Origin of the sequence: Mycobacterium sp. SMC-16 (assembly GCF_046250085.1) — a bacterium.
Lineage (GTDB): Bacteria > Actinomycetota > Actinomycetes > Mycobacteriales > Mycobacteriaceae > Mycobacterium > Mycobacterium phocaicum.
Genome location: NZ_CP176427.1, coordinates 3,357,210 through 3,580,999 on the forward strand (window position 1 = coordinate 3,357,210; position 223,790 = coordinate 3,580,999).

At 66.7% G+C, this 223,790-nt stretch carries 227 protein-coding genes, 4 tRNA genes and 11 pseudogenes (2 of these 242 cut by a window edge); 114 read left to right on the forward strand and 128 right to left on the reverse strand.

All coding sequences use genetic code 11. The features are described 5' to 3' along the window. On the forward strand, nt 1-318 hold the 3' portion of the coding sequence (locus tag ACJEIK_RS16120) for an oxidoreductase (RefSeq protein WP_409429977.1). Its footprint begins 564 nt before the window's first position; 318 of the gene's 882 nt are visible here — the last part of the coding sequence; its start codon lies off the left edge, out of view; the stop codon is at nt 316-318. Here ACJEIK_RS16120 and ACJEIK_RS16125 read toward each other — a convergent pair. Beyond that, nucleotides 315-2,939, reverse strand: a complete 2,625-nt coding sequence (locus tag ACJEIK_RS16125; RefSeq protein ID WP_409429978.1) for a LuxR C-terminal-related transcriptional regulator — start codon at nt 2,937-2,939, stop codon at nt 315-317. The two genes, ACJEIK_RS16120 and ACJEIK_RS16125, sit on opposite strands and share 4 nt — an antisense overlap. A 231-nt stretch (nt 2,940-3,170) precedes the next feature. On the opposite strand from ACJEIK_RS16125, the gene ACJEIK_RS16130 reads away from it, so the two are divergent. Further along, a complete protein-coding gene (locus ACJEIK_RS16130; RefSeq protein ID WP_409429979.1) occupies nt 3,171-4,298 on the forward strand; it encodes a DUF3060 domain-containing protein in 1,128 nt (375 codons plus the stop codon). Here ACJEIK_RS16130 and ACJEIK_RS16135 read toward each other — a convergent pair. Continuing rightward, a pseudogene (locus tag ACJEIK_RS16135) lies at nt 4,298-4,951 on the reverse strand (phosphoribosyltransferase); the annotation flags it as partial. The gene ACJEIK_RS16130 and the pseudogene ACJEIK_RS16135 overlap by 1 nt on opposite strands. A gap of 75 nt (nt 4,952-5,026) precedes the next feature. On the opposite strand from ACJEIK_RS16135, the gene ACJEIK_RS16140 reads away from it, so the two are divergent. After that, a complete protein-coding gene (locus ACJEIK_RS16140; RefSeq protein WP_061004480.1) occupies nt 5,027-5,491 on the forward strand; it encodes an MPT63 family protein in 465 nt (154 codons plus the stop codon). Nucleotides 5,492-5,524: 33 nt separating this feature from the next. Continuing rightward, the gene (locus ACJEIK_RS16145) at nt 5,525-6,025 is read left to right on the forward strand and encodes an SRPBCC family protein (RefSeq protein WP_064858192.1); all 501 of its coding nucleotides are present in this window, start codon (nt 5,525-5,527) and stop codon (nt 6,023-6,025) included. Here the strand turns inward: ACJEIK_RS16145 and ACJEIK_RS16150 are convergent. Next, the gene (locus ACJEIK_RS16150) at nt 6,013-7,503 is read right to left on the reverse strand and encodes a carboxylesterase/lipase family protein (RefSeq protein WP_409429980.1); all 1,491 of its coding nucleotides are present in this window, start codon (nt 7,501-7,503) and stop codon (nt 6,013-6,015) included. The genes ACJEIK_RS16145 and ACJEIK_RS16150 overlap by 13 nt on opposite strands. Before the next feature lie 62 nt (nt 7,504-7,565). Here ACJEIK_RS16150 and ACJEIK_RS16155 point away from each other — a divergent pair, with 62 nt between their 5' ends. Further along, the gene (locus tag ACJEIK_RS16155) at nt 7,566-8,456 is read left to right on the forward strand and encodes a neutral zinc metallopeptidase (protein WP_409429981.1); all 891 of its coding nucleotides are present in this window, start codon (nt 7,566-7,568) and stop codon (nt 8,454-8,456) included. Here ACJEIK_RS16155 and ACJEIK_RS16160 read toward each other — a convergent pair. Beyond that, a complete protein-coding gene (locus tag ACJEIK_RS16160) occupies nt 8,453-9,724 on the reverse strand; it encodes an HNH endonuclease (RefSeq protein ID WP_267325474.1) in 1,272 nt (423 codons plus the stop codon). The genes ACJEIK_RS16155 and ACJEIK_RS16160 overlap by 4 nt on opposite strands. Nucleotides 9,725-9,820: 96 nt before the next feature. On the opposite strand from ACJEIK_RS16160, the gene ACJEIK_RS16165 reads away from it, so the two are divergent. From ACJEIK_RS16165 to ACJEIK_RS16190, 6 genes are read left to right on the forward strand one after another with little or no spacing between them, the layout of a single operon-like run. Continuing rightward, nucleotides 9,821-10,420: a TetR/AcrR family transcriptional regulator gene (locus ACJEIK_RS16165; protein WP_064859017.1), complete on the forward strand. Its 600-nt coding sequence runs from the start codon at nt 9,821-9,823 to the stop codon at nt 10,418-10,420. Next, complete coding sequence (locus ACJEIK_RS16170) at nt 10,417-11,979, forward strand: NAD(P)/FAD-dependent oxidoreductase (protein ID WP_267325475.1); 1,563 nt, start codon at nt 10,417-10,419, stop codon at nt 11,977-11,979. The genes ACJEIK_RS16165 and ACJEIK_RS16170 overlap by 4 nt, the downstream gene beginning before the upstream one ends. Continuing rightward, complete coding sequence (locus ACJEIK_RS16175) at nt 11,976-12,797, forward strand: mycofactocin-coupled SDR family oxidoreductase (RefSeq protein ID WP_267325476.1); 822 nt, start codon at nt 11,976-11,978, stop codon at nt 12,795-12,797. Before ACJEIK_RS16170 ends, ACJEIK_RS16175 begins: the two co-directional genes overlap by 4 nt. Nucleotides 12,798-12,816: 19 nt before the next feature. Beyond that, entirely contained in the window at nt 12,817-13,434 is a 618-nt protein-coding gene (locus ACJEIK_RS16180) for a TetR/AcrR family transcriptional regulator (protein WP_061000431.1), read from the forward strand. A 48-nt stretch (nt 13,435-13,482) separates the two neighbouring features. Beyond that, nucleotides 13,483-14,463: an Acg family FMN-binding oxidoreductase gene (locus tag ACJEIK_RS16185; RefSeq protein WP_267325477.1), complete on the forward strand. Its 981-nt coding sequence runs from the start codon at nt 13,483-13,485 to the stop codon at nt 14,461-14,463. 20 nt (nt 14,464-14,483) lie between these two features. Further along, nucleotides 14,484-15,488 (forward strand): zinc-binding alcohol dehydrogenase family protein, encoded by a 1,005-nt coding sequence (locus tag ACJEIK_RS16190; RefSeq protein WP_267325478.1) that lies wholly within the window; start codon nt 14,484-14,486, stop codon nt 15,486-15,488. A 1-nt stretch (nt 15,489) separates the two neighbouring features. Here ACJEIK_RS16190 and ACJEIK_RS16195 read toward each other — a convergent pair whose 3' ends face one another. Together ACJEIK_RS16195 and ACJEIK_RS16200 are read right to left on the reverse strand one after the other, a co-directional pair. Continuing rightward, on the reverse strand, nt 15,490-16,515 hold the full coding sequence (locus ACJEIK_RS16195; RefSeq protein WP_409429982.1) for an Rv2578c family radical SAM protein: 1,026 nt from the start codon (nt 16,513-16,515) through the stop codon (nt 15,490-15,492). Nucleotides 16,516-16,545: 30 nt separating this feature from the next. Continuing rightward, the gene (locus ACJEIK_RS16200; protein WP_409429983.1) at nt 16,546-17,208 is read right to left on the reverse strand and encodes a PAS and ANTAR domain-containing protein; all 663 of its coding nucleotides are present in this window, start codon (nt 17,206-17,208) and stop codon (nt 16,546-16,548) included. Between the two features lie 82 nt (nt 17,209-17,290). Between ACJEIK_RS16200 and ACJEIK_RS16205 the strand changes: the two genes are divergently transcribed. Next, a complete protein-coding gene (locus ACJEIK_RS16205) occupies nt 17,291-18,259 on the forward strand; it encodes a TIGR03557 family F420-dependent LLM class oxidoreductase (protein ID WP_064859027.1) in 969 nt (322 codons plus the stop codon). Here ACJEIK_RS16205 and ACJEIK_RS16210 read toward each other — a convergent pair. Further along, nucleotides 18,250-18,786 carry a Dps family protein gene (locus ACJEIK_RS16210; RefSeq protein WP_061000711.1) on the reverse strand — a complete coding sequence of 179 codons (537 nt, stop codon included), beginning with the start codon at nt 18,784-18,786 and terminating at the stop codon, nt 18,250-18,252. The two genes, ACJEIK_RS16205 and ACJEIK_RS16210, sit on opposite strands and share 10 nt — an antisense overlap. Before the next feature lie 73 nt (nt 18,787-18,859). Here ACJEIK_RS16210 and ctaD point away from each other — a divergent pair, with 73 nt between their 5' ends. Beyond that, a complete protein-coding gene (gene ctaD, locus ACJEIK_RS16215; RefSeq protein ID WP_209841096.1) occupies nt 18,860-20,539 on the forward strand; it encodes a cytochrome c oxidase subunit I in 1,680 nt (559 codons plus the stop codon). A gap of 65 nt (nt 20,540-20,604) precedes the next feature. Here ctaD and ACJEIK_RS16220 read toward each other — a convergent pair whose 3' ends face one another. Next, entirely contained in the window at nt 20,605-21,021 is a 417-nt protein-coding gene (locus tag ACJEIK_RS16220) for a low affinity iron permease family protein (RefSeq protein WP_409429984.1), read from the reverse strand. Nucleotides 21,022-21,036: 15 nt separating this feature from the next. Here ACJEIK_RS16220 and ACJEIK_RS16225 point away from each other — a divergent pair, with 15 nt between their 5' ends. Next, nucleotides 21,037-22,359, forward strand: coding sequence for an ISL3 family transposase (locus ACJEIK_RS16225; protein WP_052545499.1), 1,323 nt, complete (start codon nt 21,037-21,039; stop codon nt 22,357-22,359). A 7-nt stretch (nt 22,360-22,366) separates the two neighbouring features. Here ACJEIK_RS16225 and ACJEIK_RS16230 read toward each other — a convergent pair whose 3' ends face one another. From ACJEIK_RS16230 to ACJEIK_RS16250, 5 genes are all read right to left on the reverse strand, one after another. After that, entirely contained in the window at nt 22,367-23,068 is a 702-nt protein-coding gene (locus tag ACJEIK_RS16230) for a plasmid pRiA4b ORF-3 family protein (protein WP_052583420.1), read from the reverse strand. A 64-nt stretch (nt 23,069-23,132) separates the two neighbouring features. After that, nucleotides 23,133-23,282 carry a hypothetical protein gene (locus ACJEIK_RS16235; protein ID WP_409429985.1) on the reverse strand — a complete coding sequence of 50 codons (150 nt, stop codon included), beginning with the start codon at nt 23,280-23,282 and terminating at the stop codon, nt 23,133-23,135. Further along, entirely contained in the window at nt 23,279-24,391 is a 1,113-nt protein-coding gene (locus tag ACJEIK_RS16240; protein ID WP_409429986.1) for a M42 family metallopeptidase, read from the reverse strand. The genes ACJEIK_RS16235 and ACJEIK_RS16240 overlap by 4 nt, the downstream gene beginning before the upstream one ends. A gap of 5 nt (nt 24,392-24,396) precedes the next feature. Next, nucleotides 24,397-24,957, reverse strand: coding sequence for a hemerythrin domain-containing protein (locus ACJEIK_RS16245; protein WP_409429987.1), 561 nt, complete (start codon nt 24,955-24,957; stop codon nt 24,397-24,399). Nucleotides 24,958-25,032: 75 nt separating this feature from the next. Further along, complete coding sequence (locus ACJEIK_RS16250) at nt 25,033-26,052, reverse strand: iron-containing redox enzyme family protein (RefSeq protein WP_409429988.1); 1,020 nt, start codon at nt 26,050-26,052, stop codon at nt 25,033-25,035. Between the two features lie 254 nt (nt 26,053-26,306). Between ACJEIK_RS16250 and ACJEIK_RS16255 the strand changes: the two genes are divergently transcribed. From ACJEIK_RS16255 to ACJEIK_RS16270, 4 genes and pseudogenes are all read left to right on the forward strand, one after another. Beyond that, on the forward strand, nt 26,307-26,606 hold the full coding sequence (locus tag ACJEIK_RS16255; RefSeq protein WP_064859012.1) for a hypothetical protein: 300 nt from the start codon (nt 26,307-26,309) through the stop codon (nt 26,604-26,606). Between the two features lie 53 nt (nt 26,607-26,659). Beyond that, the gene (locus ACJEIK_RS16260) at nt 26,660-26,866 is read left to right on the forward strand and encodes a hypothetical protein (RefSeq protein WP_409429989.1); all 207 of its coding nucleotides are present in this window, start codon (nt 26,660-26,662) and stop codon (nt 26,864-26,866) included. 1 nt (nt 26,867) lies between these two features. Then, nucleotides 26,868-27,705 (forward strand): annotated as a pseudogene (locus tag ACJEIK_RS16265) (SDR family oxidoreductase). A 36-nt stretch (nt 27,706-27,741) separates the two neighbouring features. Continuing rightward, complete coding sequence (locus tag ACJEIK_RS16270) at nt 27,742-28,545, forward strand: DoxX family protein (protein ID WP_409429990.1); 804 nt, start codon at nt 27,742-27,744, stop codon at nt 28,543-28,545. 28 nt (nt 28,546-28,573) lie between these two features. Here ACJEIK_RS16270 and ACJEIK_RS16275 read toward each other — a convergent pair whose 3' ends face one another. From ACJEIK_RS16275 to ACJEIK_RS16285, 3 genes and pseudogenes are all read right to left on the reverse strand, one after another. After that, nucleotides 28,574-28,729, reverse strand: coding sequence for a DUF6131 family protein (locus ACJEIK_RS16275; RefSeq protein WP_167837977.1), 156 nt, complete (start codon nt 28,727-28,729; stop codon nt 28,574-28,576). A gap of 29 nt (nt 28,730-28,758) precedes the next feature. Further along, the gene (locus ACJEIK_RS16280; RefSeq protein WP_110783715.1) at nt 28,759-28,971 is read right to left on the reverse strand and encodes a hypothetical protein; all 213 of its coding nucleotides are present in this window, start codon (nt 28,969-28,971) and stop codon (nt 28,759-28,761) included. Nucleotides 28,972-29,060: 89 nt separating this feature from the next. Then, nucleotides 29,061-29,608 (reverse strand): annotated as a pseudogene (locus ACJEIK_RS16285) (hypothetical protein). A gap of 55 nt (nt 29,609-29,663) precedes the next feature. On the opposite strand from ACJEIK_RS16285, the gene ACJEIK_RS16290 reads away from it, so the two are divergent. The 3 genes from ACJEIK_RS16290 (at nt 29,664) to ACJEIK_RS16300 (ending at nt 31,462) form a co-directional block, all read left to right on the forward strand. Next, nucleotides 29,664-30,428: an endonuclease/exonuclease/phosphatase family protein gene (locus tag ACJEIK_RS16290; RefSeq protein ID WP_409431713.1), complete on the forward strand. Its 765-nt coding sequence runs from the start codon at nt 29,664-29,666 to the stop codon at nt 30,426-30,428. A 123-nt stretch (nt 30,429-30,551) separates the two neighbouring features. Then, the gene (locus ACJEIK_RS16295) at nt 30,552-31,229 is read left to right on the forward strand and encodes a methyltransferase (RefSeq protein WP_409429991.1); all 678 of its coding nucleotides are present in this window, start codon (nt 30,552-30,554) and stop codon (nt 31,227-31,229) included. Then, nucleotides 31,226-31,462: a CDGSH iron-sulfur domain-containing protein gene (locus ACJEIK_RS16300; RefSeq protein ID WP_409429992.1), complete on the forward strand. Its 237-nt coding sequence runs from the start codon at nt 31,226-31,228 to the stop codon at nt 31,460-31,462. Before ACJEIK_RS16295 ends, ACJEIK_RS16300 begins: the two co-directional genes overlap by 4 nt. Here ACJEIK_RS16300 and ACJEIK_RS16305 read toward each other — a convergent pair. Next, nucleotides 31,444-32,175 (reverse strand): SigB/SigF/SigG family RNA polymerase sigma factor, encoded by a 732-nt coding sequence (locus ACJEIK_RS16305; RefSeq protein ID WP_234785531.1) that lies wholly within the window; start codon nt 32,173-32,175, stop codon nt 31,444-31,446. The genes ACJEIK_RS16300 and ACJEIK_RS16305 overlap by 19 nt on opposite strands. Before the next feature lie 383 nt (nt 32,176-32,558). Further along, nucleotides 32,559-34,361, reverse strand: coding sequence for a thiamine pyrophosphate-requiring protein (locus tag ACJEIK_RS16310; protein ID WP_409429993.1), 1,803 nt, complete (start codon nt 34,359-34,361; stop codon nt 32,559-32,561). A gap of 113 nt (nt 34,362-34,474) precedes the next feature. Between ACJEIK_RS16310 and ACJEIK_RS16315 the strand changes: the two genes are divergently transcribed. Genes ACJEIK_RS16315 through ACJEIK_RS16325 form a run of 3 tightly spaced genes read left to right on the forward strand, consistent with a single transcriptional unit; the run spans nt 34,475 to nt 35,575 of the window. Further along, nucleotides 34,475-34,846, forward strand: a complete 372-nt coding sequence (locus tag ACJEIK_RS16315) for a hypothetical protein (RefSeq protein WP_064859008.1) — start codon at nt 34,475-34,477, stop codon at nt 34,844-34,846. A 17-nt stretch (nt 34,847-34,863) separates the two neighbouring features. Further along, nucleotides 34,864-35,064, forward strand: coding sequence for a hypothetical protein (locus tag ACJEIK_RS16320; RefSeq protein WP_409429994.1), 201 nt, complete (start codon nt 34,864-34,866; stop codon nt 35,062-35,064). After that, nucleotides 35,045-35,575: a DUF6328 family protein gene (locus tag ACJEIK_RS16325; RefSeq protein ID WP_409429995.1), complete on the forward strand. Its 531-nt coding sequence runs from the start codon at nt 35,045-35,047 to the stop codon at nt 35,573-35,575. The genes ACJEIK_RS16320 and ACJEIK_RS16325 overlap by 20 nt, the downstream gene beginning before the upstream one ends. A gap of 60 nt (nt 35,576-35,635) precedes the next feature. Here ACJEIK_RS16325 and ACJEIK_RS16330 read toward each other — a convergent pair whose 3' ends face one another. Further along, nucleotides 35,636-35,872 (reverse strand): CsbD family protein, encoded by a 237-nt coding sequence (locus ACJEIK_RS16330; RefSeq protein ID WP_409429996.1) that lies wholly within the window; start codon nt 35,870-35,872, stop codon nt 35,636-35,638. 268 nt (nt 35,873-36,140) lie between these two features. Between ACJEIK_RS16330 and ACJEIK_RS16335 the strand changes: the two genes are divergently transcribed. The 4 genes from ACJEIK_RS16335 to ACJEIK_RS16350 are packed head-to-tail and all read left to right on the forward strand — an operon-like array spanning nt 36,141 to nt 39,935. Continuing rightward, nucleotides 36,141-37,055 (forward strand): alpha/beta hydrolase, encoded by a 915-nt coding sequence (locus tag ACJEIK_RS16335; RefSeq protein ID WP_409429997.1) that lies wholly within the window; start codon nt 36,141-36,143, stop codon nt 37,053-37,055. Nucleotides 37,056-37,103: 48 nt separating this feature from the next. Further along, nucleotides 37,104-39,212, forward strand: a complete 2,109-nt coding sequence (locus tag ACJEIK_RS16340) for a catalase (RefSeq protein ID WP_409429998.1) — start codon at nt 37,104-37,106, stop codon at nt 39,210-39,212. Continuing rightward, nucleotides 39,212-39,481 (forward strand): hypothetical protein, encoded by a 270-nt coding sequence (locus ACJEIK_RS16345; protein ID WP_409429999.1) that lies wholly within the window; start codon nt 39,212-39,214, stop codon nt 39,479-39,481. The genes ACJEIK_RS16340 and ACJEIK_RS16345 overlap by 1 nt, the downstream gene beginning before the upstream one ends. A gap of 40 nt (nt 39,482-39,521) precedes the next feature. Then, the gene (locus tag ACJEIK_RS16350; protein ID WP_061000666.1) at nt 39,522-39,935 is read left to right on the forward strand and encodes a ChaB family protein; all 414 of its coding nucleotides are present in this window, start codon (nt 39,522-39,524) and stop codon (nt 39,933-39,935) included. 4 nt (nt 39,936-39,939) lie between these two features. Here ACJEIK_RS16350 and ACJEIK_RS16355 read toward each other — a convergent pair whose 3' ends face one another. Continuing rightward, nucleotides 39,940-40,371: a hypothetical protein gene (locus ACJEIK_RS16355; protein WP_020101738.1), complete on the reverse strand. Its 432-nt coding sequence runs from the start codon at nt 40,369-40,371 to the stop codon at nt 39,940-39,942. A gap of 43 nt (nt 40,372-40,414) precedes the next feature. Beyond that, the gene (dtd, locus tag ACJEIK_RS16360) at nt 40,415-40,855 is read right to left on the reverse strand and encodes a D-aminoacyl-tRNA deacylase (RefSeq protein ID WP_409431714.1); all 441 of its coding nucleotides are present in this window, start codon (nt 40,853-40,855) and stop codon (nt 40,415-40,417) included. 44 nt (nt 40,856-40,899) lie between these two features. On the opposite strand from dtd, the gene ACJEIK_RS16365 reads away from it, so the two are divergent. Further along, on the forward strand, nt 40,900-41,952 hold the full coding sequence (locus ACJEIK_RS16365) for a catalase family peroxidase (RefSeq protein WP_409430000.1): 1,053 nt from the start codon (nt 40,900-40,902) through the stop codon (nt 41,950-41,952). Then, a complete protein-coding gene (locus ACJEIK_RS16370) occupies nt 41,949-42,464 on the forward strand; it encodes a cytochrome b (protein ID WP_409430001.1) in 516 nt (171 codons plus the stop codon). Before ACJEIK_RS16365 ends, ACJEIK_RS16370 begins: the two co-directional genes overlap by 4 nt. Nucleotides 42,465-42,563: 99 nt before the next feature. Here ACJEIK_RS16370 and hisS read toward each other — a convergent pair whose 3' ends face one another. Further along, nucleotides 42,564-43,823 carry a histidine--tRNA ligase gene (hisS, locus tag ACJEIK_RS16375; protein WP_133426730.1) on the reverse strand — a complete coding sequence of 420 codons (1,260 nt, stop codon included), beginning with the start codon at nt 43,821-43,823 and terminating at the stop codon, nt 42,564-42,566. After that, entirely contained in the window at nt 43,820-44,485 is a 666-nt protein-coding gene (locus ACJEIK_RS16380; protein ID WP_061000657.1) for an MBL fold metallo-hydrolase, read from the reverse strand. The genes hisS and ACJEIK_RS16380 overlap by 4 nt, the downstream gene beginning before the upstream one ends. A gap of 32 nt (nt 44,486-44,517) precedes the next feature. Between ACJEIK_RS16380 and ACJEIK_RS16385 the strand changes: the two genes are divergently transcribed. The 3 genes from ACJEIK_RS16385 to zwf all read left to right on the forward strand — a co-directional run bounded on the left by ACJEIK_RS16385 (nt 44,518) and on the right by zwf (nt 47,837). Further along, nucleotides 44,518-45,294, forward strand: a complete 777-nt coding sequence (locus tag ACJEIK_RS16385; RefSeq protein ID WP_409430002.1) for a DsbA family protein — start codon at nt 44,518-44,520, stop codon at nt 45,292-45,294. A gap of 66 nt (nt 45,295-45,360) precedes the next feature. Then, nucleotides 45,361-46,242, forward strand: coding sequence for a peptidylprolyl isomerase (locus ACJEIK_RS16390; protein WP_409430003.1), 882 nt, complete (start codon nt 45,361-45,363; stop codon nt 46,240-46,242). A 92-nt stretch (nt 46,243-46,334) separates the two neighbouring features. Then, complete coding sequence (gene zwf / locus ACJEIK_RS16395) at nt 46,335-47,837, forward strand: glucose-6-phosphate dehydrogenase (protein WP_061000722.1); 1,503 nt, start codon at nt 46,335-46,337, stop codon at nt 47,835-47,837. 3 nt (nt 47,838-47,840) lie between these two features. Here the strand turns inward: zwf and ACJEIK_RS16400 are convergent, their stop codons facing one another. Continuing rightward, nucleotides 47,841-48,467, reverse strand: a complete 627-nt coding sequence (locus ACJEIK_RS16400; RefSeq protein WP_135356364.1) for a TetR/AcrR family transcriptional regulator — start codon at nt 48,465-48,467, stop codon at nt 47,841-47,843. Nucleotides 48,468-48,560: 93 nt separating this feature from the next. On the opposite strand from ACJEIK_RS16400, the gene ACJEIK_RS16405 reads away from it, so the two are divergent. From ACJEIK_RS16405 to ACJEIK_RS16415, 3 genes are read left to right on the forward strand one after another with little or no spacing between them, the layout of a single operon-like run. After that, nucleotides 48,561-48,992 (forward strand): MmpS family transport accessory protein, encoded by a 432-nt coding sequence (locus tag ACJEIK_RS16405; protein WP_409430004.1) that lies wholly within the window; start codon nt 48,561-48,563, stop codon nt 48,990-48,992. Further along, nucleotides 48,989-51,838, forward strand: coding sequence for an RND family transporter (locus tag ACJEIK_RS16410; RefSeq protein ID WP_409430005.1), 2,850 nt, complete (start codon nt 48,989-48,991; stop codon nt 51,836-51,838). The genes ACJEIK_RS16405 and ACJEIK_RS16410 overlap by 4 nt, the downstream gene beginning before the upstream one ends. Then, a complete protein-coding gene (locus ACJEIK_RS16415) occupies nt 51,835-52,662 on the forward strand; it encodes a thioesterase family protein (protein WP_409430006.1) in 828 nt (275 codons plus the stop codon). Before ACJEIK_RS16410 ends, ACJEIK_RS16415 begins: the two co-directional genes overlap by 4 nt. Nucleotides 52,663-52,665: 3 nt before the next feature. Here the strand turns inward: ACJEIK_RS16415 and ACJEIK_RS16420 are convergent, their stop codons facing one another. Further along, nucleotides 52,666-53,091, reverse strand: a complete 426-nt coding sequence (locus ACJEIK_RS16420; RefSeq protein WP_409430007.1) for a tautomerase family protein — start codon at nt 53,089-53,091, stop codon at nt 52,666-52,668. A gap of 5 nt (nt 53,092-53,096) precedes the next feature. Further along, entirely contained in the window at nt 53,097-53,798 is a 702-nt protein-coding gene (locus ACJEIK_RS16425) for an SDR family oxidoreductase (protein ID WP_409430008.1), read from the reverse strand. A 92-nt stretch (nt 53,799-53,890) separates the two neighbouring features. Here ACJEIK_RS16425 and ACJEIK_RS16430 point away from each other — a divergent pair, with 92 nt between their 5' ends. Then, nucleotides 53,891-54,361 (forward strand): winged helix-turn-helix transcriptional regulator, encoded by a 471-nt coding sequence (locus tag ACJEIK_RS16430; protein WP_409430009.1) that lies wholly within the window; start codon nt 53,891-53,893, stop codon nt 54,359-54,361. Nucleotides 54,362-54,414: 53 nt separating this feature from the next. Beyond that, a complete protein-coding gene (locus tag ACJEIK_RS16435) occupies nt 54,415-55,239 on the forward strand; it encodes a thioesterase family protein (protein ID WP_409430010.1) in 825 nt (274 codons plus the stop codon). On the opposite strand, the gene ACJEIK_RS16440 is transcribed toward ACJEIK_RS16435, so the two are convergent. Continuing rightward, entirely contained in the window at nt 55,236-56,405 is a 1,170-nt protein-coding gene (locus tag ACJEIK_RS16440; RefSeq protein ID WP_409430011.1) for a secretion protein EccK, read from the reverse strand. The two genes, ACJEIK_RS16435 and ACJEIK_RS16440, sit on opposite strands and share 4 nt — an antisense overlap. Nucleotides 56,406-57,333: 928 nt before the next feature. Between ACJEIK_RS16440 and ACJEIK_RS16445 the strand changes: the two genes are divergently transcribed. Continuing rightward, entirely contained in the window at nt 57,334-58,647 is a 1,314-nt protein-coding gene (locus tag ACJEIK_RS16445; protein WP_067990476.1) for an IS256 family transposase, read from the forward strand. Here ACJEIK_RS16445 and ACJEIK_RS16450 read toward each other — a convergent pair. The 9 genes from ACJEIK_RS16450 to yajC form a co-directional block, all read right to left on the reverse strand. Then, complete coding sequence (locus ACJEIK_RS16450) at nt 58,620-59,102, reverse strand: hypothetical protein (protein WP_409430012.1); 483 nt, start codon at nt 59,100-59,102, stop codon at nt 58,620-58,622. The two genes, ACJEIK_RS16445 and ACJEIK_RS16450, sit on opposite strands and share 28 nt — an antisense overlap. Nucleotides 59,103-59,219: 117 nt before the next feature. Then, complete coding sequence (locus ACJEIK_RS16455; protein ID WP_409430013.1) at nt 59,220-60,344, reverse strand: Vmc-like lipoprotein signal peptide domain-containing protein; 1,125 nt, start codon at nt 60,342-60,344, stop codon at nt 59,220-59,222. A 48-nt stretch (nt 60,345-60,392) separates the two neighbouring features. Then, nucleotides 60,393-61,142, reverse strand: coding sequence for a hypothetical protein (locus ACJEIK_RS16460; RefSeq protein WP_409430014.1), 750 nt, complete (start codon nt 61,140-61,142; stop codon nt 60,393-60,395). Nucleotides 61,143-61,272: 130 nt separating this feature from the next. Beyond that, the gene (locus ACJEIK_RS16465; protein ID WP_064858993.1) at nt 61,273-63,594 is read right to left on the reverse strand and encodes a RelA/SpoT family protein; all 2,322 of its coding nucleotides are present in this window, start codon (nt 63,592-63,594) and stop codon (nt 61,273-61,275) included. A 41-nt stretch (nt 63,595-63,635) separates the two neighbouring features. Next, entirely contained in the window at nt 63,636-64,160 is a 525-nt protein-coding gene (locus ACJEIK_RS16470; protein ID WP_061003134.1) for an adenine phosphoribosyltransferase, read from the reverse strand. Continuing rightward, a complete protein-coding gene (locus tag ACJEIK_RS16475) occupies nt 64,157-65,803 on the reverse strand; it encodes an ABC transporter substrate-binding protein (RefSeq protein ID WP_061009343.1) in 1,647 nt (548 codons plus the stop codon). The genes ACJEIK_RS16470 and ACJEIK_RS16475 overlap by 4 nt, the downstream gene beginning before the upstream one ends. A 6-nt stretch (nt 65,804-65,809) precedes the next feature. Beyond that, nucleotides 65,810-67,060, reverse strand: a complete 1,251-nt coding sequence (gene secF / locus ACJEIK_RS16480; RefSeq protein WP_409430015.1) for a protein translocase subunit SecF — start codon at nt 67,058-67,060, stop codon at nt 65,810-65,812. Between the two features lie 7 nt (nt 67,061-67,067). After that, the gene (gene secD, locus ACJEIK_RS16485; protein WP_409430016.1) at nt 67,068-68,930 is read right to left on the reverse strand and encodes a protein translocase subunit SecD; all 1,863 of its coding nucleotides are present in this window, start codon (nt 68,928-68,930) and stop codon (nt 67,068-67,070) included. 65 nt (nt 68,931-68,995) lie between these two features. Further along, nucleotides 68,996-69,346 (reverse strand): preprotein translocase subunit YajC, encoded by a 351-nt coding sequence (yajC, locus tag ACJEIK_RS16490; protein ID WP_060999861.1) that lies wholly within the window; start codon nt 69,344-69,346, stop codon nt 68,996-68,998. Between the two features lie 274 nt (nt 69,347-69,620). On the opposite strand from yajC, the gene ACJEIK_RS16495 reads away from it, so the two are divergent. After that, nucleotides 69,621-70,541 (forward strand): GGDEF domain-containing protein, encoded by a 921-nt coding sequence (locus ACJEIK_RS16495; RefSeq protein WP_060999863.1) that lies wholly within the window; start codon nt 69,621-69,623, stop codon nt 70,539-70,541. Here ACJEIK_RS16495 and ACJEIK_RS16500 read toward each other — a convergent pair. The 12 genes and pseudogenes from ACJEIK_RS16500 to ACJEIK_RS16555 all read right to left on the reverse strand — a co-directional run. After that, nucleotides 70,502-70,870 (reverse strand): annotated as a pseudogene (locus tag ACJEIK_RS16500) (lytic transglycosylase domain-containing protein); the annotation flags it as partial. The gene ACJEIK_RS16495 and the pseudogene ACJEIK_RS16500 overlap by 40 nt on opposite strands. A gap of 33 nt (nt 70,871-70,903) precedes the next feature. Then, nucleotides 70,904-72,217, reverse strand: coding sequence for an IS256 family transposase (locus ACJEIK_RS16505; RefSeq protein WP_052536990.1), 1,314 nt, complete (start codon nt 72,215-72,217; stop codon nt 70,904-70,906). 125 nt (nt 72,218-72,342) lie between these two features. Continuing rightward, nucleotides 72,343-72,765 (reverse strand): hypothetical protein, encoded by a 423-nt coding sequence (locus ACJEIK_RS16510; RefSeq protein ID WP_409430017.1) that lies wholly within the window; start codon nt 72,763-72,765, stop codon nt 72,343-72,345. Beyond that, nucleotides 72,762-73,148 (reverse strand): DUF1304 domain-containing protein, encoded by a 387-nt coding sequence (locus ACJEIK_RS16515; RefSeq protein ID WP_060999864.1) that lies wholly within the window; start codon nt 73,146-73,148, stop codon nt 72,762-72,764. The genes ACJEIK_RS16510 and ACJEIK_RS16515 overlap by 4 nt, the downstream gene beginning before the upstream one ends. A gap of 5 nt (nt 73,149-73,153) precedes the next feature. Beyond that, a complete protein-coding gene (gene ruvB / locus ACJEIK_RS16520) occupies nt 73,154-74,212 on the reverse strand; it encodes a Holliday junction branch migration DNA helicase RuvB (protein ID WP_060999866.1) in 1,059 nt (352 codons plus the stop codon). Next, entirely contained in the window at nt 74,209-74,796 is a 588-nt protein-coding gene (gene ruvA, locus ACJEIK_RS16525) for a Holliday junction branch migration protein RuvA (RefSeq protein ID WP_060999868.1), read from the reverse strand. Before ruvA ends, ruvB begins: the two co-directional genes overlap by 4 nt. Further along, the gene (gene ruvC / locus ACJEIK_RS16530; RefSeq protein WP_029105302.1) at nt 74,793-75,350 is read right to left on the reverse strand and encodes a crossover junction endodeoxyribonuclease RuvC; all 558 of its coding nucleotides are present in this window, start codon (nt 75,348-75,350) and stop codon (nt 74,793-74,795) included. The genes ruvA and ruvC overlap by 4 nt, the downstream gene beginning before the upstream one ends. 76 nt (nt 75,351-75,426) lie before the next feature. Next, the gene (locus tag ACJEIK_RS16535; RefSeq protein WP_060999869.1) at nt 75,427-75,747 is read right to left on the reverse strand and encodes a hypothetical protein; all 321 of its coding nucleotides are present in this window, start codon (nt 75,745-75,747) and stop codon (nt 75,427-75,429) included. A gap of 60 nt (nt 75,748-75,807) precedes the next feature. Next, entirely contained in the window at nt 75,808-76,254 is a 447-nt protein-coding gene (locus ACJEIK_RS16540) for a hypothetical protein (protein WP_060999872.1), read from the reverse strand. 21 nt (nt 76,255-76,275) lie between these two features. Beyond that, complete coding sequence (locus ACJEIK_RS16545) at nt 76,276-76,695, reverse strand: MarR family winged helix-turn-helix transcriptional regulator (RefSeq protein WP_060999874.1); 420 nt, start codon at nt 76,693-76,695, stop codon at nt 76,276-76,278. A gap of 25 nt (nt 76,696-76,720) precedes the next feature. Then, complete coding sequence (locus tag ACJEIK_RS16550) at nt 76,721-77,476, reverse strand: YebC/PmpR family DNA-binding transcriptional regulator (protein ID WP_020101773.1); 756 nt, start codon at nt 77,474-77,476, stop codon at nt 76,721-76,723. Nucleotides 77,477-77,559: 83 nt separating this feature from the next. Continuing rightward, a pseudogene (locus ACJEIK_RS16555) lies at nt 77,560-79,502 on the reverse strand (ArnT family glycosyltransferase). 504 nt (nt 79,503-80,006) lie between these two features. Between ACJEIK_RS16555 and ACJEIK_RS16560 the strand changes: the two are divergent. Continuing rightward, nucleotides 80,007-80,444 (forward strand): annotated as a pseudogene (locus ACJEIK_RS16560) (esterase/lipase family protein); the annotation flags it as partial. A gap of 402 nt (nt 80,445-80,846) precedes the next feature. On the opposite strand, the gene pdxT reads toward ACJEIK_RS16560, so the two are convergent. The 10 genes from pdxT to ACJEIK_RS16610 all read right to left on the reverse strand — a co-directional run bounded on the left by pdxT (nt 80,847) and on the right by ACJEIK_RS16610 (nt 90,342). Continuing rightward, the gene (gene pdxT, locus ACJEIK_RS16565) at nt 80,847-81,428 is read right to left on the reverse strand and encodes a pyridoxal 5'-phosphate synthase glutaminase subunit PdxT (protein WP_110783690.1); all 582 of its coding nucleotides are present in this window, start codon (nt 81,426-81,428) and stop codon (nt 80,847-80,849) included. Next, nucleotides 81,425-82,270, reverse strand: coding sequence for an acyl-CoA thioesterase II (gene tesB / locus ACJEIK_RS16570; protein WP_060999884.1), 846 nt, complete (start codon nt 82,268-82,270; stop codon nt 81,425-81,427). Before tesB ends, pdxT begins: the two co-directional genes overlap by 4 nt. 9 nt (nt 82,271-82,279) lie before the next feature. Beyond that, nucleotides 82,280-83,128 carry a pyridoxal 5'-phosphate synthase lyase subunit PdxS gene (gene pdxS, locus ACJEIK_RS16575; protein WP_231388049.1) on the reverse strand — a complete coding sequence of 283 codons (849 nt, stop codon included), beginning with the start codon at nt 83,126-83,128 and terminating at the stop codon, nt 82,280-82,282. A 126-nt stretch (nt 83,129-83,254) separates the two neighbouring features. After that, on the reverse strand, nt 83,255-84,289 hold the full coding sequence (locus ACJEIK_RS16580) for an NUDIX hydrolase (RefSeq protein ID WP_061010561.1): 1,035 nt from the start codon (nt 84,287-84,289) through the stop codon (nt 83,255-83,257). Further along, the gene (locus ACJEIK_RS16585; protein ID WP_061002446.1) at nt 84,290-85,420 is read right to left on the reverse strand and encodes a glycosyltransferase family 4 protein; all 1,131 of its coding nucleotides are present in this window, start codon (nt 85,418-85,420) and stop codon (nt 84,290-84,292) included. Then, nucleotides 85,420-86,373, reverse strand: a complete 954-nt coding sequence (locus ACJEIK_RS16590) for a phosphatidylinositol mannoside acyltransferase (protein WP_061002448.1) — start codon at nt 86,371-86,373, stop codon at nt 85,420-85,422. Before ACJEIK_RS16590 ends, ACJEIK_RS16585 begins: the two co-directional genes overlap by 1 nt. Continuing rightward, a complete protein-coding gene (pgsA, locus tag ACJEIK_RS16595; protein WP_061002450.1) occupies nt 86,370-87,029 on the reverse strand; it encodes a phosphatidylinositol phosphate synthase in 660 nt (219 codons plus the stop codon). The genes ACJEIK_RS16590 and pgsA (ACJEIK_RS16595) overlap by 4 nt, the downstream gene beginning before the upstream one ends. Next, a complete protein-coding gene (locus tag ACJEIK_RS16600) occupies nt 87,026-87,595 on the reverse strand; it encodes an HIT domain-containing protein (protein ID WP_061002452.1) in 570 nt (189 codons plus the stop codon). Before ACJEIK_RS16600 ends, pgsA (ACJEIK_RS16595) begins: the two co-directional genes overlap by 4 nt. After that, nucleotides 87,592-89,652 (reverse strand): threonine--tRNA ligase, encoded by a 2,061-nt coding sequence (gene thrS, locus ACJEIK_RS16605; protein WP_061002454.1) that lies wholly within the window; start codon nt 89,650-89,652, stop codon nt 87,592-87,594. Before thrS ends, ACJEIK_RS16600 begins: the two co-directional genes overlap by 4 nt. A 78-nt stretch (nt 89,653-89,730) precedes the next feature. Further along, entirely contained in the window at nt 89,731-90,342 is a 612-nt protein-coding gene (locus ACJEIK_RS16610; protein ID WP_061002456.1) for a PaaI family thioesterase, read from the reverse strand. A 33-nt stretch (nt 90,343-90,375) separates the two neighbouring features. Between ACJEIK_RS16610 and ACJEIK_RS16615 the strand changes: the two genes are divergently transcribed. Further along, nucleotides 90,376-90,873 (forward strand): DUF1990 family protein, encoded by a 498-nt coding sequence (locus tag ACJEIK_RS16615; protein ID WP_409430018.1) that lies wholly within the window; start codon nt 90,376-90,378, stop codon nt 90,871-90,873. Nucleotides 90,874-90,959: 86 nt separating this feature from the next. Then, nucleotides 90,960-92,729 (forward strand): bifunctional serine/threonine-protein kinase/transporter substrate-binding domain-containing protein, encoded by a 1,770-nt coding sequence (locus ACJEIK_RS16620; protein WP_409430019.1) that lies wholly within the window; start codon nt 90,960-90,962, stop codon nt 92,727-92,729. Here ACJEIK_RS16620 and ACJEIK_RS16625 read toward each other — a convergent pair. Continuing rightward, a complete protein-coding gene (locus tag ACJEIK_RS16625) occupies nt 92,726-93,484 on the reverse strand; it encodes a transporter substrate-binding domain-containing protein (RefSeq protein WP_409430020.1) in 759 nt (252 codons plus the stop codon). The genes ACJEIK_RS16620 and ACJEIK_RS16625 overlap by 4 nt on opposite strands. A 45-nt stretch (nt 93,485-93,529) precedes the next feature. Between ACJEIK_RS16625 and ACJEIK_RS16630 the strand changes: the two genes are divergently transcribed. Beyond that, nucleotides 93,530-93,973, forward strand: a complete 444-nt coding sequence (locus ACJEIK_RS16630; RefSeq protein WP_267325513.1) for a hypothetical protein — start codon at nt 93,530-93,532, stop codon at nt 93,971-93,973. 6 nt (nt 93,974-93,979) lie between these two features. On the opposite strand, the gene ACJEIK_RS16635 is transcribed toward ACJEIK_RS16630, so the two are convergent. Next, nucleotides 93,980-94,501, reverse strand: coding sequence for a DUF2231 domain-containing protein (locus tag ACJEIK_RS16635; protein WP_409430021.1), 522 nt, complete (start codon nt 94,499-94,501; stop codon nt 93,980-93,982). After that, nucleotides 94,498-95,330: pseudogene (locus ACJEIK_RS16640) on the reverse strand (methyltransferase domain-containing protein). Before ACJEIK_RS16640 ends, ACJEIK_RS16635 begins: the two are co-directional and overlap by 4 nt. Nucleotides 95,331-95,478: 148 nt before the next feature. Between ACJEIK_RS16640 and ACJEIK_RS16645 the strand changes: the two are divergent. Beyond that, nucleotides 95,479-96,876 carry an NAD(P)/FAD-dependent oxidoreductase gene (locus tag ACJEIK_RS16645; protein WP_064860692.1) on the forward strand — a complete coding sequence of 466 codons (1,398 nt, stop codon included), beginning with the start codon at nt 95,479-95,481 and terminating at the stop codon, nt 96,874-96,876. Nucleotides 96,877-96,926: 50 nt separating this feature from the next. After that, nucleotides 96,927-97,454 carry a hypothetical protein gene (locus ACJEIK_RS16650; RefSeq protein ID WP_409430022.1) on the forward strand — a complete coding sequence of 176 codons (528 nt, stop codon included), beginning with the start codon at nt 96,927-96,929 and terminating at the stop codon, nt 97,452-97,454. Between the two features lie 3 nt (nt 97,455-97,457). On the opposite strand, the gene ACJEIK_RS16655 is transcribed toward ACJEIK_RS16650, so the two are convergent. Beyond that, the gene (locus tag ACJEIK_RS16655; RefSeq protein ID WP_409430023.1) at nt 97,458-98,936 is read right to left on the reverse strand and encodes a PPE family protein; all 1,479 of its coding nucleotides are present in this window, start codon (nt 98,934-98,936) and stop codon (nt 97,458-97,460) included. A 213-nt stretch (nt 98,937-99,149) separates the two neighbouring features. Between ACJEIK_RS16655 and ACJEIK_RS16660 the strand changes: the two genes are divergently transcribed. Further along, a complete protein-coding gene (locus ACJEIK_RS16660; protein WP_409430024.1) occupies nt 99,150-99,827 on the forward strand; it encodes a GNAT family N-acetyltransferase in 678 nt (225 codons plus the stop codon). A gap of 13 nt (nt 99,828-99,840) precedes the next feature. On the opposite strand, the gene ACJEIK_RS16665 is transcribed toward ACJEIK_RS16660, so the two are convergent. Beyond that, nucleotides 99,841-99,915 (reverse strand) — tRNA-Val (locus tag ACJEIK_RS16665). Nucleotides 99,916-100,205: 290 nt separating this feature from the next. On the opposite strand from ACJEIK_RS16665, the gene ACJEIK_RS16670 reads away from it, so the two are divergent. The 7 genes from ACJEIK_RS16670 (at nt 100,206) to ACJEIK_RS16700 (ending at nt 102,454) form a co-directional block, all read left to right on the forward strand. Further along, nucleotides 100,206-100,278: transfer RNA gene (locus tag ACJEIK_RS16670), tRNA-Gly, on the forward strand. A gap of 27 nt (nt 100,279-100,305) precedes the next feature. After that, nucleotides 100,306-100,379, forward strand: a tRNA-Cys gene (locus ACJEIK_RS16675). Between the two features lie 15 nt (nt 100,380-100,394). After that, nucleotides 100,395-100,469: transfer RNA gene (locus ACJEIK_RS16680), tRNA-Val, on the forward strand. A gap of 123 nt (nt 100,470-100,592) precedes the next feature. Then, nucleotides 100,593-100,898, forward strand: coding sequence for a hypothetical protein (locus ACJEIK_RS16685; protein WP_409430025.1), 306 nt, complete (start codon nt 100,593-100,595; stop codon nt 100,896-100,898). A gap of 252 nt (nt 100,899-101,150) precedes the next feature. Continuing rightward, complete coding sequence (locus ACJEIK_RS16690; RefSeq protein WP_409430026.1) at nt 101,151-101,441, forward strand: hypothetical protein; 291 nt, start codon at nt 101,151-101,153, stop codon at nt 101,439-101,441. 130 nt (nt 101,442-101,571) lie between these two features. After that, nucleotides 101,572-101,862: a hypothetical protein gene (locus tag ACJEIK_RS16695; protein ID WP_409430027.1), complete on the forward strand. Its 291-nt coding sequence runs from the start codon at nt 101,572-101,574 to the stop codon at nt 101,860-101,862. Nucleotides 101,863-102,091: 229 nt separating this feature from the next. After that, the gene (locus ACJEIK_RS16700; RefSeq protein ID WP_131808784.1) at nt 102,092-102,454 is read left to right on the forward strand and encodes a hypothetical protein; all 363 of its coding nucleotides are present in this window, start codon (nt 102,092-102,094) and stop codon (nt 102,452-102,454) included. A gap of 49 nt (nt 102,455-102,503) precedes the next feature. Here the strand turns inward: ACJEIK_RS16700 and ACJEIK_RS16705 are convergent, their stop codons facing one another. Together ACJEIK_RS16705 and ACJEIK_RS16710 are read right to left on the reverse strand one after the other, a co-directional pair. Beyond that, on the reverse strand, nt 102,504-102,995 hold the full coding sequence (locus ACJEIK_RS16705) for a hypothetical protein (RefSeq protein ID WP_409431791.1): 492 nt from the start codon (nt 102,993-102,995) through the stop codon (nt 102,504-102,506). Nucleotides 102,996-103,022: 27 nt separating this feature from the next. After that, a pseudogene (locus ACJEIK_RS16710) lies at nt 103,023-103,091 on the reverse strand (DUF2510 domain-containing protein); the annotation flags it as partial. A 333-nt stretch (nt 103,092-103,424) separates the two neighbouring features. Between ACJEIK_RS16710 and ACJEIK_RS16715 the strand changes: the two are divergent. Then, nucleotides 103,425-104,639 (forward strand): type I restriction endonuclease, encoded by a 1,215-nt coding sequence (locus ACJEIK_RS16715; RefSeq protein WP_064859580.1) that lies wholly within the window; start codon nt 103,425-103,427, stop codon nt 104,637-104,639. A gap of 863 nt (nt 104,640-105,502) precedes the next feature. On the opposite strand, the gene ACJEIK_RS16720 is transcribed toward ACJEIK_RS16715, so the two are convergent. From ACJEIK_RS16720 to ACJEIK_RS16730, 3 genes are read right to left on the reverse strand one after another with little or no spacing between them, the layout of a single operon-like run. Next, the gene (locus tag ACJEIK_RS16720) at nt 105,503-105,715 is read right to left on the reverse strand and encodes a three-helix bundle dimerization domain-containing protein (RefSeq protein ID WP_061005989.1); all 213 of its coding nucleotides are present in this window, start codon (nt 105,713-105,715) and stop codon (nt 105,503-105,505) included. Between the two features lie 59 nt (nt 105,716-105,774). Continuing rightward, nucleotides 105,775-106,254 carry a DUF6653 family protein gene (locus ACJEIK_RS16725; RefSeq protein ID WP_409430028.1) on the reverse strand — a complete coding sequence of 160 codons (480 nt, stop codon included), beginning with the start codon at nt 106,252-106,254 and terminating at the stop codon, nt 105,775-105,777. Beyond that, nucleotides 106,251-106,847 (reverse strand): TetR/AcrR family transcriptional regulator, encoded by a 597-nt coding sequence (locus ACJEIK_RS16730; protein ID WP_409430029.1) that lies wholly within the window; start codon nt 106,845-106,847, stop codon nt 106,251-106,253. Before ACJEIK_RS16730 ends, ACJEIK_RS16725 begins: the two co-directional genes overlap by 4 nt. A 531-nt stretch (nt 106,848-107,378) precedes the next feature. Between ACJEIK_RS16730 and ACJEIK_RS16735 the strand changes: the two genes are divergently transcribed. From ACJEIK_RS16735 to ACJEIK_RS16760, 6 genes are all read left to right on the forward strand, one after another. After that, nucleotides 107,379-107,711: a hypothetical protein gene (locus ACJEIK_RS16735; protein WP_061001721.1), complete on the forward strand. Its 333-nt coding sequence runs from the start codon at nt 107,379-107,381 to the stop codon at nt 107,709-107,711. A 111-nt stretch (nt 107,712-107,822) separates the two neighbouring features. After that, a complete protein-coding gene (locus ACJEIK_RS16740) occupies nt 107,823-108,347 on the forward strand; it encodes a hypothetical protein (protein WP_409430030.1) in 525 nt (174 codons plus the stop codon). Nucleotides 108,348-108,365: 18 nt separating this feature from the next. Beyond that, a complete protein-coding gene (locus tag ACJEIK_RS16745; RefSeq protein ID WP_133426782.1) occupies nt 108,366-109,019 on the forward strand; it encodes a DedA family protein in 654 nt (217 codons plus the stop codon). 50 nt (nt 109,020-109,069) lie between these two features. Next, a complete protein-coding gene (locus ACJEIK_RS16750) occupies nt 109,070-109,849 on the forward strand; it encodes a Clp protease N-terminal domain-containing protein (RefSeq protein WP_409430031.1) in 780 nt (259 codons plus the stop codon). A 102-nt stretch (nt 109,850-109,951) separates the two neighbouring features. Then, nucleotides 109,952-110,500: a hypothetical protein gene (locus ACJEIK_RS16755; RefSeq protein WP_061001717.1), complete on the forward strand. Its 549-nt coding sequence runs from the start codon at nt 109,952-109,954 to the stop codon at nt 110,498-110,500. A gap of 78 nt (nt 110,501-110,578) precedes the next feature. Then, nucleotides 110,579-111,109, forward strand: coding sequence for a GNAT family N-acetyltransferase (locus tag ACJEIK_RS16760; protein ID WP_061001725.1), 531 nt, complete (start codon nt 110,579-110,581; stop codon nt 111,107-111,109). A gap of 3 nt (nt 111,110-111,112) precedes the next feature. Here the strand turns inward: ACJEIK_RS16760 and zapE are convergent, their stop codons facing one another. Continuing rightward, entirely contained in the window at nt 111,113-112,156 is a 1,044-nt protein-coding gene (zapE, locus tag ACJEIK_RS16765; RefSeq protein WP_061001716.1) for a cell division protein ZapE, read from the reverse strand. A gap of 25 nt (nt 112,157-112,181) precedes the next feature. Here zapE and ACJEIK_RS16770 point away from each other — a divergent pair, with 25 nt between their 5' ends. The 5 genes from ACJEIK_RS16770 to ACJEIK_RS16790 are packed head-to-tail and all read left to right on the forward strand — an operon-like array spanning nt 112,182 to nt 117,408. Then, nucleotides 112,182-112,982: a pyrimidine reductase family protein gene (locus ACJEIK_RS16770; RefSeq protein ID WP_061001715.1), complete on the forward strand. Its 801-nt coding sequence runs from the start codon at nt 112,182-112,184 to the stop codon at nt 112,980-112,982. Between the two features lie 36 nt (nt 112,983-113,018). Continuing rightward, nucleotides 113,019-114,590 (forward strand): alpha/beta fold hydrolase, encoded by a 1,572-nt coding sequence (locus tag ACJEIK_RS16775; RefSeq protein ID WP_409430032.1) that lies wholly within the window; start codon nt 113,019-113,021, stop codon nt 114,588-114,590. A 35-nt stretch (nt 114,591-114,625) separates the two neighbouring features. Next, a complete protein-coding gene (gene aftC / locus ACJEIK_RS16780) occupies nt 114,626-115,909 on the forward strand; it encodes an arabinofuranan 3-O-arabinosyltransferase (RefSeq protein WP_061001713.1) in 1,284 nt (427 codons plus the stop codon). Continuing rightward, nucleotides 115,906-116,325 carry a peptide-methionine (R)-S-oxide reductase MsrB gene (msrB, locus tag ACJEIK_RS16785; protein WP_061001712.1) on the forward strand — a complete coding sequence of 140 codons (420 nt, stop codon included), beginning with the start codon at nt 115,906-115,908 and terminating at the stop codon, nt 116,323-116,325. Before aftC ends, msrB begins: the two co-directional genes overlap by 4 nt. A 3-nt stretch (nt 116,326-116,328) precedes the next feature. Next, nucleotides 116,329-117,408 carry a VIT1/CCC1 transporter family protein gene (locus ACJEIK_RS16790; RefSeq protein ID WP_409430033.1) on the forward strand — a complete coding sequence of 360 codons (1,080 nt, stop codon included), beginning with the start codon at nt 116,329-116,331 and terminating at the stop codon, nt 117,406-117,408. Between the two features lie 3 nt (nt 117,409-117,411). On the opposite strand, the gene hemQ is transcribed toward ACJEIK_RS16790, so the two are convergent. Genes hemQ through hemE form a run of 3 tightly spaced genes read right to left on the reverse strand, consistent with a single transcriptional unit; the run spans nt 117,412 to nt 120,537 of the window. After that, on the reverse strand, nt 117,412-118,113 hold the full coding sequence (gene hemQ / locus ACJEIK_RS16795; protein ID WP_061001710.1) for a hydrogen peroxide-dependent heme synthase: 702 nt from the start codon (nt 118,111-118,113) through the stop codon (nt 117,412-117,414). 4 nt (nt 118,114-118,117) lie between these two features. Further along, on the reverse strand, nt 118,118-119,479 hold the full coding sequence (locus ACJEIK_RS16800) for a protoporphyrinogen oxidase (RefSeq protein ID WP_409430034.1): 1,362 nt from the start codon (nt 119,477-119,479) through the stop codon (nt 118,118-118,120). An 8-nt stretch (nt 119,480-119,487) separates the two neighbouring features. Next, nucleotides 119,488-120,537 (reverse strand): uroporphyrinogen decarboxylase, encoded by a 1,050-nt coding sequence (gene hemE, locus ACJEIK_RS16805; protein WP_409431715.1) that lies wholly within the window; start codon nt 120,535-120,537, stop codon nt 119,488-119,490. A gap of 161 nt (nt 120,538-120,698) precedes the next feature. Between hemE and ACJEIK_RS16810 the strand changes: the two genes are divergently transcribed. Next, nucleotides 120,699-121,235, forward strand: coding sequence for a DUF3000 domain-containing protein (locus ACJEIK_RS16810; RefSeq protein ID WP_234785605.1), 537 nt, complete (start codon nt 120,699-120,701; stop codon nt 121,233-121,235). Nucleotides 121,236-121,239: 4 nt separating this feature from the next. Next, on the forward strand, nt 121,240-122,475 hold the full coding sequence (locus ACJEIK_RS16815; RefSeq protein WP_409430035.1) for an HRDC domain-containing protein: 1,236 nt from the start codon (nt 121,240-121,242) through the stop codon (nt 122,473-122,475). 356 nt (nt 122,476-122,831) lie between these two features. Here ACJEIK_RS16815 and ACJEIK_RS16820 read toward each other — a convergent pair. The 6 genes and pseudogenes from ACJEIK_RS16820 to ACJEIK_RS16845 form a co-directional block, all read right to left on the reverse strand. Then, nucleotides 122,832-123,832 (reverse strand): annotated as a pseudogene (locus ACJEIK_RS16820) (transposase). 192 nt (nt 123,833-124,024) lie between these two features. Continuing rightward, entirely contained in the window at nt 124,025-124,471 is a 447-nt protein-coding gene (locus ACJEIK_RS16825; RefSeq protein ID WP_061001705.1) for a lipoprotein LpqH, read from the reverse strand. Between the two features lie 2 nt (nt 124,472-124,473). Beyond that, a complete protein-coding gene (locus tag ACJEIK_RS16830; protein WP_061001704.1) occupies nt 124,474-125,403 on the reverse strand; it encodes an alpha/beta fold hydrolase in 930 nt (309 codons plus the stop codon). 8 nt (nt 125,404-125,411) lie between these two features. Continuing rightward, a complete protein-coding gene (locus ACJEIK_RS16835) occupies nt 125,412-126,686 on the reverse strand; it encodes a hypothetical protein (protein WP_061001703.1) in 1,275 nt (424 codons plus the stop codon). Between the two features lie 160 nt (nt 126,687-126,846). Continuing rightward, nucleotides 126,847-127,281, reverse strand: coding sequence for a type II toxin-antitoxin system VapC family toxin (locus ACJEIK_RS16840; protein ID WP_061001702.1), 435 nt, complete (start codon nt 127,279-127,281; stop codon nt 126,847-126,849). Beyond that, nucleotides 127,278-127,565, reverse strand: coding sequence for a type II toxin-antitoxin system Phd/YefM family antitoxin (locus tag ACJEIK_RS16845; RefSeq protein WP_110783764.1), 288 nt, complete (start codon nt 127,563-127,565; stop codon nt 127,278-127,280). The genes ACJEIK_RS16840 and ACJEIK_RS16845 overlap by 4 nt, the downstream gene beginning before the upstream one ends. Before the next feature lie 227 nt (nt 127,566-127,792). On the opposite strand from ACJEIK_RS16845, the gene ACJEIK_RS16850 reads away from it, so the two are divergent. Continuing rightward, nucleotides 127,793-128,809, forward strand: a complete 1,017-nt coding sequence (locus ACJEIK_RS16850) for a hypothetical protein (RefSeq protein WP_061001700.1) — start codon at nt 127,793-127,795, stop codon at nt 128,807-128,809. Between the two features lie 4 nt (nt 128,810-128,813). Here ACJEIK_RS16850 and ACJEIK_RS16855 read toward each other — a convergent pair whose 3' ends face one another. Continuing rightward, on the reverse strand, nt 128,814-129,716 hold the full coding sequence (locus ACJEIK_RS16855; RefSeq protein ID WP_162563403.1) for a lecithin retinol acyltransferase family protein: 903 nt from the start codon (nt 129,714-129,716) through the stop codon (nt 128,814-128,816). A 192-nt stretch (nt 129,717-129,908) separates the two neighbouring features. Here ACJEIK_RS16855 and ACJEIK_RS16860 point away from each other — a divergent pair, with 192 nt between their 5' ends. From ACJEIK_RS16860 to ACJEIK_RS16885, 6 genes are all read left to right on the forward strand, one after another. After that, entirely contained in the window at nt 129,909-131,366 is a 1,458-nt protein-coding gene (locus ACJEIK_RS16860; protein ID WP_061001698.1) for a class I SAM-dependent DNA methyltransferase, read from the forward strand. Beyond that, nucleotides 131,363-132,472, forward strand: a complete 1,110-nt coding sequence (locus tag ACJEIK_RS16865; protein ID WP_061010733.1) for a restriction endonuclease subunit S — start codon at nt 131,363-131,365, stop codon at nt 132,470-132,472. Before ACJEIK_RS16860 ends, ACJEIK_RS16865 begins: the two co-directional genes overlap by 4 nt. A 62-nt stretch (nt 132,473-132,534) precedes the next feature. Then, complete coding sequence (locus ACJEIK_RS16870; RefSeq protein WP_162563402.1) at nt 132,535-133,182, forward strand: hypothetical protein; 648 nt, start codon at nt 132,535-132,537, stop codon at nt 133,180-133,182. Between the two features lie 36 nt (nt 133,183-133,218). After that, nucleotides 133,219-135,072, forward strand: a complete 1,854-nt coding sequence (locus tag ACJEIK_RS16875; protein WP_409430036.1) for a hypothetical protein — start codon at nt 133,219-133,221, stop codon at nt 135,070-135,072. A 54-nt stretch (nt 135,073-135,126) separates the two neighbouring features. Beyond that, the gene (locus tag ACJEIK_RS16880) at nt 135,127-135,816 is read left to right on the forward strand and encodes a hypothetical protein (protein WP_162563719.1); all 690 of its coding nucleotides are present in this window, start codon (nt 135,127-135,129) and stop codon (nt 135,814-135,816) included. A gap of 10 nt (nt 135,817-135,826) precedes the next feature. Further along, complete coding sequence (locus ACJEIK_RS16885) at nt 135,827-136,756, forward strand: hypothetical protein (RefSeq protein ID WP_133426800.1); 930 nt, start codon at nt 135,827-135,829, stop codon at nt 136,754-136,756. Nucleotides 136,757-136,874: 118 nt separating this feature from the next. Here ACJEIK_RS16885 and ACJEIK_RS16890 read toward each other — a convergent pair whose 3' ends face one another. The 3 genes from ACJEIK_RS16890 to ACJEIK_RS16900 are packed head-to-tail and all read right to left on the reverse strand — an operon-like array spanning nt 136,875 to nt 138,714. Beyond that, complete coding sequence (locus tag ACJEIK_RS16890) at nt 136,875-137,429, reverse strand: hypothetical protein (protein ID WP_061004937.1); 555 nt, start codon at nt 137,427-137,429, stop codon at nt 136,875-136,877. Between the two features lie 59 nt (nt 137,430-137,488). After that, nucleotides 137,489-138,055: an XRE family transcriptional regulator gene (locus ACJEIK_RS16895; RefSeq protein ID WP_237162843.1), complete on the reverse strand. Its 567-nt coding sequence runs from the start codon at nt 138,053-138,055 to the stop codon at nt 137,489-137,491. 29 nt (nt 138,056-138,084) lie between these two features. Next, complete coding sequence (locus ACJEIK_RS16900) at nt 138,085-138,714, reverse strand: hypothetical protein (RefSeq protein WP_064859598.1); 630 nt, start codon at nt 138,712-138,714, stop codon at nt 138,085-138,087. A gap of 140 nt (nt 138,715-138,854) precedes the next feature. Here ACJEIK_RS16900 and ACJEIK_RS16905 point away from each other — a divergent pair, with 140 nt between their 5' ends. From ACJEIK_RS16905 to ACJEIK_RS16940, 8 genes are all read left to right on the forward strand, one after another. Further along, nucleotides 138,855-140,636, forward strand: a complete 1,782-nt coding sequence (locus ACJEIK_RS16905; RefSeq protein WP_061001342.1) for an ATP-binding protein — start codon at nt 138,855-138,857, stop codon at nt 140,634-140,636. Further along, entirely contained in the window at nt 140,633-141,490 is an 858-nt protein-coding gene (locus ACJEIK_RS16910) for a hypothetical protein (RefSeq protein ID WP_061001341.1), read from the forward strand. The genes ACJEIK_RS16905 and ACJEIK_RS16910 overlap by 4 nt, the downstream gene beginning before the upstream one ends. Next, entirely contained in the window at nt 141,472-141,861 is a 390-nt protein-coding gene (locus ACJEIK_RS16915; protein WP_234785293.1) for a WXG100 family type VII secretion target, read from the forward strand. Before ACJEIK_RS16910 ends, ACJEIK_RS16915 begins: the two co-directional genes overlap by 19 nt. Nucleotides 141,862-141,867: 6 nt before the next feature. Beyond that, entirely contained in the window at nt 141,868-142,158 is a 291-nt protein-coding gene (locus tag ACJEIK_RS16920; RefSeq protein ID WP_133426801.1) for a WXG100 family type VII secretion target, read from the forward strand. Nucleotides 142,159-142,167: 9 nt separating this feature from the next. Beyond that, nucleotides 142,168-143,586, forward strand: coding sequence for a hypothetical protein (locus tag ACJEIK_RS16925; protein WP_061002863.1), 1,419 nt, complete (start codon nt 142,168-142,170; stop codon nt 143,584-143,586). 18 nt (nt 143,587-143,604) lie between these two features. Next, complete coding sequence (locus ACJEIK_RS16930) at nt 143,605-144,150, forward strand: hypothetical protein (protein ID WP_061002862.1); 546 nt, start codon at nt 143,605-143,607, stop codon at nt 144,148-144,150. Nucleotides 144,151-144,173: 23 nt separating this feature from the next. Further along, on the forward strand, nt 144,174-144,704 hold the full coding sequence (locus ACJEIK_RS16935; protein WP_267325541.1) for a hypothetical protein: 531 nt from the start codon (nt 144,174-144,176) through the stop codon (nt 144,702-144,704). A gap of 227 nt (nt 144,705-144,931) precedes the next feature. After that, nucleotides 144,932-148,330, forward strand: a complete 3,399-nt coding sequence (locus ACJEIK_RS16940; RefSeq protein ID WP_409430037.1) for a DEAD/DEAH box helicase family protein — start codon at nt 144,932-144,934, stop codon at nt 148,328-148,330. Between the two features lie 134 nt (nt 148,331-148,464). Here ACJEIK_RS16940 and ACJEIK_RS16945 read toward each other — a convergent pair whose 3' ends face one another. The 7 genes from ACJEIK_RS16945 to ACJEIK_RS16975 all read right to left on the reverse strand — a co-directional run bounded on the left by ACJEIK_RS16945 (nt 148,465) and on the right by ACJEIK_RS16975 (nt 158,349). Then, nucleotides 148,465-149,022, reverse strand: coding sequence for a hypothetical protein (locus tag ACJEIK_RS16945; protein ID WP_409430038.1), 558 nt, complete (start codon nt 149,020-149,022; stop codon nt 148,465-148,467). Nucleotides 149,023-149,604: 582 nt separating this feature from the next. Further along, nucleotides 149,605-151,245 (reverse strand): DUF4185 domain-containing protein, encoded by a 1,641-nt coding sequence (locus ACJEIK_RS16950; protein WP_406804792.1) that lies wholly within the window; start codon nt 151,243-151,245, stop codon nt 149,605-149,607. Nucleotides 151,246-151,254: 9 nt separating this feature from the next. Further along, nucleotides 151,255-151,563 (reverse strand): ESX-1 secretion-associated protein, encoded by a 309-nt coding sequence (locus tag ACJEIK_RS16955; RefSeq protein ID WP_406804793.1) that lies wholly within the window; start codon nt 151,561-151,563, stop codon nt 151,255-151,257. Nucleotides 151,564-151,892: 329 nt separating this feature from the next. Beyond that, the gene (gene dxs, locus ACJEIK_RS16960) at nt 151,893-153,791 is read right to left on the reverse strand and encodes a 1-deoxy-D-xylulose-5-phosphate synthase (protein ID WP_406804794.1); all 1,899 of its coding nucleotides are present in this window, start codon (nt 153,789-153,791) and stop codon (nt 151,893-151,895) included. A gap of 36 nt (nt 153,792-153,827) precedes the next feature. Then, a complete protein-coding gene (gene nhaA / locus ACJEIK_RS16965) occupies nt 153,828-155,105 on the reverse strand; it encodes a Na+/H+ antiporter NhaA (protein ID WP_406804795.1) in 1,278 nt (425 codons plus the stop codon). A gap of 65 nt (nt 155,106-155,170) precedes the next feature. Beyond that, nucleotides 155,171-156,358: a class I SAM-dependent RNA methyltransferase gene (locus ACJEIK_RS16970; RefSeq protein WP_406804796.1), complete on the reverse strand. Its 1,188-nt coding sequence runs from the start codon at nt 156,356-156,358 to the stop codon at nt 155,171-155,173. After that, a complete protein-coding gene (locus ACJEIK_RS16975) occupies nt 156,355-158,349 on the reverse strand; it encodes an APC family permease (protein ID WP_064859607.1) in 1,995 nt (664 codons plus the stop codon). The genes ACJEIK_RS16970 and ACJEIK_RS16975 overlap by 4 nt, the downstream gene beginning before the upstream one ends. 103 nt (nt 158,350-158,452) lie before the next feature. On the opposite strand from ACJEIK_RS16975, the gene ACJEIK_RS16980 reads away from it, so the two are divergent. Further along, a complete protein-coding gene (locus ACJEIK_RS16980) occupies nt 158,453-159,127 on the forward strand; it encodes a potassium channel family protein (protein ID WP_409430039.1) in 675 nt (224 codons plus the stop codon). An 8-nt stretch (nt 159,128-159,135) separates the two neighbouring features. Next, nucleotides 159,136-159,795, forward strand: a complete 660-nt coding sequence (locus ACJEIK_RS16985; RefSeq protein WP_138248995.1) for a TrkA family potassium uptake protein — start codon at nt 159,136-159,138, stop codon at nt 159,793-159,795. Here the strand turns inward: ACJEIK_RS16985 and ACJEIK_RS16990 are convergent. After that, complete coding sequence (locus ACJEIK_RS16990; RefSeq protein ID WP_406804807.1) at nt 159,792-160,385, reverse strand: DUF3159 domain-containing protein; 594 nt, start codon at nt 160,383-160,385, stop codon at nt 159,792-159,794. The genes ACJEIK_RS16985 and ACJEIK_RS16990 overlap by 4 nt on opposite strands. Nucleotides 160,386-160,492: 107 nt before the next feature. Continuing rightward, complete coding sequence (locus ACJEIK_RS16995; RefSeq protein ID WP_020101829.1) at nt 160,493-160,864, reverse strand: OB-fold nucleic acid binding domain-containing protein; 372 nt, start codon at nt 160,862-160,864, stop codon at nt 160,493-160,495. Between the two features lie 185 nt (nt 160,865-161,049). Between ACJEIK_RS16995 and ACJEIK_RS17000 the strand changes: the two genes are divergently transcribed. Further along, nucleotides 161,050-161,760, forward strand: a complete 711-nt coding sequence (locus tag ACJEIK_RS17000; protein WP_406804797.1) for an alpha/beta hydrolase — start codon at nt 161,050-161,052, stop codon at nt 161,758-161,760. On the opposite strand, the gene ACJEIK_RS17005 is transcribed toward ACJEIK_RS17000, so the two are convergent. After that, a complete protein-coding gene (locus ACJEIK_RS17005) occupies nt 161,747-162,493 on the reverse strand; it encodes a DUF3710 domain-containing protein (RefSeq protein WP_406804798.1) in 747 nt (248 codons plus the stop codon). The genes ACJEIK_RS17000 and ACJEIK_RS17005 overlap by 14 nt on opposite strands. Beyond that, on the reverse strand, nt 162,493-162,957 hold the full coding sequence (gene dut, locus ACJEIK_RS17010) for a dUTP diphosphatase (RefSeq protein ID WP_406804799.1): 465 nt from the start codon (nt 162,955-162,957) through the stop codon (nt 162,493-162,495). The genes ACJEIK_RS17005 and dut overlap by 1 nt, the downstream gene beginning before the upstream one ends. Before the next feature lie 25 nt (nt 162,958-162,982). On the opposite strand from dut, the gene ACJEIK_RS17015 reads away from it, so the two are divergent. Continuing rightward, on the forward strand, nt 162,983-163,474 hold the full coding sequence (locus tag ACJEIK_RS17015) for a DUF3093 domain-containing protein (protein ID WP_406804800.1): 492 nt from the start codon (nt 162,983-162,985) through the stop codon (nt 163,472-163,474). Between the two features lie 79 nt (nt 163,475-163,553). Here ACJEIK_RS17015 and ACJEIK_RS17020 read toward each other — a convergent pair whose 3' ends face one another. Beyond that, nucleotides 163,554-163,856 (reverse strand): DUF4193 domain-containing protein, encoded by a 303-nt coding sequence (locus ACJEIK_RS17020; protein ID WP_029105318.1) that lies wholly within the window; start codon nt 163,854-163,856, stop codon nt 163,554-163,556. Nucleotides 163,857-164,018: 162 nt separating this feature from the next. On the opposite strand from ACJEIK_RS17020, the gene cei reads away from it, so the two are divergent. Beyond that, entirely contained in the window at nt 164,019-164,669 is a 651-nt protein-coding gene (gene cei, locus ACJEIK_RS17025) for an envelope integrity protein Cei (protein WP_061006028.1), read from the forward strand. On the opposite strand, the gene ACJEIK_RS17030 is transcribed toward cei, so the two are convergent. Further along, on the reverse strand, nt 164,670-165,521 hold the full coding sequence (locus tag ACJEIK_RS17030) for an inositol monophosphatase family protein (RefSeq protein WP_133426079.1): 852 nt from the start codon (nt 165,519-165,521) through the stop codon (nt 164,670-164,672). It abuts the gene before it with no gap. Nucleotides 165,522-165,592: 71 nt separating this feature from the next. On the opposite strand from ACJEIK_RS17030, the gene ppgK reads away from it, so the two are divergent. The 3 genes from ppgK to ACJEIK_RS17045 all read left to right on the forward strand — a co-directional run bounded on the left by ppgK (nt 165,593) and on the right by ACJEIK_RS17045 (nt 168,670). Next, entirely contained in the window at nt 165,593-166,381 is a 789-nt protein-coding gene (ppgK, locus tag ACJEIK_RS17035) for a polyphosphate--glucose phosphotransferase (RefSeq protein WP_205848818.1), read from the forward strand. Nucleotides 166,382-166,572: 191 nt separating this feature from the next. Continuing rightward, the gene (locus ACJEIK_RS17040; protein ID WP_135358013.1) at nt 166,573-168,003 is read left to right on the forward strand and encodes an RNA polymerase sigma factor; all 1,431 of its coding nucleotides are present in this window, start codon (nt 166,573-166,575) and stop codon (nt 168,001-168,003) included. 163 nt (nt 168,004-168,166) lie between these two features. Then, nucleotides 168,167-168,670 (forward strand): DUF664 domain-containing protein, encoded by a 504-nt coding sequence (locus ACJEIK_RS17045; RefSeq protein WP_409430040.1) that lies wholly within the window; start codon nt 168,167-168,169, stop codon nt 168,668-168,670. Nucleotides 168,671-168,733: 63 nt separating this feature from the next. Here the strand turns inward: ACJEIK_RS17045 and ACJEIK_RS17050 are convergent, their stop codons facing one another. After that, nucleotides 168,734-170,302 carry a histidine phosphatase family protein gene (locus tag ACJEIK_RS17050; RefSeq protein ID WP_082934761.1) on the reverse strand — a complete coding sequence of 523 codons (1,569 nt, stop codon included), beginning with the start codon at nt 170,300-170,302 and terminating at the stop codon, nt 168,734-168,736. Between the two features lie 113 nt (nt 170,303-170,415). Beyond that, on the reverse strand, nt 170,416-170,799 hold the full coding sequence (locus ACJEIK_RS17055; RefSeq protein ID WP_061006025.1) for a DUF952 domain-containing protein: 384 nt from the start codon (nt 170,797-170,799) through the stop codon (nt 170,416-170,418). A 154-nt stretch (nt 170,800-170,953) separates the two neighbouring features. Between ACJEIK_RS17055 and ACJEIK_RS17060 the strand changes: the two genes are divergently transcribed. Continuing rightward, nucleotides 170,954-171,145: a hypothetical protein gene (locus ACJEIK_RS17060; protein ID WP_061006022.1), complete on the forward strand. Its 192-nt coding sequence runs from the start codon at nt 170,954-170,956 to the stop codon at nt 171,143-171,145. A gap of 59 nt (nt 171,146-171,204) precedes the next feature. Then, nucleotides 171,205-172,167, forward strand: a complete 963-nt coding sequence (locus ACJEIK_RS17065) for a YihY/virulence factor BrkB family protein (protein ID WP_061006020.1) — start codon at nt 171,205-171,207, stop codon at nt 172,165-172,167. 10 nt (nt 172,168-172,177) lie between these two features. Here ACJEIK_RS17065 and ACJEIK_RS17070 read toward each other — a convergent pair whose 3' ends face one another. Beyond that, the gene (locus ACJEIK_RS17070) at nt 172,178-172,414 is read right to left on the reverse strand and encodes a DUF3039 domain-containing protein (protein ID WP_061006018.1); all 237 of its coding nucleotides are present in this window, start codon (nt 172,412-172,414) and stop codon (nt 172,178-172,180) included. A gap of 67 nt (nt 172,415-172,481) precedes the next feature. On the opposite strand from ACJEIK_RS17070, the gene ACJEIK_RS17075 reads away from it, so the two are divergent. From ACJEIK_RS17075 to ACJEIK_RS17085, 3 genes are all read left to right on the forward strand, one after another. Then, nucleotides 172,482-172,859 (forward strand): DUF3099 domain-containing protein, encoded by a 378-nt coding sequence (locus ACJEIK_RS17075; protein ID WP_234785453.1) that lies wholly within the window; start codon nt 172,482-172,484, stop codon nt 172,857-172,859. A gap of 166 nt (nt 172,860-173,025) precedes the next feature. Then, the gene (locus ACJEIK_RS17080; protein WP_020101848.1) at nt 173,026-173,985 is read left to right on the forward strand and encodes a sigma-70 family RNA polymerase sigma factor; all 960 of its coding nucleotides are present in this window, start codon (nt 173,026-173,028) and stop codon (nt 173,983-173,985) included. A 185-nt stretch (nt 173,986-174,170) separates the two neighbouring features. After that, entirely contained in the window at nt 174,171-174,860 is a 690-nt protein-coding gene (locus ACJEIK_RS17085) for a metal-dependent transcriptional regulator (RefSeq protein WP_061006016.1), read from the forward strand. A gap of 17 nt (nt 174,861-174,877) precedes the next feature. Here the strand turns inward: ACJEIK_RS17085 and ACJEIK_RS17090 are convergent, their stop codons facing one another. Next, nucleotides 174,878-175,942, reverse strand: coding sequence for a DUF4192 domain-containing protein (locus tag ACJEIK_RS17090; RefSeq protein ID WP_061006014.1), 1,065 nt, complete (start codon nt 175,940-175,942; stop codon nt 174,878-174,880). Between the two features lie 169 nt (nt 175,943-176,111). Between ACJEIK_RS17090 and sthA the strand changes: the two genes are divergently transcribed. Then, nucleotides 176,112-177,527, forward strand: a complete 1,416-nt coding sequence (gene sthA, locus ACJEIK_RS17095; RefSeq protein WP_061006049.1) for a Si-specific NAD(P)(+) transhydrogenase — start codon at nt 176,112-176,114, stop codon at nt 177,525-177,527. Here sthA and ACJEIK_RS17100 read toward each other — a convergent pair. Continuing rightward, nucleotides 177,524-178,324 carry a trypsin-like serine peptidase gene (locus ACJEIK_RS17100; RefSeq protein WP_409347402.1) on the reverse strand — a complete coding sequence of 267 codons (801 nt, stop codon included), beginning with the start codon at nt 178,322-178,324 and terminating at the stop codon, nt 177,524-177,526. The genes sthA and ACJEIK_RS17100 overlap by 4 nt on opposite strands. Before the next feature lie 245 nt (nt 178,325-178,569). Between ACJEIK_RS17100 and ACJEIK_RS17105 the strand changes: the two genes are divergently transcribed. After that, a complete protein-coding gene (locus ACJEIK_RS17105) occupies nt 178,570-179,511 on the forward strand; it encodes a proteasome assembly chaperone family protein (RefSeq protein ID WP_061006048.1) in 942 nt (313 codons plus the stop codon). 44 nt (nt 179,512-179,555) lie between these two features. Beyond that, nucleotides 179,556-180,578 carry an alpha/beta fold hydrolase gene (locus ACJEIK_RS17110; protein WP_061006011.1) on the forward strand — a complete coding sequence of 341 codons (1,023 nt, stop codon included), beginning with the start codon at nt 179,556-179,558 and terminating at the stop codon, nt 180,576-180,578. A 7-nt stretch (nt 180,579-180,585) separates the two neighbouring features. Here ACJEIK_RS17110 and nrdR read toward each other — a convergent pair whose 3' ends face one another. Both nrdR and ACJEIK_RS17120 read right to left on the reverse strand, forming a co-directional pair. Then, complete coding sequence (gene nrdR / locus ACJEIK_RS17115; protein WP_043393836.1) at nt 180,586-181,050, reverse strand: transcriptional regulator NrdR; 465 nt, start codon at nt 181,048-181,050, stop codon at nt 180,586-180,588. A gap of 111 nt (nt 181,051-181,161) precedes the next feature. Then, entirely contained in the window at nt 181,162-181,635 is a 474-nt protein-coding gene (locus tag ACJEIK_RS17120; protein WP_409430041.1) for a LysM peptidoglycan-binding domain-containing protein, read from the reverse strand. 250 nt (nt 181,636-181,885) lie between these two features. Here ACJEIK_RS17120 and lexA point away from each other — a divergent pair, with 250 nt between their 5' ends. Continuing rightward, entirely contained in the window at nt 181,886-182,575 is a 690-nt protein-coding gene (lexA, locus tag ACJEIK_RS17125; RefSeq protein WP_061001161.1) for a transcriptional repressor LexA, read from the forward strand. A gap of 66 nt (nt 182,576-182,641) precedes the next feature. Here lexA and ACJEIK_RS17130 read toward each other — a convergent pair whose 3' ends face one another. The 3 genes from ACJEIK_RS17130 to ACJEIK_RS17140 form a co-directional block, all read right to left on the reverse strand. Next, entirely contained in the window at nt 182,642-184,873 is a 2,232-nt protein-coding gene (locus ACJEIK_RS17130) for a hypothetical protein (RefSeq protein WP_082761717.1), read from the reverse strand. Between the two features lie 174 nt (nt 184,874-185,047). After that, nucleotides 185,048-186,205 (reverse strand): acyl-CoA dehydrogenase family protein, encoded by a 1,158-nt coding sequence (locus ACJEIK_RS17135; RefSeq protein ID WP_061006448.1) that lies wholly within the window; start codon nt 186,203-186,205, stop codon nt 185,048-185,050. 96 nt (nt 186,206-186,301) lie between these two features. Continuing rightward, on the reverse strand, nt 186,302-187,669 hold the full coding sequence (locus ACJEIK_RS17140) for a DEAD/DEAH box helicase (RefSeq protein WP_061006449.1): 1,368 nt from the start codon (nt 187,667-187,669) through the stop codon (nt 186,302-186,304). Nucleotides 187,670-188,079: 410 nt separating this feature from the next. Between ACJEIK_RS17140 and ACJEIK_RS17145 the strand changes: the two genes are divergently transcribed. Continuing rightward, complete coding sequence (locus tag ACJEIK_RS17145) at nt 188,080-189,693, forward strand: PE-PPE domain-containing protein (protein ID WP_061006450.1); 1,614 nt, start codon at nt 188,080-188,082, stop codon at nt 189,691-189,693. Nucleotide 189,694: 1 nt separating this feature from the next. Here ACJEIK_RS17145 and hflX read toward each other — a convergent pair whose 3' ends face one another. Genes hflX through ACJEIK_RS17165 form a run of 4 tightly spaced genes read right to left on the reverse strand, consistent with a single transcriptional unit; the run spans nt 189,695 to nt 193,636 of the window. Beyond that, entirely contained in the window at nt 189,695-191,107 is a 1,413-nt protein-coding gene (gene hflX, locus ACJEIK_RS17150; protein ID WP_061006451.1) for a GTPase HflX, read from the reverse strand. 27 nt (nt 191,108-191,134) lie between these two features. Continuing rightward, the gene (gene dapF / locus ACJEIK_RS17155) at nt 191,135-192,025 is read right to left on the reverse strand and encodes a diaminopimelate epimerase (RefSeq protein ID WP_061006452.1); all 891 of its coding nucleotides are present in this window, start codon (nt 192,023-192,025) and stop codon (nt 191,135-191,137) included. A gap of 4 nt (nt 192,026-192,029) precedes the next feature. Beyond that, a complete protein-coding gene (miaA, locus tag ACJEIK_RS17160; protein WP_061006453.1) occupies nt 192,030-192,944 on the reverse strand; it encodes a tRNA (adenosine(37)-N6)-dimethylallyltransferase MiaA in 915 nt (304 codons plus the stop codon). Then, nucleotides 192,941-193,636, reverse strand: a complete 696-nt coding sequence (locus ACJEIK_RS17165; RefSeq protein WP_082934504.1) for a hypothetical protein — start codon at nt 193,634-193,636, stop codon at nt 192,941-192,943. Before ACJEIK_RS17165 ends, miaA begins: the two co-directional genes overlap by 4 nt. 141 nt (nt 193,637-193,777) lie before the next feature. On the opposite strand from ACJEIK_RS17165, the gene ACJEIK_RS17170 reads away from it, so the two are divergent. After that, nucleotides 193,778-195,106 (forward strand): DUF349 domain-containing protein, encoded by a 1,329-nt coding sequence (locus ACJEIK_RS17170; protein WP_064857496.1) that lies wholly within the window; start codon nt 193,778-193,780, stop codon nt 195,104-195,106. On the opposite strand, the gene ACJEIK_RS17175 is transcribed toward ACJEIK_RS17170, so the two are convergent. Further along, a complete protein-coding gene (locus ACJEIK_RS17175; RefSeq protein ID WP_082762343.1) occupies nt 195,096-195,704 on the reverse strand; it encodes a hypothetical protein in 609 nt (202 codons plus the stop codon). The two genes, ACJEIK_RS17170 and ACJEIK_RS17175, sit on opposite strands and share 11 nt — an antisense overlap. After that, complete coding sequence (gene miaB, locus ACJEIK_RS17180; protein WP_061006860.1) at nt 195,692-197,242, reverse strand: tRNA (N6-isopentenyl adenosine(37)-C2)-methylthiotransferase MiaB; 1,551 nt, start codon at nt 197,240-197,242, stop codon at nt 195,692-195,694. Before miaB ends, ACJEIK_RS17175 begins: the two co-directional genes overlap by 13 nt. Nucleotides 197,243-197,405: 163 nt before the next feature. Here miaB and ACJEIK_RS17185 point away from each other — a divergent pair, with 163 nt between their 5' ends. The 4 genes and pseudogenes from ACJEIK_RS17185 to ACJEIK_RS17200 all read left to right on the forward strand — a co-directional run bounded on the left by ACJEIK_RS17185 (nt 197,406) and on the right by ACJEIK_RS17200 (nt 200,553). Then, nucleotides 197,406-198,134 (forward strand): amino acid ABC transporter ATP-binding protein, encoded by a 729-nt coding sequence (locus tag ACJEIK_RS17185; RefSeq protein WP_165605466.1) that lies wholly within the window; start codon nt 197,406-197,408, stop codon nt 198,132-198,134. A gap of 65 nt (nt 198,135-198,199) precedes the next feature. Beyond that, a pseudogene (locus ACJEIK_RS17190) lies at nt 198,200-198,958 on the forward strand (glutamate ABC transporter substrate-binding protein); the annotation flags it as partial. Between the two features lie 39 nt (nt 198,959-198,997). After that, on the forward strand, nt 198,998-199,672 hold the full coding sequence (locus ACJEIK_RS17195) for an amino acid ABC transporter permease (protein ID WP_234789538.1): 675 nt from the start codon (nt 198,998-199,000) through the stop codon (nt 199,670-199,672). Beyond that, nucleotides 199,672-200,553: an amino acid ABC transporter permease gene (locus tag ACJEIK_RS17200; RefSeq protein WP_064857493.1), complete on the forward strand. Its 882-nt coding sequence runs from the start codon at nt 199,672-199,674 to the stop codon at nt 200,551-200,553. The genes ACJEIK_RS17195 and ACJEIK_RS17200 overlap by 1 nt, the downstream gene beginning before the upstream one ends. Here the strand turns inward: ACJEIK_RS17200 and ACJEIK_RS17205 are convergent. Continuing rightward, nucleotides 200,520-201,140, reverse strand: a complete 621-nt coding sequence (locus ACJEIK_RS17205) for a TetR/AcrR family transcriptional regulator (RefSeq protein WP_064857494.1) — start codon at nt 201,138-201,140, stop codon at nt 200,520-200,522. The two genes, ACJEIK_RS17200 and ACJEIK_RS17205, sit on opposite strands and share 34 nt — an antisense overlap. Before the next feature lie 119 nt (nt 201,141-201,259). On the opposite strand from ACJEIK_RS17205, the gene ACJEIK_RS17210 reads away from it, so the two are divergent. After that, on the forward strand, nt 201,260-202,015 hold the full coding sequence (locus tag ACJEIK_RS17210) for a 3-oxoacyl-ACP reductase family protein (protein WP_061006857.1): 756 nt from the start codon (nt 201,260-201,262) through the stop codon (nt 202,013-202,015). 102 nt (nt 202,016-202,117) lie between these two features. Beyond that, on the forward strand, nt 202,118-203,050 hold the full coding sequence (locus ACJEIK_RS17215; RefSeq protein ID WP_162563677.1) for a hypothetical protein: 933 nt from the start codon (nt 202,118-202,120) through the stop codon (nt 203,048-203,050). On the opposite strand, the gene recX is transcribed toward ACJEIK_RS17215, so the two are convergent. The 5 genes from recX to ACJEIK_RS17240 form a co-directional block, all read right to left on the reverse strand. After that, nucleotides 203,047-203,580: a recombination regulator RecX gene (gene recX, locus ACJEIK_RS17220; protein ID WP_061006863.1), complete on the reverse strand. Its 534-nt coding sequence runs from the start codon at nt 203,578-203,580 to the stop codon at nt 203,047-203,049. The genes ACJEIK_RS17215 and recX overlap by 4 nt on opposite strands. Further along, the gene (gene recA, locus ACJEIK_RS17225; protein ID WP_020101876.1) at nt 203,549-204,601 is read right to left on the reverse strand and encodes a recombinase RecA; all 1,053 of its coding nucleotides are present in this window, start codon (nt 204,599-204,601) and stop codon (nt 203,549-203,551) included. The genes recX and recA overlap by 32 nt, the downstream gene beginning before the upstream one ends. Nucleotides 204,602-204,786: 185 nt before the next feature. After that, nucleotides 204,787-205,581 carry an SDR family oxidoreductase gene (locus tag ACJEIK_RS17230; protein ID WP_061006855.1) on the reverse strand — a complete coding sequence of 265 codons (795 nt, stop codon included), beginning with the start codon at nt 205,579-205,581 and terminating at the stop codon, nt 204,787-204,789. Between the two features lie 126 nt (nt 205,582-205,707). Next, nucleotides 205,708-205,902, reverse strand: coding sequence for a DUF3046 domain-containing protein (locus tag ACJEIK_RS17235; protein ID WP_061006854.1), 195 nt, complete (start codon nt 205,900-205,902; stop codon nt 205,708-205,710). 9 nt (nt 205,903-205,911) lie between these two features. Next, complete coding sequence (locus ACJEIK_RS17240; RefSeq protein ID WP_061006853.1) at nt 205,912-207,087, reverse strand: glycosyltransferase; 1,176 nt, start codon at nt 207,085-207,087, stop codon at nt 205,912-205,914. Nucleotides 207,088-207,147: 60 nt separating this feature from the next. Here ACJEIK_RS17240 and ACJEIK_RS17245 point away from each other — a divergent pair, with 60 nt between their 5' ends. Both ACJEIK_RS17245 and ACJEIK_RS17250 read left to right on the forward strand, forming a co-directional pair. After that, nucleotides 207,148-207,585, forward strand: coding sequence for a limonene-1,2-epoxide hydrolase family protein (locus ACJEIK_RS17245; protein ID WP_061006862.1), 438 nt, complete (start codon nt 207,148-207,150; stop codon nt 207,583-207,585). A 21-nt stretch (nt 207,586-207,606) separates the two neighbouring features. Beyond that, complete coding sequence (locus tag ACJEIK_RS17250) at nt 207,607-208,047, forward strand: DUF5313 domain-containing protein (RefSeq protein WP_061006852.1); 441 nt, start codon at nt 207,607-207,609, stop codon at nt 208,045-208,047. Nucleotides 208,048-208,053: 6 nt separating this feature from the next. On the opposite strand, the gene pspM is transcribed toward ACJEIK_RS17250, so the two are convergent. The 4 genes from pspM to pgsA (ACJEIK_RS17270) form a co-directional block, all read right to left on the reverse strand. Further along, nucleotides 208,054-208,878, reverse strand: coding sequence for a phage shock envelope stress response protein PspM (pspM, locus tag ACJEIK_RS17255; RefSeq protein ID WP_409430042.1), 825 nt, complete (start codon nt 208,876-208,878; stop codon nt 208,054-208,056). A gap of 24 nt (nt 208,879-208,902) precedes the next feature. Next, nucleotides 208,903-209,712 carry a phage shock protein PspA gene (pspA, locus tag ACJEIK_RS17260; RefSeq protein WP_061006850.1) on the reverse strand — a complete coding sequence of 270 codons (810 nt, stop codon included), beginning with the start codon at nt 209,710-209,712 and terminating at the stop codon, nt 208,903-208,905. 181 nt (nt 209,713-209,893) lie between these two features. Further along, a complete protein-coding gene (gene clgR, locus ACJEIK_RS17265; protein WP_061006849.1) occupies nt 209,894-210,217 on the reverse strand; it encodes a transcriptional regulator ClgR in 324 nt (107 codons plus the stop codon). A gap of 130 nt (nt 210,218-210,347) precedes the next feature. Next, nucleotides 210,348-210,932 carry a CDP-diacylglycerol--glycerol-3-phosphate 3-phosphatidyltransferase gene (gene pgsA, locus ACJEIK_RS17270; RefSeq protein ID WP_133426060.1) on the reverse strand — a complete coding sequence of 195 codons (585 nt, stop codon included), beginning with the start codon at nt 210,930-210,932 and terminating at the stop codon, nt 210,348-210,350. A 55-nt stretch (nt 210,933-210,987) separates the two neighbouring features. On the opposite strand from pgsA (ACJEIK_RS17270), the gene ACJEIK_RS17275 reads away from it, so the two are divergent. After that, nucleotides 210,988-211,509, forward strand: a complete 522-nt coding sequence (locus ACJEIK_RS17275) for an amino-acid N-acetyltransferase (RefSeq protein WP_061006848.1) — start codon at nt 210,988-210,990, stop codon at nt 211,507-211,509. Here the strand turns inward: ACJEIK_RS17275 and ACJEIK_RS17280 are convergent, their stop codons facing one another. After that, nucleotides 211,510-212,028 (reverse strand): DUF4282 domain-containing protein, encoded by a 519-nt coding sequence (locus tag ACJEIK_RS17280; protein ID WP_073694888.1) that lies wholly within the window; start codon nt 212,026-212,028, stop codon nt 211,510-211,512. A gap of 109 nt (nt 212,029-212,137) precedes the next feature. Continuing rightward, on the reverse strand, nt 212,138-214,774 hold the full coding sequence (locus ACJEIK_RS17285; RefSeq protein WP_409430043.1) for a DNA translocase FtsK 4TM domain-containing protein: 2,637 nt from the start codon (nt 214,772-214,774) through the stop codon (nt 212,138-212,140). A 180-nt stretch (nt 214,775-214,954) separates the two neighbouring features. Between ACJEIK_RS17285 and ACJEIK_RS17290 the strand changes: the two genes are divergently transcribed. The 3 genes and pseudogenes from ACJEIK_RS17290 to ACJEIK_RS17300 all read left to right on the forward strand — a co-directional run bounded on the left by ACJEIK_RS17290 (nt 214,955) and on the right by ACJEIK_RS17300 (nt 216,696). After that, nucleotides 214,955-215,275, forward strand: coding sequence for a putative quinol monooxygenase (locus ACJEIK_RS17290; RefSeq protein ID WP_133426057.1), 321 nt, complete (start codon nt 214,955-214,957; stop codon nt 215,273-215,275). Between the two features lie 2 nt (nt 215,276-215,277). Further along, the gene (locus tag ACJEIK_RS17295; protein WP_060999744.1) at nt 215,278-216,105 is read left to right on the forward strand and encodes a mycofactocin-coupled SDR family oxidoreductase; all 828 of its coding nucleotides are present in this window, start codon (nt 215,278-215,280) and stop codon (nt 216,103-216,105) included. A 1-nt stretch (nt 216,106) separates the two neighbouring features. Continuing rightward, nucleotides 216,107-216,696: pseudogene (locus ACJEIK_RS17300) on the forward strand (class I SAM-dependent methyltransferase). Here ACJEIK_RS17300 and ACJEIK_RS17305 read toward each other — a convergent pair. From ACJEIK_RS17305 to ACJEIK_RS17325, 5 genes are all read right to left on the reverse strand, one after another. After that, entirely contained in the window at nt 216,693-218,372 is a 1,680-nt protein-coding gene (locus ACJEIK_RS17305; RefSeq protein WP_135356264.1) for a ribonuclease J, read from the reverse strand. The pseudogene ACJEIK_RS17300 and the gene ACJEIK_RS17305 sit on opposite strands and share 4 nt — an antisense overlap. Further along, nucleotides 218,369-219,271 (reverse strand): 4-hydroxy-tetrahydrodipicolinate synthase, encoded by a 903-nt coding sequence (dapA, locus tag ACJEIK_RS17310; protein WP_135356263.1) that lies wholly within the window; start codon nt 219,269-219,271, stop codon nt 218,369-218,371. The genes ACJEIK_RS17305 and dapA overlap by 4 nt, the downstream gene beginning before the upstream one ends. Before the next feature lie 66 nt (nt 219,272-219,337). Continuing rightward, entirely contained in the window at nt 219,338-220,165 is an 828-nt protein-coding gene (locus ACJEIK_RS17315; RefSeq protein WP_061010765.1) for a hypothetical protein, read from the reverse strand. After that, nucleotides 220,158-223,358, reverse strand: a complete 3,201-nt coding sequence (locus ACJEIK_RS17320; protein WP_060999731.1) for a type I restriction endonuclease subunit R — start codon at nt 223,356-223,358, stop codon at nt 220,158-220,160. Before ACJEIK_RS17320 ends, ACJEIK_RS17315 begins: the two co-directional genes overlap by 8 nt. Then, nucleotides 223,355-223,790, reverse strand: partial view of a YhcG family protein gene (locus ACJEIK_RS17325; protein ID WP_060999766.1) — the 3' end only. 659 nt of this gene lie beyond the right edge of the window; 436 of the gene's 1,095 nt are visible here — the last part of the coding sequence; the start codon falls outside the window, past its right edge — the gene reads right to left on this strand; it ends in the stop codon at nt 223,355-223,357. The genes ACJEIK_RS17320 and ACJEIK_RS17325 overlap by 4 nt, the downstream gene beginning before the upstream one ends.

Consider the following 223,790-nt stretch of genomic DNA (forward strand, 5'->3'; position numbering starts at 1 on the left):
GGCCGGCGCTCCGGGATGTTCCGGCGCGACGATGTCGCCGCCCTGGCCCGCAGGTATCTGGCCGAGTGTCTCGCGGTCGCGCGGGCCGAGGGCGCGACGCTGCCCGACGGCGTCGTCGACGAGATCGCCGACATGCTGAAGCAGGCGCCCACGGACATGGCGACGTCGATGCTGATCGACCGCGAAGCGCACCGCCCGCTGGAATGGGACATCCGCAACGGCGTCATCCAGCGCAAGGGCGCCGCGCACGGCGTCCCCACCCCGATCAGTGACGTCCTGGTGCCGCTGCTCGCCGCGGCCGGCGACGGACCGGGTTAGCGCCGGCCGAAGACGAGCTCGACCAATTGGTCGCGGCTGTTGACGCCGACGCGCTGACACGCCCGGAAGATGTGCCCCTCCACAGAGCGACGGGACATCCCGAGTCGCTCTGCGATGGCGGTGTTGCTCAACCCCTTGGCCGCCAACGCGACGATCTCGCGTTGCCGGACGGTGATCGCCAGCGGGGTGGCCGCGGCGCGCAGCGCCGGGGTATCGGCTCCACCGCATTCGGCCGCCAGCCGGGCGGCAGTGCTTGCCGCGCCGAGTCCCGACCCGCGCAGTCCGGCCTGTTGGTACACGGCCGCGGCCTGCGCGGCGGCATCGGCGGCCGCCACCCGGTCGCCGAAGTACTCGTAGTGTTTGGCCGCCGCCACCAGGCCGTCGCCGTCGGCTGCGGCGAGCGCGACGGCGTGCGCCGCGGCGGCCGCCGCGCGCGGCCCCCGCACCGTTAGCGCGAGCTCGGCGAGCCTGGGCGCCGTGGTGCGATCGCCGAACTGAGTGGCCGTCTGCAGCAGCATGACCTCCCAGCCCAGCCGGCCGAGCTGACGCTCCCGCGCCGCGGCCGTCCGGGCTATCGAAATCGCCTCGGACACAGCGCCTTCCGCGGCGCACACCCAGGCGTGAGCGAGGGTGCGGTCTGGGTCGCGGGCACAGGCGTCCGGGTCGGCCTGCCACCACGGCGTGGCGGCGAACTCGCGGCGCGCGTCGTCGGCGCGGCCCGACATCGCGTCGGCACTGACGAGCCACAGTCGAGCCAGCATCTTGCGCATACTGCCGCTGTCCCGGGCGCTGAAGTCGGCGAGCGATTCCAGGCACAGTCGGTGCGCGTCGGCCAGCGCGCCCCGGCTGATGGCCGACAGCCCCGCCACGAACGCGTGCCACGATTCGGCCACCTGCCACAACCCCTCGATCGGGACGTCGACGGTGTCGCGGCGGATACGCGCGATGGTCACGTCGGCCTGGTCGAGAGTGCCGGCCAGCCGATGCATGTGCAGGTGCAGAAAGGCCAGCGGTAGGCGCAGGTGCGATACCTCCGGACTGCTGTCGGCCAGCCGGTAGCCGGCCTCCGCGACGGCTTCGACCTCGTCGATGCGGCCCAGCTCCCCCAGACTGCTCACCAGCGCCCACGTCGAGAGCATCCGTGCGACGGGTTCGGCGGCCGGATCGTCGACAACTCTGCGCGCCTGCTCGATGGCGGCCGCCGACCGGCCGCGCGCGACGTCGATCGACGCGCGCAACGCCAGTGCCGTCGCCGCGACCGTGGCGTCGCCGGCCGGTATCTCGCTGTCGAGTTCGGCTTCGGCACGGGCCGTGTGGCCCAGGATCACCGCGAAGTTCAGGGCGCGCAGCAACGCGACCTGCACCCGCAGCGGGCCCGAGGTGTCGGCGGCGAGCCGGGCGAAGATGACCTCGGCCTCCTCGCCACGCTCCTGCCAGATCAGCGCCAGCGACAGCGCGATGTCGGCTTCCAGGCCGCCACCTGCCGCCACCGCCCGCTCGGCCAGCGACTCCGCCAGCCGCATGTCCGTCAATTGGATCGCCGCCGACGTCGCCGCATTCAGGATCGGCGGGTCGGGGTCGAGATCGGAGTTGAGCGTCAGCACCGCGCGGCGGACCAGATCACGCGGATCGGTGGCGGGACGCGCGATCAGCGCGGCGGCGATCTGCCCGTGCAGCCGACGCATCCGCAGCGAGTCGGTACGCCGCACCTCACCGAGCATCGGATGGGCCAGCCGCACCGACGGCGGCGTCGCGCTGCCGTCGATGCGGATCAGCCCGAGCGCTTCCGTCTCGGTGATGGCTTCGGAATCCGTGACCGCTGCCAGGGTCTCGATGTCGAGTGGTTCGGTGACCGCGAGGGCATCGAGCACATTGCGCGCCGCCGCCGGAATCTGGCCGATCCGAGTGGTGAGCAGTTCAGCGAGCGTGGGTGTCAGTCGTGGCTGGCCCTGCCACATCCACACCCCGGATTGCTGCGTCAACCGGCCGGCGCTCACCTCGGTGTCCAACAGGTGGCGCAGATACAGGACGTTGCCCTGCGTGTACTGCCACAGCTGTTGCACACACCGTGAATGCACCGGCCCGCCCAGGATGCGTTCGACCAGTTTCGCGATGACCGACGAGGAAAGTGGTTGCAGTTCAATGCGTTCCAGTACGTCGTCTTTCCAGATCGCGGTGATGGCGTCGGGCGCCGGTTCACCCGATCGCAGCGTCAGCACGACGGTCGCCAGCTTGCGCGAGACGAGCTGGTACACGGCAAAGGCCGACAGGTCATCCAGGAGGTGCGCATCATCGACCCCGACGACCACCGCGCCCGTCGGCGCGGCGCCGATGACTCCATCGATCACCTCCCGCACCCGCCGCAGTGGATCGGGACCGAAATCACTGGCGATGTCCGCGAACGCACCCAACGGGATGCTGCGGGCCGACGCGGTGCCGGCGATCCACCGCGACCGCCCCGGCGGCCGGCAGGCCGTGATGACCTCACGCGCGAGGCGGGTCTTACCGACGCCGGCGGCGCCCGACAACACGATGCCGCGGGCCCGGTCCGGGCGTCTGATGGCAGTCTCGATCGCGCGCAGTTCATCGGCTCGACCGTGCAGGGGCCACTCGTGGAGCACTGACCGATCACCCCCGGACCACAGCAAACTCACACCATTTGCGTCAAATGCTGCCAGGTTCGCCGACGGCAAACAATAGCTGGGCTAGATGATTGGGGTATGGCCTTACCCCAGTCCCGGGCGGCCGGCCGCCTTACCTTCTGATCACCGGCGCGAGTGCCGGCACTGGGCGGAGGCGGAGGGCGAATCCTGGGACATGCCAACCACATCGGGCGGATCGGGGCGCTTGCGGTGGCACTGGGCGTAGGACTGGTCGCCGCACCCGGCGTGGCCTCGGCCAAGCCGGCTCCGTCTTCGCCGACATCGGATGGGCCGGGCACCACCGCGCCCACCGCTCCAGGCCAGAACCTGGCCGTGGCGACCAACGGCACCACCCGGGTCCAGCGGGGCGACGCCACCGCGACCTCCGATGGCAAAGGCTCGGTGGCCATCGCCCGCGGATCCGACGCGACGGCGATCTCCTCGGGTGGCCAGGGCTCACTGGCCATCGCCCGCGGCGACGGCGCCACCGCCATCATCAACACGCGCGCATGCGAAACCTGCCTGGCCGGCGGAGGAAACAAGGTCACCGCCAGCGGCACCGGAGCCACGGCCACCGCAAGCGGATCGGGGAACCGCGTCCTTGCCTCCGGCGCCGGCAGTACGGCCACCGTCACCGGAGTTGACAACACGGTCACGGCCTCCGGTTCCGGCAGCGCGGCCACCGTCAGCGGGTCCGACAACACGGTCGACGCCACTGGCCTGGACAGCACCGTCTCACTGATCGGATCCGACAACACCGTGGCCGCGACCGGGGCCCGCAATGTCGTCGTCGTGCGGGGTTCGGACAACGACGTCACCAGCAGCGGCAGCACGAACACCGGCACCGTCACCGTGCGAGTCACCGGCGACCACAACGACGTATCGACCGACGGCGTCGACAGTGGCGCCTCGGTCAGCGGCGACAGTAACGATGTGGCGACGGTTGGCCCCCACAGCTCTGCCTACGTGGCCGGCGACAGCAACACGGCAAGCGCCATCGGCGACCACACCACCGCTTGGATCGAGGGAGATCACAGCACTGCCGACGCCCTCGGCGACTTCAGCAGCGCGCAGGTCTACGGCGACGGCAGCTCCGCCAAGGCCGGCTTGACATCGACAGATTCCGGAAACAGCGTGCAGGTGAACGGGAACAACAGCGCGGCAGAGGCCGGAAACGGTTCGTACAACGATGTCGACGTGAACGGGAACGACAGCACCGCCGCGGCGTTCGGCACGTCCAACACGGTGAGTGCCGAAGGTCCGGACAGCCACGCCGTCGCCATCGGCTCGGGCAAAACCGTCGAGTCCGGGCCAGGCGAAACCGTCGTCAATCCCTAGCTCAGCAGCCGGCGTACCTCGGCGTCGCTGACCTGATCGAAATCACGGTACGACTCCCCCACCGCCGCAAAGGGCGTCGGCATATCGGCACACACCACGTCGTCCGCGATTCCCATGAGCTGGCGGCACGCCGCCTCGCTGCCGACGGGCACCGCCACCACCAGCGTCCGCGGCCCGCGGTCGCGCACCACTTCGGCGGCGACGCGCATGCTGGCGCCGGTGGCCATGCCGTCGTCGACGAGGATCACGGTGCGCCCCTTGACGTTCGGCGGCGGCCGCCCCTGCCGGTAATCGGTTTCGCGGCGCTGCAGCTCGCGGCCCTCGGCCGCTGCGACCTCAGACAGCGTCTCCTCGGAAATCTGCAGTGGCCCAACCACATCCGCATTGACGACGACGTGACCGCCGCCGCCGATCGCGCCCATCGCGTACTCCTCGTGGCCGGGGACGCCCAACTTGCGGATGATCAACGCGTCCAGCGGCGCGTCGAGCGCGCCGGCGATCTCCCGGGCGACGGGCACACCGCCACGGGCCAGACCGAGCACGACGACATCGCGCCTGCCGCGGTACGCCGTCAGCAGGCCGGCCAATACGCGTCCCGCTTCTGAACGATCACGAAAGACGCGCCTCGATGCATGGTGTCGCGTAGTCCCGATCCTATTCCCATCAGCGCTTTTGAGTGGTAATCCGTAATTGACAGGTCAGATGAAAACCGTTTCGAGGAGGCAGAAGTGAAGGTCACCGGAGCAGCTGTTGCGGTTCTCTCGGTCATCGGCATCGCCAGCGCGCCGATCGCGTCGGCCGGCTATCCACTCGTCGGCAAGCTGGGTAGCGCCATGACCATGACGGACAGCGTCGGCCAGGTCCAGCTGAGCTGGCAGGTTTCCGACCTCAAGCCGAGCTCCGACGTCATGCCCGGCTACCGGGTCGCCGGCAAGCTCTGGGAGGCCACCGCCACCGTCCGGGCACTGAGCGGCCCGGTCACCCCGGGCATTTCACAGTTCAACGCCGTCGCACCGAACCAGGCTGCGTACCGCGTGCTGTGGATGGTCGCGAGCCCCGTCAACATCAGCGGCGGCACCATTCCGCAAGGCGGGCAATCGACAGGAAAGATCCACTTCGACGTCACCGGACCCGCCCCCACGACGGTGACAATGAACAACGGTATGGAAGACCTGATGGTCTGGACTCCGTGATCCAGTAGACACTCTGTTCTAGGGTGTCTACTCATGAAGACCTACCAGTGCGAGCCCGTCGGCGTCGACTTCATCGACAGCGCACCGTTCCGCTTCGTCAGCAAAGTCGATCTGGCGATCAAGCCGGAGCAGTTGTTCGAAGTCTTCTCGGATGAGACGTCCTGGCCGCGCTGGGCGACGCTGATCACCAACGTGGAGTGGACGAGCCCGAAACCGTACGGCGTCGGCACCACCCGCACGGTGACCATGCGCGGCCACATCGTCGGCGACGAGGAGTTCATCGGCTGGGAACCGTTCTCCTACATGGCGTTCCGGTTCAACACCAGCACCTCGAACATGCTGTCGGCATTCGCCGAGGGCTACACCGTCGAGGAAACCGCCGACGGTTGTCACCTGACGTGGGTCATGGCGATGAAGCCCAAGGGCCTCGCCGGCGAGCTGGGCATGCGGGCCGGCGGCCCGATGATGGGCTGGCTGTTCCAGCGGTTCCTGCACAACCTGCGCCGCTACTGCGACGAGCGCTACGGGGCGTAGAGCCCTTCCCAGACCTCACGGCGGGCCTGGTCCGGGTCGTCGATGGTCTCGTCGCGCATCGAGCCGATGACCCGCGTGGCCCGGCGGTCGGTGTCGTAGGTCGGCCAATTGGCCAGCGCCGCGGTCGCGAAATCCAGCCAGGTGCGCTGCATACGCCGGCCGACCGACGGCTGCACCTGACGCCCGAGCGGATGCAGCATGCGGCCGAGGTATGAGCCGTAGCTGTGCTGGATGTGCACGATCTCGCTGCCGTGCGTGGCGCCGAGGCCCAGCACCTTCAGCGTCCAGGTCGTGTGGTCGAACCGGTAGGCGTGCGTCGGCGCGTGGCCGCTGTAGGCGTCCGCGAAGGCCCACGTCGGGGCGCCAAACATGACGTCGGAGCCGATCGCGATCAGCGCCCGGCGCCGCGGGTAGCTCGGATAGGCCTGCAGCACAGCATCTTTGGCGTCGGGTGCGATACGCGCGAAGTAGTCGTCGACCATGGGCACGGTGGTGGGCAGCATCGGCGGCCTGCCCCAGGCGAACATCGACGCCTCGCGGCTGTTGGTGCCGACGATCAACGGCACCTTGGCCACGGCCCCGGCCCGGGCGGCGAGCACCGGATGCGCGGGCAGCAGGTCGACGCCGTACGTCAGCCCGTACGCCAGCTTGGGACTGCTGGCCGCGCTCTCCCCCTGCAACTGACCGGCGGCGCGGCGCAGCTGGCGCTGTGGCAGTGCGACGATCTCGTCGATGGGGACGTCCAACCGGCGCACGAACTCGTGCGCCTGGCGGGCCCGGGTCTCACGGTCGGCGATGAGCGGAAGCGCCGGGCTCTGCGCGATGGCCCGGCCGAACAGTCCGTCGGCCGCAGGACTTGCCAGCAGCGCCAGCACCGACGTCGCGCCGGCGGACTCACCGAAGACGGTGACCTGCTCTGGGTCACCGCCGAACGCGGCGATGTTGTCGCGCACCCACTGCAGTGCCGCGATCTGGTCCCGCAGACACAGGTTGTCGTCGAATCCCGGGCCGAGGTCGCCGAGTTCGAAACCGCCGAAGACGCCGAGCCGATAGGTGACGTTGACGACCACGACGTTGCCGTTGGCCGCGAGCCGGGACCCGTTGTACAGCTGCAACTGACCGGCGCCGAACACGAAGGCGCCGCCGGGAATCCACACCATCACCGGCAGTGCGCCCGTCACATCGGGTGACCACACCGTCACGGTGAGGCAGGCCTCGTCGCGCATCTTGGGGTCGTCGCGGCCGCCGCCGACGAACGACTTGCCCTGCGGCGGGATGGGTCCGTGATCGATGGCGTCGCGAATGCCGGACCATGGGACCAGCGGCTGCGGTGCGCGGAACCGCAACGGCCCGACGGGCTGCTCGGCGTAACCGACGCCACGCCAGACGTGCACACTGCCCTCGGTGGTGCCTCTGAGGGCGCCGGCGACGGTGTGAACGATGGTCGAACGGTCGATGGTTTCGGGCTGGACGGCCACACCGGAAATCCTAGTGTGGAAAGCTGACATCCAGTCGTATTCGAGGCCCGGACGGAGCGGTGATGTCCTTCAACGAAGGTATGCAGATCGACACGAGCAACACGTCGACCAGCGGGGGCGGTGGTTTCGGCGGTCGCGGGATGGCGATCGGCGGCGGCATGGGTGGCTTGGTGATCGTGGTGGTCGCCATGTTCCTCGGTGTGGATCCCAGTTCGATTCTCGGCAACCAGAACCAGGCACCCCAATCCAGCGAGGGGTCCAGCGCCTACGACCTGAGCAAGTGCAAGACCGGCGCGGATGCCAACAAATACCTCGAGTGCCGCATCGTGGCCACTGGCAACTCGGTGGACGGCGTGTGGTCACAGCTGTTGAAGGGCTACACGCCGCCGAAGATTCGGCTGTTCCGCGGGCAGGTCAACACCGCATGCGGCCCGGCCGACACCTCGGTGGGCCCGTTCTACTGCCCCGGCGACAAGGTCGCCTACTTCGACACCAGCTTCTTCCAGACCCTGGTCGACGAATTCGGTTCCAGCGGTGGGCCTTTGGCCCAGGAGTACGTGGTGGCCCACGAGTTCGGTCACCACGTGCAGAACCTGCTCGGCGACATCGGCAAGGCGCAGCGCGGGCCGAAGGGCGCCGAGGGCAACAGCGTGCGCACCGAGCTGCAGGCCGACTGCTACGCCGGCGTGTGGGCGCACTACGCGTCGACGGTGAAGCAGAAGAGCACCGGCGTGCCGTTCCTGCAGCCGTTGAGCGACAAGGACATTGCCGATGCGCTGTCGGCGGCGTCGTCGGTCGGTGACGACCACATCCAGAAGCAGGCCACCGGACGCGTCAACCCGGAGTCGTGGACGCACGGATCGTCGGCCGAGCGGCAGAAGTGGTTCACCACCGGCTATCAGACCGGTGACCCCAAGCAGTGCGACACGTACAACGCACAGGACCTCGGCTAGGCCGCAGGGTGTATCCGCGCGATGTGGACATCGCGGGTGAAGATGCGCAACCCGTCCGGTGTCGGCGGCGCCGTTGAGGTGTACACCGCGCCCGATGGCGTGGTCAGCGCGATGGTGTGCCGGCCGTACCGGTCATAACTCGCCGCCGCCTGCCAACCCGGTTCTTCCTTGACGTAATTGCAGTGCTCGCACAAGCCATCGCCGTTGTGCGCGCTCGTCGGCCCCCGCTTGGCATGGGGCGTGACGTGGTCGGTGTGCCGAATCCGCGCATTGCAGTACGGGGTCCGGCAGATCTGGTCCCGCAACCCGATGAACGTCGCGAGCGCTTTCGGAAACGCCCGCGCCTTCGACTCCATCGCGACGAGCTTGTTGGTACCCGGCTGGGCGTACAGGCGCCGCAACGCCGCCCCCACCGTCGCATCGGCCGCCGCGGCCAGCACCAGGTCGCGAGCCAGCGCCGCCGGAATCGGCCCATAGCCGTCCAACTGCGCGGGCTGCTCACCCCCGGTCAGCAGCGTCTCATCCGACATCACCAGGTTCAGTGTCACCGGCACCGGTGTCGCGACCGGATCACGACCCGTGACCCGCCCCACCACCACATCGGCCATCACCTGTGCACGGCTGCGCTCTGAGCCCGCCGCCACCTCCGACGCCGCCTCACGAGCCAGCGCCTGGCGCACCAACTGACCTTGGGCCGCCGGCATCAGGACCGTCATCGACATCATGCCGTCAGCGGCCACCCGGAACCGCACATGCCGCGCGGACCGCGCCCGCCTCATCTTCTCCACCACGGTCTGCTGATCCAGCTCATAGGCGATCCGCGCGGCCTCCGCCGACACCTCGGCGTTCCCCAACCCCGCCAGCGGGCCCGGATCCCCACACAACTCGGCATCCAGCAGCCGGCGATCCAACACCGACAGGCACGCCGCCTCTCTGGTGATCAGCTCGGCCCGGTGCTCGGAGAGCACACCCGACTCCAACGCGGCCAGCGTGCACGGCATGTCCGCGACCAGGATGCGGGCCATCGCCATCAACCGCTCACCCCGATGCGGAGACTCACGCCGCGCCAAACCGATCTCCGAACCCAGCGCGGCCCGCGACACCCGCGGCCCACCCGCTCGCGCAGCCGCCACCCGCCGGGCCTCCAACGCCACCGCAATCCGCGCCTGCTCGGCCGCCGCACGCGCCTTCACCCGCTCGAGCTCCGCCATGCGACCCGACAACGCCGCCTCGTCGGCGTCCGGGTTCAGCACCGGCTCTTCGCTCATACGTTCGAATGTACACCTTGCCCCCGACAAGTGCCATCACGAAATCGATTTCCCGAATCGCTGACCACATTGAACAAATTTCGTTAATGTGTGCAAATGCCCGCCAAGCCGCCGACGCCGCGCACCATCTCGCCGGCCCTACTCGAAGCCACCGCGGAGACGCTCCATCGTTTGGGCCCAAGGCAATTCAGCCTCACCGCGGTGGCCGAAGCCGCCGGCGTCTCGCGTGGCACCGTCTACAACGCGCTGGGCGGTCGTGACCACGCCATCAGCGTCGCGCTGGACCATCTGGCCTCGAGGTTCGTCGACGGCATGGCCGCCGAGATCGACAAGCAGTCCACGCTGGCCGACCAGGTGGCCGCTGCCGCCGTCCTGATCTGCACGCACCGGCAGAGTTCACCCTCGGCGCCGCAGAAGGGCATCAACGAGGGCATCGTCGTCCTGCTGTTGCGCAACATCGGCGAAGACCTCATGAAGCGCGCCGTCGAACTCTGGAAGCCGCGCGTCAAGGCCGCGCAGCGCGACGGTGAGATCGGCGCCGGCGTCGACCCGGCGCGCGCCGGCGAATGGATCGTCCGCGTGCTGCTGAGCTTCGAACTGCTCCCGCCCATCGGCGTCAACCTCGACAATCCCCGCGCCATCCGGCGCTTCGTCACCGACCACATCATCAATGGACTCAATGGAGAGGCACCATGACCACACCCGACCACGAAGTGGTCATCATCGGCGCCGGACCGGGCGGCATCGCCTCGGCCCACCTGTTGCAGCAGAAAGGGATTCACGACTTCGTCATCGTCGACCGGGGCGACGACTTCGGTGGCACCTGGCGTGACAACCACTACCCCGGGCTCGCCGTCGACATCCCGTCGCTGTGGTACCAGCTGTCGTTCGCACCCAACCCCGACTGGTCCCGGTTCTTCGCGCCGGGGCCCGAGATCTACGCCTACCTGCGCGACACCGCCGACAAGCTGGGCCTGCGACCGCACCTGCGTGCGGGTGCCGAGGTGCTGCGCCAGCAGTGGGACGACGACGCCGGTCTGTGGCGGCTGTCGATTCGCAACCAGCCCGACGTGACGGCCCGGTTCCTGATCAGCTCGGTCGGCGGATACGTCAACGCCAAGAACGTCATCGACATCGACGGCATCGAGGATTTCGAGGGCACCATCCTGCGCCCCAACGACTGGGACGACGACTACGACGTGCGCGGCAAGCGCGTCGCGGTGATCGGCACCGGCTCCAGCGGAGTGCAGATCACCGGGGCATTGTCCGGGGTCGCCGCCAATCTCGATGTGTACCAACGCACTCCGGCCTGGGTACTGCCCAAGGTCGACTTCGACATCCCGCCGTGGCTGCGGCGGGTGCTCAGAGTGCCCGGTGTCGTCAGCGCGGCCAACGTCTTCGGACGGCTGCTGATGGACGTCGCCATGGTCGTGCCGATCGTCCACGTCTTCTCCCGGCTGCCCCGCTCAGTGCTGACCAGGCTCATGCCGCTGTACGACGGCAACAGCCGCAACCTCTACCGGTTGCTGCTGCGGTCGACAGTGCAGGACCCGGCGACCCGCAAGGCGCTGTTGCCCCGCTACGGCATCATGGCCAAACGGCCGGTGATCTCCAGCGATTTCCTGCCGGCCCTGAACCACCCCGACACACACCTCATCACCACACCCATCGAACGCATCACCCGCGACGGGATCCGCACGGCCGACGGCGTGGACCACCCGGCCGACCTGCTGGTCGCCGCCACGGGCTACGAGCTGTGGACCGACCCGGAAACCTACCGGCCCGGAACCATCACGGGCGCAGGCGGGTTCGACCTCGCCGAGTACTACCGCGCCCACGGCCTGCACGCCTACGCCGGCACGGCCCACCCCCGGTTGCCGAACCGCTGGGAGATCGTCGGCCCGCTCGGGTTCGTCGGGTTCGCCTGGATGGACTACGTGGAAACCGTTGCCGCCCATGCGGTTCGGATCATTGCAGAAGCCCGGGACCGCGCCCACGCCCCGGTCGTCGCGGTGACGGGCGACGCGTTCCACAAGTGGAACGCCCTGATGGACCGCCGCGGCCGGACCGCGCACACCTACTACACCCGCAAATCGGCGCTGCGCACCTATTTCGTCAACTCCCAGCACGAAACGCCGTACTACCGGCCGCAGACCATCACCGGGGCAAGGATTTTCGCGCGGCGATCGCCGCTCACCGACTACGAGTTCAGCGCCGTCCAGGCGGCCACGATGAGCGAGGAGCTCAGCGCATGACCGATCAACCGCTGGCCGGCAAGGTCGCGTTCGTCACCGGAGCCGCGCGCGGACAGGGCCGTTCGCACTGTGCCCGGCTGGCACGAGCCGGTGCCGACATCGTCGCCATCGACGCCTGCGCGCCCGTGGCGGAGGCCAACGGGTACGCGCCGGCGACTCCCGCGGATCTGGCCGAGACGGTGAACCTCGTCGAAGGCGAGGGCCGCAAGATCTACGCGAAGCAGGTCGACGTCCGGGACGCCGAAGGCCAGCAGCGCGTGGTCGCCGAGACCATCGAACAGTTCGGCCGGCTGGACATCGTGGTGGCCAACGCGGGCGTGCTGAACTGGGGGCGACTCTGGGAGATTTCTCCGCAGCAGTGGCAGGACACCCTGGACATCAACCTGACCGGCATGTGGAACACCATCCGTGCCGTGGTGCCGGCGATGATCGCGGCCGGCAACGGTGGGTCCATCATCGCCACGAGTTCGGCCGCCGGCATCAAGGCCGTGCCGGGTTGCGGGCACTACTGCGCCAGCAAGTTCGGCGCGGTGGGCATGATCAACGCGCTCGCCGTAGAACTGGGCGAGTTCGGCATCCGCGTGAATTCGGTACACCCGTACGGCACCGACACGCCCATGGGCAACGACGTGTCCATGTACCAGGTCCTACAGGATCATCCGCAGTACATCCACAGCTTCTCCCCCGGCGCGCTGCCGACGGATTCGCTGATCAAGCCGGATCAGATCTCCGACATCGTGGTGTGGTTGGCGAGCGACGCGTCGTCGTTGGTGACGGCCGCGCAAATCCCGGCAGACAAGGGTTATCTCAAGATCTGACCGGGTAACCTCAGTCGCCATGGCGAAGTCGAACGCCGGGGTGGCAAACAACAGTCTCGACGCGCAGGCGCGCGCCACACAGTTCATGCGCTCGGCCCTCGACATCCTCGGCGAGACCGGCCGCACAGAGTTCACGGTGCTCGAGGTCGTGGAGCGGTCGAAGACGTCGTTGCGGGCCTTCTATCAGCACTTCGCCACCAAGGATGAGCTGGTGCTGGCCTTGATCGACGCGATGCTGACCGAGTTCACCACCACGTGGCAGGCCGAGGCGGCCGGGCTGAGCCCCGCCGACGCGCTACGTGAGCTGGTCGACCGGATCTGCGTGCCGCCCGCCTCCAGCACGCAGGACAGCATCAATCGTGGGCTGACCTTCTACCACGATCGCCTGGCCGAGACGATGCCGGACGACTACGGCCGCGTGCTGACACCGTTGCACGCGCTCATCGTCGACATCGTCGAACGCGGAATGGCCGATGGCACCTTTGCGCCCGGCCTCGACGTCGAAGCCACCGCGGCGCTGGTCATGCAGACCATCTTCGGCGCTCTGCGACTGCGCGCACTCGGGCCGGGCCTCGAGCTCACCCCCATCGGCAGCGAGCGCATCTACGCGTTCTGCCTGCGCGCGCTGGAGAACTGATGACTTCCGGCCCTGTCTGAGCCGGTCCACGGCGGGCAGTGTGGACTCATGATGAAAACCGCCGTCGCACTTGGAGAAATCGAGGACGCAGTTCATTCGGCGTGTCGCGCACCGTCGTTCCACAACAGCCAGCCGTGGATCTGGGTGCTCGAATCGACCACGTTGCGGCTATTTCTCGATCCCGACCAACTGGTGGACACCGACAGCGCCGGCCGTCAGGCATTGCTGAGCTGCGGCGCGGCCCTCGACCATCTGCGCGTGGTCATGGCGGCGCGCGGCTGGGAGATCCTGGTCGACCGCTTTCCGAATCCGAACAACCGGCATCACCTGGCCGACATCGACTTCCGGCAATCGGCCGGCATCACCACCGCCCAGCACAGGGACGCCGACGCCGTCGCGCGCCGGCGCTCCGACCGGCTGCCCTACGGCCCTGTCGAGAACCCGGCGGCGTTCGAGACGCTGCTGCGGTTGGCAGTCGAGGACCGCCCGACGTATGTCGACGTGCTCGCGCCGCAACAGCAGGACAAAGTGGCCGAAGCCTCGCATCTCGCCGAGGCGCTCCGCATGTACGACACGGAATATCACACTGAACTGGCCTGGTGGACAGCTCCTTTCGGGGCCACCACCGGAATTCCGCACAGCGCACTGGTGTCGGCCGCCGAATCCGACCGAGTCGAGGTCGGGCGAACCTTTCCGGTGACGCATACCCGGGAACGGCGGCAGGATGTCGGCGACGATCAGGCCACCATCGTGGTGATATCGGCGTTCGACGACACCCCGCGCGGCATCCTGGCGTGTGGCGAGACGTTGTCGGCGGTGCTCATCGAAGCCACCGGCGCCGGGCTGGCAAGTTGCACCCTGACCCATGTGACCGAGCACCCCGCCACCCGCGCCATGATCAGTACGCTGACGGGCCGTCCGCTGCCGCAGGTTCTGGTCCGGATCGGCGTCGCACCCGAACTCGACGACGTGCCGCCGCCGACACCGCGCCGTCCGCTGTCGGACGTCTTCCACGTCCGGGCCGGATGACCTCGACGTAGGCTGAGCCCATGCGCGCATGGCGGGTGCGTGAGCCCGCGCCGATCGGGCGCGGCCCGCTCGAATTCGGCTCTGTCGAGGTCCCGGCGCCCGGTGCCGGTGAAGTGCTCATCGCCGTCCGGGCGTGCGGCGTGTGTCGCACGGACCTCCACATCGCCGAGGGCGACCTGCCGGTCCACCGACCGCTCGTCATCCCCGGCCATGAGGTCGTAGGCGAGGTGGTCGCGCTCGGCGAACACACCGATGCGCAGCTCGCCGTCGGTGATCGGGTCGGGGTGGCCTGGCTCCGGCACACCTGCGGCAGCTGCCGATTCTGCCTGCGGGGCGCGGAGAACCTCTGCCCGAATTCTCGCTACACCGGCTGGGACGCCGACGGCGGCTACGCCGAATTCGTCACGGCACCAGCCGATTATGTCCACAGGCTGCCCGCGGGATACACCGATGCCGAACTGGCGCCGCTGCTGTGCGCCGGCATCATCGGCTATCGGTCGTTGCTCCGGGCCGAGCTGCCGGCCGGTGGCCGGCTCGGGATCTACGGCTTCGGCGGCAGCGCACACATCACCGCACAGGTGGCGCTCGCACAGGGCGCCGAGGTGCACGTCATGACCCGCGGCGAGGCCGCCCAGCAACTCGCGCTCGATCTCGGTGCCGCCTCCGCCCAGGGCGCCACGGCCCGGCCGCCCGTCGCCCTGGACGCAGCGATCCTGTTCGCCCCGGTGGGTGATCTGGTGTTGCCGGCGCTCGAAGCCCTCGATCGCGGCGGCACACTGGCGATCGCCGGCATTCATCTCAGTGACATCCCCGCGCTGAACTACCAGCGGCACCTGTTCCAGGAACGCCAGGTGCGGTCGGTGGCGTCGAACACCCGCGTCGACGCCCGGGAATTTCTCGCCTTCGCCGGCACCCACCGCATCGACGTCACCGCCCCGATCTATCCCCTGGATCAGGCGGACCGCGCCCTGGGCGATCTGGCGGTCGGACGCATCTCTGGCGCCGCGGTCCTGCACGTCGGCTGACTCAGAACAACGCAGGCTGCACCGCCCCGGCGGGCACTGCCGCCGGGGCGGTACGCATGGTGTCAAGTCTGTTGGCCCGGCCGCCGAGTCCGTATCGCGCCACCAGCGGCGCGACCCGCTTGCGCAGCTGTTCGCGGTACTCCGGGCCGAGATACGCACCGCGCCCGTACAATTCGCGATATCGGGGCAGCAGCTCCGGATAGATCGAGCCCAGCCACGCCAGGAACCAGCCCCGGGTCGCGCCGCGCAGATGCAGCCCGAAGACCGTCACGCCCGTGGCACCGGCCGCCGCGATCCGCGCCAGCAGCGCCTCCAGGTGTGCTTCCGAATCGGTCAGGTACGGCAATACGGGCGCGACCATCACGTGGCAGTCGAGCCCGGCCTGCGTGATGGCCGAGATGAGCTCCAAACGCGCGGCGGGCGTCGGGGTCCCGGGTTCGACCGACCGATGCAGGTCCGGGTCCAGCATCGCCAGTGACACCGCGACACTGACCCCGACCCGGGCACCCGCGTCGACGATCAGCGGCAGGTCGCGGCGCAGCAACGTGCCCTTGGTCAGGATCGAGAACGGTGTCCCCGAATCCGTCAGTGCCGCGATGATTCCCGGCATCAGTGCGTACCGGCCCTCCGCCCGCTGGTAGGGATCGGTATTGGTGCCCAGTGCGACCGCGTCACGCGTCCACGAGCGCCGAAAGAGCTCCCGCCGCAACACTTCCGCGACGTTTGTCTTCACGACGAGCTCCCGGTCGAAATCATTTCCGGAGTCGAAATCCAGATACTCGTGCGTGGGCCGGGCAAAGCAGTACCGGCACGCGTGCGAACATCCGCGGTAGGCGTTGACGGTGAACCGGAACGGCAGATTCGACGCTTCGGGCACCTTGTTCAGCGCCGATTTGCAGAGCACCTCGTGGAACGTGATGCCGTCGAACTTGGGAACCCGGACACTGCGGACCAGCCCCAGCCGTTCAAGTCCCGGTAGGGCCCCGTCGGCCTCGGCCCGCGCCACCGCTTGTCCGTCCCACCGCACACTTAATTCGAACAATTGTTCGACGTGTTGTCAAGTCTCGCCGGGCCCGTCGATGAGCAACAGATGGTCGATCGAGGTGACGGTCTCGGGGGCCAGCCCCTCGCGGATCACGGCTTCCAACAAGCGGGCCGCGACGGTCCGCAGCTTCAACTGGGTGGCCTGCGAACGCCATTTCAGAATCTCGAAAGCGCGGTCTGCGTCGATACCGTAGGCGGCCATCAGAATGCCCTTGGCCTGGTCGATCACGGCGCGCGATTCCACGACCGAGGCCATGGCCAGGGTGAGATCGGACTGGATGCCGGCGGTGACGTCGATGTAGTAGCCGTGCGTCCCGGTGACCTCGCCGTCCTCGTCGGTCATCCGGTCACTGACCACGACGACCCAGTGGACCTTTCCACCGGAATCGACGATGCGGTGCCGACTGCTGAACAGACCACCGGTCTGCACCCGCCCGAGTATCTCGGCGACCTTGGCGCGGTCGTCTGGATGCTTGTGACTCAGCAGCAACTCGGTGGTGGGCTCGACTTCCCCCAGCGCATAGCCGTGCATGCGGGCCACCGCTTCGGACCACACCCAGCGCTGCTCGGCGACATGGAACTGAAAGCTACCGACATGTTGCGCAGCGCCGCCGCCGAACACGGCAGCGACGTCCCAGGATTCGGAATCGGCGATTTCGCCGTCGGTTTCACTCATGTCGTTGTGGGTGGCAGGTGGCCACAGCCATCGTAACGCGCTACCGGGATTCTCCGCCCGGCTTGCCGGGTACGAGGCCGACATGACGCATATCGGTTATTTCCTCTCCTGTGAACAGTTCGATCCCCATGACCTGATCGCTCAGGCCAGACGAGCCGAGGAAGCCGGTTTCCACGCGCTGTGGGTTTCTGATCACTTCCATCCGTGGAACGACGAACAAGGCCAGAGTCCGTTCGTCTGGGGCGTTCTCGGCGCGCTGTCCGAGGTGACGGCACTGCCGGTGACCACCGCGGTCACCTGCCCGACGTTCCGGATGCACCCCGCGATCATCGCGCAGGCCGCCGCCACGGCGGCCGTTCAGCTGCGCGGTGGTTTCCGGCTGGGTGTCGGCAGCGGAGAGGCGCTCAACGAGCACATCCTGGGCGGCCCCTGGCCGTCGGCCGGAGAACGGCTGGACCGGCTCGCGGAAGCGGTGTCGCTGATCCGGGCCCTGCACCGAGGGGAAGAACTGAACCACGACGGCCGCTACTACCGGGTCCAGGACGCCCGCATCTACACCCTGCCGGATCACCGCATACCCATCTACGTATCGGGGTTCGGCCCGCAGGCGACCCGACTGGCCGGGCGGATCGGCGACGGCTATTGCATCACCATGCCCGACGCCGACCGGGTCGCACTCTTCCGGGAGGCCGGCGGCGGCCGCAAGCCCGTGCAGGCCGGCATGAAGGTCTGTTGGGACCTGGACCCCGAATTCGCGGCGGACACGGCGCAGCGCTTGTGGGCCACCGAGCAACTACCCGGCCAGCTGAACCAGATACTGCCCCGGCCAACGGATTTCGCGTCCGCCGCGAGTCTGGTGACGCGCGAAGCGGTGACGGATGCCATCGTGTGCGGGCCCGACATCGACGCCCACGTCCAGCAGGTGCGCAAGTACGTGGATGCCGGCGTCGACGAGATCTATGTCCAGCAGATCGGCCCGGACATGGACGGCTTCTTCGACGCCTGGGAGCGCGACGTCCTCCCGGAGTTCCAGACCTCGGCCTACGCCTGAGCCGCCGCCTGGCGCTCGGTGTGCGCACCGCCGCTGGCGAGCTCGCCGCCGGCCGATTCCAGATGGGCACGGACGAACCACTGGAACTTCTCCAGTTCGGCGACCTGACCGATCAGCATGTCCTGGGTGACCAGATCGAGCTCGTCGAGTTCTTGGATGGCCTTGCGCGCGTCCCTGATGACGCCGTCGTAGACCAGATCCAGCGCGGCGAGGTGCGACTGCGCGGTATCGCGGCCGATCGAGTAGTCGTCCCACGTGCGGTATTTGAGAATCGCCCCCGGCGTACCGTCCGGCGATGCGCCCAGCGCCGCCAGCCGCTCTGCGGTCTGGTCCGCGTATCCACGCACCAGCTCGACCTGCGGATCGATCATCTCGTGCACGCCGATGAAATTGGGGCCCACGACATTCCAATGCACGTGCTTCAGGGTGAGGTGCAGGTCGTTGTACGTGCTCAGCTGAATCTGGAGCAGCACCCGGATCCGGCTGCTCTGCTCTTCGGAAAGGCCTGGAATGGTGAATTCGCTCATGGCCTGCCTCTACCCCTACGGCATCCGGGACAAACACCGTTTAGTACCGGCGACACCCGGGTACCGCCCCGGGGTGACCGCTGTCGAAGTGCCGTTGACGCCTGGGCGGCCGTTTCCGGCGCGCCGAAAGCGTTTGGGCGCCGTCCTGTACGGACTCGTCAGCACGACCGACCACAAGTTGATCGGCCAGATGTACCTGGCGGTGTCGTTCGCCTTCTTCTTCAGCGCCGGGATCATGGCGTTGCTGATGCGCACCGAGCTCGCCATGCCCGGCCTGCAGTTCCTGTCCAACGAGCAGTACAACCAGCTGTTCACCGTGCACGGCACCTTGATGTTGCTGTTGTACGCGACGCCCGTCGTGTTCGGTTTCGCGAATCTGGTGCTCCCCCTGCAGATCGGCGCACCCGACGTCGCCTTCCCGCGGCTCAACGCGCTGTCGTTCTGGCTGTTCCTGTTCGGCGGGCTGCTGGTGCTGGCCGGATTCGTCGTTCCCGGCGGCGCAGCGGACTTCGGGTGGACGGCCTATACCCCGCTGTCCGACGCGGTCCACTCGCCGGGCTCCGGCGGGGACCTGTGGGCGGTGGGCCTGATCGTGTCGGGCCTCGGCACCATCCTCGGTGCGGTCAACATGATCACGACCGTGGTCTGCATGCGCTGCCCCGGGATGACCATGTTCCGCATGCCCATCTTCACGTGGAACATCCTCGCCACCGGGGTGCTGATACTCCTGGCCTTCCCGATCCTGACCGCGGCCCTGTTCGGTCTGCTGGCGCAGCGTCGTCTGGGGGCACACGTCTACGACGCCGCCAACGGCGGCGCGATCCTGTGGCAACACCTGTTCTGGTTCTTCGGCCACCCCGAGGTGTACATCGTCGCGCTACCGTTCTTCGGCATCGTCACCGAGATCATCCCGGTGTTCTCCCGCAAGCCGATATTCGGTTACACCACACTGGTTTACGCGACGTGGGGCATCACGGTGCTGTCGGTCGCGGTGTGGGCGCACCACATGTTCGCCACCGGCGCCGTGCTGCTGCCGTTCTTCTCGTTCATGACGTTCCTGATCGCGGTTCCCACCGGCATCAAATTCTGGAATTGGATCGGCACCATGTGGAAGGGGCAGTTGACCTTCGAGACGCCCATGCTGTTCTCGGTCGGCTTCCTCGTCACCTTCCTGTTGGGCGGACTCTCGGGTGTACTGCTGGCCAGTCCGCCGCTGGACTTCCACGTCACCGATTCGTATTTCGTTGTGGCGCACTTCCATTACGTGCTCTTCGGCACCATCGTGTTCGCCACCTACGCCGGCATCTACTTCTGGTTCCCGAAGATGTGCGGACGGCTGCTCGACGAGCGCCTGGGCAAGCTGCACTTCTGGCTGACCTTCATCGGCTTCCACACCACGTTCCTGGTGCAGCACTGGCTGGGCGACCAGGGCATGCCGCGGCGCTACGCGGACTACCTGCCGGGCGACGGTTTCGACGCCCTCAATCTGGTCTCCACCATCGGGTCGTTCATCCTTGCGCTGTCCGTGCTCCCGTTCGTCTGGAACGTGTTCAAGAGCTGGCGCTACGGCGAGCCCGTCGTCGTCGACGACCCGTGGGGGCACGGCAACTCGCTGGAGTGGGCCACCACCTGTCCGCCACCCCGGCACAACTTCACCGAGCTGCCCCGAATCCGTTCGGAGCGCCCGGCTTTCGAGCTGCACTACCCCCACATGACCGAACGGATGCGCACCGAGTCGCATGTGGGCCGGTGACCATCAGTGGTACAGGCGGTCCATGGCGTCCATCGCCCGGACACCCGGTTTGACGGCGTTCATGGTCAGCCGGTGCTTTCCCGTTCTTCGAGTCCGACGGCCTCCCGCAGTTCTTTCTCATCGTCGCGGATGCCGTCGTTCTCGTCGCCCTGGTGGTGCATCAAATCTGCCAGTGCATCGGCGATGGCGTTGAGTTTGTGCTGAATCGCGTCATCGGAACGCCGCTGGGTGTTCTGCAGCAGAGCGACCAACAGGAACGTGATGATCGTCGTGATCGTGTTGATGACCAGCTGCCAGGTGTCGACGGTCATGAGGGCGAAAGTCGGCGCCCACACGATCACCAGCAGCACGCACGCCAGGAAGAACCAGGCGCGGGAAACGATTTCGGGCTCTTCACAGATGAGGGTGTAGAGGTGGTTGGCGCGTCGTTGCCGGGATAGAGGTCGAGGTCTCTCGAAAATGAGGGTTCCTACACTCCTCATCCGAAAGACCTCGACGTGCCTGACGCTACCGGTCGGGCGGGCTTCGCCTGCGCTGACCTGACGACTTTCTGCCGCCTCGACGAACTTGGGCTGCAGGTGACCGGACAACGCCTTGAGCCCGGCCGTGCTGTGCTGGCGTGCCGGGTGACCGACGAGGACCGGTGGTGTCGTCGCTGCGGCGAAGAAGGCATCCCACGCGACAGCCTCACCCGTACTCTGGCCCATGAGCCGTTCGGGTGGCGCCCCACCACACTGCTGGTGACCATCCGTCGCTACCGGTGCGCCGGCTGCGCCCACGTGTGGCGACAAGACACCACCAGGATGGCCGAACCACGTGCCAAGCTGTCGCGGCGTGCTCTGCGGTGGGCGCTGGAAGCCATTGTCTGCCAGCATCTATCCGTGGCTCGCATCGCCGAAGCGCTCGCGGTGTCGTGGAACACCGCCAACAACGCGGTGCTGGCAGAAGGCCGACGGGTGCTGATCGCCGATCCGGCCCGTTTCGACGGCGTGGCGGTGATCGGCGTCGATGAGCACGTCTGGCGGCACACCCGTCGCGGTGACAGGTACGTCACCGTCATCATCGATCTCACCCCTGTGCGTGACGGGACCGGTCCGGCTCGGCTGCTCGACATGGTCGAGGGTCGCTCAAAAAAGGCGTTTCAGGACTGGTTGGCCGAGCGGCCGCAGGACTGGCGTGACGGCGTGGACGTTGTTGCTATGGATGGCTTCTCCGGGTTCAAGACCGCTACCGCCGAGGAACTGCCCGAGGCGGCGACGGTGATGGACCCTTTCCACGTGGTGCGCCTGGCTGGCAACGCCCTCGATGAGTGCCGCCGCCGGGTGCAGCTGGCGACATGTGGGCACCGCGGCCGCAAGTCCGACCCGCTCTACACCTGCCGACGCACCCTGCACACCGGTGCCGATCTGCTCACCGACCGCCAGCGCACCCGGCTGGCCGCCTTGTTCGCCGCCGACGCCCACGCAGAAGTCGAGGCCACCTGGCAGATGTATCAGCGCACCGTGGCCGCGTATCGTGAACCCGACCGCACGAAAGGCCGCACGATGATGGCGGCGCTGATCACCACGCTGAGCACCGGCGTTCCCAAGCCGCTGACCGAACTGATCACCCTGGGACGGACCCTGAAGAAGCGTGCCGCCGACGTGCTGGCCTACTTCGACCGCCCCGGCACCTCCAACGGGCCCACCGAAGCGATCAACGGCCGCCTCGAACACCTGCGCGGATCCGCGCTGGGCTTCCGCAACCTCACCAACTACATCGCCCGGTCACTGCTCGAGACCGGAGGCTTCCGAACTCAGCTCCTTGCACCTCGGCAGTGAAGAGTCCTCAACGCATATTCGACGCGGCCAGAGCGTCATTGGTCTCGGTCACCGAGAAACGATCGGGGTGCCAGCCTCGGGGCAGCCAGTCGCGCATCTCCTGCGCACCCAGCCCCATCGGTGTTGCCCGCGGGTCGTACCCGCCACGAACCCACGCAGCCAATTCCTCATAGCCGCCCAAGCCACCACAATCCTCCGGCGGGCAGGCCATCTTGCCCGCCAGGCACACCGGAGCCGAAGGTGGATCATCGAGAACGTCTTCGACCACCAGCACGTGCTCCCATCCGTCGCCGAAGTCGTAGTCATAGAACAACCGGTCGCCCTTACCGGAGACCACCTGATCCAGGCGCACACCGTCCTCGACGAGACCGTCGTCGCCTTCGCTGAGATCAAATCTGGTGACGAAGTAGACACGGGTACGCCGGTCCGCCCCGACACCGAACTTATGCAGATGACCGTCCTGCCAGCCCATCGCAACCTGCAGCACGTCATGCAGCTCATCGAGCACGAGGTCACCCGGCAGGACCAGACGACGCCAGATCGGCGGCTTGGCGTACATCAGGTCGACCCGCACCCGGAAACCCCGCACACGCTCCGGCACAGCTCCCACCTCGGGTGTCGGTTCATCGAACACTCCCGCGAACAAATCCCGGCCAGCATCGGCCATCAGCTGTTGCAGCATCGACAGGTCCACACCACCCCCGGACACCGCGCTCTTCCTCTTACTCTTCCGCTTCTCCTCCGGCACACACCCAGCCAACCAGACACCCCAATCACAGGCCGACAGCAGCTGACCGTTCTACACCCTCAATCATGAAGAGCCCGATTTCGGCCGTGTTGGTGGCGAACCGGTCGAACATGGAGACCTTGCCGGAGACGCCGGATGGCATCACATCGGAGTCTGGATCATCGGAGGCGGTCATGGCGCGTCCTTTCCTGGTGCAGCCCTGTTTACCCGGGACGTGCCCTCGGCAAACGGCACCGGCTGCATCAGGAACTCCACCAACACGTCGGACATCGCACCGATGCCATCGCGCGGCACCACCTCATACCCGTGGGTGCTCAGCGTGGGCAGGCACAGCAACCCGGCCGCGGCCGTGTGCCCGTTCGACTTGGCATGCGACGCATCGGATTCGAACGCACCCAGGACCGCCGGCTGCGGATCGGTGCCCAACTCGGTCGCCACGTCCATCATCCGGTCCGCGACGCCCTTGTCGTAGACGCACTGCGCATCGCTGTAGCCGACGATGGGCCCGCCTGTGACAGTGGTGCCGTATTCGCCTTCGGTCGGGCCGACCTCCAGCGCCAGGGTCAATTCACCCGGCAGGGCCCGGCTGGCGTACGAGCCGCCGAGCCCGCCGACCTCCTCACTGACCGTGCACACGAAATACACGTCCTGCGGCGGTCGTTCCGGCCGCTGCCGCAACTCGCGAACCGCCGACAGCAGCACCACCAGCAGCGCTCTGTCATCCATGAAATAGGACCCGAGGAAATCGTCGATCTCGACTAGTTCCCGCTTGCTTCGGTGGACGCACACGCGCGTGCCGGGTCGGACGCCGGCCGCGGTCAACTGCTCCGGCGTGCGGCCCGTGAACACGTACACGTCCGACCAGTTCAGTGCCCGGTCACCACCGTCGGGTTTGGTCTGCCAGATCTGCGGACTCTCCTGAGCGGTGTGCTCGGATCCCACTGTGAGAACACCACATACGTGCTCACGGTCGCCCAGCATCATCACCGGCCCGAGGCCGAAGTTCGCCGGATACATCGTGCCCAGCGGCGTCAGCCGGACTCTGCCGTCCGGCTGAATCCGCTTCACCAGCATGGACAGTTCGTCCATGTGAGCCATCACGCGGATGGGCGAGTGCTCCTCGTCGCGCGCTGACGAGGACACCCGCCCCACCACGTTGCCCGCCTTGTCGACCCAGACACTGTCGACCACGGGCGCCAGCTCCCGTAGGCAAATCTCGCGGACGGCGTCCTCCTGGCCACAGGGTCCGTACGCCCACAACAGTTCCTGCAGCAGCTGGATCATCGGACTCAGCGGACGCTCGAGATCACGTCCCGAACGCGGTCCAGCATCGAGGCGAACGGTCCGACGATGAGGTTCGCCACCGGGGACTCCACACCGGGATGTGGCCGGGTCGGCGCGACAGCCTCCGCGAGTTTGGCGATCTCACCCATGCGCTCGAGTTCCTGCTGCGACAGCTCGGTTCCGAGCTTGGCGAACTCCTCCGACTCCTCGTGCTCGGCGTGCGCGATCACGGCATCGCGGAGTTTCGTCAGCTTGCCGGTGAACTCCTTGCTGTCGACGTCGAGCGACTCCAGTTCCGCGAGTAGCTTTTTCGCCTCGTGCTCCTCTTCGAGCCGGGCATCGACAACCTTCTCGCCACCGGGCAGCTTCTGCTTCGCCCGCGGATGCACGATCTCTTCCTCGGCGGTTTCGTGCACCGCGAGGAGCCGGCGCAGATCCCGGAACGACCTCGCTCTCTCGTCGCCTGTCAGCACCAGGGTCTCGGTGAACAGTGACTTGATCTGCTCGTGCTGATCAGTGAGGAGATCGATCACATCAGACGGGGATTTGAGGGCGTGTGAAGCCATATTTCCTCCTGTGAGAACGTCAGACGCGCTCGGGCTGTGAGCGCGTCCCTCACCGATTACCCGGTGCACCGGCGGTCAAACGGGCCAGTGCTGCAGCGACGGGCACCCCGCGGCCCAACTGGACAGCATGTGGTCGGCGAGCCGTCCCTCGATCGCGTCGAAGGCCCGAATACCGAAAACGATGTCCCGTTCCAGGCCGGGCTCGCGCGACACCAGGTCTGCCACGACGTCCTTGCGCACCACCTGTTCATGAACCGCGTCGGCCTCGACGTGTTCCCGATAGAAGTCGACGCAGGGTCGCGGAGCGCCAAGTCTCTTGAGGCCCTTGACTATTCGGTGCGATCCCGGCGAGGAGGTCAGTTCGGTTGCGGCGAAATGCCCGACGGCCGCACCACGCAAGTGGCGGTGCAGACCGAACATCGACATGAGATTCACCGCGGCCAGGGTGCTGCCCGTCGCATTGCCGAGGTAGTGCAAATAGTCGCTGCGCAGACCCGCGGCATCGAGCAGATCGGCGAACAGCCGCTGGTGCATGGACGCGTACCCGCCACGGCCGCCGTATTCGTCGTATTCCACCGCCACGAACGCGGCTTTCGCGCGACCGGTCAACCGCGGAATGACCCACGACTGCGGGTCGGCTTCCTTGAGGTGGTACAGCGAGCGATGCACGAAGTACTCCTGCATCTGCGGCCACGTCGCCTGATCTTGTAGGTAGACAGACAGACTCGAATCATCGACAGGGTCGGTGTCACAGCGAGCCAGCTCGGCGTGCGCCGTGCTGTCCGGACTGATGGGGCCGACGAGCTCTCTCACGGCGGCCAGGAACCGCTCCTCGATGCGATGACGGACATCGAGGAGGGCGGGGTTCCACTCCCACTTCTCGTCGGTGCCGGCGAAGCCGCGGTAGTGCAGTTCGTAGCAGACATACAGCGCCAACTGCAGGTCGAGGCCAAAGGGGTCGGCGTTCGCGAGCGGCAACTGTATCCGCGCCAGATACTGTGTGGGCAGGCGCTCGCCCAGCAGTCCGATGACGACACTGGACACGGGACCGCGGGGGTCCGGTAGCAAAGGCTGAACAAGTTCTTCTGTGCACATGAGACCTCCCCGATACCCGCAGGTGTGGCCCGCTAAACCCGGTTTGCGCCGCGGCTCACGTGTACCGATGCCCGCGTACTGGATGCTCTGGGCGCACAACAGTTTTGGGATGACGTGCTGGCCAGCGGCGGGCTTGTACCTGCCGGACCCCGCCCATCCCGAGCTCAAATCGGTGCGAGTCGCCGCACAGCGGGTGTAGAACCGCCCTGCACCGGGCATTAGAACGTCGAGGACTGATCCCCAGGAGGCATTCCATGAAAGACCCCGTCGACCATGCTCGCACCACCCGGCCGCATGCCGGCGAATCCTTGAAGGACGGCACGAACGCTCCGGGCCTGGTGGCTGTTGCGCTCGCGGTGGCCACCCTGGTCGTGAGCCTGTACTTCTTCGCCAGCGGTGACCCCGGAACCGGCGGCGTGATCCTGCTGCTCGCAGCTGTGCTGGCCGTGGTGGGTGGCGCGTGGCTCTTCGTCCGGCACCGCCGCATCCGCCAACGCGAACTCGAATTCCTCCAGGCTCACCCCGGTGAGCCGCGGACCCCACCGACGAGCTGACTGCGGACGCACCGCGGCGTTTTCCGGCGTGCGGGGCGGGTATCCGCTCTGACATGACACCAGAACAGTTCCCGGATGCGGTCCCCGACGCAGACGCCGTCGAGCAGTCGCGCGACGTCCAAGAACAGGCCCTCGACGACGAGGCGGCGGTCAGCGGCCGCGAGAATCCGCCGACGGAGGCCACCGCGCACGACTGGTTGGAGCAGAGCGCGGACGTCGAAATAGACGCCGACGAGGACGATTTCGGACGCGACGCCTGAGATGAACACACCGATTCCCTATCCCGGGCACACCGCGGACATGGCAGAACAGCCGCACGACGAGATGCGCGCGTACGTCGGCCGTGGCCTCCTGAAAGGCCGCCGGGCCCTCGTCACCGCGCGGCGACTCCGGCATCGGACGCGCGGTGGCGGTCGCGTTCGCCAAAGAAGGCGCCGATGTCTCCATCGCGTATCTCGAAGAGCACGACGACGCGACCCACACCGCGACCGTTGTCGGTGCCGCCGGCCGGACGTGTGCCCTGTTCCCCGGTGATCTCGGCGAGCCCGCCCATTGCCGCGAGGTGGTGGCGCGCACACTCGCCGAGCTGGGCGGCCTCGACATCGTCGTCAACAATGCCGCCTTTCAGGCGCCCACAGACGATCTCACCGACATCACCGACGAGCAATGGCGCCGGACGTTCGCCGTGAACATCGACAGCTACTTCCAGGTGACGAAGGCCGCGCTGGCGCATCTCCCGGACGGCGCCGCGATCATCAACACCGCGTCGGTGAACGGGCTACGCGGCAATGCGTCGCTGATCGACTATTCGGCCACCAACGGCGCCGTCATCGCGTTCACCTACGCGCTGGCCCAGTCCCTGGCGAAACGTCGCATCCGCGTGAACTGCGTTGCCCCCGGGCCGGTCTGGACGCCGCTCATCCCGGCCACCATGCCGCAGGAGAAGGTCGAGTCGTTCGGTGAGAACGCGCCTTTCGACCGGCCGGCCCAGCCGGACGAGATCGCACCGTCGTACGTCTTCTTCGCCGCCGACCAACTGTCGTCGTATTACAGCGGTGAGGTGCTGGCGCCCCTCGGCGGCGAGACCATGCCGGGCTGATGTTTGGGGCAGAGCTGCAGGGGAAATCCCTGGTTCATGATAATTCGTAGGATCGCCCGTCCACTTCTGGCCACCGCTTTCATCGGACAGGGCGTCGAAACCCTGTTGAACACCGACTCCGGCGCCGAGGCAGTACGCCCGGCGCTCGACGGACTGAAGGACATGCCGGATCCCGTGGCACGCAACGTGCCGTCCAACGCCGTTGCCGTGGCGCAGGCGACCGCGGCCGCCCAGGTCGCCGGTGGTCTGCTGCTGGCCACCGGACGTATTCCGCGCGTGGCGTCCGCGGTGCTCGCGGCAACGGTGATTCCCGCAAATCTCGGCCACCACATGTTCTGGGCCGAGGACGACCCGGAGGCCAAAGCCGCCAAACGGCGGGGCTTCCTGGCCGACCTCAGCCTGCTCGGCGGTCTGATCCTCGCCTCGGCGGACACCGCCGGAAAGCCGTCGCTGGGCTGGCGGGGACGGCGAGCGGCCCAGCGGGCAGCCGAGGCCCTCTCGTCGACGGTTCCGTCCAGGACCGAAATCGCGCTGGCCCGGATGCCGGAGTTGGGCGAGAAGGTCGGCCACGGAGTCCAGACCGGATTCGAGCACGGCCGCGAACTCGCCGGCGTCGCGCTCGAGAAACTGGAAGACGGCCTCGAGAAAGCCGCGCCGTATGCGGAATCCGCCTACCGGAAAGCCAGCGCACGTGCTTCTGACTTGGCCGATACCCTGGGCGACGGCCTGGAAAAGGCTGCCCCCTATGCGGAATCCGCGTACCGGAAGGCCAGCTCACGCGCGTCGGAGTTGGCCGACACCGCGGTCACTACCGCAAAGAAGGCAAAAGCCCGGGCCTGAGGCCCGGGCTTTTGCCCCTCGCGTCGCATCAATACCAAGTACGGCGTCCGCCGACGGCATGGCCGGCCGCCCCGAGGAGCCAGAAGATCGCGCCCACCACAACGAGCACGATGCCCAGGGTCCACAGCAGATACACGTTGAAGACGAAGCCCAGGATGAGCAGGACTACTCCCAAAGCAATCATGATGATCGTTTCCTTATCTCGGACGCGGTTCACCGCATCGCACTTGGTTGAGGCAGTCGGCAATCGACGACCTTCGGATTGACCCCGGCGTAGTTCAACGGCCCGGCTACCACGGTCAGCGCGATACGCCCGGCCGTGCCGCAGCTGGTGTCGCCGCCGCGGAAATAGTCGCGCTGCCAGGCCGCCAGTACGCCGACCAGCAGCCAGACCACCACGATGACGCCCACGCTTCCTCGCAACATGGCTCCTCCTACACAGACCCCTGTGGTCTCATGGGAAGAAGTACCCATGGGCACGTGACGGCAAACTAACGCGCGAGAAAAAGACCCCGTCACCGGTCCAAGCGAAGGCGCGCCGCCAGGTCGAGAAAGGCCATGGCGAAGTCGTTTTCGGCGGCCAGCTCTCGAATTCGCGGCCAGTCGAGCTGCTCGCGGACGGCCCGCACCGCCGGGAGCAGCGGAGCGAAGTCACAGTGATGCTCATTGAGCGTCAGCAGCTTCTGGGTGATCACCGCATCGGGGGTCAGGACCGGCATCGAAATGGCCACACCTCGCGCTCAACGGCCCCGGCGAGGAGAACGGAGTCCACAGGCACGCCGTTGAGCCGGTGCAGGATATCGACGAGGACGCCGTCGAAGTATGCCTTGAAAAGCCAGTCTTCGGGTGTCCGCTCGATGTCGAATCCGTTCTGCGCCAAGATTTTCACCGCCGCCTCGGTGTCCGGCTCGGGAACGACGAAATCGACGTCGTGATCAGGTTCCGGTGCGCCGTGGACCCACAGGGCGTAGCTGCCGGCGAGCGCGAAACTCTGCGCGTTCGCCTTGAAGGCACTCGCCGCGGCGCGTAGTGCATTTCGCAATGGGGTGCGCTCAGGACACATGACGGACCGAGCATTCAAATTCGGCGTTCGGGGGTATCGAGTCCTCATGACTTCGATGCGTCTCGCGACCTTCAACATCCTGCACGGCCGCACCGTCGGCGACGGCGTCCATCTCGACAGACTGCGCCGCAGTATCCGCATCCTCGACCCGGACATCCTGGCGCTGCAGGAAGTGGATTTCGATCAATCTCGTTCCGGCCGAGCCGATCTGACGGCCATCGCCGCTGAGGTGATGAACGCCGTCTCGCACCGTTTCGTCGCCGCCATCACCGGAACGCCCGGCGCCACCTGGATCGCGGCCACCGGCGAGGAACAGCCGGCGTCGGCGGCGTACGGCATCTCCCTGCTCTCGCGTTATCCGGCGAGCAGCTGGCAGGTGCTGCGGCTGCCCCGCATACCGACACGCTTTCCGATGTATCTGTCGGTACCCGGAAGAGTGATGATCGTGCACGAGGAGCCGCGCGCCGCCGTGCTGGCACGGCTCGATACGCCATTGGGCGCCATGACGATCGCCAGCACGCATTTGTCGTTCGTGCCCGGCTGGAATCGCCATCAACTGCGGCAGCTGGCCCGTACGGTCCGCGCCCTGCCGGGGCCGCACATCATCGCCGGCGACTTGAACATGGAACCGGGCCCCGCAGTGCGCTGGTCGGGTATGCGTTCGCTGGCGTGTGCCGCCACATTCCCGGCCGACGCACCGGCCCAGCAGCTCGACCACCCGCTGACCGACGACCGCCAGCTGACGGCGCTCCGACACACCACCCCGCAGGTGGAACTCTCGGATCACCGCCCGTTGGCTGTCACCGTGACCCGGCATTGAGGCTTGTTACCCGTTCCCGGCGGCGTCAAAACCGTCGACCTCGTGCACCGTTACCGATTCGATGCGTTTGCCGATGCCACTTCGCGGTTATATCGGAGAGGTTGGATCCAGAGAGGAAGCCCGATGCTGAGCTCCGAAATCTCGCCTGAGTGCGCAAACGTCTATCTGCCGCAACATGATTCGCGATTATTGATCGAGGTCATGCGCCGCTGCTGCCACCCGGCGGGCATGAGCGTCGCCGACCTGTGTACCGGCAGCGGGGTGGCGGCGATTGCTGCCGCCGATGCCGGGGCGGATACCGTGGTCGCCTTCGATATCTCGCAGGCCGCCGTCGCGGCGGCGCGCGCCAATGCGCGACTCGTCGGAGTTCCGATCGATGCGCGACTCGGCTCCTGGTCTGCGGCAATGGCACTCGCGCCGTTCGATCTCGTGCTGTGCAACCCGCCTTACGTGCCGGAGCCCGCGAACCGCGAACCGGTGATCGTCGGCGCCGGCGGTCCGCCCGCATCCTTCAACGCGGGCCCCGACGGCCGGCTCGTCCTCGATCCGCTCTGCGCCGCGGCGCCCGCGCTGCTCAGGCGTGGCGGCACCGCACTGATCGTCCAGTCCGAGTTCGCCGATGTCGCGAGCAGCGTCACCGCCTTGCGGGACGGCGGGCTTCAGGCCGATGTGGTGGCGCGCCGGACCATCGCATTCGGGCCCGTGATGACCGCGCGGGCCCGCTGGTTGGAGGACACCGGTCGCTTGGACCCCGGACAGCGCACCGAAGAACTGGCCGTCATCAGGGCGGTGAAGCCATGAGTCCCACCCGCAGAACCGTGCGAATCGTGCCGCGTGGCCCGATGCTGATCCAGGGACCGGTCGAAATCGAACTCGACGACGGCACCCGGGTCTGTTCGGACAGATTCATGGTCGCCATCTGCTGCTGCCAGCGCAGCAAGACCTATCCGTGGTGCGACACCAGTCATCGGCGGCAGAACAGGTCTGCCGCCGATGGCCGAAAGGGCGCCGCCGATCAGGCGCAACCCACTTGAGTTCGCAGGTCACGCAAGGTCCGGTCCAGAATCCGTGACACGTGCATCTGAGAAACGCCGATCGAGTCCGCGATCTGCCGCTGCGTCATGGCACCGAAGTACCGGAGGTAGAGCACCTTCTGCTCGCGTCGCGGCAGCGCCGCCAGCAGGGATCGTACGGACTCACGATCCGTCACCCGGTCGAAGCCGGCATCCATCTCACCGAGCGAGTCACCGAGCGCCTGCGTTCGCGCATCGTCGTCGCCGACGTTGACGTCCAGTGACTGGGGCTGATACGCCTTGGCCGCCACGATGCTCTCGACAACCTGCTCGCGGTCGATCTCCAGTTCCTCGGCGAGCTCCTCGATACTCGGCGCCCTCCGCAGGTCGCTCGTCAAATATGCGGTGGCACAAGCAATGTCGTGCTGACGATCGCGAATTCGCCTGGGTACGTGGACCTTCCAGCCATAGTCACGGAAGTATCGGCGCAACTCCCCCATCATCGTGGGCAGGGCGAATGCCACGAACCGCGACCCCCGCGCAGGATCGAACCGGTTGACTGCCTGCAGCAGCCCCACCCGCGCGACCTGGATCAAATCTTCGAGATTCTCGCCGCGACGGTCGAAGTGGCGTGCCACCCGGTCCGCCAGCGGGCAACACCGCAGCACGATGCGTTCGAGTTGACGGGCATAGGCGTCGGAGTCCGGCGGTAATTGACGGAGCACCGCGACCATCGTGACCACATCCGCGTATTCGTCAGGACTTTGATCCACCACGGAGTCGGCCTCTACCGGCTCACTCACTTCACGAGAATCGTTTTCCAACAGAGAAACTGACATGCAGCACCCCTTCCAGGGTGTTACAGCACGCACGACACCACCGATTGACGACATTGACAATTACGAGAATGCGGTGGATCAGCGACATGCTGTTTTCCGCCTTGCAGGCGGAACGGCAATCTGCCGTAGTCGAACCCGACCACATTCGGCGAATCCTGAGAATTGAGGCCCCGCTCTGGACCGGATTCACGCGCCGAGTTGTAGTCCCTCGACTGATGCCGCTTTTGGCTAAGCGGCCACGCTGTACAACAGCGTCGTGTTCCTCACACTACACGCGGCTAACCGGCGCCACCACCGGAACGGGCGATGAACTCCTGCGCCTTGGTTTTCACGCCCCGATAGACCAGGTGCCAGCCGTTGGGGTCACCCTTGAGAACCGCGGCGGTCATGTCTTTGATCTGTTCGTAGGTGGCATGCGGCGGAATCGGCGGCACTTCGGGATCGCACCTGACGTCCAATACGACGGGGCGGTCGGCGCCCAGTGCCCGGTCCCAGGCCTCGCCGAGCCGATCGGGGTTGTCGACGGTGATGCCTTCCAATCCCACGGCACAGGCGATCTCGGTATACGAGACGTCCGGTAGCGATTGTGACGGCACGAATTTGGGCGCTCCGCCCATTGCCCGCAACTCCCAGGTGACCTGATTCAGGTCGCCGTTGTGGAAGACACACACCACCAGCCGCGGGTCAGACCACTGCGCCATGTAGCGCTTGATGGTCAACAGCTCAGCCATCCCGTTCATCTGCATCGCACCGTCGCCGACGAGCGCCACGACGGGTCGGTCCGGATGCACGAACTTCGCACCGATCGCGTACGGCACAGCGGGCCCCATGGTGGCGAGGGTGCCCGACAGCGAACCGCGCATCTCACCACGGAACTTGAGGCAACGCGCATACCAATTGGTGGACGAACCCGAATCGGCCGTCACGATGGCATTCGACGGTATCCGCTGCGAAAGCTCCCAGGCGACCCGCATCGGGTTGACCGGCCGGGCCGACAACATGCACTGGCGCTCGACGATGTCCCACCACCGAGAGACGTTGTGCTCGACAGTATCTCGCCATTTCCGGTCGGTTTTCGTCTCCAGCAGTGGCAGTATCGCACCGAGCGCGGCACCCGCGTCGGCGACGATGTTGACCTCCGTCGGGTAGCGCATGCCGATCGCCGCCCCGTCGATGTCGATCTGAATCGCGCGGGCCTGGCCGAACTTCGGCAGAAATTGGCTGTACGGGAAATTCGATCCGACGAGCAGCAGGGTGTCGCAGTCGCGCATCATCTCGTAGCTGGGTCGCGAGCCGAGCAGCCCGATGGATCCGGTGACATAGGGCAGATCATCTGACAGCACGTCCTTACCCAACAGCGCCTTGGCGACACCGGCTCCGGTCTTGTCGGCGAGTTCACGCACCTGATCGGCGGCGCCGCGGGCACCCTGGCCGACCAGAATCGCCACGCGCTCACCGGCATTGAGCACCTCGGCAGCCTTGCGGACCTGTTCGTCCTGAGGATGCACGGCGGGTGGCACATACTGCGGATCACTCGACGGCACCTGCTTGAACTCGTGTTGCGGAGGTTCGTACGGCTGCTCCTGCAAATCAGACGGGATCACCAGGGCCGTCGGCGCACGCCGGGCCAAAGCGGTGCGCATCGCCCGATCGAGCGCGTTGGGCAGTTGGTTGGCGACGTTGACCTCGACCAGGTAGTCGCTCGCGACATCCTTGTAGAGACTGTGCAGATCGACTTCCTGCTGATAGCTACCGCCCATCGCGCTGCGCGCCGTCTGACCCACGATCGCCACCACGGGAACGTGGTCGAGCTTCGCGTCGTACAGCCCGTTCAGCAGGTGGATGGCCCCCGGACCTGACGTCGCCATACAGACACCGACGCCACCACCGAATTTGGCGTATCCGGTCGCTCCGAACGCGGCCATCTCCTCATGGCGGGTCTGAATGAATTGCGGCTCATCGTCACTGCGCCCGAACGCGGCCACGATCCCGTTGATGCCGTCGCCCGGATAGGCGAACACGTGACGGACCTGCCACTGCCTCAGCCGCTCGAGTAGGTAATCCCCAACAGTCGTCGTCATAAGGGCGACGTACCCCCGCGATACCGGACGAAACAGGCGTTTCGCGGTCCGACCGCCCGGGTACGCCACCACAGGACAGTACGAATGAAACCCGCTATCACCGGGAGGTGTCGATGTCTGAGGTCCAGACCGGGGCGATCGCGCAACACGATGCAGACGCACAGGGAGACGGACACCGGCGCCGCACCGTCATCAATTGGGTGCTGGCCGGCCTCACCGTGCCGGGCGCCCTCGCCATCATCCTGTATCAATACGCCCAGGTCCTCGCGACCGCGGGCTGCTCCGAACGCACCTGCGCCAAGCTGGGTCCAAGCCCATTCGTGTTCGGGCTGATCGAGTACGGCGCGCCCGTGGTCGCCGTGCTCGCCGTTGCTCTGTCGTTCGTGACCGCGAAGACCCGGCACGGCATCGTGGTACCGCTGGTCGCCTGGGCGTTGCTGATCGCCGGATTCGCCGTCCTCACGTTCAGCTTCGAAACCCCCTGAGAGAAAAGGGGATTCCGGTGACCACTGACACGACGGTCGAAGCCGTCCGACCCGCGGACGTCACCTGGCTCACCGTCCGCGAAATCCGGGTGGAATCCTTGCCGCACAAGGACATCTTCAGTTTCTACGGTTCGGGGCCAGACGACCGCATCACTGTCGTCGATCGCGAGAAAGTTCGACGCAAGAACGATGTGTCCGATGACGGGCGAGCACGGTGACGAGGGCCCATCCGACCAGAGATGGGACCGGATGGCCCGTCACGAGACCGAAATGGAGCGACTGGACCGCAATTGGTCGAGTCTGTTGCAAGAACTCCGCGTCGCTCAGACCGGAGTGCAACTGCTCACCGGCTTTCTGATGACATTGCCGTTCCAGCAACGGTTCACCACACTGGACGACCAGAGCCAGACCTTCTACCTGGCGACCGTGGCCTTCTCGGTCGCGTCGGCGATTCTACTGATAGCACCAGTTGGCATGCACCGCATACTGTTTCGACAACGACGCATGTCCTTGATCGTCGCCGCAGCCCACCGATGCGCCTTCTACGGCCTACTCCTGCTCGGTATGGCCCTTACCGGAGTGACCGAACTGATCTTCGGTACCGTTGCGGGCCAGGTGGTGGGCTGGGTCGCCGGCGGCATCGGCCTGGCCGGCTTCTGCACGTTCTGGGTGCTGGTGCCTTTGGCCATGCAGAACAGCGGACGCAACGATACCGCTCGCGCACAATAGTTTTCGCGCAAGAAGCGGCCCGGCCTCCCCACTGTGAAAGGAGGCCGGGCCGTTCTTGGCTCACTGGTTCTGCTGCTGCCGCTTCTCCGCGGCCTGCGCACCGGAGCGGGCCGACTCGGCCTCCGCCTCTTTCTTGGCCGCATCGCGCTCGGCGTCGGCCTTGTCCTGCTGGGCCTGGCCCTCACGGACCATGTCATCCCGGCCGACGACGCTACCCGCAGCTTCCTTCAGCTTGCCCTTGACACCCTCGACGGCGCCCTTGATGCCCTCTTCAGGACCACTCTTGTTCTCTCCCACTGCATTTCCTCCTTGTGTTCGCGCGCTTGGCGAGCAGCACCTCGGCCTGCTCGGCGCATTTGATTCCGTTGAACAATCCGGCACTACCGACATACCTGGTCTACGCCCATCGGAAACCTGCTCCGGCGCACCGTTTGATCAAAATCTGGCGTGGGTATCGAGTGCCCAGGAGTTGATCACAATGCGAAATATCCGGCATGGCCAGGGAGTACGGCACCATCACCGCCGACGCAGCCCACAATCTCAGGCAATCGGCGCCTTCTGCCGGGTGTTCGTGAAGAACGCGGTACGGATGTGGGCCCTGCAACCGAATCTGGACTGGCCCTTCAGCGCCATCGATCAGGTCGCCGCGCTGGCCCCGCTGCCGAGATCGGCCACCGTTCGGCGGGTCCGGATGCCGTCCTGCCGGGCCGAATTGATCGGCACCGCCGGCTCGTCGGCCCGTCGCGCCATCCTCTACCTGCACGGCGGCGCGTTTCTCACCTGCGGCCTCAACACGCATCGCTCCTTTGCCGCCCAGCTGTCCCGCAGTGCGGACGCCGAGGTACTCAAAGTCGGCTATCGCATGTTGCCCGCTCACGGACTGTCGGCGGCACTGGCAGACGCGGTCGACGGGCTCCGCTGGCTGCTGCGCCGCGGCTACCACTGGTCCGACATCGTGGTGGCCGGAGATTCCGCGGGCGGATACCTCGCCCTGCAGACCGCGGCCGAACTGCTTCGGGACGGCCACCCGCCCACCGCCGGCGTGGCGGCGATCTCTCCCCTGACGACGCTCAACCCGCGCGACAAATCCCCCGGCGGCAAAGACCGCTGTGCGATGTTCACGGCGCGCGCGATGACGTCGTTCATGCGCTACGTCGCCGCGCATGGTGAGAAGAACCCGGCCGGGCACCCCATCGCCTCGCCCGTCGACGCCGATCTGCGGCGGATGCCGCCGGTGTCGATCCATGTCAGCAGCGACGAGTTTCTCCGACCCGACGCGGAATTGATGTACGAGAGGCTGACCGCGGCCGGGGCACAGTGCGAACTTCATATGTGGGACGGGCAGATTCACGATTTCCCGCTCGCTGCCGCCGTCTTGCCCGAGGGGCGGCGGGCAATCCGCTACATCGGAGATTTCGTCAAGCAGGTCGCCCCCGCGTCGAAGGAAGACCAGGAGTATCCGCCGGCCGCGTCGCTGTGAGCCCCGAGCGCCGCGTTTGTTGCCCATCGCGGTGGGTAACCAGACACGGTGGACGAAACATCGAATGCGAAGCACGAGCAGCTCGAGGCCGCGCGGGTCGACAACAACGCGGGCTACCTGACCACGCAACAGGGCGTCCGGGTTCCGCACACCGACGACGCCCTCACCGCAGGTGAGCGCGGGCCGACCCTGCTGGAGGATTTCCATGCCCGCGAGAAGATCACCCACTTCGACCATGAACGCATTCCGGAGCGAGTCGTGCACGCGCGCGGCGCGGGGGCCTACGGATACTTCGAGCCCTACGACGATTCGCTGACCGATTTCACCACGGCGAAATTCCTGACCACGCCAGGCCTGCGGACGCCGGTGTTCGTCCGCTTCTCCACCGTCGCGGGGTCCCGCGGCTCCGCCGACACCGTGCGCGACGTACGCGGCTTCGCCACCAAGTTCTACACCGAGCAGGGCAACTACGACCTCGTCGGCAACAACTTTCCGGTCTTCTTCATCCAGGACGGCATCAAGTTCCCCGACTTCGTCCACGCGGTGAAGCCGGAGCCGCACAACGAGATTCCGCAAGCCGCATCCGCCCACAACACGCTGTGGGACTTCGTGTCGCTGCAGCCGGAAACGCTGCACGCAATCATGTGGCTGATGTCCGACCGGGCCCTGCCGCGCAGCTACCGGATGATGGAAGGCTTCGGCGTGCACACCTTCCGGCTGGTGAACGCCACCGGCGAGGGCGTCTTCGTGAAATTCCATTGGAAGCCGAAACTCGGTGTGCACTCGCTGCTGTGGGAGGAATGCCAGCAGATCGCCGGTAAGGATCCGGACTTCAATCGCCGCGACCTGTGGGACGCCATCGCGGCCGGCCAGTTCCCCGAGTGGGAGCTCGGTGTCCAGCTGATCCCCGAATCCGACGAGTTCGCCTTCCCGTTCGATCTGCTCGATTCGACCAAACTCGTACCAGAGGAACGGGTTCCGGTGATCCCCGTCGGCCGGATGGTGCTCGACCGCAACCCGGACAATTTCTTCGCCGAGACCGAGCAGGTCGCATTCCACACCGCCAATTTGGTACCGGGCATCGATTTCACCAACGATCCCCTGCTGCAATTCCGGAACTTCTCGTACCTCGACACCCAACTGATCCGCTTGGGCGGGCCGAATTTCGCGCACCTGCCGGTCAACCGGCCCGTCGCGGCGGTCACCAACAATCAGCGCGACGGGTACGGTCAGCACACGATCCCCGTGGGGACCACGAGTTACCTCAAGAACAACCTCGGCGGTGGCTGCCCCGCGCTGGCTGATGCGGATGCCTTCCGCCACTACACCGAACGCGTCGACGGCCACAAGATCCGCAGCCGCGCAGAGAGTTTCAAGGACTACTACAGCCAGCCCCGGCTGTTCTGGCTCAGTATGTCGAGCGCCGAGCAGGATCACATCGTCGCCGCGTTCTCGTTCGAACTCGGCAAGGTCGGCCCCGAGACCGGCATCCGGCCACGAGTCATCGCACAGCTCAACATGATCGACCACGAGCTCGCCGAGCGGGTCGCCGCCAAGCTCGGACTTCTGGCACCGGATGAGGTCGCCGTGCCCGACGGGGTGGTGCCGTCGCCCGCGCTGTCGCAGCTGAACACCGCGACCGATTCCATCGTCAGCCGCCGAATCGCAGTCCTGGCCGCAGACGGCGTGGACCTCCGGGGCACCGAACGCACCGCCACCGCCCTCAGGGAGCAGGGCGCCACCGTCGACGTCGTCAGCCTCATCGGTGGCGGCACCATCACCACCGACACCGGCCAGGAACTCGCCGTGGACCTCGGTCTCAACACCACCTCGTCGGCGCTCTACGACGCGGTGCTGGTACCGGGAGCGCTGAACTCCGTTCAGCTACTCGCCCAGGATGGTTCGGCGATCCATTTCGTCAGCGAGGCCTACAAGCACCTGAAGCCGGTCGCCGCGTTCGGTGCGGGCATCGGCTTGCTGCGCGCCGCGGGGATCAACCCCGAATCCGCCGGACTGACCGAAACCCACACGGACCGAGGCGTTGTCACGACGACGTCGCATGGTGGTGCGCTCGACGAGCTGTTCATCGAGGCGTTGATCGACACGATCCGGCGGCATCGGACTTGGAACCGGGCAACCGAGGCGGTGCCGGCCTGATGTCTGACGACCATCTGCTCAGCCCGAGCGAGTCCACCGACTCCGACGAGTTGCACAACCGCGACGGCGATCAAACTGTCGAGCCACCCGAAGGCTGGCATGGGGCGGATCAATTCGGTCTGCTCGAAGACGAAGCCGAAGAGGGTGAATCCCTCGACGACAAGCTGGCCGCCGAGGAGCCGGATGTGCTCGGGGGCCCGGTCACGCCGGATACCGAGGAGGACGCCTCGTTCTTCCCGGTCGTCGACAACGAGTCGGACACCAATTGATCTGCCCGCCAGATGTTTTCACACCGTGAGGAGGAGTGTCATGCCGAAGACCACGAAGAAGGGGCAAGCCAAGAAGAGTGAGCTGCCCAGCACACTGCAGAAGTCGAGCCCCAAGGCACAACGCACGTTCGCCAAGGCGCACGACTCGGCCGCCGAGGAATACGGCGAAGGCGAACGCGCCCACCGGGTCGCCTACTCAGCGCTCAAGCACAGCTATGAGAAGGTCGGCGACCACTGGGAGAAGAAGGACCACAAAGGCCCGTCGGACGAGCGGGCGCGCAGCGGCGGGCCCAACGCCCGCGGCAAGACCGCCGAAGGCGTCGATACCCAGGCCACCAAGAAACACCTCATGGACGTCGCGCGCCGGCTCGACATCAGGGGCCGGTCGACCATGAACAAGGGGGAGCTGGTCGACGCGATCGAGAAGGCCAACCGGCGGGCCAGCCGCCGCTAGCGAACTACCACTGACCGAGCTGGCACTGCACGTTGTACGGCGCGGTCTGGTGCGCTGCCGACTGCCCGTCGACCGCGATGTCGCACGTCGAGTCCGGAGCGGCCTGGCCGCCGTGCGTGGTGCTGCTGACGGTGAAGATGGCCCACTGCGGGTCGGCCAGCGTCGTGGTGAACACCCACGGGGCGTCGGGACCGACGGTGACCGTCTCACGCTTGAGGTAGGCGTAGGCGTCGGCGTTATAGGCGGCCTTGTTGGCCGGCTGATTGACCAGGTAGAGCAGGTCGAAGGTGGCCGGGCCGCCCACCGACAGCGTGTACCGGACCTCGTGGCCGGCCGGGGCGGCAGACGCCACCGGCGCCATCAGCCCAGCGGCCGCCACTGCTGCCGCGCCACACACCACTGACAACTTGACTGTCGCTTTACGCATGCCGGTCATATCGACTGACGGTACCGGACCGTTACACCCTGCATCAGACGTATCACCCCGCCTGCAGCTCCAGCAGCACCGTCACCGGGCCGTCGTTGGCCAGTTCGACGTGCATGTGGGCACCGAACCGGCCGGTGGCGACCTCGGCCCCCAGTTCCCGCAGCGCCGCCGCGAACTCGTCGACGAGCGGCTCGGCGACCGGCCCGGGCGCCGCGGCATTCCACGACGGCCGGCGGCCCTTGGCGGTGTCGGCGTAGAGGGTGAACTGACTGACCACGAGAATCGGGGCGCCGACATCGGCGGCGCTCAGCTCGCCGTCGAGGATGCGCAGCCGCCACAGTTTGTCGGCCATCTTGCGTACCACCGCGGCGTCGTCGGTGTGGGTGAGACCGACGAGCGCCACCAGACCCTGAGGATCCGGGGTGATCTCACCGACGGTCTGCCCGTCGACAGTCACCCGCGCCGACGTCACCCGCTGCACCAGTACCCGCACGTTCGCAGATGTTGCCACAGCAGTTTGTGGTACCTGTGGTGGTCATGGACGGCCCATCCTGGCGCGGTACTCCCCTCACCCGGCGTTCGGTCCTGGTCGGCCTCGGCGCCGTCGGGGCGTTCCTCGCCCTTGACCTCGGGCTGGTCGCGTACACCAGCCGCGCCGGCACGCTGACCCGCCAGACATTCCTGGACGGCTTCCGGGGCGTTTTCGGCGATCACCCCGGCTTCCGGAAGAACCATGCCAAAGGGGTCTCGGTGGTCGGACATTTCATGAGCAACGGCAACGCCGCGGCCCTGTCCCGTGCCGCGGTATTCGGGCCGGGTGAGACGCCCGTCGCCGGCCGGTTCTCCCTCGCCGGCGGCAACCCGACGGTCGCCGATACCCCCGGTGCGGCCCGCGGGCTCGGCCTGGCCATCGGCTTCCCCGGCGCCGCCCAGTGGCGGACCGCGATGCTGAACATCCCGGTGTTCCTCGACAACTCACCGCAGGGCTTCTACGACCGGCTGCTGGCGTCCAAACCGGTCGCCGACGGCAAGCCCGATCCGAAGGTCATGGCCGACTTCCTCAGCCGCCATCCGGAGACCGCGGCGGCGATGGCGCTGGTCAAGAAGAGCCCGCCCACACCGGGTTTCGCCGACAGCACCTTCTCGGGTCTGCACAAGTTCCATCTGGTGAACCACGCCGGCGCCCGGACCCCGGTGCGCTGGTCGTTCGTCCCACAGCAGACCGCGCTGCCGCCGAAGTCCGACGACCCCAACGCGTTGTTCGACGCGCTGATCCTGCAGTTGAAAAAGGCTCCGCTGCAGTGGAATCTGCGGCTGACCGTCGGCCGTGACGGTGACCCGACCGATCCGACGCTGCCGTGGCCGGCCGACCGGCAGGTCATCGACGCCGGCGTCTTGACCCTCACCGAAGCCCACACCGATGCCGCAGGCAATGCCCGCGACATCAACTTCGATCCCCTGGTCCTGCCCGACGGCATCGAACCCTCCGACGATCCGCTGCTCAGCGCCCGGTCCGCCGTGTACGCCGGGTCGTACCGGGCGCGGACCACCGAGCCGAAAAGCGCCCCGGCCGTTCAGGTTGTCCCATGACCGGCCGCTTCCCCATCCGGACCCGCGTGCTGCACTGGCTGACCGCGGTGGCGGTCTTCGCCGCACTTCTGATCGGCTTCACGATGACCAACCAGATCGGCTCCCACGCAGCCCTGGTCGCCGTCCACATGACGCTGGGCATCAGCATCCTGGTCATCGTGATCGTCCGGGCGGCAAACAGATTCACCCACAAGCCGCCGAAGTGGCCCGACACGGTGGGACCGCTGGAAGGCAAACTGATTGCCGGGTCCGAGCTGGCGATGTACGCCATGCTGCTGGTGCAGCCGCTGGTCGGCTGGGCCATGGTGTCGGCGTCGGGCACCCCGGTACGGGCCTTCGGATTGACGCTGCCCGGCCTCGTCCCCTTCGACGCCGACCTGTACGGCATTCTGCGGCAGGCACATTCGGTGGTGGCCTACCTGCTGGTGGCCGCCATCGCCGCGCACGTCAGCGCCATCCTGCTCCACACCCTGACCCTCCGCGACGGCATGCTCCGCCGCATGACCCACTGAGCCTTCTCCCGCGAGCGTGCGTGTTTGTACACCGACACGCCGTGTCTGGCGTGCATTTTGGGGTCGCTCAGCGCTGACGAGCGGCCCCAAAATGCGCAGCTAAGGAAGTAGCGCGGCCACTCGGGCGACGACGTCGGCGATGGGCACGTCGACCTGCTCGCCGTTCGACAGATCCTTGACGCCGACGGTGCCGGCCTCGATGTCGCGGTCACCGGCGACCAGGGCCACCTTGGCACCGGAGCGGTCGGCGGCCTTCATCGCGCCCTTGAGGCCGCGGTCGCCGTAGCACATGTCGGTACGCACACCCGAACCACGCAGGGCCGCAACGATCTTCGCCAGTTCCAGCTTGGCCGGCGCGCCCAGCGGCACGGCGTACACATCGACCGCCGCAGGCGAAGCCACCGTCTTGCCCTCGGCCTTGAGCGCCAGCACCGTGCGGTCGACGCCGAGCCCGAAGCCGATGCCCGACAGGTCCTGACCGCCCAGCTGCTTCATCAGGCCGTCGTACCGGCCACCGCCGCCGATGCCGGACTGCGCGCCGAGGCCGTCGTGCACGAACTCGAACGTGGTCTTGGTGTAGTAGTCGAGGCCGCGGACCATGCGTGGGTTGATCACGTACGGCACGCCGAGGGCGTCCAGGTGTGCCAGCACGGTGTCGAAGTGTTCCTTGGCGGCCTCCGACAGGTGATCCAGCATCACCGGGGCGTCGGCTGTCATCTCCTTGACGTGTGGCCGCTTGTCGTCGAGCACGCGCAGCGGGTTGATCTCGGCCCGGCGCCGGGTGTCCTCGTCGAGGTCCAGCTTGAACAGGAAGTCCTGCAACAACTTCCGGTACTGCGGGCGACAGGTGTCGTCACCCAGTGAGGTGATCTCCAGGCGGAACCCGTCGAGGCCCAGCGAGCGGAAACCGGCGTCGGCCACCGCGATCACCTCGGCGTCCAGCGCCGGGTCGTCGATGCCGATGGCCTCCACACCCACCTGCTGCAGCTGGCGGTAGCGGCCGGCCTGGGGGCGCTCGTAGCGGAAGAACGGTCCGGAGTACCGCAGCTTGGCGGGCAGCGCGCCGCGGTCGAGGCCGTGTTCGATGACGGCCCGCATGACGCCGGCGGTACCCTCCGGGCGCAACGTGACGGATCGGTCACCGCGGTCGGCGAAGGTGTACATCTCCTTGGACACCACATCGGTGGACTCCCCCACACCGCGCGCGAACAGCGCGGTGTCCTCGAACACCGGCAACTCGATGTGGCCGTACCCCGCCAGCCGCGCGACGTTCAGCAGACCGTCGCGCACCGCGACGAATTCGGCCGAGTCCGGGGGCAGGTAATCCGGGACGCCCTTGGGCGCCTGAAAATCGCTCAACTTGATAAGCCTTCGAGGAATGGGTTGGTACGGCGTTCGGCGCCGATCGTGGTCTGCGGGCCGTGCCCAGGTAGTACCACGGTGTCGTCGTCGAGCACCAACAGTTTTGTCACGATCGAGTCCAGCAGGTCCCGGCCGCTGCCGCCCGGGAGATCGGTGCGGCCCACCGACTGCTTGAACAAGGTGTCGCCGGTGAACGCCAGGTCGGCCGGGCCATCACTGACGCGGAACACCACCGAACCCCGGGTGTGGCCCGGGGTGTGGTCGACGGTGACGGTGATCCCGCCCAGATCGAGCTTGTCACCGTCGCGGTCCAGTTCGACAACCTGCTTGGGCTCGGAGAACAGCACCCCGAACGCCAGCTGGGCCAGCCGCGGACCGAACCCCTTGATCGGATCGGTCAGCATGAACCGGTCCTCGGGGTGGATGTATACCGGGCAGCCGTAGGTGTCCGCCACCTTCTGCGCCGACCAGATGTGGTCGACGTGGCCATGGGTGAGCAGCACCGCCGACGGGGTGAGCCGATTCTCATCCAGGATTTCGCGGATGCGGCCCATGGCCCGCTGGCCCGGGTCGACGATGATGGCGTCCGACCCGGCGCGCGCCGCGAGGATGTAGCAGTTGCACTGCAACATCCCGGCCGGAAACCCCGTCAACAACACGAAGCCATTTTCCCACGTGGGAAACTGCCTCCATGACGCAGCCAGGCCCCTGGGGACCCCCGCCGCAATACGGTCCGGGCTTTTCGCCACCGAAGAAGTCCCGCACCGGCTGGGTGATGTTCGCCGTGATCGCCGTCATCGCGCTGGTCGCGGCGGGTGTCGCCGCCGTCATCGTGCTTCGCCACGAGAACGAGCCCGTCGGTGGCGCCGCCGCGACGTCATCGACGGATTCCGGGCCGACGCCCCTGCACTCGATCCACCTCGCCGCGCCGAACGTCGCGACCAAGCCGGGCAGCTCCGAGCCGAAGGCCACGCTAACGGTCTACGAGGACTTCCTGTGCCCGTTCTGCCGCCGGTTCGAGCAGGTCTACGGTCCGACCATCGGCAAGCTGATCACCGACGGCCGCGTCGCCGTGGACTACACCATGGTGTCGATCCTGGGCCGTGGCGACGTGACGTCGTACTCGGTGCGGGCGGGCGCGGCGGCATACTGCGTGGCCGACGCCGACACCGCGGCGTTCCAGCGGTTCCATGCCGCGCTGTTCGCGCATCAGCCCGAGGAGGGGGCGGCGTCGTACCCGTCCGATGACGAGCTGGTCGCACAGGCCGGGAAAGCCGGCGCACCTGATTCGGTTGCCGACTGCATCACCAGCGGCAAGTACCGCGGCATGGTCAACAACGCGGTGAAGAGCGCAGGTATCAACTCGACGCCGACGGTGCTGCTCAACGGCGCCGACATCGGCGACGCCGTGCTGCAGAGCCCCGATCCACAGGCGCTGCTGGACCAGCTCAAGACCGTCTCAGGGTGACCTGGCACACTCGGTTCCGAACAAGGCGGGGCACTTGCCCCGACCGTGACAAGGAGGACTTCGGCGGTGCCGACGAACGAACAACGGCGGGAGACCGCCAAGCGCAAGCTGGAACGGCAGTTGGAGCGCCGGGCCGAGAAGGCCCGTAAGCAGCGCATCATGACGATCGCCGCGTCGGTGGTCGCGGTGCTCGCGGTGATCGGCGGCGTCACCTTCGGCGTCATCTACCTGAACAAGGACTCCAAGTCGTCGTCGGCGACGGCCTCGGCGTCGACCGAGAGCTCGACCGCGCCGGCGCAGAACCCGCCCGCCGACGGCAAGCTGCCGCCGTTCGTGGCGCCCGCCGGCCTCGGTGAGAACTGCCAGTACCCGGCGTCGTCGGAGCAGGCCAGCAAGAAGGTCAACCCGCCGCGCACCGGCAAGATCCCCACCACGCCGCCGACGGTGACGGCGAGCATGAGCACAAGCCAGGGCAACTTGGGACTGACGCTGGACAACGCCAAGGCCCCGTGCACCGTCAACAGCTTCGCCAGCCTGGCGCAGCAGGGTTACTTCAACGACACCCCCTGCCACCGGCTCACCAAGGGCGGCCTGGCCGTCCTGCAGTGTGGTGACCCGACCGGCTCCGGCATGGGCGGCCCGGGCTACCAGTTCGCCAACGAGTACCCGACCAACCAGTACCAGCCCGACAGCCCCGCGCTGAGCCAGCCGGTCGTCTACCCGCGCGGCACGCTCGCGATGGCCAACGCCGGCCCGAACACCAACGGCAGCCAGTTCTTCCTGGTCTACCAGGACTCGCAGCTGCCGCCGGGCTACACCGCGTTCGGCACCGTCGACGCCACCGGCCTGGCCACGCTGGACAAGATCGCCCAGAACGGCATCGAGGGCGGCGCCGGCGACGGCAAGCCCGTGCAGCCGGTCACGGTGAAGTACATCCAGCTGGACTGACAGTTCACGAAGAAGGCCCGGTCACCACGGTGACCGGGCCTTCTTCGTGTTAGGCCCTGCACGGACCCGGCAGCGGTGGAATCATGCGCATCGTGGCGAACACCAAACCGCAGACCATCTCGTACCCGGCGCCCGGCTCGCGGCCGAACCGCCACGACGATGTCGCCGTCGACCCTCACGTGATCGTGCTGTTCGGCGCGACCGGCGACCTCGCCAAGCGCAAACTGCTGCCCGGGCTGGCCTATCTGGACCAGTCCGAACTCGCGCCCGACATCCAGATCGTCGGGACCTCGCTGGAGAACCTGACCATCGACGAGTTCCGGGAGCTGGCCAAGGCCGCGATCGATGAATTCGGCAGCCATCACCTGACCGACGAGCAGTGGGAACGGTTCGCCGCGACGCTCACGTATGTGCCGCAGAGCGCCGGGCCGTCGGGACTGGCGGCCGCGGTGGCCGCCGCCGAGAAGAAGCTGGGCCCGAATGTGCGCCGGCTGCACTATCTTTCGGTGCCACCGAAGGCTGCGCGAGCAGTGATCGCGACGCTGGACGAGGCCGGGCTGGTCGAGCGCTCCCGCGTCGTCATGGAGAAGCCGTTCGGCACCGATCTGGCCAGCGCCGTCGAACTGAACAACTTCGTCCACGAAACCTTCGACGAGACACAGATTTTCCGGATCGACCACTTCCTCGGCAAGGAGGCCGCACAGAACATCCTGGCGTTCCGGTTCGCCAACGGCCTGTTCGAACCGATCTGGAATCGCAACTTCATCGACCACATCCAGATCGACATTCCCGAGATGCTCGGACTGGACGCCCGCGCCAACTTCTACGAGAGCACCGGCGCCTACAAGGACATGGTCGTCACCCATCTGTTCCAGGTCATGGCCTTCGTGGTGATGGAGCCGCCGACGGCGCTGGAGCCGCGCGCCATCAGCGAGGAGAAGAACAAGGTTTTCCGGTCCATGCTGCCGGTGAAGGTGTCCGACGTCGTCCGCGGGCAGTTCACCGGCTACCGCGAACTCGAGGGCGTGGCAAGGGATTCCGATACCGAAACGTTCATCGCCCTGAAGGTCGGCATCGACAACTGGCGCTGGGCGGGCGTGCCGATCTACCTGCGCACTGGCAAGAAGATGGCCGAGGGCATGCGCATCATCTCGATCGCCTTCAAAGAGGCGCCGCGCACCATGTTCCCCTCGGGCTCGGGCGTCGGCTCCCAGGGACCCGACCATCTGACCTTCGACCTGGCCGACAACTCGAAGGTGTCGCTGTCGTTCTACGGCAAGCGGCCCGGGCCCGGAATGAAGCTGGAGAAGCTGTCGATGCAGTTCTCCGCTACTGAGGCCGACGGTGCCGATCAGGTGCTGGAGGCGTACGAGCGGTTGATCCTCGACGCCATGCGCGGCGACCACACGCTGTTCACCACCGCCGAGGGCATCGAGTCACTGTGGGCGAATTCGGCTGCGCTGCTGGCGGATCCGCCGCCGGTCAAGAACTACCAGCCCGGCACGTGGGGGCCCAACGCCATCCACCAGCTGATCGCCCCCAACGCCTGGCGGCTGCCGTTCGAACGGGGTTGGCGAGAGGCGAAGAAGAAGTAGGGCTTACGGCCGCGGCGCCGCGGCCGTCTGCTCGAGCTGCAGGATCGCGGCGTCGACCATGGTCTGAATGATCTCGCAGGTGCTGAAATCGCTCATCCACAGATGCGGGGTGTCGGTGCGATGCAGCATCGCGACGCCGTGCAGCGCCACCGACAGCGCGGCGGCCACCCGCTGCGCGTCGGGCCCCGGCTCGGAGTCGGGGTCCATGCCGCCGGCGGCCAGCAGCCCGCGGGTGACCACCTCGAGAGCCTGGCGCGCCGACGGGGTGATCTCGTCCACCTTGACCATCAGGACGTAGCGCAACGGAAACCGTTGGGCGAAAGCCACATACGCGCGGCAGCCGAGCAGCAGGCGCTCGCGCCGCGTCTTGCCGCTCGGCACCTGCTCGGCGATGTCCCGGTTCACCTGATCCCAGCTCAGCTCCGCAACGGCGGCCAGGACGTCCTCACGACTGTCGAAATGGGCGTACACCGACATGTTCGAGATGCCGGCTTCACGCGCGATGCTGCGCAATGACACCTCGTTCGTGGACTCCGAGGAGTCGACGACCCGAATCGCGGCGGCCAGGATTTCGTCGCGCAGGAGTGCGCCCTGTCCTCGAACATTCCGCTGCCGTGTCGAGCCCGCCATGCCTTCACCCTAATCGCCGTCGTGACGAGGTGTGATGGTCGCCACCGCACCGTAACTATACATGCGTATGCATACGGTCGTATGGTGCTGTTCATGAACTGGTTGCTCAAGACCGCGCAGCGCGGCTGGGTGCTGCCGACGGTTGTCGGGGTCGTCACGGTCGGGGGTTTCGTCATCGACCGCTTCCACGGCGTGTTCGGCAGCCGGCCTTCCGCCGAAACCCGTACGGACAACATCGTTTCCACGATCCCGAAGTACGTGACGTACGAGGTCGACGGACCATCCGACACCACCGGGATGATCAGCTACGTCGACGAGCGGGCCCAGCCGCAACAGGAGCGCTTCACCTCGCTGCCCTGGTCGAAGACCCTGACCACCACGGTGCCGAGCGTGTTCGCCAACCTGGTTGCCCAGGGCGACAGCAGCCGGCTGACCTGCCGCATCACGGTCAATGGCGAGCTGCGTGATCACCAGGCCGCCGAGGGCGCCTCGGCGACCACCTTCTGTCTGGTGAAGGCAGCATGAGCGGCCAGCACAGTTCGCGGGGCGGTTATCCCCGCTGGATTCGCATCCTGTCGGTGCCGATCATCCTGATCTGGCTGGCGGCCACCGCCGCCACCAACCTGCTGGTGCCCAAACTCGAAGTCGTCGGCGCGAACAATGCCGTATCCCTCTCACCACAGGACGCCCCGTCGGTCATCGCGACCAAGCACATCGGCACCACGTTCGGCGAATTCGACTCCGACAGCGTCCTGATGATCATCATCGAGTCGGACCAGGCACTGGGCGACACCGCACGGCATTACTACGGCGATCTGGTTCACCAGCTCGAGCAGGACACCGCGCACATCGAGCACGTGCAGGACTTCTGGGGCGACCGCATCACCTCGGCCGGCTCCGAGAGCGAGGACCACAAGGCCGCTTACGTCCAGGTCAACCTGCGCGGTGACCAGGGCTCCACGCAGGGCGTCGAATCCGTCGACGCGGTGCGGCACATCGTCGACCACAGCCATCCGCCTGCCGGGGTGAAGGCATTCGTCACCGGCCAGGCCGCCCTGGTCGCCGACACCAACGAGGCCGGCGACAAGAGCATGGTCAAGATGACGGTGGTGACACTCGTCGTCATCGCCGTGATGCTGCTGGTCGTATACCGTTCCCTCGCAACAACTTTCATCGCTCTGCTGGTCGTGCTGACCGAGATGAGCATGGCTCGCGGACTGGTCGCCGTCCTGGGCAACGCCCAATTGATCAGCCTGTCGACATTCGCCGTCAGTGTGCTGACGGCCCTGGCGATCGCTGCCGGCACCGACTACTGGATTTTCCTCGTCGGCCGCTACCACGAGGCCCGCAATGCCGGCGAGGACCGGGAAACCGCCTACTACTCAACATTTTCCAGCGTCTACCACGTGATCCTGGGTTCCGGGCTGACCATCGCCGGCGCCATGATGTGTCTGTTGTTCACCCGGTTGAACTACTTCAATACCCTGGCGTTGCCGTGCGCGACCGCGATGGCCGTCATCCTGGTCATGGCGCTGACCTTCGCGCCCGCCGTGATGGTCGTCAGCACCCACTTCGGGCTGCTGGACCCCAAGCGCGCCAACAAGTCCCGCGGCTGGCGCAGGGTCGGCACCGCCGTCGTCCGCTGGCCCGGGCCCATCCTGGTCGCGGCGACCGCCGCCGCGCTGGTCGGGGTGCTGGCCCTGCCCGGGTACCGCACCAACTACGACAACCGGTTCTACGTACCGAACGACGTGCCGTCCAACATCGGCTACGCGGCCGCCGAAAAGCATTTCACCTCAGCCCGAATGAACCCCGACATGCTGATGATCGAGGCCGACCACGACCTGCGGAACTCCCGCGACATGCTGGTGCTGGACCGGATCGCCAAGAACATCTTCCGGGTACCGGGCATCGCCCGGGTGCAGAGCATCACCCGGCCACTCGGCCCGCCGATGGAACACGGCTCGGTGCCGTTCCAGATCAGCGCCCAGGCCGTCTCGATGAACGAGAACCTGCAGTTCCTCAAGGCCCGTCTCGGCGACGTGCAGACCATGACGGACCACCTCACCTCGATGATCGGCATCATGCGGCACATGCACGACCTCAGCGTGCAACTGGCCGATGCCACGCATGCCGGAGATGTTGCCGCCCAGGACATGTCGGCCACCACCGCCGAGTTGCGCGACCAGATCGCCGACTTCGACGACTTCTTCCGACCGCTGCGGAACTACTTCTACTGGGAGCCGCACTGCTTCGACATTCCGATCTGTCACGCCATGCGTTCGGTGTTCGACGCCACCGACGGCTTCGACCGGCTGGCCGACAACACCAAGGCGCTGTCCGACGCGATGGGCAAGCTCGACGTGGTGACGCCGCAGATCGCCGCTCAGTTGCCGCCGCTGATCAGCCTGTCCACCGACGTCCGCAATCTGATGCAGACCATGCGCAGCACCTTCGACGGCATGGTCACCCAGATGGAGCGCATGACCGACACTGCCGCGGCCATGGGACAGACGTTCGACGACGCGAAGAACGACGACATGTTCTACCTGCCGCCAGAAGCGTTCAGCAGCCCCGACTTCCGGCGCGGCATGGAGCTGATGCTCTCCCCCGACGGCAAGGCAGCCCGCTTCATCGTCACTCATGATGTGGATCCCGCGACCCTGGAGGGCATTTCGCACGTCGACGCCGAGCTGCAGGCCGCCAAGGAAGCCGTCAAGGGCACGCCGCTGGCCAGCGCGAAGTTCCATCTCGGTGGTACCGCCGCGACCTACAAGGACATCCAGCAGGGCGCGCACTATGACCTGCTGATCGCCGCCCTCGCCGCGATCATCCTGATCTTCGTGGTGATGCTGCTGATCACCAGGGCGCTGGTCGCATCGATCGTCATCGTCGGCACCGTGGTGCTGTCTCTCGCCGCGTCTTTCGGGCTGTCGGTCCTGATCTGGCAGTACTTCCTGGGCGTCGAGCTGCAGTGGCTGGTGATCGCCATGTCGGTCATCGTGCTGCTGGCCGTCGGCTCCGACTACAACCTGCTGGTGGTGTCGCGCTTCAAGGAAGAGATCGGCGCCGGCCTGCGCACCGGGCTGATCCGCGCGACCGGCGCGACGGGCGGCGTCGTCACCGCCGCCGGCCTGGTGTTCGCGTTCACCATGATCTCGATGATCGCGAGCGACCTGCGGTCGGTCGGCCAGATCGGCACGACGATCGGGCTCGGCTTGTTGTTCGACACCTTCGTCGTGCGTTCCCTGATCACGCCGTCGATCGCGGCGCTGCTCGGGCGCTGGTTCTGGTGGCCGCTGAAAGTCAGGTCCCGTCCCGCCCGCACGAACCGAAGTGTAAGCACAACAACGGAATTGGAGATGGCATGAGCACCCACCCGTTCACCGACCTGACCACCGTCACCGCGATCGATTCCGGCGTGTTCGTCGCCAACATCGACGACAGGTGGACCATCGGGCCCAAAGTGCACGGCGGTTGCATGCTGGCATTGTGCGCCGCCGCCGCTCGACGCAGTGTTCCCGACGCCGCCGAACTCGCCCCGATTGCGTTGAGCGCCAACTACCTCAACGCACCCGATCCGGGCGAGGTCCAGCTGAGCACGACGATCCGCAAACGCGGCCGGCAGGTGAACCTGATCGAGGTCGAGCTATCGCAACGCGGCCGAGTCGCCGTCACGTGCTCGGTCGCCCTCGGACCGCTCGATGCCAAGCCGCCGCGCCATCAGGTGCCGCTGGATGTCTGCTCGATGACAGTCGAACCACCGGCTGATGCGGTACCCGTTACCCCCGACCACCCACTCGGGCAGGTCGTCCACGTCGCGCAGGGCTGCGACATGCGCCTGGATGCCGCCACGCCGTTCCTCACCGGTATCGAAGGCGACCCCGTCACCCGGATTTGGTTGCGTCCCTTTGCCTCCGATGAAGCCGATCCGGATACGGCCTTGCTCTTCGCGCTGATGGCAGGCGACATCACGCCGCCGGTCACGATGAATCGCGGACACTTCGGGTGGACACCCACGGTCCAGCTGACCACCTACCTGCGCCGCCGGCCGGCACCCGGGTCGCTGCGGGTCATGGCCAGCTCCACCGTCATCGGTGACACCTGGTTCGAGGAAGACCACCTCATCCTCGACGCCAACGGCCAGGTGGTCACACAGAGCCGACAGCTGGCGATGCTGCCGCTGGGGTCCTGACGGTCAGTACGTAGACACCGCGTTCTCTGCTGCCCAACGCTTTTCGGCATCGGAGCCCATGGGCGGCGGGATCAGACCGTTGATCATCCAGAGGTCCTCACTGGTCTCATCGACATGGAATTCCCAGTGCGGGTTGTCATGCGCTTCCAGGTACGGGCTCAGGATCGCCTTGATCCAGTGGGCGATCCGGTGGCGATGGTCTTTGTCTACCGCCCGGCGAGCGATGTGGTCGATGACCACCCGCAGCCCGACGTCCGTCTGCTCACCACCGACATACAGGTCGCCCGAACGGGTTTCGTTGAAGATCACGACAACGTAGAACCGCGGCAGCCCGGCCTTCTCGTAATGATCGGTGATGCTGCGCGCCAGCGCACGCTTGTCCTCGGCGGTGAAGAAATCCGGCGTGTGGTGAATGGTCCACAGCGGCATACTGTTCAGACCGCCATCGCGAAGGTCAGGTTCTCCACGGGGCCGGACAACGCAGACTTGACGCCCACCGACACCTCGTCAGCCAAGACCTCGACCGCGCCCGCTTCCAGACCGTCGATGATGCGAGTCGCGATGTCCACCGCCGTCGTCTTCGGCCCCGGGATGTCGGCGACCATGTCGGTCTCGATCAATCCGGCGTGCACACCGACCACCTGCGTGCCTTGCGCGGCCAGCTCGCCGCGCAGGGAGTTGGTGACCGACCAGATCGCGGCCTTCGAGGCGCCATACGCCGCGCTTCCGGCCACCCACGACAGCACCGAGTGCATGTTGACCAGCGCGCCGCCGCCATTGGACGCCAAGATCGGCGCGAAGGCCCGCGCCACCCGCAGCGGCCCGAACACGTTGATGTCGAATGTCGCCTCGATGTCATCAAAGCTGCCGGTCAGCAGCGGGGCGGGCAGCAGGATGCCGGCGTTGTTGAAGACGATCTCGGCGTCGGACGCGATGTCGGCGAACGCGGAAACCGATGCCTCCGAACGTACTTCGAGTTCAACCGGCACCACTTCGGGGCGGTCGTCGGTGAACGACGAGCGGCCCGTCGAGTAGACCTTGCGCGCTCCCCTGGCCAGCAGCTCGTCGACAAGAGCGGCGCCCAGGCCCCGCCGTCCGCCGGTCACCACAACCACCTTGCCTGCCACTGCGACCATCTGAACACGCTCCCTTGCTGAATAACGATGTCGTTACTAAGATGGAAGCACGGATATCTGAGTAACGCAAGCGTTATCCAAAAGAGGGTGTGATGGAGTTCGAAGAAAGACTGCGCGACCGGCAGTGGTCGGTCGGCAATGCCTGCTCGGTCGCCAAGCTGCTGGACCTGCTCAGCACCAAGACGGTTTTCCTCGCCGTACGCGAAAGTCTCTTCGGCACAACGCGATTCGAGGACTTTGTCGAGCGGATCGGGACCTCGGCGCCTGCGGTGTCGCGCGCCCTCAAACAACTGGAAGCCTCTGGGCTGATGGTTCGGGTGCCGTATCAGGAGCCCGGTAAGCGGGCCCGGGACGAGTACCGGCTGACCGAGGCCGGCGAGGATCTGCTGCCGGTGTACCTGGCGATGAGCCAGTGGGGCGACAAGCACCTGCAGAAGGGCGGCCGCGGCCCGCTGTGCTTCGTCGACCGGGAGTCCGGAAATCGGGTTGGCGTTATCGTCACCGATGATCCAAATGCTGCCACGGTTTCCGCAGGTGACATCGAGATCCGGCTGAACCGGTAGTGACCTTTGCCCGTTCCGGAATCAGCAACCCTCACGTGGCCGTTGGAGATGAAATGACTGCGCAGCCGTTCACCGACCTCACCACCGTCACCGCGGTGGGCGATGGCACCTTCACTGCGACCATCGATCCGGTGTGGACCATCGGCCCGAAGGTGCACGGGGGCTGCATGATGGCGGTGTGTGCCGCGGCTGCGCAGCAGGCCATCGGTTCGGAATCCGAGCTGGCGCCCGTCGCCGTGAGTGCCAACTACCTGAACGCTCCGGACCCCGGTGAGGTGCAGCTGACGACAACGGTCCGTAAGCACGGGCGCCAGGTTGCCCTGGTCGATGTGCAGCTTTCGCAGAACGGGCGGACGGCGGTCACCTGTGCCGTCACCCTCGGACCACTCGATGCCAAGCCGCCGCGCTACCAGGAGTCCCTCGAGGCGTCCTACCTTCCCGTCGAGCCGCCCGCGGACGCCGTACCGGTGACCGCGGGTCACTCGGTCGGTGCGATCGTGCACGTGGCACAGGGGTGCGAATTCCTGCTCGACGCCGCGACGCCGTTCCTCTCCGGCGAGGAGGGCGACCCCGTCAACCGAATGTGGTTGCGGCCCTTCGCCGATGACGAGGCCAATCCGGACACCGCCCTGCTGTTCGCGTTGATGGCGGGCGACATCACTCCCCCGGTCACCATGAATCAGGGGCACTTCGGCTGGACCCCCACCGTGCAGCTCACCACCTACGTGCGACGGCGGCCGGCGCCGGGCTGGCTGCGGGTGCAGGCCAGTTCGACCGTGGTCGGCGAGACGTGGTTCGAGGAAGACCACGTCATCCTCGACTCCACCGGTCAGGTGGTCGTGCAGAGCCGACAGCTGGCGATGCTGCCGCGCGGCTAGGCGCCCAGCTCCACCAGCTGCGCGTCGCCCTGGATCGTCGAGAACTGTTGCCACCACACCCAATCGGTGATCGCTGCCCGCAGGTCGGCCGCGTACGGCGCCGTGTACGCGCGGTACAGCGCCGCGGACTCCTGCAGGCGGCCGTAGGCGGCCAGCTTCTCCAGGTGTGCCGTCCGGTAGGTTTCGCCCGTCGTCTGCATCAGCGGCCGGATTGATTCCATCCACGCCTTGCCGATGGCCGCCGCGTCCGGCGGGACCAGCTGAACCGGCTGCGGCGGCAACGCCTCATGCAGCTGCGCATCCGGCCACTCCGCAAGCTTCGCGGCCGCCTCGGGAGCGATGACCTCCAAGCGGGTGCGACCCTTCATCAGGCCGTCCGTCGGAATGTCTTCGGGCGGAATGACTCTCGTCTGCAGGCTGCCCGCGTACGGTTGCACTTCCTGCTCGGTGCCGATGACCACCTTGAGCGTCTTCTCATGGAAGGTGCACCACGCCTGCAGCGCGACGAACGGCTCGCGGACCCAGCGGCCGCGCTGACCGGCCGGGACGCGCTCGTCAGCGCTGACGAAGATCACCTGCGACGGCAGGCACATGCCGTCCGGAATGAACGACACCCCATAGGAATTCGCGGCGATGATCTCGCCGTCGGTCGTCACGCCGACCGCCCACACGAAGTTCCACGCCATCGGCGGGATCGACGGCGGCGCGTGCAATGCCGCCGCGATCCGCTCGGCGAACTGCACATCCGCGTCCCCCGCGGACTTGCGCACCAAACCGGCCCGTGCCGCGGCAGCCATCGCATCACGCTCAGCGCGCGCTGCCGTCACCGGGATCGGCGCCGCCGCAGCGGCGTTCTGCTGCTGGTTGGTCGACATCGGCGCGACGCCGGGACCAGCCGGACCGCCGGCACCTGCGCCGGGTTGAGCGACCGGAGCGGCCGGCGATGGCGTCGGCGCCGGACCCAACGGGGCGGCCGGCGCTGCGCCGGCCGGAGTACTGGTCGCCGGTGCTGCGGTGCTCGCCGATGCCTGCGCGACGGGTGCCGCACCTCCGCCGCCGGTACCTGTCGCCGCGCCGCTGGCGGCAGCAGGAGCGCCTGACCCGGCGCCCGTCTGGGTGGCCGGCTCGGGCGTTGTGAGCGGAACAGCATTCGCCGCTGCGGACAACGGCTGCGTCGGCAGTTGGCCGAAGGGGTTCTTTGGAGTATCCGGCGCCTGCTGGCCTGCTGGCTGGCCGGTGCCTTGCTGGCCGGTGCCTTGGCCGGTCGGCGAAGCTGACGGGCTGCCCGGCGAACTGGCAGAAGAAGATGCAGCTGTAGTGGCGGATGCGGAGCCCGGGGCATTCGAGCGAGTCGCGGTCGACGCCGGGATCCCGGAGCCGGGAGTGCCCGCAGTCTGCGTGGTCCCAGCGACGGTCGTGCCCGAAGGCGATCCAGTGGTTACCTTCTGTCCGGGACCCTGCTCAGTGACATGCTGGCCTGCGCCACCCAACACCTGGCCTTGGCCGTTCCCCGGTGGATTCACCAGCGGCTCCGCAGGCTTCTGCTGGCTCTCGTGGCTAGCGCCACCACTAAGCACCTGGCCCTGGCCTTCCGCCGGTGGGGTCGGGTTCTTAGGCGTGTCTTTCTTTTCCGGCTGAACTACGTGGTTCGCGCCACCGCTCAAGAGGTCGCCTTGTCCGCCGCCGCCCCCGGGTCCACCACTCGGTCCCCCCGGCACCGGGGGCGGGGTACCTGGCGTAGCGGGGTTTTGAGTCGGCGGCGGCGGTGGCGGAGGCGGCATCTCGCCCTTCGCTCCAGGTGTACCGGGTGGAACACCCAACTCTTGTGCCAGACCAGAAGCGCACGCCGCCACTGCCGCGGTGTTTTCGGCAAGGCCTGCAGCCACCAACGACTGAATCGACTTGATGAACGTCACGGCCGTGTTGAAAAACGTATTGGCCGCTGCAGCGTCCCCTGACGAGCAATGATCAATACCTGTGGATGAGGCCCGAGGAGGCGGCCTGAAAGTGGGCGCACCTTCCCGAGGATGATCATCACGGAATCAGGTATTCGATCAAGACCGGCGTTGGCGCGCTGGTTGGGAAGGTACGCCCATGCTCACCGTAGTTCACGATGCCGAGGAGGCCAACGGCGGCGAGGCCGGCCGGTCGTTGTTGGACGAGATCGTCCGCGACGGAGCCCGGCAGATGTTGGCCGCTGCCCTGCAGGCCGAGGTCGCCGCGTACGTGGCCGCATTCGCTGATCAGCTCGACGAGAACGGTCACCGACTGGTGGTCCGCAACGGCTATCACCAGCCGCGTGAGGTGCTGACCGCGGCCGGTGCCGTGCAGGTGAAGGCGCCGCGGGTCAACGATCGCCGTGTCGACCCCGATTCTGGTGAGCGGCAGCGGTTTTCCTCGGCGATCCTGCCGGCCTGGGCACGCAAGTCCCCGCAGATGAGTGAGGTGCTGCCGCTGCTGTATCTGCACGGCCTATCGACCAGCGACTTCGGGCCCGCACTCGAGCAGTTCCTCGGCTCGGGTGCCGGGTTGTCGGCCACCACGATCACCCGTCTGACCGCGCAGTGGCAAGACGAAGCCCGTACGTTCGCTGCCCGGGACCTGTCCGGCAGCGACTACGTCTACCTGTGGGTCGACGGCATTCACCTCAAGGTCCGCCTGGACCAGGAGAAGCTGTGCCTGCTGGTGATGCTCGGCGTGCGCGCTGACGGCCGCAAAGAGCTCGTGGCGATCACCGACGGCTATCGGGAGTCATGCGAGTCGTGGGCGGATCTGCTGCGCGACTGCAAACGCCGCGGCATGACCGCCCCAGTGCTGGCCGTCGGCGATGGCGCGCTCGGGTTCTGGAAGGCGGTGCGGGAGGTATTCCCGAAGACCCGAGAGCAGCGCTGCTGGTTCCACAAGCAGGCCAACGTCCTTTCCGCACTGCCGAAGTCAGCGCATCCGGCCGCGCTGGCGGCCATCAAGGACATCTACAACGCCGAAGACATCGACAAAGCTCAGGTCGCGGTCAAGGCCTTCGCGGTTGCCTTCGGCGCGAAGTACCCGAAAGTGGTCGCCAAGATCGTCGACGACCTCGATGTCCTGCTGGAGTTCTACCACTACCCCGCCGAGCACTGGATCCATCTGCGTACCACGAATCCGATCGAATCCACCTTCGCCACAGTGCGTTTGAGAACGAAGGTCACCAAGGGTCCGGGATCGCGGGCCGCTGGATTGGCCATGGCCTACAAGCTGATCGACGCAGCCCAAGCCCGTTGGCGGGCCGTCAACGCCCCACATCTGGTCGCCCTCGTCCGCGCCGGAGCGGTCTTCCACAAAGGCAAACTGCTCGAACGGCCCACCGACATCACCCCACCGACACCACCGTCAGACGGCGATCAACACACCGAAACGGAGGTCGCCTGAAACACCCCGATCCACAGGTATTGACAATTGCTCTCCCCTGACTGCGCCGCCGCGCAACCGGCCGCGAGCATCTGAAGGGCTGCCTTCGCGAATACCTGGCAGACCTGCTCAGTGGTCTCCGCGGTCTGATTCACCGCATTCTTAGTTTGCACCACTGCGGATTCGGCGCGGAAAACCTTCCTGGCCGCCGCGTAGACAGCTGCGCACGCGTCCCCGTACGAACCAAGAACCCCTTTGGCGGCAGCCTCTGCGAGCCGACCAGCCTCGCCTTCCCAGTCCGACAACTGCATTCGCTGGTGAGCATGGTGCGGGATCACCTCGCCATCAAGGCGATCGCCCAATGACATCAGCCGGACGGCGATGTCATTGAGCGCGTTCTCGTCAACATCCGGAAACGCTGGACCTTCGACAGTCTTCGGACCGTAGTCACCTGGATGAAATCGATCAATTGCCATATTGGATCGTCCTTCGACCGGCGTAGATCAGAATTGCCGAATAGTCAGGGTCGACAATGCCGGCTCGACTCCCTATGGGAACCGCCGAATCGCTCTCAGACATTGGAGTACCGAATCTCAACCCGCAGCGTAATTGCACGCCATACGCACGACCGCGGCCGCTCCCTGACCAGCAGAGTAAAGGGTGTGATCATTCGGCTGATAAGTCGATAGAGCCTCAACATATGTGCGTTGGTATTGAACACCCAAGAGGATGAAATCCTTCACAACTGGATTCGAGCTCGTCTCAGTCAACTTCTCGAGAGCGTCTGCCATGGAATTCATCGCTGGGATAACCGCCTCGGTGAGGGACTGCTGCTCTGGCGACCAATTGCTCGCAGGAATCTGAGGATCGGTCGTCATCCAGCTCTTGAATGCTGGGTTCTGGGCCAACTGATCAAGAGTCAGGCTCAAATTCGAACATACCGAGTCAGCGGTTTCAAACATTCGCGTTGGGTGTGCCGGATCCCCGACTGGGGCAACCACTGTCGGAGGTTTTTGTGGAGGAACCGCCGATGCTCGCGCCGCAGCAGAACCCGACGAAATCGCATCGCAAACATACGTAATTACCAGGCCTGCCGTCGCCGCTGTTCGCGCCAAGTTGTCGTCAATCGGCTTGTACGTAGAAATGCTGTCCGCGTATGCACGCATATACACAATGGACTGCTCGTATAGTTCTCGCATTGCACGGTGGGGAGTCATCCGAGCTAGCGGCACGATCTGATCGGCGGCCTTACGCCATGCCTTTCCGACAGTCTCGTATTGAGTCCGAGCATCTGGTGTCCACAACGACGCTGGGATCGAAGGATCACGGTCCCGCCAGCCTTTGCCCTCGACCCCCGCCAAGGTATTCGTGATCGGCCCCCACGGCGCACACGACGGATCCTCAGTGATGATGCCAACCGGACCCTTGTCGTTAGCACTCGCGACGTCGGCCGGCGCAGCAGAGGTCTGGGTACCACCGCCACCACCGTTGCTGTCACCGCTGTTCTTGGTGCAGGACACCGCGACTACAGCCGTTACCGCGATCACCGCGACCAACGACACCGCCCCGATGGCCCACTTGGCTGCACCGCCCTTTTTCGGCGGAACCGGAGCCGGCCACGGCTGCTGCGGACCCCACTGCCCACCCGGACCCGGCTGGCCTGGCCAGCCACCCGGCTGCTGCGGCGGGGGCGCACCCCACGTCGGCGGTTGCGTCACAGATCGTCCTCCCTCAGATACTCAACGCAAAACAGTCAAGACCGAAAATTACACATCAACCGCGGGATTTGCGGCGTGGCGCCCCGACCGCGGCGCAGGCGACGACGGCGGCACGGGCGCTGCGGGACCGCTAGACGGTCCCGCGGCAGTGTGCTTCTTGTCGGCCTCTGGCTCCTTCTTTTCCTCGGGCTTCTCGTCCCGCTTCTCCTCGCGGGCCTTCTCATCGCCCGGCTTGCGGTCCTCAGGCTTGAGCTGTTGGCCGGCCGCCCCACCGACTCCGCCGGGTCCAGCGCCACCCTCGCCTGGCTTGCCACCGTCCTTGCCGGCTTGACCAGCCAGCTGCTGGACCTGCTGGCCGATCTGCTGGGCTGCCTGCATCGCGGTCTGCGGCACCGAGCCCAGCGCTTGCATGGCCTGGGCTGGTGCCTGGAAGGCCTGCATCGCCATGCCCATCATCTGGCCGAACTGGCCCATCCCGCCGTCAGCGCCACCACCGGTCTTGCCGGCAGCGGACGCGGGATTGAGGCTCTCACCGGCCTTCTGGATCGCCTGTCCGCCCGCTTCGTCGCCGCTCTGATAGGCGCTGCGAGCCGACGACACCTTGCCCGCGAATTCATGATCTTTGGCCTGCGCCGCCGCGACCTTTTCGTTCGCGCCGTCGACCAAGGTCGGCAGGTATGACGAGAGCATGAGGCTGACGGGGTCGGCACCCGCGGGGATGTTCACGGCCTCAGCCGGCTTCACCGAGCCCGCGGACCACGACATGGTCTCCAGATCGATACTCAAATGCTCGCTCAACGCGTCCACCCCCACTTCTGGACAGTCCCGCATCTGAGATTACCCGCACCACCAACCCCAGTCCTGCACCAATCTTGCGCAGCGCTGAGGACGAGTTTGCTCAAATCACGAACCGCAGCGGAAACCCGCGTTAGGCGGCCGAAGTCACGCGGTAGACGTCGTACACACCCTCGACGTTGCGCACCACGTTCAGCACGTGACCGAGATGCTTCGGATCACCCATTTCAAAAGTGAAGCGGCTGATCGCAACTCGATCGTTGGACGTGGTGACCGACGCCGACAGGATGTTGACCTTCTCGTCGGCCAGTACCCGGGTGACGTCCGAAAGCAGCCTGTGCCGGTCCAGCGCCTCGACCTGAATGGCAACCAGGAACACCGACGACGGCGACGGGGCCCACTTCACGTCGATGATGCGCTCGGCCTGCTGCTGCAGCGACGCGGCGTTGGTGCAGTCGGTCCGGTGCACACTGACGCCACCACCGCGGGTCACGAAACCCATGATGTTGTCGCCAGGCACCGGTGTGCAGCACTTGGCGAGCTTGCACAACACCCCGGGCGCACCCGGAACCGCCACGCCCACATCGTCGTTCGTGCGGCGCCGCACCGGCATGGTGGCCGGCGTCGACCGTTCGGCGATCTCGTCGGCAGCGTCGTCGTCGCCACCGAGCGTGGCCACCAGTCGCTGCACGACGTGCCGCGCCGAGACATGTCCCTCACCGACAGCGGTGTACAGCGCCGAGACGTCCGCGTAGCGCAGTTCGCGCGCGAGCGCGGCCATCAGTTCGGCGTTCATCAACCGCTGCAACGGCATTCCGCCGCGGCGCACCTCACGGGCGATGGCGTCCTTGCCGGTCTCCAGCGCCTCTTCACGCCGTTCCTTGGCGAACCACTGCCGGATCTTGGCCTTCGCGCGCGGCGACACCACAAACGTCTGCCAGTCGCGCGACGGCCCAGCATTCTGCGCTTTGGAGGTGAAAACCTCTACCACTTCGCCGTTTTCGAGCTTGCGCTCGAGCGCGACCAGCCGGCCGTTGACGCGGGCGCCGATGCAGCGGTGCCCGACCTCGGTGTGCACGGCATACGCGAAGTCGACGGGCGTGGAACCGGCCGGCAGCGTGATCACGTCACCCTTGGGGGTGAACACGAAGATCTCCTGCACGGCAAGGTCGTAACGCAGCGACTCCAGGAACTCGCCCGGGTCCGCGGCCTCACGCTGCCAGTCGAGCAGCTGGCGCATCCACGCCATGTCGTCGATCTCTGTGGCGTGGCCGCCGGCGGGCAACCCGTTGCGGCCCTTGGCTTCCTTGTACCGCCAGTGCGCGGCGATGCCGTACTCGGCGGTGCGGTGCATGTCGATGGTGCGGATCTGCACCTCCAGTGGCTTGCCCTCCGGGCCGACGACCGTGGTGTGCAGCGACTGGTAGACGCCGAACCGCGGCTGCGCGATGTAGTCCTTGAACCGCCCGGCCATGGGCTGCCACAGCGAGTGCACGACACCGACGGCGGCGTAACAGTCCCGAATCTCATCGCACAGGATGCGGACGCCGACCAGGTCATGGATGTCGTCGAAGTCGCGGCCCTTGACGATCATCTTCTGGTAGATGGACCAGTAGTGCTTGGGCCGGCCTTCGACGGTCGCGTTGATCTTCATGGCCTGCAGCGAATTGGCGATCTCGGCGCGCACTTTGGCCAGGTACGTGTCGCGCGACGGCGCCCGGTCGGCGACCAGGCGCACGATCTCCTCGTACCGCTTGGGGTGCAGGATCGCGAAGGACAGGTCCTCCAGCTCCCACTTGACGGTGGCCATACCGAGCCGGTGAGCAAGCGGCGCAATGACTTCCAGCGTCTCGCGAGCCTTGCGGGCCTGCTTCTCGGGCGGCAGGAAACGCATGGTGCGCATGTTGTGCAGCCGGTCGGCAACCTTGATCACCAGCACGCGAGGATCGCGCGCCATGGCGATGATCATCTTGCGGATGGTCTCGGCCTCGGCCGCCGAGCCCAGTACCACCTTGTCCAGCTTGGTGACGCCGTCGACCAGATGCCCGACCTCGGTGCCGAACTCGGCGGTGAGCGCCTCGAGCGTGTAGCCGGTGTCCTCGACGGTGTCGTGCAGCAGCGCGGCGACGAGCGTCGTGGTGTCCATGCCGAGCTCGGCCAGAATGTTGGCGACAGCCAGCGGATGGGTGATGTACGGATCACCGGACTTGCGCAGCTGCGGCGCGTGCCGCTCCTCGGCGATCTCGTAGGCGCGCTGCAGGATCGCCAGGTCGGCCTTCGGGTAGTACTCGCGGTGCACCGCGACAAGCGGCTCGAGGACCGGATTGACCAGGCTGCGCTGCGCCGTCATCCGGCGGGCAAGCCGGGCACGGACCCGGCGGGATGCACTGACGGTGCCGGACACCGCCGGCTCGGGCGGCGCCGACTGGACCTGCGTCACCTTGTCGTCAGCCAACGCCGCACACCTCCTACACCTGGTTTGTCGAGGATAGCTCCTCAGACCACGTACAGGCTGGTGACCGGTAGCGGTTCCAGCACAGCGCGTCCGCCGAGGCCGTCGAGTTCCAGCACGACGGCGGCAGCGGTCACTGTCGCACCCGCCGCCTGCAGCAGCCGGACCGTCGCAGCAACCGTGCCACCGGTAGCCAGCACGTCGTCTATCACGACAACGCGCCGGCCGGTCAGATCGATCCCATCGGCGGGAATCTCCAGCGTGGCAGTGCCGTACTCCAGCGCGTACGACTGGCTGTGCACCGGCGGCGGCAACTTCCCGCCCTTGCGGACCGCGAGCACTCCGGTGCCCAGCCGGGTCGCGACCGCGGCCCCGAGCAGGAACCCGCGCGCGTCGATACCGGCGATCAGATCGACACCGTCGGCCACCTCGGCCAGTGCGGCCGTGACGGCCGCCAGTCCCCGGCCGTCGGCGAGCAACGGCGTCAGGTCCTTGAACTGGATGCCGGGCTCCGGGAAGTCCGGCACCTCACGGACCAGCTCGGTGAAGAGGGTGTTCAGATCGGTCACTTGCTCCCCCAGCGGTCCATGTTCCAGCCGGCGCCCCACCGCGTGGGGTTGGCGCGCACGAGCGTCAGGTCATTCGTCACCAGCAGGGTCCGCTGCTGGCGGTACAGCGGCAGCGTCGGCACGTCGCCCCACAGGACGCCGGCTCCTTCCCCGAGCAGGCGCGCCTGCTCCTTGGGGTCGGTGGTCACGGCCAGGGCGGCGATGACGCCGTCGACGCGTTCGTTGGCGTAGCCGGACAGGTCGTTGCCGTTGCCGCCGTGCAGTGCGTACGCGTCCACCACCGACGAACCACTCGAACCGCTGCCCGCCGCGCCCCCACCACCAGAGAGGAGCACGTCGATGTCGTTGGCGCGCAAGCTTTGTGCACCCACCGTCGGCGAGGCGACCTGCTGCACGGTGATGCCCGCGGCGGCGCACGATTTGGTGATCGCGTCGACGACCGACGCCAATCGGGCATCCGGGCCGCGATACCCGATCCGCACGGTCAGGGGCTGGCCGCCCGCGGCGGCGCGCGCCCCGTCCACGTCTGCGGCAGCGAATTGTCCACTCGCATCGATGTTTTCGGCCACCGCCAGGGAATCGTCCGACGCCGTGTTGAGTCGCGCGTCGCTGACGGGGACCCCGACCGCGGCGGCGATGGCGTCCCGCGGCGTACACAGCGCGACGGCACGGCGCGCGCCGGGATCGGCCAGCGCGCCCTGGGCCGCGAAGATCAACTGCTGGATGTCATCGGACGCGCTGTCCTTGCGCACGTAGCTCGACGGCACATCGTCCTTGCCGACCACGCCGGCGGCGATGTCGACGACCTCGGCCTTGCCCGACTTGATCCGGCTCGCGATATCGGCGCCCCGCGGCGCCACGGTGATCTTGCCGATCACCGGCTTGGCACCCCACCATTTGTCGTTGGCCGCCAACGTGATCGAGCCGTCCTTGGCCACCGACGCGAGCTTGTAGGGGCCGGCCGAGGGGAACTTCTTGAGGTCCGCGTCGGGCTTCAGTTCCCAGGTGGTGTTCCACGCTTCGGCGATCTTGTCGATGGTCGGCCCGTCGGCGCTCTGCAGCGCCTTGGTCACGCCGCCCTCGCCGAGACCGAGCGTGTCATCCAGCACGTGCGCCGGCAGCATCGAGGTCGCCGCGAACAGCTGTCCGTAGTCGGTGATGTCGCGGTCGCGGACGAACGTCACCCGGGCTCGTTTCTGGCCGGGCGTGCAGTCGACGACCGCGACATCGCTGTATCCCGCGCGGCTGGCCGCGTCGAACGCCGGGTACTGACCCGACTGCGCGGCCCAGGCCAGCACCATGTCGTCACACGTCACCGGCTTGCCGTCGGAGTAGACGGCGCTGTCGTTGATCTTGTAATCGAGCGTCAGCGGGGCCCGGCCCATCACCGAAACGGTGCCGAAGTCGCGGTCGGCGACCACCTGCCCGTCGGGCCCGCGATAGTTGAACCCCGTCTGCACGCGCGAAAATGCTTGCGGCGCACCCGAAGCCGCGCCGACGACCGACGCGGTGTTGTAGGTGGGCAGCGCGCCGTCGACGATGTAGTCGACGGCGTCGGCTGAGCTGTCACAACCGGACAGGCCGAGACCGGCCACCAACATCACCGCACCGGCCAAGGCGGTTCGGCGGAACCGGGCGGGCATCGAGGGCTAGCCCCGGGTGCGCTTACCCGACGGCTTACCGGTGGGCCGCAACGGCTTGGCCCCCGGCGCCGGCTTTTCCGGCGCGTCCACCGCACCGACCGTCACCTCGTCGCCGCCGGTGGCCCCGCGCTCGATCGACGACTTACGGCGGTTGAGCACCCGGCGGGTGTGGTTTTTCACCAGGTCGGTGCGCTCGCGCATCGACACCAGCAGCGGCGTGGCGAAGAAGATCGACGAGTAGGTGCCGACGATGACACCGACCAGCTGGACCAGCGCCAGGTCCTTCAGGGTGCCGACACCCAGCAGCCACACGGCGACCACCATCAGCGAGATGATCGGCAGCGCCGAGATGAGGCTGGTGTTGATGGACCGCATGAAGGTCTGGTTGACGGCCAGGTTGGCCTGCTCGGCGAACGTCCGCCGGGTGGTGTGCTCGAAGCCGTGGGTGTTCTCCTCGACCTTGTCGAACACGATGACGGTGTCGTAGAGCGAGAAGCCGAGAATCGTCAGGAGGCCGATGACGGTGGCGGGCGTGACCTCGAACCCGACGAGCGAGTAGACACCCGCCGTGCTGATCAGGTCGAAGGCCAGCGACGCCAGCGCCGCGAGTGCCATGTAGCGCTCGTAGCGGATGGTGATGTAGATCGAGACGATGACGATGAACACCACCAGCGCGATGAGCGCCTTCTTGGTGATCTGATCGCCCCAGGTCGACGACACTGCCGAATCGCTGATCACGGCCTTGGACGCCTTGCCGTCCTCGCCCTTGGGCTGGAACGCGTCGAACAACGCGTTGCGCACCTTCTCGGTATCGGCAGTCGACAGGGTCTCCGTGCGGATTTGCAGGGTGGCCGAGTCACCGTTGCCGACGCGCACGACCGACTCCGGGGCATGGCCGAGCGCCTTGTTGAAGACGTCCTCGACAGCCTGCGGCGTGGCGGTGGTGGAAACGCCCGCCACGGGCATCGCGATCTTGGTTCCACCCTCGAAATCGATACCGAAGTTGAAACCACGGACCAGGATGCTGGCGATCATGACCAGCATGATCACGCCGCTGATCGCGTACCACATGCGGCGCTTGCCGATGACCTCGAAGGCGCCGGTACCGGTGTAGAGCCGAACGAAGAATCCGTGTTGCGGCAGGCTGCCGCCCTGCTCGGCGGCGGTGGTCTGCTCGATCTCGGTGGCCGAATCTTCTTCGGCCGCAGCCGATTCGGTCAGCTCGAGGTCGGTGTCGTCAGTTGAATGCTTCGACATGTCGGTGTTACCCCTGTCCCGTCAGGCTGGCCGCTCGCCGCTCGCGCGCAATCTGCTGCACGGCGCCGAGACCGTTGTACGCAGGCTTGGCCATCCGAGCCGACTTGGAGGCCAGGAAGACCAGCGGCCACGTCACCAGGAACACCACCACGATGTCGAGGATCGTGGTCAGACCCAGGGTGAACGCGAAGCCCTTCACCTGGCCGACAGCCAGGATGTAGAGCACCAGGGCGGCCAGGAAGGTGACCGCGTTACCCGAGACGATGGTCTTGCGGGCCCGGGCCCAACCACGCGGCACTGCCGAGCGGAAACTGCGACCCTCCCGGATCTCGTCCTTGATGCGTTCGAAGAACACCACGAACGAGTCGGCGGTCGTGCCGATACCGATGATCAGACCCGCGATACCGGCCAGGTCGAGCGTGTAGTTGATGTACCTGCCCAGGAGCACCAGGATCGCGAACACCATGGCGCCCGACGCGATCAGCGACAGCGCGGTCAGGATGCCGAGGACGCGGTAGTAGGCCAGCGAGTACAGCAGCACCAGGCCGAGGCCGATCAGACCGGCCCATAGACCCGCGCGCAGCGACGTCAGGCCCAGCGTGGCCGACACCGTCTCGGCCTCCGACGACTCGAACGACAGCGGCAGCGAGCCGTACTTCAGGACGTTGGCCAGGTCTTTGGCCGTCGAGGCGTTGAAGTGGCCGGTGATCTGCGTACGGCCGCCCGGGATCGCCTCCTGGATGGCGGGCGCGCTGACGACCTGCGAGTCGAGCACGAACGCGGTCTGGGTGCCGATGTTGGCCGCGGTGAAGGTGGCCCAGACGTCGGCGGCCTTCTCCTTGAACGTGACATCGACGACGTACTCGCCCTGCTGCTGGTTCAGGCCCGACGACGCGTCCTTGATCTCGTCACCGCTGATGATCGACTTGTCCAGCAGGTAGACCTCTTTGTGGTCCTTCGAGCAGGTCACCAGCGGCAGGTTCGGATCGTCGTTGCCGGCCAGCACGTCCTGCTGGTCGCAGCGGGTGGCCTGGAACTGCAGTGCCAGAAGCTGAATCTGTGGCTGCGTGCTCTGACGAAGGGCCTTCTCGTCGGCGATGCGCTGGGCCAGTTCGGCCTTGGGTCCCTGCGGTCCCGGCGCGGGCGCGGGGGCGCCCGGTGCGGGGGCGGCGGGAGCACCCGGTTCCGGTGCACCCGGGGCGGCGGGTGCCGGCGGCGCCGGCGTGGCCGAGGTGTCCGACGGCGCCGGGGTCGGCTCCTCCGGGAAGGGCCGCGGCTGCGGGGCCGGGGCGGGCGCCGGCACGGTGGAGGCCGGGTGCGCGGGCATGCCGGGCGTCGGCGGGGTGATCGGCGCCTCGGGCTCGGCCGGGGCAATCAGCGGCGGCATGCCGGGCATGCCAGGCAAGCCGGGCATGCCACCGGGTGCGCCGGGCATGCCACCGGGAGCCGGAGCTGCCGGTGCGGCGGGCTTCGCGGGCTGGGCGCCCTGCGCCGGGATGACGTGCACGACGGGCCGGATGAACAACCGCGCGGCCTGGCCCAGGTTGCGGGCCTCGCTGCCGTCCTGGCCGGGCACGGTGATGATCAGGTTCGAACCGTCGATCACGACCTCAGAACCCGAGACACCGAGGCCGTTCACACGGGCGCCGATGATCTCCTGGGCCTGGATCAGCGCCTCGCGGGTCGGCGTCGAGCCGTCAGGGGTACGTGCAGTCAGGGTGACCCGGGTACCGCCCTGCAGGTCGATGCCCAGCTTGGGCTTGGCCTGCTTGTCGCCGGTGAGAAACACCAGAAGGTAGGCGCCGACCAACAGCGCCAGGAACAACGACAAATAGCGGTATGGGTGCACCGGCGCCGAAGACGATGCCACGGTTCTAGGGTCTCCTTGAGATCGGTACGTCAGCCCCGCAAAGGGTACGTGTTGGTGCGGGAATGTCAGCCTTCGGTCTTCGGCGTGCCCTCTTCGGCGACAGCCGAGGTCGGACCTTCAGCGGCGGACGCCGCAGTCAGGTCGTCGGCGGCCTCGGTCTCGGGCTCGATGCGATCGCGCACGGCCAGCTTCATCCAGGTCGTGATGACGCCGGGGGCGATCTCCAGATCCACGTTGTCGTCGTCGATCCGGGCGATGGTGGCCTGCAGACCGGACGTGGTGTGCACGCGGTCGCCGACCTTCAGCGAGTTGTGCAGGTCGATCGTGGCCTGCATCTGCTTCCGCTGCCGCCGCGACGCGAAGAACATGAAGGCACCCATGACCAGGAGCAGCGGCAGGAAGACGACCAAATCCATGACAGCGAAAATCTTTCGTTCTGTTGAGTCTGTGAACAGGCAAGCGGGCCGGACCAGCCGTACGCCGTGCCGCGGTAGTGACCAGTGTGCCATCTAGGGCGTCAACGCCGACCACCCACACCGCGCGCGATTCGGCGGCCCACTATGTGGGACAACTGGCTAGCAATTATTTTCGCAAAAGTAAGATGGGAATTTCATGTGGGTAAGCAGTCATACCGTGCAACTCAGTTAACAATGCGCTAGCTTTTCCCGGGTGTGAGGGAGGTACGGGACGTTGGCCTGGCAGCGGATTCGACAGTGGTGGCACCGGCCCGACCACTACGAATGGCTGTCCGCCTACATCGAGAACCGTGGCCTTCAGCCCTACTCCCGCATCTTCGTCTGGCTGGTCGTGCTCAGCGGCGGCATGGTCGGCCTCGCAACGATCTGGAGTCCGTCCGGTCCGGCAACCGTCTTCTCCGTCGCGGTACCGGTCGTCGCCGGCGTCGTCGCCATCGGGTGCTCGCTCGTCTGGCTGACGCGCTGGCCGCGACGTCGCCAGTCCACGGTGATCGTGATCCTGCTCGACTTCTGCATCGCCGGCGTGTGCCTGGTGCAGCGGGATCCGAAAGCGGCTGTCGCCGTGTTCGTCGGCCTCGTCTCCAATACGCTGCTGCTCCCGCTCGCCGTGCATGTACTGGTGATGATGCTGGGCGACGACTCTGCCGTGGCCCACCTCGACCCCCTGACACAGCTGCCGAATCGCCGGGGTTTCGAGCAGGCGATCCGCCCGATGCTCGCGGGCCCGCGCGCCGAATCCGAGATCAGCGTCATCCTCCTGGACCTCGACGACTTCAAACGCATCAACGACACCCTCGGGCACGCGGCCGGCGACCGGGTCCTGATGGACGTCGCCGGGGTCATCATGAATGCCCTGCCCAAGGGCGCGGTCGCGGCCCGGATCGGCGGCGAGGAGTTCGTCATCGCCATCCGCGGCAACCAGGCCAGCGCCCTTCGATTCTCCGAGCGACTACGCCGGAACATCGCCACGAAGCCGTGGTACATGACAGCGAGTTTCGGCATCGCCCACGCCCCGGCCGGCAGCAGGCCGGTCATGGATCAGCTGCTGGCCTCTGCCGATCACGCCATGTACGTCGCCAAACGAGCCGGCGGGGATCAGGTCAGCAGCACGTCACCCGACGTGGTCCGGAAGTAGACCTGCCACTGGTAGTAACCCGCGAACGCGGCGGGGTCGGCGGCCAGCACCGCCGCATAGTCGTTGACGGCGCGGACATATGCGCCGGAATGGTTGTAGTGATGGATGGCGCCATCACGGTCGGCGGCGAAACCGTTGGCCGCCAGGTAGCTGCCGGCCGCGAGAATCGAATCCCGCGGCGAGCGGATGTCACCGGAGCCGTAAGCCGCGAACGTCGACGGCAGGAACTGCATCGGCCCCTGCGCCCCGGCCGTGCTGTCACCGTTGATCCGGCCGAACCGCGACTCGATGAGGTTGATCGCCGCCAGGTAGGTCCAGTCGACCCCGGAGAGGAATTGTCAATACCTGTGGATCGGCTTGTTTCAGGCGACCTCCGTTCCAGTTGATTCGGTCGGTGCCGAGTCCGCCGACGGGGTGATGTCGGTGGGTCGCTCGAGCAGTTTGCCTTTGTGGAAGATCGCGCCGGCCCGGACCAGAGCGACCAGGTGCGGTGCGTTGACGGCTCGCCAGCGGGCTTGCGCGGCGTCGATCAGCTTGTAAGCCATGGCCATTCCGGCGACGCGTGAACCCGGCCCCTTGGTCACCTTGGTCCTCAAACGTACCGTGGCAAACGTTGATTCGATCGGGTTGGTAGTGCGCAGATGGACCCAGTGCTCGGCCGGGTACTTATAGAACTCCAGCAGCACATCGGCGTCATCGACGATCTTGGCGACCGCCTTGGGGTACTTGGCGCCGTAGTCCACCTCGAACGCCTTGATCGCCACCTGCGCGTGGTCGATATCCTCGGCGTTGTAGATCTCCCGCATCGCCGCGATCGCCCCCGGATGAGCCGACTTTGGCAGGCAGGCAAGAACATTGGCCTGCTTGTGAAACCAGCACCGCTGCTCGCCGGTGGCCGGGAACACCTCACGCACGGCCTTCCAGAACCCCAGGGCCCCATCGCCGACGGCCAGCACCGGTGCGGTCATCCCGCGACGTCGGCACGACCGCAACAGATCAGCCCACGACTCGGCCGACTCCCGGTACCCGTCGGTGAGCGCGACCAGCTCCTTGCGGCCGTCAGCGCGCACACCGATCATCACCAGCAAACAGAGCTTCTCCTGCTCCAGGCGCACCTTGAGATGGATGCCGTCGACCCACAGGTAGACGTAGTCGGTGCCCGACAGATCACGGGCCTCGAAGGCCTTGGCCTCGTCCTGCCACTGCGTGGTGAGTCGGGTGATCGTCGTGGCCGACAAGCCGGCACCCGAGCCCAGGAACTGCTCCAACGCCGGACCGAAATCACTGGTCGACAAGCCATGCAGATACAGCAACGGCAACACCTCGGTCATCTGCGGCGACTTGCGCACCCACGCCGGCAGGATCGCCGAGGAAAACCGTTGCCGCTCACCAGTGTCCGGGTCAACACGTTTGTCATTGACCCGCGGCGCGGTCACACTCACCGCGCCCGCCGCGGTGAGCACCTCGCGCTCGCGGTGATAGCCATTGCGCACCACCAGCCGGTGCCCGTTCTCATCAAGCTCACCGGCATGAGCCTCGATGTAGGCGGCGACCTCAGCCCGCAACGCTGCGGCCAGCATCTGGCGGGCACCGTCGCGGACAATCTCATCGAGCAACGACCGCGACGAGCCAGCATCCTCGTTGGATGAATCCGCATCGTGAACTACCGTGAGCATGGGCGTACCTTCCCGAACCAGCGCGCCAACGCCGGCTCTTGATCAGACCTTCGACATTCAGATCATCCTCGGGAAGGTGCGCCCTTTCCTACGCCGCCTCGCCGAGGCTCATCCACAGGTTCTGATCATTGCTCGGGGACCCCGGACGCCGCCTGCGCCTCGCGGTAATAGCCGAGCAGTTCGTCGGCGGGCGCCGGTGGCTGGATGGTCCACGGCGGCAGAGTGTCCCGCGGGGGCGTCATCCCGAACAGCTGACGGCCGGCATCGACGTTGTGGCCGTACGCCGCGGCCAGCGCCGGCGGAATCCGCGGCGCGATGACCGCATCCCACTCCGGATGCCTGGCGATCTCGCGATAGGCCACCTGCTGCCGGTGCGCGGCATCGATCAATACGGGCTCCGGCGTCGCCGGATCGCGCACGGCCTGCTCGTCGGCGACGAGCGTGTCGGCGAGTTGTACCGGGTCCGGGCCCGGGTCCGCGGCGGAGACGCCGCCCCCGGTGAAAGTCAGCACGACAGCGGCAACGACGGTCGCGCAGCGGCGAATCACCCCAGGGATCCGATCAACAACGCGGCGATGCCCAGCACCGGGAGGATGCCCTGGGTGATGGCCGCGCGTGCCTTCTCCGGTGACGACAGCAGCAGCACCAGCGCCGCGGCGGCCATCGACCCGATGCCGGCGAAGATCAGCGCCAGCCCGACCGCCTTGCACCCCGAGACGAGTGCCGCGATGCCGACGCCCGTGACGATGGCCAGGAACAGGTTGTAGAACCCCTGATTGAATGCCAGCTCCTTGGTGTCCGCCGCCTGTTGCTCGGTGAGCCCGAAGGTGGCCCTGGTCCGCGGCGAGGTCCAGGTGAGCGACTCCATCACGAAGATGTACACGTGCAGCAGCGCGGCGAGGCCGGCAACGATCAATCCTGCGGTCAGCATGGGCCTTATTCAAACAGGCCGGCCTGCCCAAGTCCGTTTATCGGTGGTTGCAGGCCCAGGTGCGTCCACGCTTGCGGCGTCGCCACGCGCCCCCGCGGCGTCCGGGCGATCATGCCGGCCCGCACCAGGAACGGCTCGCACACCTCCTCGACGGTGGTGGCCTCCTCCCCGACCGCGACCGCGAGCGTCGAGACGCCGACCGGACCGCCCCCGAAACTCTTTGTGAGCGCGGTCAATACGGCCCTGTCCAGGCGGTCGAGGCCGAGCTCGTCGACGTCATAGACCGCCAGCGCAGCCTTGGCCACGTCCCGGGTGATGACGCCGTCGGCACGAACCTCGGCGTAGTCCCGGACGCGGCGCAGCAACCGGTTCGCGATACGCGGCGTGCCGCGGGACCGCCGGGCCACCTCGGCACCGGCTTCGGCACCGAGTTCGATGCCGAGGATGCCGGCCGACCGGGCGAGCACCCGCTCCAGTTCGGGTGGCTCGTAGAAGTCCATGTGCGCGGTGAAGCCGAACCGGTCACGCAGCGGGCCGGTCAGTGCTCCCGAGCGGGTTGTCGCACCGACGAGGGTGAACGGCGCGACCTCCAGCGGAATCGATGTCGCGCCGGGCCCTTTGCCGACCACGACGTCGACCCGGAAGTCCTCCATGGCGAGGTACAGCATTTCTTCGGCGGGCCGGGCGATGCGGTGAATCTCGTCGATGAACAGCACGTCGCCCTCGACGAGGTTGCTGAGCATGGCGGCCAGGTCGCCGGCGCGTTCCAGCGCGGGCCCGGAGGTGACGCGCAGCGACGAACTCAGTTCGGCGGCGATGATCATGGCCAGCGAGGTCTTGCCGAGGCCGGGGGGCCCGGACAGCAGGATGTGGTCAGGCGTGCCGCCGCGATTCTTGGCGCCTTCGAGCACCAGTTGCAGCTGTTCACGCACCCGGGGCTGGCCGATGAACTCGCGCAGCGACTTGGGTCGCAGGCTGGCGTCGACATCGCCCTCACCGACGGTCAGCGCGGGCGAGACGTCGCGCTCGTCGGGTTCGGCGCCCTCGTCTTCGAACCGGCTCACTTCTTACCCAGCATCGACAGGGCCGCCCGCAGCGCGGTGGCGGTATTGGCCTCGGGATCGTTGGCGAGCACTTTGTCGGTGGCCTCTTCGGCCTGCTTGGCCGGAAAGCCTAGGCCGACAAGGGCTTCCACGACGGGCCCACGGATGGAGTGGCCGCCGGCGACGCCGGCGCCGGCACCCGCCGTCGCGCCGATCTTGTCGCGTAGTTCCAGGACCATGCGCTCGGCGCCACGCTTGCCGATGCCCGGCACCCGGGTCAGCGCGGTGACGTCACCGTCGGCCAGCGCCTGTCGCAGGGTCGGTGCGTCGTAGACCGCGAGGGTCGCCAGCGCGATCTTGGGACCGACGCCGGAGACGCCGAGCAGGACGTTGAACAGATCCCGGGCGTCGGAGTCGCCGAAGCCGTACAGCGTCTGGGAGTCCTCGCGCACGATCATCGCGATGATGAGCCGCGACTCGGTGCCGCGGCGCAGCGTGGACAGTGTCGCCGGGGTGGCCATGATCTTGTAGCCGACACCGGCGGCCTCGATCACCGCGTGATCGAGCGCGATGTCGATGACCTCGCCACGGACCGATGCGATCATGCGCGTGCCGCCTTCACCTTCGCCGCGTACTGCTTCTTGAACTCCGCCGCCTTGGCCTCCGCCGCGGCCATCCGGGCGATCATCGGCGCCCGCCAGCAGTGGCAGATGGCCAGGGCGAGCGCGTCGGCAGCGTCGGCCGGAGTCGGTTTCTGTTGCAGCCCAAGAATTTTGGTGACCATGGTGGTCACCTGAGCCTTGTCCGCACGACCGTTTCCGGTGACCGCGGCCTTGACCTCACTGGGCGTGTGGAAATGGACGTCGATCCCCCTGCGTGCGGCGGCCAGCGCGATGACACCGCCGGCCTGCGCGGTACCCATGGCGGTGTTGGCGTTCTGGTTGGCGAACACCCGCTCGATGGCGATGACGTCGGGACGATGGGTGTCCATCCAGTGCTCGACAGTGTCACTGATGGTCAGGAGTCGCCGCTGCAACTCGACGTCGGACGGGGTGCGCACCACGTCGACATCGAGCGCAGTGACCTTGCGCCCTGTGCCCCCCTCGATCATCGAGAGACCACAGCGCGTCAGACCAGGGTCGACGCCCATCACCCGCACGCCCACTCCTCACTAGTCCCGAACAGCTGTTCGATAGCTTAGCGGGCGGGGGTGACAGGTTGCGCCAGGGACACGCTCAGATCTGGAAGTACCCGGATCGCGCGCCCTGCAGAATCTCCTGGGCCAGCTCGGCGATGCGCGCTTCGGACGCGCCCCACCAGCGGACCAGTTCACGGTGCGTCTCGGCGCCCTCGCGTTCCACGATGATCGACCAACGGACGCCGAACAGCTTGGCCAGCAGCCAGAACGGCCACGCCAACAGGAATGGCAGCACCAGGGCGACGGCAAGCCAGTCCAACAGGAAGAAATCGTCGCCGTCGAGCGTGTCGGAGTACGGCCACCAGCGCCGGCGCACCCGCCACTCCGTCCCGTCCGAGTCCCGCACCGCAGCAGCCATCGTGACATCGTGCAGTGCACCGGTGGTTTCCGCCGCGCGACACCGACCCGACACGCCTGCTCACAGGTACCGCGATCCCGGGTGAGCCACCATCAAGACGACAACGATCACCCACAGCAGGTTGAAGATGCCGGTCACCATGCCGAGGGCACGCAATTGCCGGCCGTCGTCGGGCTCCGCGAGCGCCCGTTGCTGTCGGGGCGCGATCTGCAGCACGAGCAGCCCGCCCGCGGCGGCGGTGAGCACAATCGACACGATGATCCACACCTCGGTCGAGCGCCCTTGCACCCCCGCGAGCGCGAGGCCGACGACCGGCACCGCGAGCGCCAGCACGCCATAGACGCGCGTGATGCGGTGCAGCACACGAGCGACGCCGACGGTCCGATCAGCACCCTCGACCGCCCCGGCCACCGGTGCATATCGGGGAAACAGACTGGCAGCCACGGCAACCGGGCCCACGAACAGGATTCCCGCCAACACATGGACCGACAACAGAACAGCTTGCATAACCTTCAGCCTAACTGAAGGTTATTGCGAAACGGAGGTGGCCCGCCCCATGTACGCGCGTAGCGCCTCGGTCAGTTCTGGATGTTGCGCCGCGAATTCGGCATCCAGCTGCGCCACCACGTCGGCGGCGCGGTTCAGCAGCGACTCTCCGGCAGCCGTCACGCGCAAGGTGGACGCCGCGCCGGCATGCGCCGTCGCGTCCTCGACCAGGCCCGCCTCGACGAATGCCGCCACGGCAGTGTGCGCGCTCTGCACGGTGATACGTGACCGCCGGGCGAGTTCACTGAACGAGATTCCGGCGCTACCCCGGATGTGGCCCAACAGTCCGTACTTGCGCGTCGTCAGCCCGAGGGGTTTGAGGGCGTCGGCGAACGCGGCATCCCACACCCGGCTGACGGTCAACAGCGCGACGGTCGGGCTGAACGGAGGCGGCTCGGACATGCTCGGCAGGCTACCGCCGGAGCGGCTACTCCTCGTCGAGCTGCGCGGCGACGTCGTCCGGGATCTCGACGTTGGTGTAGACGTTCTGCACGTCGTCGCTGTCCTCCAGCGCGTCGACGAGCTTGAACACCTTGCGGGCGCCTTCGAGGTCGACCTCGACGGACACCGACGACTGGAAGCCGGACTCGGCCGAGTCGTAGTCGATGCCGGCGTCCTGCAGCGCCGTGCGGACCGCGACCAGATCGGTGGGCTCGCAGATGACCTCGAACGAGTCACCGAGGTCGTTGACCTCTTCGGCACCGGCATCCAGGACGGCCATCAGCACGTCGTCTTCGGTCTGGCCGTTCTTCTCCAGGGTGATGATGCCCTTGCGGGAGAACAGGTAGGCCACCGAACCCGGGTCGGCCATATTGCCGCCGTTGCGGGTCATCGCGACGCGAACCTCGCCCGCGGCCCGGTTGCGGTTGTCGGTCAGACACTCGATGAGCACCGCGACACCGTTGGGTCCGTAGCCCTCGTACATGATGGTCTGCCAGTCGGCGCCGCCGGCTTCTTCGCCGCCGCCACGCTTGCGGGCGCGCTCGATGTTGTCGTTGGGGACCGAGCTCTTCTTGGCCTTCTGGATGGCGTCGTAGAGGGTCGGGTTACCGCCCGGGTCGCCACCGCCGACGCGGGCCGCGACCTCGATGTTCTTGATCAGCTTGGCGAACATCTTGCCGCGCTTGGCGTCGATGACGGCCTTCTTGTGCTTGGTTGTCGCCCACTTGGAATGGCCGCTCATGCGTGTACGCCCTCTTTCTGGTCAAACTTCGACTGACCAGTTTACGTGGACGAATCACAGGCCCTGACGGGCCTGGTCAATCGCTACTTCCGGACCGGCTGCATGAGGTTGTAGACGGTGTCGGACCCGACCTTCATGGGCGCGAAGTTGGCGCCCACCCAGTCGGCGATGTCGCTGTGCGCGTCGGCGTCCCAGTGCCCCTTGTTGTCGGAGACGATGTAGTACGCCACCTCGTGGCCCGCCACATAGGACTGGAACTGCTGCAGCGTCGGCGCCGCGTCACTGCCGCCGAAGCCACCGATCGCGATGACGGGCGTGCGGGTGTCGAGTTCCAGACCGGCGGCCGGCGATGACCGGTCGATCGCGGCCGACCACTTGGTGGTCGTGGCCTTGAGCAGCGCGTTCAACTGGGGGTTCGCGTCACGCTGACCGAAGCCGCCGTGCCCCTTGTCGTCCTTGTCCGCCGGACCGACCGACGGCCCGCCACCGAGGTGCGGCTGCCCGAAGGTCGCGAGCGAGTAGGCCACCGATCCCCCGGCCGCGCCGAACATCGCCAGGCCCAGGGCCAGCGTCGCCACGTGCTTGCGGCCGAGACGGCGCCACCAGATGAGGGCGGCAGCCCCGACGACGGCGGCGACCAGGATCACCCAGCGCAGTGCGGGCAGCCAGTCGGCGTTGCGGCCGAGGATCACGAAACCCCACACGCCGCTCGCCAAAAGCACTGTCACCAAACCGATCCGATGGAACTGTGAGTCCCGCGGCGCCAGAATTCGATGACGAAGATCGCGAACATCGCGGCCATCGCCGGCGCCAGCGCAAGGCAGTAGTACGGGTGGACGTTGGTCTTCATGAAGCTCAGCACCAGGCCGACACTGACCAGCCAGCCGCCGAACAGGATGGCGCCGGCGCGGACGCGGTCGGTGCGGGGTGCCCGTCCACGGGAGATCAGCACGAGCACTGTGGCCAGGAGCGCGGCCGGCACCAGCCAGCCGATTTCGAAGCCGAACTCGCCGGTGAACAGTCGGGGCAGGCCCTGCGTCTGATCGCCCATGCCGAAGCCGTGATGTCCGGCCGTCTTGATCGTCTCGCCGGCGGCGTGGCCGGCGTGTTCTCCGGTGAGGGTGTGCACCGTGGATGGCTTGTCGGGGTCGGTCCTGCCCATGTGGTTCTTGCCGAGCACTCGGCCAAAGCCGTTGTAGCCCAAGACCAGATTCATGAAACTGTTGTCGGTCGAACCGGCCATGTACGGTCGCGACGACGCCGGCCACAGGATCGTGAGCACCACGAACCAGCCTGCGGAGACCAGCATCGCGACAAATGCGCCCAACAGGTGCCACAGTCGGGTGCGCAGCGCGACGGGCGCGGCGACGAGGTACGTCAGGCCCAGGGCCGGCATCACCATCAGACCCTCGAGCATCTTGGCCAGGAACGCGAAACCCAGTGCGACACCGGCGAGGGCCATCCACTTGGCGCCCTTCTCTTTGAGGGCCCGGACCGTGAAGTACGCCGCCAGCGTCATCAGCAGCACCATGGCCGCGTCGGGGTTGTTGAAGCGGAACATCATGGCGGACACCGGGGTCAGCGCGAGCACCGCACCGGCGAGCAGGCCGGCGGCCGGACCACTGATCCGTCGCACCGCGGCGTAGAGCAGCCAGACCGCGCCGACGGCCATCAACGCCTCGGGGATCAACATGCTCGCGCTGCTGAAGCCGAAGATCTGCCCGGACAGCGCCATCACCCACTGCGACAGCGGCGGTTTGTCGACCGTGATGACGTTGTTCGGGTCGATGGACCCGAACAGCAGCGCCTCCCAGTTGCGCGAGCCGGCCCACACCGCGGCGGCGTAGAACTGGTTGCCCATGCCGTTGACCGTGATGTTCCACAGGTAGCCGGCGGCCGTGACGATCAGCAGCGCGGCGAGCGCCGCGCGCTCGCCGGTCTTGGTCGCGAGACTCCAGCGTCGCGGCGCCGCGGTCTGAGTCTCGGCCGTCGGAACGTCCAGGACGGCGGCGGATGTCGTAGTCACCCGACCATTAAGGCAGCTCCAGCTATGGCCGAGCTGTGAAGTCGGCGAGCCGCCGCTATGACGTGACGGTGCGATGAAACTGCTCACAGTCAGCGGATTCACAGGAGGCAATCCAGTGAACAGTCGTACACTCAAGCCATGGACGAACCCCTCGCCAGCGAAGCCGCTGCCCTGACCGAGCTCGGCCTCAACGAGGTGGGCACCGCCGTCGACGGCATCCACAAGGTGCAGCGCGCCATCTCTGAGCGGGTGTTCCGGCTGGTGGGGTTCGGAGTCGGCCCGGCCGCCAAGCCCGTGAAGGTCGTGTACGACGCCATCACCGACGGCGTCTACTCCACCCTCAGTCATGTCGCGACGACGGCCGCGCCCATCGCCGGCAAGGCGGTGCACGACCAGACCGCCGGCAAGCTGTCCGACCAGGCCGGCGGCGCGCGCGTGCTCGCTGTGCTGCAGGGATTGATCGGCGACAAGCTCCACGAGCAGGGTTCGGTACTGGCGACCACGATGTCGGTGCGCGTCGACGGCCGACCGGTGTCACTCGACACCGACAGCCTGCGGGCCGCTTACCCGACCGCCACGGGCGACGTCGTCGTGTTCGTCCACGGCCTGATCGAGACCGAGGCCTTTTGGGCGCTCGGGAAACGGGCGACCTACGGCCAGCGGCTCGGCGCCGACATCGGCATCACCGGCGTCGAGATCCGCTACAACACCGGCCTGCACATCTCCGACAACGGCGTGCTGCTCTCCGAACTGCTGGACCGATTGGTATCCGCCTGGCCGGTGCCGGTCACGTCGGTCTCGCTGGTCGGTCATTCGATGGGCGGACTGGTGATCCGGTCAGCCTGCGCGGTGCCCGGCGGCTCGTGGGTGGACCGGGTGCGTACCGTCGTCTCGCTGGGCACCCCGCATACCGGCGCCCCGCTGGAGAAGGTCGTGCACTACGGGTCGGCGGCGCTCAGCGCACTGCCCGAGACCCGCCCGTTCGGAAGCCTGCTGCGACGGCGCAGCACCGGAATCCGCGATCTGCGGTTCGGCTCGCTCGACGAACGTGACTGGCGTGACCGCGAACCGGACGCCTTGCGCGCGGCGCCGCCGATCGACGTGCCGCTGCTCGACGGGGTCTCGTACTACTGCGTCACCGCGACCATCGCCCGCACCCCGGCCAACCCGATCGGCTGGGTGCTCGGCGACGGGCTAGTGCAGGTGCGCAGTGCGCAAGGCCGAAGCCGCAAGCGCGACATGGGATTCGAGCGCGACAATCGCCTGCACCTGCCGGAGGCGCACCACTTCACGCTGCTCAACGACGAGCGGATCTACGAGCGCCTGAGGGTCTGGTTGTCGCGATCAGAGAGCGTCGACGAAGAGTTTGTGGATGCGCCGGTCGCCGGTGACCTCGGGGTGGAACGACGTCGCGAGCATGCGGCCCTGACGGACGGCGACGGGATGTCCGGCCGCGCGGGCGAGCACCTCGACGTCGGGGCCGACGCGCTCGACCCAGGGCGCCCGGATGAACACCGCGTGCACGGGATCGTCGAGGCCGACGAAATCGAGGTCGTCTTCGAACGAGTCGACCTGCCGACCGAAAGCGTTGCGCCGCACCGTCATATCGATCCCGCGTAGCGGCAGGGCCTCCCGGCCCGGCACGCCCGCGTCGTTGATCTCGGTGGCGAGCAGGATCATGCCGGCGCACGATCCGTAGCACGGCATGCCCGCCGCCAGGCGGTCGCGCAGCGGCTCCAGTAGCTCGAGCTCGCGCAGCAGATGGCTCATCGCGGTAGATTCACCGCCCGGGATCACCAGGGCGTCAACGGCATTCAGCTCCGTGAGGCGCCGGACCGTCGACACCTCGGCGCCCGCCTCGCGCAGGGCGGCCAGATGCTCTCGGGTGTCCCCCTGCAGCGCGAGGACACCGACGTGCGGGCTCACTCCGCCGGCGGGACGAAGCCGCGGTTGTAGCGGGTCAGCCCCTCCTGCATCACAGCGGCCACCATCTCGCCGTACTGGTTGAAGATCTTGCCCTGCGTCAGCGCGCGGCCCCCGGTTGCCGACGGCGACGACTGGTCGTACAACAGCCATTCGTCGGCCCGGAACGGCCGCATGAACCACATCGCGTGGTCCAGCGAGGCGATGTTCATATGTTTGCGTACCTCAAGGTGATTCACCTGCGCCGAGCCCAACAGCGTCAGGTCGCTCATGTAGGCCAGGGCGCAGATGTGCAGGACGTGGTCGTCGGGCAGTGGGTCGCGGTGCCGGAACCACACCTGCTGCTGCGACGCCTTGCCGGGCACCCGGGCCACCTGGTCGCGCGGCACGATGCGCACGTCCCACTCGGCGAACTGGGCGAAGCCGGCGTCGTCGAACGCTCCGGCGGACCGGAACCCGTTCGACAGGTCGGGCGGCGGCGGCACCGGCATGGCGTCCTGGTGCTCGATGCCCGTCTGGTCGGTCTGGAACGACGCCGACATCGAGAAGATGGTCTCGCCGTGCTGGATGGCGCTCACGCGGCGGGTGCAGAACGACCCACCGTCGCGAATGCGCTCCACCATGTACACCGTCGGTGCGCGGGCGTCACCGGGACGCAAGAAGTACCCGTGCAGCGAGTGCACCTGGTACTTCGGCTCCACGGTGCGCACCGCCGACACCAACGACTGACCGGCTACGTGGCCACCGAAAGTGCGCTGCAGGAAGCCCGATTCCGGGCTGAAAACACTGCCGCGGTAGATGTTGACCTCGAGTTGCTCGAGGTCGAGTATCTGCTCGATTGCCACGGGTTGGTTTTACCAGCCCCGCTCGGCGAGCCGATGAGGCTCCGGCACATCCTCCACGTTGATGCCGACCATGGCCTCACCCAGACCGCGCGACACCTTGGCCAGCGTGTCGGGGTCGTCGTAGAACGTCGTGGCCTTGACGATGGCTGCGGCGCGGGCCGCCGGGTCACCGGACTTGAAGATGCCCGAGCCGACGAACACACCCTCGGCGCCCAGCTGCATCATCATCGCGGCGTCGGCCGGGGTGGCGATGCCACCGGCGGTGAACAGCGTCACGGGCAGCTTGCCGGCCCGTGCGACCTCGACCACCAGCTCGTACGGCGCCTGCAATTCCTTTGCGGCAACGTACAGTTCGTCCTCCGACAGCGACGTCAGCCGACGGATCTCGCCGCCGATCTTGCGCATGTGGGTGGTGGCGTTGGAGACATCCCCGGTACCGGCCTCACCCTTGGAGCGGATCATCGCCGCGCCCTCGTTGATGCGGCGCAGGGCCTCACCCAGGTTGGTGGCGCCGCACACGAACGGCACGGTGAACTTCCACTTGTCGATGTGGTGGGTGTAGTCGGCCGGGGTCAGCACCTCGGACTCGTCGATGTAGTCCACCCCGAGGCTCTGCAGAATCTGCGCCTCGACGAAGTGGCCGATACGGGCCTTGGCCATCACCGGGATGGTGACGGCGTCGATGATGCCCTCGATCATGTCCGGGTCGCTCATCCGCGAGACGCCGCCCTGCGCGCGGATATCGGCGGGAACGCGCTCGAGCGCCATGACGGCGACGGCGCCTGAGCCTTCGGCGATGCGCGCCTGCTCGGGTGTTACGACGTCCATGATGACGCCGCCCTTCAGCATCTCGGCCATGCCGCGCTTGACCCGGGCGGTGCCCGTCTGACCGCTGTTATCCGCTGCGGTATCCACTGCAATCTCCCTCAAGAATTTGGTACCCGCCAAGTCTAGTGGCCGGACCAAATCGGTTATCCGCGCAGGTCAGCGGATGGACTGCGGCTCCCCGCCCGCCGTCACCGCCGGACGTGTCCCGTCGGCCAATTCGCCTGCGAGGGAAAGGTATTCACCGAGCTGCAATGGGTAGACAGTCTCACCATCTGCGGCCAGCCGGGCGATGACCGCCGCGTCACACCAGCGGTGCGCGTGGATCGACTGCCGTTCCACGGTGGTGTGGCCGGTGGTCACCGGCTCGAAGCGTGTCGTGCGGTACACGAAGAAGAATTCCTCGCTGCGGATCACAGATCCGTTGAACTCGAACACCGCCTCCCGGCGCCACACCGGGCCGGTCAGGTCGGCCGGGTCGACCTTCAGCCCGGTCTCCTCGGCGATCTCGCGGGCGGCGGCGTCCGGCAGCGACTCGTCCGGTTCGACCGCTCCCCCGACGGTGAACCACCACCGCGGCGCCATCAGCGGGTCGGCGGCCGGGTCGCTGCCGCAGAACAGCAGCACCTGCCCGTCCTGGTCCAGCAGCACGACGCGGGCCGACCGCCGTCGCCCCACCGCGCCGGGCTCGTGCCGCGACGCCCGCTCGACGATCTCGAAATACGTTGGCATGGCGGCGGTTCCACCGAGATGTAGCCAGCGCACCAGGGTGCGCTCACGTAGCGCGAGCGTGTCGCGGACGGCGTCGTTGTGGAAGCGGCGGGCCAGTAGCACGCGGGCCTCGGCGTCGGCGAGCTCGGCGACCAGGGTCACCGGGATGGACGCCGGATCGACCTGTGCCAGGGCTCCCGACAGTTCGTTCTCCGCCGCCTCGCGGGCCGCTCGCGGTGCCCGTTCGGCTTCGTCCGCCAGCGCGGCCAGGCGGCGGCCCGCCGGCCGGGACCCGTATGCGTCGGCGGCGACGGCGCGGGCGACCACCGCACGCCGGGCCAGCGCGCCGTCCAGGGCCTGCCACGACAGGTCGTAGCGGACGTGCAGCCGGTCGAGCCGGTGCGCGGTCTGATACGCCCACACCACGGTGATCAGGACCGTCAGCACCAGCACGACCAGCGCGACGATCAACAGCCAATGCATTTAGGCCTCCACCCGGACCTTCGTCCCCGACCCCGCCACGGTTTCGTAGACCAGCATGATCTGCTGCGCGACCACCGACCAGTCGTAGCGGCGCACCGCCTGCGTGGCCGCCTCGGCGTACCGGCGGCGGTCGGCGTCGTTCGAGAGCATCTCGACCAGTGCCTCGCCGAGGGCTTCGGCATCGTCGACCGGCACCAGCCGGCCCGCCGTACCTTGGTCGAGCACGCGCCGGAAGGCGTCCAGGTCACTGGCCACCACGGGCGTGCCCGCGGCCATGGCCTCGACCAGCACGATGCCGAAGCTCTCGCCGCCGGTGTTCGGGGCGCAGTAGACGTCGGCGCTGCGCATGGCCGATGCCTTCTCGGCATCGTCGACCAGGCCGAGGAAGCGCAGGTGCCCCGCGTGCTCGCCGACGGTCTCCTTGAGGGCGTCCTCGTCGCCCCGGCCGACGATCAGCACCTCGACGTCCGGGCAGGCCGCCACCAGTTTCGGCAGCGCCCCGACGAGCACCTGCATGCCTTTGCGCGGCTCGTCGAACCGGCCGAGGAACAGCACGGTGCGGCCGGGCCGCGGATAGCCGGGCAGCAGTGGCGCGTTGTCGAACGCCGAGACGTCGACGCCGTTGGGAATCTCCACGGCGTCCGAGCCCAGGGCCTCCATCTGCCAGCGCCGGGCCAGATCGGACACCGCGATGCGGCCCATGATCTTCTCGTTCCAGGGCCGCAGAATCCCCTGAAAGACGTTGAGCGTCAAGGACTTCGTGGTCGACGTGTGGAACGTCGCGACGATCGGGCCATTGGCCACCATCAGCGCCAGCAACGACAGGCTCGGGGCATTGGGCTCGTGCAGATGCAGCACGTCGAAGTCGCCCTCGACGATCCAGCGCTTGACCATCCGCCGGGTCGCGGGGCCGAATCGCAGCCGCGCCACGGATCCGTTGTACGGGATGGGCACGGCCTTGCCCCCGGAGACGACGTAGTCGGGCAGGTCGGCGTGCGTCTCGGCCGACGACGGCGCCAGCACACTGACCTCGTGGCCGTAGCCGCGCATCACCTCGGCCAGTTGCAGCACGTGTGCCTGAACGCCACCCGGTACATCGAACGAGTACGGGCACACCATGCCGATGCGCATCAGCCGTTCCCGGCCAACCGGGCGCGACGTTCGTCGGACAGGTCGGCCAGCCACTGCGGCTGCAGCATGTGCCAGTCGGTGGGGTGCGCGGCGATGCCCGCCTCGAAGCGGGTGGCCAGGTCCTGGGTAATGGCCGCGACGTCGCCGCTGGACGTGTCGATCGGCGACGAGACGTCGAACTGCCAGTCGTTGGGTTTGTTCCAGCAGTGGACGGTCAGCAGCGTCGCGCCGGTGTTGACCGCGAGCTTGGCCGCGCCGGCCGGCATGCGGGTCGGCTCGCCGAAGAGGTTGACCTGCACACCATTTCGCGACAGGTCCCGGTCAGCCATGAGGCAGACGATGCGGCCCTCCTGCAACCGCTCCGTCAGCACCTCGAACGGCGGGCGCACTCCCCCGGTCAGCGGCAGGATTTCGAAGCCCAGGGATTCGCGGTACTCGACGAAACGGTTGTACAGCGACTCGGGCTTCAGGCGCTCGGCGACCGTGGTGAACTTGCCGTACTGGTGCACCACCGAGACGCCGGCCATGTCCCAGTTGCCGCTGTGCGGCACTGCCAGGATGACGCCGTTACCCCGCTCGAGGCCCGCTGCGATCTGCTCGGTGCCGACCAGGCAGTGCCGGAGCCTTTGTCCGAGGGTGCGCTGGTTCATCGACGGCAGCCGGAAGGCCTCCCGCCAGTAGCGGGCGTACGACGCCAGCGAGGCGCGGATGACGCGGCCCGGCACCTTGGCCGGCCGGACACCCAGCACCCGGGCCAGGTTCTTGCGCAGCTGCTCGGGGCCGCCGCCGCGCGCCGCGTACAGCGCGCCCGCGTCGAACACGTTGCGGGCGGCGAACTCCGGCATCGTCCGGATCAGGCCCCACCCCGCGGCATAGCCGAGGTCCTTGATCTGCTCGCCCATCGGGACGTCGAAACCCCCGAAGGACGGCACCCCGCCAGTGGGAACGCTCATTGCTGCTCCTTCGACGGCGAACTCGACGGCAGCGGCTCGTCGGCGCCCGGCGAACGGCGCACCGAGGCGACGCGCTGGCCCAGCGTGATGATGCTGGCGACCGCCAGTAGCCACATCGCGATGGGCAGCGCCAGGGGCAGCGGATGGATCGGCAGGTCCGAGAACCCGGCGCCCACCAGCACGATGATCAGCCGCTCCGGGCGCTCGATGAAGCCGCCGTCGGCGTTCAGTCCGCTGGCCTCGGCGCGGGCCTTGATGTACGAGATCACCTGCGAGGTGACCAGGCAGATCAGCGTGGCGATCGCCAGCGGCTTGTCGTGCATCTCGAACGCGATCCACCACAGCAGGCCGCAGAACACCGCGCCGTCACCGATGCGGTCACAGGTCGCGTCGAGCACCGCCCCCAGACGCGTGCCGTAGCCGCGTTCGCGGGCCATGGCGCCGTCGAGCATGTCGGCCAGCACGAAGAACCAGACCGCCACGGCGCCGTACCAGAGGTGCCCCGTCGGGAACAGCGTCAGTGCACTGATGACCGAGGCGGCGGTACCGATGACGGTGACGCTGTCCGGCGTCAGCCCGATGCGCAGTGCTCCCCGGGCCAGCGGGCGGCTCACCTTGGTGTAGGCCGCGCGGGTCAGCAGGTAGAAGTCGCTCACGAGGCGCTGTCCTGCTTAGCCCACTCGTCGGCCAGCAGCTTGCGGGTGTCGCGCAGCAGCTGCGGGATCACCTTGGTGCCGCCGATGACGGTGATGAAGTTGGCGTCGCCACCCCAGCGCGGCACCACATGCATGTGCAGGTGGTCGGCCAGCGAACCGCCGGCCGAGGTGCCCAGGTTGAGCCCGACGTTGAAGGCGTGCGGATTCGAGATGGCCTTCATCACGCGAATTGCCTTCTGGGTGAACGTCATCAGCTCGCTGCTCTCGGCCTCGGTGAGGTCCTCGAGTTCGGACACCTTCCGGTAGGGCACCACCATGAGGTGTCCCGGGTTGTACGGGTACAGGTTGAGCACCGCGTAGACCTGCTCGCCGCGCGCGACGATCAGGCCCTCCTCGTCGGACATCGTGGGAATGTCGATGAACGGCTGCTTCGAGCCTGCGGACGTGCCCTCGCCGCCCTTCATCGGAGCGTCGACGATGTAGCTCATCCGGTGCGGCGTCCACAGCCGCTGCAGATAGTCGACGTCGCCCACGCCGCGGTCCACGATGCTCCGATCCTCGGTCACGCCTGTGCGCCCCGCGCCTCGTTCACCAGGTCTGCGGTCGGGAAGGCATTTTCGCGGCGCGCGATCCAGCCCGCGATGAGGTCGGCGGCCTCGGCCACCGGGACACCGTTGACCTGGGTGCGGTCACCGAACCGGAAGGACACCGCACCTGCCTCTTTGTCCTTGTCGCCCGCGAGCAACATGAACGGCACCTTCTGGTTGGTGTGGTTGACGATCTTCTTGGCCATCCGGTCGTCGCTGCCGTCCACCTCGACCCGGATGCCACGCGACTTCAGTTGCGCCGCAACGTCGTACAGGTAGTCCAGGTGCGCGTCGGCGACCGGGATGCCGACGACCTGCACGGGGGCCAGCCAGGCCGGGAACGCACCGGCGTAATGCTCGGTGAGCACGCCGAAGAACCGCTCGATGGACCCGAACAGCGCGCGGTGGATCAGCACCGGACGCTGCCGGCTGCCGTCGGCCGCGGTGTACTCCAGCTCGAATCGGTCGGGCATGTTGAAGTCCAGCTGGATGGTCGACATCTGCCAGCTGCGGCCCAGCGCGTCCTTGACCTGGACGGAGATCTTCGGACCGTAGAACGCCGCGCCGCCCGGGTCCGGCACCAGATCAAGACCGGAGGCCTCGGCGACCTCGCGCAGGGTCTCGGTGGCCTCTTCCCACAGTTCGTCGGAGCCGACGTACTTGTCCGGGTCCTTCGTCGACAGCTCCAGGAAGTAGTCGTCCAGGCCGTAGTCGCTGAGCAGGTCCAGTACGAACTGCAGCAGCGTGGTGAGCTCCTCGCGCATCTGCTCACGGGTGACGTAGATGTGCGCGTCGTCCTGCGTCATGCCGCGCACGCGGGTCAGGCCGTGGACGACGCCCGACTTCTCGTAGCGGTACACACTGCCGAACTCGAAGAGCCGCAGTGGCAGCTCGCGGTACGACCGCCCCCGCGACCGGAAGATCAGGTGGTGCATGGGGCAGTTCATGGGCTTGAGGTAGTAGTTCTGCCCCGGCTTGCGCAGCGTGCCGTCGTCGTTGAACTCCGCGTCGATGTGCATCGGCGGGTACATGCCGTCGGCGTACCACTCCAGGTGGCCCGAGGTGATGTACAGCTGCTCTTTGGTGATGTGCGGGGTGTTGACGAACTCGTAGCCGGCTTCCTGGTGCTTGCGCCGCGAGTAGTCCTCCAGCTCCCGCCGCACGATGCCGCCCTTGGGGTGGAACACCGGCAGGCCCGAGCCCAGCTCGTCGGGGAAGCTGAACAGGTCCAGCTCCACACCCAGCTTGCGGTGGTCGCGGCGCAGCGCCTCCTCGATCAGTTCGAGGTGCTTGTCGAGGGCCTCCTGCGACTCCCAGGCGGTGCCGTAGACGCGCTGCAGGCTGGCGTTCTTCTGGTCGCCGCGCCAGTACGCGGCGCTGCTGCGGGTGAGCTTGAACGCCGGGATGTGCTTGGTGGTCGGGATGTGCGGGCCGCGGCACAGGTCGCCCCAAACCCGTTCGCGGGTACGGGGATTGAGGTTGTCGTAGGCCGTCAGCTCGTCGCCGCCGACCTCCATGATGTCGGCATCACCGGACTTGTCGTCGACCAGCTCGAGCTTGTAGGGCTCCTTGGCCAGCTCTTCGCGGGCCTGCTCCTTGGACTCGTACACGCGCCGGTCGAACAGCTGACCGTCCTTGATGATCTTCTGCATGCGCTTCTCGAGCTTGGCCAGATCGTCCGGCGTGAACGGCTCGGCGACGTCGAAGTCGTAGTAGAAACCGTCGGTGATCGGCGGACCGATGCCGAGCTTGGCCTCGGGGAACAGATCCTGCACGGCCTGGGCCAGCACGTGGGCGCACGAGTGGCGGATGACGCTGCGACCGTCCTCGGTGTTCGCGGCGACCGGGACGACCTCGACGTCGACGTCCGGGGTCCAGGACAGGTCGCGCAGGCGGCCGTCGGCGTCCTTGACCACGACGATGGCGTCGACCTCGCCACGCTGCGGCAGCCCGGCCTCGCGGACCGCGGCGCCGGCGGTAGTCCCGGCAGCGACCCGGATCGGGGCTGCTGGTGCGGGGCTGGCGACGGCGGTCATCGAGACACTCCTACTGGTTAGGTGACGATCGCGACCATGCTATCGGCACCGGTCATCGCTTCGCGGCCCAGCGCCGCCTCAAGGCTGACCCGGCTTGAGCCTGACGAAGAGGGCCTCGGCGTCGGCGAGCACCGTGTCACCGTCCAGCAGCGCGCCGGTGATGAAGATCTTGCGGCCCTCGACACGCTCCAGCGTCGCCGTCGCGTGCAGGTCCCGTTCGACGGGGACGATCTTCCGGTAGTTGATGTGCAGGTAGGCGGTGCGCTGGAACGGGCTGTCGGTGAGCCGGTAGGCGGCATGCCCCAGCACCGAGTCGAACAGCAGCCCGATGGACCCGCCGTGCGCGGCGCCGTTGCGGCCCAGATGAAAGCGCCGGAACCGGACCGGACCGGCGATCCGGCCGTCATCGGTGACCTTGAGGTTCGACGGCACGTTCAAGACGTTCCCGCGGTTGGGCAGGTCGAGGCGACGGCCCGACGGCGAGTGCCACTCGTCGGCGCGGTACGGCGCCAGCAGGGCGTTGGCCTGTTCGATGAGGTTCGCGGCCTGCGTGATGACGTCGTCGGGCGCGTCGGCGCCGCGGGCATGGTCGCTGACCGTGCGGACGGATTCGACGAACCTGCCGTAGTCCGGGCCACCCTGGGTGGTGGGTTTGGGCGGGTTGAATCCCCCACCGGCATGCTTATCCACCTGTTTCTCTTATCACGGTGGCATGGTGGCCCCATGCGACTGAGCGACCTGGCGGACCTGACGTTCACCTACCCCGACGTCGGCGCTACCGCCGGTCCGCCCCCGGACGGCTATCACCACGTGCACGAGTCGGGTCAGATCGGCTCGGGCCGCATCCGTTTCAACGCCGCGGGTGACGCCGTACTGCGCTGGGGCATGCAGCGCGGCATCGGCATGAAGGTGGAGGCGACCACCGTGACCGCGGCGCCGGGTACCGACATGCTGGGTCGGCTCGGGCCCGTACACGTCCCCTGCCGGGTGGTGTACGTCGTCGACGAACCGGACCGGCGCGGGTTCGCCTACGGGACCCTGCCCGGCCACCCGGAGTCCGGCGAGGAGCTGTTCTGCGTCCGCTACGACACCGCCACCGATGCCGTGTACGCCGAGATCAGCGCGTTTTCTCGGCCGGCATTGTGGTGGAGCCGCGTTGGCGCGCCGGTCGCGCGGGTGGCACAGCGCTTCATCGGACAGCGCTATCTGCGCGCGGTGTGAGCGATGCAGCGGTTTCATTCACCCGGCCGCCGCTGACCACGTGTTGTAGCTTTCACACGAAAACTGAAACGGCCAAGGAGTGCTGGGTGGAGCCGACACGATTCGGGCACTACGAGCTGCGCGAACTGATAGGCCGCGGCGGCATGGGCGAGGTCTACGTCGCATATGACACGAACACCCAGCGCACTGTCGCGCTCAAGGTGCTGCCGCCGCACCTCGCCAAAGACCCCGTATTCCAGGAGCGGTTCAAGCGCGAGTCGCAGGCCGCCGCCGGCCTCAACGAGCCGCACGTCGTCCCCATTCACGGTTTCGGCGAGATCGACAATCAGCTCTACCTGGACATGCGGCTCATCGAAGGCCGCACCCTGGCAGAAATTCTGGCCGATACCGAGCACCGCCCGAGCCCCGAATTCTCCATCGGAGTCGTCGAGCAGATCGCCGCGGCCCTGGACGCCGCACACGGAACCGGGTTGATCCACCGGGACATCAAACCCTCCAACATCCTGGTGACCGACCACGACTTCGCCTACCTGATCGACTTCGGCCTCGCTCGCACCGCCGGTGAGCACGGATTGACCACCGCCGGAAGCACTCTCGGCACCTTGGCCTACATGGCGCCCGAGCGGTTCGAGGGCGGCCAGGCCGACCCGCGCTCGGACATCTACGCATTGACCTGCGTGCTGTACGAATGCCTCACCGGCCGGCGCCCTTATCCGGCCGACAGTCTCGAGCACCAGATCGCCGGCCACGTCAGCGCTCCCGCGCCGAAGCCGTCCGACGTCGACCGGCGGCTTGCCGCATTCGACGATGTGATCGCCAAGGGCATGGCCAAGAAACCCGGCAAGCGCTACCAGCACGCCGGCGAACTCGCTGCCGACGCCCGCGCCGCGCTCAGCGCACGAGTACGTGTCTCGGGCCGCACCGGCCCGCGCACAGGTTCAGGACGCCATGCGGTGCAGGCCGCCGAACCGAAGCGCCGTACCCGGCGGATCGTCATCGCCGTCGGCGCGGTGATCGTGCTGGCCGCCGGCGCGGGAACCGCGTGGCTCTACTGGTCGCGGCAATACCAGGTCGGGCCGTCGGGTTCGGTGCCCTCGGTCGCCGCCAAGCTACCGGCCGATCTCAAAGATTCCGGACGACTGGTGGTGGGAGTCAACATCCCATATGCGCCAAACGAATTCAAAGGCCCCGACGGTAAGTTCACCGGTTTCGACGTCGACCTGATGACGGCGGTGAGCCGGGTGCTCGGACTCGAGCCGGAGTTTCGGGAGATCGGAATCTCCAAGATCGTCGCCTCGGTGCACGACGGGATCATCTCCGTCGGGGCGTCCTCGACCACCGACACCAAACAGCGGGAGAAGTCAGCCGACTTCGTGACCTACTTCAAGGCCGGCGTGCTGTGGGCACGGCGGGCCGGATCGAGTGTGGACCCCAACGCGGCGTGCGGACTTCGAGTGGGCGTGCACCTGGGCTCGGTCGAGGAGACCGATCATCTGCCGGCCCGCAGCGCGGCATGTGTGGCGGCCGGCGTGGCCCCTATCGAGATCGTCCCCATCGCCGGCCAGGACGGCGTCACCGCGGCCCTGCTCGCCGGCACCGTCGACGCGATGGCGGCCGACTCGCCTGTCACCGGCTACGCCATCAAACTCAGCGGCGGCAAGCTGGAAGCGGCCGGCGGAATCGTCGATGCGCAGCCCTACGGCTGGCCGGTGGCCAAGGGCTCGTCGCTGGCAACCGCGTTGCAAGCGGCACTCAAACACCTGATGCAGACCGGCGAATACCGGGAGATCGCCACCAAATGGGGTGTGGATATGGGCATCATCGACAAGCCGGTGATCAACGGCGCGCTGCGTTAACCCAGCCATTTGCGGCTGATGGCCGCATAGCTACCGTTGCCCTGAATGGTGCTCAGCCACTTGTTGATTCGCTTCTGCAGAGCCGCCGCGCCCTTGGGCAGCAGGTAGGCCTTCTGCGCGACGGTGAACGGCTGGTCGGTCGACACCCCGCACAATTGCGGGTGTTGCATGGCCTGCCAACGGATTTCACTGCCGTCGGTGATCATGACGTCGGCCCTGCCATCGATGACCTGATCGAAAATGGTGTTGTTGTCCGGGTGTTCGACGATGGTCGCGTGGCGCAGGTGGGCACGGTCGAATTGTTCATTGGTGCCACCGGGATTGACGACCACCCGCACTCCCCCGCGGTCGATGTCGGGCAGGGACCGGTATTTCGCGGCGTCGACGCAACGGACGATGGCCGCCTTGCCGTCGCGCAGATACGGGTCGGAGAACAGCGCCTTGGCGGCCCGGTCGGCGGTGATGCTGATACCACCGACCGCCAGCTCGCACTTCTGCCCCAGATCGGTCATGAGCGTCGGCCACGTTGTCGGCACGAGCTGCAGTTCCGCGCCGGACTCGCGGGCGAAATCCCGGACCAGATCGATGTCCATGCCGCTCCACTGGCCGTCGGCGTCGCGGTAGGTGAACGGGCGGTAGTCGCCGGTACTGCACACCGTCAGCGCCGTTGGCGGAGATTCGGCCGGCGGTGCGCTGCACGCCGCGGCCGCCGCGACGAAAAGCACCGACACGCCTCGGATCACGATGCGCCTCATGCACTCAGGCTCTCATGCGGCCACCGACTCGCCTACGCTGGAGGTATGCGTCGAGTCGCGGCACTGGCAGTGGCAGGTGCGCTCCTCAGCGCCTGCACGCAGACCGTGCCGGGGCAGGCCGGCGCGCCGGACAACCTCAAGTGGCAACGCCCCATCACCGACTCGGTGTCTACCCTGGGCGGCACGCTCGGCACGGTCGGGGAAGCGATGACCGCGCACGACTTTGTCGCAATGTCGCGGGATTGCACGAAACTGCAAGGGACTCTGGATGATCTCGGTAAGAACCTGCCGACTCCCGACGCGGCCGTCAACTCGTCGTTGCAGGACAGCATCGACAACTTCCGGTCGTTCGCCCGCGTATGCACGATGATGACCCCGGGCACCGCGGACGCATCACTCGACCAGCTGAGCGGCTACCTGGACCGCGGCGACACCGCCATGCGAAAAGCCTTGCAACAGATGGGCATCGAGCTGCCCGCCGCCCGCTAGCGCACGCTACGACGGCGAACTCGGGCGGAAGCCGTCGGCCTGGTCGGCCTCCCCTGCGACGCGCACCCCGAAGCGATAAGCCAACTTCCCGCCGAGAAAGCCGGAGACGCCCAGCGCGGCGATGCTCAGCACCGACAGCGTCAGCGGGCCCACGTCGACCGGCGCGGAAACGCCGTAAGAGCCGTGCCGCCAAACAAAATTGACGACGAAGGCCGCGGTGATCGTCACGTTCAGGCCCATGTGCAGGAGGGCGGTGCGGAACGCGACGGTACCCGACGGAATCGCCAGCAGGTCGAGTACCCCTACGGTGGCGGCAGCCAATGCGCCGACCACGCCGATGCCGATCAACCACTGCGCGCCCATCGCGAGAAACTCCGGCCGATCGACGATCCGCGATGCGATGTCGAACACCAGGCTGCAGATCCACGCACCGATCGGCACCGTGACGAGGATCGGGTGGAACGGGTGGCCGTAAGGACCGGTCAGAAAGCGACTGACCGGGGTCTTCGGTTCGGCTTGGACCGTCATGTGCCCACCTCCGGTTTGTACGCGACCAACCCCACCGCCGCAAGATGCGCGCGGTGCCGCGAATACGCACCCGTAACTGCCGGACCCGCCGGCGGGCTTCCGGATGCCGCGCAAGCTTCACGGCGCAACTGACTGTGCCCCAAATACCTTCGTCGGCAATTTGGCGCCGGAGCGCCAATGGTGACGCGCACGCGATCCGCACTTGCCCGACCGTCAGCCCTGCAGCCGTCAGCAGCTGCTCCCACTCGGCCACCGTCATCGGTCGGATCTTGGTCAGGGCGGCGCCGGCCAGCTGACCCGCGATGTCGGCGGCTTCGGCCATGGTGTCGGGCGCCATCGCCAGTTCGTGCACCGCAAAGCGGCCGCCCGGGCGCAGCAACCGCACGGCCTCCGCGACGATCGCCTCCTTGGCGTCCCCGTCGTGCAGCGTCAGCAGCGACTCTCCGATCACCACATCCGCGCTGCCGTCGGGCAGGTCCGTGTGGGCGGCATCCCCGACGTGCACATTGTCGTGCCCCGCCACCAGAGCGGCGGCGTCCGCAGCATCAGCGTCCAGTTCCACACCCAGGTACGAGCGCGGGCCGCGAGCCAGAATCTCGGCCGCGGTACGCCCCATGCCGGGCGCGAACTCGACGACGTCGGCATTGCTGACGCCCACGTCAGCCAGCAGCGCGCGCGTCAAATGCATGCCCCCGGGCCGCAGCACCCGCTTCCCGAGCCTGGCAAGAAGCCAATGCCCGGCCACCGTGTAGTCGCCCCGATCCGCCCGCGGCAGCGCCGGCGGGATCGGGTGCGGTGGGGCGTAATTGCCGTAATGCCAATAATTCATCGCTACTGCGATTCCCACTCAGCCCGTCCCCAAACGTGCCCGGGCCGACGGCGTTCCACCGCAGGTCAACCCGTTGCCGCCCATAGTTCGTCAACTCCCAGTATGTTTGCCCTGTCGTTCGGTCCTACGTTGTGCCCGAAGGAGCCACATGACCATCGCGTCCCAGCGTCATCGCGTCGTCGTCATCGGATCGGGATTCGGTGGCCTGCAGGCCGCCAAGGCCCTCAAACGCGCCGACGTCGACATCACCTTGATCTCACGCACGACGACCCACCTCTTCCAGCCGCTGCTCTACCAGGTCGCCACCGGCATCCTGTCCGAGGGCGAGATCGCCCCGACGACGCGGTTGGTGCTGCGCAAGCAGAAGAACGTCACGGTCCGCCTCGGCGAGGTCGAGGGCATCGACCTGGAGGCGCAGACCGTCACCTCCAAGCTCATGTCGCAGGTGACCGTCACGCCGTACGACAGCCTGATCGTCGCGGCCGGCGCCCAGCAGTCCTACTTCGGCAACGACCACTTCGCGACGTTCGCGCCGGGCATGAAGACCATCGACGACGCACTCGAACTGCGCGGCCGCATCCTGGGCGCGTTCGAGGCCGCCGAGGTGGTCACCGACCCGGCCGAACGCGAGCGCCGGCTGACGTTCGTCGTCGTCGGTGCCGGGCCTACCGGTGTCGAACTGGCCGGGCAGATCGCCGAATTGGCCGAACGCACCCTGGCCGGAGCGTTCCGCAGCATCAAGCCGCAGGACTGCCGCGTGATCCTGCTGGACGCCGCGCCCGCGGTGCTGCCGCCGATGGGGCCCAAGCTCGGTGCCAAGGCGCAGAAACGCCTGGAGAAACTCGGCGTCGAGATCCAGCTCAACGCGATGGTCAGCGATGTCGACTACAAGGGCATCACCGTCAAGGACAAAGACGGCACCGAGCGGCGCATCGACTGCGCCTGCAAGGTGTGGTCGGCCGGTGTGCAGGCGAGCCCGCTGGGCAAGCTCATCGCCGAGCAGTCCGACGGCACCCAGACCGACCGGGCCGGCCGCGTCCTGGTCGAACCCGACCTGACGGTCAAGGGGCACCCGAACGTTTTCGTCGTCGGTGACCTGATGGCCGTCCAGGGCGTGCCGGGCATGGCACAGGGTGCGATCCAGGGCGCCACCTACGCCGCCGACATCATCAAGCGATCCCTGGCCGGCCAGGATGACCCCGCCCACCGCGAGCCCTTCAAATACTGGGACAAGGGCAGCATGGCGACGGTGTCGCGGTTCGACGCGGTCGCGCAGGTGCCGGTGCCGTTGACCAAGAAGAAGCTGGAATTCGCCGGTCCGTTGGCATGGCTGTCGTGGCTGGTACTGCACCTGGTGTATCTGGTCGGCTACAAGAACCGGGTGACGACGCTCTTCACCTGGTTCGTCACCTTCCTGGGCCGCGGGCGCGCGCAGATGGCGATCACCAGTCAGATGATCTACGCGCGCACCTCGATGCAACTGCTGCAGAACCAGTTGAACGCATTGGCCGCAGCCGACAAGGTCGAGAAGAACGAGTCCGCCTGACAGGCATGGAAATCTGTTGGGGCGCAAGTCATACGGCACGGTTGCGTCAGGTGAGTGTCGGTTGGGACGGCACCGAGGCCGGCGCGCCGTGCTACCCGCCGGACTGGGAAACTGAACCCGACGACCTGCACCTGCTGCGGATCGCGGCCGCCCACGGCGCGTGCCCGACAGGCACATACCCGTATCGGCGGCCCCCGCCCGATCACGAATATTCCCCGTTTGTCGCGCATCTGACCGATGCGGCGGACTTCGACTTCACCGGTCAGCACCGGGCCCTCCTCGCGCGGATGAGCTGGGAGCTGTCGGACCCCTACGACGACGAGGACATCCCCGGCGCCGACCCCAAACGGCCGTACGGCGACTTCACCTTCTACCAGATCGAAATGGCGCTGACACTGGGCCTGATCCCGGCGCAGAAGCCGCCCGACCACGACCCGATGACGCCTGAGATCGCACAGGCCATGACGGCCCTGCACTTCCAGATGCAGCCCGCCCTGCAGATCTTCTTGCAGCACTTCGACATTGCCGAAGGCCGGGTGTTCCACGGCGAGGAGTGGGGCGGCTGGATGCCGGCCTGATCGTCAGTCGGCGTGACCGGGATTCCAGGTGCTCGGCAGCATCGGCGCCCGCGCCCCGTCGCCGAACTCGTCGCTGCGCGCCGCCGTCAAACCCACCGGGTTCGTGCCCGCTCTAGATACGGGTCCGGTGAACCCCACGGGGCCGGCACCGCTGTCCGAAGCGCTGGACTCCCATTCCGGGGTGACATCGAGGTCCATGTATTCGACGGCGTCGCCTTCCTGCTTGCGCCGACCGCGGCGCCGTCGTGCCTGCCGGTCCGCCGCTGCGGCGGCCGAGGCTTCTCGGACAATCGTCGACACCCGTGCCGACGCGGCGGCGTCGACGCGCGTCTGACGCTGGAGCCAGGCGCTCGCGCCGATTCCCGAACCGTCACCGACGGCGTACGGGAACCCGGGATCGCCCACGGGCGGTGGTGATGTGGGGGCCGGAGCGGGCGACGACACAGTGCCGGTCGACGCCGACCCGGTCGCACCTGCCGGCGCGGAAGCCGGCGATGCAGCCGTCGGCGCCGGGCTGGGCGCGGGGGCCGTCGCGATCGCGGGCATGGGCGTTTCCTGCTCCGCGGGCAGCTGCTCCGCACCGATCGCGGTCGGAGGCACCTGGATACCGGCCAGCCCTGCGAACCCGGCCGCCCAACCGAGGTTGGCGATCGCCAGCCCCAAAGCCGGCTGGATCAACGCCGGCGCGAATTGTCCGAGCACCGAACCGAGTTGGGCGGCATGGAAAGTCACGTCCGCCAACACCATCGGCAGGTTGGTCAGCAGCGCGGCCGGATCGTAAAGCAAGTTGTTCCACAGCAGTTCGATGTGCTCGCCCATCTCGGCGCCGACATCGAACCACCACTCCAGATCGGTCGGGTCCAGATCACCGTGGCCGTGGTCATGATCGTGGTCGTGATCGTGGTCGTGATCGTGATCGTGATCATGGTCGTGGTCGTCGTGCGCCACGATCGACGGTGCGGGCGTGGAGTGCGGCGCGGACGTCGTCGCAACGTCGGAGACGGCTTCGTACGTCGCCATCGAGGTTGCGGCCTGCACCCACATCCGGACGTAGTCGGCCTCGGTGACCGCGATGGGAATCGTGTTGATACCAAAGAAGTTCGTGGCCACCAGTGCGGCTTGCGTGGCGTGGTTGGCAGCCAGTTCGGCGAGTGTGGGCATGGTCGCCAGCGCGGTGGCATACGCGCCGGCGATGGCCTCGTGCTGGGCCGCGCGGGCGTTGCTTTCCTGGCCGCTCTGAGTGAGCCATTCGAGGTACGGGACGTGTGCGGCCACATACCTCTCCGCAGTCGGGCCCTGCCACGCTGCCGCGTGCGTCGCTGCGAGGACGGCCCGAAGCTCTTCGGCCGCCGCCGTGTAGGTCGCGCCGAGGGAAGACCATTGGGCCGCGGCCGCGAGCAGTGGCCCCGGGCCCGGACCGCTGCTGAGCAATGCCGAATGCACCTCTGGCGGCAACGCCATCCACACCGGCATTGCCATCACACATCCCCCGCTCGTTAACGATAATGAAAACTATATTCATTAAGGCTAGCAGGCGGTACCGCCAGCCCGAGAAAATGCGTTGCCGATCAGGTGGCGGGTCTGAAAGATGCGACCTACCCCGGTCAACCCGCCAGTGCCCCCAGGAGTTCAGCCGTGCCCGACTTCTCGCCGGTCATCACCGACTACTGGACCGCTGCGTTCAGCGGGAAAACGTTGCACCGCAACGAACATCTGACGATCACCGTCAACCCCGATCTCGATCACGACGAACGCGCCGCCATCCTGCGATCAGCCGACGACAAGCTGGTCTCGATCACCATGAGCCCCGCTGTCGCGGATGCGCTGACCAAGGACATTGCTGCCGTCGGCAGCCCGACGGCGGCCGACATTCGGGCCGCGCTCGTGACCCAGGGTGTCGTGCTGAACGGCGCCGCCAATGTGTTTTATCTCTCAGAAGCGGCGGCCGACCACATCTTCGGCGAGGCGGCAGCAACAGACGTCCGGCCACTCTCCAGCGGAGATGCCGAGATCTTTGCGTCGTTCAAAGCGGCTGTGTCGGAACACGACTGGGACGGCGCTTACGTCGAACTCGACCACTGGGCCGTTTTCGGCGCATTCGACGGACACGGGCGCCTCGTCAGCATCGGCAGCATGTATCCGTGGGACGACGAGTTTCCGCTGGCGGATGTCGGAGTGCTCACACTGGAATCGGCGCGAGGCCAAGGACACGCAAAGACGTTGGTGCGCGCGATGTTTCGCTACGCGCTCATGGAGGGATACGAGCCGCAATACCGATGCCGGCTGGACAATGCGGCGTCGAACAAACTGGCCTCCAGTCTGCATTTGCAGCTGTTCGGGCAGTGGGAAACCGTCATGCCCGACGATGCGTGACGGTGGCTTTGTGTGGTGGTCCCGACTGGGATCGAACCAGTGACCTTCCGCGTGTGAGGCGGACGCTCTCCCCCTGAGCTACGAGACCGGGGAATCTCACCGACCGGATCGGTGCGACGACAGACACTAACACGTCCCGCGACCCGAACGGGAATCGCGCCCCGCCGGCACCAGAGGGCAGCCGCGCCCGTCGCCCAACCCCGGCCCCGTACCGCCTCAGGAGTCACACGACGCAACGCCTGAAACACCGGCCAAGACTCGGTCACCTCCCCGAACCAGCCCGTTTACCAGCGGTTTTCACGCGATTTGTGTCTGCTCGCATTCGTGCACTAATGTCTTGCATCGCAACGGACGAACAAAGTTCAACCGAAGCGAAACGCGGATGTAGCGCAGTTGGTAGCGCATCACCTTGCCAAGGTGAGGGTCGCGGGTTCGAATCCCGTCATCCGCTCGAAGGTGCGAAGGCATCAGCCCCAGTGGTGGAGTGGCCGAGTGGTGAGGCAACGGCCTGCAAAGCCGTGCACACGGGTTCGATTCCCGTCTCCACCTCCACAAGTTTTCAACCCGGCGCGATTAGCTCAGCGGGAGAGCGCTTCCCTGACACGGAAGAGGTCACTGGTTCAATCCCAGTATCGCGCACCAAGCTTTACGCAGGTCAGAAGCGGTATCTAGTCAATCTAAGACAGATTTGCACCACTTCCCCACCACATAGGTCAGGCGCACGAGCACGCGCGGACTTCCTTGAATGAGGAGGGACACGCATAAATGACCATCAACGCCGATATCCCGGCTCCCGCCGACGCCCTGGAGACAACCGCCTGGGATGAGGGCCAACCGGTCCGCCACTTCAACGGCTCATCATGGTTGGTCCCGCCAATGGAGCAGCATGCCACCGACGTCTCGGTCTGGAACCAGCAGATCACCGTCAGGATCGAAGGTACCCAGCGGGCCGACGGCCGGGTCGGCCGGTACGTCTCAGTGAACGGCGAACATTACCCGACGTCGGCGGCACGGATGCTCGCGACGGCGGTGGCCGATGCCGTAGCCGAGATTGAACGGCTGGCAGTCTGATGGGCGCGATGAAAGAACTCGCCACCGAGGTTGAATTCTTCTGGGATCGCGGCGCCGAGATCGGCGGCGTCACGACATGGTCGCGCGAACTCCCCGACCGCCGTCTGGCGATCATCGCCGACGGCTACGAGCAGACCAGGCTGATCGTCCAGGACCGGACCATCGGTGAATACGAGTGCCTTGCCGAAGCGGTCCACGCCGCCGGCCAGATAGCCCGAGCCATCCTGTCAGCCCAGATGCAGGAGTGGGGGCATGAGCGTCCACAACGTTCTCAGCGCCCTATCCGACTGCGAGAAGGCACTGTCCGACGCACGAGACGCCGCCCTGATCGCCGGGGCAGAACTTGGCATCGGGCGCACCGGCCGCGCTGCTGAACTCGCCGCCCAGATCGACGATGCGCTGGCGCTGTGCGCTCGAATCACCACGTACGCGAAGGCCGATGCGCTCGCAGGCAATGAGCACGGGTTCGCCGACGGGATCGGCGCATGGGCCGACTACCTGATCGAGACGGGGAGAATTTACCAATGTGGCTGTGGTATCTAGTCGCATTGGTGGCCGCAATGGTCGCGGCGAGTTCGATATTCTTTTGTTTCGCCGTTTACATCAGCGTCAGTTCTAGGAGTTCTACCGTGAGCGTGGGCGAAGGGCTTTTCGGCGCTGTCGAGTTCAGCGTGTGGGCCTGATCGACGGTGAACGAATCCTCCGAATCATCGGCCCCGACGACGAGGAAGCACTCGAATACCGGTGGCGTCGACCTGTCGTCAGTGAACCACTGAACGTCAGGATGGTGCGGCCCGAAAAGCGGTTCGGCGATGTAGAACTCTCCGTGTCCGACTATCTCGCGCGTGAGTTCGGCGACCTATCCGATTACATCCCAGACCACAGTGCGCACGCTCCAGTGCCCTACCGGGAACCGTTCGGCGACGCGCCGCAGATTCTGAAGTACAAACCGCACGCGCTCTAACCGCCAACAAACCGCCGCCCCAAGTCACTCCCTCGGGCCTGGGGCGGCGTCATGTGTGCCCCCAACCCTGTCGCCGTTACTGCCCCGCATCCCCTACGCGGATCGCGTTCCCCTGCTCAAGGCCGCTCACGCGGACCAACCCGTTCCGTACAGGAGGCTCCATTTTCGCGGTTTGACCATTGCGTCAGAGATGGCGCATTACCGTGAGAACACACGCGAGGAGGGCGCCGTGCGGACTCTGACCAAAGTAATTTTGGCAGTACAAGTCTTGTTCGTCATATGGATAGCGACGGGTGTCAACGGCGAAAGTACCTGCACCGATTCCGCCTTCGCCGATGCGTGCCGACAGGGCGAAGATATCGGCAGGGGCTTCGCGGTGCTCTTCATCATCGGCATCTGGGCGCTTGTCGATGTGATCCTGGGCGTGATCTGGGTGGTGACGAATAAGCCGCGCGGAGAAGTGCCTCCGCCAAAGGGCATGCTTGCGGTGAACTGCGTTCGATGCAACGCACGACAGAACATACCGATCGGAGCAAGCAAGTTCGAATGCTGGCAATGCAAGACGACAATTCCAGTCGTCGTGCAGTCGTAATCCCGCCGCGCCTAACCGTCCCCTCAACGGCAATGCGACGCTCACCTATCTAGGCAAATGCGGCATCCTCCGGAATGAGGATCGTCACGCGCGCCCGGATGATCCCGTCGTCGCTCTTCGCCCAGACCCTCGCCTCACCCGTCGCCAGACAGCCAGTTCGCGCGATGCGCTGAAGCCCTTCGGTGTAATACACAGCGAGCTCAGCTGGGAGGTATCCGACGTGGAACTGCTCGATCATCACCGCCACGGCATTCGGATCATTCTCATTCCACGGCTCAGGGACCAGAATGCAGCGGACCGCGTTCAGCGTGACGCCACGCTCAGTAATCGGCAGGCCCGCCGCGTCGAACAGCCGACGAATGTCCTTCGCGCGGTACGTCTCCCCGACAACCTCGACCTGCTCATCAAGCGGATACCGGGGCTCCTCAAGCCTCGCAGAAGCAACGACACCGACCAGCGGAGAGGTAGTTCGACCATTGGCCCCAGCACTGCGCGGTGCTGAAACCGGCGAAGCTGACACGACCGCCACGGGCGCGGGCATTTGCGAGTAGTGATCAGTCCAACTGGAGCCATCCCACCACCGAAGCCGACTAGTTCCGGCAGGATCGGGACACCACATCGGCGGAGGTAACGACATGAATCTCAGTGTGCCGCCCGACCGCTTACCCGTGTGTCAATTCGGCCCGATCCGCCAGCCGCCCCGTGCGGCCCTCGTTTGTTCCCACGTTTACGTGCACGTCAGATATGGCTACCGAAGTCACTGCTCCGGTACGCACACGGGGCGACGACCCGACGAGTCCGAAATGTCCGCGGTCGCCTCCGGCGCGGACGGGTTGTTTGCCGCCGAGGCCTGTCGGGAGGTTGCAGGTCGCCTCTGACTCGATGTACAGAACCAAGTCGAATACGCACCTGCGTGTCGTCTCGTTCATCTAAAGTCTGCCGCGAGGAGCGAATACGAGGGGGAACTCACATGGCTTTTTCGGACGGTCTCTCCAGCCTTGCGACGAAGATTCGCAATACCCGGGACTCAGTGCTGACAGAGGAAGCGACAAAGAACGCGTTCATCATGCCGTTCATCTCGAACGTTCTCGGCTATGACGTGTTCGATCCCTCGGAGGTCGTGCCTGAGTTCATTGCCGATGTCGGCGTCAAAAAGGGCGAGAAGGTAGATTACGCAATCTTCAAAGACGGTCAGGTCCAAATCCTGATGGAGTGTAAAAAGATCGGCGACCCACTGGATCTCCGGTATGCATCGCAGCTGTTTCGCTATTTCGCCGTCACATCTGCACGCATCGCCATCCTGACTAACGGACAGCAGTACCACGTATACACCGATGGCGATATGCCGAACAGGATGGACGAAAAGCCATTCCTAATCTTCGACTTGCTCGACATCGATCGCACATTGGTACCTGAGATTCAGAAATTCTCGAAAGAATCTTTCGATATTGATTCAGTGATCAACGCCGCAGAGGAGTTGAAGTACATCGGCGGCATACGCCGGATCATTGCGGCCGAGGTCAAGGAACCCTCCGAAGAATGGATCAGGTTCTTCGTGAACCGAATCTACGAAGGCCGCACCACCCAACGAATCGTCGATCAATTCAGGCCGTTGGTAGCCAAGGCACTCAACCAATACATCGGCGACCAAGTCAACAGCCGACTGAAAACAGCACTCGGCGATGATGCTCCGGATCCAAATCGCTTGACCGAGGTTGCCCCAACCGGGACCCCGCCCCCCGCATTGCCGGTCGGGAACGCCTCAGTTCCGGACACGAGAGCCGACGTCGACGGAGTAGCTGACCCCGGCGTTCTCACTACCGAGGAAGAACTTGAAGGATTCAATATTGTCCGCGCGATCGCTGTATCGGAAGTGGCTCCTGAGCGTATCCACTATCGCGATAGCAAGTCGTATTTTGCAATTCTGCTGGATGACAACAATCGCAAGCCGATCATCCGCCTCAACTTGAATGGCAAGACCGTCAAATTCGTTACGACGTTCGAGCAAGGCAAAGACGTCGGTGTCCGACGCGACATCAGTTCAGTAATTGATATTTACACAGTCGCGAGCGACCAAATCCGAGAAACGATCCGGCGTTACGAATGCGGCGCCGTAAGCGCAGTAAGCACTGAGAGTCCCGGTTCGCCGCCCGGGATCGGCGTAGAACTCGAGGCGAGCCTGTAGCCGGACGGTCAGGCAACGCTGCGTCGCTCGACGACGCGTGAATCCCCGCCCAGCTACAATCTCGGCGGGTCTAAGGGCGGGCCGTCCCGCATGCTCGATATACTTCGTGTGCGCCGGCTGGTGATCGGCGACGCCGGACGGGAGTACGCCCAGAACACACGGCCAGCCCTCTGGCCTCGCGGCATCACCGGAGACCGCAGCCTTTTGACCTAGGTCAGAAGCACTCACCCGAGTGGGTAAGACCGCAATCAGGACATTTCCGTTCATTTCTCGTCGGCCGGGGAGCATCATTTGCACCAAGCCGGACGGCGCCCAGCGGAGTCAACCTCACATTTGGGCCGAGTGCTCGCAGTTGCGCTAAGCGAGTCGAGATGTGCTGGTCGAGTTCCGGTGAACGCGCATAGTTAAGCAATTCCCGGTACATGTTTGCTTGTTCCTCGGCCTCGGACGGGGCCGTAACAAGTTCGTCGTTGAGAGTCAGATTCACGATCCGGCGCACCGCGGCAACGCTGTCAGCTCGGATGGACTGCCCCGATGCGGCAGCCTCGTGGGCCATTTGCACATCGCTGAGGCCACGCCTCATACCCAGCACAACCTTGGCGAATCTAGTGCGTGGATGGTCGCAAAGAATCTGTTCCATTTCAGCCCGAAATCGCTTCTCGCTAGCCATCTGATTCCCCCGTTCGACTGGCGCTACATCCCAGTAGAGACTAAGGCTGACCACCGACATGTCGGGCTGAAGAAGCACCACAATGCGACGTGAAATTGACTCGTCGCACGCCGCAAACTGTGCCAACAATGCGGTGGTCCGACGACAACGACGGCATCGCCTGCGAAGGCTGATCACCGCCAAGCACGTCGGTTCAGACCGCGGCGGCCCGCAGGCCTTCATCGAGTTCTTCGCGGACGTGCCGCTCCACCAGGAGTGGCACGAAATCCCGTACCGCGGACGAGGCAAACCCCTCGTGGGCTCGCCGCACCGCGGTGGCGATCCGCGTGGGATCGATGGACGGATAGCGTGCCGTCAGGCGCGCCACGACTTCGCCGATCGCTCGCTCTTCGCTGAACTCGCGCATCGACATATTCTCGCGCAGCGCTCCCCCGCACGACGCCGAAACGGGGCAAGAGAGTCCGGTCACCGACCGGCGGTCACCTCGTCGTAGAAGATGCCCAGTCGGTCGATGCGCCACAGCTGCCCATATACGACGAGGACGGCGCCGAACGCCGTCGGCCAGATGAGCAGCGCACCGAGCCCCCACGCCAGCAGCACGGCCCCGGTCACCGCGCCGACGACCCAAATTCTCTGGACGACAGCGAAACCCGCCGGCATGCACGATCGGTCCTGCAGCCACAGCCGTTCGCCGTAGATACCGCGGGAGGACCAGGCGACCGGCTTGTCGACGGGCGCGAACGCATGCGGGTTCCACCACAGCCACAGGATGACGACGCCGACGGGCACCAGCGCCCACCAGCCGATCCAGACACGACTCCAGATCGCCAGCATCATCAGCGGGATGGCCGCGAACCGCGTCCATACGCTCCACGGGTTGGCGTGGCGCCGCCAGGCCTCGTCGCTCATGCCGGCAGCACGGGCGTAGTTGTCCAGTAGCTTCATCGCAGCATTCCCCTCGCGAGAGTTCGGATGGTGGCCTCGAGGACTTCGTCGTACTCGGCGCCGAACCGGTCGCAGTTCATCACGAGCAGCCCGGCGGACCGCATGACACCCAGCAGGGCGGCCGGCGTGATGTCGTCGACCAGGACGCCGGCACGCTGGCCGGCCGCGAGGTAGTCGAGCACCGGACGGACGATCTGCGGCATGACGCGCGCGAGTTGCTCGGACCCGACCCGGCGGGTGACCGCCGCCAGTTCGTCGGCATGGGTCAGCAGCCTCCGGTAGAACGGATCGTCGACCAGGACGTCGGTGATCGCCCGCATGAGGCCGACGAGGTTCTCCTCATCGACGGGCCGGGCCAGCGCCTCGGCGAGCCGAGCACCCACCTGGGGCGCACGCCGCAGCATCACCTCGAGATAGAGCGACTCCTTCGAGTCGAAGAACGCATAGAAGCTGCCTTTGGCGATCCCGGCCGGCTGGACGAGTTCATCCAGCGACGTCTTCTTCAGCCCCTGGGTGGCGAACAGCCGCTCGGCAGTTTCCACCAGCACGCGCACGATGCGGTCCTTCTCATCGGGCGTGAACGCCACTGCCATAGCTATGACTCCTTTGGTCATTTAGTCACAGCCTACGCGTTTGCGACCCCTGCCGCCAGGGCATTCAACAACCGCTGATCACCCCGAAGGGCCACGCACAGTGAACGCCGGCGGATTTACCTCACCCGGCGTGTAACGATTTACTGCCTCGCATCGATGAACCTCTTCACCGCAGCGTTCTCGATAGCCATCGGACGTGCCGACCGTCTGCGTAGCTAATACGCCAACTCATTCTTGGCGGTACTCGAGCTCAGTAGGTGGTCCGCGCACCCAAATGCTCGGACAACAGCACCATCATGCCAGTTCAAGCGGCCCGCTAACCGCTCGCCGGCAGATTGGTCCGCGCAACCGGCTGACCGCCACATCAGTCTCAGCAGTCAACCAGCCGAGGAACTGACCGATGGATGCCAGCAAATCCAATTCCGCGAAATATCCATTTGCGAAAAGTTCGCTCATTTGGTTGCGCCAAGCTCGAAAGTGGTCTACAAATGTTTGCTGTAAGCGAGTTTCGCTCCAGGAGGGACACCAATCATGGCTAACATCACCACTCGCATCGCAGGATCGATTGCTCTCGCTGGCGGCGCCGCGGTCATCGCGCTCGCCGGCGCGGGCGCGGCATCGGCCGACACCAACACCCCGACCAACCCGATCCAGCAGATCGGCCAGTTCGGCACCCAGCTCAACCAGGCCATCGGCACGTTCGGCACCCAGAACGAGCAGGCCCTGGGCCAGGCCGGCACGTGGTACAACCAGGCCGCCGGCACGGCGGGCACCTACTACAACCAGGGCGCCGGTCAGCTCGGCACGTACACCACCCAGCAGCTCGTCGGCCTGGTCGGCGGCGTCTTCGCACCGCAGCACTGATTTCGCGCAACACATCGTCAGGGCGTGGGCCGCAACGGCCCGCGCCCTGCGCTGTTTTCTCGGCCACTATGCGCCCCACGCACATAGCTAGAAGAGCTAAACTTTGACCTCATGAGCTCAAAGACGTCGATCGCCGCTGCCGCGGCACTGGCCGTGGTGAGCTGGGGCGCATCGGCGGCGGTTGCCGTGGCCGACCCCACGCCCGCACCGCCCGGGCCCGCGGCGCCCGCCGGAGGCCTGAAGACCAGCATCGACGGTGACGGACTGTTCATCGTCGGCAAGGACATCGCGCCCGGCACCTATGCCACCGCCGGACCGGTCGGCGACAAGCGCTGCTACTGGCGCCGGATGAACAACGTGGACCCGCACGCAAAGAACAACGTCATCGACAGCGCCATGACCGCCAAGCCCCAGGTCGTGCTCATCGATGAGACCGACAAGGCGTTCAAGACCAGCGGCTGCCAGTCCTGGCACGTCACCGACGCGGCACCGGACTCCGCCGGACCGGGACCCAACATTTCGCCGCAGGCCCGCGCCGCGATCGCGATCCTCGGCACCCTCGGCGGAGGCGGTGGTGCTCCCGCGCCGGCACCCGCGCCCGCACCAGCGGCGCCTGCACCGCCAGCCACGCCGTAGTAGTGCATCCTTAGCGGCATGGACGTCGACGCGCTGCTGCAATCGATCCCGCCGCTGGCGGTGTATCTCGTGGTCGGGCTCGTGATCGGGCTCGAAAGCCTGGGCATTCCCCTGCCGGGCGAGATCATTCTGGTCACGGCCGCCGTCATGTCGTCCCGGCACACGCTGGACATCGACCCAATGGGCGTCGGACTGTCCGCCGCCGCCGGCGCGATCATCGGCGACTCGATCGGATACAGCATCGGCCGCCGCTTCGGCATGTCGCTGTTCGAACGCCTGGGCCGCCGGTTCCCCAAACACTTCGGCCCCGGCCACGTCGCGCTCGCCCGCCGGCTCTTCAGCCGCTGGGGCGTCTGGGCCGTGTTCTTCGGCCGCTTCGTCGCGCTGCTGCGCATCTTCGCCGGCCCGCTGGCCGGCGCGCTCAAGATGCATTACTCACGCTTCCTGGCCGCCAACGCCGCCGGCGGCATCGTGTGGGCCTGCGGCACCACGGCCGTCGTCTACTACCTCGGCGTGGCCGCCGAGAAATGGCTGGCGCGGTTCTCCTGGGTTGCGTTGCTGGTGGGCGGCCTGCTGGCCCTGACAGTGACCATCGTGCTGAAAGAGCGCACCGCCAAGGCGATCGAGCAGCTGGAAACCGAGCACGACTGGGACACCCTGCGCCACTCGTAATTCGTCAACTTGCGGTTGACGATTTCCCTTCGTCAACCTACGGTTGACGCATGGCTACATCTGCTGAATCCGCGCACACCTCCACTCCCAATCCGATTGCCGGCACCATCCGTCTCGACGACCTCATCGAGGCGATCAAGAAGGTGCACACCGAACCGCTCGACCAACTCACCGACGCGATGCTCGCGGCCGAGCATCTCGGCGACATCGCCGACCATCTCATCGGCCACTTCGTCGACCAGGCACGCCGTTCGGGGGCGTCGTGGACCGACATCGGCAGCAGCATGGGCGTCACCAAGCAGGCCGCGCAGAAACGCTTCGTCCCCAAGGAACCCCGACTCGACACCATGGATCCCAAGGACGGATTCAGCCGGTTCACCCCGCGCGCCCGCACCGCTGTCGTCGAAGCCCAGCAAGCCGCGCACACCTCGCGCAGCACCGAGATCACCCCCGACCATCTGTTGCTGGGACTGCTGACCGACCCGGGCTCACTGGCCATGGTCCTGCTGAGCAATCAGGGCGTGACCGCCGACCAGATCCGCGCGGCCGCCGCCGTACCCGTCGGCACCGCCGAACCCAAGGCCCTGATCCCGTTCGACGGCGCCGCCAAGAAGGTGCTCGAACTGACCTTCCGCGAGGCACTTCGCCTGGGGCACAACTACATCGGGACCGAACACATCCTCCTGGCGCTGCTCGAATCCGAGGACGCCGACGGCCCGTTGCACCGCCTCGGCGTCGACAAGAGCCGCCTCGAAGCCGAGCTCGACAAGATGCTCACCGACTTCGTCGCCGCGCAGCAGTCGGTAGCGGAAGAGTCCGGGCCGGCGTGAGTGTCCACTGACAGGGACGAACCGGCGAGATCTGCTCCATTCCTGCGAGGCCGTGATGGCGGTGTGCCATCATGCGATGCAGTTGTAACGAGAGAGGACGCGATGAGCACGGGCGTGAACGGCAACAGGACCTACCGCTGGCTGGCGGGTTTGCTCGGTGCGTTGACCCTGCTGGCGGCCACGCTGGCGCCCTCGGCGGCAGCCGAGACCAGTATCGGCAACCTCGGCCAGACCCTCCGCGTCGACTACAAGGGCCTCGTCGCGGACGTCACCGTCCACAACGTGTTGCCGTCGGACGAGCCGCCGGGCTGGACCTGGAACGGCTCGCCGCGCTGGCGCAACCAGGGTGGCCCCTGGAAGGCCGACGTCACCGTGCACGTCATCTCGACACCCAACCCGCACTGGATGGCCACCGGGGTCACCTTCAGCGGTGTCACCCCCTACGCCGACGCCTACGCCTCCAAGCACACCGACGATCCCAACGCGCTGGAGCTCAAGCTGCTGAGCGCGCCCGCGGGCGCCACCGTCGACGGCGTCGTCTACTGGGACGTCTACCGCGGTCTGGTGACCAACGTGGTCATGCTCAACCCGGCCACCGGTACGCACCTCGCGCAGTGGAACATCTGGCAGCCGGGTGACCAGCTGCCCTGAGGCTCCGACAATCGGACATAAACTGCCCCTGCCCCTCGAGGACAGGGGCAGTTTCTGTTCGTGGACAAGGAGACCCCGATGACGGTGCAGGTGCGGCAGGCGCAGGCCGACGATCTGGCCGAACTCGCCGAGGTGGCCGCCGCGACGTTCCCGTTGGCCTGCCCGCCCTCGTCGACGCCGGAGAACATCGCAGCCTTCATCGCCGCGCAGCTGTCCGCCGAGAGGTTCGGCGAGTACCTGCGCGATCCCGACCGTGCCGTGTTCGTCGCGCACGACGACGCGCGAATCCTGGGCTACACCATGCTGATTCGCGGTGTGGCCGATGACGCCGACGTGCAACGCGCGGTGCCGGAGCGACCGGCCGTCGAACTGTCCAAGTGCTACGTGCTGCCCGACGTCCACGGCGGAGACGTCGCGGCAACGCTCATGGACGCGTCGGTCGCCTGCGCGCGGGAGCTCGGCGCCCGCTGCGTCTGGCTGGGCGTCAATCAGGAAAACGAACGCGCCCAACGCTTTTACCGCAAGCACGGCTTCGAGGTCACCGGCACCAAGACGTTTCAGCTCTGCGCCCGGACCGAGAGCGACTACGTGCTGGTGCGGCCGCTGTAGACCTCAGGCGTGCAGCTGCGTGCCCTCGTGGGTCAGCGCGAGCAGGCGGGACGTGGCGCGCAGGTACTTCTTGCGGAAGCCGCCGGCCAGCATCTCTTCGCTGAAGACGGTGTTCATCTTCTCCCCCGACGCCACGACGGGAATGCCCGCGTCGTACAGCCGGTCGATCAGCGACACCAGGCGCAGCGCGACGGACTGGTCGTACACCATGTGCACGCCCGTGATGAAAACCTGGTGCACGTCCTCGATCAACGCGTGATAGCGCGACGGGTGCATGGTGGCCAGGTGTGCGCACAGGGCATCGAACTCGTCGAGCGTGGCGCCGTCGACGCCGACCGCCCAGGTCCGCACGTCCTCTTCCGACGGCGGCACCGGGGCCGACGGCAGCGCCCGCTGCCGGTAGTCGGGTCCTTCGACGCGGACGGTGGTGAAAATGCTTGACAGCGTGTTGATCTCGCGCAGGAAGTCCTGCGCGGCGAAGCGGCCCTCACCGAGCTGTTCGGGCAGCGTGTTCGACGTCGCCGCAATCGAGACGCCGCGCTCGACGAGCGCCGAGAGCAGCCGGGAGATCAGCGTGGTGTTGCCGGGATCGTCGAGCTCGAACTCATCGATGCAGACCACCACATAGTCGGACAGCAGGTCGATGCACTCGGTGAAGCCGAAGACGCCGGCCAGCTGCGTCAGCTCACCGAACGTGGCAAACGCGGCGGGGCCCGCGTTCGCGCCGGCCAGCGTGTAGTACGTCGAGGCCAGGAGGTGGGTCTTGCCGACACCGAAGCCGCCGTCGAGGTACATGCCGACCCCGGGCAGTGCTTCACGCTTGCCGAACAGCTTCTTCTTGCCGGCCCGCTGGCGGACCGCGTCCTCGCAGAACTTGCGCGCCGAGACCACCGCGGCGGCCTGCGACGGCTCGTTCGGATCGGGCCGGTAGGAGTCGTAGCTGACGTCGGCGAACGTGGGCGGCGGGACCAGTTCGGCGATCAGTCTTTCCGGCGTGACGGTCGGATGACGATCGGTCAGGTGCGCGACTTCGCTGGCCCCAGGCATTTACGCACCATAGCGGCGTGTTGCAATGATTCACGTGTCCGATCCCGACGCTGCGACGCAGCTCACAGAGCTCAGCGCGGTAGGCGCTGCCTTCCCGGCCGACCCGGAGACCGGCGACGACACGCTGCTGGCGCCGTTCTACAGCTACCCCGCGGAGCTGGACCGGCCGTGGGTGCGGGCCAACATGATCTCCAGCCTGGACGGCGGCGCCACCGACGACGGCCGCGCCGGCGGCCTGGCCGGTCCTGGGGACCGGGCACTGTTCGGCTATATGCGCCAGCAGGCCGACGTCATCCTGGTCGGTGCGGCGACCGTGCGCATCGAGAATTACTCCGGCGCTCAGATGTCCGCGCCGCAACGCCAGGCCCGCCAGCTCCGCGGTCAGGCCGAGGTGCCGCCGATCGCGGTGATCACGCACAGCGCCGACATCCCGCACGACGCCAAGTTCTTCACCCGCACCGAAGTACCGCCGCTGATCCTCACCAGCCGCGACAGCATCGACGACACCTGCCGCCGGTTCACCGGGCTCGCCGAGGTCATCGACGCCTCCGGAACCGCCCCCGACCGCGTCGACCCGCACGCCGTGCTGCGCATCCTCGGCGAGCGCGGGCTGCGCCGGGTGCTGACCGAAGGCGGACCGTCCGTACTGAACATGCTGATCGAGGAAGACCTGATCGACGAGATGTGTGTGACCATTGCGCCGATCCTGGTCGGTGGATTCGCCCGGCGGATCGCCTCGGGCCCCGGCGAGGCACACACCCGGCTGCGCCGCAGCCACGTCCTCACCGATACCGCGGGTTACCTGTACACGCGCTACGTCCGCTGACCGGTCTCACCCACCGGCATCGCTACTGTGGTGGCCATGCGTCGCCGCCTGCTGCTCCCGGCCCTGAGCCTGTCGACCGTGGTGCTGTCTACGGTCGTCGCGGGATGCGCTCCGTTGCTGGCCGCCAACCCTCGCTACGTCACCGACTCCGGCGCACGCCCACAGGGTGCGGCAACCACCTCCAAGACACCCGACGGGCCGCCGCCGATCGCCGTGCCGAAGAAGGACATGACGTGGCATGAATGCACGTCCCGGGTGTTCGGCGACGCGACGGTGCCGGCCGTGCCCGGCGTCATCCTGGACTGCTCCGACTACGACGCCGATCTCGATTCCCTGGGCGGCTCCGCCGGGACCGTCAGCATCGGTGTGGTGCGGGCCCGGCTGGCGACGACACCGGCCGACGCCGGACCGATCGTCATGACCACCGGATCGGACATCCCGACGTCGCACCAACTGCCGGTGTGGCTGCAGCGCGGCGGCGTCGACCTGTTGAAGTCGCGCCCCGTCGTGGCCGTCGACCGCCGCGGTATGGGAATGTCCGCACCGCTGAGCTGTGTGTCGAGCAATGACCGGCAGGACCTCCTGGACCAGGCCCAGTTCCTGGCGGGCGACGACCAGGTGGCCAACCTGGCGAAGGTCGCGACCTCGGCCACCACCGACTGCACCGACAGCATCGCGCCGGGCGAGTCGGCCTACGACAACGCGCACTCGGCCGAGGATCTGGAGCGGCTGCGCAGCACCTGGGACGTGCCCGCGCTCGCCGTTCTCGGCATCGGCAACGGCGCCCAGATCGCGCTGGCCTACGCGGCGTCGCACCCCACCAAGGTCGCCCGGCTGGTGCTGGACTCCCCCTTGCCGCTGGGCATCTCCGCCGAAGCGACGGCCGAACAGCGGGTCAAGGGCCAGCAGGCGGCGCTCGACGCGTTCGCCGCACAATGCGTGGCCAACAATTGCCCGCTGGGTCCGGATCCCAAGGGCGCCATCGACGGCATGCTGGCCGAGGCCCGGGCCGGGCGCGGTGCCGGCGGCGCGTCGACGGCCGGTCTGGTCGAGTCGATCACCACGGCGCTGGGCTACCCGCGCGGCGACGGGCTGGCCAACACCCTGTCCCTCGCCGGTGCGCTGGCCGCCGCCCGCAGCGGCGACGCCACCGCGCTCAACGCGCTGAGCAAGACGGCCGAGGACACGCGCCAGACCGACGGGCAGTTCGTCAATCGGTGCGACGACTCCGTCAACCGCCCCACCCCGGACCGCGTCCGCGAACTGCTGGTGGCCTGGCCCAAGAAGTACCCGCAGTTCGGCGCCGTCGGTGCGCTGAGCCTGGCGCCGTGCCTGAGCTGGCCCAGCAGCCCCGCGCCCGCGGCCCCCAAGGAACTGAAGGTGCCGATCCTGCTGCTGGGCACCCACAACGACGCGATCGTCGGCGGCGACGGCGTCGCCGCGGTGGCGGCCATGGCGATCAACGCGGGCAACAACAGCCGCCGCGTCATGTGGCAGGGCACCGGCCACGGCACCCTCGTCTACACGACGGCGTGTGCCCTGCCCCCGGTGCAGGGCTACCTGACCACCGGCAAGCTGCCGGACACCGACACGTTCTGCCCGGCCTGACCGAGCGGTCCCAGCCCCCGTTATAGGGTTCGGTGGTGACGCGCCCTCTATCGCTCCTGAGCGTCTTCGGTCCCCGCACCGGCCCGCAGAGCACCGCGAATATCGTTCGCAATGCGCTGTGGCCCATCGCGATCGTGTCGATCATCCACCGCAGCTACGTGCTGACGACCAACGGTTACATCACCGATGACTTCGGTCCGGTGTACCGCGCGGTGTCAAACTTCCGGCGGCACTGGGCCATCTACAACGAGCACTTCAACTACGTCGACCCGCACTACCTGTACCCGCCCGGCGGCACCCTGCTGCTGTCGCCGTTCGGGTTCCTGCCGGAGTTCGCGTCGCGGTTCTGGTTCGTCGCGATCAACTCGATCGCGATCATCATCGCTGCCTGCCTTCTGGTACGGCTGTTCAAGTTCTCGTTGACGTCGGTGGCGTTGCCCGCCCTCCTGCTGGCCATGTACTGCACCGAATCGGTCACCAACACACTGGTTTTCACCAACGTCAATGGCTGCATCCTGCTGGCCGAGGTGCTGTTCTTCACCTGGCTGCTGGACGGCAAGAAGAACCACGAATGGCTGGCCGGAGCCGCCATCGGACTGACCCTGGTGCTCAAGCCACTCCTGGGCGTCCTGCTGCTGCTGCCGCTGCTGAACCGGCAGTGGCGGGCCCTGGTCGCCGCGTTCGCGGTACCGCTGGTCTTCAACGCCGTGGCCTGGCCGCTGTCGGCCGACCCGATGGGCTTCGTGCGCAACACCGTGCCCTACATCTTCCAGACCCGCGACTACTTCAACAGTTCGGTCCTCGGCAACGGCATCTACTACGGCCTGCCGATGTGGCTGATCATGCTGCTGCGCATCGCTTTCGTGGTGCTCGCGGCGGCCAGCCTGTGGCTGTTGTACCGCTACTACCGCGAGCGCGACCAGCTGTTCTGGATGCTGACGTCGTCGGGTGTCCTGCTGATCACCTCGTGGCTGGTGCTGTCGCTGGCGCAGGGCTACTACTCGATGATGCTGTTCCCGTTCCTGATGACGGTGGTACTGCCGCGGTCGACGATCCGCAGCTGGCCGGCGTGGCTCGCGGTGTACGGCTTCCTCACCATGGACCGCTGGCTCATGTGGCGGTGGCCGACGACCGGCCGGTTCCTCGAGTACATCAAGATCACCTACGGCTGGTCGCTGATGCTCGTCGTGGTGTTCTGCGTGCTGTACTTCCGCTATCTCGACGCCAAGAAGGACGGCCGGCTGGACCAGGGCATCGACCCGTTGTGGTTGTCCGACTCCAAGCCGCAAGGGGCCGCCGCGGGTAGCGTGGGCGCATGAGCATCCCGCCGCCTCCCAAGGTCGAACTCTCCGACGCTCAGTGGCGCGAGAAACTGAGCCCCGCCGAGTTCCACGTGCTACGTGAGGCCGGCACGGAACGCCCGTTCGTCGGCGAATACACCGACACCAAGACCGAGGGCGTCTACCAGTGCCGGGCCTGCGGTGCCGAGCTGTTCCGCAGCACCGAGAAGTTCGAATCCCATTGCGGCTGGCCGTCGTTCTTCGATCCGGCCGACTCGGACGCGGTGATCCTGCGGACCGACAACAGCCTCGGCATGCGCCGCGTCGAGGTGCTGTGCGCCAACTGCCACAGCCACCTCGGCCACGTCTTCGAGGGCGAGGGTTACCCGACCCCGACCGACCAGCGCTACTGCATCAACTCGATCTCGCTTCGCCTGGTTCCGGCCGAGAGCTGAGACGTGGTCGCGCAGCCCACCGACGCGCAATTGCGGCGGTGGCGACAGCACCTGGCCAATGAACGTGCCGAAGCTGCCGTCTACCGCGATCTGGCCCAGCGCCGTCAGGGCGCCGAACGCGACATCCTGCTCGAACTCGCCACCGCCGAAGGCCGGCACGAGAAGCACTGGCTGACGCTGCTGGGCGATCAGGTCGGGAAGCCACACCGTCCCGACGTCCGGACCCGACTGCTCGGCTTTCTCGCCCGTCACCTCGGCTCGGTGTTCACCCTCGCCCTGGCGCAACGGGCCGAAGCGCGCTCGGAGTACGACACCGACGTCGACGCCACGCCGACCATGGCGGCCGACGAACGGATCCACGGCGAGGTCGTCCGCGCCCTGGCCAGCCGGGGCCGCGACCAGCTGTCCGGTAGCTTCCGGGCGGCGGTCTTCGGCGCCAACGACGGGCTCGTGAGCAATCTGGCGCTGGTCCTGGGCATCGGCGCCACCGGGGTTTCGAGCGCGACGATCCTGGCCACCGGACTGGCCGGGTTGATCGCCGGAGCCCTGTCGATGGGCGCCGGCGAGTACGTCTCGGTCAACTCCCAACTCGAACTGCTCGAGGCGTCGACGCCCAGCGCCACCGCCGGCACCGCGGTGCAGGCGCTCGACGTCGACGCCAACGAACTGGAACTCGTCTATCGCGCCCGCGGGATGAGCCCGGAGGACGCCGCCGACCGCGCCGCCGAGGTGTTCGCCAGCCTGCGGGCCGGCGCCCTGGCCGACTCACCACTGGGCGAGGTCTCGACCGAGAAGCACGAAGCCGTGGGCACCGGGCTGCAGGCGGCCGCGTCGAGCTTCATGTTCTTCGCGTCCGGCGCACTGATCCCGGTGCTGCCCTACCTGTTCGGGCTCACCGGTGTCGTCGCCGTCGTCGTCTCGGCGGTCCTGGTCGGGCTGGCCCTGCTGACGACGGGCATGATCGTCGGCCTGCTCTCCGGCGGGCCGCCGCTACGACGGGCGTTGCGCCAGTTGATGATCGGCTACGGCGCCGCCGCGGTGACCTATCTGCTGGGGCTGTTGTTCGGCACCGCGGTCGGCTGAGCCCTACGGCAGGTTCGCGACCAGCTGCTCGATGCCGACCCGCGGGCCGGTGAAGAACGGCGTCTCCTCGCGGACATGGCGACGCGCATCGGTGTAGCGCAGCTTCCACATCAGCTCGACGATGCGGGCCAGGTCCGGGCCTTCGAAGGCGAGAATCCACTCGTAGTCACCCAGGGCGAACGCCGGCACGGTGTTGGCGCGCACGTCCGGGTATTCGCGGCCACCCATGCCATGCTCGACGAGCATGCGGCGACGGTCGTCGTCGGGCAGCAGGTACCAGTCCAGCGACCGCACGAACGGGTAGACGCAGATGTAGTCGCCGGGGTCCTCGCCCGCGATGAACGCCGGCAGGTGGCTCTTGTTGAACTCCGCCGGGCGGTGCAGCGCGACGACGCTCCACACCGGTTCGGTGGCGGCGCCGAGCGCGGTGCGACGGAAGCCGGTGTAGGTGGCCTGCAGGTCCTCGACGCGCTCGGCGTGGGTCCACATCATGAAGTCGGCGTCGGCCCGGAAGCCCGCGACGTCGTACAGCCCGCGGACCACGACGCCCGCGTCCTCGCGCTTCTTGAGGTAGGCGGCGGTGTCGGCGGCGATGGCGGCCCGCGACTTCTCGTCCGCAGGCAGCTCATCGGGCTGCACGGCGAAGACCGAGATCATCATGTACCTGGTCATCGAGTTGAGGGCGTCGTAGTCGAGCTTGGCCATGCCCCTATCGTGCCACGCGGGTACCAGCCACCTCTTGGGCCGCCCGGGTTCCCGACGCGACGCACGCCGGCACCCCGATGCCGTCGAGATAACCGCCGGCCACAGCCAGCCCAGAGGGCAGCCCGGCGCGCAGCTCGTCGACCAGTTCGAGGTGGCCCGGACCGTACTGCGGCATGGCATCGATCCAGCGCTGCACCAGGTAGTCCACCGGGTCGGCGGTGATGCCGAACAGCGACCGCAGGTCCTCCAGCGACCATGCCAGCAGCCGGTCGTCGCCGACGTTGCGGGCCAGATCGTCACCGAACCGGCCGTATGACAACCGCAACAGCTCGACGTTGCCGCCGCGCCCCCACTTGCGTGACGTGAGGGTGATCGCCTTGGAGTGCAACGCTTCTCCCGCGGCCATCAGGACTCCGGACTGCTGCGGCAGCGGCGTCCCACCCGGCAGCGCGAGTGCGACCACCGCGGCCGAGGCGACCGGGATCAACCGTGCCATGGCCGCGCTGCCCGGTGCGACGTTCTCGAGCAGCTTGGCCACGCGCGGCGCCGGAAGCGCCAGCACCACGGCGTCGGCCGACCAGTACTTGCCCTCGTCGTCACGCAGTTGCCAGGCGCGACCCGCTGACGCGACTCCCTCGATACCGACCTGCGCCCACTGGGCGCCGGTCCGGCGGACAAGTTCGTCGAGCAGCACGGCGTACCCGCCGTCGACCGCGCCGAACACCGATGCGCTCGGCGCGCCTGTCTGTGGCGCCGCGGCAAGCACCGAGGCGACCGCGGCCGTCAGACTCGGGGCACCGCGGTCCAGCGCGGCGGCCAGTGCCGGAACCGCGCTGCGGATGCCGATGGTCTTGGCCGAACCGGCGTACACGCCCGCCAGCAGCGGGTCGACCGACCGGGTCACCACCTGGGCGCCGAACCGGTCGCCGACCAGTTGCGCGACGGTCGGATCGGCGTCGAGTTGCCAGTGCAGCGGGCGGTTCGGCTCGCCGGCGATCTGGACCAGTGTCGCGTCGTCGACCAGGCCGCGCAGGTTGGCGCCGGGCCCGGGGATGCCCTGCATGGTGCCCTCGGGCATCGGGTGCAGGCGACCGCAGCTATAGATCAGCGGGCGGACGCCGGTGGTTCCGATCTGCCGCAGGCCCAGTTCCTTGAGCAGTGACGTGACCTCGGGCCGACGGGCCACGAACGCCTCGGCGCCGACGTCCAGGGTCTGGGCGGCGAGCCGTTCGGTGCGCAGCACACCACCCAGCCGGTCTGCCGGGTCGAAGACGGTGATGCGCGCGGCAGGGTCGGCCTGGCGCAACCGGTACGCCGCGACCAGACCCGAAATGCCGCCGCCGACAACGCCATACGTCTTGCTCATCTAGATACTCACAACGAGTGCGCCAGCGCCACCGCTTCGGTGACCACACCGGGATCGGTAGACGGCAACACCCCGTGGCCGAGGTTGAAGATGTGCCCGGCGGCACCGGCCTCGACGGCACGGCGCCCGTCCGCGACAACCTGGCGGACGGCGTCGTCGACCACGCGCCAGCCGGCCAGCAGCACGACCGGATCGAGGTTGCCCTGCAGCGCCTTGCCCGGACCGACCCGGCCCGCGGCGTCGACGAGGTTGGTGCGCCAGTCGACGCCGACCACCGTCGCGCCGGCTTCGCCCATGGCCCCCAGGAGCTCGGCGGTGCCGACGCCGAAGTGCGTCATCGGGACGCCTTCGTCTTTCAGCTCGGCGAAGATGCGGGAGCTGTGCGGCAGCACGTAGTCCCGGTAGTCGGCGAGCGACAGCGTGCCGGCCCAGGAGTCGAACAGCTGGATCGCGTCGACGCCGGCGGCCAGCTGCGCGCGCAGGAACTCGATGGTGAGGTCGGTCAGCTTGTCCATCAGGTCGTGCCACGTCGCGGACTCACCCAGCATCATGGCCTTGGTCTTCTCGTGGTTGCGGCTCGGGCCGCCCTCCACCAGGTACGAGGCGAGGGTGAACGGCGCGCCGGCGAAACCGATCAGCGGCACGTCACCCAGCTCCTTGGTCAGCAGACCGATTGCCTCGGCCACCGGCGCCACCTGATGGGGCTCGAGCGGCTTGATGCCCTCGACGTCGTCCGGGGTGCGGATCGGGTGGGCGATCACCGGTCCGACGTCCGGCACGATGTCCAGGTCGATCCCGGCGGCCTTGAGCGGCACCACGATGTCCGAGAACAAAATGGCGGCGTCGACGCCGTGGCGGCGCACCGGCTGCATGGTGATCTCGCAGACCAGCTCGGGGTTGAAGCACGCCGAGAGCATGGTGTGGGTGGCGCGGATGGCGCGGTATTCGGGCAGGGACCGGCCCGCCTGCCGCATCATCCACACCGGGGTCCGGTCCGGGGTGCGGCCGGTGGCGGCAGCCAGATAGGGCGATTGCGGCAGTTCACGACGGGTGCTCATCACTGCTAATGCTGCCATGTCCGCATCCGCCGCTTATACCCTGTCGCGCAGCCGAATGTCGGGCTATCGGCGCGCCTGCTTACGCGACCGGCCGGATCGGGCTAGCGTCCCAGAATGTGACCTCCGCCGAGCCGGCCCAGTTCCGCACTGCTGTTGCGGCAATGAACGCCGCCGTTGTGCGCCAGGAGATCGAACTCGGCCCGATCCGTCCGCCGCAGCGGCTGGCTCCCTTCAGCTACGCGCTGGGTGCAGAGGTGCGTCATCCCGACGCCTCCGTCGTCCCGGAGAGCTCTGAGGGCGACGCCTTCGGACGTCTGATCCTGCTGCACGATCCCGAAGGCGCTGAAGCCTGGGACGGCACCATGCGTCTCGTCGCGTACATCCAGGCCGATCTGGACTCCACCGAGGCCGTCGACCCACTGCTGCCCGAGGTGGCGTGGAGCTGGCTGGTCGACGCGCTCGAGTCGCACGCCGACGGCGTCACCGCGCTGGGCGGCACCGTCACCGCGACGACGTCGGTGCGCTACGGCGACATCTCGGGTCCGCCGCGCGCCCACCAGCTGGAGCTGCGGGCGTCGTGGACCGCGACGTCGCTGGAGCTGGGACCGCATGTGCAGGCGTTCTGCGAGGTGCTCGAGCACGCCGCCGGACTGCCCCCTGCGGGCGTGACCGATCTGGGTTCGCGCACGCGCGCGTGACCGCATGACTGACGCTGATCCGGTCGAGACGTCTGACGACGATCCCGACGTCACTCCCCTGCTGGCACCCGCCGACGGCGTGCCTCCCGTTGCCATCTACGCGAGCGACATCGCCCGCGCCGGTGAGCTTCTGGCATCCGGACACGGCGCCTTCGCGATCGACGCCGAGCGGGCGTCGGGCTTCCGCTACTCCAACCGGGCCTACCTGATCCAGATTCGGCGCGCGGGCGCCGGCACGGTGTTGATCGACCCCGTCAGCCACGGCATCGACCCGTTGAAGGCGCTGGCGCCGGTGGCCGAGGTCGTGAATTCCGACGAGTGGATTCTGCACGCGGCCGACCAGGATCTGCCGTGCCTTGCCGAACTGGGTATGAAGCCGCCGTCGCTGTACGACACCGAACTGGGCGGCCGGCTCGCCGGATACGACCGGGTGAACCTGGCGGCCATGGTGCAGCGGCTGCTGGGCCTCGGCCTGAAGAAGGGGCACGGCGCGGCCGACTGGTCCAAGCGCCCGCTGCCCGCGGACTGGCTGAACTACGCTGCGCTCGACGTCGAGGTGCTGCTGGAATTGCGCGCCGCGGTGGCCGCCGAGTTGGAGTCGCAGGGCAAAACCGACTGGGCCGCACAGGAATTCGAGTACATGCGGACTCTTGAGCCGGCGCCCACTCGCCGCGACCGGTGGCGCCGGACCTCGGGCATCCACAAGGTGCGCAACGGCCAGGCACTGGCCGCGGTGCGGGAGCTGTGGCAGACGCGCGACCTGATCGCGCAGCGGCGGGACATCGCGCCGGGCCGCATCCTGCCCGACGCGGCGATCATCTCGGCTGCCGTCGCCAACCCCGACACCATCGAAAAGCTCACGGCACTACCGATTTTCGGTGGCTCGCGGCAGAAGCGCAGCGCCCAGGTGTGGCTCGATGCGCTGGCCCGGGCCCGCGAGGCCGATCCCCCGGCGTCCGAGCCGAACAACGGGCTGCCGCCACCGGCGCGGTGGTCGCGCCGCAAGCCCGAGGCCTTTGAGCGGCTGGAGGCCTGCCGTAGTGGGCTGTCCCTCCTGTCCGAGCGGGTTTCGGTACCCACCGAGAATCTGTTGACGCCGGAGACCGTTCGGCGACTGTGCTGGGACTGGCAGCCGGCTACTGACGTCGCCGCCGCGGTCGACGAGTTCCTGGCCGCGGCCGGCGCCCGGCCGTGGCAGCGCGAGCTGTGCGATCCGGTGCTGGCTGCCGCTTTGGGTTGACCCTCATATGGGGGTAACCCTGTCAAGTGGCAGGGCGAAGCGGCGGCCGTAACCGTCGTTAGGGCCGCCGCTTCGTTGTTGCCAGCACGCACCCGTTCAGTTGGTGCGGCGTGTCGATGGTGTGGGGTCGACGCGAGGGGTCAAGTCTCATATGCGCGGGTTGGTTACCGCAGGACGGGACTTTCGGCAGAAGTGGACGCAGGTCTGAAAAGTACGAGCGTCAACCACAATTGCATAGCAATCATGTTGCGCAGCAATATGATTGCCTCAACAGGGTCATCGCGTGTCACTGGTGTCTTTCGCGTGCCGTGCACCATGAGCGGGTGCGTGCTGGACGTGTTATCCGGTGCTGCCTGTTAGTCGAGCACCGCCAGCGACCAGCACCAGGCTGCCAGCTCCCGGGCCACCGCGGCGTTGGCGATCACCGGCCGCTTCTTGCGCTGATCGAAGCCCATCCAGCGCTTATGGAGCCGCTGGTTGCCTTCGTGGCCCCGCGCCCGCGCCGCCGGGGGTGCGGCGTCCCAGCGTCGACGCAACGTCACCCCGGACCGGTAGGGCTTGCGATGCTGCCAGGCCGCCTCGATCAGCAGCCGGCGCACATGGGTGTTGCCGGTGCGGGTGATCCCGCCCTGGCGGCCATCCCGAACGCGGTCAGCGTCGAGATGCCCCGCAGGCATCCGAGCCGGGTGATCACCGGGGTGAACTCGCTGTCGGCGGCCATCGCCGCGATCGCGGTATCGAGGCGGTCCCGGCGGGCGGTGGCCACCAGCACCGCGTCGAATGCCTCATCGAAGGTGGTCTGCAGCGCCGGACGATCGAAGTGCTGTTGTCGCAGCCATAGCTGGTGGGCGCCGGTCCACGGGTGTCCGCCGTAATAGACGATGCCGCGGCGCAGCAACAGGTGCGTCAGCCGGTGCTGGGCGGCCATCAAATCCCCGCGGCAGTCATCGCGGGCCCGCACCAGATCCCGGGCCGCCTCCTGCCCGACACTGGGGATAGCCACCTCGACAATCTCACCCAGATGCAGCAACCGGGCCAGATGACGGGCATCACGGGCATCGGTCTTGACCCGATCCCCACTGGGGCGCACCAACTTTGACGGTGCCGCAACCATGCACACGATGCCCGCCGCGAGCAGAAACCGGGCCAGGGCGTACCCGGTCGGGCCGGCCTCGTACACCACCTTCACCGGGCCCGGCAACGAAGCTATCCAGGCCGCGATCTCCCCGGGATCGGGAGTCAACCGCCGCTCGAACAACTCACCGGTCTCGGCATCTAATCCACACCCGACCACCGATCGTGCGTGCACATCCAAACCAACACTCGTACGCTGACGTAACACTGGGGCCTCCCACATGGTTGTGGCTCTGCCGACCAGGACCACCCTGTCGGTAACCCACGTTCACATGCGAGCGAGGCCCCAGTCCCCCATACCGTCTGAAGTGAGGGCCCAAAAGTGCGAGTGGATTGCGCCGCCAGCTCAGGATCAATGCGGGTCCAGCTCTGCTCAGCGTTGATCCTGTATGCACGGCCACTCAGGCTCAACTGATCACGGCGCCCCGATCGCCGGCACCGTGTCGTGCGGCACCGCGTCCTGATAGCCCCGACACGTCGTCTGGATTTTGAACGTATGCCATTGGGATTCACCCTGATTCGGTGGCATCCGCCCGCTGACGGTGTAGGTGTCGTCGACTTTGGTCCCCGTCACCTCGCGCGGATCGGCGACGAACCCCGTCGCGTCGTCGTACCGCAGCCCCACTTTCTGAACGACGATCTGGCCCACCTGGGTGAGCTGAATTCGGGCCAACTGACCTGACTTGCCCTGCGCCAGGATCACCAGACCGCCGCCATCGGGTTGCCTGGTGCAGACCACTTTGCCGGTGTCGATGGTGTGCGATTCTCCGTCGAACACAATGGACGTGGCGATCGGTGTATCCGCCTCGCAGCCGGCGATGAGCATGGTGCCGAGCACCGCCGCCAACCCGGTGCGCCGCATGGTCAGCGGGCGCCGAACGGCCGCCAGAGCAGCGGCGTGACGAACTCCAGGAAGTGCTCGAGCACCGCGTCGGGCGCCTCGATCTGCGGCCAGTGCGCGATGTCGTCGGCGAGCATCACCACGTCCGGGTTCGAGATGACCTCGCGGTACCGGGCGGCCATGTGGGCGCCCGAGTTCGGATCGGACGGTCCGTCGATCAGCCGCATCGGGATCGTCGTCTCCCGCATGGCACGCACCCAGCGGTTGCGATGGGTGTATCGGTCGTTGATGAAGCGGCCGACCTGGTGCATGACCTTCTTGCCGTCGTTGTAATCCAGGATTTCGTGGAACTTGTCCATCAGTTCCTTCGAGGGTTTGGTGTTGACGCCGAACATCTCGTTGATGGTCGGGTCGGCCAGCCGCCGCGACAACGGGGTGCCCTGCAGCGGGCTGATGATGTCGCCCAACGGAGTTCGCGACAACGCCTTCTGCAGCAGCCGCGGGGTGTACGACTCGACGAACAGCCCACCGTTGAGCCAGGTGATCGATTCGATGTTCAGCTTTCCATACGACTGATCGCCGAAGTGGTTGCGCGCCAGCAGTTCCTGGCACACCGAGTCGCCGATGTCATGGGCCAGGATGTGGACGGTCTGCACGCCCAGGTGCGCCAGCAGCGCCTCGTGCATGTCGGCGTGATCGGGCACCGAGTACTGGTACGCCGACGGTTTGGCGGAGAACCCCATGCCCATCATGTCCGGCGCGACGAGGGTGAACTTCTCGGCGAGCGTCGGCCAGATCAGCGACCAGTCCCAGGAATTGAACGGGTAGCCGTGGATGAGCAACAGCACCGGACCGGTGCCGAGCTCCAGGCCGTCCTGGCGGTAGAAGATATCGAATCCGAGATAGTCGAAATACTGGCCGGCGGACTTCCAGGCTTCGAGTTCGTCGTGCATGGGCGCGGCTATTGCTTGACGAACTTGCCGTCGGAGTACAGCACCCAGGAATCGGCGACAGCGACGGGCATGGATTGCCAGCCCCGGCTGATGGTCGACCCGTTCGTCGCGTCCACCACGAGCTTCTCGTCGGTGGTCTCGACGAACAGCTGCTTGTTGAACAGGCTGCGAACCCTGAAGTTCAGCGCAGCGGCCTTGTCCCGGGGCATGGCGTAAACCAAGTCACCGGTCAGTGAGTCCCGCACCTCGAAGGCATTGGCACTGTCACGGGACTCCGGCACCACTCCCACCAGCGGGGACCGCTCGTCGGCGAACTCGGTCGACGGCCCGATGACCAGGTTGCGCCGGTGCACGAAGTCATACGCCGCGGCCGGGTGGTAATACTCGGCACCCGCCTTGTTCTCCGGGTTGTAGATCAGCGCGACCAGCCCGACAGCCGAAAACACCGTCTGGCGCAGCGACCCGCAGTACTTGTCGTTGGTCTTCATGGCGAACGTGTCGGCGTCGAAAATGTCGGCACCGGTGGCCAGATCGATGATCGCCTGGTGCGGGCAGCCGACGCCGCCCGCCCGCGTCGTCGACGGGATGTCCAGCACCGCGCCGCCGGTACCGAACGTCGCGTTGTCCAGGCGGCCCGGTCGGCTCCAGGCCTGCTTCGAGGCCGCGAAGTCGTAGCCGGTGGCCGTGTCGCCCGTGCCCCAGGCCACGACGTCACCCGTGGTACCGGCCAGCAACCCGATCGAAGGGGCCTGCTGCCCGTCGCCGTACCGGCCCACCTCAGCTTTCTTGCTGATCTTCTTGGTCTTCGGGTCGATCTGCGCCAGATAGACGACGGTGGCCTCAGGCTCCAGGTCGTGCGAGGGCACGCGGACCTCGAAGATGCCTGCGATGTACGGATTGTCGACCGGACCAGAGCTGGCATAGCGCTGGTAGGTGACGTCATCGCCGGGCAGCAGGTTCTTGGCGTCCAGGTCAATCTCACCGTAGGCGGGGTGGAACAGCGTCACTGTTCCCTCGTGTCCCCGGCCGTCGTAGTCGTTCTGGCCGAACCTCGACTCGATGAGGAAGTGTCCGTAGGACAGCCAACTGTCGGCCTTGAGCTGTAGTGATGTGGGCGCGGCAGGCGGCGCTGACGCGGTCGTCGTGGCCTTCTGAGCGGAGGACTTGACGGAGGTCACCTTCGGTGTCTGCGCGGGCTGCCCGCAGCCCGCCAGCAACAGCGCCACCGCAGCGCCGCCCGCCGCTGACCGGGCCAGCCGATTCAGATGATGTGAAGTCAGCACGTGCAGTTCCTCCCGCTCACAAGCCATCGATTCGGCGACAGTACTGCCGACCGTCGGAGGGTCGGCAATCGGCCTTGTGATCAGACATGGTGTGGCCGGCCCCCGAAACACTCCCAACGCTCAGCCCAAGCCCAAGCGCGCTGTGCAAGCCCCTGAGCAGTCATGTACGTCCTTCGGCCGCCAACTCGTCGGGATACACGATGTCGATCTCGGCAATTGACTGCGGAAAGTCCTTGCGGTTGTTGGTCAGAAAGCGATCAGCCCCCGCTGCGACTGCGGTTGCCAGGTGTGCCGCGTCCGCGGCGCGCAGACCATAGGACACCGCGAGCGCCAGGGACAGGCGGGCCGTGGGCGCGTCAAATGGCTGTAGCTCGAGTCGACTCAGCAGGCTCACGAGTGCTGCGCATTCGTCAGATTCGGGGTCGTCGCGCATCGGCTTCGCGAGGACCTCAGTGAGCAGCAGAACGGAGCCGATACCTACCGCTTCGTCGGCATCGGCGTCCGCAAACAGGGCCGCAATCCGCTTACCAAGTGGATGATCCTTGGCTGCCGCGTAGATCAAGACATCGGCGTCGAAGGCGGTCTTTGGGCTCATCGACCGCTACGACCGCGGCGGACCTCTTTGACGAGTTCGTCCGCACGATCAGGATCCAGTACCGGCGTGCGGAGCGGCTCCGATCGGGCTGTCTGAAGCCGCTCGTCGATGCGATCGGCATCATTCCAGACCCCCGAAGCGCGGCGCGATCTGAGTACATCGGGACTCACCAGCACGGCGACGACGCGTCCGTGCCGGGTGATCGCGACCTCTTCTCCCCGCTCGACGCGATCCAGCTGGGCGGGAAGAGTCTCGCGCGCGGTGCTCGCACTGATCGTGGGCATGACAAATTGTACGTTCACGTACAACACCGGACAATGAGCTAGCGCTTGAGCCAATCGAACACAGGCCACGGCGCACCGTTTTGAGTCACTCGTTCGGTGCCGCGGCCGTACCACCGACCCAGTCGCCTGTATGCGTCCACTCAACTCCCCCGCTGTGCATCGCTCGGCCAGGCATGTCGGCCAGCTCAACTAGCATCCACAGCAACTAACCAGAAAAGGACGTCGGAATGCTTCGTCTCGTCGTAGTGATTGCGGTCGTGATCCTCGTCCTAGCGATTCTTGCCTTCATCGCAGGCGCCTCAGCACTGACTGCCACCGCTTCCGCGCTGGATCGAAAGAAACGCGGGCAAAGCTTCGACGTCAAGCAAACCGTCAGTCACTTCCAGATCCTGGCCGGCGCCTGGACTATCGCGTTGATCGCAGTAATTGGGGTCGGCATCGCCACGGACGGCGCAGGGCTCCTGCCCGCCGTCGGGGTATCAGCGATAGCACTGTTGGTCGCGCACAGTGTCACGGGCGGCCGGACCATGCCCAACCGTCAAGGCACGCCACAGAACGCAGCGGCGACCAAGCAATCACGACGGGCACTTGAACGCGCCGAACTGACCAAGGAACTCGGCCCAGATGGTGTGGCCTTGCTCGACGGAGCTCAAGCAGCAATCAGTCGGATCAAGAGTTCCGAGGCCGCCTCAACTGGCTGGCTCGGCGACCCGGAAGACCTCGACTTCACGGAAGACCTGGCGATGATCCGCGTAAACTCCAGGGCCACAGTGGAACTCAATCGGTTGATCGAAGAATCTAGAAGCCTCCCCGATCCCGCCCCGTCCGATGTCGCCTTGGTCGATGATGCGCGCGCCCAAGTCAAACAATTGCAATCCCGGTCGCGGTCACGGGTCAAAGCCCTCCGAGAATGCGCCGACAAGGCTGAGCAGATTGACCAGTCACTGCAGGACGAGCGCGAACAAGCACGCATCGCCGAGCAACGCGACGATGTCCGGAGTCGACTGACGGCCCAGTTGTACGGCGTGGAAGCGGCACAAGTGCAGGAACCATCGCCATCACTGGACAAGACCAGCGCACTCGCTGCCGCGTACATAGAGATCAGAGGTTCACTCGGCCAGGAGCCTGCCGAGCCGCTCCACGAAGCAGACGCTCCGCCGAACGCTTTGGACTCCACGGCCAAACGTAAGTCCAAGTCGGACGACGACTTTCTTGACCGCGCGTGGAAGTGGCTGACGGAGTAGCTGGCTACTTCGACGGGTCCGAGGACGCTTCGTCAGGCGCGTCCGCGGCACCGTCTCCGAAACCACTCAACGCCGCGCGAGCCGCAGGCATCCATTTGGTCGGCTTGATACCTCGAAGTTTGCGCGACGCAACGTACGCGCCGAACCCTGCCGCGGCGGCAACGACCGCGGGTGCAGCTGCGACAGCGACCGTGCCCGCAACCATGCCGCCGCCGACCAGTCCCCCAATCGCCGCCAGGCCGCTGGAAATACCCACTGCGCTTGTGCCGGCTACGCCCGCCGCAGAGACGGCGGCCAGCCCGCCGGCGCCGGCCGCCACAGCACCCGCCACCGATGCGATGCGCCCGTCGCGTCGCGCGTCGTTCACTTCCTCCGGCAGGCTCTCGTCCTTGCGCAGCCCAACTTGCACAGCACCGATCGAAACCGCTGCGGGTCCCAATGCCAAGGCGAGCGGACCCATCGCCGCCCCGCCGCCGATAAGCCCGCCCGCGGAGGCAAGGCCCGACATGATGCCAGCACCGCTGACGCCCGCTACCGAGCCAACCGCCCCGACTACACCTGCGGTAGCACCCAGCGACGTCGCGGCAGCCGCCCCTGTGGTGGTCAACGACGACACCATACGAACCTGTTGACTCGCCGTGCGCCCAGTGCAGCACCAAGTGGAGAAGTGCTCACAGTTGTTGGTGACGACGTGGTAGTCCCGGCTGCCGAGCTTCGACTCGGCACGCTGGATCACCACGTCAGGCGTATCGCTGTCGCTGTATTCACGAAGGTGAACAATCGAATCGAGGGCGAACTCATCCATCGTCGTGCGCGATACCGAGGCGTCGGATTTCTTGCCAGGCTCTCCCGTGAAATGAATGACCGTCCGGTCACCGCAGTCGATGCCGTGGTGTGTGTAGCCCAAAGGCCTTGTCACCCAAATGTGGTCGCCTCGAGCCATTCGATCCTCACTGGTGTCAACGGACGTAGTGCCGGGATCATCGCACAGGCGACAGACATCCCCGGCAGTCTCGCGCCACGTGCCCATGCTCCGCGGTTGTCGGTGGCCTCGTATATACAGTCCTGTTCAGGTTTGTACGGGGAGTTGAGGAGTGCCGTGATCACCGGTGAATTGAAGAGCAAGGTCGACCGCGTCTGGGATGCGTTCTGGTCGGGAGGCATCTCCAACCCGATCGAGGTGATCGAGCAGATCACCTACCTGCTGTTCATCCGCCGTCTCGACGACCTGGAGACACTCGCCGAGAACAAGGCCCGACGCACTGGTTCGTCCAATGGGCTGCGATTCGGACCCGACCAGCAGGACCTGCGGTGGTCGCGGTTCAAGAACGACGAGCCCGGCGTCATGTACGGCCTCATCGCCGAAGGCGTGTTCCCTATGCTGCGTGGACTTGGCGGTGACGGGTCCACGTATTCCGAGCACATGCGTGACGCCCGGTTCACCATCCCGACCCCGGCGCTGCTGTCGAAAGTTGTCGACATGCTCGACGACATCCCCATGGCTGACCGCGACACCAACGGCGACCTGTACGAATACCTGCTGTCCAAGATCGCATCGGCCGGCGTGAATGGCCAGTTCCGCACGCCACGCCACATCATCGAGTTGATGGTGAAGATGACTGCACCCGGGCCGACCGACGAGATTTGCGATCCGGCCTGTGGCACTGCCGGATTCTTGGTCTCTGCCTCGGAGTACGTACGTGACACGCACGAGTCGGTACTGACCGACGCTGCGCAGCGGAAGCACTTCCACAACAGCATGTTTCACGGCTATGACTTCGACTCCACCATGCTCCGCATCGGGTCGATGAACATGCTGATGCACGGCATCGAAGCGCCCGATATCCGATACCGAGATTCACTGTCCGAGGGCGCATCGGAGGACGCCGAGAAGTACACACTCATCCTTGCCAATCCCCCGTTCGCCGGCTCGCTGGACTACGAAGCGACCTCCAAGGATCTTCAGCGGGTCGTCAAGACCAAGAAGACCGAGCTGCTTTTCGTCGCACTGTTTTTGAAGCTGCTCAAGCCCGGCGGGCGGGCGGCGGTGATCGTGCCCGACGGCGTGCTGTTCGGCTCATCGAAGGCGCACAGGGATCTTCGCCGGATGTTGGTCGAGGATCAGAAGCTCGACGGCGTCGTGAAGCTGCCATCAGGAGTCTTCAAACCGTACGCCGGCGTGTCCACAGCAATCCTGCTGTTCACCAAGACCAATTCCGGTGGCACTGATCATGTGTGGTTCTACGACGTAGGTGCCGACGGGTTCTCGCTGGATGACAAGCGGAATCCCATCGAAGCCAATGATCTTCCGGATGCGTTGTCGCGGTGGGCTTTACGAGGGTCCTCCGAGCTGGACCGGGCTAGGACCGAGCAATCGTTCTGTGTGAGGGTCTCCGATATCGTGGCGCAGGGTTATGACCTGTCGTTGAACCGATACAAGGAGATCGTGCCCGTCGAGGTCGAACACCGGTCGCCACTGGAGATCATCACGGAGATCGAGAAGCTGGACAGCGAAATCGCCTCGGGCCTAGCCGATTTGAAGGCGATACTGTCATGACTGTGCGAGTGCCGTTCGTCGACGCAATCGAAGACATCACGGGTGGCAGCGCCAAGCTAGCCCGTTCGGAGTATCGCGAAGCAGGTCGTCTGCCAGTCGTCGACCAAGGCAAGAGGTTGATCTCCGGATATACCGACGACCCCAGGTACCTGTTTAAATTCGAAGGCCAGCACATCATCTTTGGCGACCACACTCGTGCCGTGAAGTATGTGGATTTTCCATTCGTAATGGGTGCTGACGGGGTCAAAGTACTCCGAGCCCGTAATAACTTCGATCCAAAATACGTTTACCACTACTTGCGCACTGTTACTCTGCCAGACGCTGGCTATTCACGGCATTTCAAGTTCCTGAAAGCGATTCAGTTGCCGTTGGCCCCCCTCGGCGAGCAGCGCCGCATCGCCGCCATCCTCGACCGGGCCGATGAGCTGAGTTCAAAGTGTCATGAGGTAGTCGCGCGTTGGCATCGCGTACTCAGCGCGGTATTCATTGACTCCGTCCGTGACTGCAGTCAGCGCCTGAGCCTCGCCGAGTTGGGAATCGACTTCGTCAGCGGGAAGAACGTCGTGGCCGACGATGCCGGTGCACACCCGACCAATCGGGTAATCAAGGTGAGTGCGATCTCAACTGGGTCGTTCGACCCAATAGCGAGCAAGCCGATGCCCCTTGACTATGCGCCTCCCGCCGCTCACCGGCTAGCGATGGGCGACATATTGTTTGGTCGAGCTAGCGGTTCATTGGAACTTCTCGGCGCGACAGCCGTAGTCGACCAGCGATGCGAGAATCTGTTTCTGCCAGACAAAGTGTGGCGTCTCGAAATCGCCGCTGAAAGTCCAATTGATGAAGCGTTCGGCCTGGGGATTCTACGGAGCGACGAATTTCTGGCATACGTGCGGCATAACGCCAGCGGAGCCGCAGGTGTGCGAAATATCGCTAAGAGCAAGCTCCTCTTGTATCGAGCCCCAGTTGCGACTCCTCAACAACAGCAGCATTTTGCGCTCGTGAGTACCGCAGCGCGCAAACAGGCGCGACTAGCCGCTGCCGCCGCAAAGTCGGCAGACGAGCTCTTCGCGTCCCTCCAATCCCGCGCCTTCCGAGGCGAACTCTGATGCCATTCGCTGTAATTGACTTCGAGACCACAGATCTGGTCCCCGAACGCACCGACCGCGTGGTGGAGATCGGCGTCGCCCTCACTGATGATTTCGGCCGGATCGAGCACAAGTGGCCCACCCTGGTCAACCCGCATCGTGATATCGGGGCCACTCAAGCGTCCTACATGGTTGCGCTCGATAGTGCCTTGCTCGACCGGGAGATCTCGCGCAGCGAGGGCAAACAGCTGCTGGCCTCCGCCGAAGCGGCGGGCCTGTCGCGGGGCACCGTGGCGCGGCTGCACCAGGACTACCTGCGTGCGGTAGCGAAGGAAGCTCTGGCCGACGGCGTAGTCACCGACGAGGAGCGGTCCGAGCTCAATGCTGTCGCCGCTGCCCTGGGTTTCGGCCCGCCGTACGTCGATGAGGCCTTGGCGTGGGCAGCTGCCGCAACGCCGGAGGTGGTGGACGAATCGACTACCTTCTCGCTACGGCCAGGCGACCGTGTCGTGTTTACCGGCGAGATGAATCGTGGCCGCGACGAATGGGTTTCAGCGATCAGTGCTGCGGGCCTCGCGTCCGGCGGCATCTCCAAATCGACGCGTCTGCTCGTCGCGGCCGATCCTGACTCGCAGAGCGGCAAAGCTGCCAAGGCGCGCCAGTACGGGATTCCGGTGGTCAGCGAAGCGGCGTTCGAGAAAATGTTCGCAACATATCGGGCGGCATCGTGAATCTCACAGCGGCACAGTAATTTCTAGGGAGAGTTCGTGTTCGACGAGCAATGGATGGTCCAATTCTTGGAAAGGGTGCGCGCGGACAACAGCGACCAGGGCATCCATGTCCTCTACCGAATCCTCCCAGGCTCGACACCGAAGTGGGACACCGTCACCCTGCCGGTACAGGGCACACGCGACCCGCTCATTGGCTTGTCGTATGTCCCGACGGCCACCGTCGTCTACGCGCGGTACCGGCCGGCACAATCAAGCGTCAACTTTCTCGCGTTCGTGTTCTGGCCAGATGGATCGCACTGTGCACTATTCGGGGACAACAGCGGACCAATCCAGTCCGTCGTCGGCGGCGCGTCCAACTTCCGAATGACGTATCTGGCGCTCAGCAGAATCGCCTGGGACACACCGATGCTGCCAGATGGTCATTCACCGGATAACTGGATAGTGCGTGCCGCATTGAAGGATTTCGTCGCGGAGGTCACCTGCAGTGGCCTTGTCGATGGCGGCGCCACGTATTGGCAAGCCGACGAGAACCTGCGACTCGGCATCGCGAAACGCATCGCGACGCTGCGGCGAGCAGCGAATCCTCACACCGCGGTGGTGACCGAAGGGCAGGACGAGTGGTACAAGCTCCATGATTTCGCCCCGTTTCTCGGCCGGCTCGACTGGTCAGATTTGGATTCCGTAACGCTGGCAACTGATCTCGGCTACACAGATGACGCTGCCCGTTGGTGGACGTCCCAAGGCATCGGGTGCCTGGAGCTGGTCGACCTCCCAACCACGCAGCAGAGTCTGTCCGCACTCAAGGTCAAATATCCGATCGCCGAGGGCAATGTGTGGAGCATGCTGGGCGCTTTCGAACGGGCAGTTAGCAACCACTATGTGTCTCCGGCAGACCGCATGCGTGCTCGCTGGCAAGCAGACGATCCTCAGGCCCTGTTGCATCTGACGCGGGAAGTCGTTGCGAACAACGCGAATAGGCGAGGACAGATGCTTATCGGGTATGCACGCACCGATAGCGGTCGACTGCAACAACTCTCGCAAGTTGCCGTGGACTACGCAGCCAACTCCATCGGTTTGGATCTCGCGGCCGTCCCTGATGTCGACCAGGCCGACGGCGTTCTCCTGATCGGAGTCAATGAGTGCGGTTGGACCGCCCAAGCCGCGAACCGTGACGGCGAGCACGGCGCAGCGGTGAGTTCAGTCGACGACAACCTCCAGTTCGTCCCCCCAATCGCGGACGCAGACAGCGTGGCCGCGCTGCGGCGGACTTTTACCGGGCACGCGAGTTTCGACGTCGACTACACACCATTCGATTGGCTACGGCGGCGCATCATGTTCGGCGTCACACGAGCGCTGGAAAAATTGCCAGCGCAGCGCGACGCTTTCCGTCCCATCACCGATGCGCTCGCGACACTCCTCCCCTCGTTCGATGTGGACACCGACACGCAACATGAGTCGGCCCCAATCGAGAGAATGCTCGATTTGACACTGATGCTGCAAACGATCGCGCATACGAAACCCATTGTGGCGGCATCGCTTCCAGCGGACTGGCTGGACGACGCCGAGTCGGGCAAGCACGATCCTGCGGCGTTGTGGCAGCTTATCGCCGAAGGTCTTGCAGGAGTCCGACAACTTAGGTGGGACGACTTGCGCGTCGAACCTTTAGCCGAAGCGTGGGCGATTCCCACCGCAGAAGCAACATGGTGGGGGGCTGACGGGCTGGGACAGCGACAGCTGCTCATGCTCCCGGACGAAACTGAGTCGATGATTCGCGCCGCCAACGTGATCGTACGAGTGTCTGACTCCTCCGCGCCCACGAAGCATCTGCGCCAGCGGCTGGAACTACTTTTCGGCCAAGATGTTCCGGTGTTGTGGAGCTTGCTGCCCTAGCATTGTCGGTCCCGTCCGATATACATGCCGGTTAACTACACCGAAGGAGCCAGCATGTCGAACGACTTTCCTCTGAAACCCGGCGACACCGGAACTGTCGCCCAGTTGAGCCTGTGCGCCGGTGGGTTGGTGCGCACTTGGACCGATTCGTCCCGGTTGTGGTCGGTGCCTGACGACGAGTACCTGCGTTCCGTCATGGGATCCGGAACCGTCGCACGCACGGTGCGTGAAGAGCACCGGTTCCGCGAAGTGGCAATCCTCGCCGAGGACACCGGCACCCTGTGGCTCCAATCCCGATTCCCGTCACCAACCGACGATGGCACGTTGCAAGTCCAGGGCAGCATCATCGAACTGCAGCCCGCCCATGAACCGTCGGAATCCACCTACGACGATGTACGCGAACTTCTCACCCAAGCGATCGGCCACGCGCTGAACAACAACGAATATCTGCTGGTCGAGCAGGGCGGATGGGACGCGCCGCCGGAGCCATTTTGCCTTTTCGTCGTCATTCCCGACGGCGATGGCTTCGTCAGCATCATCGAAACCGCCCCTGCGCCATCGGGTTCAGAAATTTGGGCACCGCACATTGTGGCCGGACATGAGAGCACCACGTTGTCGGCACCCGCCAGCGCGGACACCATCGAAGTCGCTCCCCTGATCATGCTGGATGCCATCGAGACGTGGGGTCTCGCGCCCTGGGACCTGACGTTGACTTTCGGCACCCGGCAATCACCCGCCGTCTAGGGTCACCGACATGGGACTCGATGCGCACGTGGCGTGCAACTGTTTTCGCGACGGACTGTGCACCGAACCGCCAGTTCCCCGAACCATGCTCACGGTTAACGAATGCGGCGATGTTGAACTGATCGACGAGCAGAACTGCGACGTCGATGTGGCGAACGACGTCTACGACTGGACGATTCACGCGTGCACGCACGAGGACATGGAGTTCGTCAGCGAGCGGGTCGGAAATATTTCTGGTGTGGCGTGGCTGCGTAATGTGGCCGCCGGCCTGCCCGTCGACCGGTTCGGCAAGCTGGCGATGATCCTGGCCGGACTCAGTGGACTGATGGACAGTTACACACCAGCCAGCGAGATACGCCGAGCCCTCCCCGAACTGGAATTGCTTCTTCAGGAAGACCATCTGGGGTCCACCCGCACAATCTGTACCCTGGGCGGCTTCGTCGTTGAGGACGAATTAGACTGGGGGCCAATCATCTTGGATGAATATCACGCGCTCGGTCCGTCGCCATATTACGAGTCCCCGTGGCCCGACCTTGTCGAGTTAGGCGTTATCGGTTACGAATTCGTTGTACGCAGCCGCGCAGCGCCCGCCGATGAACTGCTGCGCACCCGAATCTTGGAACAGAAGTGGGACCCCGAATCTGTTGAATTTGACCCGGCGCCGGACGGCAGCCCGACGTCGCGCATCACATTCACAAACCTGCAAACCATGGAATCGGTGACGGCGCGGTCGTTCGGCGTATCGACACGGCTACCTCGACTCGGCAGAGTACTGGCGAACGCCGATGGGGATGAGCCTGAACCTGCTCTGGTGTATCCCGAGACTCTGATTGTCGGTGAGCGCAGGGTCATGCTCACGGAAGCATGGTGGACGCTCAAGCGCCTCCATCGCCTCTTCGCGGCATCGGCAGCCACAGGCAACCCCGTCGTATGGCATTGAGAATTAACTCGACGAATTCGTGGTGATCAGTGGGCACCGGTACCGTTTCGTCACCGTCGACCTAGCTGGGTGGACGGCGGCGATCCGGACGCGATCAGTATGTGTCGTCTGGGAACAACTACGGCGTAGCGTTGGGCCCAATTGCGTGTGGAGACGTACCCGGCGCGTAGCTCCAGAGGCGTCGTCCCTCGGGAGTCAGGTTGGTGAACTCGTTCACGCGGATCAGCAGTTCGAACCCGTCGAGCCTTGGATCGCGCTTACGGTACGCGAAGCCTCCACCTGGTGCGATACGAGGCGTCGGCGGGATGTTCGGGTCGAACTCGAGCACGAAGTCGTTCTCGCGCATCATCTTCACCCAGGCCGCATGCCGCCCCCGCTTGAAGTCGGACATCTCTCGAGCACCCGCGGCGATGAACTGACCGTGATCACGCAGGCGCTGATAGGCCACCGATTTGCTGTGGGACGAGGTGGTCTCCCACGGCCATGCCTGGTTGACGATCTGGCGGGTCGACTTCTGTCCCCCGTATGTCGTTTTGTGCCATGAGACAGCCTGCCGTGACACGCCGTGCAGATTCGCAATCTCCGTCTGGTTAAACCCTTTTCGTCTCAGCTCTTCGATCTCGCCAAAGACCAATGCTCGGCTGTGAGCCGCCTTCTTGGCCTTGCCGCTCATGCAAACCTCCGTAAGAAAGGGGCCAATGTGTACTCCTACGTCTACCGTGCGTCGAACACCTACGGATCAGCCGGCGGGAAGCACCAAATCTCCCGGCCGTCATCAGTGATCTGGGTGTGGTCATTAACCCGAATCAGCAGATCGCCATCCTGGACCATCCGCTGCCGGTACGCGAAGCCGCCGTGTGGGCTTACGCCGGGCTCAGGCGGCAGGTCAGGATCGAACTCGACCACCAGATTCTCATTACGCAGCTTGCGGTAGAACGTACGCAGTCGCTTCAGCTTGTCCTCGCTCATCCCACGGCCATCCGTCGCCATGTACTCGGCATGATCCCGAAGCCGTTTGTAGGGCGCGGCTTTTCCGTGCAGATGAGTTGTCTCCCAAGGCCATGCCTCGTTGACGATCTGACGGGTCGACTTCTGTCCCCCGTATGTGGTTTTGTGCCAAGAGACAGCCTGCCGCGATACACCGTGCATATCCGCAATCTCAGTCTGGTTCAAACCCCTCCGACGCAGCTCTTCGATCTCGCTGAAGATCAGCGCTTTACGGTTGGTTGCCGTCTTGTATGCCTTGCCGCCCATATCTACCTCCACCGCATCGTGATTACTCCACAAGCCCATCGACATAGACCTCCCCCTGGTCTCACGACGGCGATTCAACTCGCCCGAACAGCGCCAATGACTTCCCTCGCCATCGACAGCGGATGTGCCGGAAACTGGCCGTCGAAATCAGGCAGCTCGCTCATGTTCATCACGAAGCCCGTCTTCAGTCCGGTGTAGGGGTCGCGGGCCCAGCCTCCCATCGGGTCATCCGCAGTGGGCTCATGAAGCCAATTATTTTGCCGCGCAATCTCATACACCGCAGCGTCGCGCACGCCGGTGGTGTGACCTTCGATGAAGAAACCCTGAACCTGTTGTACATGCTCAGCGTGTAGGTGCAACGTCAGGTTGTACTGCACACCGCCAGATTCCTGCTTGATCTTCATGAGGCTGTACACGAACGGCACCCCACTTGACGTCCGCTCGACGTCGACCTCGATAAGCCCGGCCTGTCCGGCAACGACGGCGTCAGCTTCGAGGAGGCCGTCGATCATCTGATCCTTGTCCAGCGGCATCGCGTACTTGGTCGGGTAGGGCCGCGTCGTCACGGTTCCCGTTGCGTCGTCACTGAACAGGTAGCCGAACGCCTGAGTTCCGGGCGGATCGTCGGGCAGCAGCCCGCTCTGTTGCCAGTACTCCGCAAGTGCCAGCGTCGGTCCGCCACCCCACAGGTTGACGCGCATCATCGACTCCTCCCCAATTCGTCGCTCAAGTCATACACGCCGACTCCGACATTCAGACGGTCGACGGGCCATCGAGCCCGACTTGTCGGTGGCGCGTGCGAAGCTATGCGGCTTTCGACCGAACCGACGCAGGAGAATCCACAATGTCCGCACCGCAGCAACAGAACTTCCGAGTGGATCTCGGCGGCGTCATCTCGCTGCTCAGCAAGAACCTCTATTCCAGCCCGGGCGTGTACGTCCGGGAATTGATTCAGAACGCCTTCGACGCCACCCTCGCCCGCGACGCGCTCAGCGACACACCGACCCCGCGGACCATCACCATCTCGCCATTCGGCGTCACCTCTCCGGACTCCCCGGCCAACGAATTCGCGATCACCGACGCCGGCATCGGCGTCACCGCAGATCAAGTCGAGCAGTTCCTGGCCACCGTCGGCGCGAGTTCCAAGCGTGACGAGTTGGCCCGCAGCAGGCGCACCTACATCGGGCAGTTCGGCATCGGCCTGCTGAGCTGTTTTCTGATCGCCGACGAGATCACCGTGATCTCGCGCAGCGCCGACGGCTCCGCGCCGATTGAGTGGGTCGGCAACAGCGATGGGACCTACACCGTCCGGACCATCGCCGACGACGTCGCCGTCGGCACCACCGTCCGGCTTCGGCCCCGTCCAGACATGATCGGATGGGCCCGTGCGGAGCAGGTGACTCCCCTGGTCCAGCGCTACGCCGAGTTTCTGCCGATCGACATCACTGTGCTGAGAAGTCAAGGAAACAGGGAAGTTTCACGCCGGTACCCCTGGGCTGACGACTTCGGATCCCACCGCTCCAGCGTGCAGCAGGGTGTTCCACCCGTGTACGGCGGGGTCGGAGTGGGGCGCCAGTTCGACGTCGTTGCGATCAACGACGCCGGCCTCGGTTTGGATGCCGTCGCCTACATCGGTACGGCGGTGGGCAAATCGAAGTCCAGCGCCCGAAACCGGGTGTACGTCAACGACATGCTGATTGACGACGTGGACGCGACGCTGCTTCCGTCATGGGCGTTCTTTGCCTGGGCGGTAGCCAACTCGACCACACTGGAGCCGACAGCCAGCCGTGAGGCCATCGTCGACAACGCGGCGCTGGTCGCGACCCGACGCAAGCTCGGGCAGGCAGCGCTGAAGTGGTTGCGCACCTTGGCAGATACCGACCCGCAGCGGTTCTCCGAGTTCGTCGCCGACAACGAACTGGAGCTGCGCTCGGCAGCCACACGTGACGCAGACGGCGAGAATCTGGAGCTTGCCGAAGTCGTCCTACCGATGCTGACGGTCCAAACGACAGCAGGGCAGATGCGCCTGGTCGACGTGGTCGCCCACAGCCCGAACGTTCTCTATGCCGTGTCCGTCAAGGAATTTCACACCATCGCCAGCTTCAACCCCGATGGACGACTCGTCGTCAACGCCGGCCACACCCTGGACCAGGAGGTGCTGCTGATGCTGCCGCAGGTCGTTTCCGGAGTGACGGTCACCCGCGCCTACCCCGCTTCCGAAGTCGCCGCACTCGCCGTACCGCCCACGGACGCGGTCGGCGACATTCTGACTTTCGAACAGCGAGCGACCCAGGCGCTCAAAGCATCTGGTGCTCGCGTTGTGGTGCGCCAGTTTCCCTCCGCCGACCTGCCCGCGGTCTTCATCGGGCACGGGCAGATCGACGCGGCATCGCCTGGGTACGGCAACCTCGTGCATCTGGTGGTGAACTGGAGCAACCGAGTGATCCGTGCCCTGACCCGGACGAACGATGACCTGGTGTTCGACCGGCTCATCCAGTTGCTCTACGTGCAGGCGCGGATGGCCGCCCAATGTGATGGCCCCGAGGACCGAGCGCTGCTCTCGGAGGCCCTCGACGACGTCATCCTGCTCGCGGCGGGCATGGACGGAACGGAGGTCGGGAGATGAGCGAGCAACCGACCGCTGAGGAATGCGAATTCCTCGGCGATGAGGCAGCCGGGGCAGGACAGTTGGAGAAGGCTCTGGATCACTACAGTCAGGCGCGCCGATTGCGTTGCGATGCACTGACGATGGCGTTGGCGGGCAACGATCTCGACTCGCAGTCGATGTCTACTTACGGCACCGATAGCACCCGGTTGAATCAGAAGATCCGCACGATCGTGGACGAGTTGAATCCACCAAAGACGCTGAGCGAGCGGATCGCGGACCTGCGGGTCGAGATGGACGAGCATCTGATATCGGGTCGGCTCAATCTCGCCTCCCACCTCAGCACCCAACTCGGCGCGGCGTATGAGGAGCTCGGCGACCTGGACGAAGCTGAGTCCGCCTATCGATCCGCCGTGGTGCTCGCCCGGCAGGTCGACGCCCACGATCCCGAGCTGTTGCTGCACACCTTTTGGGCGTTGATCGACTTCCTGCCGCCGTCCGAGGAATCGGTGGCGCTGGCCAAGGAAATGGCGTCCAATCTGATCGAACGCCGTGAGATGTACCACCCGATGCGGGCAGCTGATGCGGCGTACCGGCTCGCGCTGGCAGAGCTGGATTTCGCCGAAATCGCGCCACAGCATATGGATTCCGCGATCGACGGCAGCACGCGGGAGGCAATCGAGATGCTCGACGGTGTCTGCTTCCACGACAAAAGCCAGGAGCTCCAGCGATGGGTCGCCGCGGTGTTGCGGGCGGTCGGCCGCGACACCGAGGCCGACCATTGGCGGTCCGCGGCCGACCGATACGAAGACTGGGAATGGTTCACGGACCAACAGATGCCCGGGCATGTGCACCTGTGGGACATCCGGCATTGATCGTCGGCCTCGCTAGACTGGCGCTTGAAGTCGGCGAAGGGGGTCGCATGGCGGACGTGGGGGGCGCACGGCTGCGCATCGAGACCGAGCCGGTCAAAGCAGCTGCGGACGAGTTTCGGACCATCGCCGATGAGTTGCGTGAAGAACTGCGCCAGCTCGTCGCGTCGGTCGATGACGTCGTCGAAGGTTCGTGGCGCGGTGAGGCCGCTCGGATGTTCGGCCGCGACTGGGATGAGTTTCGCGCCGCCGCGACGAACATCGTCGACGACGCCGACGAAATCGCGATCCGGGTCGTCCAAAGCGTGGCGGCCTACGCAGCACAGGATGAGCGCGGTGGATCGATCGTTCGCAGCGCGTGGGATGAGCGGTAGGTCGCAATGACTGGGTACACCGTCGACGTCGACGCGCTCAATGAACTGCGGTCGAAAATGCAGGCCTACCTAGCGCACTGCGAGACATCGTTGAGCCGGGTGGAATCGCTTATCGGTCAGGTGTCACAGTCGTGGGACGGTGCAGCCGCCGAAGCATACGAGGCTCGCCACCGGAACTGGGTGCGGTCAGCGCACGACATGCGCACCGCGCTCGCGGACTTCACCGCGTGGTCCACCCAGGCCGAAGACGCCTACCGGACCGTCATGGCGATGAATCTGCGCATGGCCGGCAAGTAGCGAGCATCCATGGGTACTTGGGTTGTCGATTCAGACTGGTATTTCCTGACCGCGGCGATACTCGGCCGTGCGGGATCGAAGGTGGCTGGTGCTGCCGGCGTGGTCTCAGGCGCATCGCACGGGTCCGGCCACATGGCCGGCAACGACCCGGTCGGCACGAAATGGGGATCGCGGTATGACAGCGCCGCGCGCGATGCTGTCGGTGGCGCCGATTCGCTGGCACAAGCCTGGTCTTCGCTGGCTGGACGCGTCTACCAAGCCGGAGTCAACCATGCGTGGGCTGAATTCCACGCCGGCCGTCGCAAGATTCCCGTCCCGGCCAATCTGCCACCGCGACCGGCGATCTCTGAACCGTCGTCGACGATCTCCAGTTCCGTGGGCGCCAATGGCGTCGGTCTGACCGACATCATTCCCGGCTTGGTCGAGGCGGTCGGCAAGGAAACTCCGAACGCAGACACGAAGGGCCTCGACGCCGCTTCGGACATGTGGCAACGGTTCGCAACGACGGTCGCTGAAGCTGTCAGTGACGTGGTGAATCAGGTCAGACGACCGGACCACGACATGCCCGACGCCACCGCGTTCTACGAGACAATCGCCAATCTGAGCGCTCCCGCGGATGCCGTCGCCGCCGACGGCCGCACACTGAGTGCCCTAACGCACAGCTTCTCTGCAGCCACCAGCGCGATGCGCGCGAACATCGCCAGTGAGGTCAACAGCACCGCGATGTGGATGGGCGGGGCCGCGTCAGTCGTGGTGCTGTCGTCGGAAGTCACTGGCGGCGCGTCATTCCGGGCCGTGCCCGCGGCCATGCGCTGGAGGCTCAACCAGGCCGGCACCAACATCCGGAGCTACATCGCCGCGGTAGAAACCGCTGCGACAGCCATTGACTCACTCACAGTTGCACTCGACCCGGCCAAAAAAGGTCTGCTTGACAACCAAAAGTTCGTTGACATCGAGATCTACGATCCCGACGGCACCAAGACCCATCACCATCGCATTCCTCTGTCCAAGTGGCTGGCCTGGCAGAACTATCTGCACCGCGGCGGCCAGGAGTGGGACTGGAATCGCTGGAGCTCCAACTACGACCAGCTTCAAGAGAACTCTGCAAACGGCTGGTGGTTCGACAAGTACGCGGCCGAAGTGATGGGCTACAGCAAGGACGACGGATGGCATTCGCAATACTCAGACCAGACGATCGTCCCCGGTCGTCGCTGGGACTGGGTGAGTCCCGATCTCAACGAGTTCATCGAGAACAAGAGTGGACGCCTCGACATGGACCAGCTGGCCAAAGACGAACGCGTTCTAGCCCTCGGTCATCAGCTCACCTACAACCTCAACGCAAACTATCCGTACAGCCCAGCGGAGATCGCTGCGCTCCAGAGTCTGCAAGACAGATATCCAGACCAGTTCACGGTGAATCGACTGTGACCAACAGGGAGAATCAGGATGGGTAAGTCGTTCGACTACGTCCCCGTGCAACTCACCAAGGCGTTCCGCGAAGCGCAAACCAACGAACAGTTCTTGGGTTGGCTGAAGATGCAGGAAGCCTCGATGGAAATCGAATTTCCCTATGAAGACCTACCGGACGTGCGCGACATCATGTTCACCAAAGACAGTCTTGCGGTAGTCGAACAGAAGCTGATGGAGCTGTACCCCGACGATCCCAGCGCCTATGCAAATGAGGAAGCTGTTCACCGAACGATGCGCTACGCGTACTACGTTGGCGAAACAGTCCGACGCGCCATTGAAGCAACCTGGGTAGCACTGCCGCCGCCCAGCCAGAAAGGCCAACCGGGAGCGTTGCTCCCGGCCATCGACGTGCTCTTCGACGAGATGTTGGTTCAACCCTTGCTGTTGATCCGATTCGCACTCACCCGCCGAACAGGCCTGGAGATCACGCGCGTGTACAACAACATTCTGCGTCTCTATGACGAATGGGCTGAAAAGGGTCGTCCACCAAGGGAGTTTGGCGGCACCTTGCGCGAGGAATGAGTGGCTGACGTTGAAGAATCGTCATGGGTGAGTCCTTCGACTACGTCCCGACGCAACTCACTCGAGCGTTCCGCGATGCACAGTCCAACGAACAGTTCCTGGGCTGGCTGAAGATGCAGGAAGCCGTCATGGAGATCGAATTCCCGTACTACGACCTCCCCGAGATACGCGAGCAGATGTACACCGAAGCGAGCTTGGCGATAGTCGAACAGAAGCTCCTCGACCTGTACGACAACCATCGAAGCGCTTTCTCGCTCGACAACGTCCACACGACCATGAGGTACGTCTACTACGTTGGCGAAACATTTCGCCGTGCTTGTGAAGGGACATGGGTGGCCCTCCCCGTGGCCGACGCATACCTACCTGCGGTTGACTTTCCGATGCGCGAAACCATGACTAAGCCAACAGACCTCGTAGAGGGAGCAGTCAACCGACGCGACGGGAAACACCTGACGAAGGTCTTCGGACACGCCGTGCGCAGCTATCGCGAGTGGACTGAAGCAGGCAAGCCCGAACGGACCTTCCGCGGCACCCTGCGCGAAGCCGACGAATAGGCGGGCCGTCCTAGTTTTTGAACCGAGCAACCAATCAGTCACAACTTGTCGGCTCGACATGCAACACTGCTCGGTTCGCCCGCCAGCAAAGGAATTCGCATCGTGACAACTCGTGACAACACCTCGACCATTGACCGGCAGAAATTGACGATCATGTTGCTCACTACCAGTACAGTGACCCTGTGAGTCCGACTATGTTCGTGAATGAACATTCCGGCTGAGCGCGGATGAGCAATTTCGCATTCATCGGTGCCGCTGAATGGCCCGACATCCAATCCGACTGTGCCCGCGCCGAGAGCTACCTGGCCTCCGATCCGCGCTCGGCCTGCATCTACGGCCGGCGCGCCATCGAACAACTCGTCGGCCTGCTTTACGACGTGATGGATCTCCCGCTGCCATACAAAGACGACCTGGCCGCCCGGATCAACGAACGTCCGTTCAGTACCCAAGTGCCGCCGGCAATCGTTCACAAGCTCAACCTGATTCGCAAAGCCGGCAACGCGGCGGTGCACGAACGGCGCGCCATCGCGCCGAACATCGCGCTCGCGGTCCTGCGGGAACTTCACCACGTCACGGTGTGGGCCGTCTACCACCACTCGGCCTATCCCAAGGCCGCGCCACTCAAGCTGCCGTTCGATCCCAAGCTGGCGGCGAAGGCCGCGCCCCTGAGCCGTGACGAGGTCGCCCAGCTGGCCACGAAGTTCAAGGCACAGGACGAAGCACACGCCAAAGCCCTGGCAGAAAAAGACGAGCTCGCCGCGTCGAAAGACGCCGAGATCGCCGCGCTGCGTGAGCAAATCAAAGCCGCCCAGGCCGCGAAGCAGCAGCCCGACGATCGCGACTACAACGAAGCGCAGACCCGCACCGAGTACATCGACCTCGATCTCGCCGAGGCCGGTTGGACCCTCGACCAACCACGGGACCGCGAGTTCGAAGTCACGGGAATGCCCAGCGGCGGCATGGGTTACGTCGACTATGTGCTGTGGGGTGCTGACGGTCTGCCACTCGCCGTCGTCGAAGCCAAGCGAACCAGCAGGAGTCCACACGTCGGCCAGGAGCAGGCCAAGCAGTACGCCGACTGCCTGGAGAAGATGACCGGCCGGCGCCCGATCATCTTCTACACCAACGGCTATGAACACTGGATGTGGGACGACGCCGGCGGCTACCCGCCCCGTCAGGTCCAAGGCTTCTTCACCGCCGACGAACTCGCCCTGACGATTTCGCGGCGCACATCCCGCAAGCCGCTGGTGGGCGCAGAGATCGACTCGGAGATCGTCGAGCGGCACTACCAGATTCACGCAATCCGCCGGGTCGGCGAAGAATTCACCGCCCACAAGCGCGAGGCGCTGCTGGTGATGGCCACAGGCTCGGGCAAGACACGCACCGTCATCGCGCTGGTCAAGCAGCTCATGGAAGCTGGCTGGGTAAAGCGAGTGTTGTTCCTGGCCGACCGCACAGCCCTGGTCAATCAGGCGGTCGGCGCGTTCAAGGAACACCTGCCGAACGCCACCACCGTGAACTTGGTGACCGAGAAGATCACCGACGGCCGGGTGTACGTCAGCACCTACCCCACGATGCTGAACCTGATCAATTCCGTCGACGACGGCATACGCCCTTTTGGCCCAGGCTATTTCGACCTGGTCGTCATCGACGAGGCGCACCGGTCGGTGTACCAGAAGTATCGTGCCATCTTCGAGTGGTTCGACTCCCTGTTGGTCGGCCTCACCGCGACGCCCAAGGACGAGGTGGACCACAACACCTACCGGCTATTCAACCTCGAAGACGGTATGCCCACCGATGCCTACAGCTTGGATGACGCCGTCAAAGAAGGTTTTCTTGTTCCCGCCGTGGGGATTTCGGTGGGAACCAAATTCCTGCGCCAAGGCATTCGGTACGACGAACTGACCGAAGCGCAGAAGGACGAATGGGACTCCCTGGACTGGGGTGACGATGACACTCCCGACGCGATGTCGGCAGAGGAGCTGGGACGCTTCTGGTTCAACGCCGACACCGTCGACAAGATTCTGGCTCAGCTAATGTCGCAGGGGCACAAGGTCGCCGGCGGCGACCGCCTCGGTAAGACGGTCATCTTCGCCAAGAACCAGGCCCACGCGCAGTTCATCGCCGAACGCTTCGACATCCAGTATCCCGAGTACGCCGGGTCGTTTGCACGCGTCATCACTCACAGCACCGAACGCGCGCAGAGCCTCATCGATGACTTCTCCGTCACCGATAAAGGCCCGCACATCGCCATCTCGGTCGACATGCTCGACACCGGCATCGACGTGCCGGACGTGGTGAATCTGGTGTTCTTCAAAGAGATCCGATCCAAGAGCAAGTTCTGGCAGATGATCGGCCGCGGAACTCGCTTGCGTCCCAACCTGTTCGGACCTGGACAGGACAAGGAGAACTTCTACGTCTTCGACTGTTGTGGCAACCTGGAGTTCTTCAGCCAGGATCTGCCCGGCACGGAGGGTTCGCTACAGAAATCGTTGAATCAGCGACTCTTCGAAACTCGGGTCGGACTGGTCACAGCACTGGATTCTGCTGTCCCTGGGACGAATCCGCCCGAGGGCCACGGCACCGAAACCGAACGCGGGCTTCGCGTCGACACCGCATGGAGCCTGCACAAGATCGTCGTCGGCATGAACATGGACAACGTGTTGGTCCGGCCTCACCGCAGACTCGTCGAACAGTACGCACAATGGCCCGCGTGGTCGTCGTTGACGCACGAAGCCGCAGGCGACGTCGCCGCTCAACTCGCTGGGCTGCCCTCCTCGGAGCTGGACACCGACGAACAGGCCAAGCGGTTCGACCTGTTGATCCTGCGCCGCCAACTGGCACAGCTCGAGGGCGATGCCGTAGCGGCTGAACGGATCCGGACGAAAATTCAGGGAATCGCCGAAGGACTGCTCACCAAGACCTCGATTCCGTCGGTCGCGGCGCAACAGGCCCTCCTTGACGACATCTGCGCCGACGAGTGGTGGGTCGACGTCACCCTGCCCATGCTCGAACTCGTCCGGCTGCGGGTGCGTGCACTGGTCCGCTTCCTGGACCCCGCCCAGAAGACCGTTGTATACACCGACTTTCAGGACGAACTCAGTGAAGCAACCTTGGTCGATCTACCCAACGTCACTCCGGGGACCAACTGGGACCGGTTCAAGGCGAAAGCCAGGGCGTACCTCAGGTCCCACCTGGACCACATCACGCTGCAACGCCTGCACCGTAACAAGCCACTCACGCCCGACGATCTGATCGCATTGGAGCGCATGCTGATTGACAGCGGTGTGGGCGATCCCGCCGACATCGACTTGGCCAAAGTGGACGGGCTCGGACTGTTCGTCCGATCGCTCGTCGGCCTGGATCGAGCTGCAGCGACAGAAGCATTCGGGGCCTACCTCGACGGATCGCGATTCACTGCCGACCAGATTCGGTTCATCAACCTCATCGTCACCGAACTGACCGCAACGGGCGTCGTCGCCGTCGCGCGACTGTATGACTCCCCCTACACCGACAAAGCGCCGACCGGCCCTGAAGAGGTGTTCCCGGAGGCCGACGTCGACAACATCGTATCGATCCTCAACACCGTCCGGGCCAACGCAGCGCCCGAGGGTGGCGCCGCGTGATTATCTGACGCATATGACCAGGCAAGGTCGACCTAGAGCCACCCTCGGGCGGCGACCCGCGCCGAACAGCAGCGGTGTCCGTTCGCGAGTACGTGTCACCGGTCGACGAATGAGCGGTATCGCCGCGAAACCGGTCAGACCTTGGGTATCCAGCCAGACCACGACGGTGACAAGACAAACCCCCGGCCCTGAGGGTCTTTGCAGGCGGTCATTTTCTTGTCATCCACACCGCAAGTGACCCCGAATACTGTCAGTGTGTGGAACGGCGGCAAGACCTTCTTGGTCGATGCAGAACCGCCACATGTCGGGTCACCGACCTGCCACATTTCGTGATCGGTACTGATCGCATTCGACTCAACTGGGCCGTTTGACGGGTCGCATTGCGCAGGAGCAACGGCTGGGAAGTTGTTGCCGACACAGCTTGCCGCAGGAGATTGACCGAAAGTACACCAAATTCCGTCAGGTGTGCTGAACCCGTATGTTGTTATCTTGTTCGGACGGCCGGGATTATTGGATTGCCACTTGTATTCGTCTGGGTTAACGGCGGTGTAGCCGCTCATATCAGGGAATTTCCCGGGCTCCACCGAATGGGATAGCTCGCTGTGAATTGGCGGACGCGCAGCGGCGTCACAAGCTGACGGCAGCACCATCAGGGTGGAAAACAGCGATACGGCCATCAGGCGAATGATCATTCACACCTTTGGTATCCAGCCCGACCAGGACGGAGACAATACGAAACCTTGACCTTGCGGGTCCTTGCACGCCGTCATGCCTTTGTCATCCACACCGCAAACCACACCGTTGACCGTCAGTGTGTGGAATGGAGGAAGAACTTTGTGCGGCGGCGAATCCTCCGAGCAATTCGAGCTACCCCTAGGCCATTGCTGCAGACCTCGACTCGTACTCATTACGTTGTAGCGGTAGATACCTTGCGCGGAATCGCATGTTGCGGGAGAAACTGCGGGAAGGTTGTTACCTCCGCAGGACGCTGAGGCAGGTTTCCCAAAACTGCATCGAACCCCATCAGGAGTATCGAACGCGTATTTGATGAGTTTTTCGGGGCGGCCCGGGTTGTCGAGCGCTTGCGCATAGTCATCAGGGTTTGCGGGTGTGTAGCCGCTCATATCGGGGAATGCCACTGGTCCACCAGATTCATGTGGTTCCGCAGAAGCGGTGCAAGCGGAAGTCAAGACGATCGACGCAAGAAGCACCAGAGTAAGTGCGAACCGAATCATCTTGATCGTTCCTCTCGATGGTGGTAGCTGCGGATACCCCTAGCGGGGCTTGACATTGACATGAATATCCTGCACGTCGTAATGCACCGGACCGATAGGATGCTTGTCCGCATCTACCGGCTGAAACCACTGGCTGCCAAACAAACCGAGATTATCCAGTGTCGATCCGGGCAGAATGTAGCCGCCGTACGGCGCTGGCACGTGGTTCGGTGCTCCCGAGGTATTGTCCATCACCACAATCGGGGCTCCACCCGGCCTAACGACGTTAGTTTGATTGTCGCCAACGTGTACCTCGACTGTAGGCATGTTCGTATCACCGTCGCCACTATGGAGGTTCGTGCCTGCGAGAACCGGTTTACCTTCAACCTCCCGGAAGCTCAGTTCTCCCCAGTTCTGACCGTCAGGTGTGATTGTCGAGGTCGCTGGCTGTCCCGCCGCGCCCCAGGTGTTGTTGCCCGGGTCGTACGGTTCCCACGCCCCGCGGTCGCTGATGTGCGCGGGATCAACCCGATACATGGAGACGCCTTGGCTGCGGTCGAACGCATCCGCGGCGATGTACACCTTGCCGTCACTGCCTTGGTAGCCGCTGAATTGAGTTGGCAACGTGGGGTTGTCGGCGACAGACCTATAACTGCCCTCGATCGGCTTCCAGCCGGCGGCCGGATCGTTCGTGACCTTTACCAGCCACGAGCCCTTCGGACTGAGGCCCTCGCTCGTGTTCGTGCCCACAACCATCATGTAGGTGTCGTTGCCGATCTTGACGCTGCCCGCCGGCAGCGCGTTGTTGGCTCCCGCTGCACGAGCCGCATCGGGTATCGGGAAGAGGGTATGCGGTCCCGGTGATTCATTTGGCAACCCGCTGTTGAGGTTGGTCCCGGTCAGCGGCGCACCGAAATGAGGCTTGCCGTTCTTGTCGAACGTCACAGGCACCGCAACTGAGGGATAGTGCTCATTCCCAGGTCCACCGACCTGAGGGTTGGCATAGGAGTCCCCGAAAATTGCCACCTTTGTGCCGTCCGGCAGCGTGATGACCTCGCCCAAGTCCGCTGCGCGAATCCCGGGGATAGCGTCGGGGCTGTCGGTCCCGGCGATCGGCCCCATGTTTCGGACCTCACCGGGTGCGAGCGGCCCCTCACCGGTCAGTCCCAGCAGCTCTGCCAGTGTCGTCGGCGTCTTCGTCGGTTCCGGCAACCCTGTCGCCTTCGCAATCGCTTTGGCCAGATCAGCGTCGATTCGGTCGCCTTCGGCCTGCGCGTCAGCGATCCGTGCCTCCAAATCGGCGATCTTCTTCGATACTTTCAGTTTGGTCTCATCATCGAGATAGTCGTAGTTCGCTGGAACGCTCACCTTGTTGGTTATTTGATCAACTTCCACCGCCGGTGCTGCGGCCGCATCGTCGAGAATCGCTTTCACAGTGGTAGCGAGGGCGGTGGCATCTTCTTCTGCGTGGTCCATCGCGGCCGCCGCCGATGACAAGTCCTCTGACCTGACGTTGTGAGCCGCGGCGCTCATCAACATCGACATCATCGCCTCCTGCGCAGCCTGACCTTGCCACGTGGAGGTTTTCACCAACTGTTGGTAGAGCTCCGCAGAGTTCGCGTGGTTGACGGACGCGTCACGCGTAGCTTTGGCCAGCCCTGCGATCTCAGGAACCCACTCCCGCAGCACCTGCAGCGACACGAGTTCAGATCACAACCCTGTGTCGGTGATTCGCGCCGCGCCACTACTATCGGTGCGTTCATATGCGCCCGCAGCCCCGCGATGTCCCTCCGCGTGTGACGCGAAGCGTTCACCAAAATGTGCGCCGTCCGCTTCCCAAGCAGCCAACATTTCCGGCAGTGCAGCGGCCGACAGTCCCGAGCCCAGCGCCGCTTGGCTTGCCGCAGCATGCGCCTTGAGATGTTCGGTGGAGAAATCACTGCTGTGACCATCCAAGCGGTCAGCAGTCATTCGCAGCTCGATTGGATCGACCTTCAACGGATCGCTCGGCACGGCCACGTAAACCCCCTCAAACTAGCCCCCACAGAAAATGATAGGGCCGCCAGGCAACGGTCGCCGACGGCAATTTCACCGCCCCAGTCGTAGCCAAACGACGACGGCACCGGTCAATCTGCGCGCACACGGCGGGGAGCTGGGCTCGCGGCAGTGCACTCGATCCTTGGCGAAATTCGTTTCGATTCACCCGAACTCGAGTGTGCGCCTGCCGAACTTGTACAGCACGAAGGGCGCGGGCAGAAATGTCCCTCCGCTCGATCGAGCGGCCCCAAAATGCACGCGACACACCGGGTTTGGGTGTACAAACACGGCCGCTCGCGGGAAGTGAGCTACTACTGCGAGGCGATGTCGACCGAGCTGCCGATGGCGGCGACCCACCCGGTGACCTGGCGGGCGATGTCCTGATCGGTCAGGCCGACCGACATCAGAACCTCGCTGCGAGTCGCGTGCTCCTGGAATTCCTGCGGCACACCGACGTCGCGGCACGGCACGTCGATCTCGGCACGACGCAGCGAGGCCGAGACCGCGGAGCCGATGCCGCCGGCAACACCGTTGTCCTCAAGCGTGACAACGAGTTTGTGCGCCCGGGCCAGATCGGCGATGGCCGTCGGAACGGGCAGCACCCAGCGGGGGTCGACGACGGTGACGCCGATGCCCTGCTTGCGCAACCGGTCGGCGACCAGCAGCGCCATCCGGGCGAACGCGCCGACGGCGACCAGCAGCACGTCGTCGGACAGGCCGTCGGCGGGCTCGGTCAGGATGTCGACGCCATGCTGGCGGCGGACGGCCGGGATGTCTTCGCCGACAGCGCCTTTCGGGAAGCGGATGGCGGTCGGCCCGTCATCGACGGCCACTGCCTCGCCGAGTTCCTCACGCAGCCGGGCGGCGTCGCGCGGTGCGGCGACCCGCATGCCGGGCACGATGCCGAGCATCGACATGTCCCACACACCGTTGTGGCTGGCGCCGTCGTTGCCGGTGATGCCGGCGCGGTCGAGAACCATGGTGACGGGCAGCTTGTGCAGCGCCACGTCCATCATGATCTGGTCGAACGCCCGGTTCAGGAACGTCGAGTAGATGGCGACGACGGGGTGCATCCCGCCCATGGCGAGACCCGCGGCCGACGTCATCGCGTGCTGCTCGGCGATACCGACATCGAAGAACCGGTCGGGGAACCGCTGCCGGAACGCCGACAGGCCCGTCGGCCCCGGCATGGCCGCGGTGATCGCGACGATGTCGCGCCGCTTGGTGGCCTGCTTGATCAGCTCCTCGGAGAACACCGACGTCCAGCCGAGCACCGACTCGGCGGTGGACCGCCCGGTGTGCGGGTCGATGATGCCGGTAGAGTGCATCTGCTCGGCTTCGTCGTTCTCCGCGTGCGAGTAACCCATGCCCTTGCGGGTGACGACGTGCACGATCACGGGTGCGTTGAAACCGCGGGCGTGCCGCAGCGCCGCCTCGACAGCGTGCTCGTCGTGCCCGTCTATGGGCCCGACGTACTTGAGCCCCAGATCGGTGAACAGCGCCTGCGGGGCCAGCGCATCCTTGATGCCGGCCTTGATGCTGTGCACGCACTGGTAACAGAACTCGCCGACGACGGGCACGCCGCGCAGCGCGTGCTTGCCGCGTTCGAGCGCCTTTTCGTAGCCGGGCTGCAGGCGCAGTGCCGCGAAGTGGTCGGCCAGACCACCGATGGTCGGCGCGTAGCTGCGGCCGTTGTCGTTGACGACGATGACGATCGGCCGATTGGCGGCCGCGATGTTGTTGAGCGCCTCCCAGCACATGCCGCCGGTGAGCGCGCCGTCACCGACGACGGCGACGACGTGCCGGTTGCGATAGCCGGAGAGCTCGAAGGCCTTGGCCAGCCCGTCGGCGTAGGACAGCGCGGTGCTGGCGTGGCTGGACTCGACCCAGTCGTGTTCACTCTCGGCGCGACACGGATAACCGGACAGGCCGCCCTTCATGCGCAGCGTCTCGAAGTCGGGGCACCGGCCGGTCAGCATCTTGTGGACGTACGCCTGGTGACCGGTGTCGAAGATGATCGGGTCGTGCGGCGAATCGAACACGCGGTGCAGGGCCAGCGTCAGCTCGACGACACCCAGGTTGGGGCCGAGATGCCCGCCGGTGGCGGCCACCTTGTGCACCAGGAAGTCCCGGATCTCGGCGGCAAGTTCGGTCAGCTGAGGCTGCGACAGGTGCGCCAGATCAGCTGGGCCGCGGACCTGTTCAAGCATTCCGACAGTCTACGCACGAGTACCGGGTACAGCCGGTCAAGGCTGATAGATGTCCGGCACACCGTCACCGTCGTCGTCGGCGGTCTCCTGCTCGTGGATGCGGCGGAACGCGGCATTGCGGGACAGCAGCACCACCGCGGCCAGCATCCCCGCGATCACCGAGCCGGTGAGCACGCCGATCTTGGCATCAGCGCTGGCGGACGTGCCCGCACCGAACGCCAGCTCACCGATCAGCAGGGACACCGTGAAGCCGATCCCGGCCAGCATCGCCACCCCGGCGACGTCGAGCCAGCCCAGTCCCTCGTCGAGCTCGGCGCCGGTGAATCGCGCCAGCAGGAATGTGGTGCTGAACACGCCGATGGCTTTGCCGAACACCAGTCCCAGCAGGACGCCGGCGGTCACCGGGTGGGTGATCGCGTCGACCAGGCCGGGCCAGCCGCCGACACTCACCCCTGCGGCGAAGAACGCGAACACCGGCACGGCCACCCCGGCCGACAGCGGGCGCAGCGCGTGCTCGAACATCTCTGCCGACGCGTGCCTGCCCAGGACCGGCACCCCGAACCCGAGCAGCACCCCGGCCACCGTGGCGTGGATACCGCTCGCGTGCACCAGGGCCCAGGTCGCCGCCGCGAGCGGCGGCAGCAGCCACCAGTGCCGGATCCCGCGCTGCACGGCTACGACGAACAGCCCGCCGGGGATGACGGCCAACGCCAGCGCCGTGGGGTTGAGGTGATCGGTGTAGAAACACGCGATGACGATGATGGCCAGCAGGTCGTCGACCACCGCGAGCGTCAGCAGAAAGGTGCGCAGCGCGGTGGGCAGGTGCGTGGAGATCACTGCCAGGACGGCGAGAGCGAAGGCGATGTCCGTCGCGATCGGCACCGCCCAGCCGTCCAGGTTCTCCGGGTGCCCCAGCGCCAGATTCAGGCCCACGAAGATGGCGGCGGGCGCCAGCATGCCGCCGACGGCGGCGGCGATGGGCAGCGCGGCACGCGCCGGGTCGCGCAGGTCGCCGGCGACGAACTCGCGTTTGAGTTCGACACCGACAACGAAGAAGAAGATCGCCAGGAGCCCGTCGGCCGCCCAGGCCGAGAGGCTGAGGTGCAGGTGCCACGACGCCGGACCGACCGCGAACTCGGACAGCTCGTGATAGCTGTGGGCCGCAGGCGAATTGGCCCACACGAGAGCGACGCCGGCGGACAGCAACAGCAGGATGCCGCCGACGGTCTCCTTGCGGAGAATCTCGGTGAACCGCTGGGCTTCTGGCCAACTGCCACGGGTCAGCAGGCGCCTGCGCGTGTTGCGGTTGTTCATTCGGGACTCTCCTGGGCAGCGTTGAACGGCGCCGACCAGGCTTCCCGGCACACCTGTCCGCAAATTTACCGGGTCAGCAGCGCCACACACTCGACGTGGTGCGTCAGCGGGAACGAGTCGAAAACCCGGAGGTTCGCCACCTCGTAGCCGTGTCCACGGTAGAGACCGATATCGCGCGCGAAAGAGGCTGCCTCACAACCGATGTGGATCACCCGTGGCACCCCGGCGGCGGCCAGCTGATCGATGACCTCGTGCCCGGCGCCGGTGCGCGGCGGGTCGAGTACGGCGACGTCGGCCGCGACCCGCTGGCTCCCGAGCGCCCGGCGCGCCGAATCGGTCACCACCTCGACGCAGCCGAGATCTCCGAGCGCCGCCCGGGCCGCGCGCGCCGATCCGCGTGAGGTGTCCACCGTCAGCACCTTGCCGGACTCCCCCACCGAGCCGGCCAACGCGGCCGCGAAAACGCCTGCGCCACCGTATAAATCCCACGCCGTCTGCCCCTCGGACAGCTCGGCCCACTCGGCGACCAGCGCGCTGTAGGTGCCGGCGGCGTCGCGATGCGACTGCCAGAACGCCGTCACCGGAACCCGCCATTCCCGATCGCCTACGCGCTGCACGGCTTCGTACTCGCCCGAGACCACTTCGGTCATGCCGGACTTGCTCTTCTTGCCCCCGCGCGGACCGGACCGCACGACGTGCCGGTTGCCGGCATCGTCGAGCACGACGTGCACGTGCGCGCCGGGCGGTTGCAGCGGCAGATCGTCCAGCATCCCGGCCGGCACCTGCGCACACGACAGGTCGGTCACCAACTCGTCGCTGTGATAGCGGTGGAACCCGGCCCGGCCGTCCGCGCCGACCTCGAGCCGCACCCGGGTACGCCACCCGGTCGCGCCGACGGTGCCGACCTCCGCGGCCTCCAGGTCACCAGACTCGTAGCCGCCGAGGCGGGCCAGCTGATTGGCCACCACCTCGCCCTTGAGCCGCCGCGCCGCGGCGGGATCGACGAAAGCCAGGTCGCAGCAACCGGATCCCTGCGCCCCGGCGATCGCGCACAACGAATCCACCCGGTCGGGTGACGCCTCGATGACCTCGATCGCATCGGCGTGCCAGTACGACCCCCGCTCGGACGTCACCTCGGCGCGCACCACCTCGCCCGGCAGCGCGTGCCGGACGAAGATCACGCGGCCGTCGTGACGTCCGACGCAGCTGCCACCGTTGGCCGGCGGGCCAACGGTGAGCGTTACTTCACTCACTCGATGATGCCCCGTCGCGTATCACCGGGCGCCGAGCCCGGGGCCATGGTCACCTTCACCCGCTCCGACGAATTCAGCTGCCACGGAACGGAAGTCACCATCACGTTGGGGATGAACAGCAGCCGGCCCTTCAGCCGCAGCGCACTCTGGTTGTGCAGGATGTGCTCCCACCAGTGGCCCACGACGTACTCCGGGATGAACACCGTCACCACGGTGCGCTTCGACTCGGCGGTGATGCGCTTGACGTAATCGAGGATGGGCCTGGTGATTTCGCGGTACGGCGACGCGATGACCTTGAGCGGGACCGACACGTCGCTGTCTTCCCACTTGTGCACCAGCTCGCGCGTCTCGGCGTCGTCGACGCTGACGGTGATGGCCTCCAGGACGTCCGGCCGGGTGGCCCGCGCGTAGGCCAGTGCCCGCAGCGTCGGCAGGTGCAGATTGGACACCAGAACGACGGCGTGGTTGCGGCTGGGCAGCACGACGTCCTCGTCCGGGCCCGACTGGGAGCGCAGTTCCTGAGCGACGGTGTCGTAGTGCTTGTGGATCGCCTTCATCAGGACGAACAGCAGGCTCATCGCCAGAATCGCGATCCAGGCCCCGGCCATGAACTTCGTCACGATGACCACCAGCAGCACAGCGCCGGTGCAGAGGAACCCGATGGTGTTGACGATCCGCGCGCGCTGCATACGGCGCCGCTCGGACGCTTCGGTCTCGGTGCGCAGCAACCGGTTCCAGTGCCGCACCATGCCGATCTGGCTCAGCGTGAACGACACGAACACGCCGACGATGTACAGCTGGATCAGCGCCGTGACCTCGGCGTTGAACGCCACCACGAACGCGATGGCGGCGAACGCGAGGAACAGGATGCCGTTGGAGAAGGCCAGCCGGTCACCGCGGGTGTGCAGCTGCCGGGGCAGGTAGCGGTCCTGCGCCAGGATCGAGCCCAGCACCGGGAAACCGTTGAAGGCGGTGTTGGCGGCCAGGACGAGGATCAGACCCGTCACGCCGGCGATGAGGTACAGGCCCACCGGGAAGCCTTGGAACACCGCCTCGGCCAGCTGCGTGACCACCGTCTTCTGGTGATAGCCGGCGGGCGCGCCCACCAGCTGGTCCACGCTGTCGGCCATCTTCAGGCCGATCTGCTTGGCCAGCACGATGATGCCCATGAACAACGACACCGCGATGGCGCCGAGCAGCAGCAGCGTCGTCGCGGCATTGCGCGACTTCGGCTTCTGGAAGGCGGGCACACCGTTACTGATGGCTTCCACACCGGTGAGGGCCGCACAGCCGGACGAGAATGCGCGCGCGACAAGGAACACCATGGCGAAGCCCAGCACGTCGCCGTGCTCGGACTTGATGCTGAACCCGGCCGACTCGGCCCGCAGCGGGTGGCCCAGCACGAAGATCTGAATGAAGCCCCAGGCCAGCATGAGGTACATGCCGATCATGAAGGCGTAGGTGGGAATCGCGAACGCGGTACCGGACTCCCGGATGCCGCGCAGGTTCAGCGACGCCAGGATCAGGATCGCCAGCACCGAGAACAGGACCTTGTTCTGGGCGATGAACGGCACGGCCGACCCGATGTTGGACATCGCCGACGCCGTCGACACCGCCACGGTCAGGACGTAGTCGACCAGTAGCGCGCTGGCCACCGTCAACCCGGCGGTGTGCCCGAGGTTCGTGGTGACCACCTCGTAGTCGCCGCCGCCGGACGGATAGGCGTGCACGTTCTGCCGATAACTGGCGATCACGATCAACATGACCCCGGCCACCGCGAGACCGATCCACGGCGCCATCGAATAAGCCGACAGACCGGCGACCGACAACACCAGGAAAATTTCTTCCGGCGCGTAGGCGACCGACGACAGCGCATCCGACGCGAAGACCGGTAAGGCGATACGTTTGGGCAGCAACGTGTGGGCGAGCTTGTCGCTGCGGAAGGGTCGGCCGATCACCAACCGTCGCGTAGCGGTCGAAAGCTTGGACACGAGGGCTAGGGTAAGCCCCCCGGGCTCGGGTTGTAGCGTTCGGACTGAGCTGAGGCATGAAATTCGCTTCGGGGCCGCCTCCCGGCCCAGAAAGGATCGGCTGGTGCGAGTAGTCGTGATGGGCTGCGGCCGAGTTGGCGCATCGCTGGCAGACGGATTGGCCCGCATCGGCCATGAGGTCGCCGTGATCGACCGAGATAAGACGGCATTCCACCGGCTGTCACCGGAATTCCCCGGAGAACGCGTGCTGGGCATGGGTTTTGACCGGGATGTGCTGGAGCGGGCCGGTATCGAAGAGGCCGGCGCGTTCGCCGCCGTGTCCTCCGGTGACAACTCGAACATCATCTCCGCGCGTGTCGCGCGCGAGACGTTCGGTGTGCAGCGCGTCGTCGCCCGAATCTACGACGCCAAGCGCGCCGCGGTGTACGAGCGGCTGGGCATCCCGACCATCGCGACGGTGCCGTGGACCACCGACCGGTTGCTGAATCTGCTGACCCGCGAGACCGAAACCACGAAGTGGCGCGATCCGTCGGGCAATGTCGGCGTCACCGAGCTGTCGCTGCACGAGGACTGGGTCGGCTACCGCGTCACGGCGCTGGAAGGCGCGACCGGCGGCCGCGTCGCGTTCCTCATCCGGTTCGGCAGCGGCGTGCTGCCGGATACCAAGACCGTCATCCAGGCCGGCGATCAGGTGTACATGGCCGCGGTGTCGGGCCGTGTCGCCGAAGCCATCGCCATCGCCTCGCTGCCGCCCGGCGACGACGTCGAAAGCCACTAGGAGCGCACATGAAGGTCGCAATCGCGGGCGCCGGCGCCGTCGGCCGCTCCATCGCGCGGGAACTGGTCGATCACCACGAGGTGATGCTGCTGGAGCGCAATCCGGACCATATCGACGTCGACGCCGTCCCGGCGGCGCAGTGGCGTCTGGGTGACGCCTGCGAGCTGTCACTGCTCGAGTCGGTCAAGCTCCATGAGTTCGACGTGGTCATCGCCGCCACCGGCGACGACAAGGCCAACGTGGTGGTGAGCCTGCTCGCCAAGACCGAGTTCGCGGTCCCGCGCGTCGTGGCTCGCGTCAACGACCCGCGCAACGAGTGGCTGTTCGACGACAGCTGGGGCGTCGACGTCGCGGTGTCGACACCGCGCATGCTGGCGTCACTCGTCGAAGAAGCCGTGTCGGTGGGCGACCTGGTCCGCCTGATGAGCTTCCGCAAGGGCCAGGCCAACCTGGTCGAGATCACGCTGCCCGACGACACGCCTTGGGGCGGCAAGGCCGTCAAGCGCCTCCAGTTGCCGCGCGACGCCACGCTCGTGACCATCCTGCGCGGCCCGCGCGTGATCGTCCCCGAATCGGACGAGCCGCTCGAGGGCGGCGACGAGCTGCTGTTCGTGGCGGTGGCCGAGGTCGAGCAGGAGCTGCGCAACCAGGTGCTGAATCCGGGCTAAGCCTCGGTGACGTGATGCTCCGCGTCCCGGATGGCCTTCTGGGCCGTCCGGATGGCCAGGTAGGACGCCAGCGCGGCGACCGCGGTGAGCGGCCAGCCCATGGCGATCCGGGCCACGCCGAGCAGACCCGTCTGGTCCAGTCCGTACAGGTGGTTCTGGACCAGGAACCGCGCCGCGAACACCAGCGCCCACACCGCGGTCGCGATGTCGAACGCCAGTACCGCCCGCCGGATGTCGCGCCAGCTGCGGTCGTGTCCGGTGACCCAGCTCCAGCCGTAGCCGACCAAGGGGCGACGGATCAGGATCGAGATCGCGAACACCCCGGCATAGATCAGCGACGACCAGATGCCAAGCAGGAAATAGCCTTTCGAGGCGCCGATCATGTACGCGATCAGTGCGCTGATCCCGACGCCGATGAAGCCGGACACCGCCGGCTGCACGGATTCGCGGCGCGCCAGGCGCCAGATCAGGACCAAGCCGGCGACGCCGAGCGCCGAATAGATCGCGGCAGTCAGCCCGAAGAAACTGGAGATGGGAACGAAGACGAGGACCGGCAGGGACGAATAGATGAGGCCGCTGAGGCCGCCCATCTGCTCCAGCAGGACATGCGCCGTGAGTTTGGCGTCACTGTCGTCCTGCTGGGCCTCGATCTGCGCTTCGGCCTGCTCGCTGTCCGCGGTCCCCTTGTCGGGGAACGTCACTTCTGAATCTCGTAATGCGGGTTGTAGATCGCTTTGGCCCCGCTGTCCAAGTTGCCCAGCCGTCCGTGCACGCGCAGGGTGCGCCCGGATTCGATGCCTGGGATGCGCCGCTGACCCAACCAGACCAGCGTGACCGTGTCGGTGCCGTCGAACAGCTCGGCTCGCACGCCACCCGAACAGCCCTTGCCGTTGGTCTCGACACACCGCAGCGTGCCGACCATCGTCACTTCCTGTCCGCGCGTGCAGTCCACCGCTCGCATGGCGCCGGTGTTCAGGGCCTCGTCGTTCAGCTCCTGGACATCGCTCTGTTCGAGGTCCTCGGTAAGCCGCCGGGTGAGTCGGCGCAAATAGCCTTCCGCCGTAGCCATGGTCTCTCCTGAGACTTGCTGCGAATCCACCGTGGACCCGCTATCTAACCAACGTCACGCTAGACCTCTTGGTTCCGATTTGCCATTTCGGCGCGGGATATATCTTCGTTATCCCGCTCACTGGACGGCGCACCCGCCCGGACCCCCTTGCGTGCGCCGTTCCGGCCGCCGGGCACCATCGAGGGATGACGGCCAACTTGCAAGGGATGACCGCGGTACTGCTGCCCGGCACGGGATCGGACGACGACTACATCCGCCGGGCGTTCGGCGGCGCCCTGCTCGAAGCCGGTGCCGTGGTGATCGCCCCGCGGCCGCTGCCGGGCGACCTGATCGGCGGTTATCTCGAAGCGCTCGACGCCGCCGCACAGCACGGCGCCATCATCGTCGGGGGCGTGTCGCTGGGCGCGGCGGTCGCCACGAACTGGGCGCTCGCGCACCCCGAGCAGTGCATCGCCGTCCTGGCCGCACTGCCCGCCTGGACGGGTGATTCCGACGGCGCGCCGGCCGCCCAAGCCGCCCGCTACTCGGCGCAGCAGCTGCGCGAGATCGGGCTCGATGCGGCCGTCGCGGGCATGCGGGCAGGCAGTCCCGCCTGGCTCGCGGACGAACTCACGCGGTCATGGACGGCACAGTGGCCCGGCCTGCCGGACGCGATGGAAGAAGCGGCCGGTTACGGCGGCCCGACCCGCGAACAGCTCGCCGAACTCCAGGTGCCGATGGGTGTCGCCGGGGCGGTCGACGACGCCGTGCACCCTGTCGCGGTGGCCGCGGAATGGGCCGTGGCAGCCCCCAGGGCCGCGCTGCGGACCGTCACCCTCGATGCGATGGGCGAAGAGCCGACAGTGCTCGGCGACGCCTGTGTGGCCGCATTGCGCGAGGCCGTCAGCCTCCGGTGATGGTGCCCATCTGCTGGGTGCGCAGCTGCTGCATGGCCGAGCCCTGCTCGCTACGACGGGCGTCCGGCTCCCCTTCGGGCTGCTGCTGCCCGAACTGCTGCTGCAGCTGTTCGAGCGCCTGCTGAGCCTGCTCCATCTGCTGCTGAGCCATCTGCTGGGCGGCCGCGCGCAGCTGCTCCAGCAGCGGCTCGGACAGCTGCACCGGCAGCGGGCTGCGGACCGGCAGCGGGGTGTCACCACGACGAACCACGGTGTCCGCCAACGAGGTTCGCGCCTCGTCGGTGATGGCGTCGATGGTCTCCTCGGTGCCCACGACGACACAGCGCACCATCCACCGGTAGCCGTCGGTGCCGATGAAACGCATCACGACCTGCGGCTGGCCGGGCTGCGGCACCGGCAGACCCACAACCTCGCGGCCCCACGGTCCGTCCTCGATGCGTGCCTGCGCGTTGTCGTTGCGAAGCGATTCGGCCAGCTCGGCGGCGATCTCCCGCCACAGCCCACCGGTCTTGGGCGCGGCGTACGCGGCCACCGAGAAGCGCCCGTTGGGCGTCATGATCCAGACGGCGTTCGGCACGCCCTGCTCGTTGACCTCGACGTTGAGCTGCGATCCGTCGGGCACCGGGACGAGCACCCCACCCAGGTCCAGGCGGGCGGCCTCGGCGTCGGCCGGGTCGTCGAAGTCCTCGATGTCGAAGGGGCCGTCTTCTTCGGGGTTGAACTCGAATGCCATCACAAACTCGCATGTCCGCCGGAGGAACCGTGGCCGCCCGCGCCACGTGAGGTGTCAGCCAGCCCCGCCTCGTCGAACGACGTGACCTCGACCAGCTCGGGCAGCTCGACCCGCTGCACCAGCAGCTGCGCGATCCGGTCACCGCGTTTCACGATGATGGGCTCGCTGGGGTCGAGGTTGATGAGCGCCACCTTGATCTCGCCGCGGTACCCGGCGTCGACCGTCCCCGGCGCGTTCACGATCGAAAGGCCAACGCGGATGGCCAATCCCGAGCGCGGATGCACCAGGCCGACCATGCCGTGCGGAATCGCGACGGCGATCCCCGTCGGCACCAGCTCGCGCTGACCGGGGGCCAGTTTGAGGTCGATCGCGCTGAACAGATCGACGCCGGCATCGCCGTCGTGAGCACGGGCCGGCATCGGCAGATCCCGGTCCAACCGAACTACCGCCAGAGAGGTGGACACGACCGCACAGACTACCCTTGGCCGCGTGTCAGACACGCGAGCAGCCACCCAAACCGTCCGCTACCGGGAGCGGTTGACGGTGCCTCTGTGGTGGTGGTTACCGGGTTTCGGGCTGGCCGCCCTGATCGCGCTGGAAGTGGTGCAAGGCGTGTCGGGCGTGCCGGCATGGGCGCCGTTCGCCGTGCTGCTGCCGGTCGCGGCGGCGACGCTGGTGTGGATGGGGCGCATCGAGCTGCGCGTGGTGAGCACCGGAACCGGGCCGGACGCCGAGACCGAGCTGTGGGTGGGGCCGGCGCACATCCCGACCGGCGTCATCTCGCGGTCGGCCGAGGTGCCGCGCTCGGCGAAGTCGGCGGCACTGGGACGCCAGCTGGACCCGGCCGCGTACGTCGTACACCGGGCCTGGGTCGGGCCGTTGATCCTCGTGGTTCTCGACGACCCGGACGACCCCACGCCGTACTGGCTGGTGAGCACCCGTCATCCCGATCGGATCCTGGCAGCGCTGCAGGGTCGCTGACGCGGCCCCATAATACGCCGAATGGCCGGTCCCCGCACGGTATGCGTGCGAGACCGGCCACTGACGTGAAGATGAATCCCTAGGCGGCGCAGTCGGTGCAGATCATCACGCCGTTCTTCTCACTGGCGAGACGGCTGCGGTGTTGCACCAGGAAACAGCTCGAGCAGGTGAACTCATCGGCCTGCTTGGGCACCACACGGACCGAGAGTTCCTCGCCCGACAGGTCAGCGCCCGGCAACTCGAAGTTCTCGGCCGAGTCGGTCTCGTCGACGTCGACGACGGCGGACTGTGCCTCGTTGCGCCGTGCTTTCAGCTCCTCCAGAGAGTCCTCGGAAACCTCGTCAGTCTCAGAACGCCGCGGGGCGTCGTAATCGGTAGCCATGGTCATCCCCTCCGTTACCTTGCAGCAGAGCTTTGTACCAGCGTCGAACGCTTCCGCCAAATGATTCGTGCCCGAAAAGCGCGCCGACTATATGTGATTTGCATCACATGAGCAAGAGGTGGTTCGTAATCACGCAGGGTGCGGTGCATCTACAGTGCTCATGTGGTCGCACAAATCACCGAGGGCACGGCCTTCGACAAGCACGGTCGGCCGTTCCGCCGCCGCAACTACGTGCCCGCCGCGGTCCTGTTCGCGGTGCTGGCCGTGGCGACGCTGATCGCCTGGCTCGTCGTCGCGAACCAGCCCGCCGAAATCCACCAGGCGATCACCTGCAATCCCCCGCCCGCACCGACCGACCCGAACCAGCCGAAGCTCGGCGATGAGGTGTCGCAGTCCTCGATGGTCAACGTGGTGCCGGCCAAGCTCGCCGACACCAAGATCAAGGTGCTCAACGCCAGCGGCCAGGGCGGCCAGGCCAGCGAGGTCGCCGGCGAGCTGCGCGACCTCGGATTCGGCCAGCCCGCGGCCAGCAATGACCCGGTGTACGCCAGCACCCGCATGGAATGCCAGGGCCAGATCCGGTTCGGCCCGGCCGGCAAGTCCGCGGCCGCCGCGCTGTGGCTCGTCGCGCCGTGCACCCAGCTGTTCCAGGACCAGCGCCCCGACGACTCCGTCGATCTCGCGATCGGCACCGAGTTCAACGAGCTCGCCCACAGCGACGACATCGAGGCCATGCTGGCCAGCCTGAAGCCCGACGCCACGCAGCCCGCCGACACCTCGCTGCTGCCGAAGATCCACAGCGGGACCTGCTAGCTAGCGGTAGCCGACCCGCGCCAGCTGCCGGGCCAGCGCCGCGGCGACACCAGGCGCCGCGGCGATGACCAGGTCGTCGTCGTCCGCACCCGGCGCGGGCAGCCGCACCACCGCGCCCGCCTCCTCGGCGACCAGCGCCGCGACCGCCCAATCCCACACGTGCACACCGGATTCGAAATACGCGTCGAGCCGGCCCGCGGCGACCATGCACAGGTCCAGGGCGCACGACCCGACCCGGCGGATGTCGCGCACCTCGGCCAGCAGCTCGGCCACGGCGCCGGCCTGCTGCCGCCGCCGCTCCCGCGCGTAGGCGAACCCGGTGGCCACCAGCGCCATCGGGAGTTCGTCGATGACGTTGCAGCGCAAGGCCGCCCGCGCCCCGTCCCGGGTCACCACGGCCCCGTGGCCACGCGCGGCGGAGAACACCTCGCCGGTCGCCGCGTTGGCCACCGCGCCTGCCACGGACACGCCGTCGATCTGCACCCCGACCGACACCGCGTAGGCGCCCAGCCCGTACATGAAGTTCACCGTGCCGTCGATGGGGTCGAGCACCCACACCGGAACGCCGGCGGGCGCCCGCGCCGCACCGCCTTCCTCCTCGCCCAGGATCGCGTCATCCGGGCGCAGCACCGCCAGCCGCGCGCGCAGCAGCCGCTCGGTCTCGGTGTCGACCACGGTCACCGGGTCGGTCGGACTGCTCTTGGTGCGCACCGCGCCGTCGCCCTGCGGCGCACCGGCGAAAACCTCACCGCGCCGGCGGCGGACGAATGCCGCGGCCTCGGTCGCCAGCTGCTCGGCGAGCGCGCGCAGCGCAGCAGGTGCGGTGGCGCTTTCGGGTTCGCGTGCTGTCATGACACCTATCGCAGCACACGCGGTTAGGGTGTGGGTCGCGCCCTCTTGCCCACCCCCTTCAAGGAGTGCAGATGACCGAGACGCCCACCGCCGCCACTGACGGCTCACCGCATCGAGCGCTGGGAATCGATGTCGGCGGCAGCGGCGTCAAAGGCGGCATCGTCGACCTCGACACCGGCCAGCTGATCGGTGAGCGCTTCCGGCTCCCCACCCCGCAACCGGCCACGCCCGAGGCCGTCTCGGAGACCGTCGCGGCCGTCGTCCGCGAGTTCGGCTGGACCGGGCCCCTGGGCGTCACGTATCCGGGCGTGGTGACCGAGGGCATCGTGCGGACCGCGGCCAACGTCGACAGCAGCTGGATCGGCACCAACGTGCGGGAGATGTTCGCCTCGCGGCTCGACGGCCAGGACGTGACGGTGCTCAACGACGCCGACGCCGCGGGTCTGGCCGAGGAGAAGTTCGGCGCGGGCCGGGAGGTGAGCGGGCTCGTCGTGCTACTGACGTTCGGCACGGGCATCGGTTCGGCGGTGATCTACGACGGGGTTCTGTTGCCCAACACCGAGTTCGGGCACATCGAGGTCGGCGGCAAGGAAGCCGAGCACCGCGCCGCGTCCTCGGTCAAGGAACGCAAGGACTGGTCGTACGAGCGCTGGACCGAAGAGGTCACCAAGGTGCTGGTGGCGGTCGAGAACGCCATCTGGCCGGACCTGTTCATCGTCGGCGGCGGGATCAGCAAGAAGGCCGACAAGTGGGTGCCCCTGCTGAAGAACCGCACGCCGGTGGTGGCCGCGACGCTGCAGAATTCGGCCGGCATCGTCGGTGCTGCGATGACCGCCGACGGCGCTCTGCACCGCCATTAGCGGCCGGTCAACGCTCCGAGCCCGCCGCTGATACGGCTTCTGGGCACTATGTCGTTACAATGGTCAACGGCGGCCGCCTGAACGGATAGCGGTGATCATCCGATCGAAGATCGACGCCAATATTCGACAGCCGACGCTTTTCGGTGGCGCACGCCCACGCCATCGATGTACGAAAGACCGAAAGGGTGGCCGTGGTAGCGACCAAAGCCAGCGAGACAGCCGACGAGCCGGTGAAGCGCACCACCAAAGCCCCTGCAAAGAAGGCCGCCGCCAAGGCTGCGCCGGCCAAGCGTGCCGCGAAGGCACCCGCGAAGAAGGCCGCCGCGAAGGCCCCCGCCAAGCGCGCCGCGAAGGCCGCAACCAAGCCTGAAGACGGTGGCGCCGCTGACGACGTGACCGACGTCGACGATCTCGCCGTGGAACCCGAAAAGATCGACGTCGACGACGCCGACCTGGAACTCGACGACGACCTCGAGGCCGACGACGTCAGCGACGATGACGACGAGGACGACGCCGAAGAAGGCGAGTCCGAAGGCGAAGCCAACGCCGAAGGCACCAAGGCCGCCCCGAAGGCCGCCGAGGGTGACGACGCCGACGAGACCGCGGAGCCGTCCGAGAAGGACAAGGCCTCCGGCGACTTCGTCTGGGACGAGGAAGAGTCCGAGGCGCTGCGGCAGGCCCGCAAGGACGCCGAGCTCACCGCCTCCGCCGACTCGGTGCGTGCCTACCTCAAGCAGATCGGCAAGGTCGCGCTGCTCAACGCCGAGGAAGAGGTCGAGCTCGCCAAGCGCATCGAAGCCGGCCTGTACGCCACGCAGCTGATGTCCGAGCTGATGGAAAAGGGCGAGAAGCTGCCCGCCGCGCAGCGTCGCGACATGCAGTGGATCTGCCGCGACGGCGACCGCGCCAAGAACCACCTGCTGGAAGCCAACCTGCGTCTGGTGGTGTCGCTGGCCAAGCGCTACACCGGCCGCGGCATGGCGTTCCTCGACCTCATCCAGGAAGGCAACCTGGGCCTGATCCGTGCGGTCGAGAAGTTCGACTACACCAAGGGCTACAAGTTCTCGACGTACGCCACGTGGTGGATCCGTCAGGCCATCACCCGCGCCATGGCCGACCAGGCGCGCACCATCCGTATCCCGGTGCACATGGTCGAGGTCATCAACAAGCTGGGCCGCATCCAGCGCGAGCTGCTGCAGGACCTGGGTCGCGAACCCACGCCCGAAGAGCTGGCCAAGGAAATGGACATCACGCCGGAGAAGGTGCTGGAGATCCAGCAGTACGCGCGTGAGCCCATCTCGCTGGACCAGACCATCGGCGACGAGGGCGACAGCCAGCTTGGTGACTTCATCGAGGACAGCGAAGCCGTGGTGGCCGTGGACGCCGTGTCGTTCACGCTGCTGCAGGATCAGCTGCAGTCGGTGCTGGAGACCCTGTCCGAGCGTGAGGCCGGCGTCGTCCGGCTGCGCTTCGGCCTCACCGACGGGCAGCCGCGCACCCTCGACGAGATCGGCCAGGTCTACGGCGTCACCCGTGAGCGCATCCGCCAGATCGAGTCCAAGACCATGAGCAAGCTGCGGCACCCGTCACGCTCGCAGGTCCTGCGCGACTACCTGGACTAGTCCCCCGGATCAACGACCATTGCCCCGAAACTTCCGGTTTCGGGGCAATGGTCGTTTGTGCGGCGAATCAGCAGGGCACGCAGCGGTTCCCGTTCCAGATCCAGCCCGCGCCGCCCCGAAAACCGGAAGCGGGAAAAGCGCTGCGTGTGAAAGGCTTTCGTACATGCCGACCTCGGAACATCCCCTGACCCAAGCGATGCTGGACGTCTCGTCCGAGTGTTTCGCCGCGATGGCCGTCATCCTCACCGTGCTCGGCGACGAGCTCGCCAATCAGCGACCTGAGCTGCCGGGCGCGAACAGCTGCTACGCGATCGTCAACCACTGCATCGGTGTGGTCGACTACTGGGCCGGCTCTTTCATTGCCGGACAACGCATCCCGCGGGACCGCGACAGCGAGTTCACCGCCACCGGGCGGGTCGACGAGCTGCTCGAACGACTGACCGCCCTGCAGCAGCGTTTCCCCGGCTGGGTCGAGGTGGCGGTCACCGAGGGAATCCGGGACCGTGAGCTGGCCGACGGGGTGCGCGGCGGCACGACGCGCGCTTCGGTTCTGGCCACGGCCAGCCCGGAGTGGACGCTGCTGCACATCCTGCACGACATCGCGCAGCACGTCGGACACCTGGAGATCACCAGAGACCTGCTGCTCTCCGCGAGCGCAGAGGACTGACGCAAATCGGCCCCCTTCCCTGACAAGAAGGGGGCCGATCTGTTGTCGTCCGACAGCGAACCGTCAGTCGGTGCTTCCAGCGCCTGCGCCGGCCGCGGCCTTGGCAGATTCTGCCTTGGCCTTCTTGGCCTCAGCGGCGGCCTTCTTGGCATCAGCCTTGGCCTTGGCCTCAGCCTTCTTGGCCTCAGCGGCAGCCTTCTTCTCCTCGGCCTTGGCCTTGGCAGCGGCCTTCTTGGCCTCCGCCGCAGCCTTCTTGGCATCGGCCTTGGTCTTGGCGTCGTCGGCCTTGGCCTGGCCCTCCGCCTTGGCGGCGTCGGCGTCGGTCTTGGCGTCGTCGGCCTTGGCCTGACCCTCCGCCTTGGTGGCGTCGGCATCAGCCTTGGCCTCGTCGGCCTTCACCTGGCCGTCGACCTTGTTGTCCGAGGCCGGGGCCTCGGCAACCTTGGCCGGCGAGTCGCCCGCCTGCGCCGCGGCCGGAGCCTTGGCCGCAACCGGGGTCGAGAAGGCCGCCGGCGAGACCGCGGCACCGGAGGTCGGCGCGGTGGTCTGCGTGCCCGCAGCCGGAGCCGGCGGAGCCAGCTTCTTCTGCAGGTTGTCGATGGCCGTCGTCACTCCGCCGATGACCTGGGCGTTGATCGCCCGGACGAACTTGGCCGTCGAGAACAGCGCGTCGGCCGCCCCATGGTTGATCGCGGTCAGGATCTTGCCGACGTTCCCGGTCTGGAATGCCGCGGCGACATCCTGCACCACCGAGTTGAGCTGACGGGTCAGCGTGCGCACCTGGGTCATCACATTCTCGATCGGACCCTTCTGCATGCCGGCGATCTTGACGCCGTTCCATTCGACCAGGTTCCAGCCGTCCTCGGGGTTGCCCTCGACGACGACGACGCCGGTGTTGCCGAGCGGATGCTGGGTGAACAGCATGATCTTCTGCTCAGCGCTCAGATTCTTGGCGTTCATCATCGTCCAGATCATGATTGTGCCGCCGTGCGAGAACACCGCCGCGTTGCGATCGCCGTTGTCGTAGATCGTCTGCAGAGCGCCGTTGACGCGATCCTCGAACTGATGGCCGTTCAGACCCGTCGTCGGATCGGCCGCGGACGGGATGAACGCATCCAGGTTCGGCGCGATCGGGTTGAAGCTGATGTTCGGCGGCGGCGTCACCGACAGCCCCGCCCACGCCAGCGGCGCCGTCAGATAACCGAAGAGACCCGCGCGCTCCGGGGTGCCTTCGTACTTGCCGGCTTCGATCTCCTGCAGACCCGGCAACACCTGGATCGGCAGACCCAGGTACTGCGACAACGGCACCGCCGTCTGCTGCGTCCGAACCATCGTGGACGCGTAGATGGCGTCGAAGTTCCGGTCCCCGAGCTGGGCCGCGATGTCCTTGGCCTGCTGCTGACCGTCCGGCGTCAGGACCGGGCCCGGCACCTGCGTGTCGATGTTGCCCGACGTGTTTCCGTACGACTGCCCGTGCCGGATGAACGTGATGGTCATGTTCTCGGCCGCCCATGCCGGCAGCGCCGACATGACCAGAAGAGCACTCGCCGTCAGCGCGACACCGAGTCCCTTCAGTCCTCTTGCGCGACGGCGCTTACCCGTCGCGTCTTCAGAATTCGTGTGGTTGATCATGTCCTCACCGAGTCGGGGATATTTACGCGCGCGATCGTGCCAATCCCCCGACCGTGATTCGGGCCACATTCCCAATGAGTGGACAGATTTCTCAGACTGTCGTTCATTTGCCGTTAACCAACGGCATCGGCACCGAAATTTGCCGGTAGAACTGCGAAGACACCCTCGACGTCAGGCCGGTAGGGCACGGTGCGGGCCACCGCGGCGACAGGGAGTGCGCCGTACAGATGAGGGAAGAGCATCGAGGCCGGATCCGTCGGCACGCCGGGTTCCCAGCGAACCGGCGACCCCAGCCGCTCCGGGTCGCACACCAGCAGCAGCAGGTCGGACTGCCCGCGGTACAGCCGATTGGCCGGCAGGTGAACCTGTTCCGGAGCCGACAGGTGGACGAACCCGACATCGTCGAGTGAGGGCGGCCGAAGCTCACCATCGAACTGAGCACGCGCCCAATCCGTTTCACTACATAGATGAACAAGGACTGTGGGCGCGGCGATCATGCGGTCAGCCTGCCGCGCCCGCAACTCCAGCGATAGGTGAGACACGACACACCCGTGAACACCCGGGGAACAACGCTGGAATCCAAATCGTCTGAGAGAGTAGAGATGTGTAACCGGCAAAGCGCCCAGGCGGCGACGAGCAGAAGGAGGCGCCATGAACGCAACTCTGACGGGCCCGACACTGACACGGGCCGACCGCTGTGACCGGTGCGGCGCCGCCGCCCGTGTGCGCGCTACCCTGCCGTCCGGCATGGAGCTCCTGTTCTGCCAGCACCACGCGAACGAGCACGAATCCAAGCTGGTCGAGTTAGCCGCTGTGCTGGTGGTCAGCGCCGAGACCGAGTGACCCGCCGGTCACCTCAAATACGGTCCTGACGGGATCTCTTCGGTAATGCTGGTCTGGTCATGAACGACCAGACGAAGCCGATCAAGCCGACACGTCATCACGTGTTACGGGTGTTCCGACGCGCGCTGTCGAAAAGCTGGGACGACTCGATCTTCTCGGAGTCGGCTCAGGCGGCGTTCTGGTCGGCACTGTCCCTACCACCCTTGCTGCTGGGCATGCTGGGCAGCTTGGCGTACGTGGCGCCGTTGTTCGGCCCAGAGACGCTGCCGATGATCCAGGAACAACTGATCGGGACCGCGAAGAACTTCTTTTCGCCGAATGTGGTCAACGAGATCATCCAGCCGACCGTCCGCGACATAGCGGTGGGTGCCCGCGGCGAGGTGGTGTCCCTCGGATTCGTCATCTCGCTGTGGGCCGGTTCGTCGGCGATCTCGGCATTCGTCGACGCCGTGGTCGAGGCACACGACCAGACACCGCTCCGCCATCCGGTGCGGCAACGGTTCTACGCGCTCGGGCTGTACCTGGTGATGCTGCTGTTCGTGATCGCGACCGCGCCGGTGGCCGCCATCGGGCCGATGAAGATCGCCCAGCACATTCCCGAGACCTGGTCCAACGCCATGAAGTACGGGTACTGGCCGGTGCTGCTGCTGGGCATCGTGCTGGCCGTGACGGTGCTCTACCGGGTGGCGCTGCCCAAACCGCTGCCGACGCATCGGTTGCTGTTCGGCGCCCTCCTGGCCACCGTGGTCTTCGTCGTGGCGACAGTCGGACTCCGGTTCTATCTGACCTGGATCACCGCCACGGGCTACACCTACGGCGCCCTGGCGACACCGATCGCGTTCCTGCTGTTCGCATTCGCGCTGGGTTTCGCGATCATGATCGGCGCCGAACTCAACGCGGCGATCCAGGAGGAATGGCCGGCGCCGGACACCCATGCCCGGCGCCTGCGCGAATGGCTCGAAGACAAGGCCGAGACCCTGACCAGCGATCAGCCTGCGGAGAAGGCAGAGCCGCCGGCCTGAGTGGCTGCGGCTATTTCTTCATCTGTTCGTAGATGCGCCTGCAATCCGGGCACACCGGCGAACCGGGCTTGGGTGACTTGGTCACCGGGAACACCTCGCCGCACAGTGCGACGACATGGGTGCCCATGACGGCGCTCTCGGCGATCTTGTCCTTCTTGACGTAATGAAAATGCTTAGGTCGGTCGTCGTCCGTACCGTCGTCGACCTGTTCATCGGAATCGGTGCGTTCGAGGGTGTCGGTCTGCATGCACTCATTGTGCACTTCACCCGAACCGGTCGCGGCGGCACTGAGCCAGATGTGGGACAGTAGAAGGATGAAACAAGGCCAAGAGCTGAGTTTCGACGACGACGGTCGGCCGGTCCTCATCACTCGCGCAGCACCCGCTTACGAGGAGCAGCACCGCGCCCGCGTCCGCCGCTACCTGACCATCATGTCGTTCCGCGTGCCGGCACTGTTGCTGGCGGCCCTGGCCTACAGCATCTGGCACAACGGCCTGATCTCGCTGGCCATCCTCATCGCGTCCATTCCCCTGCCGTGGATCGCGGTACTCATCGCCAATGACCGCCCGCCGCGTACCGCACAGGAGCCGCGCCGCTACGACGCGGCCCGACGAGCGCCCATGTTCCCGACCGCGGAACGCCCGGCAATCGAGGACCGGCACCCGGTCATCGACGGCGATGTCGAGCCCTGATCTCCACCTGAGTTTCCTTCTTTCCCCTTTCTAAGGACATTCTCAGGTCGACGCGGAAAAACCGCTGGTCAGAGGCCATGAGATGACAGGGCCTCGGGAACTTCTCCTGCAACTTGGGCGTTGAAGCAAGTGACAGTTCGAGCTGAGCACGAGCAGGAGGCCGCAAATGGCAAAAGCCACCACAAGCCGTATCGATTCCGATCTTGACGCCCAGAGTCCCGCCGCGGACCTGGTGCGCGTCTACCTGAACGGCATCGGTAAGACCGCCCTGCTCAACGCCGAGGACGAGGTGGAACTGGCCAAGCGCATCGAGGCCGGCCTGTACGCGGCGCACCTGCTGGAGACCAAGAAGCGACTCGGCGACAACCGCAAGCGTGACCTGGCAGCCATCGTCCGCGACGGCGAAGCCGCCCGCCGGCATCTGCTGGAAGCCAACCTCCGCCTCGTGGTTTCGCTGGCCAAGCGCTACACCGGTCGCGGCATGCCGTTGCTGGACCTGATCCAGGAAGGCAACCTCGGCCTCATCCGGGCGATGGAGAAGTTCGACTACGCCAAGGGCTTCAAGTTCTCGACCTACGCCACCTGGTGGATTCGGCAGGCGATCACCCGCGGCATGGCCGACCAGAGCCGCACGATCCGGCTCCCCGTCCACCTGGTGGAGCAGGTCAACAAGCTGGCTCGGATCAAGCGCGAGATGCACCAGAGCCTGGGACGTGAGGCCACCGACGAAGAGCTCGCCGAAGAGTCGGGTATCCCGGTCGAGAAGATCAACGACCTGCTCGAGCACAGCCGCGACCCGGTGAGCCTGGACATGCCGGTCGGCACCGACGAAGAAGCGCCGCTCGGCGACTTCATCGAGGACTCCGAGGCACTCTCGGCCGAGAATGCCGTCATCTCGGAGCTGCTGCACACCGACATCCGGCACGTGCTCGCCACCCTGGACGAGCGCGAGCAGCAGGTGATCCGGCTGCGGTTCGGCCTCGACGACGGCCAGCCCCGCACCCTGGACCAGATCGGCAAGCTGTTCGGTCTGTCCCGCGAGCGGGTCCGGCAGATCGAGCGCGAGGTCATGTCGAAGCTCCGCAACGGCGAGCGCGCCGAGCGCCTGCGGGCCTACGCGAGCTGACCGCCGCCACCCACAACTGCACACCCTGGTGCCCGCCGGAATCCCCGGCGGGCACCGTTTTTGTCGGGCGGTCCGCCCACCGCGGCCCGCCATCGGAATCACTGCGTCGATCGGCCGTGGTGGATGCCTGCTGACCCGGCCAAACCGGTAAGCTGGGCACCGGCGGAGGCCTGGAGGAATTTGGCATGAACGATCTGATCGATACGACCGAGATGTACCTGCGGACGATCTACGACCTCGAAGAAGAGGGCGTGGTGCCGCTGCGTGCACGCATTGCCGAACGACTCGAGCAGAGCGGCCCCACGGTCAGCCAGACGGTGTCGCGGATGGAACGCGACGGGCTGCTGCACGTCGCCGGTGATCGCCACCTGGAGCTCACCGACAAGGGCCGGTCGCTGGCGGTGTCGGTGATGCGCAAGCACCGGCTCGCCGAGCGCCTGCTGGTCGATGTGATCGGCCTGCCGTGGGAGGAAGTCCACGCCGAGGCCTGCCGCTGGGAACACGTGATGAGCGAGGACGTCGAACGCCGGCTGGTCCAGGTGCTCGACAACCCGACCACGTCGCCGTTCGGCAACCCGATCCCCGGCCTCGCCGAGCTCGGCGTCATCCCGGCCGGCGACGCCGACGTCAGCCTCGTCCGGCTCACCGAACTGCCCACCGGATTCCCGGTCGCGGTCCGGGTGCGCCAGCTGACCGAGCACGTCCAGGGCGACACCGAGCTGATCGCTCGGCTCAAGGATGCCGGCGTGGTGCCGAACGCGCGCGTCACGGTGCAGGCCACCGAGCAGGGCAGTGTCCTGATCGTCATCCCCGGCCACGAACAGGTCGAGTTGCCGCATCACATGGCACACGCGGTCCGCGTCGAGAAGGTCTGACCCGAGGCCCACGCGGCTCACGCCGATCTGCCGAAGATCCGGCGCGGCGGCATCTGCACGCCGAGGCGCTCCGCCAGTTTGTAGCCGGTGAGTGCCAGTTCCCGGATGCGGTCCGGCCGCATGCCGGCCTGAAGTGCCGAGTCGAGCAGTCCAGCCATGTGGTGCTCGCTGTCGACGTCCAGCGCGGCCTGCAACGCCACGCCGGCGAGCGGTCCGTCGCCACGGGCATAGGCGCTGAAGGCCAGTAACACCAGCGCTTCCAGCCGCCACGGCGCCGGCAGGGTACGAGCCAGCGCGGCCCATACCGACTCGGCCGCGGCGGCGTGCTCGCCGACCGCCAGCGCGTACAGCGTGTCCCGCACCCGCGAATCCGTCACCGCACAGGCCAGGCGCACCACGTCGTCATCGGGTAACTGCGACCCTTCCGCGGAACCGGTGGCGCACGCCACCGCATGCTCGACATCGGCGCGTGCGTCGGCATCGGGCCGTCCGCGGTAATCCGCTGTGGCAGCACGCTTTTCGATCGCCGGCCGCAATGCCTCGGCACGCGGCGCATCGGTGACGGCGACGACCTCGACGAGGTCCGCGCGGCGGGCGTAGAGGCGCCGGCCGTCGAGCACCGCGGCCATGGTGACGGGCGACGATTCGGGATCCTCGACGACGCCGGCGTTCCCGCAGCCGTCGGCGCAATGCCACCGGCCGCCGGCCGCCACCCGGTCGACCACATGCACCGCGAACAGTTCGATGCCGTGAGCGGACAACGCGTCCTCGAGTTCGTCGCTCACGTCGCGGTACATGTCCGCGCACATCGCGCAATCGACACCGTGTTCGTCGACGATCACCGCGATGGCCGCATCCGCCTCTGCGGCGGCGGCCAGGCCCGAGAGATGTCCGAGGGCGTCGGGCAAGGCCTCGAAGAATCCCTCCGACAGGTCCACGCGCAGGACCGCACCCATCTCGCCGCCGATGATCGTGACGAGCACCAGTGACTTCTCCGGCGCAAACCCCAGGACCGCGGGCACTGCCGCGATGAGGGCGCCGGGCCGGTTCAGTTGGAAATCGAATGAGCTGAAAGATGTCATGCCCCGACGGTGGCAGCACGGTCCGTCAGGAAGCGTCGGCCGGCCCGGCCGGCGGGCCGGTCTGTGAATGAACTCGGATCTGTGGATAACCGTCCCGCGCGAGGTGTTTCCGCAAAGTTCGCCGGTGATCGGGCTGCATGATCCCGCGCGCCGTGCCAACCTGGCTGTCATGGGTTCCACGCAGGAGTTCGACCTCGTCGTCATCGGATCCGGCCCGGGTGGGCAGAAGGCCGCGATCGCCGCCGCCAAGCTGGGAAAATCCGTCGCAGTCATCGAGCGTGGACGCATGCTCGGCGGGGTCTGCGTGAATACCGGGACCATCCCGTCCAAGACGCTGCGTGAGGCGGTCGTCTACCTCACCGGGATGAGCCAGCGCGAACTGTACGGCTCCAGCTACCGGGTGAAGGAACGGATCACCCCTGCCGACCTGCTGCGCCGCACCACCCACGTCATCGGCCGGGAACAGGACGTCGTGCGTAACCAGCTCCTGCGCAACGGAGTCGAGCTGTTCGAAGGGCACGGCCGCTTCCTCGACCCGCACACCCTGGTCATCGAAGACCCCACCCGCGACGAGAACGTCAACATCCGGGCGCGGTACGTCGTCATCGCCACCGGCACCAAGCCCGTCCGGCCGGCCGGCGTGAACTTCGACGAAGAACGTGTCCTGGACTCCGACGGGATCCTGGACCTCAAGAGCCTGCCGCAGTCGATGGTGGTGGTCGGCGCCGGCGTCATCGGTATCGAGTACGCGTCCATGTTCGCCGCCCTCGGCACCAAGGTCACCGTGATCGAGAAGCGCCCCACGATGCTGGACTTCTGCGATTCCGAGATCATCGAGTCCCTCAAATTCCACCTGCGCGACCTCGCGGTGACGTTCCGGTTCGGCGAAGAGGTGACCGCGGTGGACGTGGGCCCCGGCGGAACCCTGACCACGCTCGCGAGCGGAAAGCAGATCCCCGCCGAGACGGTGATGTACTCGGCCGGCCGGCAGGGACAGACCGAGCACCTCGACGTCGCCCAGGCCGGCCTCGAGATCGACAGCCGCGGAAGGATTTTCGTCGACGACAACTACCAGACCAAGGTCGACCACATCTACGCCGTCGGCGACGTCATCGGCTTCCCCGCGCTGGCGGCGACCTCGATGGACCAGGGCCGGCTGGCGGCCTATCACGCCTTCGGCGAGCCCTGTAAGGGCATGACCGACCTGCAGCCGATCGGCATCTACTCCATTCCCGAGGTGTCGTACGTCGGCGCCACCGAGGTCGACCTCACCGACAGCTCGGTCCCGTACGAGGTCGGGGTGTCGCGCTACCGCGAACTGGCCCGCGGGCAGATCGCCGGCGACTCGTACGGAATGCTCAAACTCCTGGTCTCCACCGAGGACCTGACGCTGCTCGGCGTGCACATCTTCGGCTCCAATGCCACCGAACTGGTCCACATCGGCCAGGCCGTGATGGGCTGCGGCGGGACCGTGGAGTACCTGGTCGACGCTGTCTTCAACTACCCGACGTTCTCCGAGGCCTACAAGGTCGCCGCGCTCGACGTGATGAACAAGCTGCGGGCCCTCAACCAGTTCCGGAGCTAGGTGCTGCAGCCGTCGTCAGGGGCGCCGGTGGCGCGGTCTGCGGGGCCACCCTCCTGCGCACGCTGATACACCACCTGGACCTGCACATCGAACGGTGACGAGTACGACAGCTCGTTGCTGCTGCAACCACCGCCCTGCAGACCGCCGACCACTCCCCTGACCTCGTTCCCCGACACCCAGGGCGAGCCGCTGGTGCCGTCCACCAGCCCCGGGCAGCGCAGCGCCGGGAACCCGCGGTCCGGGCGTGACGTCGGACCGCTGCAGCTGACCTGACCGCCGCCGTCACCGAGCGGGTATCCCGTCACCGTGATCGGAACGTCCGGACCGGGCGCGGCGCCGAGCACGAAGCCGCCGCCGGCGCGGTGCTCCAGCGTCTCGGTCGTGGCCGCACCGCCGTGGCTGACCCGGGCGATCGCGAAGTCGGCTGCCGGGTCCTGGCCACGGACCCAGCGCGGGTCCAGGTACACCGCGTCGATGTGCCAGAAGTCCCCTGGCACGCCGCCGCGGTAACCGGGCGCGAACGTCGCTTCGACCGAAGAATCGAGGCAGTGCGCGGCCGTGATGATCAGATTCCCCGCCAGTGAGTCGAGCACCGCGCCACTGCAGGTGTGTACCGAATCGCCGCCCAGGAACACCGCTCCGACGCGCGAATCGGGACGGGGTCCCGGGACGGCGGCCGCACCTGCGTTGACCGTGCCGACGTCGCCGGTGCGGGGATCGGCCTTGATCGGAGGTGGGCTGCACGCAGTGGCCAACAGCGCGACGAGCGCGCTCACGACCAGTCGGGTGCCCAGCATCTGTCCGATCTTGCCCGATACCTCCTGCCCGAGCAGCATCTGGTGCACCATGGCGTACTCCGGGGTGACCCGGGGAACAAGGTGAGAATGCGAGACACTTGTAGGAGACGCACCCCACTGCGAGATGTGGGCGAGGCAGTACGGCAAGGAGTGTGAAGGTGAGCGAGCACGACGGGCACGCGGACGCGAGCGACCAGCGGCCCGAAGACCACCGGGGCCAGCAGTATCAGCCCGAGCAGAGCGGCATGTACGAGCTGGAGTTCCCTGCGCCTCAGCTGTCCGCCGCAGACGGCCGCGGACCGGTGATGGTGCACGCCCTCGAAGGCTTCTCCGATGCCGGCCATGCGATCCGGCTGGCCGCCGAGCACCTGAAGAACACGCTCGATACCGAACTGGTCGCGTCGTTCGCCATCGACGAACTGCTGGACTACCGGTCGCGTCGACCGCTGATGACGTTCACCACCGATCACTTCACCAAGTACGACGATCCCGAGTTGAATCTGTACGCGCTGCACGACACCGCCGGGACGCCGTTCTTGCTGCTGGCCGGGATGGAGCCGGACCTGCGCTGGGAACGTTTCATCACGGCGGTGCGGCTGTTATCCGAGCGGCTCGGGGTCCGGCAGGTCATCGGGCTGGGCGCCATCCCGATGGCGGTGCCGCACACGCGCCCCGTCACCATGACCGCACACGCGGGCAACAAGGAACTGATCGCTGATCACACGCCCTGGGTGGGCGAGGTGCAGGTTCCGGCCAGCGTGTCGAACCTGTTGGAGTACAGGATGATTCAGCACGGCCACGAAGCTCTGGGCTTCACGGTGCACGTGCCGCACTACCTGGCGCAGACCGCGTATCCGCCGGCCGCGGAGGCGCTGCTGGGCGAGGTCTCGCGAATCGCATCGCTGCAGATTCCGCTGCACGAGCTGTCCGAGGCGGGCGCCGAGGTGTACACGAAGATCAGCGAGCAGGTGGAGGCCAGCGCCGAAGTCGCTCAAGTGGTCAGTGCACTGGAACAACAGTACGATTCGTTCGTCGCTGCTCAGGAAAATCGGTCGTTGCTGGCACGTGACGAGGAACTACCCAGCGGCGACGAGCTCGGCGCACAGTTCGAGCAGTTCCTCGCCGAACAGTCCGGCGACGGATTCTCCGATCCCCAGGCCGGCGACGACGACACTGTCGGCGACTGACCACGCGGTCGGCTCCGCCGACACGATGGGAAGGAGCTGGGACGATGTCCGATGGGAAGCCCACCCTGCACTCCGTGCGTGACGTCACGCCGCGGCTGGAGTACCGCACCATCCACGGTTACCGGCGGGCGTACCGGATAGCCGGTTCGGGACCGGCGATCCTGCTCATCCACGGCATCGGTGACAACTCCACCACCTGGGAGACCGTTCAGACGCGCCTCGCGCAGCGCTTCACCGTGATCGCCCCGGACCTGCTGGGCCACGGCCAGTCCGACAAACCGCGCGCCGACTACTCGGTGGCGGCATATGCCAACGGCATGCGCGACTTGCTCAGCGTGCTGGACATCGAGCGGGTGACGGTCGTCGGCCATTCGCTGGGCGGCGGCGTGGCCATGCAATTCGCCTATCAATTCCCGCAATTGATCGATCGTCTGGTGCTGGTGGGTGCCGGCGGCGTCACCCGCGACGTGAACATCGCGCTGCGGCTCGCGGCCCTGCCACTGGGCACCGAAGCGCTGGCACTGTTGCGAATCCCGCTGGTACTACCCGCGCTTCAGCTCGCCGGGCGTCTCGGCGGAGCACTGCTCGGGTCGACCGGGCTCGGCCACGACCTGCCTAACATGCTGCGAATTCTCAACGACCTGCCCGAGCCCAAGGCCTCATCCGCCTTCGCCCGGACCCTGCGTGCGGTGGTCGACTGGCGGGGCCAGGTGGTCACGATGCTGGACCGATGTTATTTGACGGAAGCCATTCCGGTGCAATTGGTTTGGGGCACCCACGATGCGGTCATCCCGGCTGCCCATGGAGAACTGGCCCACGCCGCGATGCCGGGCTCCCGGCTCGAGTTCTTCGACCACTCTGGACATTTCCCGTTTCACGACGACCCCGATCGGTTCGTGAAACTCATCGAGGAATTCATCGACACGACTGCGCCGTCGGTCTACGACCGTGACGCCCTGCGCGGACTGTTGCAGACCGGCGTCACCGCAAAGTCGATCGACGCACCGCGCGATACGAAGTTCGCGGTTCTCGACGCGATGGAGACCGACGAACGCAGCGCGACCTAGCTTGTCGTCAGCCCGGCGACGTCACGCCGCGGTGCGCGCGCAGTGCCTCGATTTCGCGTTCGAAGTCCTCAGCGGACGAGAATGAGCGGTACACCGAGGCGAACCGCAGATAGGCGACCTCATCGAGGTCACGCAGAGGGCCGAGGATCGCCAACCCGACCTCATGGCTCGGCACTTCGGGAGATCCGGTGGCCCGCACCGCATCTTCGACCTTCTGTGCCAACTGGTTCAGGGCATCGTCGTCGACCTGCCGTCCCTGGCAGGCGCGCCGCACGCCCTTGATCACCTTGTCCCGGCTGAACGGTTCGGTGACGCCGCTGCGTTTGACCACCGCGACGACTGCGGTCTCCACCGTGGTGAACCGGCGGCCGCACTCCGGGCATGACCGGCGACGCCGAATCGCCTGCCCTTCATCAGCTTCTCGTGAATCGACCACACGCGAGTTCGGATGCCGGCAGAACGGACAGTGCATCACCGCTCCTTCGCCGCACCGACAATCGACCGTTTCGAACGGTCTTGAGCCTACCCGTGCCGCTCGGACGCGGCCGGGCGCCGTGCCGATCGAGGTGCGCACGGGCTGTCCTCAGCCGACCGGTGCGATCAGCGTCTGACCGGCGTTCAGCGCCACCGACGGCAGCTTGTTGAGCTCCTTGATGCGGTCGACGACGGCGCTGACGGGCGCGTCGGGCGCCACGCGCCGGGCGACCTGCTGAATGGACTCCCCGGTCTGCACCCGGACCACCGCGAGCTGTGCGGGCACCGAGGCCGCCGACGAGGTCGGCTGGACAGCTTCGCCGAACTGCGCCACCAGGCCCAGCCACACCGTGATCCCGGCCGCGACCAGAGCCAGCATCACCGTGGTCAACGGCGTGATCGGGTTGCGACGGTGTGAGGCCCGGGAGGTCAGTACTCCCGTACCGCGGTGGCGGAAGGCCGCGCCCGCAGGACGGGAACCGGCCGGCCGCAGCCGGGCCTGGCGGTGCCGATTCACATCTGAACGCCGAGGCACGGTGCGGACGACGACGTCGGTCGGGTATTCGCGGGTGATGACGGTCATGTCGGTTCCTCTCAGGAGTTCGTACATAGGTTCGATCGCTCTTGTGTTCGACTATATCGCCCAAATGTTCGAACGGTAGAACATGTGATCGAACTGTTGCGAACGATACGACGACCCACCGACAAGTTCCGTTCGCCGACTCCGCCGCCCCTTTCACGACGTCACGACGAGATCCGTCCGCGACACGCCGACCCGCCCGATCTCGAACACATGTTTGATGAATCGTCCGCACTGGGCTAGATTCGTCTGCATGAGCGACAGCACCGATACCCCGGACACCCAGCCAGGCGGACGGTCCAGCAGCCTCACCGAGCGCCAGCGGACCATCCTCGACGTCATCCGCACCTCGGTCACCACGCGCGGCTATCCGCCCAGCATCCGGGAGATCGGCGACGCCGTCGGCCTCACTTCGACCTCGTCGGTGGCCCACCAGCTGCGCACGCTGGAGAAGAAGGGCTACCTGCGCCGCGACCCGAACCGCCCGCGCGCCGTGGACGTGCGCGGTGCGGACGACTCGACGGGCGCCACCATCACCACCGATGTCTCCGGTTCGGACGCGCTGCCCGAACCGACGTTCGTGCCGGTGCTCGGCCGGATCGCCGCCGGCGGCCCAATCCTTGCCGAAGAGGCCGTCGAAGACGTCTTCCCGCTCCCCCGCGAACTCGTGGGTGAGGGCTCGTTGTTCCTGCTGAAGGTGGTTGGCGAGTCGATGATCGACGCCGCGATCTGCGACGGCGACTGGGTCGTCGTGCGGCAGCAGAACGTGGCCGACAACGGGGACATCGTCGCGGCGATGATCGACGGTGAGGCCACGGTGAAGACCTTCAAGCGCACCAAGGGCCAGGTGTGGCTGATGCCGCACAACCCGGCGTTCGACCCGATCCCGGGCAACGACGCGGTCGTCCTCGGCAAGGTCGTGACCGTCATCCGCAAGATCTGAGGGCTGCCGGACCTAGAGATGAGCCCCGCTGCAGTCGCTCGCAGCGGGGCTCAGTCATGACTCCGGTCAGCCGCGGATGAACCCGTTGGTGACCGCGAATTCCTCACTGGCAAACCAGATTTGGACGGGCGCTTCGTCATACCCGGGAGATCCCGGCACCCAGTACAAACCCGACTCGGTATTGGCCTTGATGCCGTAGCCCTCAGGCGGCTCCGCACCGGTCGCGACGCGGAACGACATCTGCGCGGTCTCGGGTTCCTCGGCCCCCAGCGCGTGGTGCCGGCCGCTGGCCGGACCGGCCGCGACGGTGTCCTCCGCAGGCGCCTCGTCCACAGGCGCCTCGGCTGACGGTTGTTCCGCTTCCGAGACCGCCGGTGCCTCGGCCTCGGCCACCTGTTCCTCGGGCTCAGGCTCGGGCGCACGCTCGTCAGCCTGGTCCTCGGTGTCCTGGTCCTCGGCCGGCGCAGCCCAGACACGGTCGCCGGGGTTCCGGGGCCGAAGTCCGGCGAAGCCCGCCAACCCGGCCGCGGTCAGACCTGCCGCCGTGCCACCACGACGCAACGCATCGGGGAGTTGCACCGAGGCCGTCGGTTCGTCGGCGGGTTCGCGGTCGCCGTCGTCGTCGCTCGCCTGCGGCTCAGGCTCGTAGGGTTCGGCCGCGTCGACCGGCTCGGCGTCGAGCTCGGCTTGCGCCTCGGCATCGGCATCGGCATCCGCCTCACCGTCGGCGGGCTGCTCGGCCGTGAAATCGGGGTACACCGTCGGCGCGGTGTCGATGACGTCCGGGTTGCTCTGGAACGCGGGCCCGCCGTGCGGGCCGTCGAACTGCTGGTCCTCGGCCGCGAACTCGTCGCCGTACTCACTGTCGACACCGCCGTCCGCATACTGCGGGTCGCCGTACTCCCCGTCGCCGAACTCGTGGTCGTCGTAGTCGTACGCGTCCTGATCGGCGACGGCGTCCGGTCCGGCGTGCCGCCGGCGCCGCAGCAGCGACGCGATCACGATGCCGACCACGACGAGCAGCAGCGGGATGATCGCCAGCAACCACCACCAGTGGAACTGGTACCACTTGCCGGCCTCGTCGGACTGCGAGGTCACCCCGCCCGGCAGATCGACACTGGGTACCTGCAGGCCGCCCAACTGCGACGCCAGTTCTGCCGGCTCGGTGCTGAAAGCGCGGCTGGACTTGTTCCACGAGATCGAACCGCCCGTGAACTTCTGGCTGACGACGTCGCCGCTCACGGTCTGATCGGCGGTCGGTGCGCCGAGCTTGCCGGTCGCGCCGCCGAGCTTGTCCCATGCCGCGTTCATCGCGCCGCGGACGACGAACGCGCCGTGCTCGGGCGTCCAGAAGATCGCCGGGTTGTCGGCGGCGGCGAAGGTGGCGATCCGGCTCGTGGGCGAGATGCCGCCGTCGGTCTCGTTGCTCGCCGGGAATCCGAGATCGCCCTGCGGGCCGCCGGCCGCGCGGTATTTGGCCAGCACGTCGCCGGTGATCGCGTGCGCACCCGTCGCCGGTGAATAGAAGATGGTGCCGCCGGCGAAGTTCTGTGCCACGCCGTCGCCGACCTTGTACTGGGCACCCTGCTCGTCTCCGAGGGTGCCCTGCGGCCCGCCGGCTGCCCGTCGTGCGGCGGCGATGGCCGTCGTCGCGTCGCCCGGCACGTCGAGGCCGGTCAGCTGGCCGGCCAGGTCGGCCGGCGTGGTGGTGAACGCCTTGGTCTTGGCGTTCCAGCTCACCTCACCGCCGGTGAAAGGCTGGGTGACGACGTCGCCCTTCCAGGACTCGTCGGCCGTGGGTACGCCGAGGGTGCCGGCCGACCCGCCGAGCTTGTCCCAGGCGGCGTTGATGGCGCCGCGCACCACCCAGGCGCCGTTGTCGGGCGTCCAGAAGATGACCGGCTTGTCAGCGGCACTGAAGGTGCTGTTGCGGCTGTCGGTGGCCTTGCCCGCGCCCTCGTCGATGGTCGGGAAGCCGAGATCGCTGTCCGCGGCGCCGCCCAAGGCCTGGTACTTGTCGAGGATCGCGCCGTAAATGAGATGGGCGCCGGTGCCCTCGCTGAAATAGATCTTGCCGCCCGCGAAGTTCTGCGCAAAGCCCGCGCCGACCTGGTAGACGTCACCGTCCTTGGCACCCAGCTCACCTGTGTCACCACCCGCGGCATCCCACGTGTGGGATATCGCCGCGTCGGCGTCGCTTTCCGGTGTCGCGTATGCCGTCGGAGCCATGAGCAATGCCACCGCGACAGAAAGGGCCCCGACACCAGCCCATCCGCCACGGGTTCGCAGCCCGGTCATCGAATTCCTCCCGCGGTCGGCAAAACTCCGGATACAAAATTCCGTCAGACAAACTCTCTTGATTGAGAGATTCTGTCAACTTTGCTTCAGTTCATGCCCATCGTGCGGGATATCGGGCAGTGACGCACCAGTGTGTCGCGCTTCGATATGCGAATAAATTCGCGCGGCAATTAGTTAAACGCCCAATCCGCGGCCGATGATCTCCTTCATGATCTCGGTGGTCCCGCCGTAGATGGTCTGGATGCGCGAGTCCAGGAATGCCCGCGCAATGGGATATTCGCGCATATAGCCGTAGCCGCCGTGCAGCTGCAGACACCGGTCGACCAGGCGAACCTGCGCCTCTGTCGAATACCATTTGGCCATCGCCGCCTGGTCGATTGTCAGCTTTCGATCGAGATGCAGACGAATGAACTCATCGACCATGATTCGCACCGCCGTGGCCTCTGTCGCCAGTTCCGCCAACACGAATCGGCTGTTCTGGAAGCTGCCGATCGGCTTGCCGAACGCTTTACGCTCCTTGGCGTATTGCAATGTCGATTCCAGCACGGCCTCCATCGCCGCGGCAGCCATCACGGCGATGGAAATGCGCTCCTGCGGCAGGTTCTGCATCAGATAGACGAATCCCATGCCCTCGACACCCAGCAGGTTTTCGGCCGGGACTTTGACGTCGGTGAACGACAATTCTGCGGTGTCCTGCGCGTCGAGGCCGATCTTGTCGAGGTGACGGCCGCGCTCGAAACCCGCCATGCCACGCTCGACCACCAGCAGGCTGAAGCCCTGCGCGCCCTTGTCCGGGTCGGTCTGCGCGACGACGATCACCAGGTCGGCGTGAATACCGTTGGTGATGAACGTCTTCGAGCCGTTGAGCACGTAGTGGTCGCCGTCTTTGACCGCACGGGTCTTGATGCCCTGCAGGTCACTACCGGTGCCCGGTTCGGTCATCGCGATGGCACAGATCAGTTCGCCGCTGCAGAAACCGGGCAGCCAGCGCTGCTTCTGCTCGTCGTTGGTCAGCTCGAGCAGGTACGGCGCGATGACGTCGTTCTGCAGAGTGAAGCCCAGACCGCTGTGCCGTCCCGCCGCGGTCTCCTCGCTGACGATGACGTTGTAGCGGAAGTCCGGGTTTCCGCCGCCGCCGTACTCCTCCGGCACGGCCATGCCGAGAAAGCCCTGCTTGCCCGCCTCGCGCCAGACCTCGCGGTCGACGATCTTGGCCTTCTCCCATTCCTCTCGGTAGGGCTCGGCATGGCGGTCGAGGAACGCGCGGTACGACTCCCGGAACAGCTCGTGCTCGGGTTCGAACAACGTGCGGTCGTACTTGATGACACCCATGTGAGACCTCCGGTACTGGATAAGTTTGCAACAACTTATCCCAACCGGGCGGTTGGTTGTGAGCGGGCCCACACCCGGCGCGTCGCCGGGTGGCGACTACCTCGCCTGGCTGCGGCCGGACTGCGAACGGCCCGACTGCCCCTGCGAACGACCACCCTGGTTACGCCCGGGCGCCTGCAGCCCACCACTCGAACGCCGGCGACGGCGCTGCGCCTGCCCAGCGGTCGCCGTCTTGGCCGGACGGTTGCCGCCCCGAGGCGCGGGGGCCTCCTTGGGCGCCGGCGCGCGATACGGCGCGATCTCGCCGACCAGTGCCTGCACCGACGCCGAATCGGCGACGACTTCCTGCGGCCGGGCCGTGATGCCGGCCTTGCGCAGCAGCTGCTGGGCATCCTTGCGCTGCTCCGGGAGCACCACGGTCACGACGTCGCCGGCGCTTCCGGCGCGGGCCGTACGTCCCGACCGGTGCAGGTACGCCTTGTGCTCGGCAGGCGGGTCCACGTGGACCACGAGCTCGACCTCGTCGACGTGCACACCGCGCGCGGCGATGTCGGTGGCGACGAGGACGCGCGCCTCCCCCGAGCTGAATGCGGCGAGGTTGCGGTCCCGCGCCGGCTGAGACAGGTTGCCGTGCAGGTCGACCGACGGCACACCGGACTCGGTGAGCTGCCGGGCCAGCTTGCGAGCCTGGTGCTTGGTGCGCATGAACAGGATGCGCCGGCCGGTGCCCGACGCCAGCCGCTGCACCAGGTCGCGCTTCTCGGCGACACCGGCGACGTGGAACACGTGGTGCGTCATGGCCGGCGGCGGCGCATCGATCTCGTCGACCGAATGCGTGATGGGATCGGACAGGAAGCGCCGCACGAGCTTGTCGACGCCGTTGTCGAGCGTCGCGGAGAACAACATGCGCTGACCGCCGGCGGGGGTGGCCGCCAGAATCCGGGTGACGCCGGGCAGGAAGCCCAGGTCGGCCATGTGGTCAGCCTCGTCCAGCACCGTGACCTGCACGGCGTCCAGGCTCACCAGCTTCTGCTTCATGAGGTCTTCGAGACGGCCCGGGCAGGCGATGACGATGTCCACGCCGCCGCGCAACGCGTCGACCTGACGGTTCTGCGAAACGCCACCGAAGATGGTGGTCACCTTGAGTCCCACCGCAGTGGCCAGCGGTTCGACGGTGGCGGCGATCTGGGTGGCCAGCTCGCGGGTCGGGGCCAGCACCAGGCCGGTGGGACGCGACGGACGTCGCGAGGCGCCGGCCAGCCGGGCCACCAGCGGAATGGAGAAGGCGAGCGTCTTACCGCTGCCCGTGCGGCCGCGGCCGAGGACGTCCCGGCCGGCCAGGGTGTCGGGCAGGGTGCTGACCTGGATGGGGAACGGCGCGGCGATGCCGCGGCCGGCGAGCGAGGCGACGAGCGCCTCGGGAACGCCGAGTTCAGCGAAGGACGACGATTGTTCTGCAGACATGGATGAGTACAGCCTTTCCGGCACGGAGGGTCGACAATGCCGGCGGCAGTATCGGTCGCCGCGAGAAGTGCTGGTGCAGATGGACTGACACGGCTCTCAGCCGTTCCACGACGTGATCAGCGGGCGTGTCCTGCGAAGGAGCGCAACTGATGTTGAGTCAGAGCTTAGTACCGAACATCGCCCGTCGCCGACCACGGCAATCGGTACGGCCGATCGCGGGACGAAAAACCCTGTCCCGCAATGAGTATCGCAGTGGTGTGATTTCACCCACGATCCGCGCGCTGCCACACCGAAGAATCGACACGATCGACAAATTTTCGGCAAACACCCGGTCCCGGTCCTGTCACAGTGCGACGATGCGAAACAGGTGCCGATCATCGGATCGGCGACGTCGAAAGGGGGGCGAGGCCATGCGCAACTTCGGACGCACCATCCCCGCAGCTGTGGCCGTGACGCTGACGGTGCTGAGCACGGTTCTGCTGGGCGTGGTCTCGATGGTGACGGCCGCGTTGACCCTCGCCGCAACCGCGCTGATCGTCCCGGGTACCGGCACCCCGAACGCGAATGTTGTTGCGGGATACAAGGAGAACGCCGACAACTACTACATCGCCCCGTTCAATCCGGCGTGCACGCAGCCCACCTGCACGCTGCAAGGCATCAACTATCCCGCGCAGTTCTGGCCGATCCCGCTGCCCGGCTGGGGTGGGCTGTCCGGCGCCAAATGGAACGACTCGACGGGCCAGGGCATCCTCGCGCTGGACACGGCGCTGCAGCTGGCCCTGCCCGCGGCAACGCCCCAAGACCCGGTCATCATCTTCGGCTACTCCCAGGGCGGCAACATCGTGAGCCGCGAGAAGGCCACGCTGTCGGGACTGACCGACGCGCAGAAGGCCTCGTTGGCCTTCGTCATGATCGGCAACACCAACCGGCCCAACGGCGGCCTGTTCGAGCGACTGGCCTTCCTCGGCACGGTGCCGATCCTGGATGTCACCTTCGGTCTGCCGGCACCCACCAATACCGGCATCAAGACCACCGATATCGCGTTCGAGTACGACGGCGTCGCCGACTTCCCGCTCTACCCGATCAACCTGCTCGCCGATCTCAACGCCATCGCCGGTTTCTGGTACACCCACGGCACCTACCTGGCGCCCAACGAGAACAGCGATGCCGGCGAGATCCCCGACCTCGAGTACACGCCCACAGAATTGGACGCCGCGTTGAAGGACCCGGCGAACCAGACCGTGTACGGCGACACCACCTACATCACCATCCCGACCAAGACCCTGCCGATCGTGCGGCCGTTCCTGGAGTTCGGCGGCTTCACCCACACCAGCTTCATCATCAAGCCGATCGTCGACCTGGTCTCCCCCGTGTTGCGGGTGCTCATCGACACCGGCTATGACCGCAGCCTGAGCCCGGGCGTCCCGGCGCCGTTCCGATTGATCCCGCTGCTCAACCCGATCACGCTGACGGTCGACCTGATCAACGCCGCGGGCGCGGGAGTCAAGGCCGCGATCAGCGATATCACCGGCGGCAAGGTGCAGCTCCCGGTCGGCGCGACCACCCCGGCGCCCGCGCCGACGACCGTCGCGGCCCTGACCGGCTCGACCGCACCGAAGGCGGTGTCCGCCACCCCGACCGGTGACACCAAGCTCGCGCCCGTGACGGCTCCGAAGCTCTCGACCACCCCGGATACCAAGGACACCGACACCAAGGACGGCGACACGAAGATCACGGCCGTCAAGGACACCGACACCAAGACCCCGGACACCAAGGTGACGGATCCAAAGACCACCGACACCACCAGCCCGAAGCAGGACCCGAAGCCCGGCACCGACCCGGCCACCAACCAGGGCCCGGCCAAGGACGGTCAGACCGGCGCCGCCGACAAGACCAATGACAAGGCCGGCGACACGACCACCGACAAGACCAAGAAGCCGAAGAAGGACAAGAAGGTCAAGGCCCCCAAGGCCGTGAAGCCGGCCGCCGACAAGGCCGACAAGCCGGCCAAGGCCGCCGCCTGAACTAGGCGGTGACGAACTCGCCGAGGCTGGCGGCCAGCGCCATCGGCACCCAGCCCTTGATCCGGGTGCCGTCGGTGGTGTGTTCGGTGGCCTCGACGCGGCCTTCGGCGTGGACGCGAGCCACGAGGTCACCGCGGTCATAGGGAATGGTCACGTCGACGGCGGCGTCGGTCGGTTCGACCAGCTCGCACATGCGCATCCGTAGCCGGTCCAGCCCCTCGCCGGTGTGCGCCGACACGAACACGGCATCCGGCAACGCGCGCCGCAGGTGGGCCAGCGCCAGATCGCCGGCGGCGTCGATCTTGTTGACCACCAACAGCTCTCGCGGGGCGGCGATGTCGTACTCGGCGACGACTTCCCCGACGACCTTGCGGACCGCGTTGATCTGCGCCAGCGGATCGGCGTCGGAGCCGTCGACGACGTGGACGAGCAGGTCGGCGTCGACGACCTCCTCCAGCGTCGACCGGAACGCTTCGACCAGCTGCGTCGGCAGGTGCCGCACGAACCCGACGGTGTCGGTCAGGGTGAACGGCCGGCCGTCGTCGAGCTGGCCCCGGCGCGTGGTGGGTTCGAGGGTGGCGAACAGCGCGTTCTGCACCAGCACGCCGGCGCCGGTGAGGGCGTTGAGCAGGCTGGACTTGCCGGCGTTGGTGTAGCCGACGATCGCGACGGACGGGGTGTCGCTGGCCCGGCGGCTGTGCCGCTGGGTGTCGCGAATCTTCTTCATGTCCTTGATCTCGCGGCGCAGCTTGGCCATCCGCTCGCGGATCCGCCGACGGTCGGTCTCGATCTTGGTTTCACCGGGGCCTCGGGTACCGACGCCGCCGCCGGCGCCACCGGCACGACCACCGGCCTGCCGGGACATCGACTCACCCCAGCCGCGCAGCCGCGGCAGCATGTACTCCATCTGGGCCAGCGACACCTGGGCCTTGCCTTCGCGGCTGGTGGCGTGCTGGGCGAAGATGTCGAGGATCAGCGCGGTGCGGTCGATGACTTTGACCTTCACCACCTTTTCCAGCGAGTTCAGCTGGGCGGGGCTCAGTTCACCGTCACAGATGACGGTGTCGGCGCCGGTGGCGAGCACGATCTCGCGCAGCTCCAGGGCCTTGCCGGAGCCGATGTAGGTCGAGGCGTCCGGCTTGTCGCGGCGCTGGATCAGGCCTTCGAGCACCTCGGAGCCCGCGGTCTCGGCGAGGGCGGCCAGTTCGGCGAGGCTGTTGTCGGCGTCGGCCGACGTGCCGTCGGTCCACACACCGACCAGCACCACGCGTTCGAGGCGCAGCTGGCGGTATTCGACTTCGGAGATGTCGGCCAGTTCGGTCGACAGACCGGCAACGCGGCGCAGTGCCGCCCGGTCTTCGAGGGCCAGTTCACCGACGCTGGGGGTGTTGTCAGGATCGAAAGGAGAGGTCATAGGTAGTTATCGATGGTGCCCGCAAAGTCAGCGGGGCGCATCTGAATTTCCTTCGTTCTCGTGCCACCATTCGGCGGCGAGTTCACCGTGCGCCAGCAGCACCGACGGCCCGCGCAGGAAGCTGGTGTCCTCGGTGATGGTCACGCTGACCTCGCCGCCGGGGATCACCACCCGCAGGCTGCCGGTGTCGGCGCCGATGTGGTTCAGTGCTGCCAACGTGGCAGCGACGGTTCCGGTTCCGCAGGAGCGGGTTTCGCCCACGCCCCGCTCGTGCACCCGCATCGCCACGACCCCGTTGGCGGGCGCGGTCAGCACCTCGACATTGACGCCCTCGGGGAACTGGTCGGCGTCGAAGGACACCGGCGCCGCGACATCCAGCGCGGTGAGCCCGGCCATGTTCAGCGACGGGTCGACACAGGCCAGGTGCGGGTTGCCGACGTCCACCGCCAGGCCCGCGAAGGTGCGCCCGGCGATGACGGCCTTGCCGGGCCCGAACGAACGGGCCTTGCCCATCTCGACCGTCACCTCGGCGTTGACCGCGTCGGCGCCGTGCACGACCACCGGACGCGGCCCGGCCAGGGAACCGACCACGAATTCGTCGCGGTGCTCGAGCCCGGACGCGCGCAGGTAGTGCGCGAAGACCCGGACCCCGTTGCCGCACATCTGGGCGATGGAGCCGTCGGCGTTGCGGTAGTCCATGTACCAGTCGTCGGCGGCGACGCCGTCGGGAAGGTCGTCGAACACGCCGGCGTTCTGCGCGGCGCCGGCCTTGGTGACCCGCAGCAGGCCGTCGGCCCCGAGTCCGCGGCGCCGGTCGCACAGCGCAGCGATGACCGCGGGGGTCAGGTTCAGTTCGGCGTCGACATCGGGCAGCACCACGAAGTCGTTCTGGGTGCCGTGCCCTTTCGAAAACCGCACAGCTTCAGGATACGTGGCGCCACTGCCGGATGGTCTCGGCCGCATTCCCCTCCGCATCGCCGGCCAGCCACGTGATGCGGCGATCGCGCCGGAACCAGGACCGCTGCCGGCGCACGTAGCGCCGGGTGCCGATGAAGGTGCGCTCCTGCGCCTCGGCGATCGCGGCGTCGTCGCCACCGGCGTCCAGCGCGGTCAGCACCTGTGCGTAGCCCAGGGCCCGGGCCGCCGTCACGCCGTCGCGCAGGCCGCGGGCGCGCAGCGCCAGCACCTCGTCGACCAGCCCGGTGGCGAACATCAGGTCGGTGCGGCGCTGCAGGCGGTCGTCGAGAATCTCTGTGTCCCAGTCCAATCCGACGATGAGGGTGTCCCAGCGGGGCGCGCCGATCTGTGGCGCCGACGCCGCGAACGGCCGGCCGGTGAGTTCGACGACCTCCAGTGCCCGCACGATGCGCCGGCCATCGGTGTTGAGGATCGACGCGGCGGCCTCGGGATCGACCCGCGCCAGTTCGCCGTGCAGCGCCGTGACCCCGACCTCGGCCAGCCGGTCCTCCCACCGGGCCCGCACCGCGGGGTCGGTCGCAGGGAACGACCATTCGTCGAGCAGCGCCTGGATGTACATCATCGACCCGCCGACGATCACCGGCACGGCGCCGCGGGCGGCGATGTCCTCGATGTCGGCCGCGGCGGCCGCCTGGTACTTCGCGACGGTCGCGTTGTCGGTGACCTCGAGGACGTCGAGCTGGTGGTGGACGATGCCGCGCCGCTCCGGCACCGTCAGCTTGGCGGTGCCGATGTCCATGCCTCGGTAGAGCTGCATGGCGTCGGCGTTCACGATCTCGCCGCCGAGCTGTTCGGCGAGGTCCAGTGCCAGGGCCGACTTGCCGGTTCCGGTGGGGCCGACGACCGCGATGGGCCTCACTGGGGGATCCAGGTGCCGACGAAGTAGCCGACGCCGTACGGGGCGCCGCGGTACAGCTCGGTCGCCTTGGGGTCCGGTCCGGCCAGCCCGGCCAGCACCTGGTAGGCGGCACGGCCGAGCGCGCCGGACAGGCCGGCGAGCGCGACCACGTCGCCGGTGGCGAGTGCGTCGTCCCACTGCGCTTGGCGCGCAACGGAATCGGGGTCGAAGCCGCCGGGCGCCGCCGCGGTCAGGGTGTTCGCGCCGTCGGCGACCACGAGCACACCGACGGGCTCGGCGGCCGCGTCCAGCTCCGCGCGCAGCGCGCGGCCCCGCTCGAGTGCCACCTCCGGCGCCAGGTCGTCGGCGAAGACCCGCACGTCGACCGTCGCTCGCGCGTTCACACTCCCCCGCAGCCAGCCCGCGATCAACGCGCACAACGGCAGCGGCCGCGCCGCACCGGACGAGCCCGGCGTAAACGTGGCCCGGACGTCGGCGCCGTAACCGGCGAAGGTGCCGACCGCGTCGGCGGGCACCCGGTCATCCTGCGCACCGACACCGACCGCCACCCAGCGCGACGGCAGGTCCTGCGCCGCACACCGCACCGCGGCCGTCAGATCCGCCAGTTCGACAGCGGCGCCGGACGCCAGCTCAGGCACCAGAATGGGGGCCGACGGGACGATCGCGATATGTGTCAGGCCGGCGCTACGCACGCGTCCACGCTAACGAGTCCGGCAAACGCCTGCGCAGACGGCGGGTCGACCTGTTTGAATAGCGTGCGAGTAACAGATGACGGCGCCGCGTCGCGCGGCAGAAGCGTGGGTCACCCCACGCGCGGGCATGAGGAGCACGAGATGACCACCACCGAACCCGGCAACACCCCGAAACCGACTCCTCGGCCCGGTCCGCCGCGCCCCGGTCCCAAACCGAGCGCCGTCCCGCACCATCCCCCGGCCCCGCCGGTGGCCGCCCCGCCGACGTGCGATCCGCACCGCTTCGGCCGCGTCGACGACGACGGCACGGTGTGGCTGATCACCGCCGCCGGCGAGCGCAAGATCGCGTCGTGGCAGGCGGGCGACGCCGAGGCCGCATACGCCCACTTCGGCCGCCGGTACGACGATCTGAGCACCGAGGTGGCACTGCTGGAGCACCGGCTCGGCAGCGGCAGCGGCGATGCCCGCAAGATCAAGTCGGCCGCCGCGACGCTGCTGGAATCGCTGCCCGAGGCCTCGGTACTGGGTGACGTCGATGCCCTGACCGCCCGGCTGACCACCATCGTCGAGCAGGCCGGCGCCAGCGCGCAGGAGGAGCGGGCCAAGCGCGACGAGCACCGCGCCGCCCAGACGGCCCGCAAGGAAGCCCTGGCCGCCGAGGCCGAGGAGATCGGCGCCAACTCCACGCAGTGGAAGGCCAGCGGTGACCGGCTGCGCGCGATCCTCGACGAGTGGCGCACCATCACCGGCCTGGACCGCAGGGTCGACGACGCGCTGTGGAAGCGCTACTCGGCGGCCCGCGAGGCGTTCAACCGGCGCCGGGGCTCGCACTTCGCCGAGCTCGATCGCGAGCGGGTCGGCGTGCGGCAGGCCAAGGAGGCGCTGTGTGAGCGCGCCGAGGCGCTGTCGGGCTCCACGGACTGGGGCGCCACCGCCGCGACGTTCCGCGATCTGCTGACGCAGTGGAAGGCCGCGGGCCGCGCCGCCAAGGACGTCGACGACGCGCTGTGGAAGCGGTTCAAGGCTGCCCAGGACACGTTCTTCAGTGCCCGCAACGCGGTCAACGCCGAGAAGGACGCCGAGTTCAACGCGAACGCCGACGCCAAGGCCGAGCTGCTGGCCGAGGCCGAGAAGATCGACATCAGCGATGTCGACGCCGCGCGTGCGGCGTTCCGGGCCATCGGCGACAAGTGGGACGCCATCGGCAAGGCCTCGCGCGACCGCACCGCGGAGCTGGAGCGCCGGCTGCGGGCCGTCGAGAAGAAGATCCGCGACGCCGCGCAGAGCGGGTGGAGCGACCCGGAGGCGCAGGCCCGGGCCGATCAATTCCGCGAGCGGGCCGAGCAGTTCGAGCGTCAGGCCGAGAAGGCCGAGGCCGCGGGCAAGGCGAAGGATGCCGAGAAGGCGCGGGCCAGTGCGGCGCAGTGGCGTGAGTGGGCCGACGCGGCTTCCGCCGCGATCAAGAAGTAGGTTCGTCCGGTCCGTCGAGCAGCCCGCGCTTCTGCTGCTCGGCGGTCGACTCGCGGCGCTGTGCCTCGGCGGCCAGCTGCACCGCGGTGCGTGACCACACCACGCGGGCCCAGTGGAACGTCAGCAGGATGACGGCGATCCAGGCCAGGTAGAGCCCGAATCCGGGGCCCGGGTACGGCTTGACGACGGTGTTGCGCGACCAGATGGCGAGCATGCCGAGGAAGCACGACACGGCGGAGCCGGCCAGCGCGATCCAGGCCAGGCCCCAGCGGCGGGTCAGCAGCGCCAGCATCGAGAAGCCGACGCTGAACACCAGGATCAGCCACACGAACACCCGCGACGGCAGCAGGATCTTCGCGTCGAGCGCGACCTGGTCGCCGAGCAGCACGTCGAAGCCCTTGACGGCGCCGGTGTGCGGCAACACGAACGACAGCAGGATCACGAAGACGCAGATCGCCACGACCATGGCGCGGCCGCCCGGGTCGATCTCCCGGGCGATGCGCTGCTCCGCGGCATCGATGTCGCCTTTGAATTCCTCGAATTCGCCGTTCGAGCCGCCGGTCGGCTGTTCGGGCTTGGTGTCGTTCATCGTGAACATCCCTGCTCTACGGGCGTGACGGGCGGCGCGCCGATCTGCGGCATGCCCAGGCCTACGCCGGTGGTGGGTTTGCGGCCCGCGGCGTGCGCGTCACCCGCGCGGGTGCGGCGGTGGCTGATGATCGGCGTGTCGGCGATCAGGTGGTGCGGCGCCGCACCGGTGACGGTCGTGGTGACGATGTCGCCCGGGCGGATGTCGGCGTCACCCGGGGCGAAGTGCACCAGCCGGCCGTCACGCGCGCGGCCCGACATCCTCTCGGTGGCCGAATCCTTGCGGCCTTCGCCGGTGGCCACCAGCAGCTCGACCTCGCGGCCGACCTGGGCCAGGTTCTCCTCCCACGAGATGCGCTCCTGCAGCTCGATGAGCCGCATATAGCGTTCGGAGACAACCTCTTTGGGGAGCTGGTCGGGTAGCTCGGCGGCCGGGGTGCCGGGCCGCTTGGAGTACTGGAAGGTGAAGGCGCTGGAGAACCGGGCGCGTTCGACGACGTCGAGCGTGGCCTGGAAGTCCTCTTCGGTCTCGCCCGGGAACCCGACGATGATGTCGGTGGTGATAGCCGCGTGCGGGATCGCGGCGCGCACCCGCTCGATGATGCCGAGGTACTTCTCGGCCCGGTAGGAGCGCCGCATCGCCTTGAGGATGCGGTCCGATCCCGACTGCAGCGGCATGTGAAGCGTCGGGCAGACGTTCGGGGTGGCCGCCATGGCTTCGATGACGTCGTCGGTGAACTCCGCGGGGTGCGGGGAGGTGAACCGGACGCGTTCCAGCCCTTCGATGTCGCCGCAGGCACGCAGCAGTTTGGCGAATGCGCCGCGGTCGCGCTCGATGTCGGTCCAGGCGTCCGGGTGCTCCCGGAGGCGCTCATCCGAGGAGAAAGAGACGCCGTACGCGTTGACGTTCTGGCCCAGCAGCGTGATCTCCAGGACGCCCTGGTCCACCAGCGACTGCACCTCGGCGAGGATGTCGCCGGGACGCCGGTCGACCTCTTTGCCGCGCAGCGACGGCACGATGCAGAACGTGCAGGTGTTGTTGCAGCCGACCGAGATGGAAACCCAAGCGGCGTAAGAAGATTCGCGTGTGGCCGGCAATGCCGAGGGGAATTCCTGGAGGGCCTCGACGATCTCGACCTGGGCTTCGCGGTTGTGGCGGGCGCGTTCGAGCAGCACCGGCAGCGAGCCGATGTTGTGCGTGCCGAACACCACGTCGACCCACGGCGCCTTGCTCAGCACCGTGTCGCGGTCCTTCTGCGCCAGGCAACCGCCGACGGCGATCTGCATGTTGGGGTCGGTCTGCTTGCGCGGCGCCAGGTGGCTGATGTTGCCGTAGAGCTTGTTGTCGGCGTTCTCGCGGACCGCACAGGTGTTGAAGACCACGACGTCGGCGTCGTCCCCGTCCTCGGCGCGCCGGTATCCGGCGTCTTCGAGCAGGCCGGCGAGCCGCTCGGAATCGTGGACGTTCATCTGACACCCGTAGGTGCGGACCTGGTAGGTGCGCCCCGCGCCGGAACCCGTAGCGGACTCCGCGGCGTCAGCTTCCACGTCCGGAGTCGCTGTCGAAATCACGTGCCAATCGTACGGGCGGCGCGTTTTATACCAAATTTGTCGGCGGGCTTCCGGGTTTCTGTGAGTGATCCGCGCGCCGTCGCTTACCTGGGTAATGTCTGTGCGCATGGTCACCGGCGAGCCGTCACCTGCCACCCCGATGATCTCGGTCAAGGGGGTCAACAAGCACTTCGGCGCACTGCATGTGCTGAAGGACATCAATCTCGAAGTCCCGCGCGGACAGGTGGTCGTGCTGCTCGGGCCGTCAGGGTCGGGCAAGTCGACGTTGTGTCGCACCATCAACCGGCTGGAGACCATCGACTCCGGATCGATCCACATCGACGGTGAGCTCCTGCCCGAGGAGGGCCGCAAGCTGGCCACGCTCCGTTCCGAGGTGGGCATGGTGTTCCAGTCGTTCAACCTGTTCGCGCACAAGACAATTCTCGAGAACGTCACCCTCGCGCCCATGAAGGTGCGGCGCAAGAACAAGGACGAGGCCCGCAAGAAGGGGCTGGAACTGCTGGAGCGGGTCGGGGTCGCCAACCAGGCCGACAAGTACCCGGCGCAGCTGTCGGGTGGTCAGCAGCAGCGCGTCGCGATCGCCCGGTCCCTGGCCATGGGCCCGAAGGTCATGCTGTTCGACGAGCCCACGAGCGCGCTGGACCCCGAGATGGTCAACGAGGTGCTGTCGGTGATGACGTCGCTGGCGACCGAGGGCATGACCATGATCGTGGTGACGCACGAGATGGGCTTCGCCCGCCGCGCGTCGAACCGGGTGGTGTTCATGGCCGACGGCACCATCGTCGAGGACGCCGAGCCCGACGAGTTCTTCACCGCGCCGAAGTCGAACCGGGCCCGGGACTTCCTGGGCAAGATCCTGGACCACTGATCGTGGAACGATCGATTGGGCAGAAGTTGGTGAGCCGCACACTCCGCTGTCTTGCCGCGGTCACCGTGCTGATCGTGGCGCTGCTGTCGCTGAGCGCCTGCGGCGCGAACAGCAAGAAGATCACCATCGGCACCAAGTTCGACCAGCCCGGTCTGGCCGCGAAGAAGCCGGACGGCACCCTGGCCGGCTTCGACATCGACGTCGCGAAGTATGTCGCAGGCCAGCTCGGCTACAAACCCGACGACATCGAGTGGAAAGAAGCGCCGTCGGGTCAGCGCGAGAACCTGATCCAGAACCACCAGGTCGACTTCATCGTCGCCACCTACTCGATCACCGACGCCCGTAAGCAGAAGGTGTCGTTCGCCGGGCCGTATCTGGTCACCGGCCAGAGCCTGCTGGTGCGCGCCGACAACAACGAGATCACCAGCGTCGAGTCGCTGCAGAACCACAAGAAGCTGTGCTCGGTGTCGGGCTCCACACCGGCGCAACGCATCAAGGACAAGTACCCGGGTGTGCAGCTGCAGCAGTACGACACCTACTCGGCGTGCCTGGAGGCGGTGAAGACCGGCGCCATCGACGCGCTGAGCACCGACGAGGTGATCCTGGCCGGCTACGCGGCCCAGACCCCGGGCGCGTTCAAACTGATCGGCAAGCCGTTCTCGGTGGAGAAGTACGGCATCGGATTGCTCAAGGGCGACAAGGAATTACGCCAGAAGATCAACGACGCCATCGAGAAGATGCAGAAGTCCGGCGAGTGGCAGGCCGCTTTCGACCGCAATCTGGGTCCGGCCGGGCTGTCGGCGCCGCCGCCTCCCCCGCTGGACACCAACATCAACGCAGCGGGTGGCGCGAAGCGCGTCGACCTGTGGGGCACGTACGGCGGGAAGATCCTCGAAGCGTTCTGGACGACCATCCAGCTGACGCTGCTCGCCGCGGCCGGGGCGCTGATCCTGGGCACCGTGCTGGCCGCGATGCGGCTGTCGCCGGTGCCGGTACTGCGCTGGCTGGGCACGGCGTACGTCAACGTGGTCCGCAATACGCCGTTGACGCTGATCATCCTGTTCTGTTCGTTCGGCATCGGGAACACGCTGCGCATCACCCTGGTCGACCCGCATTCACCGACGGCCGTGGTGGACAGCAACTTTCGGCTCGCAGCGCTCGGGCTGACGGTCTACACCGCCTCGTTCGTGTGCGAGACGTTGCGGTCGGGCGTCAACACCGTGCCGTTGGGCCAGGCCGAGGCCGCGCGCTCGCTGGGCCTGAGCTTCGGCCAGAACCTGCGGCTGATCCTGCTGCCGCAGGCTTTTCGCGCGGTGATCAACCCGCTCGGCTCGGTGCTGATCGCCCTGGTGAAGAACACCACGATCGCCTCGGCCATCGGCGTGGCCGAGGCGGCGCTGCTGATGAAGGAGATGATCGAGAACACCGCGGCGCTGCTGGCGGTCGGCTCGATCTTCGCCGCCGGCTTCGTGGTCCTGACGTTGCCGTTGGGGTTGTTGTTCGGTTGGTTGGGTAAGCGATACGCGGTGGTGCGGTGATGAGTGAAGCTTCCGTCCTCTATGACGCCCCGGGTCCGCGGGCGCAGCGGCGCAACCTGTTGTTCGCCGCCGTCATCGTCGCGGTGATCATCGCGATGGCCGGCTGGGTGTTGTGGCAGTTCGAGTCCAAAGGCCAACTGACCGAAGCCAAGTGGCATCCGTTCCTGACCGCCAACCTGTGGACGACGTACGTGCTGCCGGGCGTGGCGGGGACGTTGACGGCGGCCGCGGTGTCGATCGTGCTGGCGCTGGTGCTGGGTCTGGCGTTGGGCATGGGTCGGTTGTCGGATGCCCGTGCGCTGCGGTGGGTCTGCTCGGTGTTCGTCGAGTTCTTCCGCGCCGTCCCGGTCCTGATCATGATGTTGTTCGCGTACTTCCTGTACGCGCTGTACGACGTCTTCCCGTCGCGGCAGCTGGCACTCGCCGGCGTGATCACGGGCCTGACGCTGTACAACGGCGCGGTGATCGCGGAGATCGTGCGGGCCGGCGTCTACGCGCTGCCCCGGGGACAACGCGAGGCCGCCGTCGCACTGGGCCTGCGGCCCGGCCAGACGCTGCGGCTGATCCTGCTCCCCCAGGCCGTGACATCGATGCTGCCGGTGCTGGTTTCCCAGATGGTGGTGGTGCTCAAGGACACCGCTATCGGCTACCAGATCACTTTTGTCGAGATGGTTCGCCAGGGCACGAACATCGGTTCGGCGTACAGCAATTACATCCCGGCACTCTTGGTGATCGCGGCGCTCATGATCAGCCTCAACTTCGCGCTGTCCGCATTGGCGACCCGCCTCGAAGCCCGGCTACGACAGTCGCGGCGTGCGCCCGAGCCGCTACCGGTGAACACCGGCGTTCAGGAGGACACGCCAGGTACCCCGGCGGCGTGACGCCGTTCCGGCCAGGCGCGCAGCGCCTGATCGGCGACCGCGTGCAGTTCGTCGCGCTCGACACCGCCGTTGGCCTGGACCGCCAGTCCCTGGCACACCGCCCCGATCCAGCGCGCCAGCAGCTGCGGGTCCGCTCCGGGTAGTTCACCGACCAGCTGCGCGGCCCGGAATCGTTCGGCCAGCTCGGCAATTCCGTTCTCCCGCAGCCCGGCCAGCTCGGCGTGCAGCGCGGTGGCCTCGTCGCCGGCGGCAAGGGCGCTCTGTACCAACAGGCAGCCGCGCGGATCCGCTGTCCCGGACGACGCGTCGACAGCGCCGTGCACGGTGGCGTAGGCGCTCTCCCACGCGGTCGGCAGAGCGAGTGCGCGTTCCGCGTAGCCACCGGGTCCCGCCTGGTAGCGCCGCACGGCGGCGCGGAAAAGGTCTGCCTTGGAACCGAATTCGGCATAGAGGCTGCGGCGGTTGATGCCGGTCGCCGTGGTGAGGTCACTGATGGACACCCCGTCGTAGCCGCGTGCCCAGAACAGCCGCATCGCGGTGTCGAGAACCCGCTCGGGGTCGAATTCGCGGGGCCTGCCGATCGCCATCAAACCTCCCGGTGTGATCTGGGCCACAATTCGGAATGAAGCCCTGCTCTGGCAGCTTGTGCTGAGCGTACTTAGTAACCGATTGGTTCGGAAGAATCATCCCACGACTTGGAGAGCTCATGAGCACCACTTCAGACGCCCCACTCGCAGGCCGGCGCGCACTGGTCACCGGCGGCTCCCGCGGCATCGGCGCCGCGACCGTGCGCCGGCTCGCCGCCGACGGCGCAGCGGTCGCGTTCACGTACCAGTCGTCGCCCGACGCCGCGCAGGACCTGGTCGACGAACTCGAAGCGAGCGGCGCGAAAGTGGCCGCCATCAAGGCCGACAGTGCGGACGCGCTGGCTGTCGCCGCAGCGGTGGACGAAGCGGTCGAGCGTCTCGGCGGCCTGGACATCCTGGTCAACAACGCCGGCGTCGCGCAGGGCGCACCGATCGAGTCGTTCCCGCTGGAGGACTTCGACCGGATGCTGGACATCAATGTGAAGGCGGTGTTCGCCGCGATCCAGCGCGCCGTGCCGCACCTGGGCGCCGGCGGCCGGATCATCACCATCGGCAGCGTGAACGCCGACCGGGTGCCCACCGCCGGATTCTCGGTGTACGCACTGACCAAGGCCGCGGTCGCCGGCCTGACCCGCGGCCTGGTACGTGAGCTCGGCCCGCGCGGCATCACCATCAACACCATCCAGCCGGGTCCCGTCGCCACCGACATGAACCCCGACACCGGCGACTTCGCCGACGAGCTCCGCCCCCTCATCGCGACCGGCCAGTACGGGCAGCCGCGCGACATCGCCAGCGCCGTCGCCTACCTGGCTCATCCCGAATCCGGATTCATCACGGGCGTCACCTGGAACATCGACGGCGGCTTCGTGATCTGACACGAATTACCGCGGCAATCCGCGGGGTTCACCTTCCCGGTGAACCCCGCGGGCATGCACGTCGTGTCCCTGATTGAGGTTCACTCGATCCCGGGAGGCGTCATGAGTGTTGCGATTCGTGCGTTCACAGCAGTTCCGGCCCCAACCCAAACCGTCGCAGCGCTGTGCACCGCGTGTTTGGTGCTGACCGCGGCGCCACCGCCAGGGCGGACCACCGCCCCGGCAGTGCCCGTCATCACCGAGCCGAGCATCGCGCTGACGGCGCAGCCGCTGCCGCTGCCACTCGATCTGCTCAATCAGCAGGTGGTGTTCAACGTCGGGCTGTTCGTCGATTGGGTCACCACGGGCGCTGCCCTGGTCCAGCGCCAGACACAGATACCCGGGGATTTCGTGGCGGCCATCGGCAGTGGCACACCACCAGCCACCGCCGCCGCACAGGCCGTGAGCGCGTTCGCCGACATCGAGTTCGAAGCCGGACGCGATCTCATCGGGTTCGCCCAGGACATCGCGGTGTTCCAACTCCAGTTCAGGGCCACCACCCTGTCCGCATTCCCACCGTTCAACTCGGGACCCGGTCAGCAATTCGTCGTCGACACCACCGCATTCGGCCTCAACATCACCCAGCAGATGGCGGACTTCGCACGAGCGGTGATCACGTCCGTGGAGAAGTTCACCCACAACGCACTGGGCACGCCGATACCGACCACGATCTCTGCGGTGAAGCCCACCGCAACCATCGACGTCACGGATACCCCGAAGACGCTCGCCTCCCCGAAACCATCAACGACGCAACAGGATTCGATCGCCTCGACGTTCAGTCCGAAACCGCCCAAACTTCCGGCGCCGCCGAAGAAGCCCCGGCTCGACGCGACAACCAACGGCGTCGATCACCCGCCGGCCGGCCAGTTCACGCCGCCCAAGTTGCCCGCACCCAAGTTCTCGGCGCCGAAGTTCTCCGCACCGAAGTTCTCGGTGCCGAAGCTGTCCCTGCCCAAGGTCAAGCACCCGCAACCCAAGGGCCCGGCCAAGGACTAGACGGCGCGGCGCTGACGTTCCTGCGTGAGCTGGGTGTTGACGACATCGAAGGCCATACCCTGGCTGTAGCCGCGGCGCGCCAGCATCGCGACCAGGCGCCGGGTCACCTTCATCTCGTCGTCGAGGCTCTCCCGCCGCAGCTTGGCGGCGACCAGTTCCTCGGCGCGCACCCGCCACTCACCCGCGTCGACGCTGTCGAGCGTCTCGGCGATCACATCGGCATCGATGCCTTTGATGCGCAACTCGGAAGCCAAGGCCCGCTTGCCTTTTCCCGCGTTGGTGCGACGTTCACGCACCCATTGCTCGGCGAAGGCCGCATCGTCGACGAGGCCGACCTCGGTGAGCCGGTCCAGCACCCGGGCACTGACATCCTCGGCGAAGCCGCGCTTGGTCAGTTGGGCTTCGAGTTCGGCCCGGCTGCGCGCCCGGGTGGTGAGCAGACGCAGGCACACGTCCCGCGCCTGCTCCTCACGCCGCTGCGGCTCAGCCGGCTCAGTCTCAGAAGTCGACCGGGGCGGGAAGGACGTCATCAGCCGCACCATCGGTCAGCACTGCACCGATACCGAGCTTCTCTTTGATCTTCTTCTCGATCTCGTTGGCGGCATCCACGTTCTGCAGCAGGTAGTTGCGGGCGTTCTCCTTGCCCTGCCCCAGCTGCTCACCGTCGTAGGTGAACCACGAACCCGACTTGCGGATGAAGCCGTGCTCGACACCCATGTCGATGAGCGAGCCCTCGCGCGAGATGCCGCGACCGTAGAGGATGTCGAACTCGGCCTGCTTGAACGGCGGCGCCACCTTGTTTTTGACGATCTTGACGCGGGTGCGGTTACCGACCGCGTCGGTGCCGTCCTTGAGCGTCTCGATGCGGCGCACGTCCATACGCACCGAGGCGTAGAACTTCAAAGCCTTACCACCCGTGGTGGTTTCGGGCGAACCGAACATGACGCCGATCTTCTCGCGCAGCTGGTTGATGAAGATGGCGGTGGTGCCGGAGTTGTTCAGCGCACCGGTCATCTTGCGCAGCGCCTGGCTCATCAGGCGGGCCTGCAGACCGACGTGGCTGTCGCCCATCTCGCCCTCGATCTCGGCGCGCGGCACCAGGGCGGCGACCGAGTCGATGACCAGGATGTCGATGGCGCCCGAACGCACCAGCATGTCGGCGATCTCCAAGGCCTGCTCACCGGTGTCGGGCTGGGACACCAGCAGCGCGTCGGTGTCGACACCGAGCTTCTTGGCGTACTCGGGATCCAGCGCGTGCTCGGCGTCGATGAACGCCGCGATGCCGCCGGCGGCCTGGGCGTTGGCCACCGCGTGCAGGGCCACCGTGGTCTTACCCGAGGATTCCGGGCCGTAGATCTCGATGACGCGGCCGCGCGGCAGGCCGCCGATGCCGAGGGCGACATCCAGGGCGATGGATCCGGTCGGGATGACCGAAATCGGTTGGCGGGTCTCTTCTCCCAGCCGCATCACCGAGCCCTTGCCGAAGCTCTTGTCGATCTGTGCCAGCGCGAGCTCGAGTGCCTTCTCGCGATCCGGGGCCTGTGCTGCCATGGTGGTCTCCGTCCTCGTGGGTGTCCGTTGATCGGGTTTCCGATCGGTTGGCCGTGACGCTAGATGAGGCCACCGACAAGTTTTTCGAACTGCCACCACAGTAGCGAACAGATGTTCGACTTCAAGCAGACACGCCGATCGTGCGAATCAATGACCGACGAACCGGGCAGGCCCCGTACACCGACTCACAACGAACGCTGGCGCCGCAGGCCCAACGCCCGCATCAGCGCCAGGGCGCGCAGTCCCGCGGCCGGCGCCACATCGGTGCCACGGGCGATCACGCCGCGCCAGCGCGGCACCACGCGGAAGACCTGATGCGAGTCCATCAGTTCCAGGGCCGCCCGCGCGATGTCTTCCGCGGCCAGCGGCTTGGGTCCCGAGAACAGCAGGGCCGCACCGGGATCGTGGGCCCGGGTGGTCACCATCGCGGTGTTCACCACATCGGGGCACAGCGCCCGGGCCCGGATCGGCAGGCCGGCGGTCTGCAACTCACCTTGCAGCGAGGTCGTGTACGACAGCACCGCAGCCTTGCTCGCGGCGTACACCGCCAGGCCGGGTACCGGTGTCAGCGCCGAGATCGACGCGATGTTGAGGATGACGCCACCGCCCGCACCCATGGCGCCGACCGCGGCCATGCAGCCCGCCATCATGCCGCGGACGTTGACATCGAGGGTCTGCACCACATGCTCGGCGGGCTGCTCCCAGGAGTTACCCGCGTGCAGCACACCGGCATTGTTGACCCACACCGCAAGACGGCCCTGCTCCGAGGCGAGCGCGGCCACCGCCTGGTGGCCCGCGACGTCACGCACGTCCTGGGCCACGCCCCACGCGCCGCGCCCGACGGTCTCGGCCGCACGCTGCGCGGCGTCCCCGTCGACGTCGGTGATGAGCACCCGGTGCCCAGCCTCGGCAAGGGCTTTCGCGATGGCGAGGCCGATACCCCGCCCGGCTCCGGTGACTACGGCAACGGTGACGCTCATCGGTCCGACATCGTCCTTCCATCGTGAGGTTCACGAACGACGCTATGGGGCAGGCTCGGCGAACACCATGTCGTCGGCCGACAAACACCGAAGCGCGAACAGTGCGGAAAGACTAAAAGCCGACGGTCACCACTGATCGCGCGGGACGTCGAAGTCCGCGCACAGGGCCCGCCAGACATCGCGGGGTTCGACGCCGGCTTCGATCGCCTGGGCCGGGGTTCGGCCACCGAGAACGGCAAGCACGTGGTCCTTCACCAAGGCGGCACCGCGCGCCGCACCGAACTGCTCTTCGATCAGCAGGGTGAATTCGGTCAGTCGCACCGCACCAACCTACTCAGCGCTGCCGCCGAGCGCCGCGCGGCACACGGCCACCGGGTCGGCGACGCCCGCGCCGCTCAGTCCCGCACGCCGGGCCGCGTCCCGGTACGACGGTGTCGCCAGCACACGGCCGACGGTCGCCGTCAGGGCTTCGGCCGTCAACGGCCGGATCAGCTCACCACTGCCCTGCCGCACAATGCGATTGGCGATCTCCCACTGGTCGCCGCCACCGGGCACCACCACCAGCGGCACCCCGGCCAGCAGCGTCTTGGACACGATCCCGTGGCCACTGCCGCAGACCATGACGTCGGCCTGCTTGAGCAGTTCGTCCTGCCGCCCGAGCCCGACCGCGGCCCACGGCGGCACCGGGGCGTCGGGGCCACGCAGCCGGGAGACGACGACGCGGGCGCCGTCGGGCAGCGTCCGGCCCGGGATCAGCGTCTCCAGTGCCATGTCGTCCAGGCCCTGCATGCCCGTCGTCGCGGTCGACGGCGCGACCACCACGACCGGCCCCGAACCGGACGGCACGTCCAGCACCGCCGTTGTCGGCTCGAAGTGCAACGGCCCCACCACGACGGCTTCGGCCGGCCAGTCCGGCCGCGGCACCTCCAGCCCGGGCAGGGTCGCGATCAGCCGCCGCGCCGGCCCGGGATCGCTTGCGGGCAAGCCGATTCCGACGCGTGCCGCGGACCGCTGCCGGTTCCCCTGACGCACCGAACGCGCCGTGAGGAACCGCAGCGTCGCGTCCCGCAGCCGGCCGCGCACGCCGACACCCGGCGCCAGGCCGCTGCCCAGAGGCGGCAGGCCCTTCGAGGGCAGGTACAGCGGGTGCGGGGTCAGCTCGACCCACGGCAGGCCCATCAGCTCGGCCACCATGCCACCGCAGGCCGTGATGACGTCGGACACGATGAGGTCGGGCGCCAGCTCCCGCAGCACCGACAGGTTGAGCATCGCCATCCGGGCCGCACGCTCATGAATCTTGGCGCCCGAATCGAGGTCGTCGTCACCGTCCTCGGGGTCCAGCCCGAGCAGTTCCCGCGCGTCGATACCCGCGTCCCGCGCCGTGTCGAGCCATTGCCGGCCGGTGAACAGCACCGGATGGTCGCCGGCCGCCCGGAACCGCAGACACAGCGCGATGGCCGGAAAGGCATGGCCGGGATCCGGCCCGGCAACCACGGCGACACGCATCGGGTCACCCTGTCACACCGGCCCCTGTGCGCCGGCGGGCAGGCGCATTACGGTGGCCGTATGACACAGAGCACACCGGCATTGACCCAGACCAACGCCGAGATCGTCGAATCCTTCCTGTACGCGCTGCAGGCCGAGGACATGGACACCGCCGACCGCCTGCTCGACGACAACCTCGTCTACGAGAACGTCGGGCTGCCCACCATCCACGGCCGCAGCCGCGCGATGAAGCTGTTCCGCCCCATGAAGAAGAGCCCCGTCAGTTTCGAGGTGAAGTTCCACCGCATCGTCGGCGAGGGCACCACGGTGCTCAACGAGCGCACCGACGCGCTCGTCATCGGGCCCGTCCGCCTGCAGTTCTGGGTCTGCGGGGTCTTCGAGGTGCACAACGGCAAGATCACGCTGTGGCGCGACTACTTCGACATGTTCGACATGGCCAAGGCCACGGTGCGCGGCCTCATCGGCGCCGTCATCCCGGGCCTGCGTCCGACCATGTAGCCAGCGGTAAAATCGGCCACCATGGCCAATGAGAATCGCCCGAAGCCCAACGCCTGGCAGTACATCAAGTACAGCTACGGCGGCCGGCTGCCCGACTCGATGCGGGCGTGGGTGACCGAGGATCTCATCGGCAAGGGCGCGACACTGCGGATCGTCATCCGGATGTTCGTCCCGGCGTTCCTGATTTTGATCCCGATCTGGTTCCTGCCCGAGCTGCTCGGCATCACGGGCGGCTCGGACATGGTCATCCGCCTCAGCGCGACGGTGCCGATCCTGATTCCGGTGATCTACTTCTCGCACGCCCTGAACAAGATCTGGCGCCGCCACATGCTCGTCAAGCACGGCATCGACCCGAAACTCCTCGAAGATTCGTTGCGGCAGAAGAACGCCCACATCCACGCGGCCTACGAAGAACGGTACGGTCGCCGGTCCGACGACGGCACGGGCAGCACCACGATCTAGCGGCCCTCAGGCCTGCCGCAACCGTCCGAGTTCGTCGAAGGCCTGCGCCCAGGCACTGAGCCGGTCGGTGGCGGCGACCAGTTCGCTGCGGTAGCGCTGCTCGGACATCGACCGCGCCGAGCCCGCACCGCTGTTCGCCGCTGACACCAATTGCGCTGCCGCCGTGGCGATGTCGCTGTACTGCCGCACGCCGGCGTCGAGCTGCGCGGTGTAGGCCTGGATGGTCGGGGCCAGATGCGCCCGCGACTGCGGCACCGAGCCGGCCGCGCGTTCCATCGCGACGACTTCCCCGGCAGTACCGGCCAGTGCCGCGGCCGACACATTGGCCGCCGCGGTCACCTCGGCGATCTCCGCGGCGGGCAGCAACTGGCCGCGCTGGATGACGCTCAGCAGGGAGTACAGGCCGCGTTCGGCCGCGGCCAGGGTCTCCATGGGTCGCCGCGCCGCCGAGCCTCTCGGCGGCAGCGACCGTGACGTCCGGGCCGGCGGCAAAGGCTCGCCGCGCAGCCAGCGGTACCGCAGGAAGCACAGGGTGGCCAGGAAAGCGGCGCCGCCGGCGATAGGGCCGGTGACGATCAGCACCCAGAACGGGGTGCTCCAGGCCGCCAGCAGCGCCGTCAGCCCGATCCAGAAGGCGGCGGCGCCGGCGAACAGCCAGCCCAGCCGCAGCGCCCAGCGCCGCTTGCGCAGCAGCCGGGCCCGGGGGTCGGCGGCCGCGCCGAGGCGCCGGGCCACCAGGTCGGACAATTCGGCAGCGGTGTCGATGCTGCGTTGCAGGACCGCCTGCCAGCCCCGGGCCTCCCCGGGACGGCCAGCTGACTGGGCGTTCACCGCTGCCCCCTCACATCTCGAAAGTTACTGCGACAGCGGGTTTTCCGGAGCCGGGTTGGCTGCCGGAGCCGCGGGCGTGGCGGGCGCGGCGGCACCGCCGGACGGCAGGGAGTTGCCCTGCATCGAGGCACGGATCTGCTCGAGGCGCGAATGCCCGGCCATCTGCACGCTGGCCTGCTGGACCTCCATCATGCGGCCCTGAACGGAGTTCTGCGCCAGCTCGGCAGAGCCCATGGCGTTGGCGTAGCGACGCTCGATCTTGTCGCGCACCTCGTCGAGGCTGGGCGTGTTGCCCGGCGCGGCGATCTCGGTCATGGACCGCAGCGAAGCGCTGACCTGCTCCTGCATCTTCGCCTGCTCGAGCTGCGACAGCAGCTTGGTGCGCTCGGCGATCTTCTGCTGCAGCACCATGGCGTTCTGCTCGACGGCCTTCTTGGCCTGCGTCGCGGCCTGCAGCGACTGGTCGTGCAGCCCCTTGAGGTCCTCGACGCTCTGCTCGGCGGTCACCAGCTGGGCGGCGAAGGCCTCGGCAGCGTTGTTGTACTCGGTGGCCTTGGCGACGTCACCGGCCGCGGTGGCCTGGTCGGCCAGGGTCAGCGCCTGCCGCACGTTGGCCTGCAGCTTCTCGATGTCGGCGAGCTGACGGCTCAGGCGCATCTCCAGCTGGCGCTGGTTGCCGATGACCGAGGCGGCCTGCTGCGTCAGGGCCTGGTGCTGGCGCTGGGCCTCCTCGATCGCCTGCTGAATCTGCACCTTCGGGTCGGCGTACTCGTCGACCTTGGAGCTGAACAGCGCCATGAGGTACTTCCAGGCTTTGACAAAGGGATTGGCCATGAGATCGGTCCGCCTTCGTGTCGTTCGTTGATTCGGGATCGGTTGTCAGGTTGCCGGCCACACCGGTGGCAGCGCGTCTACAGCCAACCTAGTGGGTATGGACAGCCCGACGCAGCCCGCATGCAGGATTACGGCGCGGCGCGTGCCATCCGTGTCTTGCTGCGGGTCAGGCCCCGGCGACTCAGGCAACCGCCATGGCGAGATGCTGCGGGATGACGACCTTGGTGGCGACGTCGATGTTGGCCACCGTGCGGTCGGCCTCGGCGCGCTCGGTGTGCAGCATCTGCTCGGCGGCGTCGGCCAGCACCTGGGACAGCGGCACGTCCAGGGCGCCGCAGATGGCGCCCAACAGCTCGCTCGAGGGTTCCTTGCGGCCCCGCTCGACCTCGGACAGATAACCCAGGCTCACCCGAGCACCATCGGACACCTCGCGCAGTGTGCGTCCCTGCCCGGTACGGGCCTGACGCAGCACGTCGCCGATGACCTCACGCAGTAATGTCGTCATCGCGTTTCCCCTTCGCCCTGAAGTAACAGCAGCCGTGCAGCCCGGCCGGACCACCCGTTCTACACGGTCTTGTAGGCACCAACGCGGCGACGCACCGCTTTGGTTCCCGAGGGCACGAATCAGGGTCGAATCAGGTCCGGCGAAACGCCGAGACGGCGTAGTCGATGCCGGTCAGCACCGTCAGCACGACCGCGGCCCACATGAACACCCAGGCGGTGGTCAGCCACGGGGCGGGCCAGGCATGGAGGGGCAGGACGAACAGGCCGATGGCCACGGCCTGCACCAGCGTCTTGAGCTTGCCGCCGCGGCTGGCGGGGATGACGCCGCGCCGGATCACCGCGAAGCGCAACAGCGTCACCGCGAGCTCGCGGGCGAGGATCACGATGGTGATCCACCACGGCAGGTCGCCGAGCATCGACAGCCCGATCAGTGCCGCCCCGATCAGGGCCTTGTCGGCGATGGGATCGGCCAGCTTGCCGAATTCGGTGACCATGTCGAAGCTGCGGGCGATCTCACCGTCGAACCGGTCGGTGATGACAGCGGCTGCGAACACGACGAAAGCAATGATGCGCCAACGCGTTTCGTGACCGTCGCCGACGAACAGCGCGGCCAGGAAGACGGGCACCAGCACAATGCGCAGGCCGGTCAGCAGATTGGCGATGTTCGCCACGCCGGCGCGCGAGGCGCGCGGGTCGGTATCTGGCTGGCCTGTCATCGACACAGGATATCCGGTCACCTACCGGGCGATACGCAGCCGATACCCTCCACATGTGAGCGACGCACCGAAACCCGGCACCACAGGGCTGGTGGTTCGCCGCGCCCGGACTTCCGACGTACCGGGAATCAAGGCCCTCGTCGACATCTACGCAGGGAAGATCCTGCTCGAGAAGAACCTGGTGACCCTCTACGAGGCGGTCCAGGAGTTCTGGGTGGCCGACCTGGACGGCGAGATCGTCGGCTGTGGCGCACTGCACGTGCTGTGGGCCGATCTCGGCGAGGTGCGTACCGTCGCGGCCCATCCCAAGGTGCGTGGCATGGGCGTCGGGCACGCGGTGGTCGCCAAACTGCTCGACGTGGCCCGGGACCTGCAGCTGCAGCGCGTCTTCGTGCTGACCTTCGAGACCGATTTCTTCAGCCGGCACGGCTTCAAGGAGATCGAGGGCACGCCCGTCACCGCCGAGGTGTACGAGGAGATGTGCCGCTCGTACGACACCGGTGTGGCGGAGTTCCTGGACCTGTCCTACGTCAAGCCGAACACCCTGGGCAACACCCGGATGCTGGTCACGCTGTAGCTAGTCGGCGCCTTCGGCTGCCGCGTTCCGGCGCGCCACGATGCGGTCGCGCATGTCCATGATCGCGGCCCGCCGACGGGACCGTCCGCCACGGCCGAACGACGGCAGCGTCGGGATCACCTCGATCTTGTCCGACACCCCGATCATGAGCTCGGCGATCTCCAGCACCAGCTCGTTGAGCTCGTCGACCTGCTGACCCATCGCCATGAACGCGCTCAGCGACTCCAGGACCACGCGCGCCACCAGCACGATCGCGACGCAGGTGACCGGACCGGCGAGCACCAGCCAGAACACGCCGAGCACTGCGGACAACTCGAACGCCACCACGGCGCCCGCCAGATACAGAACCACCGCACCGGCGATGACCAGCCCGTACAACAGCGGAACCACGTGCTGCGCCGTCGACTTCCGGAACCCGAAGTCGGTGAACGCCGTCAGCGCGGGCCACCTGCGGCCACCGGATTCGAGCTCGGTGTCGAGCTCCGCGTCCGTTGCTGCGCTGCGCGAAATGTCAACCACGGCAAAGCCTCCTTAGGAGTCCAGCCTCCCACAGTCGGAGCCGTCAGCGACCGATCGTCGTTGTTATCCGCACCGCCGATCAGTCCGGGTGTGATGTCGGCAACACCGGTCAGAAACCGGGGTCGTCGCCCATCGAACCGTTGGCGTCCGAGCCGCCCTGGATCAGCATCAGCGTGCCGGCGAGCTCATCGGGCTTGACCAGGACCTCACGGGCCTTGGAGCCCTCGGACGGCCCGACGATGCCGCGGGTCTCCATCAGGTCCATCAGGCGGCCGGCCTTGGCGAACCCGACCCGCAGCTTGCGCTGCAGCATCGAGGTCGACCCGAACTGGCTCGACACGACCAGCTCGACGGCCTGCAGGAAGACGTCCATGTCGTCGCCGATGTCGCTGTCGATCTCGCGCTTCTCGACGGTCTTGACCGTGACGCCGTCGATGAACTCGGGCTGGGCCTGCTGCTTGGTGAAGGCGACGACGGCCTGGATTTCGTCGTCGCTGACGAACGCACCCTGGACGCGGATGGGCTTGGGCGCCTCCGACGGCTGGAACAGGCCGTCGCCCTTACCGGTGAGCTTCTCGGCGCCGATCTGGTCGAGGATGACGCGCGAGTTGGTCGCGTTGGTGACGCCGAATGCCATGCGGGACGGCACATTTGCCTTGATCAGACCGGTCACGACCGACACCACCGGCTGCTGGGTGGCCAGCACCAGGTGGATGCCCGCGGCGCGGGCCTTCTGGGTGATGCGGACGATGGCGTCTTCGACGTCGCGCGGCGCCTGCATCATCAGGTCGGCCAGCTCGTCGACGACGCACAGGATGTACGGGTAGGTCTTGTAGACCCGCTCGCTGCCCAGCGGCGCGGTGATCTCGCCCGAGCGCACCTTCTTGTTGAAGTCGTCGATGTGCCGGACACCGCTGGCGCTCATGTCCTGGTAGCGCTGCTCCATCTCCTCGACCAGCCACGCCAGCGCGGCGGCGGCCTTCTTCGGGTCGATGATCACGGGCGTGATGAGGTGCGGAATGCCTTGGTACGGCGGGAATTCCACCATCTTCGGGTCGACCAGGATCATCCGGACCTCGTCGGGGGTGGCGCGCTGCAGCAGCGACACCAGCATCGAGTTGATGAAGCTCGACTTACCCGAACCGGTGGAGCCGGCCACCAGGAGGTGCGGCATCTTGGCCAGGTTGTAGCTGATGAAGTGGCCTTCGACGTCCTTACCGATGCCGAACACCATCGGGTGGTGGTCCTTGCGGGTGGTCGGCGCGTTCAGCACGTCCTTGAGCCGCACCATCTCGCGGTCGCTGTTCGGCACCTCGACACCGACCAACGACTTACCGGGGATCGGCGCGAGCAGGCGGATGTGCTCGTTGGCCACCGCGTAGGCGAGGTTGCGCTGCAACTGGGTGAACCGCTCGACGCGCACACCGGGGCCGAGCTCGATCTCGTACCGGGTGACGGTCGGGCCGCGCTGGAAGCCGACGACCGTGGCGTCGACCTTGAACTGCTCCATGACCTCGGCGATGGCGTTCATGATGCGGTCGTTGTCGCGGCCGACGCGCTTCGGCGGGTCGCCGTCGGACAGCAGGTCGAGCGGCGGCAGGGTGTAGTCGCCTTCGATGACGCGGTCCAGGGACAAGCCGTCGTCCTGTGCCTTTTCCAGGGCCTTGGCCTTGGTGGGCACCGGGTCCGCGACGTTCTGGGCCTTGCGGCGGCGCGGCGGCTTGGCGGCCGGCTCGGGTGCGGTCGGCGCCTCGTCGGCGGCGGGTTCGACCGGGTAGTTGTCCAGCGGCGTGCGGCCCAGCGGCCGCGTCATGGCCGCGGTGGTCTGCTCCGAACCCGGCCAGGCCTCGGGTTCGTCACGCGAGTAGGTGGGGTCGTCGTAGTAGCCGTCGGAGAAGTCGTCGGCGAAGTCGTCGACAAAGCCGGCCTGGCTGTCGTCGTACTCCGCGTCGTGCTCGCCGTGCAGGCGGCCGGAAACCATGTAGCGCAAGGTGTCCGGCAGTTCCCGGATGGTCGTGCCGGTGACGAGCAGCAGGCCGAACAGCACGCCCATGATGAGCAGCGGCGTGGCGATCCAGACGGTCAGCCCGTCCGAGAGCGGCCCGCCGATGACGAAGCCGACGAAGCCGGCGGCGCCGCGGCGCTCCCCCGGCTCGGTGGGCGCGCCGGCCCAGATGTGCCACAGGCCCAGAACGGGCAGACCGATCATGGCGGCGCCGAGGATCAGCCGGGGCCGCGCGTCGGGGTTCGGATGGGTGCGCATAAGCGTGACGGCCAGTGCGAGCAGCAGCACCGGCAGCACCACGACCGCGGCGCCGATGACGGTGCGGACGCCGTAGTCGATCCAGGCGCCGACCGGGCGCGCCGCGCCGAACCAGGAGCTCGCGGCGATGAGGAAGGCGACGCCGAGCAGTGCCAGCGCGATGCCATCACGGCGGTGTCCGGGCTCGAGTTCGCGGGCCCGGCCGACGCTGCGGGCGGTGGTTCCGGCGCCCTTCGCGAGCATCAGCCAGCCGGCGCGGGCGCCACGACCCACCGCGGCGCCGGCGGTGGCGACCGGAGACGGATGCGGCACGGGTTTGCGGGCCGGCTTGCGGGCGGGCGATTTCGGGGCCGGCGGACGTGCCGGCCGGCCCGACTTTGCACTGCCTGACTTCGATGAACGCGCCCCCGAACCGGCTGCGCCACGATTCGCCGACCCAGCCTTGGCCCGGTTAGCTGAGCTCGTTGCGGTTTTACTCGCCATGGCTGCCAGCCTAGTCGCAATCACCCCATCTGCACCATCTGCCACACAAGTAACGCTTGGGTCACGACCAGGTCCGCATATCTGCTGGTCACGCAGCAGTGGGAGCCACGTCACACGCGCCGCGCGGGCCGGTCTAACGTGGACACCTGTCTAGGTCAGCTAGCTATCGAGGAGTTCTTCATGCCCGTCGTTGTCGTCGCCACCATGAAAGCCAAGCCGGAGTCCGTCGACCTGGTCCGCGCCGCGTGCGTCGAGGCCGTCGACGCCGTCCACGGTGAGCCGGGCTGTCAGCTCTACTCGCTGCACGAGGCCGACGGCGGCACGTTCGTGTTCGTCGAGCAGTGGGCCGACGCCGATGCCATCAAGACCCACAGCACCGCCCCGGCCATCGGCAAGCTGTTCGGCGCCATCGGCGAGCACCTCGACGGCGCGCCCGACATCAAAATGCTCGCGCCCGTGGTCGCCGGCGATCCGGCCAAGGGCCAGCTGCGGGGGCAGTAGCCATGGGTGAGCTGAGCGGCAAGGTCGCCTTCATCACCGGCGCGGCGCGTGGCCAGGGCCGCGCGCACGCGGTGAAGCTGTCGTCGATGGGCGCCGACATCATCGCCGTCGACCTGTGCGACCAGATCGCGTCGGTCCCCTACCCCATGGCCACGCCCGACGATCTGGCCGCGACGGTGAAGCTGGTCCAGGACAACGGCGCCCGGATCATCGCCGGCCAGGCCGACGTCCGTGACCGCGATGCCCTCAAGACCGCGCTCAAGGCCGGCGTCGAGGAACTCGGCGGACGGTTGGACATCGTCATCGCCAACGCCGGGATCGCGCCGATGGCCGGGGAGGACGCCTGGCAGGACGTCATCGACGTCAACCTGACGGGCGTCTACAACACGCTGGACGTGGCGATGCGGCCGATGGTCAAGGCCGGCAACGGTGGATCGATCGTGCTGATCAGCTCGGTGGCCGGACTGGTCGGGCTGGCCTCACCGATGGCCGGGTCGGTGGGCTATGCCGCCGCCAAGCACGGCATGGTGGGACTGATGCGGGTTTACGCGAATCTGCTTGCGTCGCAGAACATCCGGGTCAACTCGATCCATCCGGCCGGGGTCGACACCCCGATGATCGACAACGAGTTCACCCGGAAGTGGTTGAGTCAGTTGACCTCCGACTCCGAAGCGGCCAAATCGGCGCCGAACATGACCAACGCGCTGCCCGTGCAGGTGCTCGAGGCCGAGGACATCGCCAACACCGTGGCGTGGCTGGTGTCGGACGCCGGGCGGTACATCACCGGCGTGACCCTGCCGGTGGACGCCGGCTTCGTCAACAAGCGCTGACATGGCCCGCAACGCCGCGGCGCAGACGGCTTTCGGGCCGATGGTGCTCGCCGCGATCGAGCAGCACGAGCCGCCGGGTCGTCGTCTGGTCGATGACGACCTGGCGGCATCTTTCCTGCCGCCGGGCCTTCGCACACTGGTGGCGGCCACCCGGTGGTCGCCGTCGACTTCGAGCACGACGACCTGATGGCCGCCCTCGCCGCTGCGGGGTACCGCCGTGATGCCCGCACGTTCTTCATCTGGGAGGGCGTCACGCAATACCTGACCGCCGAGGCGGTCGATGCCACGCTCACGCAACTACGGTCCGCGCCGGCGGGCAGCCGGCTCGACTTCACCTATGTGCAGCGTGATTTCATCGACGGCGTCGACGTCTCCGCCGCACCGTCGCTGTACCGCCGGTTCCGCGAACGCAGTCAGGTCTGGAAGTACGGGCTGCGACCCGACGAGGTCGACCGGTTCCTGGATGGTTGCGGCTGGCGACTGCTCGACCAGTTGGGGCCGGACCAGGCGCGGGACCGCTTTGTGCGCCCGACCGGCCGGGCGCTGCCGACCTCGGGTCTCGAGTGGTCGGCGCTGGCCCGGAAGATTTAGACCTCGAGGACGGTCGGCACGATCATCGGCTGGCGCCGGTAGGTCTCGCCGACCCATTTGCCGACGGCCCGGCGGACCGCCTGCGCGATGCGCGCGGGGTCGGTGACCTGTTCGGAGACAAGGTTTTCCAGTGCCGTCTGCGCCTTCTCGGCGCCCGGCTCGAGAGCCTTGGGGTCCTCGGAGAAGCCGCGCGAGTGCAGGTGCACCGGGGCCACCGGCTTGCCGGTCTCGCGGCTGAGCACCACGGTGACCGCGATGAAACCCGAAGTCAGCGTGAGCCTTTCGCCCAGCGTGGCGTCGCCGACGTCACCCAGCACCAGACCGTCGACGAACACCTTGCCGACCGGCACGGCGCCGGCGATCCGGGCCTGCCCGTTGATCAGGTCGACGCTGACACCGTTCTCGGCGAGGACGACGTTCTCCTCCGGCACCCCGGTGCGGATCGCGAGTTTGGCGTTGGCGCGCAGGTGCCGCCAGGTGCCGTGCACCGGCATGACGTTGCGCGGCCGCACCCCGCGGTACAGGAACAGCAGCTCGCCGGCGTAGGCGTGGCCCGAAACATGCACGCGCACCTGCTGATTGGTCACCACGCGGGCGCCGATCTTGGCCAGCGAGTCGATCACGCCGTAGACGGCTTCCTCGTTGCCGGGGATGAGCGAGCTGGACAGGATGATCAGGTCACCGGCGGTCAGCGTGATGCTGCGGTGCTCGCCGCGCGACATCCGGGACAGCGCCGCCATGGGCTCACCCTGCGTGCCGGTGGTGATCAGCACGACGCGGTCAGCCGGCAGCAGTTCGGCCGCCCCGATGTCGACGACGTCATCGTCGTCGACGTTGAGGAAGCCGAGTTCCTTGGCGATGCCCATGTTGCGGACCATCGAGCGGCCGACGAAGGACACCTTGCGGCCCAGCGCCACGGCGGCGTCGATGATCTGCTGAACCCGGTCGACGTTCGAGGCGAAGCACGCCACGATGACGCGGCCGTCCGCGCCGCGGATCAGCCGGTGCAGGTTCGGCCCGACCTCGCTCTCGGACGGGCTGACCCCCGGAATCTCGGCGTTGGTCGAATCGCACAGGAACAGGTCGACGCCCTGTTCGCCGAGCCGGGACATCCCGGGCAGGTCGGTGGGCCGGCCGTCCGGCGGCAGCTGATCGAGCTTGATGTCACCGGTGTGCAGCACCGTGCCGGCACCGGTGTGCACGGCGATGGCGAGCGCGTCGGGAATCGAGTGGTTGACCGCGAAGTACTCGCATTCGAACACCCCGTGGGTGCTGCGCTGACCCTCGGCGACGATCTGCATGTTCGGCTTGAGCCGGTGCTCCCGGCACTTGGCGGCCACCAGGGCCAGCGTGAACCGCGAGCCCACGACGGGGATGTCCGGCCGCATCTTGAGCAGGTATGGAATGGCGCCGATGTGATCCTCGTGCGCGTGGGTGATCACCAGCGCCTCGATGTCGGCCAGCCGGTCCTCGATGTGCCGGATGTCCGGCAGGATCAGGTCGACGGCGGGCTCGTCGTGCGTCGGGAACAACACGCCGCAATCGATGATGAGCAGCCGGCCCAGATGCTCGAAAACGGTCATGTTGCGGCCGATTTCGCTGATGCCGCCCAGTGCTGTCACACGCAGACCGCCCGGCTCCAATGGGCCGGGCGGTGCGAAGTCGGGTCTGGTCACGCAAGCACCGATGCTGCGCGGAGGTCCGCTTCGAGCGCCGTGAGCTGTTCGGCACTGGCGGGCACCTGGGGCAATCGCGGGTCACCGACCTCGATACCCAACAACCGCAGCCCTTCCTTGCTCATGGTGACGCCGCCGAGCCGGTTCTGCGCGTTGCTCAACGAGCTGAGCCCCAGGTGAATCTTGCGGGCGGTGGCGATGTCACCGGAGTTGAACGCCGACAGCAGCGCGCGCAGCTCCGCAGCGGCCACGTGGCCCCAGACGCTGATGAATCCGGTGGCACCCATCGCCAGCCACGGCAGGTTGAGCGCGTCGTCACCCGAGTAGTAGGCCAATCCGGTCTCGGCCATCATCTGCGCGCCACCGTTGAGATCGCCCTTGGCGTCCTTGACGGCGACGATGTTCGGGTGCCGCGCCAAGGTGCGAATGGTGTCCCACTCGATCGGGATCGACGACCGCGGCGGGATGTCGTAGAGGATCACCGGCAGCTCGGTGGCATCGGCGACGGCCGTGAAGTGCGCGAGCAGACCGGCCTGCGGCGGCCGCGAGTAATACGGCGTGACGACGAGCAGACCGTGCGCGCCGGCGGCGGCGCAGGCCTTCGCCAGGTGGACGCTGTGTCCGGTGTCGTAGCTGCCGGCGCCGGCGATGATCCGGGCGCGGTCGCCGACTTCTTCGAGAACCGCCTCGAGCAGGGCGACCTTCTCGTCGTCGGTGGTGGTCGGCGATTCGCCGGTGGTGCCGGAGACGACGAGGCCGTCGCACCCCTTGTCGACCAGATACTTGGCTACCTTCTTCGCACCAGCCAGATCAAGCGAGCCGTCCGGGCCGAACGGCGTCACCATGGCAGTCAGCACGGTGCCCACACGTGCGCTGACATCAATTCCGGTGGTGCTCACGGGCGAAAGATTACCCGCTGGTTCGCCCTGGTTTTGCACCGCCGCCCGCTGTGCCCGCGGGCGCAGTCACCACTGCTTCCCCTGTCCAGGTGTTCCGATCACAATTTCGCGCGGGTCCTGCTCCGTGGTGGCGACTTCGAAGGCCTGGTCACTGTAGATCTCAGTCGAGTACTCCTTGCCATCGCGATCGAAAGCGATCTCGTTGATCCGCAAGGTCGTCGTCCACTTCCACTGAGCGTTCCGTTCGGTGAGTTGTTGGACTGACTCGTCACAGGCTGCGCAGCCCTCGCTCTCCTCGTCGACGTGGGCTTCACACGGTTCGAAATCCGTCTGATACACGCGTCCCGGATCCCAGAGATGAGCAGCCGGCGGCCATTCAAGCTCAACCCATTGCCCCGGCTCCACGCCAAATATGTCGATCGCGTACTCCAAAGCCGCTTTCTGGTCGGCGTCCGTCCAGCGAACGGTTGGGGGTAGTGCGACGTCCTCGATAGCACCTTCATAGTCTGCGGGGTTACCTACTGGCGCAGGCAAATCCACCTTTGCTTCAGCAGCGCGGTCATACCAGTGCAGGGTGCTGAGCTCGTCATGTGGAATCGAGGTATCAACCGGGACCGTCACCTCAGCTTCGAGATACGCCCAATTGTTCCGCACCTCGTGTACCAGTCGCGGCGGCAACCTGCCGATGATCTCCCGTGCGATCACCAGATCCTCGGCGCGCTCGTCAAGCCAGTCGGGGTCAGCTCCCGAGGCCCGCAACTCTTCAATGGTCCGCCGCGTTATCTCACGCAACCGATCGACGTGAGCCGCAGCAGCTTCCTCACCCGCGAAGTCTGAACGTCGCAGATAACGCTCCTGCACCGTGGCAAACACCCGAGACAGTCGATCAGCCATGCCTCTCCCCTTCTGTCGATCGGCGCGCCCGCTCGGCGTACTGGGGCGCCAGTTCCTCCATCTGCTCGATCACCTGTTTGATGGCAGAAGGCTGTTTGTCCGGCGGGTACTTGTACTTGACCAGCAGCCGCTTGATCGACGACCGAAGCTTCGCCCGGACGTCATCACGGACCGTCCAGTCGGTCTTGGTGTCGCGCTGCATCACTGCCACCAGTTCGCGGGCGATCTGGGCCAGCACGTCCTCGCCTTGAATCTCGACGGCCGACTCGTTGTCGGCGACCGCATCGTAAAACGCGAGCTCGTCATGGGACAGCGGCGGTGTGAACTTCTTTCCGCGGTCGCCCTCAGCGGCAACCTCTTTGGCCATCTCGACCAGCTTCGCGATCACTTCGGCTGCCGTGATCTGCTGGTTGGTGTACTTGCGCATCAGCTCGGCAACCCGGTCGGAGAAGGCGCGCTGGCGCACGAGGTTGTTCTTGGTGACGGCACCCAGTTCTTTCGTCAGCAGGGCCCGCAACGCCTCGATGGCCAGGTGCGGATTCTCCGAATCACGCGCCTTGGCTTCGAACTCAGGCGTGAGGTCCGACAGCGAGGGTTTGTCAAGGCCGGCCGCCTGATAGATGTCGACAATGCCACCGGCGGCCGTCGACTCATCGACAAGAACCGACAACAGCCTCTTGATGTCTTCGGGGATCGGCTTACCTTCGGCCTGGCGCTGCTGGGCGTCGAACTTTCCCATCACCACCCGCACCTGCTCGTAGAACTTGACGGTCTGCCGCAACTCGTCCAAGGTCTGGTTTCCAGCGCACAGTGACCACGCCCGCGCCAGCTGTGCGGACAGCGTTCGGAACCGGTCCCCGAGTGTGGGCTCCGTCTGGTTTCCGGGCGTGCTGGGTGCGCGCAAATAGCCAGCGAGGTTGACCGCTGTCTTCAGCCAACTAGCTTGGCCCGAGGCAACTTTCGTCCGCCAGTCGTATCCGCCGCAGAGCTCGTCGAGCTGACCGATCAGTGCCGTGGTGAGCGCGACAGCCTCGTCGATGTCCCTGCCGACGGGCTGCTCTTTGCGGTCGGTCTCGGTGTACTCGGCAAGCGCGGCGGCCAGGTTGTCGACCAATGGGGCGTAGGCAACCAACAGACCCGACGGTTTGCCGCGGAAGGTCCGATTGACCCGGGCCAGAGTCTGCATCAGCAGTGCACCCTTCAGCGGCCGGTCCAGATACAGCGTGTGCAACGGCGGTGCATCGAATCCCGTGAGCATCATGTCCTTGACGATGACGATCTGCAGCTTGTCGGCCGGATCGCGCAGCCGCTGTTGGATTGCCTTGTTCTGGGCTTCTCGGCGCACATGTGCAGCGATGTGCTCGGAGTCCTGGCGGGAGCCGGAGTACACGACTTTGATGACGCCCTCGCTGTCAGCGTCGCTGTGCCAGTCGGGTCGGAGATGGATGATCTGGTCGTAGAGCCGGGCGCAAATCTCTCGGGTAGCACCGACAATCAAAGCCTTGCCCGGTGATTCGATGAAGGGGCGCATCGCCTCTGAGCGAGCTTCCCAGTGCGTGACAATGTCTTCGGCCAGCTTGGCAAGGCGCTCGGGTGCACCGTAAATCGCGTTGATGACGGCAACGGATTTCTCGATCTGGGCACGTTCCACGTCGTCGAGGCCGAGAGTCGCCTCATCGACAGCGTGATCGAGATCGTCTTCACTGAAATCCCTCGACCAGCCGACCTTGGCCAGCCGCGGCTCGAAAAACACTGGCACCGTCGCCTTGTCCGCGACAGCACGGGTGAGGTCATAGACATCGATATCGGGACCGAACACGTCGCGGGTGTCGCGATCCACCCCGGAGATCGGTGTGCCCGTGAAAGCGATGAACACGGCGTTGGGCATGGCGTCGCGGATGTGCCGGGCATAGCCGTCCAGGTCGTCGTAGTGGCTGCGGTGCGCTTCGTCGACAATGACGACGACGTTGCGCCGGTCGGTCAGCAGGGGGTGGTCGGCCCCGGATTCACGTTCCTGTGCAGTGAGGTTGAACTTCTGCAGCGTGGTGAAGTAGATGCCACCGGTGGCGCGGTTGGACAGCTCGTCGCGTAGCTCTGCACGCTTGGTGACCTTGACCGGGGATTCGGCGAGCAGCCGGGACCGGTTGAACGTCTCGTAGAGCTGGGAGTCGAGTTCTTTGCGGTCGGTGACGACGACGATGGTCGGGTTCTTGAGCTTGGCCTGCTGGGCGACGAGGTGGGTGTAGAGCTCCATCTCCATTGACTTGCCCGAGCCCTGGGTGTGCCAGACCACGCCGGCCTTACCGTTGGTCTCGGTAGCCTGCACCGTCGACCCGACCGCCTTGGTCACCGCAAAATACTGGTGCGGCTTGGCGATTCGCTTGGTCAGACCGTCGCCGTCCTCGTCGAAGGCGGTGAAGTTGCGCTGCAGTTGCAGGAACCGCTCGGTGTTGAACAAGCCATCGATGAGCGTTTCGAGTTCGATGGGGACGTTTTCGTCAACGCCCAGGTCACCGACTTTGATGAGCTTGCCATCATCGTTCACGTTCCACGGCGCGAAATGTTCCAGGGGGGTGAACGGAGTCCCGTAACGGGCGGAGATGCCGTCACTGACGACGGTGAGCACCGCGAACCGGAACGCCATCGGAAATTCCCGTAGATAAGTCTGTAACTGGGTGTGCGCGGCGGTTATGTCGGCATGTTCGGCGCCCGCCTGCTTGAGTTCGATGATGGCGACGGGCATTCCGTTGAGGTAGAGCACGATATCGAAGCGGCGATGCTTCTCCGTGGTGCGGATCGTAACCTGTTGCACAGCAAGGAATTCATTCTCTTCAGGGCGGTGACTCACCAGCCTGATGGTGGGGTTCTGCTCGATCCCGTCATGGTCGATATAGCTGATACCGCGGTAACCCTCCACCAGATACATGTGCAATCTGAAGTTTTCGGCGATGGCCTCCTGCGACCGCGGTTGAATGATCGCGGCCCGGGCCTGGTCCAGGTACTCGCCAGGCACATCGGGATTGAGTTCGCGCATCTTGGCGAGCATGCGGTCGGGCAGCACGATGTCGGCCCAGGACTCCCGGCCGTTCTCGGTGCCGGGGGCGATTTGGGTTCCAGTCATGACCGTCCACTCGTGCTCACCGAGGGTGTCGAGGGTGACCAGTTCCCAATCGGCTTCGCTGAATCCGGTCATGGTGCATCTCCTTGATAGGTACCGCTTTCCAGTTCCGCCTCGAGTTCTTCGACCGTGGGCAGGCTGGTTTCGAGTTCGGCGGGCAGATTCGCTGTGATTGCGGTCTTCCATTCGGCAACACCGATCGGCGCGGTGTATCCGCGCAGCGCGTATTCGGCGACGACGTTGTTCTTGGTCTTGCAGAGGATGAGCCCGATAGTGGGTTTGTCGTCGCGGTGGCGCAGCAAGTCATCGACGGCCGCCATGTACATGCCCAGCTGCCCAAGGTAGCTGGGGTCGAAGTCGCCCACCTTTAGTTCGATTACCACGAAGCAGCGCAGCCTCAAGTGGTAGAAGATGAGGTCGGCGTAGAAGTCGGCGTCGCCGATCTCGAGGTGGACCTGACGGCCGACGAAGGCGAATCCCTGACCGAATTCCAAAAGGAACTTCTCC

Excerpts from the sequence above, each read along its gene's own strand:
- ACJEIK_RS17000 (WP_406804797.1), top strand. The coding sequence starts at position 161,050 with ATGACGGCCAACTTGCAAGGGATGACCGCGGTACTGCTGCCCGGCACG.
- ACJEIK_RS16645 (WP_064860692.1), top strand. The coding sequence starts at position 95,479 with ATGACCATCGCGTCCCAGCGTCATCGCGTCGTCGTCATCGGATCGGGA.
- ACJEIK_RS17075 (WP_234785453.1), top strand. The coding sequence starts at position 172,482 with ATGAAACAAGGCCAAGAGCTGAGTTTCGACGACGACGGTCGGCCGGTC.
- ACJEIK_RS16550 (WP_020101773.1), bottom strand. The coding sequence starts at position 77,476 with ATGAGCGGCCATTCCAAGTGGGCGACAACCAAGCACAAGAAGGCCGTC.
- ACJEIK_RS16405 (WP_409430004.1), top strand. The coding sequence starts at position 48,561 with ATGAACTGGTTGCTCAAGACCGCGCAGCGCGGCTGGGTGCTGCCGACG.
- ACJEIK_RS16345 (WP_409429999.1), top strand. The coding sequence starts at position 39,212 with ATGTCTGACGACCATCTGCTCAGCCCGAGCGAGTCCACCGACTCCGAC.
- ACJEIK_RS16745 (WP_133426782.1), top strand. The coding sequence starts at position 108,366 with ATGGACGTCGACGCGCTGCTGCAATCGATCCCGCCGCTGGCGGTGTAT.
- ACJEIK_RS16350 (WP_061000666.1), top strand. The coding sequence starts at position 39,522 with ATGCCGAAGACCACGAAGAAGGGGCAAGCCAAGAAGAGTGAGCTGCCC.
- ACJEIK_RS16400 (WP_135356364.1), bottom strand. The coding sequence starts at position 48,467 with ATGGCGGGCTCGACACGGCAGCGGAATGTTCGAGGACAGGGCGCACTC.
- ACJEIK_RS16515 (WP_060999864.1), bottom strand. The coding sequence starts at position 73,148 with ATGCTGACCGCAGGATTGATCGTTGCCGGCCTCGCCGCGCTGCTGCAC.
- ACJEIK_RS16290 (WP_409431713.1), top strand. The coding sequence starts at position 29,664 with ATGCGTCTCGCGACCTTCAACATCCTGCACGGCCGCACCGTCGGCGAC.
- ACJEIK_RS16255 (WP_064859012.1), top strand. The coding sequence starts at position 26,307 with ATGAAAGACCCCGTCGACCATGCTCGCACCACCCGGCCGCATGCCGGC.
- ACJEIK_RS16505 (WP_052536990.1), bottom strand. The coding sequence starts at position 72,217 with ATGCTCACGGTAGTTCACGATGCGGATTCATCCAACGAGGATGCTGGC.
- pspA (WP_061006850.1), bottom strand. The coding sequence starts at position 209,712 with ATGGCCAATCCCTTTGTCAAAGCCTGGAAGTACCTCATGGCGCTGTTC.
- ACJEIK_RS17085 (WP_061006016.1), top strand. The coding sequence starts at position 174,171 with ATGAACGATCTGATCGATACGACCGAGATGTACCTGCGGACGATCTAC.
- ACJEIK_RS16185 (WP_267325477.1), top strand. The coding sequence starts at position 13,483 with ATGATGAAAACCGCCGTCGCACTTGGAGAAATCGAGGACGCAGTTCAT.
- ACJEIK_RS16445 (WP_067990476.1), top strand. The coding sequence starts at position 57,334 with ATGCTCACCGTAGTTCACGATGCCGAGGAGGCCAACGGCGGCGAGGCC.
- hemQ (WP_061001710.1), bottom strand. The coding sequence starts at position 118,113 with ATGGCCAAGCTCGACTACGACGCCCTCAACTCGATGACCAGGTACATG.
- ACJEIK_RS16535 (WP_060999869.1), bottom strand. The coding sequence starts at position 75,747 with ATGGCTGCTGCGGTGCGGGACTCGGACGGGACGGAGTGGCGGGTGCGC.
- ACJEIK_RS16450 (WP_409430012.1), bottom strand. The coding sequence starts at position 59,102 with ATGGCAATTGATCGATTTCATCCAGGTGACTACGGTCCGAAGACTGTC.
- ACJEIK_RS16310 (WP_409429993.1), bottom strand. The coding sequence starts at position 34,361 with ATGACGACGACTGTTGGGGATTACCTACTCGAGCGGCTGAGGCAGTGG.
- hflX (WP_061006451.1), bottom strand. The coding sequence starts at position 191,107 with ATGACCTCTCCTTTCGATCCTGACAACACCCCCAGCGTCGGTGAACTG.
- ACJEIK_RS16410 (WP_409430005.1), top strand. The coding sequence starts at position 48,989 with ATGAGCGGCCAGCACAGTTCGCGGGGCGGTTATCCCCGCTGGATTCGC.
- ACJEIK_RS16175 (WP_267325476.1), top strand. The coding sequence starts at position 11,976 with ATGACCGATCAACCGCTGGCCGGCAAGGTCGCGTTCGTCACCGGAGCC.
- ACJEIK_RS16850 (WP_061001700.1), top strand. The coding sequence starts at position 127,793 with ATGCTTCGTCTCGTCGTAGTGATTGCGGTCGTGATCCTCGTCCTAGCG.
- ACJEIK_RS16615 (WP_409430018.1), top strand. The coding sequence starts at position 90,376 with ATGCGACTGAGCGACCTGGCGGACCTGACGTTCACCTACCCCGACGTC.
- ACJEIK_RS17045 (WP_409430040.1), top strand. The coding sequence starts at position 168,167 with ATGCCGACCTCGGAACATCCCCTGACCCAAGCGATGCTGGACGTCTCG.
- pgsA (WP_133426060.1), bottom strand. The coding sequence starts at position 210,932 with ATGACAGGCCAGCCAGATACCGACCCGCGCGCCTCGCGCGCCGGCGTG.
- yajC (WP_060999861.1), bottom strand. The coding sequence starts at position 69,346 with ATGGATTTGGTCGTCTTCCTGCCGCTGCTCCTGGTCATGGGTGCCTTC.
- ACJEIK_RS16940 (WP_409430037.1), top strand. The coding sequence starts at position 144,932 with ATGAGCAATTTCGCATTCATCGGTGCCGCTGAATGGCCCGACATCCAA.
- ACJEIK_RS17315 (WP_061010765.1), bottom strand. The coding sequence starts at position 220,165 with ATGGCTGATCGACTGTCTCGGGTGTTTGCCACGGTGCAGGAGCGTTAT.
- ACJEIK_RS16895 (WP_237162843.1), bottom strand. The coding sequence starts at position 138,055 with ATGTCGATGGGCTTGTGGAGTAATCACGATGCGGTGGAGGTAGATATG.
- ACJEIK_RS17200 (WP_064857493.1), top strand. The coding sequence starts at position 199,672 with ATGAGTGAAGCTTCCGTCCTCTATGACGCCCCGGGTCCGCGGGCGCAG.
- ACJEIK_RS16220 (WP_409429984.1), bottom strand. The coding sequence starts at position 21,021 with ATGAGGAGTGTAGGAACCCTCATTTTCGAGAGACCTCGACCTCTATCC.
- ACJEIK_RS16770 (WP_061001715.1), top strand. The coding sequence starts at position 112,182 with ATGATTCACGTGTCCGATCCCGACGCTGCGACGCAGCTCACAGAGCTC.
- ACJEIK_RS16630 (WP_267325513.1), top strand. The coding sequence starts at position 93,530 with ATGCGTCGAGTCGCGGCACTGGCAGTGGCAGGTGCGCTCCTCAGCGCC.
- ACJEIK_RS17130 (WP_082761717.1), bottom strand. The coding sequence starts at position 184,873 with ATGACCGGGCTGCGAACCCGTGGCGGATGGGCTGGTGTCGGGGCCCTT.
- ACJEIK_RS17210 (WP_061006857.1), top strand. The coding sequence starts at position 201,260 with ATGAGCACCACTTCAGACGCCCCACTCGCAGGCCGGCGCGCACTGGTC.
- ACJEIK_RS16170 (WP_267325475.1), top strand. The coding sequence starts at position 10,417 with ATGACCACACCCGACCACGAAGTGGTCATCATCGGCGCCGGACCGGGC.
- ACJEIK_RS16625 (WP_409430020.1), bottom strand. The coding sequence starts at position 93,484 with ATGAGGCGCATCGTGATCCGAGGCGTGTCGGTGCTTTTCGTCGCGGCG.
- hemE (WP_409431715.1), bottom strand. The coding sequence starts at position 120,537 with ATGAGCACCCGTCGTGAACTGCCGCAATCGCCCTATCTGGCTGCCGCC.
- pdxS (WP_231388049.1), bottom strand. The coding sequence starts at position 83,128 with ATGGCCGAGATGCTGAAGGGCGGCGTCATCATGGACGTCGTAACACCC.
- ACJEIK_RS17140 (WP_061006449.1), bottom strand. The coding sequence starts at position 187,669 with ATGTCTGCAGAACAATCGTCGTCCTTCGCTGAACTCGGCGTTCCCGAG.
- ACJEIK_RS16250 (WP_409429988.1), bottom strand. The coding sequence starts at position 26,052 with ATGTGCACAGAAGAACTTGTTCAGCCTTTGCTACCGGACCCCCGCGGT.
- ACJEIK_RS16845 (WP_110783764.1), bottom strand. The coding sequence starts at position 127,565 with ATGCCCACGATCAGTGCGAGCACCGCGCGCGAGACTCTTCCCGCCCAG.
- ACJEIK_RS17090 (WP_061006014.1), bottom strand. The coding sequence starts at position 175,942 with ATGACATCTTTCAGCTCATTCGATTTCCAACTGAACCGGCCCGGCGCC.
- ruvA (WP_060999868.1), bottom strand. The coding sequence starts at position 74,796 with ATGATCGCATCGGTCCGTGGCGAGGTCATCGACATCGCGCTCGATCAC.
- ACJEIK_RS16270 (WP_409429990.1), top strand. The coding sequence starts at position 27,742 with ATGATAATTCGTAGGATCGCCCGTCCACTTCTGGCCACCGCTTTCATC.
- ACJEIK_RS16305 (WP_234785531.1), bottom strand. The coding sequence starts at position 32,175 with ATGGTCGCGGTGCTCCGTCAATTACCGCCGGACTCCGACGCCTATGCC.
- ACJEIK_RS17020 (WP_029105318.1), bottom strand. The coding sequence starts at position 163,856 with ATGGCTACCGATTACGACGCCCCGCGGCGTTCTGAGACTGACGAGGTT.
- ACJEIK_RS16165 (WP_064859017.1), top strand. The coding sequence starts at position 9,821 with ATGCCCGCCAAGCCGCCGACGCCGCGCACCATCTCGCCGGCCCTACTC.
- ACJEIK_RS16985 (WP_138248995.1), top strand. The coding sequence starts at position 159,136 with ATGAAGGTCGCAATCGCGGGCGCCGGCGCCGTCGGCCGCTCCATCGCG.
- ACJEIK_RS16295 (WP_409429991.1), top strand. The coding sequence starts at position 30,552 with ATGCTGAGCTCCGAAATCTCGCCTGAGTGCGCAAACGTCTATCTGCCG.
- ACJEIK_RS16590 (WP_061002448.1), bottom strand. The coding sequence starts at position 86,373 with ATGAGCGTTCCCACTGGCGGGGTGCCGTCCTTCGGGGGTTTCGACGTC.
- ACJEIK_RS16730 (WP_409430029.1), bottom strand. The coding sequence starts at position 106,847 with ATGGCAGTGGCGTTCACGCCCGATGAGAAGGACCGCATCGTGCGCGTG.
- ACJEIK_RS16905 (WP_061001342.1), top strand. The coding sequence starts at position 138,855 with ATGTCCGCACCGCAGCAACAGAACTTCCGAGTGGATCTCGGCGGCGTC.
- ACJEIK_RS16900 (WP_064859598.1), bottom strand. The coding sequence starts at position 138,714 with ATGATGCGCGTCAACCTGTGGGGTGGCGGACCGACGCTGGCACTTGCG.
- ACJEIK_RS16240 (WP_409429986.1), bottom strand. The coding sequence starts at position 24,391 with ATGATCCAGCTGCTGCAGGAACTGTTGTGGGCGTACGGACCCTGTGGC.
- ACJEIK_RS16935 (WP_267325541.1), top strand. The coding sequence starts at position 144,174 with ATGGGTGAGTCCTTCGACTACGTCCCGACGCAACTCACTCGAGCGTTC.
- ACJEIK_RS16755 (WP_061001717.1), top strand. The coding sequence starts at position 109,952 with ATGAGCACGGGCGTGAACGGCAACAGGACCTACCGCTGGCTGGCGGGT.
- ACJEIK_RS16925 (WP_061002863.1), top strand. The coding sequence starts at position 142,168 with ATGGGTACTTGGGTTGTCGATTCAGACTGGTATTTCCTGACCGCGGCG.
- ACJEIK_RS17240 (WP_061006853.1), bottom strand. The coding sequence starts at position 207,087 with ATGCGTGTCGCCGTGGTTGCCGGGCCGGATCCCGGCCATGCCTTTCCG.
- ACJEIK_RS16415 (WP_409430006.1), top strand. The coding sequence starts at position 51,835 with ATGAGCACCCACCCGTTCACCGACCTGACCACCGTCACCGCGATCGAT.
- ACJEIK_RS16800 (WP_409430034.1), bottom strand. The coding sequence starts at position 119,479 with ATGAGCAAGACGTATGGCGTTGTCGGCGGCGGCATTTCGGGTCTGGTC.
- ACJEIK_RS17175 (WP_082762343.1), bottom strand. The coding sequence starts at position 195,704 with ATGTTCACGATGAACGACACCAAGCCCGAACAGCCGACCGGCGGCTCG.
- ACJEIK_RS16365 (WP_409430000.1), top strand. The coding sequence starts at position 40,900 with ATGGACGGCCCATCCTGGCGCGGTACTCCCCTCACCCGGCGTTCGGTC.
- ACJEIK_RS17285 (WP_409430043.1), bottom strand. The coding sequence starts at position 214,774 with ATGGCGAGTAAAACCGCAACGAGCTCAGCTAACCGGGCCAAGGCTGGG.
- ACJEIK_RS17005 (WP_406804798.1), bottom strand. The coding sequence starts at position 162,493 with ATGGCATTCGAGTTCAACCCCGAAGAAGACGGCCCCTTCGACATCGAG.
- ACJEIK_RS16155 (WP_409429981.1), top strand. The coding sequence starts at position 7,566 with ATGTCCTTCAACGAAGGTATGCAGATCGACACGAGCAACACGTCGACC.
- ACJEIK_RS16945 (WP_409430038.1), bottom strand. The coding sequence starts at position 149,022 with ATGATCATTCGCCTGATGGCCGTATCGCTGTTTTCCACCCTGATGGTG.
- ACJEIK_RS17100 (WP_409347402.1), bottom strand. The coding sequence starts at position 178,324 with ATGCTGGGCACCCGACTGGTCGTGAGCGCGCTCGTCGCGCTGTTGGCC.
- ACJEIK_RS17320 (WP_060999731.1), bottom strand. The coding sequence starts at position 223,358 with ATGACCGGATTCAGCGAAGCCGATTGGGAACTGGTCACCCTCGACACC.
- ACJEIK_RS16815 (WP_409430035.1), top strand. The coding sequence starts at position 121,240 with ATGACTGACGCTGATCCGGTCGAGACGTCTGACGACGATCCCGACGTC.
- ACJEIK_RS16715 (WP_064859580.1), top strand. The coding sequence starts at position 103,425 with ATGGCTTTTTCGGACGGTCTCTCCAGCCTTGCGACGAAGATTCGCAAT.
- sthA (WP_061006049.1), top strand. The coding sequence starts at position 176,112 with ATGGGTTCCACGCAGGAGTTCGACCTCGTCGTCATCGGATCCGGCCCG.
- ACJEIK_RS17055 (WP_061006025.1), bottom strand. The coding sequence starts at position 170,799 with ATGATCGCCGCGCCCACAGTCCTTGTTCATCTATGTAGTGAAACGGAT.
- ACJEIK_RS16180 (WP_061000431.1), top strand. The coding sequence starts at position 12,817 with ATGGCGAAGTCGAACGCCGGGGTGGCAAACAACAGTCTCGACGCGCAG.
- ACJEIK_RS16260 (WP_409429989.1), top strand. The coding sequence starts at position 26,660 with ATGACACCAGAACAGTTCCCGGATGCGGTCCCCGACGCAGACGCCGTC.
- ACJEIK_RS16720 (WP_061005989.1), bottom strand. The coding sequence starts at position 105,715 with ATGCGCGAGTTCAGCGAAGAGCGAGCGATCGGCGAAGTCGTGGCGCGC.
- recX (WP_061006863.1), bottom strand. The coding sequence starts at position 203,580 with ATGACGTCCTTCCCGCCCCGGTCGACTTCTGAGACTGAGCCGGCTGAG.
- ACJEIK_RS16825 (WP_061001705.1), bottom strand. The coding sequence starts at position 124,471 with ATGCGGCGCACCGGGTTGGCGGCGGTGCTCGGCACCATGCTCATCGCC.
- ACJEIK_RS16690 (WP_409430026.1), top strand. The coding sequence starts at position 101,151 with ATGAGCGTCCACAACGTTCTCAGCGCCCTATCCGACTGCGAGAAGGCA.
- ACJEIK_RS16200 (WP_409429983.1), bottom strand. The coding sequence starts at position 17,208 with ATGAGTGAAACCGACGGCGAAATCGCCGATTCCGAATCCTGGGACGTC.
- ACJEIK_RS17170 (WP_064857496.1), top strand. The coding sequence starts at position 193,778 with ATGACCACCACCGAACCCGGCAACACCCCGAAACCGACTCCTCGGCCC.
- ACJEIK_RS16760 (WP_061001725.1), top strand. The coding sequence starts at position 110,579 with ATGACGGTGCAGGTGCGGCAGGCGCAGGCCGACGATCTGGCCGAACTC.
- ACJEIK_RS16235 (WP_409429985.1), bottom strand. The coding sequence starts at position 23,282 with ATGACCGCCTCCGATGATCCAGACTCCGATGTGATGCCATCCGGCGTC.
- ACJEIK_RS16705 (WP_409431791.1), bottom strand. The coding sequence starts at position 102,995 with ATGCCCGCGCCCGTGGCGGTCGTGTCAGCTTCGCCGGTTTCAGCACCG.
- ACJEIK_RS16435 (WP_409430010.1), top strand. The coding sequence starts at position 54,415 with ATGACTGCGCAGCCGTTCACCGACCTCACCACCGTCACCGCGGTGGGC.
- ACJEIK_RS16275 (WP_167837977.1), bottom strand. The coding sequence starts at position 28,729 with ATGATTGCTTTGGGAGTAGTCCTGCTCATCCTGGGCTTCGTCTTCAAC.
- ACJEIK_RS16880 (WP_162563719.1), top strand. The coding sequence starts at position 135,127 with ATGTCGAACGACTTTCCTCTGAAACCCGGCGACACCGGAACTGTCGCC.
- ACJEIK_RS16580 (WP_061010561.1), bottom strand. The coding sequence starts at position 84,289 with ATGCATTGGCTGTTGATCGTCGCGCTGGTCGTGCTGGTGCTGACGGTC.
- ACJEIK_RS16355 (WP_020101738.1), bottom strand. The coding sequence starts at position 40,371 with ATGACCGGCATGCGTAAAGCGACAGTCAAGTTGTCAGTGGTGTGTGGC.
- ACJEIK_RS17105 (WP_061006048.1), top strand. The coding sequence starts at position 178,570 with ATGTACGAGCTGGAGTTCCCTGCGCCTCAGCTGTCCGCCGCAGACGGC.
- ACJEIK_RS17080 (WP_020101848.1), top strand. The coding sequence starts at position 173,026 with ATGGCAAAAGCCACCACAAGCCGTATCGATTCCGATCTTGACGCCCAG.
- ACJEIK_RS16810 (WP_234785605.1), top strand. The coding sequence starts at position 120,699 with ATGAACGCCGCCGTTGTGCGCCAGGAGATCGAACTCGGCCCGATCCGT.
- ACJEIK_RS16830 (WP_061001704.1), bottom strand. The coding sequence starts at position 125,403 with ATGCACGACGAACTCGAAGCCTGGAAGTCCGCCGGCCAGTATTTCGAC.
- ACJEIK_RS16840 (WP_061001702.1), bottom strand. The coding sequence starts at position 127,281 with ATGAGCCCAAAGACCGCCTTCGACGCCGATGTCTTGATCTACGCGGCA.
- ACJEIK_RS17245 (WP_061006862.1), top strand. The coding sequence starts at position 207,148 with ATGACACAGAGCACACCGGCATTGACCCAGACCAACGCCGAGATCGTC.
- ACJEIK_RS16990 (WP_406804807.1), bottom strand. The coding sequence starts at position 160,385 with ATGGGCGGCCTCAGCGGCCTCATCTATTCGTCCCTGCCGGTCCTCGTC.
- ppgK (WP_205848818.1), top strand. The coding sequence starts at position 165,593 with ATGACCGAGACGCCCACCGCCGCCACTGACGGCTCACCGCATCGAGCG.
- ACJEIK_RS17120 (WP_409430041.1), bottom strand. The coding sequence starts at position 181,635 with ATGACCGTCATCACCCGCGAATACCCGACCGACGTCGTCGTCCGCACC.
- ACJEIK_RS16540 (WP_060999872.1), bottom strand. The coding sequence starts at position 76,254 with ATGCAAGCTGTTCTGTTGTCGGTCCATGTGTTGGCGGGAATCCTGTTC.
- ACJEIK_RS16910 (WP_061001341.1), top strand. The coding sequence starts at position 140,633 with ATGAGCGAGCAACCGACCGCTGAGGAATGCGAATTCCTCGGCGATGAG.
- ACJEIK_RS16300 (WP_409429992.1), top strand. The coding sequence starts at position 31,226 with ATGAGTCCCACCCGCAGAACCGTGCGAATCGTGCCGCGTGGCCCGATG.
- ACJEIK_RS16475 (WP_061009343.1), bottom strand. The coding sequence starts at position 65,803 with ATGCCCGCCCGGTTCCGCCGAACCGCCTTGGCCGGTGCGGTGATGTTG.
- ACJEIK_RS16370 (WP_409430001.1), top strand. The coding sequence starts at position 41,949 with ATGACCGGCCGCTTCCCCATCCGGACCCGCGTGCTGCACTGGCTGACC.
- recA (WP_020101876.1), bottom strand. The coding sequence starts at position 204,601 with ATGGCAGCACAGGCCCCGGATCGCGAGAAGGCACTCGAGCTCGCGCTG.
- nrdR (WP_043393836.1), bottom strand. The coding sequence starts at position 181,050 with ATGCACTGTCCGTTCTGCCGGCATCCGAACTCGCGTGTGGTCGATTCA.
- ACJEIK_RS17135 (WP_061006448.1), bottom strand. The coding sequence starts at position 186,205 with ATGGGTGTCATCAAGTACGACCGCACGTTGTTCGAACCCGAGCACGAG.
- ACJEIK_RS16635 (WP_409430021.1), bottom strand. The coding sequence starts at position 94,501 with ATGACGGTCCAAGCCGAACCGAAGACCCCGGTCAGTCGCTTTCTGACC.
- ACJEIK_RS17110 (WP_061006011.1), top strand. The coding sequence starts at position 179,556 with ATGTCCGATGGGAAGCCCACCCTGCACTCCGTGCGTGACGTCACGCCG.
- ACJEIK_RS17050 (WP_082934761.1), bottom strand. The coding sequence starts at position 170,302 with ATGATCAACCACACGAATTCTGAAGACGCGACGGGTAAGCGCCGTCGC.
- zapE (WP_061001716.1), bottom strand. The coding sequence starts at position 112,156 with ATGCCTGGGGCCAGCGAAGTCGCGCACCTGACCGATCGTCATCCGACC.
- ACJEIK_RS17230 (WP_061006855.1), bottom strand. The coding sequence starts at position 205,581 with ATGAGCGTCACCGTTGCCGTAGTCACCGGAGCCGGGCGGGGTATCGGC.
- msrB (WP_061001712.1), top strand. The coding sequence starts at position 115,906 with ATGAGCATCCCGCCGCCTCCCAAGGTCGAACTCTCCGACGCTCAGTGG.
- ACJEIK_RS16865 (WP_061010733.1), top strand. The coding sequence starts at position 131,363 with ATGACTGTGCGAGTGCCGTTCGTCGACGCAATCGAAGACATCACGGGT.
- dxs (WP_406804794.1), bottom strand. The coding sequence starts at position 153,791 with ATGCTTGAACAGGTCCGCGGCCCAGCTGATCTGGCGCACCTGTCGCAG.
- ACJEIK_RS16315 (WP_064859008.1), top strand. The coding sequence starts at position 34,475 with ATGTCTGAGGTCCAGACCGGGGCGATCGCGCAACACGATGCAGACGCA.
- ACJEIK_RS16995 (WP_020101829.1), bottom strand. The coding sequence starts at position 160,864 with ATGGCTACGGCGGAAGGCTATTTGCGCCGACTCACCCGGCGGCTTACC.
- ACJEIK_RS17185 (WP_165605466.1), top strand. The coding sequence starts at position 197,406 with ATGATCTCGGTCAAGGGGGTCAACAAGCACTTCGGCGCACTGCATGTG.
- secF (WP_409430015.1), bottom strand. The coding sequence starts at position 67,060 with ATGTCGAAGCATTCAACTGACGACACCGACCTCGAGCTGACCGAATCG.
- ACJEIK_RS16190 (WP_267325478.1), top strand. The coding sequence starts at position 14,484 with ATGCGCGCATGGCGGGTGCGTGAGCCCGCGCCGATCGGGCGCGGCCCG.
- ACJEIK_RS16920 (WP_133426801.1), top strand. The coding sequence starts at position 141,868 with ATGACTGGGTACACCGTCGACGTCGACGCGCTCAATGAACTGCGGTCG.
- ACJEIK_RS17065 (WP_061006020.1), top strand. The coding sequence starts at position 171,205 with ATGAACGACCAGACGAAGCCGATCAAGCCGACACGTCATCACGTGTTA.
- ACJEIK_RS17070 (WP_061006018.1), bottom strand. The coding sequence starts at position 172,414 with ATGCAGACCGACACCCTCGAACGCACCGATTCCGATGAACAGGTCGAC.
- ACJEIK_RS16205 (WP_064859027.1), top strand. The coding sequence starts at position 17,291 with ATGACGCATATCGGTTATTTCCTCTCCTGTGAACAGTTCGATCCCCAT.
- ACJEIK_RS17250 (WP_061006852.1), top strand. The coding sequence starts at position 207,607 with ATGGCCAATGAGAATCGCCCGAAGCCCAACGCCTGGCAGTACATCAAG.
- ACJEIK_RS16545 (WP_060999874.1), bottom strand. The coding sequence starts at position 76,695 with ATGTCCGAGCCGCCTCCGTTCAGCCCGACCGTCGCGCTGTTGACCGTC.
- ACJEIK_RS16735 (WP_061001721.1), top strand. The coding sequence starts at position 107,379 with ATGGCTAACATCACCACTCGCATCGCAGGATCGATTGCTCTCGCTGGC.
- ACJEIK_RS16740 (WP_409430030.1), top strand. The coding sequence starts at position 107,823 with ATGAGCTCAAAGACGTCGATCGCCGCTGCCGCGGCACTGGCCGTGGTG.
- ACJEIK_RS16420 (WP_409430007.1), bottom strand. The coding sequence starts at position 53,091 with ATGCCGCTGTGGACCATTCACCACACGCCGGATTTCTTCACCGCCGAG.
- ACJEIK_RS17205 (WP_064857494.1), bottom strand. The coding sequence starts at position 201,140 with ATGGCGATCGGCAGGCCCCGCGAATTCGACCCCGAGCGGGTTCTCGAC.
- clgR (WP_061006849.1), bottom strand. The coding sequence starts at position 210,217 with ATGACGACATTACTGCGTGAGGTCATCGGCGACGTGCTGCGTCAGGCC.
- nhaA (WP_406804795.1), bottom strand. The coding sequence starts at position 155,105 with ATGAACAACCGCAACACGCGCAGGCGCCTGCTGACCCGTGGCAGTTGG.
- ACJEIK_RS16930 (WP_061002862.1), top strand. The coding sequence starts at position 143,605 with ATGGGTAAGTCGTTCGACTACGTCCCCGTGCAACTCACCAAGGCGTTC.
- ACJEIK_RS17295 (WP_060999744.1), top strand. The coding sequence starts at position 215,278 with ATGGGTGAGCTGAGCGGCAAGGTCGCCTTCATCACCGGCGCGGCGCGT.
- ACJEIK_RS16145 (WP_064858192.1), top strand. The coding sequence starts at position 5,525 with ATGAAGACCTACCAGTGCGAGCCCGTCGGCGTCGACTTCATCGACAGC.
- ACJEIK_RS17145 (WP_061006450.1), top strand. The coding sequence starts at position 188,080 with ATGCGCAACTTCGGACGCACCATCCCCGCAGCTGTGGCCGTGACGCTG.
- ACJEIK_RS16750 (WP_409430031.1), top strand. The coding sequence starts at position 109,070 with ATGGCTACATCTGCTGAATCCGCGCACACCTCCACTCCCAATCCGATT.
- ACJEIK_RS16890 (WP_061004937.1), bottom strand. The coding sequence starts at position 137,429 with ATGAGCGGCAAGGCCAAGAAGGCGGCTCACAGCCGAGCATTGGTCTTT.
- ACJEIK_RS16725 (WP_409430028.1), bottom strand. The coding sequence starts at position 106,254 with ATGAAGCTACTGGACAACTACGCCCGTGCTGCCGGCATGAGCGACGAG.
- ACJEIK_RS17030 (WP_133426079.1), bottom strand. The coding sequence starts at position 165,521 with ATGACAGCACGCGAACCCGAAAGCGCCACCGCACCTGCTGCGCTGCGC.
- ACJEIK_RS16685 (WP_409430025.1), top strand. The coding sequence starts at position 100,593 with ATGACCATCAACGCCGATATCCCGGCTCCCGCCGACGCCCTGGAGACA.
- ACJEIK_RS17290 (WP_133426057.1), top strand. The coding sequence starts at position 214,955 with ATGCCCGTCGTTGTCGTCGCCACCATGAAAGCCAAGCCGGAGTCCGTC.
- ACJEIK_RS16160 (WP_267325474.1), bottom strand. The coding sequence starts at position 9,724 with ATGAGCGAAGAGCCGGTGCTGAACCCGGACGCCGACGAGGCGGCGTTG.
- thrS (WP_061002454.1), bottom strand. The coding sequence starts at position 89,652 with ATGACCGCCGTCGCCAGCCCCGCACCAGCAGCCCCGATCCGGGTCGCT.
- ACJEIK_RS16385 (WP_409430002.1), top strand. The coding sequence starts at position 44,518 with ATGACGCAGCCAGGCCCCTGGGGACCCCCGCCGCAATACGGTCCGGGC.
- ACJEIK_RS16210 (WP_061000711.1), bottom strand. The coding sequence starts at position 18,786 with ATGAGCGAATTCACCATTCCAGGCCTTTCCGAAGAGCAGAGCAGCCGG.
- ACJEIK_RS16885 (WP_133426800.1), top strand. The coding sequence starts at position 135,827 with ATGGGACTCGATGCGCACGTGGCGTGCAACTGTTTTCGCGACGGACTG.
- ACJEIK_RS17060 (WP_061006022.1), top strand. The coding sequence starts at position 170,954 with ATGAACGCAACTCTGACGGGCCCGACACTGACACGGGCCGACCGCTGT.
- ACJEIK_RS16325 (WP_409429995.1), top strand. The coding sequence starts at position 35,045 with ATGACGGGCGAGCACGGTGACGAGGGCCCATCCGACCAGAGATGGGAC.
- ACJEIK_RS16430 (WP_409430009.1), top strand. The coding sequence starts at position 53,891 with ATGGAGTTCGAAGAAAGACTGCGCGACCGGCAGTGGTCGGTCGGCAAT.
- lexA (WP_061001161.1), top strand. The coding sequence starts at position 181,886 with ATGAGCGACAGCACCGATACCCCGGACACCCAGCCAGGCGGACGGTCC.
- ACJEIK_RS16425 (WP_409430008.1), bottom strand. The coding sequence starts at position 53,798 with ATGGTCGCAGTGGCAGGCAAGGTGGTTGTGGTGACCGGCGGACGGCGG.
- ACJEIK_RS16775 (WP_409430032.1), top strand. The coding sequence starts at position 113,019 with ATGCGTCGCCGCCTGCTGCTCCCGGCCCTGAGCCTGTCGACCGTGGTG.
- ACJEIK_RS17215 (WP_162563677.1), top strand. The coding sequence starts at position 202,118 with ATGAGTGTTGCGATTCGTGCGTTCACAGCAGTTCCGGCCCCAACCCAA.
- ACJEIK_RS16585 (WP_061002446.1), bottom strand. The coding sequence starts at position 85,420 with ATGCGCATCGGCATGGTGTGCCCGTACTCGTTCGATGTACCGGGTGGC.
- ACJEIK_RS16245 (WP_409429987.1), bottom strand. The coding sequence starts at position 24,957 with ATGGCTTCACACGCCCTCAAATCCCCGTCTGATGTGATCGATCTCCTC.
- ACJEIK_RS16280 (WP_110783715.1), bottom strand. The coding sequence starts at position 28,971 with ATGTTGCGAGGAAGCGTGGGCGTCATCGTGGTGGTCTGGCTGCTGGTC.